This window comes from Pseudomonas fluorescens, assembly GCF_902498065.1.
GTDB lineage: Bacteria > Pseudomonadota > Gammaproteobacteria > Pseudomonadales > Pseudomonadaceae > Aquipseudomonas > Aquipseudomonas fluorescens_BJ.
The window spans coordinates 847,169-1,077,854 of the sequence record NZ_CABVIR010000001.1 but is presented as its reverse complement, the minus strand read 5'-3'; the positions used below and the strand labels follow the sequence as shown (position 1 = coordinate 1,077,854).

The window sequence follows — 230,686 nt, the reverse complement described above, 5'->3', positions numbered from 1 at the left end:
CCACCCACGCCTACGCCAGCCAGCTCGACGGCGAACCCGCCATCGGCATCGCCCCGCTGCTACCCCGAGTGCTGCTGGAGCGCATGCGGTTGCCGTATGAAATCGTCTTCGTCTGAACCAACCCCTCCTGTATGGGCCGGCTTGCCGGCGATGAGACCCTTGAGCCTTGCGCTATTCTTGAGTACACCATCGCCGGCAAGTCGGATCGCCGCACCGTAGCGTCTGTGGATGGCAATGCCGAGGGCACTGTCGCTCAAACTGAACTGCCCGCCCCCACATCAGTCGCATACCTAAGCAAGCCTGATTCAGAGGAGTGAAAGTGACCAGTGATTCCAAGCGCCAGACCGTCGAATCGACGCCATTGAACACGCCGCCGGCGATTCATCGACTCAGAGTGCTGACGGTCAACACCCACAAGGGTTTCACCGCGCTCAACCGGCGCTTCATTCTCCCGGAGCTGCGTGAAGCGGTGCGCAGTACGTCCGCCGACCTGGTGTTCCTGCAGGAAGTCGTCGGCGAACACGAACGTCATTCTTCCCGTCTCAACAACTGGCCGCAGACCTCTCAATACGAGTTCCTGGCCGACAGCATGTGGAGCGATTTCGCCTACGGCCGCAATGCGGTCTACCCCAACGGTCACCACGGCAATGCGCTGCTGTCGAAATACCCGATCCGTGAATACCGCAACCTCGACGTCTCGATCACCGGCCCCGAACGCCGTGGCCTGCTGCATTGCATTCTCGACGTACCCGGACACGCCGAAGTCCACGCGATTTGCGTGCACCTGAGTCTGCTGGAAAGTCATCGCCAGTTGCAGCTCCAGTTACTCTGCCAACTGCTCGAATCACTGCCCGACGATGCACCGGTGATCATCGCCGGCGACTTCAACGACTGGCAGTTGCAAGGCAACGCCGCCCTCGCCCGTCACGACTATCTGCACGAAGCCTTCGAGCGCCACCATGGTCGTCCGGCAAAAACCTACCCTGCACGGTTTCCATTACTGCGCCTGGACCGGATTTATCTGCGCAATGCCAGCAGCCATGAACCGCGGATATTGGGCAGCAGGCCGTGGACGCATCTATCGGATCATTTGCCGTTGGCGGTGGAAGTGCATCTTTGAGGTTTCAGGGTTGATCCGTTGAGCATCATTGATATTGACAGTAATGTTCAACGAGATGTTATCGGCAATCTCGCCGCTCACATCGTTTTTTGGACCGACTGTCGGCTGCTTGAACACTTCTGGGGCAGTGCTTCCACGATGATTTTTCGTACAAACAAGAACTTATATAACCGCGAAAAAACAATCAGTTGCATAGGCTAAATTAGTCATACCGCTTATCGTTCATTTTCTTGACGCAACGCCATCAGTCTTCTTAGCTTCACCTTACTACCCCCGGAAGTAACACCTGAGGCAAACCATCAGACACCCGTGAAAACGGGCGGGTCAAGGCTTGCCCCACGCCATTCGGTCGCCCCTCATTCGGGGTAGGAGAGACGCCAGAGCGAGATACCGCATGCGACAGCAAGGTAGACCTCCATGAAAACTTCATTCACCCAACAAGAGATCAAAGTTACTTTTTGCACTGTCTCGAGTTCGCTCCTGCTGTGCTCATCCATGGAAGTGCAGGCCTCGCCTGCCGAGGAAGAAACAACCCCCTGGTATGACCAGGAGGTCCCGGTGCTTACCTTGCCCGCTCTCGCTACCACCTATCCCGGCCGCTTCAACGCCAATCCTGATTTGCGAAGTTCACGCCTGACCATCGAAGACGCTGCGCCGTCAGCCTGGGATCAGCTTTATGGACAGGCATCGCGTCAGGCACAATCCGATTATCTGTCCCAGGGATTCAGCATTCCTGGCGCCCACGAATTCAAAGGCCCGGCGATCCTCACCCTACAAAGCGGCAGCGGCCATACCCAGCAGGTCGGGCTGATCGGCGGCGTGAGCCAGTTTCAAGGCAACAGCAACGGCCTGCTGACCAATCGCGCCCTTGCCGCCCCCGCCACCGACACCCTCAACCTGCAAGGCCAGAGCCTCGGCGCCTATTGGAGCCTGACCGGCCCACAGGGCTGGCACGTGGATTTGACGGCCAGTGGGGGGCGGGTCAACGGCTTCAGCCGCAATGAACAGGGCGCCCGACAAGCCACCGAAGGCAGCGCGGTCACCTTCTCGGTGGAAGGTGGCTTCCCGATTGGTCTGGGCGACAACTGGGTGGTCGAACCCCAGGCGCAGTTGATCAATCAGCGCATCACCCTTGACACCCCGTCCGCCGGCTCCGGCAATGCATCGTCCAGCGACCTGACGTCCTGGAGCGGCCGGGTCGGTGCGCGGTTGAAAGGTAGCTACGACATCAACGGCCTCGGGGTCGAGCCGTACGTGCGGACCAACTTGTGGCACACGGTGTACACCGGCAATACCGTCACCCTGGATCAAGTCGACAAGATCAGCAGCAGCCGCAACTCATCGACAGTCGAAGTGGGTTTGGGTCTGGTGGCCAGAGTGACTCCCGCCGTGAGTCTGTACGTCAGCGCCGATTACAGCAGCGATGTGGATGAAAATGACTTGAATGGGCTGATTGGCAGCCTTGGCGTGCGGATGCGCTGGTGAGCGTCAACTTTCAAGAAATGCGTTGCCCGGGCTGACGCTATCGCGGGCAAATCGGGTCGCCACACCGCCGCTCCCACAGGTACAGCGTGATCCCTGTGGGAGCGCATGGCAGCGACGCGGTTTCAGATCAACCCTCCGGCCTCAACATCAACACCGCCAACGGTGGCAAATTCAACACCAGTGATAGCGCCTGCCCATGGCTCGCCTCTTCCTCGGTAAACGCCCCGCCGCTATTCCCATAATTCGACCCGGCATACGTCGCCGCGTCGCTGTTGATTACCTCAGTCCAGCGCCCCGCAAACGGCACGCCGATGCGATAGGCCTGGCGCGGCACCGGGGTGAAGTTCGCGACAACCAGCACCGGACGCCCGTCCTTGCTCCAGCGCAGGAACGCATAAACGCTGTTGATGGCGTCATCGCCGATCAGCCACTGGAACCCTTGCGGCGCGTCGTCCTGGTCATGCAGCGCCGGTTCTTCGCGGTACAGCCGATTCAGGTCGCCCACCAACGCCTTCACACCCTGGTGTTCCGAATATTGCAGCAAGTACCAATCCAGCTGCTGATCGTGATTCCACTCGCGCCACTGGCCAAACTCGCAGCCCATGAACAACAGTTTCTTGCCCGGATGCGCCCACATGAAGCTCAGGTAGGCGCGCAGGTTGGCGAATTTCTGCCAGCGGTCGCCGGGCATCTTGTCGATCAGCGAGTGTTTGCCATGGACCACTTCGTCGTGGGAAATCGGCAGGATGAAGCGCTCGGACCAGGCATACACCAGACCGAAACTCAGTTCGTTGTGGTGATGCGCGCGGTACACCGGATCCTGCTGGATGTAATGCAGCGAATCGTGCATCCAGCCCATGTTCCATTTGTAATCGAACCCCAGACCGCCCTGTTGCGTGCTTTGGCTCACGCCCGGCCACGCGGTGGACTCTTCGGCAATCACCAGCGCGCCGGGCGCTTCAAGGTTGACCACATCGTTGAGGTGACGCAGGAAGTCGATCGCTTCAAGGTTTTCCCGGCCGCCGTGACGGTTCGGCACCCATTCACCCGCCTTGCGCGAGTAATCGCGATACAGCATCGACGCCACCGCATCGACGCGCAGGCCATCGACATGGAAATGCTTGAGCCAGTGCAATCCCGACGCCAGCATGTAGCCGTGCACTTCGGTGCGGCCGAGGTTGTAGATCAGCGTGTCCCAATCCTGATGGAAGCCTTCCAGCGGGTTGCCGTACTCGTACAACGCGGTGCCGTCGAATTGCGCCAGACCGTGAGTATCGGTCGGGAAATGCGCCGGGACCCAATCGAGGATGACGCCGATGTCGGCCAGGTGACAGGCGTTGACGAACGCGGCGAAATCATCCGGCGAACCGTAGCGTGCGCTCGGTGCGAATTGCGAAAGCAGTTGATAGCCCCACGAACCGCCGAACGGGTGTTCCATGATCGGCATCAGTTCGATGTGGGTGAAACCCAGCTCTTTCACGTACGGGATCAACCGTTCACCCAGTTCGTGCCAGGTGTACTGGCGCGCGACTTCGCCCAGATCGTCCAGCTCGCACTGCCAGGAACCGGCGTGCAACTCGTAGATCGACAGCGGCGCGCTCGGTTGTGAACGCTCGACGCGTGCCTGCATCCACTCGTGATCCTGCCATTCAATGCTCAATGGAGAGGCGACTTTCGACGCCGTGTCCGGCGGCAACGTGGTGGCCAGCGCCATCGGGTCGGCCTTGAGCGGCAGAATGCCGTGGGTACCGAGGATCTCGTATTTATAAGCCTCGCCTGCCTGCAGGCGCGGGATGAACAGCTCCCAGACGCCGGTCGGGTGACGCAGGCGCATCGGGTGCCGACGGCCGTCCCAGTTATTGAAGTCGCCGACCACCGACACCCGTTTGGCGTTGGGTGCCCACACGGCGAAACGCACGCCGTCGACGCCCTCGACGGTTGTCAGCTGCGCACCGAGGCAACTGCTCAAGTCGCGGTGATTGCCCTCGGCGAACAGGTACAAGTCCATTTCACCCAACAAAGGACCAAAGCTGTAAGGGTCCTCGGAAACCTGTTCGCCGCCTGCCCAACGGGTGCGCAGCACATAGGGCTGCGCGCGCTCGAAATGCCCGACAAACAACCCCGGCGTCTGGGTGGCTTCCAGGCTGCCAAGTTCCTCGCCGGAGTCCTTGGACAGCACCTGCACGCTCAGCGCGTCTGGCAGATAAGCCCGAATAAATTGCCCGCCGGCGCCATCGCCATGGGGGCCGAGGATTGCAAAGGGGTCGTGATGTTCGGCGCGCACCAGGGCGTCGATGTCCCGCGATCTGGGCAGTAACGCCTCTTTAGCGTGACCCTGTTCCTTGTTCGAGAAACTCATGACTACTCTCCACCAAGATCGGAAAAGGGTTTAAGCCCACTCAATAGTCCATATAAACCGTGCAACGGCACAGGCAGCCAAGTGGGCCGATTCTCTGCCTCATAGGCCACCTCATACGCCGCTTTCTCCAGACCGAACAACGCCAGCGCGGCGTCCTCGCCTTCCGGATCTTGCCATGCATGAGCAAGACTAGCTGCCGCCAGCCGATAAGCGTCGACAAATGCCTGTTTCGCCTCATTTAAATAGCGATCCGAGACCCGTAACCGTGCTGCCTGGGCCTCGGCGGTGTTATCGACGTTGTGCACGTTGATCGCCATGGCGGCCGCGTAATCGAACGAGCGCAAGACACCGCTGACGTCCTTGTAAGGACTGTGCTTGCCGCGTCGCTCAGCCAGTGGACGTGCCGGCTCACCTTCAAAGTCGATCAGGTAAGCGTCGCCCTTGATCACCAGCACTTGCCCGAGGTGCAAGTCGCCATGGACACGAATGCGCAAACCACCGATCGCTTTTTTGCCCAGTTCCTGGACGTGGCCGAGGATGGCTTTTCTGTTGTCCAGTAAACGAGTGACCAGGGTTTTGTCCGCCGGGTTCAGTTGGTTTTGATGCTCTTTGAGCAACTTCAGCGCGTGCTCCAGTTGCGCGGCGACATCCTTGGCCGAAGCCAGGGCCTCTTTTTGCGTAGTGACTTGCGGAGCGAAGTCCGGATTGTCCGTCGGCGCTGCCAGTACCTGATGCATTTCCCCCAAGCGCTGACCAAGCATGCCGGCGAAGTCACGCAGTTCGCCGAGGGCGTTGTAGTGCTGTTCCTGCTCCGACATGGCATCGGCGAGTTCATCGCGCAATGCCCGTTCGAGGTTGTTCTGCGTCCACTCCCACGCATCGCCCTGATTGCTCAGATAGCCTTGGGCGATCATCAGCAGGTTGTCTTCGCCCTTGGCATCGCGGCGCACCACCGACCCCAGCAACGGCGAGATATTGGCGAAGCCTGCACCGGTCAGGTACGCACTCATTTCCAGTTCCGGATGCACGCCCGAGGCGACCTTGCGGATCAGCTTGAGCACCAGGCTGCTGCCGATCACCACCGAGCTGTTGGACTGTTCGGCCGACAGGTAACGCACTTCCGATTCAGCCGTCAGGCCCAGTTTGCCCAGCTCGGCAGTCGGCTCGAAACGAATCTCGCCGCCATCGGAAGGCAACACGGTGTTGTCCTGCATGCCTTGCAGGACAGCGCGAATGAAGTGTTCAAGACTGAATGCATCGGTAATCAAACCCACTTGAGGCCCGCGCCGAACCCGAGACAGCGCCAGTTGCTGCGGCAACGCGGGGCCCACCTGATCGTCCGCAATGAAGCCGAACGGCAGCTGATAACGGCTGGTCTGTCCGCCGCTGGTGACTTCGATTTCACTCAACAGCACCGGATGCAGCGCATCACCGAAGCGCACGCCGTAAGCCAGGTTGACCTTGTCGATGGACTTGTCTTTGCCGGCGAACCAGCGGCGGTTTTGCAACCAGTTCGGCAAGATGCCCTGCTCCAGCGTGTCGCGGGACGGCGCTTCAAGCAGTTCCTCCATGCGTTTCTTCAGTACCAGGGTAGTGAAGTCCGGCAGGCTTTGCGCCGGCTCGACATGCCAGCTAGGCATCTGGTTTTCTGCGGCCAGCGCAAACCAATAGAAACCATACGGTGCCAGGGTCAGGAGAAAATTCAGCTGACCAATCGGTGGGAACGCATTACCGCCGAGCATCTCAACCGGCACCATGCCGACGTAGGCCGACAGGTCCAGCTCTGCCGCTTGCGCGCTACGGGACACGTTGGCCACGCACAGGATGATCTCGTTCTTGCCGTCGGCCCCGGTAAATTCACGGGTGTAGGCCAGAATTCGACGATTGCTCGGCGACAGCATTTTCAGCGTGCCACGGCCGAAGGCCTTGGACTGCTTGCGCACCGCGAGCATGCGGCGGGTCCAGTTCAATAACGAATGCGGGTCGCCGGCCTGGGTTTCGACGTTGACCGACAGGTAACCGTATTGCGGGTCCATGATCGGTGGCAACACCAGGCTCGCCGGGTCGGCGCGGGAGAATCCGCCGTTACGGTCGATCGACCACTGCATCGGCGTACGCACGCCGTCGCGGTCGCCGAGGTAGATGTTGTCGCCCATGCCGATTTCATCGCCGTAATACATCGTCGGCGTACCAGGCATCGACAGCAGCAGGCTGTTGAGCAATTCGACGCGACGACGGTCACGCTCCATCAGCGGCGCGAGGCGACGGCGAATCCCCAGGTTGATCCGCGCTCGACGGTCGGCGGCGTAGTAATTCCACAGGTAATCGCGCTCCTTGTCGGTGACCATTTCCAGGGTCAGCTCATCGTGGTTGCGCAGGAAAATCGCCCACTGGCAGTTGGCCGGAATTTCCGGGGTCTGACGCAGAATGTCGGTGATCGGGAAGCGGTCTTCCTGGGCCAGCGCCATGTACATCCGTGGCATCAGCGGGAAGTGAAAGGCCATGTGGCATTCGTCGCCGTTCAGGCCTTTTTTATCGGTGTCACCGAAGTACAGTTGCGTATCTTCCGGCCACTGATTGGCCTCGGCGAGCAGCATGCGATCGGGGTAATTGGCGTCGATTTCGGCCCGAATCTGCTTGAGGACGTCGTGGGTCTCGGGCAGGTTTTCGTTGTTGGTGCCATCGCGTTCGATGAGGTACGGAATCGCATCCAGACGCAAACCGTCGATGCCCATGTCCAGCCAATAGCGCATCACCGACAGCACGGCTTTCATGACTTGCGGGTTATCGAAGTTCAGGTCCGGCTGGTGGGAATAGAAACGGTGCCAGAAGTACTGGCCGGCGACCGGGTCCCAGGTCCAGTTGGACTTTTCAGTGTCAAGAAAGATGATGCGGGTGCCATCGTATTTTTGATCGTCATCGGACCACACGTAAAAGTCCCGCGCCGCCGAACCGGGTTTGGCTTTACGCGCACGCTGGAACCACGCGTGCTGGTCCGAGGTGTGGTTGATGACAAGTTCGGTAATCACCCGCAAGCCGCGTTTGTGCGCTTCAGAGATAAAGCGCCTGGCATCGGCCATGGTCCCGTAATCGGGATGCACGCCGCGATATTCGGCGATGTCGTAACCGTCATCGCGCCGTGGCGACGGATAGAACGGCAACAGCCAGATGGTATTGACGCCGAGGTCGGCAATGTAATCGAGTTTGGCGATAAGGCCAGGAAAGTCGCCGATCCCGTCATTGTTGGAGTCGAAAAAAGACTTAACGTGAACCTGGTAGATCACCGCATCCTTGTACCAGAGCGGGTCCTTGATAAAGGTGGCAGCCTTGGGTTTCTTCGCCATTTGGAACTCCTGTTGAATTCGAAAAATCCGCCGGGCCTAGCCCCTCCCTGTGGGAGCGAGCCTGCTCGCGAAGACGATGTAGCAGGCGACATGGATGTTGGATGTGCTGACCCCTTGGCGAGCAGGCAGCTCCCACAGGTGCCGGGGCTAAGCCGTGATGCGCCAAATCCCGAACGGCTGATGTGCCGGGTCGATCCGCATGAACTGGTACTTGCCGTGCCAGGTCCAGCGATGACCACTCATCAAATCCTCGCCCTGGGTGCTGGCGTCGTCAGGCAAACCCATTTCCCACAGCGGCAATTCGAAATTCGCTTCCTGAACGTTATGCGGATCGAGGCTGACGGCCACCAGAATGAAATTGCTGCCATCCGCGCTGCGTTTGCCGAAATACAGAATGTTGTCATTCCAGGCGTTGTAGACCGTAAGCCCTAAATGCGTGTGCAACGCCGGGTTTTGCCGACGAATACGATTGAGTTGCGCGATTTCGGCGATGATGTTGCCAGGCGCATTGAAGTCTCTTGGACGAATCTCGTACTTCTCGGAATTGAGGTATTCCTCCTTCCCCGGCACGGGTGCGGCTTCACAGAGCTCAAACCCGGAATACATGCCCCACAACCCGGAGCCCATGGTCGCCAACGCTGCGCGGATGAGAAAACCGGCGCGTCCCGACTCATGCAAAAACGCCGGGTTTATGTCGGGGGTGTTGACGAAGAAATTCGGCCGGTAGCATTCGCGCCACGGCGACTCGTTCAACTCGGTGAAGTACGTCGACAGTTCGTACTTGGTGTTGCGCCAGGTGAAGTAGGTGTAGCTCTGCGAGTAACCGACCTTGCCCAGACGCGCCATCATTGCCGGCGTGGTAAAGGCTTCGGCGAGGAAGATCACTTCCGGGTACAGCGCCCGTACATCGGCGATCAGCCATTGCCAGAACGGCAGCGGCTTGGTGTGGGGGTTATCGACGCGAAAGATCTTCACGCCCTCCTCGACCCAGCCGACCACGATGTCGCGCAATTCGACCCAGAGGCTAGGAATCGCGTCAGCGGCATAGAAGTCGACGTTGACGATGTCCTGATACTTCTTCGGCGGGTTCTCGGCGTATTTGATCGTGCCGTCCGGACGCCAGTTGAACCAGCCGGGATGCTGTTTGAGCCACGGATGATCCTGGGAACACTGGATGGCGAAGTCGAGTGCGATTTCCAGGCCATGGTCGGCGGCTGCGGCAACCAGCCGACGAAAGTCTTCGCGGGTGCCCAGTTCCGAGTGGATCGCCTCATGCCCGCCCTCTTCGCTGCCAATGGCATACGGGCTGCCCGGATCGTCAGGGCCGGCGGTGAGGGAGTTGTTCGGGCCTTTGCGGTAGCTGCGTCCGATCGGGTGGATCGGCGGAAAGTACAGCACGTCAAAACCCATGTCCTGAATCATCGGCAGCCGCGAATGCACGTCGTTAAAAGTGCCATGACGGGCCGGATCGTCGGTGATCGAGCGCGGAAACAACTCATACCAACTGGCGAACTGCGCGATCTCACGTTCGACGTCCAGCGGATACTCGGGGCTGAGGCTCAAATAGGCGCGGTGATCGGCCTGAGCCATCAGATCAGCGCTGCGATGGTGCAGAAACAGCGCCACCTGCTCGATTTCGAGCAACCCGGCCAGTTCGTGGTGCAGCGCTGCCAACGCTTCACTCAGTTGACCTTCGGAGCGTTCGGCTGCCTGTTGAACCAGGGTGCGACCTTCCTGCAACTCAAGACTGACGGGCACCCGGGCCGAGTGCTTCTTCTCCAGCTCATAGCAGAAGCTGGCGAACTGATCGATCCAGGCCTCAATGCAGAACACATAACGGCCCTGACGCGCGACGCGGAATTGGCCTTGATACCCGTTATTGCCCAGCTCACCCATGACTTCGCTTTGCCAGGCGTCATCATCGGCAGCACGCCAGCGAACCCGAACGGCCAGTTTGTCGTGCCCGTCGGCGAAGACTTTACTCGTGACCACCACGTCTTGTCCGATCACGGCCTTAACGGCGAATTGCCCGCCATCAAGGGTCGGCATGGTGTTTTCAATGGCGATGCGCGGCAGCAACAAGGCCTGCGACAGCGGCATATGAGGGTTGTAGTTCAGCTCTGTCGGTTTTTCTGCAGTCATCGAGCATCTCTCCTTTACGCCCCATGGACGCTCTTGTACCTGATCGTCGTTCGCGCAAGGCCAGCGGCCCCGGAATGAACTCACTTAGGTTCCGAGCGACAGGCCTCGGTAAAGTTCACGTGGATTTGCCCGGATCTTCGGTGGAATCAATTCCTGTGCGCGGTGGTCAATCCACTTAAGCACGACTTGCGCCATCTGCCACTGGAGGCTTCAACGATGAGTATCCCAATCCCGGCCGAAACGCCTGATCCGAATATCGATAGCCCGACGATTCCACCGACTGAACCTGCGCCGGTGCCCGAGCAGGAACCGCCGGGGACCACCCCGCCACCAAGGGAAGATCCGCCGGAGACGATGCCGCCGGTGATCGTTGTGCCGGAGTGATGATGGCTCTGATGCGCCCTCGCCGCATTGTAGGAGCGAGCTTGCTCGCGAAGATCGTCAACGATAACGCCGCAAGCTTGAACCCCAACGCGAGGTCGGGCGTTTCGCGAGCACGTTCCTACAAGGTTTTTTCCCAGAACGGTGTAGTACCGATCCTGTAGTGACATTTCCCGCTATCGAATGCTTTACGAAATCCCCTTGCATGCTCTTAGATACCCCAGTCCCTTAAGCCAGAGCATCCAGCCATGTCATCAATATTTTTCAGTGTCAGCAGCTTTACAGAAAGCGTGAGCGCACAACGATCTGCGCTCAACCGTGAATCACTGAGCGACGGCTGGCCTGAAAGTGAAACTATTCAACTACGAGCTACTTTATTTCATGATCGATCGCGAGCAACCGGAAAAGGCCGTCAAGAGCTCACTCGCTCACGACATTGACCTGCGTTATCGGAGCTTCGATTTCTCCCAAAACGAGTTAGCAAATGAAAACCATTGGGACGTCCAATCGGCATTGAATATGACCGAACCTGAACCGGCATCTGAACGGGCACCTAATAGTCGCTAAGGTTTATCTTCCGAATCGCTTTTTTCGAGCATCCTCACAATCCTCGGCATCACACTAAAGATCACCAACGCCAGCAACGTACTGAATACCGCCGTCGCCTCACGCCCCAACCCGGCGGAAACACCAATGGCTGCGGTCATCCACAACCCGGCGGCGGTGGTCAGGCCTTTCACGTGGCCCTCATCGCCTTCCTGGTTTTTCAGGATGGTCCCGGCGCCGAGGAAGCCGATCCCGGCGATCACCCCTTGCACCACCCGACTCATCGCATCGGCCTGAGAGCCGGACATCTGCGGCACCAGCACAAACAGCGCGGCCCCCAGCGCCACCAGCATGTGCGTACGCACACCGGCGGCCTTGCCTTTGTGCTCGCGTTCAAAACCGAGAATCCCGCCCAACACGGCGGCTATCAACAGTCTTACCGTGATACGTGTCAATTGCGAGGCGTCGCCGATGTCGGCGAACTCCGCTTGCAGCGTCACCCAAACCTCATGCCACCAGGCGTCCATGGTGCAATCCCTGTAAATGATCGATAGAGGATGGACCGCGCCGACCATTAATCGGTTGCACAGAACGATGGCGGCGGGATGTGCCCTAACAGTTAAGACTCCGCAGAAAAAAGGACCTCTCCATGACTGTGCGCATCGAAAACCAGACTTGCTTCTTTACCACGGAGAACGGCGAAGAAATTCGTCTGTGTCCCGACGTCACCATCGTCACCGACGGCGCCAAAGCCATGTCAGCGGTGGACATCAACGGCCAGCGCATCTACATCACCGAAGCAGAAGCCGATGCATTGACCGTAGCAGGCGCCGTGGACGGTCGCCGGCATTTGAAGGCCACCGACAGTGATTCGGTGATTTGACTGACCCCGATCAACATCGCGCGCGGGCGTCTGATATAGGCGTCTGCGCCCCGTTTTGACGGGTGCATCAACTTGTCGCAGGGTGTGGTTCAACACTCATCTGATCCGCTTTTTATTGCGATACCTGAGTCTGTTATGCAAACAGATCGCCGCTCATAGTGCTCATGCCTGATGGAGGCTGATGAGCGAAAGACCATGAGCGAGAGAATCCCCGTCCGAACCGTAGAACCCGACTCATTTGTAAAAATCGAGCCTTCGCGTCCAAAGATGAAGGCCAAATCCAGCGACAACCTGATCCACACCCGTAGCTTCACCGGCCTGTACCGCACCCTGCGCATGAGCGGTGCGGGTTTTCTGTTTCTGCTGTTTTTCGGCACCGTGTGGTTGAACTGGGGCGGCCGTCAGGCAGTGCTCTGGGACCTTTCTGAAAGCAAATTCCACATCTTCGGTGCGACTTTTTGGCCGCAGGATTTCATCCTGTTGTCGGCGCTGCTGATCATTGCGGCGTTTGGCCTGTTTGCGATCACCGTGTTTGCCGGCCGTGTCTGGTGCGGCTACACCTGCCCGCAGAGCTCCTGGACCTGGATCTTCATGTGGTGCGAGAAGATCACCGAAGGTGAGCGCAACCAGCGGATCAAGCTGCAAGCCGCGCCCTGGGGTCTGAACAAACTGATGCGCCGCGCCGCCAAGCACACATTATGGCTGGCGATCAGCTTGCTGACCGGCCTGACCTTTGTTGGCTACTTCACGCCGATCCGGCCGCTGGCCGAAGAACTGCTGACCTTGCAGATCGGCGGTGTCAGCCTGTTCTGGGTGCTGTTCTTCACCGGTGCGACCTACATCAACGCCGGTTGGCTGCGCGAAGCGGTGTGCATGCACATGTGCCCGTATGCGCGGTTCCAGAGTGTGATGTTCGACAAAGACACCCTGACCATTTCCTACGACGTCGCCCGGGGCGAAAACCGTGGCCCGCGCAAACGTGACGTGAAACCTGCCGACGCCGGCCTCGGCGACTGCATCGATTGCCAACTGTGCGTGCAGGTCTGCCCGACCGGCATCGACATTCGCGATGGCTTGCAGATGGAATGCATCGGGTGCGCCGCCTGTATCGACGCCTGCGATTCGATCATGGACAAAATGGGCTATGCCCGCGGGCTGATCAGCTACACCTCGGAGCACGAGTTGCAGGGTGGCAAGACCCATCTGCTGCGGCCACGGCTGATCGGCTACACCGCGGTGTTGCTGGTGATGATCGGCGCCCTCGCCCTCGCGCTGGTGGAACGGCCGATGGTGTCGCTGGACGTCAGCAAGGACCGTGGCCTGTTCCGCGAGAACAGCCAGGGGCAGATCGAAAACATCTACAGCCTGAAAGTCATCAACAAGACCCAGCAACGTCAAGACTACCGATTGACCCTGGTCGATGGCGACGGCTTCCAGCTGCAAGGCAGGACCGAACTGAGCCTGGCCCCGGGGGAAATTGTCGACGTGCCGGTGTCCGTCGCCATGACCACGGAACGGCCGAGCAGCAGCTCGCAGAGCATCAGCTTCCAGATCGTCGACAGCGATGAGCCTGATGTTTACAGCGTGGCCAAAAGCCGGTTTGTTGCGCCGATGAACCGTTGATCCCTTAGACTGCATCGCCAGCAAGCCGGCTCCTACAGAATTGCGCAGACCTGTAGGGGCCGGTTTGCTGGCGAAGAAGCCCCCCCAATTTCTCTGCATACCGCAACGCCAGGGCACTCGATGAAACGCTACGAAAAATTCGCCGACGACATCGCTGAACTGATCCGCTCCGGCGTCCTCGGCCCTGGCCAGCGCGTGCCGTCGGTGCGCTACGCCAGCCAGACCTACGGCGTCAGCCCGTCCACGGTGTTTCAGGCTTATTACCTTCTGGAGCGCCGCGGCCTGATCCGCGCCCGCCCGCGTTCCGGCTACTTCGTCAACACCCACGCGCCGAGCCCGTTTTCAGAACCGGTGATCAGCAGCCAAGTCAACGAATCCACCGAAGTCGACGTCAGCGAACTGGTGTTCTCGGTCCTCGACTCGATCAAAGACCCCAACACCGTCCCCTTCGGCTCGGCGTTCCCCAGCCCCACCCTGTTTCCCCTGCAACGGCTGTCCCGTTCATTGGCCAGCGCCGCCCGGGACATGGATCCGCGCATGGTCGTCACCGACATGTCGCCGGGCAACCCGCAACTGCGCCGACAAATCGCCCTGCGCTACATGGTCGGCGGCCTGATGCTGCCCATGGAAGAATTGCTGATCACCAACGGCGCCCTCGAAGCGCTGAACCTGTGTCTGCAAGCCGTCACCGAACCCGGCGACCTGGTGGCCATCGAAGCTCCGGCGTTCTATGCCTGCCTGCAAATCCTCGAACGGCTGAAACTCAAAGCCGTGGAAATCCCCGTGCATCCGCGCGACGGCATCGACCTCGGCGTGCTCGCGCAAACCCTGGAACGCTACCCGATCAAGGCCTGCTGGTGCATGACCAGTTTTCAGAACCCCATGGGCGCGACCATGCCCGAGGCAAAGAAACAGGAACTGGTGGAGTTGTTGCGCAGCCATCAGGTGCCACTGATCGAAGATGACGTTTACGCCGAACTGTATTACGGGCAACAGGCGCCGAAACCGGCGAAAGCGTTCGACACCGAGGGGTTGGTGATGCATTGCGGCTCGTTCGCCAAGAGCCTCGCCCCTGGCTATCGCATTGGCTGGGTGGCTGCCGGGCGCTTTGCGCAAAAAATTGAACGGCTGAAACTCATGACCTCGCTGTGCGCCTCGATGCCGGCGCAGGCGGCCATTGCCGATTACCTGCAACATGGCGGCTATGACCGGCATCTGCGCAAACTGCGTTATGCGCTGGAAGAACAGCAGAGTGCGATGCTGGCGGCGATTGCCCGCTATTTCCCGGCGCAGACTCGCGTGAGTCAACCGGCTGGCGGCTATTTCTTGTGGCTGGAATTGCCCGCGCAGATGGATTCGTTGAAGTTGTTTCAGATGGCCTTGGCGCAAGGAATCAGCATCGCGCCGGGGCCGATCTTTTCGCCGGCGCAACGGTTCAGGAATTGTATTCGGCTGAATTATGGCAGCCCTTGGGATGAGGCTTCGGAGAAGGCGATGGAGACGTTGGGACGGATTGTGCGGTCATTCTGAGGGTTTGAGGTTGACTGTTCCGGCCCCATCGCGGGCAAGCCCCCACAGTTGACCGCGTAACCCTGTGGGGGCTTGCCCGCGATGGGGCCCGAGCCGAGACCGCACCTTTCAGAGATTAACGCCCGCCCCCAAGATCGACAAAAGTCCCGGTCGCATACGACGCCTTGTCCGACAACAGCCACACAATCGCTTCCGCCACTTCATCCGGCCGGCCACCGCGCGCCATCGGTATCGCCGATTCCAGTTTGCTGACCCGGTCCGGATCGCCGCTCAGCGCGTGGAAATCGGTGTAGATGTAGCCAGGTCGCACGGCGTTGACGCGGATACCTTCGCCGGCCACTTCCTTGGACAGGCCGATGGTAAAGGTGTCGAGCGCGCCTTTGGAGGCCGCGTAGTCGACGTATTCACTGGGGGCGCCCAAGCGTGAGGCCACCGAGGAGACGTTGACGATGCTGCCACCCTGGCCGCCATGTTTGGGCGACATGCGCAGGATCGCGTGCTTGGCGCAGAGAATCGGCGCCAGGACGTTGGTTTTGAGGATTTTCAGAATGCGAAATTCGGACATTTCGTCGACCCGGGACTTGTGCCCCACAGTGCCGGCGTTGTTGACCAGTGCGGTAACCCGGCCCAGCTCGGTGTCTACCCGGTGAAACAAGGCAATCACTTCGTCTTCGATGCTGACGTCCGCTCGGACCGCGATGGCTTGGGCGCCGAGGGCGCGGACTTGCTCGAGCACCCGGTGCGCGGCTTCTTCATCGGATTGATAGTTGATGCAGATCCGATAGCCCTGTTCGGCGGCCAACAAGGCAGTGGCGGCGCCGATGCCGCGGCTTCCACCAGTGATGACGATGACTTTGTCCATGCGAGCTGTTCCCCATTCAAGCGTAAGCAGTCGGGGGCAAGAATAACCGCCATCGGCGTTTTTTGCATGGGGTGTTGTGATGTCAGCGGGGACGCCACCGCTGGCAAGCCAGCTCCTGCATGGGACTACGCGGACCGATAACGCGATCTTGCTTCAGGCCAGCGCCAGTTCCTCTGCCCGAACTATATCGATCATGAAGCGCTCTGCCGGCAGCGGGTGCCCCAGCAGGTAACCCTGCAACGAATCGCAGCCCAGTTGAGTAAGGAAATCCTGCTGCACGTCGGTTTCCACCCCTTCGGCGACGATCCGCAAACCCAATGCCTGGCCCAGCGCGACGATGGCGGAAACGATGGCGGCGTCGTCGCTGTCCCGTTCCAGGTCGCGGACAAAACCACGGTCGATCTTCAATTCGTTGGCCGGCAAACGCTTGAGGTACATCAAACTCGAATAGCCGGTACCAAAGTCATCGATGGACAGGTCGACGCCCATCTCCGAGAGCTCATTGAGCACCATCATGCTCGCATCGGCGTCACTCATGGCGGTGGTTTCGGTGATTTCCAGGGTCAGGCTGTTGGCGGGCAAACGGTGCGTGGCCAAGGCTTTGGCGACACTCTGAACCAGGCCTGCATGGCAGAACTGCAGGGCCGAAAGGTTTACCGCGATACGCCAGTCGGTGTAGCCGAGCACATACCATTCGCGCATCTGGCGGCAGGCTTCGTTGAGCACCCATTCGCCAATCGGAATGATCAGCCCGGTCTTCTCCGCCAGTTCAATGAACTTGTCCGGCAGCATCATGCCCTGAGTCGGGTGCACCCAGCGCAACAACGCTTCGGCGCCGACCGGCCGGCCATTGCTGGCGTCGAACTTGGGTTGGTAGTAGAGGCTGAATTGTTGCTGATCCACGGCATTACGCAGGTCTTGCAGCAATTGCAGCTGTTTGCGCGCGTTGCTGTTCATCGAGGCGTCGAAGAAGCTGTAGCCGTTTTTACCCACGCCCTTGGCGTGATACATCGCCGCGTCGGCATTCATCAGCAGCTCTTCGGCCGTCTGGCCGTTGCCCGGATAGAGGGCGATGCCGACACTGGCTGAAATCTGCAAATCATGTTCGGCGACGCGGAACGAGCGCGCGATCATTGCGACCTGACGTGCCGCCAGGTTCAAGGCGTCATGTTCATCGCGCAATTGCACCAGCAAGACGAATTCGTCACCGCCGATCCGCGCCAGGGTGTCCTGGCTGCGCAGATCCTCGCGCAAGCGCAAGCCGACTTCTCGTAAGAGCAGGTCACCCATGTGGTGGCCGAAAGCATCATTGACCGGTTTGAAACCGTCCAGATCGATGAACATCAATGCAAAACAACCGCCCTGCTCCTGCACCCTCGATGTGGCCTGGTCGATGCGATCCGCCAGCAACACCCGATTCGGCAGACCGGTCAGGGGGTCGTGCAGCGCCAGTTGGGTGAGTTCGCGATTAGCTTCTGTCAGCGAGCGGGCCAATTCGGCGGTGCGAGCCTCCAGACGTGCATCGAGAATCGAGGTGAGCAAGGCAATGCTCAGCACCGCCATCGTGGTGATCAGCACCAGGCTGTCCAGGCCCTTGCCGTTCAAACCGCTGATCGCCGCGCCACAAAAACTGCCGTCGGGAAAACGCGCAGCGGCCATGGCGGTGTAGTGCATTCCAACAATGGCAATGCCCATGATCACCGCCGCGCCGCCTCGAAGCAGGCTGACATGAGGCGTGTGCCGGCGCAGGCGAAAGGCGATCCATAACGCAGCGCCCGACGCCCCGACGGCGATGAGCAGAGAGGCACTAAACAGTGTCGGGTCGTAATCGATACCCGGCTGCATGCGCATGGCGGCCATGCCGGTGTAGTGCATGGCGCTGATACCAGCGCCCATCGCCAGCGCTCCAAACCCCAGTTGCCAGCCCGGCAGTTGTGGCTGGCTGACCAGCCACAAGGCAAAGCCGCAGGACAGAATCGCGGTCAGCAGCGACAGGGCCGTCAGGGTGATGTCGTAGCCGAGGTCAATAGGCAGTTCAAACGCGAGCATGCCGATGAAATGCATCGACCACACGCCGATGCCCATCGCAAAAGCCCCGCCCACCGTCCACAAATGCACGGCCCGACCTCTGGCGGTAGCAATGCGCCCGGTCATGTCGAGCGCGGTATAGGACGCGAGAATCGCTACACAGAGCGAAATGATAACCAGCGTGGGTGAATAGCTACCGATAAGCATTGGATTTCTCGCGACTACCCCGCCGTACTGCTTCCGTTCTCGGGGGGTAAATCGGGCGATTGTACTGACTGCGCGAAAGAACGCACTGAGAAAATTAGCAAAGGGCCATCAAGCCGATGAAACGCTTGTTTGATTACCCGAAACAGGTCAATTATTGAGCTCGAGCTGGCCATCCCATCCACCGCCCAACGCCGCGATCAATTGAACGCTGGCGATCAGCCGGCTCTGTAACAAGTCCAGCATATTGCGTTCATTGTTCAGCGCCGTGGCCTGCACCACTACCACATCCAGATAGGCAATCAGCCCGGCCTTGTACTGATTCTGGGTCAGGCGCAGGGACTCACGCGCCGCATCCAGTGCCTGTTGACGCACGGCGGATTCGTTTTCCAGGACCTTGAGCTGAACCAGGTAGTTTTCCACTTCACGGAAACCGTCGAGTACGGTCTGGCGGTACTTGGCCACTGTCTCGTCATAGGCCGCTTCGCTGCGGTCGACTTCCGCCGAGCGCTGACCGCCATCGAACAAGGTCATCGCCAGTTGCGGGCCGACCGACCAGAAGCGGTTCGGCACACTGATCCAGTTCGAAGAGGTGCTGCTGCTGTAACCGCCGTTCAAACTCAACGTCAGGTCCGGGTAGTACGCGGCCTTGGCCACGCCGATGTTAGCGTTGGCGGCCATGACCGAGCGCTCGGCCGAGGCGATGTCAGGACGGCGTTCCAATAATTGCGAAGGCAGGTTCAGCGGCACCTCGGGCAACAGCGGGATGTCCGTGGTTTCCGCGAGGTTGAACTCGGCGGGCGGCAGTCCGATCAGTACGGCAATGGCGTTCTCGAACTGCGCGCGCTGCCAGATCAGATCGACCAACTCGGCTTCGGTACTCTTGAGCTGAGTGGTGGCCTGTGCCACCGCGTCCTTGCCGGAAACACCTGCGCGGTACTGGTTTTCGGTCATTTTCAGCGAGCGCTGATAGGCCTCGACTGTCGCTTGCAGCAGGCGCTTTTGCTCATCGATCACGCGCAATTGCAGGTAGTTCTGCACCAGTTCCGACTGCTGGCTCAGGCGCATCGCTGCCAGATCGGCAAAACTCGCCTCGGCGTTGGCCGTGTCGGCCTCAAGGCCTCGGCGCAGTTTGCCCCAGACGTCGGCCTCCCAACTGACACCGGCCTGGGCCGTGTAGGTATTGCGAATGCCGCTGGACGTACTGCTCAGGCTCGAACTGCTGCTGCCAGTGCCCTGGCTCGAGCGGTTTTTGCCGACGGTCAGGTCCACCGTCGGGAAAAACGCGCCGCGGGCACTGCGCACCAGAGCTTGGGCTTGACGGTACTGGGCTTCGGACTGGGCAACGGTCTGGTTGGCGCTGTTGAGTGTGTCGATCAGGCCGTTGAGTTGTTGATCGCCATACAGTTCCCACCAGGCACCGCGGGCCAGGGAATCGCTCGGGTTGGCCTGACGCCAACCGGCCGCTTCCTTGTACTGTACCGGCGCGGCGGCTTGCGGGCGCTGGTAATCCGGGCCGATGGCGCAGGCACTGAGCAGCGCCACGCACAGCGACAGGCTCAACAGACGCGAGCCTCGGGCCGTGATCAGCAGTGCAGACAGGTTGATAAGCGAACGGTCAGTCATAGCGGAGTTTCCAGAGCAGCGTCGGTACGCACCCCACGCCATTTATTGAAACGATGGCGCAGTTTGTCGAGATAGAGGTAAACCACCGGGGTGGTGTAAAGGGTCAGCACCTGACTGAAGATCAGCCCGCCGATGATGGTCAAACCCAGCGGCTGGCGCATTTCCGCACCTTCGGCACGGCCCAGCAGCAGCGGCAACGCGCCGAGGATCGCAGCCAGCGTGGTCATCAGAATCGGGCGCAGACGTTGCAGACAGGCGCTGCGAATCGACTCCAGCGGTTCCAGGCCCTTTTGCCGCTCCAATTGCAGCGCGAGGTCGATCATCAGAATGGCGTTCTTCTTCACCACGCCGATCAGCAAAAACAGCCCGAGCAACGAGATCAGGCTGAATTCTCCGCCCAATGCATAGATCGACAGCAATGCGCCGACCCCGGCCGACGGCAAGGTCGAGAGAATGGTCAGCGGATGGATGTAGCTCTCATACAGCACGCCCAGCACTAGATACACCGCCACCAGCGCACCCAGTATCATCCACGGCTGGCTCTTTTGCGTAGCGGCGAAGGCGTCGGCGGTGCCGGCCATTTTCACGATGACGTCTTCCGGCATGCCGAGCCTGGCAATCGCCCGTTCGATGGCCGCAGTACCCTGCTCCACCGTCACGCCTTCGGCCATGTCGAAGGAAATGCTCTCAGACGCGAACTGTCCTTCGTGGCTGACGCGGTCATCTTCCAGGCTGTTTTCGTAGTGGGCGATGGTCGACAGTGGAATTCTCGCGCCGTCGGCGGTGATGACTTGAACCTGCTTGAGGGTGATCGGGTCCTGGGCGTATTTCGGATTTACCTCCATCACCACCTGATACTGGTTGAGGCTGTCGTAGATCGTCGAAATCTGCCGCTGGCTGTAGGCGTTGTTCAACACGGCGGTGACCATGTCCATGTCGACCCCCAGGCGTTTGGCCTGATCGCGATCGACGATCAAGGTCACTTGTTGCGCGCCACGTCCTTCCCGGGCATCAATCGCGGTCAACTCCGGTAAGGCCTTGAGCGCAGTCACCACTTTCGGGTACCACTGGCGCAACTCGCCAAGGTCGGCGCTTTGCAGGATGTAGGAATACTGCGAGGTGGTCTGTTCACGACCACCGCCAAACTGCAGGTCCTGATCCGCCATCAGCATCAATTGTGCGCCGGCGACTTTGGGCATTTCCTTGCGCAGGCGTTCGATGACTTTTTGCGCGGACACGCCCCGTTCCTTGATCGGCTTCAGACGTACCAGCATGAAGGCGTTGTTGGTGCCGTTGGTGCCGCCGATAAACCCGGCGACGCTTTCCACTGCTTCATCCTTGAGTACCGCGCGGCGGAATGTTTCCATTTTCGGTTGCATGACGCTGAACGACAGACCGTCGTCACCCCGCACGAATCCAATCAATTGGCCGGTGTCCTGTTGGGGCATGAATGTTTTAGGAACAACGACATACAGCGCAATGTTAACGCCAACTGTCACGATCAGGCTGAGCAAGGTCAGGCGACGGTGACGAAGTACCCAGTCGAGGCTGGTGGCGTATTTGTCGACCATCCACTCGTTGGCGCGCTGACTCCATCGCTGCAAACGGTTTTCCTGGCCCGGCGTATGTGGCTTGAGCCAACGGGCGCACAGCATCGGCGTCAGGGTCAGCGAGACGACCAGCGAGACCACGATGGACGCGGCCAGTGTGATGGAAAACTCACGAAACAGGCTTTCGATGATGCCGCCCATGAACAGGATCGAGAGAAACACCGCCACCAGCGAGACGTTCATCGATAGCAGCGTAAAGCCGACTTCCTGGGCCCCGAGGTAAGCGGCCTTCATCGGCGGCACGCCTTCGTCGATGTGCCGGGTGATGTTCTCCAACACCACGATGGCGTCATCCACCACCAGCCCGGTGGCCAGGATCAGCGCCATCAGCGACAGGTTGTTCAGCGAGAACCCATAGAGGTACATCACCGCGAAGGTGCCGACCAGCGACACCGGCACCGCGAGCGTCGGAATCAGCGAGGCGCGGAAGTTACCGAGGAACAGGAACACCACCAGAATCACCAATGCCACGGCGATCAGCAGGGTCATTTCCGCTTCGTGCAGGGTCGCCTTGATCACCGGCGAGCGGTCCATGGCCAGGTTCAGTTTGACGCTGGCCGGCAGCACGGCTTGCAACGCCGGGAGCTGGGCCTTGATTTCGTTGACCGTCTCGATGATGTTGGCGCCCGCCTGACGGTTGATCACCAGCAGCACCGCCGCGTCGTTGTTGAAAAAACCGCTGTTGTAGCGGTCCTCGACGCCATCACTGACCTTGGCCACGTCCTTCAGGCGCAGTGCCGCACCGCCGTTGTAGTGAATGATCAGTGACTCGTAATCCTTGGCCTTTTCCAGTTGATCGTTGGCCTGGACCTGCCACAAGCGCTGGCCGTCTTCGACCGAGCCCTTGGGCCGACGCACGTTGGCGTTAGCGATAGTGTTGCGCACATCATCCAGCGCCACGCCGTACTGGTTGAGCGCTTGCGGTTCGAGTTCGATACGCACCGCCGGCAAGGAGCTGCCACCGATCTGCACTTCACCCACCCCCTGCACCTGAGACAGGCTCTGCGACAGGATCGTCGAGGCCAAATCGTAGAGCTGGCCCTTTTCCAGCACATCCGAGGTCAGCGACAGCACCATGATCGGTGCCTGGGACGGGTTGACCTTCTTGTACGTCGGCATGCTGCGCATCCCGCTTGGCAGCAGGTTGCGCGAGGCGTTGATCGCCGCTTGCACTTCCCGCGCCGCGCCGTTGATGTCGCGATCGAGGTCGAATTGCAGAATCACCCGGGTCGAGCCCTGGCTGGAGCGGCTACTCATGGTGTTGACCCCGGCGATGGCGCCGAAGGAACGTTCGAGCGGCGTGGCCACGGTCGAGGCCATCACCTCCGGGCTCGCACCGGGGAGACTGGCCTGGACCACGATCACCGGGAAGTCCATTTGCGGCAGCGGCGACACCGGCAGCAAACCGAAGCTCACCCCGCCCAGCAGCATGATCGCCAGGCTCAGCAACAGGGTGGCAACCGGGCGCTTGATGAAAGGTCCGGAGAGGTTCATGGCTGCTCGACCACGTCCACGGACTCGGATGTACGGCCCCAGCGTCGACCGAGGCGATCGAAGTACAGGTAAATCACTGGTGTGGTGAACAGCGTCAGCACTTGACTCACCAACAAACCACCGACCATCACCAGACCCAGTGGCTGACGCAATTCAGCGCCGGAACCGGTGGCGAGCATCAATGGCACCGCGCCAAACAACGCCGCCAATGTAGTCATCAAAATCGGCCGGAACCGCAGCAACGCGGCTTGATAAATCGCCGTCTCCGGGTCCATGCCCTGATTGCGTTCGGCGTCGAGGGCGAAGTCGATCATCATGATCGCGTTCTTCTTCACGATACCGATCAGCAGGATGATGCCGATGATCGCGATCATCCCCAGGTCATTGCCACTCAACAGCAGCGCCAGCAAGGCGCCGACCGCCGCCGAGGGCAAGGTCGAGAGAATGGTGATCGGGTGGATGTAGCTCTCGTAGAGCACGCCGAGCACGATGTACATGGTCACCACCGCCGCCAGAATCAGCAGCAAGGTGCTCGACAATGACGCCTGGAACGCTTCGGCCGCACCCTGGAACTGGGTCTGCACGCCAATCGGCATGCCGATGTCCTTTTGCACTTGCTCGATGATGTCCACCGCATGCCCCAACGCCACGCCGGGTGCGAGATTGAAGGACATCATCACCGCCGGGAACTGGCCTATGTGGGTGATCGCCAGTTGCGCCTGACGTTCCTCGATGTGCGCCAGGCTGGACAGGCGCACTTGCCCGCCATCGGTGGTCTTGACGTGAATCTGGTTCAGCGCGTCCGGGCCGATTTTCTCGCCGGATTGCGACTGCAGCACCACGCGGTATTGACTGGCCTGGGTGTAAATGGTCGAAATCTGCCGCTGACCGAAGGCGTCGTACAGCGCATCGGTGATGTTCGACACCGATACGCCGACCCGGGACGCGGCATCGCGGTCGATCACCAGATAGACCTGCAAGCCCTTGTCCTGAAGGTCGCTGGCGACGTCGGTCAACTCCGGCCGCTGGACCAGCGCTTCGACCAGGCGACTGCTCCACAGGCTGAGCAGCTCGGAATCCGGTGAGGACATGCTGAATTGGTACTGCGTGCGGCTGACCCGGTCTTCAATGGTCAAGTCCTGAACCGGCTGCATGAACAGACGGATACCGACCAGTTTGTCCAGTTCCGGTTGCAGGCGCGCAATCACTTCGGTGGCGCTCAAATCGCGGTTGCTGTGGGACTTGAGATTGATCAGCAAACGACCGCTGTTCAACGTCGAGTTATCGCCATCGACGCCAATATAGGAAGACAGACTCTCTACGGCCGGATCCGCCAGAATCACCTTGGCCAGTTGCTGTTGCCGCTCACTCATCGCCGCAAAGGAAATCGACTGCGGGGCCTCGGAAATGCCCTGAATCACCCCGGTGTCCTGTACCGGAAAGAAGCCCTTGGGCACGATCATGTAAAGGAACACAGTCAGCGCCAAAGTGCCGATGGCCACCAGCAACGTCAGCGACTGATGCTTGAGAACCCACTTTAACTTGCGCCCGTAAGCCGCGATCATCCAATCAATTGTGGCGCCACTGGCCCGGTAGAAACGGCCCTGTTCTTCTTCCTTGGGTTCGCGCTTGAGCAGTCGTGCGCACATCATCGGCGTCAGGGTCAACGACACGACCAGCGAAATCAGAATGGCCACCGCCAGGGTGATGGCAAATTCCCGGAACAAGCGCCCCACCACGTCGGCCATGAACAGCAGCGGAATCAGTACCGCGATCAGCGACAGCGTCAGGGAAATCAGGGTGAAGCCGATCTGCTTGGCGCCCTTGAGCGCCGCATTCAATGGGCTGTCACCCTCCTCGATGAACCGGGAAATGTTCTCCAGCATGACGATCGCATCGTCCACCACGAAACCGGTGGCGATGGTCAGGGCCATCAGGGTCAGGTTGTTCACCGAGAAACCGGCGAGGTACATCACGCCGAAGGTGCCGATCAGCGACAGCGGCACGGCCACCGAAGGAATGATCGTGGCGCTGGCCCGGCGCAGGAACAGGAACGTCACCATCACCACCAGCGCAATGGCAATCAGCAGTTCGTGTTGCACATCGGTGACGGACGCGCGGATGGTCTGGGTGCGGTCGGTCAGCACAGTGACTTCGAGACCGGCCGGCAGGTTGTCGGTGATGCTCGGCAGCAAGGCCTTGATCCGGTCGACCACTTCGATGACGTTGGCACCCGGCTGGCGCTGAATATTCAGCAACACCGCCTGGTTTTCATTGGCCCAGGCCGCGAGGCGTTCGTTCTCCGCTCCATCGACGATTTCAGCCACGTCCTTGAGCCGCAACGGCGCTCCGTTGGCATAGGCAAGGATGAGGTTGGCGTAGTCCTTGGGTGAAGTCAGTTGATCGTTTGCATCCAGCATTGAGACCCGGGTCGGGCCGTCGAAGTTACCCTTGGGCTGGTTGACGTTCGACGCACCGATCAGGGTGCGCACGTCCGACAGGTTCAAACCGTTGGCCGCCAGGGCTTCGGGGTTGACCTTGATCCGTACGGCCTGACGTTGACCGCCGGCAATGCTGACCATGCCGACGCCGCTGATCTGGGCGATTTTCTGCGCCATGCGCGTATCGACCAGGTCATTGAGCTTGGGCAACAGCATGGTCTTGGAGGTGATCGCCAGGGTCAGTACCGGGGTGTCCGCCGGGTTGACCTTGTTGTACACCGGTGGCGCCGGCAGGTCCTTGGGCAGCAGATTGGTCGCGGCGTTGATCGCGGCTTGTACCTGCTGCTCGGCCACGTCCATGTTGATGTCGAGGCTGAACCGCAGAGTCAGCACCGAAGCACCTCCAGAACTGGTCGATGCCATCTGGGTGAGGCCGGGCATCTGCCCGAACTGACGTTCGAGCGGCGCGGTGACTGCGCTGGTCATGACGTCCGGGCTGGCGCCGGGATAAAGAGTCATCACGCGAATGGTCGGGTAATCGACCTGCGGCAACGCCGACACCGGCAACAGCCGATAGGCGATCACGCCGGCCAGAATAATGGCCAGCATGCTCAGGGTCGTGGCGACCGGGCGAAGAATGAACAGCCGCGAGATGTTCATGCGCCGCCCTTTTTCGCCTTGTCGGTGATCGCCGGCTCAATCGCGTTGGCCGCCGATTTGCCTTGCAGGTGCCCGGTCGGGGTGGTCGGTACATCCTTGGTGTCGTTGACCACTTCCACTTCGCTACCTTCCTTCAGGCGGTCGGTGCCTTCCAGGACGACACGATCGCCGGCGGCCAGGCCTTCGGTGATCACGGTGTTGTCACCGTCGCTGGCGCCGACTTTCAACTGGCGGATCGTGACTTTCCTGTCGCCATCCATCGCATAGACGAAGGTGCCGTTGGTGCCGAATTGAATCGCTGCCGAAGGTGCGAGTATCACGCCCTTAAGGGTGTCGGCCAGCAGATGGACGTTGACGAACTGATTGGGGAACAGCGCCTGATCACGGTTATCGTAGCGCGCCTTGAACTTCAGGGTGCCGGTGGTGACGTCGATCTGGTTGTCGAGGCTCTGCAATACACCGGTGGCCTGCATTTTGGTGTCGCTACGGTCCCAGGCTTCGGCGGGCAATTTGGCGCCGCTGCGATAGCGGGCCAGCACCACATCAAGACTATTTTCCGGCAAGGTGAAAGCGACGCTGATCGGTTGGGTCTGGGTGATGATCGCCAGCGCCGTGGTGTCGTTGGCAGCAACCAGGTTGCCGACGTCGAGCTGACGCAGGCCCACTCGCCCGGCTATCGGCGCGCGTATCTTGGTGAATTCGAGATTGAGCTTGGCGTCGTTGACCGCTGCCTGATTGGTCTTGACCGTGCCTTGGTACTGGCCGACCAGCGCTTCGGCGGTGTCCAGGGTTTGCTTGGCGATGCTGTCTTCGCGGTACAGGCCGCGATAACGTTCGACATCAACCTGCGCGTTTTTCAGTTGTGCCTGATTTTGCAGGAGGGTGCCTTCGGCTTGCAGCAAGGCATTCTGGTAAGGGCGCGGATCGATTTCCGCCAGTAAGTCACCGGCCTTGACCATCTGCCCTTCTTCGAACGACACCTTGATCAGCTCGCCGCCCACCCGACTGCGCACATTGATGGTGTTCAGCGCCGTCACGGTGCCCAGCGCCTTGTAATACAGCGGGAAATCCCCCTTGACCGCTGGCGCCACACGCACCGGAACCGGCCCGGTCGCCCCGCCGAAACCGGGACGCATCCCCCCTGCCTTGCCGGTGTGCCCGGCCACGGCTTTTTGTCCGGCGCCTTCTTTTGGCACAGCGCTGCCAGGCCAGAATTTCCAGCACAGGCCAGCGATGACCAACAGGACAAGCAGGCCGAACAGCCAGCGACGAGGACTACGGGAAGCGGAGGATTGCATGGAATGATCAACCATTGGGCGCGTGGGCTTCTTCTACGGGAGGCTGAACGATAAGCACTGGCGGGTATTTAGCAAAGCGCCTTTACCGGCAATTTACCTTCGGCTTACGTAACAGGAGATTTTTCTAAGACACTGAAGCACAAATGAAAACGGCCTGGACAGAGGGGGCGTTCTCACTGAATTTCCCCTCCGCGGGGAAATTCAGTGAGAACGCCGCCAGGCCGTTAACAATTGTAATGAACTGCTTATTTCAGAACAGCGAGTGCCGCTTCGTAGTTCGGTTCTTCAGCGATTTCCTTGACCAGCTCGCTGTGCAGTACGTTGTCGTTCTCGTCCAGCACCACGACGGCACGGGCGGTCAGGCCTTTGAGCGGACCATCGGCAATCGCCACGCCGTAGTTCTCGATGAACTCGGCACCGCGCAGGGTCGACAGGTTCTGCACGTTTTCCAGGCCTTCGGCGCCGCAGAAACGGGCTTGCGCGAACGGCAGGTCAGCGGAGATGCACAGCACGACAGTGTTGGCGACGTCATTGGCCTGAGCATTGAACTTGCGCACCGACGTGGCGCAGGTCGGGGTGTCGACACTTGGGAAGATGTTCAGCACTTTGCGCTTGCCGGCGAAGCTCGCCAGGGTCACGTCGGACAGATTGCCGGCAACCAGAGAAAAGGCTGGCGCCTTGGAACCGGCTTGTGGCAGTTGGCCGTTGACTTGAACAGGGTTGCCTTTGAGAGTGACTTGAGCCATGAACGGAGTCCTTCTGAACGTTGATGTGGAGAAATTCGACGAGGCAGAAGTTAACCATGAAATGGTCCGGCGACCTATGGCCTGATACAAATTGTGAAGTGTCGTCGCAGAAACGCAACAGCCCTTGCGGAGAAAAAAAACCTGAGGAGATCCAGCACGTACGGTATTGCACGCACAATCCAGGAATGTGCCGAGTCTGGTCACCTCGCCCCCAATGCCCTCAATTGCGCCGGGTTCGTATTTGGCGAACCATGGGCTTATTCCTGTTATTGATTTTCACATATTAAATTGTTTCTTAACGATCTAAAAAACTGTCAACAATAACAGTTATGCCGGCGGAGTTTATTCCGTCAAATAATGATTCTTCATTATTGACAGAGTTCACCCCATGTCCGTATCGATCTTTTTTTCTGACCCTGCACGTGCAATGGCCCAATGCACTCATTATATGGTTTCACCCGGTAAAACACTTCAAGGAGTGCAGCTTCAGTTACAAGGGCCATCCCATCAAGGTTTCCCCGTCGCGGTGATGCTGCCGCAGGGCTTTCGCCACGAAGACGGCAGCTTTGGACAAAAAGTGTTCGAGACCGATGCGGATGGAAAAATCGATATTACTGGCGTGACCTGTGAGGCAGGAACTCCTACAGGCCAATATTTGCTGATCGCTGAGTGTCAGGATGGTCACGCACTGGCTGAAATCTTCGTTCAAGCTGATATTATCCCCCTGAAAGGACAAGTCTATCAGACAGTTATTGATAGCAAGGGGGTTCTCGCGTATGTCGTTTCTCAAGATGAAGATCGTCGTCACTATGTTGCGGTCATAGAAATAGCCAGCAAATCAGTTATTGCAGAAATCGTAAATCCTGTCCGCAGTCCAGAGGCAATCGCCCTCAGTCCTGACGACAAATACCTCTACGTCTGCGACCGCCTCGCCAGAAAGTTGTTGGTCATAGACACGCAAACCCTCGACACCATTGCCGAAGGCACACTCGATAGAGCTGGCACCCGTATGCAGGTCCATCCAGATGGCAACATTGCCTATATCTCGTCCGCAAACTTTATTATGGTTGTCGATCTCAATACCCTGAACACTATTGAGTATATTTTTCTCGACGGTACAGCCGCCATCATATTCAACCCCAACGGTCGGGCCTATGCGCTCTTTATCACGATTGGAGGAAGCCGTATTGCAGTCATTGACAGCCAGACTCATCAGATTGTCACGAGACTTTCCCTTGGGGGGTATTGCCGTAAAATCAGCATAAGCCCAGACAAACTCAGCCTTTATGCGGCGATCTACACGAAAAGCGAGACGGATATCCGTAGCTGGATTGTTGTTATTGACACCTTGGTGGATGGATTCAAGAACAACATTGAACATGGGCGCGCTACAATTTCCGAGTTAGGAATAAGCTCAGACGGAAAGACACTCTATGCTGCAAACACCTATATTCCTGAAATTTACGCAATTGACATTCAAAGCCAGGCATTGGAAACGATCCCTTTAGGGCACGGAATCCAACCGTATAATATTTCAACAAGCTCCACGCAGATTCTCGGTGGCGATTTAGAACAATCACGGCTGTTTGTTCTTAATATAAAAAGCCGTTCAAAACAGAATTCGGTCACTTAACAACTGCAGCATATTGCGATGCAGAGCCTCGAAGGTCCTTCGCATGCCAGTTTTGACCATCAACCAATCCAACACCACGCCACCAGTCGCTGCCTGCGTCACACGGTCGGTCTACAGCGTACCGCCCGCTCCCGCAGCCACCCGGTGCTCATGACGATGGCGGCTATTAGTCCCTTGAGCATTTCGTCGATGAAATGCCGGTCGCCGTCGTCACGGGACATATTAATAACGAACTGAATGTGAAAAATTGAGCGGCCGAATCCCGTTAAAACGACGTTTTTTTTGAAACGTTGTCGATTTGGCTACTCACCAATCGACCAGACAGTGAGTCATTCAAATCCAGAGGACACACCACCATGCGATTCATGATCATTGTCAAAGCCAGCCCCGACTCCGAGGCCGGTGTCATGCCCAGTGAAGAACTGCTGACCGCGATGGGCAATTACAACGAGGAACTGGTCAAAGCCGGGATCATGCTGGCGGGAGAAGGCCTGCACCCGAGCAGTAAAGGCGCGCGCGTACGCTTTTCGGGTGACAAACGCTCGGTGATCGACGGCCCGTTTATCGAAACCAAGGAATTGATCGCTGGTTACTGGCTGTGGCAAGTGAAGTCAAAAGAAGAAGCCATCGAATGGGTCAAGCGCTGCCCCAACCCGATGCCAGGCACCGAAGCCGAAATCGAAATTCGCCAAGTGTTCGAGGCGGAGGATTTTGGCGCCGAGTTCACGCCAGAACTGCGGGAGCAGGAGGAGCGGCAGCGTGAGCAAATGAACAAGCGCTGAGTGATGCGGCGATTGTTGGTCCGCCACCGCGAGCGGGCTCCCACATTGGATCTGTGTCGATCACAAATCCAATGTGGGAGTAAACGGGTTCCGGACCAAACTGCGACGAAGAGGTCATCAGCCCCGATACATCACTTGGATTTAAGCTTCAGATACGACTGATGCATATCCGAAGCCCAGCCATCGATCACGCCTTTCACGTCATCGGCCTTCATCACCTGCGATTCATTTTCCAACGGTTTACCGGTGCCTTTGCGCACAACCTGGGCCAAAACATTATTGTTGCCGCCATCGAGAAATACCGCCTCCGTAGCCAGGTCTGTTTGCTGATCACGAATCCCGCTGGCGGTACTCACCGCCGCCGCGACCAGCGCAATCGGGATCACTTCATAAGGCTTCAGTCCTTCGGTCTTGCTGCTGACGGCAGTGATCGCCGCGCGCACCACCATCACACCCGGGCCAGGGCCGGAGGCCAGCGGCAGGGATTTGCCGATTTCACGTTTGAGCGCCTGATCGTAGTAACTGGTGATCCCGTTCAGGGTGGCCTGAGGAATTTTTACAGTCGCCTGAGGCTTGGGATACAGCTGCGTCGGTTCGATGTACACGCTTTTGAATTTGTTGATGTCGAGCTTTGGATCGACCCAGCGCATCACCACCGCCCCCGAAGGTGACTGGGCTTCCTTGAGCTGGCTGTAATCCTTGAGAAACCCCGAATACTGGTCCGGCTCGACCTTCTTGCTGGCGCAGCCAACTAAGCCGATCGAGGCAATGCACAGTGTGCTCATCATTAATGCAAACTTCATGCGGTAACTCCTGTAGGGCGGTCGACTACGATTTGGAAACCGGGTTTAACAGGTATAGCCAATGCCGCGCACTTTGTTGTGCAGAATCACAATATTCATCCATCGCTGCCGCCACCCTCCGGCGAAACTGAATCGAACGTGTACGCACGCCTGACGGCAAACGCACCCGGACTTTGGAAGTCGCAATGCCGAATCGTAGATCTCCATCGGACGCGCCTGCTCGCGAAGGCACTTGAAGGCGACGATTCTTTGATCTTCGACATTGTCTAACGGCGCCGAAACAACGGTCGCGGCTCAATCACCGAACGCCCATACAACACGCTCATGCCGACGAGGCCCTTGAGCGCGTCTTCGGCGGACTTGTCTTCGCGCACCGCAAAACTGTCGAATCCGCATTGGCGCATATGGCTGAGTTGATCGCGCAGAACATCACCGATCGCACGTAATTCGCCGGCCCAGCCCAATCGGGTACGCAGCAAATAGGCCTGGCTGTAACCACGACCGTCGCGAAAACTCGGGAAATCCAGTGCAATCAGCGGCAGTTGGTCGAACCACGGCTTGAGGCTTTCCACTTCATCGTCCGGCCCCAGCCACACGCCATGCTGTTTGGGCGCTTGCAGCCAGCAGGCCAGCGGCACAATAACCGGACCTGAGGGCCATCCGGCAGCGAGGTCCCTGACGAGAGTCCACGGATCGGCGCCATCGATCCGCGCCACACCGCCCTCCAGTCGCAGCAGATTGTTCATGCCGACACCTCCAGCAGCTTCGGATAGACCGCCTCCTTGAACGGCTCCAGACCGAGGCGCTGCAGGGTGTCGACGAACAGCTCCTCACTCTCGCGGTAACGCACGAACGTGGCGATGATCTGCTCAATCACGCCGGGCACTTCGGCAGCACTGAAGGATGGGCCAATAACTTTGCCCAGCGCGCTGTGCTTGCCCTGAGCGCCGCCGAGAGTGATCTGGTACCACTCGCTGCCGTTCTTGTCGACGCCCAGAATGCCGATATTGCCGATGTGGTGGTGGCCGCAGGCGTTCATGCAACCGGAAATGTTGAGGCTGATATCGCCCAGATCATGCAGGTAATCCAAGTCGTCAAAGCGTGCCTGAATGCCTTGTGCGATCGGGATCGACTTGGCGTTGGCCAACGCGCAAAAATCGCCACCGGGGCACGCGATGATGTCGGTCAGCAAGCCGACATTGGCACTGCCCAATCCGTGCTCGCAGGCCACACGCCAGAGCGTGAACAGGTCCGACTTCGGCACGTCCGGCAGGACAATGTTCTGTTCATGGGCAATGCGAATCTCGCCGAAACCGAACTGCTCGGACCAGTCGGCCACAGCATCCATTTGCTCGCCGGTGACATCACCCGGCGGCGAAGCACTGCCCGGTTTGGTCGACAGCACCACACTGGCGTAACCCGGCACCTTGTGCGGCTCGACGTTGCGCGACACCCAGCGGGCGAACGCCGGGTTTTCCGCCAGACGTGTGCCAAATTCGAGGTCGGTGCCATGCAGCGAACGGTAATCCGGCGGCACGAAGGCACTGGCAACACGCTCATATTCGTCACCGGTCAATTGCGCCGGCCCGTCCTTGAGGTACTGCCACTCCTCCTCCACTTCCCTGGCAAAGGCTTCGATGCCGAGCGCCTTGACCAGAATTTTGATCCGCGCCTTGTACTTGTTGTCTCGCCGGCCATGGCGGTTGTAGACCCGCAGCACCGCTTCGACATACGACAGCAGATGCTGCCACGGCAAGCCTTCGCGAATCTGCAGACCAAGAATCGGCGTGCGCCCCAAACCACCGCCAACGATGACTCGCAGGAGCATTTGCCCGTCGGCGTCGGGGTAAAGATAGAGGCCGATGTCGTGCATCATGATCGCCGCGCGGTCTTGTACGGCCGAACAGATGGCGATCTTGAACTTGCGCGGCAGAAACAGGAATTCCGGGTTGATCGTCGACCACTGGCGCAGGATTTCCGCCAGCGGTCGCGGGTCGATCAGTTCGTCGGCGGCCACCCCGGCGAAGGCTTCGGTGGTGATGTTGCGCACACAGTTGCCAGAGGTCTGGATGGCGTGCATTTCCACCTCGGCCAGGCGCTCGAGAATCTCCGGCACCTGGGCCAGTTCGATCCAGTTGAACTGCATGTTCTGCCGGGTAGTGAAGTGGCCGTAACCCCGATCGTAATCCCGGGCGATGCTCGCCAGCGTTCGCATCTGTGGCGCGCTCAACGTGCCGTAAGGAATCGCCACGCGCAGCATGTAAGCGTGCTTTTGCATATACAGGCCGTTCTGCAAGCGCAACGGCAGGAATTCTTCTTCGCTCAACTCACCCGCCGTGAAGCGTTCGACCTGATCGCGAAACTGCGCAACGCGCTCGAAGACCAGCGCCCGGTCATAGTCGTCGTACTGATACATGTGGCTACCTCATCAGGATGGGACGGGCTCTGCGGCTCGTTTTCTGGGTGTGACTATGGACCTGCGGCGCAGTACGTTACAGATTCAGCTAAACGGTAAAAAACCGTATCAGAATGCGGGCAAGGACCGCAGGCAAGCGTTGTATCTGATCCGCATAAACTCGGTTTTTCTGAGTCTGTTTTGTTTACGCGCGGGTTTCTACAGTGGGTTGCATGCCAGTCCGGGTGGCCTGGCAAGACTTTGCAACCGTGGAAGCATTGACCATGAGCACAGCAATAATCGGACAGGCCTATAACTACAAGGTCGTCCGCCAATTCGTCGTGGCGACCATTTTCTGGGGCGTCGTGGGGATGGCGATGGGGGTGTGGATCGCCTCGCAACTGGTGTGGCCCGAGATGAACCTCGACCTGCCGTGGACCTCGTTCGGGCGTTTGCGTCCGCTGCACACCAGCCTGGTGATTTTCGGCTTTGCCGGTAGCGCGCAGTTCGCCGCCAGTTATTACGCGGTGCAGCGTACCTGCCAGGTGCGGCTGTACTCGGATACCCTCGCTGCCTTCACTTTCTGGGGGTGGCAGTCGGTGATCGTGGTGATGCTGATCACCCTGCCGCTGGGGTACACCACCACCAAGGAATACGCCGAGATCGAGTTCTCCGGCGCGGTGTGGATGACCGTGGTCTGGGTCGCGTACGCCGTGGTGTTTTTCACCACCGTGGTGCAGCGCAAGACCCAACACATCTACGTCGGCAACTGGTTCTTTGGCGCGTTCATCGTGGTGATCGCCATGTTGCACGTGGTCAATCACCTGTCGATTCCGGTGGACTGGTTCAAATCCTATCCGGTGTATTCCGGCGCCACCGACGCCATGGTGCAGTGGTGGTACGGGCACAACGCGGTGGGGTTTTTCCTGACCACCGGGTTCCTCGGGATGATGTATTACTTCGTGCCGAAACAGGTCGGGCGGCCGGTGTATTCCTATCGCTTGTCCATCGTGCATTTCTGGGCATTGATCACCCTGTACATCTGGGCCGGCCCGCACCATTTGCACTACACCGCGTTGCCGGACTGGGCGCAGTCGCTGGGCATGGCCATGTCGTTGATCCTGTTGGCGCCGAGTTGGGGCGGCATGATCAACGGAATGATGACGCTCTCAGGCGCCTGGCATAAGTTGCGTACCGATCCGATTTTGCGTTTTCTGGTGCTGTCGCTGGCCTTCTACGGCATGTCGACCTTCGAGGGGCCGATGATGGCGATCAAAACCGTGAACGCCCTCTCCCACTACACCGACTGGACCATCGGCCACGTGCACGCCGGCGCACTCGGCTGGGTGGCGATGATCACCTTCGGCGCGGTCTACCACATGATTCCGAAAATCTTCGGCCGCGAGCAGATGTACAGCACGCCGCTGATCAACCTGCATTTCTGGCTGGCAACCATCGGCACCGTGCTGTACATCGCCTCGATGTGGGTCAACGGCATCACCCAGGGCCTGATGTGGCGCGCGATCAACGACGACGGCACGCTGACCTACTCCTTCGTCGAGGCCTTGCAGGCCAGCCATCCGGGGTTTGTGGTGCGATTTGCCGGCGGCGTGTTCTTCCTCAGCGGCATGCTGCTGATGGCGTACAACGCCTGGCGCACCGTGCGGGTTTGCGACGTGGCGATGGCTGAACGTGAAGCGCAGATTGCCTGAGGCGAGGAACTTGAGATGATCGAGATAGTGTTGAATGGCTTGGGCGTGGCGGGGCTTTGGCTGGCGGTCGAGTACTGCCTGAAGCAGCAGACCGAGCAGAGTCTGGAAGAGGCGAGTCTGATCCCGTTTGCCGATGACCCGGAGGTGGCGCGTCGGGTGGAGTTGGCGACGGGGAAAGTGGTGAAAGCGGTGGCGCCGGAAGAGCCGAAACCGGGATGGATAAACCTCGAACTCTGAATCACCGCCCATCACTGTGGGAGCGGGCTTGCCCGCGATAGCGGAATGTCAGTCAACGAGTGTGTTGAATGTGACGCCGTCATCGCGGGCAAGCCCGCTCCCACAGGGTTATGTGTCAGCCTCTGAGAATTCAACCCCGATCGCGGGGGATCAGACTCTGCAACTGCTGCGCCAGAAAATTCGCATCGAAGGCGAAGGTGTCCGGGTCTTTCAAGCCATTGGTCTTGCGCCACTGCCAGTTGTCGGACGGCGGCAGGCACACCAGCGAAATGCTGCCATACCGCGCGGCGGTCAAACCCATCACCGCCAGGGAAATCTGCCCCCCGGCGCCCATCACGTCCGGCACGAACTCCACGGGTTTGCCGGCGATCACGATGCCCAGTTTCTCGGTCTTGAACGTGGAAGTCTCGACTGGAACGCTAGGCCCCGAGGCGACATACGCCTCACGGCTGACTTCCAGCAGGTTTGGCGCCTGGACCGGCTCCAGCCATTGCTGGATCTGATCGAACAGTTCGCCAATGCGCGTCGTCCACACGGCCGATTGCGACTCGAACAGTTGTTTTTTGTGCGCTTCGCTGTCTGCGTAGTGGCGAAGCATCTCGCCCAGTTGCTGTACGTCATCCATTGCGGTGTTCCTTTGGTTGAAGCAGTGCTGCGGACTTTGAGCATGGCAGATGCGCGCCGCGGACGTACGACTAAAAGCGTGAGCGGTATTGACTGGGGGTCATGGCGAGGAATTTGCGGAAGGCGCTGCCCATGTGCGACTGATGCGTGAAACCGGCATCGAGGGCGATGTCGGCCAGGCTCAGCCCGGTGCACTCAATCATCCGCCGTGCCGCCTGAAGTCGTAATTCAACGAGGTAAGCGTGCGGTGTCAGGCCGATGGCGCGAGAAAAGTCGCGGAGAAAGCGCAGCTCGTTCTGGCCGTAGGCTGCCGCCAATTGTTGCAGCGTGAGGGGCTGATGGAATTGTTCGGCGATCAGGTCCAGCACTTTGGCGAGGGCCACGGGTGCCGGCCGATGAACCCTTTCGATCTGCGGTTGCGCCAACCCCACGAATCCCAGGGCACATTGCTCCAGTGCCAGAAAGTCGGGTTGTGGCGCCAGCAACAAACGCCGCACTTCGCGCGCCAGGCTCAGCGCCTGTCGATTGCCGCAAGACTGTACGCGATGGCCAACGTCGGGCAAATGCTCATCGGCGAACGATTCGTCCAGCTGCATCAGCAAATATTCGCCACCGCTGGCCGATTCGGAAAACACTTCGACGCCTACCGGCGTATACGCCAGAACACCGGGCAACGTATCGAAATCCACCCGTCGATCCGAGTCAATCGCGTGCACGCCCTGCTGGCGTTCCAGCGTCACCCCAAGGGTTTGCGACTGCGCCGGATCGCGTGCGCTGTAAGCGGCACGGGGCAGGAGTTGCAGGCTGACTTTAGCGCCCGACAACCGTTGGCTCAGCATGTGAAATTTCCTGATAGAAAGCCGCTAGGCGCCACGGGATACTCCCACTCAAAGGGTTGCCAACAACAGGAGCACGCCATGCGCACCATCGGCCTTATCGGCGGCATGAGCTGGGAGTCCAGCGCTGAGTATTACCGTCTCATCAACCAGCAGGTACGCGACCAACTCGGGCCGTTGCGTTCGGCGAAATTGCTAATGTACAGCGTCGACTTCGGGCCTGTCGAACAGGCGCAGCATGCCGGTCGCTGGGACGATGCGGCGTTGATTCTGGTGGATGCCGCGCGGCGGCTGGAAGCTGGCGGCGCCGATTGCGTAGTGCTGTGCACCAACACCATGCACAAGGTGGCCGGGCAGATTCAGGCGGCGATCAGTATTCCGTTCCTGCACATCGCCGATCCGGCCGGACAGGCGGCGGTCGATGCCGGTGCGCGAAACGTCGGGTTGCTGGGGACAGCGTTCACCATGGAACAGGACTTCCTCAAGGAACGCCTGACATCGATGGGGCTGACCGTGCTGGTGCCGGATGCCGAAGAGCGTCAAGCCGTGCACCGGATCATCTACGACGAGTTGTGCGTCGGGGTGATCAGCGAGGCATCACGCCGGGTTTATCAGCAGGTGATCGAATCCCTGGGTCGGCGTGGCGCCCAGGTCATCATTCTCGGCTGCACCGAAATCGGCCTGCTGATCAAACCCGAGCACAGCGCCCTGCCCCTGCTCGACACCACCGAACTGCATGCGCAGGCGGCGGTGGCGTTCGCCTTGGGCGAGTGAATCAACCGGCCTTGGGCGTGCGCCGCAGACGCGCCATGCTCAAGGTGTCCACCAGCCGCCCGTCACGCACGGCGTAGTCGCGAAACAGGCCTTCGGTTTCAAAACCAAACTTGCGGTACAGACCGATGGCCGCTTCGTTGTCGGCGTACACCGACAGCTCGACCCGTTGCAGATTCATCCAGTTGTCGGCGATGTCCAGCGCGGTGGCCAGCAACTTCGAACCAACGCCCTTGCCCTGCCACGCCGGCAAGACGCCCATACCGAAGCTGCCGGCATGACTGCGACGGATCCGCGAAAACTGCTCCAGGCCAATGCTGCCGATCACCTGGCCCTGATGCAGCGCCACCAGTTTGATTTCGCGTTCGTTGTCCGACGCCAGGCGTTTGCGCCAGAGCTCGATGGACTGAAACGGCATTTGCAGCACTTGCCGGGTAACCGCCGGCTCGTTGTAAAGCGCAGTGATGCCTTCGAGGTGTGATTCGTTAAAGCGTTCGAGGGTAATGACAGCGTCAGTGACCGACATGGGTGATTCATCCTTGATACAGACATGGCCGCTCACTCTACAACGCAATCTTCCAACATGGCGAATACCAAAGGCTCGCTCCCACAGGTTGGGGCAGTGCTCAACCGTCAAACCACTCCCGGCGCTCATTGAAGGTGTTCTGGATCAGCTCGACAATCATCTGCACCTGCGCCTCTTCTTGCGACTGCACATTCACCGCCATCCACACCTGACGCTGCATCGGCTGGCCAAACAAGCCCGGCAGCGCGATGAGACCACGGTCAAAACGGCTCATGTAGCCGGGCAGCAAACCAATGCAGGCGCTGCAACGGATCATCTCCAGCATCAGCTCATAGGCATGCAACTGCACGACCCCGGCCAGGCGCTGCTCCACCAGCGCATTCCACGGCACAAAGCTCTCGACCTGAAGGTGAGGCTGCCATTGCACCAGCAGGAAATCGGCGAGGTCATCGAGGCTGTCCGGGCGCGACGCGGTGCGTGAGTAACGCTTGGCAATGTGCGGCAGGTAGTCGAGCTGCGCCAGGCGTCGAGGCTCGTCGACGGCAAAACTCGGGCCCGGCAGCGGCGAATCGGTGCCGGCCAGCCACACCACGACATCGGCGCTGACGGCGCGCAGGGCCAGCTCGCTGTCGAGGGAAATGATCTCCAGACGCACGCTGGCGTTGCGGCGCAGCAAGGCCACCAGGTCACGACCGAGAATGTCGTGCAAGATGGATTCGGCGACGGCCAGGCGCACCAAGGGTTGTTCGATCACCGGCAAATCACGTTCATGGGCCAAGGCAATCAGCTGCGCCTGAAGCTGCAAGCCTTCACGACTGAGGGCGACGCCATTGTCGCCATGGCTGAACAACGCGCACTGCAGTTGCGCTTCGAGTTGCGCCAACTGCTTGCGCAGCAAAGTCGCCTTGATGTTGAGACTGCGCGAGGCCTGCATGAAACAACCGCAGCGGGCACTGACCGTGAACGCTTGCGCCAGTTGCGGGTCGAGCGCGGCGGCCTGAGCGCGCAAGGAAAATGAAGTGTCTACGGGTGAGCGGTATTCGGCGGGGCTTTGGCGCCCAGTGGTTTCCATGAATGACATCGATGACTCCCTGTCGATCTGTCTATTGGAAACCTCATCCTGCGCAACGTTCATGAACCTGATGTGACAGCGTCATCACACGCTGGGGATTTGACGAAAACTGACCGCCAGGCGATTCCAGCTGTTGATGGTGGTGACGGCGATGGTCAGGTCGACCATTTCGCTCTCACTGAACTGTTCCCGGGCCTGGGTGTAGACGTCGTCCGGTACGTGGCTTTGCGAGAGCAAGGTGACCGCTTCGGCCCAGGCCAGCGCCGCGCGCTCGCGCGGATTGAAGAAGCCGCTGTCACGCCAGACCACAATCGAATACAGACGCCGGTCGGTCTCGCCCAGGCGCCGTGCGTCCACCGAGTGCATGTCGGTGCAGAAGGCGCAGCCATTGAGCTGCGAGGCGCGGATCTTGATCAAGTGCAGCAGCGCCGGCTCGATGCTCAGGTTGCTGGTCAGCGCCTCCATGGCAATCATGGCTTTCATCGCTTTGGGCGACGCGCTGTAGTAATCCAGACGGGAAGTCATGGCGTGCCTCGCGGATCGATAGATGCTTTCACGGTAAGCGCTGATGCGGCGGCGTTACAGATCCAATTGCACGAAATACCGGTGGACCACGCCGAAGCAGGCCAATCCACGGTTTTTCCCCCACGCAACTTCTGCACGGTGGCGCTTGCGGGTAATCTGGCGCGACGCACACGCGCCTCAACCGCCCAGGAGCCCCGTCGGTATGGAACTTCATGTTGTCATCAACGGCCGCAAGGACCTGGCAGGCCAGTTGTACAACCAACTGCGCAGCGCCATCGAATCCGGTCGCCTGGCAGCCGGGACGCAACTGCCGCCCAGCCGCCTGCTGGCCGAACAGCTGGGCATCTCGCGCAAGACCATTTCCGACACCTATGCGCAACTGACGTATGAAAACTTCCTCACCGGGGTGATCGGCAAAGGCACCTACGTCAATGCCCGGGCGGCAAAAGCGTTGCCCAAGCAAAGCCATTCGCAGTTGGCGAGTGCCGAAGTCATCGAGTCATGGCGCAATTTGCCGGTGTTTTTACGTCACCCTACGCTGGAAGGTTCGCTGCGTTATGACTTCATCGGTGGCGCCACCAGCAAGGGGCAGTTCCCCCAGGACGATTGGCGGCGCTGCACCTCTCACGCGCTGCGCCAGATGACCGGCTCCAAAGGCTTCTACAGCTTGCCGGAAGGCCTGCCGGCGCTGCGTAACGCGATCGCCCGGCACATCGCATTTTCCCGTGGGGTGAATTGTCAGGACGAAGACGTAGTGGTGTGTAACGGCGCGCAACAGGCGCTGGACCTGATCTCCCGCGTGATGACCCGCCCCGGCAGCATCGTCGCCATGGAAGACCCTGGCTACCCGCCCGCCCGCCTGCTGTTCGGCAGCCACGGCGCCACGGTGATCGGCGTGCCGGTCGACGCCGAAGGCATTCAGGTCGACCAAATCCCTCTCGGCACGCAGCTGATTTATGTCACGCCATCGCATCAGTTTCCGCTGGGCATGCCGATGAGCCAGGCGCGGCGAGTGGCGTTGCTGGAGCGTGCCTACGAGCTGGGCGCGATCATCATCGAGGACGATTACGACAGCGAATTCCGCTATGAAGGCCGGCCCACCGACTCCCTGCAAAGCATGGATGAGCGCGGGATCGTCGCCTACGTCGGGACCTTTTCGAAAACCTTGCTGCCGGAGTTACGCCTCGGTTACGCGATCTTGCCGCCAGCGATTCTCGAAGCAGTGATCCAGGCCAAGCAACTCACCGACCGGCATACCTCCACCCTGCCCCAATGGGCGCTGGCCAAATTCATTGCCGAAGGCTGCCTGCTCAAGCACATCCGGCGCTGTCATACGATCTACGCCGGGCGGCGCGAACGCATCCTCACGCGCATCGCGGGCGACCTGTCACCCTGGCTCGAAGCGATCCCGAGCACGGCGGGTTTCCATATGGTGCTTATGTGCAAAGTGCCTATCGATATGCCATTGCTGATTGAACTGGCGAAAAAGGTCGAAGTCGGGCTGTATTCCATTGACACCTTTTACTACCAGCGGGCGCCACAGGCCGGGCTTCTCATGGGATTTGGTGCCATCGAAACCCTGGACATCGACACCGCGCTGGACCGCTTGCGGGACATTTTGCAGCAGGTCGCCTGAGCGATTGGTCTGGGTTTTTATCCGGCGATTGGCTATTGGCGGTCCGTAAGTGCAGGCCTATCCTGCATAAGCGTTATCCCTCAATGAGCAGGATTCGTCCGGCCTGATTCAGGAGTGTGAGCAATGTCCAACGAAGTGATCAACACCGTAAAGGTGCAGGCCGCCGCCGGCCGCTCGGATGAGCTGGGTAAGCAACTGCAAAAGATTGTCGAAACCCTGCGCAAACAACCGGGCTGCGATTCCTATATGGTCGACCGCTGCCCCGAGGACAGCAACCGCTGGAACGTCAGCGCCCGCTGGCAGTCGGAAGCGGCCATGCAGATGCATTTCAACTGCCCTGAAGTACAAGGCTTTATCGGTCTGATCGATAACCAACTGGCGAATGCCGTGGACTTCAACAGCTTTCCGATCCGTTAAATCCCCCTGTAGGAGCCGGCTTGCTGGCGATCCATTCACCGTGGTGCAACTGATGCACCGCAGTGATGCGATCGCCGGCAAGCCAGCTCCTGTATGTTTTTATTGCCTAGCGATAATCCTGATTGGTCCCCTGACCTTCTGCTGAATTGGCTGTTTGATTGCGCTCCCCGGCGGATTAACGTTGTTTCTGACAACTAACCACCGCAGGTGATAAATCATGAAAGTTTTGCGTTTACTGGCCGCCCCGCTTGCGGTCCTCGCCCTGAGTGTTTCTGCCTCGGCATTCGCCCACGACCCTTCGGAAAAAGTCACGATTCTGCAAGATGAAGCACTGAAGAACGTCCCGGGCAAAAAAGCGCTGATGATCGAAGTCGATTACAAGCCGGGCCAGTCCTCCATCGCCCATAAGCACGAAGGCACGGCAATGGCTTACGTGATTTCGGGCACGATCATTTCCCAGGTAAAAGGCGGCAAAGCGATCACCTACAAGGCCGGTGAATACTGGTATGAACCCGCCGGTTCGGAACATCTGGTGTCGAAAAATGCCAGTGCGACCCAGCCAGCCAAACTCCTTGTTTTCATGGTGTTGTCCCCCGACGAGAAAGTATTGATCCCCTTGGAAAACTGATGGCTGAACGTACAGCCATAAATAAACAGGCCCGAATCACACGTCCGGGCCTTTTTATTCCCCGGTGCAATTAACCGGCAACTTTTAAACCAAACAATACTATGGGTCACCTGACCAGCGCATGAATTGGCTATTTCATTCAGCCGTCACAGGTTTAGTCTGAAGTCACTGCCGACATCGGCCACTTTAACTTCCCGACTCAAGTTGTTTCACTGGAGAAACACCCATGAAACTTGCACTTGTCAGCACCTTGGCGATCGCCTCTGTTTTAACCGGCTGTTCAATTCCTACTGCGCCGACGGCAGTTTCTTCACTCGACGGTATCTTCAACGCGCCCGTCGGGCGCAGCAGTACCCGCCATGTCGCCAGCGGCGGCCAGGTCTCGCTGGGCATCGTCTACAGCCGTAACACCCAGACCAATCGCGCTTACCTGCAGGACTATCAAGCCAATGCCGGCACCGGTTTCGGCCAGAGCCTGCTGGTGCAGCCGATTCATGATGCCTACGTCGCCACCTCCAAACCCGACCTGGCGGTGGAGTGGATCCAAGCCTCGTTGCAACGTCAGTTCGGCTCGGTCACGGTGTACCCGGACATGCAAAGCCTCAGGGCGGAGAAGCCCGACGTGGTCGCCGTTGTCGACATCCGCAGCCAATTGATCACTTCGCGCAGTTCGGATATCAAGGCCGATGTGAGTGCGGACTTTTATGATGCCAACTTCAATTACATCGGGACTGCGCAAGGGCATGATGCCAAAGCATTGAGCCCGGTGTGGGCGGATTATAAACGCAGCGAAGAGATCGTCGCGGATATTAATGAACAGCAAAACGTGCAAGTTCGGGCATTGCAGAAGTTTGACCAGTCGCTCAGTAATTTATTGACTGGGCCGACAGATAAAGTGTCGATGTTTGATAATAAAACAGGCAGGAAGTTGTATTGAAACCAATGGCCCCATCGCGGGCAAGCCCGGCTCCCACAGGACTTGTGTTGGACACATATCATCACATGACACAAAACCTGTGGGAGCCGGGCTTGCCTGCGATGAGGCCCGACCAGAAACCAAAAACCCAGGCAAAAAAAACCCCGCATATTTCAATGCGGGGCTTTTTCATTCAGCGACTGATCAGGCCGCTGGCTCCAGTTCTGCACTGGCGGTGGTGGCAATAGCAGGCACTACCGCTTGCCCGCTCAATGCCAGATCCAGCAACTCACGGTTGGCCACGGCATACATCGCGTAGTCAGTGCCGCTCGCCGCACGGATTTCCACCAGCATGGCGCGCCAGCGTTCGATCATGCCTACGTGCTCTTCCATCCACAGCGCCAGGCGTGTTTCCACGTCGTGAGAGCCGTCGCCCTGTTGCAGGACCGAGATGGTAATCGCACGTTGCTGCCAGTCGACGTCATCGCGGAACGCTTCACGGGCCAGGGCCTGCCAGTTGTTTTCAACCGGCAGAGCGCTGATCTGTTGCAGGTACCAGGTGATGTCCAGCGCACTGCCCACGGCGAAGTAGGCCTTCGCCACGTCCGCAGGGTTCTGGCCGGTCACGTCGGAGGCCTCGATGATCGGCAGCAGCGTGTACAGGTGCGACGTGCCAGCCACCATGCGTGCGAGCAATTCCGGCACACCAGCTTCGACGTACGCCTCGTAGCGGGCCTGCCAGTTCTCGTGGATCTCGCCGCTCAGCAGTTCGTCGAGCTTGAGACCCAACTCCTTCAGATGCGGACCGAAATGCGCGACGTCACGGGCAGCGTTCTGCTCGTTGCGACGGGCACGCAGGAACCAGCGCGTAGCGCGACGGCCCAAGCGCATCAGTTCGTCCATCAGCTCCAGTTGTACGTCAGCGGAAACCTGGTAATCCAGAGCTTCAATCTGACGGAACCAGTGCGGGAGATGGAAGATGTCACGCACGATCACGTAAGCACCGGCCACGTTCGCCGGGCTCATGCCGGTCGACTCTTTGAGTCGTTGAACGAAGGTGATGCCCATGTGGTTCACCAGATCGTTGGCGATCTGGGTGCTGACGATCTCGCGCTTCAGACGGTGACGGCGCATGGCTTCGGAGAACTTGCTCACCAGGCTCGGCGGGAAAGCGGTTTCCATGTCGCGCGTCAGGTAATCGTCGTCCGGCACACGGGAGTCCAGCAACTGCGCCTTGAGGTCGATTTTGCTGTAGGAGATCAGCACCGACAGCTCGGCACGGGTCAGGCCGTGGCCTTCCGCGAGGCGCTCGTTGATCGCTTCTTCCGACGGCAGGAACTCGATGGCGCGATCCAGCTTGCCGCGGCCTTCCAGATCGTTCATCAGACGTTTGTATTCGGCAATCCGCACGAACGCACGGCGGGCTGCCAGGGACAGGGCCTGAGTCTGTTTGTAGTTGTTGCCCAGCACCAGGTTGCCGACTTCGTCGGTCATGCTCGCCAGCAACTGGTTACGTTGCTTGTCGGTCATATCACCGGCCTGAACCACTTCGTTCAGCAGGATCTTGATGTTCACTTCGTGGTCGGAGCAATCCACGCCACCGGCGTTGTCGATGAAGTCGGTGTTGGAACCGCCGCCATTGAGGCCGAATTCGACACGACCCAGCTGGGTCATACCGAGGTTACCGCCCTCGCCCACGACTTTGCAGCGCAGCTCGTTACCGTTCACGCGCAGCGCATCGTTGGCCTTGTCGCCGACATCGGCGTGGCTTTCGGTGCTGGCCTTGACGTAGGTGCCGATACCGCCGTTCCACAACAGGTCTACCGGCGCCTTGAGCAAGGCATTCAGCAGTTCGGTCGGGGTCAGCTTGTCGGCCTGAATGTCGAAGCGTTCTTTCATCTGCGGAGAAATCGCGATGCTTTTCGCGCTGCGAGAGAAGATCCCGCCGCCTTCGGACATGATGCTGGTGTCGTAATCCGACCATGCCGAACGTGGCAGATCGAACAGGCGCTGACGCTCGGCGAAGCTGTTGGCGGGCGTTGGGTTCGGGTCGATGAAGATGTGCAAGTGGTTGAACGCAGCGACCAGTTGCAGCTTGTCGGACATCAGCAAGCCGTTACCGAATACGTCACCGGCCATGTCGCCGACGCCTACCACGGTGATGCTGTCTTCCTGGACATTGATGCCGCGCTCGCGGAAGTGACGTTGTACGCCAACCCACGCGCCCTTGGCGGTGATGCCCATTTTCTTGTGGTCGTAACCGGCAGAACCGCCGGACGCGAACGCGTCACCCAGCCAGAAACCGTAGTCGATGGCGATGCCGTTGGCGATGTCGGAGAAGGTTGCAGTGCCCTTGTCCGCAGCGACCACCAGGTACGGGTCATCGTCGTCATGGCGCACGACGTTGACCGGCGGCACCAGTGCGCCGTCTTTCAGGTTGTCGGTGATGTCCAACAGGCCCGAAATGAAGATGCGGTAGCAGGCGATGCCCTCGGCTGCGATCTCGTCACGGCTGCCGCCCAGTGGCAGGCGACGCGGCAGGAAGCCGCCCTTCGCGCCGACTGGCACGATGACCGAGTTCTTCACTTGCTGGGCTTTTACCAGGCCCAGGACTTCGGTACGGAAGTCTTCTTCACGGTCAGACCAGCGCAGACCGCCACGAGCGACGTTGCCGAAGCGCAGGTGCACGCCTTCGACGCGAGGCGAGTAAACGAAAATTTCGAACTTCGGAACCGGCTTCGGCAGCTCTGGAATCTGATGCGGGTTGAACTTGAAGCTGAAGTAGGACTTGTTCTGACCGTTGGCATCGGTCTGGTAGAAGTTGGTCCGCAGGGTGGCTTTGATCAGGTCGAGGTAGCGACGCAGGATGCGGTCTTCGTTCAATACCTGGACGTCGTCCAGTGCTGCCAGAATCGCGTGTTCCAGACGTTGCTGCTTGTCTTCCAGATCGTCGCCGGTCAGCTTGCGCGCCAGGTAGAAACGGGTCTTGAACAACCGGGTCAACTCGCGAGCGATGTCGGTGTGGTTGTTCAGGGTGCTGGCGATGTAGCCGAGGTCGAAGCCCAGACGAATCTGCTTCATGTAGCGAGCGTAAGCACGCAGCAGCGCCACATCGCGCCATGGCAGGCCGGCGGTCAGCACCAGACGGTTGAACGCATCGTTCTCGGCATCGCCACGCACGATGTGGACGAAGGCGTCCTGCAAGGTGTCGTTGAGTTGCTGGATGTCGAGCTCCAGGCCTTCGGCGGCAGTGAACGCGAAATCGTGAATCCAGAACTCGCGGCCATTGTTGTGACGCAGGCGATACGGGAATTCACCCAGAACGCGCAGGCCGAGGTTTTCCAGGATCGGCAACACATCGGACAGGGCCAGCGGGGTATCGGCGTGATACAGCTTGCAGTGCAGCTCGCGCTGGCCGGAGACCTGACCCAGTGGCTGATAGAAGCTCATCACCAGAGGATTTTTTTCGTTCAGGTTCAGCAGGTGCTGCATGTCGACCACAGCCGAATGCGCAGCGAAACGCTCGCGGTAACCGGCCGGGAAGCCTTTCGGGAAATCCGCCAGCACGTTGGTGCCGTGTGCTTCACCGAAGCTTTCCACAACCAGGCTGGCGTAGTCGTCCTGCCAGCTGCGGCAGGCTTGTACCACTTCTTTTTCCAGCAGGACCGGGTCGATGTCCAGACGGTTCTTCGGATCGACGCGCAGGATCAATTGCACGCGGGCCAGCACGGACTCGGAGAAGAAAGTCCAGAACTCGCAATCCGAGGCTTTCAGGCGATCCATCAGCACTTGCTGGATCTTCTGGCGCACTTCGGTGGAGTAGATGTCACGCGGCACGTAGGCCAGGCAGTAGCAGAAACGACCGTACGGGTCTTTGCGCAGGAACACGCGGATCTTGTTGCGTTCCTGGATCTGCACGATCGACATCACGGTGCTGAACAGTTCGTCGACCGGGGTCTGGAACAGGTCATCACGGGGCAGCACTTCAACCACCTGCGCCAGTTCCTTGCCCAAGTGAGCCTTGGCCTGGAAGCCGGAACGGCGTTCGATTTCCTCGACCTTGCGACGGATATACGGAATGACCCGTACGCTCTCGCCATACACCGACGAGGTGTACAGGCCCATGAAACGGCATTCCTTGATGACCTTGCCGTCGGCATCGATCTCGCGGATCGACACGTAATCCGGGTAAGCCGGACGGTGTACACGGCTCGGGTGCGCAGCCTTGGCGAACGACAGCAGGGTCGGTTCGCGCAGGTAGTTCACGGCGTAGTCTTCGATGCGCAGGTCATCGTAGGTCAGGCCGGTACGCAGCAGTTTGGTCAGGCCGAGGAAGGAATTCTGGTCGTAGACGATGTGGCCGCCATCGACTTCATCCTGAACCACGAACTCTTCGTAGCCGAGGAAGGTGAAGTGGTTGCCCACCAGCCATTCCAGGAAACTTTTGATTTCGGCTTTTTCTTCGCTGTCGACAGCAAACTTGCTGTTGTCCAGGCCGGTCAGGATTTCCTGGACCTTGGCTTTCATCGGCTCGAAATCGGCGACCGCGACGCGGACTTCACCAAGAACCTGTTCCAGCTCTTTGCTCAGGACATTCAGTTCAGCGGTGTTCGCGCAACGGTCGATTTCCAGGTACATCAGGGATTCTTGCAGGATCCCTTCGCCCTGAGTGCCTTTTGGCAGGATTTCCAGCAACTCGCCTTTGCTGCCGCGACGCACGCTCAGCACAGTGGTTTGCAGGGTATGAATGCTGTAGCCGCGACGGTTCAGCTCGGTACGCACCGAGTCCACCAGAAATGGCAGGTCGTGGTGCAGCACTTCGACCGCGGTGTGGGTCGACTGCCAGCCGTGGCGTTCGTAATCAGGGTTGTAGACGCGAACCTGCGGTTGCGCGTGATCGAAGCGCTCAAGCAGGCGCCACGCAGAAAGGGTGCAGCCGGCGAGGTCGGACAGCCGACGCTGAGTCAGCTCGTCCAGGGAAATGATGCCGAAGAATTGTTCAGCGAACAGCGCCACTTGTGGCAGTGCCTGTTCACTGATGTGCTGCGCCAGTGCCGCTTGCAGTTGGTGCTGGAAGTCGGCTTTGCTGGCTGCGGTGAAGAACGCCATCTGTGGTACTCCGCTTGGGCTTGTTATTGATGGAAGCGTCGCGTGCAAACCCCTTTCGGGGCGATCCGTCACCCGGTTCCTGATTCTCGGGCAGAGGAAACAGGATGACAGGTGGGTGAAGCTGGACGAGACACTCAGGTCACATTCACCTTCCATGAATGGGCATCTGCAAAAACGACTCTGCGATCAATTGCACAATGTCTTTACAGGTATCCATTCGATGCGCAGCTTAACCAGAGCGGCAAGGCCTGTGCTTGCGGTGCTGCGACATATTCGGTCATCGGTACGCAGCTCTGCGGCGGCGCATCGAATAACACTAGCAGCCGTGTAGGAAATTGGGCGTTTCATGCTCGGATTCATGGTACGTACGTGCCAGAAATGACCAGTCATGATGAATCCAGTCACAACAGATAATGGCTTGCATGGCTTTATTGCAAATGGTGTCAGTGAGGGGATCCTAGGTTCGAACGCGACTAACCGGACGCTTAACCTTATCGAACACAACGGGTCGATACTGCACACCATACCGTTTTAGTGAAATGTCTTTCTTTGCGACCCCGAAATAGTATGGTCCCTCATAAACTTCGCCAATTTTCAGATTTTCGAAAACCTTGCCCGTATTGATCGTTTGAATCCTCCCCGAATAAGCCTTAACCGGGCGTTTCGCAAGCCGATTAATACTTTCAGCAAATGAAATATCTTCTATGCCAAATGAATTTCTTTCTATATCTGCCGAGTGACATGCCGCAATTCTTATACTCTCAAATTTTGAGACATCAACCCCGTGGCGCTTAGCAAGCTTAAGCAAATCCAATCCAGTAAAATCGCCCTCCACGCCCCCTGGAAAACCATGGGTATCAAAGGTAAGCCTGGAACCGCCCTTGTAAACATCTTCAAATGTAAAAATACCTTCAGAGAGCCTTGTCACATTCGATACAGGCTTAAGTTTTATCCCAAGTTCATATGAGGCGGCCACTGCGGGAGCTTTCTTCAAAAACTGACTTAATGAAGAAGCAAGATGCCCCGTAGGATCACTTCGATTGATCGGATCCCCCAGACAGTACGCGTAAGTATTTACCCCGCCGGCCCCAAACGGACTCAAATTATCCGGACTGTTGAACCGCATCAGAATCGGGTTAAACGCCCGATACCCATTACCCAACAAATAATGCCCGGTCACGGGATCCGGTAGCTGGCCGTTGAAGCCCAACAAGCTGTTCAACCCGCATCCGCAGGGACGATGACCGTAAGGAGCGTAAGTGGTGGAGCGTGATTTACTCGCGTTGAGGGCTATCAGCACAGAGCGCTGCAGGTCCGTGGCCAATAACGTGTTTTCGAACCCGCCATCCTTTTGCAGCTGTTGCGCTATCAGTTGGTCGCTGTACTGAACGAACGATTGGCGTTCCTCGCCTTGTATCTCGGTAGCCAGGCGATCTTCGCAATAAAAGCGTTGGCGCTCGGGGCGATCCAGCTGCCTGTGGCTAGTGATTCGATCCAGTGCATCGTAGTGATATCGGACGGACAAGGCTTTCTGCTGGCTAATCATCGTTAAGTCCTGCGAGAGAACTGAATTATCGATGGCTATAGCAACCAATAGCCACTAGCAGAACTGATAGGCACTCACCCAACACAATCCAGCAAAAAACCCTCAACACTGGCAAAATCGCCCTTTGCCTGCCAACACCGCGCCCAGCGCCAGGACTGCTCAAATGCAAATGACCACCACCCTCCTGATCGTCAACCCGTGCGACGAGGAAGAAGACAACATGGCCATGCTCGCCTGCCACAGCGATCAAGGTGAAATGTTCCTGATGAGCCGCTACCCGGACGAGGACGAGCTGGAGATTACCCTTGATGGCGAGCCTTCGACGCTGGACGGCGTGAAAGTGACCCTCAGCCCTACCCGTTTGCTGATCGAGATTGCGGCGGCGGATGCGGATGCGTTGAATGGGGATGATTCGCTGGAGATCATTCACAGCACGGATGCGAGTGACTTGGCGGAGGTTGAAGAAACGTTGCAGAACATTCTCAAGGGGACAGGGACTTACATCAGCAAGATTTGATGATGTCTGGGCCGGCCCCTTCGCGGGCAAGCCCGCTCCCACAGGTATCGAGTCAGACACAAGATCTGTGCACACCCTAATTCACTGTGCGGGCTTGCCCGCGAAGGCCCGTTTGATCGACGCATCCGCCTGGCCTGTACAACCTTCAAACACTTTTACCCATCTATTCCCACACTTTGCACAAAATGCCGTTAGTCGCCGCCCCCCGCGATGCTTTAAAGTAACGCCCCCAGCCCTGGCGTTATTCGAACGTCTTCGGTCACCCTTTCCAGGAACAGTCATCGATGGAACATCGTGAAGCGCTGCTCGCGCTGCGAACCTTTCTTTCAACGCAGATTCTCGGCCAGGAAAAACTCATCGAGCGCTTGCTCATCGCCCTGCTTGCCGACGGCCACATGCTGGTCGAGGGCGCTCCCGGCCTGGCCAAGACCAAGGCCATCAAAGAACTCGCCGAAGGCATCGAAGCCCAGTTCCATCGCATCCAGTTCACCCCGGACCTGTTGCCCGCGGACATCACCGGCACGGAAATCTATCGCCCGGAAACCGGCAGCTTCGTGTTCCAGCAAGGCCCGATCTTCCACAACCTGGTGCTGGCGGACGAAATCAACCGCGCTCCGGCCAAGGTGCAATCAGCCCTGCTCGAAGCGATGGCCGAGCGTCAGGTCAGCGTCGGGCGCAGCACTTATGAGCTGTCGCCGCTGTTCCTGGTGATGGCCACGCAAAACCCGATCGAGCAGGAAGGCACCTATCCGCTGCCCGAAGCCCAGCTCGACCGCTTCCTGATGCACGTGAAAATCGGCTTCCCGGACGCCGCCGTCGAACGCCGCATCCTGCAACAGGCCCGTGGCGAAGCCCTGAACGGCGAAACCAAACCGGAGCGCCGGGTCAGCCAGCAGGCAATATTCGCCGCTCGCAAGGAAATCCTCGGTCTGTACATGGCCGACGCGGTGGAGGAATACCTGGTGCAACTGGTCATGGCCACGCGCACGCCGGGCAAATTCGACCCGGAGATGGCCGAGTGGATCGCCTATGGCGCCAGCCCGCGCGGCTCGATTGCCCTCGACCGCTGTGCCCGCGCCCACGCCTGGCTGGCCGGTCGCGACTTCGTCAGCCCGGAAGACATCCAGGCTGTGCTGTTTGACGTGTTGCGCCACCGCATCATCCTGTCCTTTGAAGCCGAAGCCGCTGGCATCGACCAGGACAGGGTGGTCCAGCGTATTCTCGACGTCGTAGCCGTCGCTTGACCCCAATGAACGCCCCCCTGCCGCCCGAGCCGGGCATCCGTGTCAGCCTCGCCGAGCTGATCGAGATGCGCCATCGCGTGCGTGAAGTGCAGCTGTTTTCGACGCCGAGCCAGCGCAGCCCGCTGATCGGCCTGCACCACTCGAAGCTACGTGGCCGTGGCGTGGACTTCGATCAGGTGCGGGTCTATCAGGCCGGCGACGACGTGCGCACCATCGACTGGCGCGTCACCGCTCGCACCCAGGAACCGCACACCAAGCTGTTCCATGAAGAACGCGAGCGGCCGATTTTCATCATGGTCGAGCAGAGTCGCCGGTTATTTTTCGGTTCCGGGCTGATGTTCAAATCGGTGCTCGCTGCGCAAGCGGCGAGCCTGATTGGCTGGGCCGCACTGGGCCATAACGATCGGGTGGGCGGACTGGTGTTCGGCGACAACGAACACTACGAAATCAAGCCACGGCGCAGTAAGCAGAGCCTGTTGCAATTGCTCAACCGGCTTGTGCGCGTCAATCAATCACTGCACACCGAAAGCGAAACGAACCGTGACGCCCTCAACCTGGCCCTGCGTCGCGCCCGGGAAGTGCTGCGTCCCGGCAGCCTGGTCATCGTGATCTGCGACGAACGCGCGCTGACTGAAGGCTCCGAGCAACAACTGAGCCTGTTGTCCCGCCATTGCGACCTGTTGCTGCTGCCGCTGTCCGATCCACTGGACCACGCCCTGCCCGCTGCCGGTTTGCTGCGTTTCGTCGAACGCGGTGCGCAACTGGAACTCGACACGTTGAATTTCGAGCTGCGCCAGACCTACCGCGCCCAGGCCGAAGCACGCATCGCCCATTGGGAATTGCTCGCGCAAAAACTGCGGGTGTTGCTGATGCCCTTGAGCACCCAGAGCGAGATGGTCGAACAACTGCGCGAGTATCTGAACCCACAGAAACCGGGGAAAGGTCGATGAGCAGCCTCGATCAACTGCAACCGCTGATCTCCCCGCCACCGATAGGCTTCTGGCCTCCGGCGCCGGGCTGGTGGCTCTTGCTGTTGTTGCTGCCGCTGATCGGCTTCGGCCTGTGGAAGGCGCGGCGTTTTCTGCCGAACAAGCGCCCCATCGTGCGCGCCGAACAACCGCTGGACCCGGTGCGCCTCGCCGCACTGGCCGAACTGGCGCTGATGCCCAAACCCTACGATGGCGCGCCGGCCGGTGCCTGGCTGCAGCAACTCAACGGTTTGCTCAAGCGCCTGTGCCGCAACCATTACCCCTACAGCCAGAGCCACACCCTCAATGGACGCAAATGGTTGGCGTTTCTCGACAACCGCTGCCCGGCTGCCGGCCTGACGCGCTGGATGGTGCTGGTCGAAGGTGCCTACAAACCCGAATGCAAACTCGACGACAAGGCCATCGCCGGCCTGACGCAAGCCGTCGACACGTGGATTCGCAAACATGTTTGAGTTCGCCTGGCCTTGGATCTTCGCCCTGCTGCCGCTGCCCTGGTTAATGCGCATCGTGCTGCCGGTGGCCGACAGCGGCGAACCGGCGCTCAAAGTCAGTTTCCTCAGCGACCTCGAAGGCCTGGCCCGGCGTCGCGCTCGGGCCAATCTGCCGGCCTGGCGCCAGCAAGCGCCGTTCATGCTGCTGTGGCTGTTTTTGCTGATCGCCGCGGCGCGCCCGCAGTGGCTCGGCGAACCGTTACCGATTGCCGCCAGTGGCCGTGACCTGCTGGTGGCGGTGGACGTTTCCGGCTCCATGGACTTCCCCGACATGCAGTGGCGAGACGATGAAGTCAGCCGCCTGACGCTGGTGCAACATTTGCTCGGTGATTTTCTGGAGAGTCGCGAAGGCGACCGTGTCGGCCTGATCCTCTTCGGCAGCCGGGCGTATCTGCAGGCACCCCTGACGTTTGACCGGCGCACTGTGCGGGTCTGGCTCGACGAAGCGCGCATCGGTATCGCCGGCAAGAACACCGCCATCGGCGACGCTATCGGCCTCGCGATCAAACGCCTGCGCATGCGTCCGGCGCAAAGCCGCGTGCTGATTCTGGTGACGGACGGCGCCAATAACGGCGGCGAAATCGACCCGCTGACGGCAGCGCGGCTGGCGGCCAATGAAGGCGTGAAAATCTACCCGATCGGCATCGGCGCCGATCCCGAGCAAAGCGGCACCGCAGGATTCCTCGGTATCAACCCGAGCCTGGACCTCGACGAACCTGCGCTGAAGGCCATCGCCGCCGCCACGGGAGGTCAGTATTTCCGCGCTCGCGACGGCAAGGAATTGCAAGCGATCAAGGAAACCCTCGACCAATTGGAACCGGTGACTCAACAACCGACCCAGGCCCGCCCGGCGCAGGCGTTGTATCACTGGCCGTTGGCGATGGCGCTGCTGTTGAGCCTGTTGCTGGTGGCTCGCGAACGCTGGCCGGATAACCCGTTGCAGCGTCTGTTTACCAAGGATCTGTTCTTGCAAACGCAACTGCCTGACTGGCGTCAGCGACTCAAGCGCCTGCGCCTGCGGAGGCGCCGATGAGCGCGCTGTGGCCTTATTGGTTCCGCCCTTGGTGGCTGCTGCTGTTGCCACTGCTCGGCTGGTTGCTCTGGCAACTCTGGCATCGACAGAAGCGCGCCGGGCGCTGGCAGATGATTCTGCCGCCGGCCTTTCATTCCGCGTTGCTAAGTGGCGGCAACGGTCGCGACAGCAAGCTGCCGTGGGTCGCCCTCGGTGTGGCGTGGCTGCTGACGATACTGGCGTTGTTGGGGCCGAGCTGGGAGCGCGTCGAGCAACCCAGTCAGAAACCGGCCGACCCGCTGGTGGTGATCCTTGAGCTGACTCCGGAGATGCTCGCCACCGACGTCACGCCAAACCGGCTGGAACAGGCCCGACGCAAGCTGTTTGACTTGCTGCAAAACCGCAGCGACGCCCAGACCGCCATCGTCGTCTACGCCGGCAGCGCACACACGCTGGTGCCACTGTCGGATGACCTGTCTACCAGCGGCAATCTGCTGGAGGCGCTCAAGCCGTCGTTAATGCCCCAGACGGGCCATCGCGCCGATCTCGCGGTGACCAAGGCCCTTGCACTGCTAAATCAGGGCGCGCTGGGTGACGGCCGGATTCTGCTGATCGGTTCATCCCTGACCGAACTCGAGCGCGAAGGCATTCAACAGGCGCTGGATGGCAAGTCGACGCAGCTTTTGATGCTCGGCATCGGCACCGCCGAAGGCGCACCGATCACTCAGGAAGATGGCAGTTTCCTCAAGGATGACCAAGGCGCGATTCTGGTACCGCGCCTGGACGAGCCGAACCTGAAAGCGTTCGTCAACGGCCTCGATGGACGTTATCGCCACGCGCGCCTGGACGATGCCGACCTGCGCGCCCTCGGCCTGCTCGATGGCCCGCGCAACTTGCGCAATGACGGCCAGACCCTGCGCCTCGATACCTGGGCCGATCAGGGGTATTGGCTGTTGTTGCCGCTGTTGCTGCTGGCGGCCTGCGCCGGTCGTCGCGGCTGGCTGTTCTGTCTGCCGCTGCTGTTCCTGTTGCCGCAACCGAGCTACGCCTTCGACTTTGAGGACTTGTGGCTGCGTCCTGACCAGCAAGGCCTGCATCTGTTGAAGAAGAAGCGTCCGGCCGAGGCCGCGAAACATTTCGAGGATCGACAATGGCAAGGCGTGGCGCTCTATGAGGCCGGCGACTACAGTGGCGCCGCCCAGCGGTTCGCCCAAGGCAATGACGCCCACGCCCACTACAATCGTGGCAACGCCCTGGCCAAAGGCGGTGAGTTGGAAGCCGCGCTGGATGCCTACGAACAGGCGCTGGAGCTGCAACCGGATCTGCGCCCGGCGCTGACTAACAAGACCTTGGTAGAAAGCCTGATCAAGCAGAAAAACACACCGGCGCCTGTCGAACCGGACAACACTGAAGGTGACGAGACCGGGACCCCGCAGGAACCACCGCCGGGTGCAGCCGCCCAACCGTCGAACAGTGGCGAACCGGAGTCCGACGCCCAGACGACTCCGCCCGATGCGCAACAATCGGAGACGACACCAGCACGCCCCGGCACCAATGAGGTTCCCGGCAGCGAATTGGGCGACGAACAAAGCACCACCCCGCCGCTGCGCCCGGCCAGCGACGCCATCGATGGCGAGCAGCGCCAAGCGCTGGAGCAATGGCTGCGCAAGATCCCGGATGACCCGGGCGAATTGCTCAGGCGCAAATTCTGGTACGAACAGCAGCAACATCAGGATCAGGAAAAAACTCGATGACCCGCTTCACCGCTTTCATGCTCGCACTGTTGATCTGGACCGTTCAGGCCCAGGCTGCGGAGCTGGTCGCCAGTGTCGACCGCAGTCGCCTGAACTCCGGCGAAACGGTCGAGCTGACCCTGGAATCCAACGATGTCACCCAATTCGGCAAGCCCGACCTGACGGCGCTGGAGCCGCTGTTTGAAGTGCGCGGCACCCGTCAGGTCAACCAGTTGACGACCCTTAACGGCGGCAATGGCGCCACCACCCGCTGGATCATTACCCTGCTGCCTCGGCAGAACGGCAGCGTGGTCATTCCGTCGCTGCAACTGGGCGAAGTACAGAGCCAGCCGATCACCCTGCAAGTGGTCGAGAGCGAAACCCAGGACAGCACGCAAAAACTGGCCCCGGTGTTCATCGACGCCAGCCTCGATCAAAACAGCGTGTACGTGCAGGCCCAGGCGATCCTGACCTTGCGCATCTACCATTCCGTGTCGCTGTACGACGACAGCAGCCTGACGCCGTTGCAGATTCCCGATGCCCGCATCGAGCAGTTGGGTGAGTCGCGCACTTACGAAAAAGACATCAACGGCCTGCGCCACGGCGTGATCGAATTGCGCTACGCGATCTACCCGCAACACAGCGGCCAGGTCAGCATTCCGGCGCAGATTTTCAGCGCCACGCTGGTCGACGCGCAACCGGCCAAGGACGTCGAATCCCAGGTGCCGAAATCCGGCAAACTGATGCGCGTCAGCTCGGTCGAACTGCCGCTGACCGTCAAGCCGAAACCCGCCACTTACCCGGCGGACGTGCCTTGGCTGCCGGCCCGCAACCTGACCCTGAGCGAGAGCTGGAATCCGGAACCGGATCACGCCCAAGTGGGTGATTCGCTGACGCGCAGCCTGTTTTTGAAAGCCGAAGGTTTGGCCAGCTCACAACTGCCGCCGTTGCCGGCCACCGACGTCAACGGCTTGCGACGCTATCCGGATCAGCCGGTGCTGGTCAACCAGAACAGCGAGCGCGGCCTGATTGGCAGTCGCGAGGACCGTGAGGCTCTGGTGCCTGTCCAGCGCGGAAACGTCGAGTTGCCGGCGGTGGATGTGGTCTGGTGGAACACCTTTGAAGATCATCTGGAACACAGCAGCCTGCCAGCGCGGACGCTGCAAGTGGCGAACAATCCGGGATTGATGGTCGATACCCCGGCCGGCGCGCCGCTGGTCATTTCCGCTGCCGACAACGAAGCGCTCTGGTGGTGGAAACTCAGCACCGTAATACTTGCCTGCACCACCCTGCTGGGCTTCGGCCTCTGGTGGCGCGCCCGCTGGCAACCGGCGATCCTGCGCGCAGCCCAGACCGGCCCGAGTCCGCGCACCGTGCTCGACGACCTCAAGCGCGCCTGCCAGGCCAACGACTCCCACGCCACCCGCCAGGCCCTCGACGCCTGGGCCCGACAACAACCGGAAACCCTGGCCGACATGGCGGCGCGATTCGTGCCGTTGTCCGATGCGCTGGATGGTTTGAATGGGGCGCTGTACAGCGAAACCGGCCAGCATTGGCAAGGTGAGGAATTGTGGCGCGCGATCAAGGCGATCCCGATTGCCGAGCGCATTCAAGACCCGGTCGGCGACAGTGGCCTCCCGCCGCTGTATCCGAAGTGACCGCGATCCTGTGAGCCGGCTTGCCGGCGAAACGGTCCTGAATTCCGCGTCGTTCTCAAGGCCGTCATCGCTGGCAAGCCAGCTCCCACAGGTTCGGGGGTTGCCCAGAAAATGGCATGACACAAACCCTGAGCAGGCTTGCCGGCGAAACGATCCTGATTTTCATACTGGCCTCAGATCTGCCCCCGTGGCGAGGGTAGGTGTACTCACCTCTTTACCCGTAAACTCTCTCCCCTTTCGCCGCTGTCAATTTCCTCGCGGCCACTACCTTATTTCCTACGGAGCTCGCCTTGCGTCTGTTTCACACCTCCGACTGGCACCTTGGGCAGAACCTTCACGGCCAGGAACGCGATTTCGAGCACGGCTGTTTCCTCGAATGGCTGCTGCGTCAGCTAAAGATGGACCAGCCCGATGTGCTGTTGATCGCCGGCGATATCTTCGACACGGTCAATCCACCGGTCAAAGCCCAGGAACGCCTCTATGACTTCATCGTCAGCGCCCACGAACAACAGCCGAAGCTGACGATCGTGATGATCGCCGGCAACCACGATTCCGGTTCGCGCATTGAACTGCCCGCACCGCTGATGCGTCGTTTGCGCACGCATGCGCTGGGTCGGGTGCTGTGGCTGGATGACGGGCAACTCGACGCCGAACGTCTGCTGCTGCCGCTGCCGGACGCCAAAGGCAAAACGGTGGCCTGGTGCCTGGCGCTGCCGTTCCTGCGACCGGCCGAAGTGACCGGCGCGCACCTGGGCGACAACTACCTGCGCGGGATCGGCCAGGTTCACGAATGGCTGATCGAAGCCGCCAATGCCAAACGCAAGAAGGGCCAGGCGCTGATTGCCATCAGCCATGCGCACATGGCCGGCGGTTCAGTATCGGAAGATTCCGAGCGCAGTCTGATCATCGGCAACGCCGAAGCGCTGCCCGCCAGCCTGTTCGGCCCGAGCATCAGCTACGTTGCCCTCGGGCATTTGCACAAGCCGCAGAAGGTCAACGGTGAAGAGCGCATTCGCTACAGCGGCTCGCCGATTCCGTTGTCGTTCTCCGAAATCGGTTATCAGCATCAGATTCTCGACATCCAGCTCGACGGCGAAACCCTGGTCAGTGTCGAACCGAAGCTGATTCCCCGCGCCGTCAACCTGCAACGTATCGGCCCGGCGCCTTTGGCCGACATCCTGCTACAACTGGCCGACCTGCCGAATATCGATTTGCTCGCCGACATTCAGCGTCAGCCGTGGCTGGAAGTGCGGGTGCGCCTCGATGAGCCGCAACCCGACTTGCGCCATCAGGTCGAAACCGCCCTGCAAGGCAAAGCTGTGCGCCTGGTGCGGATCGCCGCGGAGTACGCCGGTAACGGCAGCCGTGACGGGCTCGATGACGGTACGCCCCTGGTTGAACTGGACCAGCTCACACCCCAGGAATTGTTCAGCCGCGCGTGGCTGGACAACTACGGCAGCGAGGTCGACGAGCAAACGCTGAAGGACTTTGCCGAGCTGTTGCAAGACGTGCAGATGGAGAGCGAACAACCATGAAAATTCTCGCGATCCGCCTGAAAAACCTCGCTTCCCTTGCCGGGCCGTTTGAAATCGACTTCACCGCCGAACCCTTGGCCAGTGCCGGTTTGTTCGCGATTACCGGGCCGACCGGAGCCGGAAAAAGCACCCTGCTCGATGCCTTGTGCCTGGCACTGTTCGGCGCCGTGCCTCGACTGAGCAACGCTCAAGTGTCGGCCAAAGCGCCGGATGCCGACGGCGAAATCAGCACCGGCGACCCGCGTACGCTGCTGCGTCGCGGCACGGGCGAAGGCTATGCCGAAGTCGATTTCGTCGGCATCGATGGCCGTCGCTATCGCGCGCGCTGGGAGGCCAATCGCGCTCGGGAGAAGGCCGGTGGCAAGCTGCAAGCCAGCCGTCAGAGCTTGCGTGACATCGATCTGGATCAACTGCTGGCCAGTCAGAAAGTCGAGTTCAAGACCCAGCTCGAATCCGTCCTCGGCCTGAACTTCGAGCAGTTCACCCGTGCCGTGTTGCTGGCTCAGAGCGAGTTCAGTGCGTTCCTCAAGGCCAACGACAACGAACGCAGCGAACTGCTCGAAAAACTCACCGACACCGCGCTCTACACGCGTCTGGGCCGTCGCGCCTTCGACAAGACCAAAGAGGCCCGTGAAGCGCACAAGCTGTTGCAGGATGAGGCCACCGGCGTCACGCCGCTGACGCCCGAAGCCCGTACAGAACTGGATCAGCGCTTCAACGAAGCACAGCAGCAACTCAAGACCCAGCAAGCGCAACTCAAGCAGCTTGAACTGCAGAGCCTCTGGCTGAAAGCGCTGCGCCAATTGCAGGACGAACAGCTCAGCGCCACCGAACAACTGACCAGCGCCCGGCAGGATTGGCAAAGTCTGACCGCTGAACGCTTGAAATTGACCCGCCTGGAGCAACTGGCGCCACAACGGCACCAGTTCGCCCGCCAGTCCGAACTGAGCGCCTTGCTCACGCCGCTGGCCGCGCAGATTCAGCAGCACACGCAGCAGCAACAAGCGCTGCACGAACGCCAGACTGCACTCGAACAGAGCCTGAGCACTGCGCAAACTGCGCTGGTCGAGGCCCAACGCCAACACAGCGCAAACGTGCCGCTGCTGCGTCAGGCCTTCGAAGCGCAAAGCACCCTCGCCCGTTTGAACAAGGACGCAGGGCACAGTGCCGAGCTCAAACAGCACGCGGAGCTGGCCTGTACCCAGGGCCAAGGCACGATTCAAAGCTTGCTTGAGCAGCAAAGACAAGTGGCCGAGCGTCTGCTGCGAATTGCCGGGGAACTGGCGCAAAGCGCTCATCTGGCCCCGCTCAGCGATGCCTGGAGCGCCTACCGCGACCGTCTGCAGCAATTGATGTTGATCGGCAATCGCCTGAACAAGGGTGAAGCTGAACTGCAGGCGCTGGAACAGAGCGCCAGCCGTGCTGCCGCGGAACTGGTTGCGCAAAAGCAGCATCTTGAAGTGCTCTACAAAGAGGCCGGTGCCGAGCCTGAAGCGGTCGCTGAACAGATCCAGTTGCTGGGTAATCTGTTGCAAGACAACCGCAAAAACCTGCGCCACTTTGAAGAGCTGACGCGCCTGTGGGCCAGTCAGCAGGAACTGGACCAGCGCATCGCCGAATTGCAGCGACGTCAAACCGCTGCCCAGCAGGAACGCGATCGCCTGACCCAGGACGGGGTAAAAAGCAAAAACGAGCTGACCGTCGCCGAGCAGACCCTGACAGTCACCCGCGAGTTGCTGGAGCGTCAGCGCCTGGCCCGCAGCGCCAGCGTCGAAGAATTGCGCGAGCAGTTGCAGGACGATCAGCCCTGCCCGGTCTGCGGCAGCCCGGACCATCCTTATCATCAACCGGAAGCCTTGCTGCAAAGCCTCGGTCGTCATGATGAAAGCGAGCAGGCCAACGCGCAGAAAGCGGTGGATTCGCTCAAGGAAAAACTCACCGATCTGCGCACCGAAGTCGGTGGCGTGATCGCCCAGCAAAAAGAACTATTGCAACAGCAGGAACACCTCCTCGCTCAACAACAGAGCCTGGCACCGACCCTCGACACGCACCCGTTGTCTGCGCAATTGCAGGCTCAGGACGCCACCCAACGCGATGCCTGGCTGGCCCAGCAAAACAGCCAGCTGCAACAAAGCATCACGCAGGATGAACAGCGGCAAACCGCCCTGCTCACCCTGCAACAGGATGCTTCGCGCCTTCAGCAACAACTGCGCGGCGCCGAAAACGCAAGCCAGCAAGCGACCCAGCAACTGGCTAACCAACAACGCGAACTGAACAGCGATCGCCAGCGTCTGGACGAAGAGTTGGCTGCGTTCAGCGCCCTGCTCCCTGCCTCTACCCTGCAAGCATTGCGCAACGAACCGGCTGCAACCTTCATGCAACTGGACCGGCAGATCGCCGAGCGCCTGCAACAACTCGAGCAGCAACGCGATGAGCTGGATGAACAGCTGCAACGCCAGCAAACGCTGGAGAAAGAACAGGACCGCCAACTGACACGCGTCCAGCAACAAGAGGCCGCCCAGCAGCAATTCGCTGCGCTCGCCGAACAGCAACAGACTTGCCAGCAGCAGTTGGCTCAACTGCTGGGCCAGCACACCAGCGCCGAACAGTGGCAGCAACAACTGGATCAGGCGGTGGAACAGGCGCGCAATGCCGAAACGGCGGCCCACCAGGAACTGCAAACCGTACGTACGCGCCTGGTAGAACTGGCGGCCGAGCTCAAAGCGATGCAGGAACGCCTGATGGCGCTGGAAACAGAAGACCGCGAACTGAGCGCGAAGATTGCCGACTGGCGCGCCTTGCATCCGGAACTGGATGATGGCGGCCTGGAAGACCTGCTGAGCGTCGACGACCAGCAAGTCAGCGCACTGCGCCAACGGTTGCAGCAAAACGAAAAAGCCATCGAGCAGGCTGAGGTGTTGTTGCAGGAGCGAGAGAAACGCCTGGCCAGTCATCTGGCGCAGGACAACGGTAATCTCGATGCCGGGCAACTGGCCACCGCACTGGCCGATCTGCAAAACCAGTTTGCCTCCAGCGAGCACCGTTGCGCCGAGCTGCGCGCCCGGCAGGCCGAGGACCAGCGCCGGCAAAACGCCAATCAGGCCCTGGCCCAACGAATCGCCGACGCTTACAACGAGTACCAGCGCTGGGCGCGTTTGAACGCATTGATCGGTTCAGCCACCGGCGACACCTTCCGCAAGATCGCCCAGGCCTACAACCTCGACCTGCTGGTGCATCACGCCAACGTGCAGTTGCGGCAACTGGTGCGGCGCTATCGTCTGAAGCGTGGCGGCAGCATGCTCGGCTTGCTGGTGATGGATACCGAAATGGGCGATGAACTGCGTTCGGTCCATTCGTTATCCGGTGGCGAGACATTCCTGGTGTCGTTAGCGCTGGCATTGGGCCTGGCATCGATGGCATCGAGTACGCTGAAAATCGAATCGCTGTTCATTGACGAAGGCTTCGGCAGCCTCGATCCGGAATCCCTGCAACTGGCGATGGACGCCCTCGACGGTTTGCAGGCTCAGGGCCGCAAGGTCGCGGTGATTTCCCACGTCCAGGAAATGCACGAACGGATCCCGGTGCAGATTCAGGTCCACCGCCAGGGCAACGGCCTGAGTACCCTGGAGGTGAAATGACCACGCTTTACTCCTTCCGCCGCTGCCCGTACGCCATGCGGGCGCGGATGGCCCTGCGTTACTCGGACGTTGCCGTGAACATCGTCGAGGTCAGCCTGAAGGCCAAGCCTGCCGAAATGCTCGCGCTGTCGAGCAAAGGCACGGTGCCGGTGCTGAGCGTCGACGGCCAGGTGATTGATGAAAGCCTGGCGATCATGCACTGGGCATTGGCACAGAACGATCCGCAGGATTGGCTGCTAAAGGATGATCCTGCGGGGCGGGCGCAGATCGCCGCACTGATCGAAGAGAACGATCAGGTGTTCAAGGTGCATCTGAATCACTACAAGTATGCCGAGCGTTATCCCGAGCAGCCGATGGAATTTTATCGAGCCGAAGGCGAAGTGTTTTTGCGCCAGCTGGAGGGGTTGCTGGAGGGACGCGACTATTTGCTGGCGGACCATCCGAGTCTGGCGGATGTGGCACTGATGCCGTTTATTCGGCAGTTCGCGCATGTGGATCGTGAGTGGTTTGATCAGACGCGCTACGTGCGGTTGCAGGCTTGGTTGAAACGGTTTTTAGAGTCAGACCTGTTCACATCAATCATGAAGAAGTAACCGGCCTCTGTAGGAACCAGCTTGCTGGCTCTTACAGAGTTGGTGGCGTATTAAGGATTCAGGCCAACACTTCGCACATCTGCAGCACCGAGCAATCGACCTGGAACGGACCGAAGAAATCGCCTTGGCGTTTGATGGGTGGATTACCGGCCAGCAAGCCCATGGCCTTCTCGGTTTCGATGCTGCGAGCGAGGTTGTGATTGGCCTCGATCGACCGCGCTACAGAGCCTGCCGAGGCTTGTCCGATGCCCAACAGGGAAGCGCCATTGGTCATGAACGCCAGGAAGGCGATGACCCAGAGTTTGCCCCCTTTCATGCCCCTGCCACTCCCGCCACGTCTGCGTGATCGATCACGGCGTTTTGAGCGCGGTGTTCGAACTGAATGGCGGGATAAGCGACCTGAATCGGCGCGTCGATCTCGTGTTGCGATTGCGCGGTAATGCTGACAACCAACACCAGCGCCACGTAAAGACCGATGGCCAGGTAGGCGCCGTATTTGGCAGAAGTGAGGATTGCGCTGGCCATGGTGTTCTCCGTGGGCATGTTTCAGTGCCCACAGAATCGATCAAAAAAGCCGTGATAACCACTCAGTGTTATCCATAGTCACCATCAGCTTCGTTGATCATTAAGCCAGTCTATTTCAGCCTTCGATAAAACTCATCATGCGCTCTCGAGCAGCGTCAGGCTCGCCTGGAGCGGGCGGTGCGGCGGATAAAATAGGCGTTGAATAGAGGAACAGGAGTACCACGGCCAGACGCATCGCCATGCTGTCGATCCTTTTTATTAGAGAAGGAGTCAATAAATCAGCGTCAAATTTAAACTCATGGCCATGTGATATCAAGAGCGACATTGATAGCAATGTGATGCTGTCGTAAACGCGTTATGCAGGAGCGACATCACTCAGGCTTTTTCAAAGCTTTTCAGCTTGATCCGCGCAAGTGACTTCGCTCCTGCATAAAGGGTGCAGGGCTGGAACTTCAGGCTTGGGTTTTGTGATCCAGGGCCGCGTAGAAGTTGGCGCTCTGTTGCAGGTATTTCTGGGTATAGCTCTGGGTGTGGGATTTTTTGTCGCTGATTTCAACGTTGGCGCTGGCTGGCAGAGCAACGGTGGCAGAGATGGCGGATGCGGCGATAACAGAGAAGAGATTGAAGTTCATTGCGGTATTCCTCGGATTCAGTTGGCTTGCTTGCCCGGTGGGGCCGTGAAGCAAACTTAACCTTCGAGGTTGGCGCCTTGAAATCTTTTGTAGCATTAGCAGATATCAGCGTCATTAATAGAAGGATGCAGGCCCCATCAAACGGGGCCTGCGGCCTATTGACGCAGCAGGAACTTGAGGTCGCTCGGGGCATCCATCGGCAGTTTCTGCACGGTTTTACCCAGCAGACCGCTCTTGGCATCGCGCTCGACGACGACAATCTGGTTGCTCTTCTGATTGGCGATCAGCACGAACCTGCCACTCGGATCGAGGCTGAACTCGCGCGGGTGATCCCCTTCCACCGAACGGCGTTGCAGCTCTTTGAGGTGGCCGTTCGCGGGGTCGATGGCAAACACCAGCAACTGATTGGCGGTGCCACGGTTGCTGACATAGAGAAACTTGCCATCCTTTGATGCGTGCAACGCTGCGGCGGCTTTGTCCGACGTCGGTTGCCCGGCTGCCAGGTCGACCATCTGCGTTTGTTCAAGCTTGCCGTTGCGGTAATCGAACACCGCGACCTGCGCGCTCATTTCCATGGTCAGCCACGCGTGTTTGCCATCGGCGCTGAACAGCAAGTGCCGCGGCCCGCTGCCGGGCGGCAACTGGACCGACGCGGGCGTCGCCGCGGTCAACGGCAAGTTCGGGTTGGCCTTCGGATCGAAGCGATAGACAAAAATCTTGTCCGCGCCCAAATCATTGGAGAACACAAACTTGCCATCCGGCGAGGACACCGTCGAATGCACATGCGCCGACATCTGCCGCTCGGGGTTGACCCGGCTGGACGGATGACTGCTCATTTGCACCACGCTTTTGAGCGTGCCATCGGCGCCCACCGGCAACACCGCCAGCGTGCCGCCCGGGTCTTCAGCCACTGAATAGTTGCTGACGAACAGGTGGCTGGCATCGCCACTGAGGCTCGAATGGGTCGGTTCGTTGCCCAGGCTTTGGACCTGATTGATCAGGCTCAGTGCGTGGGTTTTGGCGTCGATCGAGTAACTGCTGACGCGCCCGACCGGGTCTTTCTGTCCCGGGCCGTTTTCGTTGACCACGAACAGGTGACGCTGATCCTTCGACAGGGTCAGCCAGGACGGGTTTTCGCTGTTGACCACTTGCGACGGTTTGGCGTCGATCAGCCCTGTGCCGCTGTCGAAATTCAGGCGATAAAGGCCTTGGCTTTGCCCTGCGGTGTAGGAGCCCACGAACAATTGATAGTTGTCGGCGCAGGCGGCCTGAACACCCAGTACGCCAATGCTGCCGGCGATCAACAGCGGCCAGAGGTTACGCATCCCCTTGCTCGTCGTCTTCGTCTTCGTTGTCGCCGCTGACGCCGTCGCCAAGGCAGACCAGGCGGTGTTCGCCGCCGTTGTCCCTGATCAGCCAGCTCTGCAAAGTCGGGTCGAAGGTTGCCGCTTGAATCTGCGCGGGGGTGAATTCCCAATGCAGCGCATTTCTACCATCGATGCATTCGATATGCAGATTGTCATCCTCATCGAGGGCGAATTCGAAGGCATGCAACCCGTCGATTTCCACCATTCCGCAGTGTTCGAGGGCGTTGAGCAGGGTGTCGGTTGGGGCAGTCATGGCAGTCAATCTTTGAAGGGGAAAGACGCAATGATAGCTCAATGAGAGAGCGATCCAGTGCCGGTCACAAAATGCGTGTACACCCCTAACAACTGTGGGAGCGAGCCTGCTCGCGATGGCGGTGTACCAGTCAAAGAATTGTCGACTGACACTCCACCATCGCGAGCAGGTTCGCTCCCACAGGGGGCTGCGTTTAGTTTTTAGATTGCGTCGCGCGAAGGTTGTCCATCCACCAACCGCTGAATGCGCAGCGGATTGCCATTCTTCAACGCCTCCGGCAGCAAGTTGTCGGGATAGTTCTGGAAGCACACTGGCCGCAGGAATCGATCAATCGCCAGCGTCCCCACCGACGTGCCACGCGCATCGGACGTGGCCGGGTACGGCCCGCCATGGACCATCGAATCGCAGACTTCCACCCCGGTCGGATAGCCGTTCAGCAGGATCCGCCCGACCTTTTGCTCGAGCAAGGCCGTCAACTCACCGAATTGCTCGAAGTCGGCCGGTTCACCAATGACGGTCGCCGTCAGTTGCCCGTGCAGGCCATTTAAAGCAGCGCTGAGTTGCGCCTGATCCGCCACTTCGACAAACACGGTGGTCGGGCCGAAGACTTCTTCCTGCAGCACGTCATCACCGTCGAGCAACAAACTGACATCGGCCTTGAACAGCTGCGGCTGCGCCTGATGGCCTTGCTGCGGGCTGCCGGCCAGATGCTCGATGCCGGGATGCGCGAGGAGTTTTTGCAGGCCTTGGCCATAACTGCTCAAGGTCCCGGCATTGAGCATCGTTTGCGCGGGCTGATCGTTGATCAACCCCGCCACCTGCTGCACAAACGCACTGAACTGCGCGGAGCGAATGCCGATCACCAGACCGGGGTTGGTGCAGAACTGGCCGCAGCCTTGCACCACTGACGCGGTCAGATCGCGGGCCACGCTTTCAGCGCGAACGGCCAGGGCCTGGGGCAAGACGATCACCGGGTTGATGCTCGACATCTCGGCAAACACCGGGATCGGTTGTGGGCGCGCCGCCGCCATGTCGCACAACGCGCGGCCGCCCTTGAGCGAACCGGTGAAACCGACTGCCTGGATCGCCGGGTGCTTGACCAGCGCTTCGCCGACCCCGCCACCGTAGATCATGTTGAACACACCGGCCGGCATACCGGTTTTTTCTGCGGCGCGGATAATGGCGTCGGCCACGAGCTCGGCCGTGGCCATGTGACCGCTGTGCGCCTTGAATACCACTGGGCATCCGGCAGCCAAGGCTGACGCGGTGTCGCCGCCGGCGGTGGAAAACGCCAACGGGAAGTTACTGGCCCCAAACACGGCGACCGGGCCGAGGCCGATGCGGTACTGGCGCAGGTCGGGACGTGGCAGCGGCTTGCGCTCTGGCAGGGCCTGATCGATCCGTGCACCGTAGAAATCACCGCGCCGCAGCACCTTGGCGAACAAGCGCATCTGGCCGCTGGTGCGACCACGCTCGCCTTGAATACGGGCGGCGGGCAACGCGGTTTCCCGGCAGACCAGGGCGACGAAATCATCGCCCAGCGCATCCAGCTCATCGGCAATCGCATCGAGAAATTGCGCGCGACGCTCGGCACTCAGGCTGCGGTAGGCCGGGTAAGCAGCAGCGGCTGCCTTCGCGGCGGCATCGACTTCTTCCGGCGTGGCCTGGAAGAAATCGTGAGGCAATACTTCGCCGGTGCTGGCATCAACGCTGTTGACGATGATAGTACCGACAGCGCTGCGCTGGCCGCCGATGTAGTTGTGACCGAGTAGCTGGGTCATGGGTTGCTCCTTAAAGAATGCCGATGGTGCCGGGTTCGAAGGCCGCTGCGACCGGCGCGATGCCGTTGATCAACGGCGCACCGAACTCGGCCTGACTGATCTCGAACACGTCACCCGGTTGGGTGCGAATGCCGTCGGCAAAGGACAGGGTCGCGGTGCCAAAGAAATGAATGTGCACGTCGCCCGGACGCAGGAACTGGCTGTATTTGAAATGGTGGTATTCGAGGTTTTCCAGGCTGTGGCACATGTTGGCCTCGCCGCTGAGAAACTCGTTCTGCCACAGCACTTCGCCGTCGCGCAAAATGCGGCTGGTGCCCGCCAGATGTTGAGGCAACTCACCCACCCGAAGTTCCGGCCCATAACTGCAACTGCGCAGTTTGGAGTGCGCCAGATAGAGGTAGTTCTTGCGCTCCATGACGTGATCGGAAAACTCGTTGCCCACCGCATAACCGAGGCGATACGGCTTGCCGTCGTGGCCGATGACGTATAGACCGCTGAGTTCCGGCTCTTCACCCGCATCTTCGGCAAACGGCGGCAGCGGGAACGGTTTACCCGGACGCACGACGATGCTGCCGTCACCCTTATAGAACCATTCCGGTTGCACACCGGCCTGCCCCGCTGCCGGTTTGCCGCCCTCCACGCCCCATTTGAAGATGCGCATCGTGTCCGTCATCGCCGCTTCATCACCGGCCTGCTGATGCATCTTGTCCCGCGCCGAAGCACTGCCCAAATGAGTCAGGCCGGTGCCACTGACGAGCATGTGCGCCGGGTCCGGATGGTCCAGCGGTGGCAGGATGCGCAGCTGGGTCAGCAGCTCTGCATACTCGTGGCTGATGCCCAGGCCCAGGGCATTCACCTGTTGCTCAAGACTGACGCCCGCCTCGATCGCCGCCAACGCAAGATCGCGCACCGTGCGCGCGTCCTGCACTTCGCGTACCAGACTGCCCTCGACCACGCCAACCCGGCGCTCGCCGTTAATCAATTCGAATTGAACCAAACGCATGGATTTTCTCCTGTTTATTGAGAACACCACGGCCCCTGTGGGAGCGGGCTTGCCCGCGATAGCGATCTGTCTGACACATCGTTGGTGCATGTGCCGCCGTCATCGCGGGCAAGCCCGCTCCTACAAGATCTGCGGTGATTACCTTCTTTCCTGTCAGGTGCGGGTCGCGCCACGCGCGCTGGCGGCAAACTGGTCGGCGGGCAACACATGCTTGCGCTCCAGCACGCGGTAGACCACGCCCGTCAAAATCAACCCGAACACCATCACTCCCGAAAGGAAATACAGCCCCGAAGCCAGGTTCCCGGTGTATTCCTTCAGCGCGCCAATCACGAACGGACCGATGTAACCACCCAGGTTGCCCACCGAGTTGATCAGCGCGATCCCCGCCGCAGCACTGGCGCCGGCGAAGAAACGACCCGGTAACGTCCAGAACACCGCGGTGCAGGAAAACAGCGCGAAAGCCACCAGGCACAGCGCCGCCAGTTGCAGCACCGGCACCGTCAGCCAGGCACTGAGAAACAGGCCGATGGCACCCAACACATACAACACCGCCAGATGGCCGTAGCGATCATTCAAACGGTCGGAACTGCGCGGGATGATCAACAGACCGATGATCCCGAAGATGTACGGCACCGACGACACGAAGCCCGTCACCAGGTCAGTGCCACCGAACTGCTTGATCAGCGTCGGCAACCACAGGCCCAGGCCATAAATGCTCAAGGTCACTGGCAGATAAAACAGCGCCAGCAGCAACACGCGTTTGTCCTTGAGCGCATGCAACGGATTGCCGTGACGGGTCTGGCCGTACTCTTCAAGGTCCTTCTTCAACTCGCCGGCCAGCCAGTCTTTGTCGGGCTGATCCATCCATTTCACCTGTTGCGGACCATCCGGCAGCCAACGCAGCACCGGCCAGGTCAGCAGGATCGCCGGGGAACCGATGACGATGAACAGCCACTGCCAGCCGTGCAATCCAAGGATGCCGTCCATGCCGAGCAGGCCGCCGGACACCGGGCCGGTGATCAGCATGGCGATCGGTTGGGACAGGATGAACAGCCCGAGAATCTTGCCGCGATGGCGAACCGGGAACCACTGCGTGATGTAGTACAGAACGCCCGGGAAGAACCCGGCTTCGGCGGCGCCGAGCAGAAAGCGCATCACATAGAAGCTGTGCGGCCCCTGAACGAAGGCCATGCCGATGGTGATGGCGCCCCAGGTGACCATGATCCGCGCAAACCAGCGCCGCGCGCCGAAGCGTTCGAGCATCAGGTTGCTGGGGATTTCCAACAGGAAGTAGCCAATGAAGAACAGCCCGGCACCGAGGCCGTACGCCGCGTCGCCAATACCGATGTCGGCACCCATGTGCAGCTTGGCGAAGCCGACGGCGGAGCGATCCACATAGGCGATCAGGTACAGCAGGATCAGGAAGGGAATCAGTTTCAGCGTGATGCGACGAATAAGCCGCAGTTCCTGGCTCATGAGATCGGTCTCCGATTGTTGTTGTTATAGAACCTCGGGGGACGCCTCTCGCCAAAAAATGCCAGGGCCTTCCCTCCGTTGAATCGGACTATATAGTAATACTATTTGAGCAACAACACTTCCAAACAGGCGAAATTGAGCTTATGCTAACCCTCAGCTCGAACAATATAGTCATACAATAAGAGAATCGATCATGTCTGATAAGAAACCCACCCTGCGCTCCGCCCAATGGTTTGGCACGGCCGACAAGAACGGCTTCATGTACCGCAGCTGGATGAAGAATCAGGGCATCGCCGACCACCAGTTCCACGGCAAACCGATCATCGGCATCTGCAACACCTGGTCGGAACTGACCCCCTGCAACGCGCATTTCCGCCAGATCGCCGACCACGTCAAACGTGGCGTGATCGAGGCTGGCGGTTTCCCGGTGGAATTTCCGGTGTTTTCCAACGGTGAATCGAACCTGCGTCCGACCGCCATGTTCACCCGCAACCTGACGAGCATGGACGTCGAAGAAGCCATTCGCGGTAACCCGATTGACGGCGTGGTGCTGCTGACCGGCTGCGACAAAACCACCCCGGCGCTGTTGATGGGCGCGGCCAGTTGCGATGTGCCGGCCATCGTCGTCACCGGTGGGCCGATGCTCAATGGCAAGCACAAGGGCCAGGACATTGGCTCGGGCACCGTGGTCTGGCAGCTCAGTGAACAAGTGAAAGCGGGCACCATTACCCTCGATGACTTCCTCGCGGCCGAAGGTGGCATGTCCCGCTCCGCCGGCACCTGTAACACCATGGGCACGGCCTCGACCATGGCTTGCATGGCCGAAGCGCTCGGCACTTCCCTGCCCCACAACGCGGCGATTCCAGCGGTCGATGCGCGTCGCTATGTGTTGGCGCACATGTCCGGCATGCGTGCGGTAGAAATGGTTCGCGAAGACTTGAAGCTGTCGAAAATCCTCACTAAAGAGGCCTTCGAAAACGCCATTCGAGTCAACGCGGCCATCGGTGGTTCGACCAATGCCGTGATTCACTTGAAAGCCATCGCTGGCCGCATCGGCGTGGACCTCGAGCTGGACGACTGGACCCGCATCGGTCGCGGCATGCCGACCATCGTCGACCTGCAACCGTCCGGGCGCTTCCTGATGGAAGAGTTCTACTACGCCGGCGGTTTGCCTGCGGTGCTGCGCCGCCTCGGTGAAGCCAATCTGATTCCGCATCCGAACGCCCTCACCGTCAATGGCAAGACGTTGGGCGAGAACACCAAGGACTCGCCGATTTACGGTCAGGACGAAGTGATCCGTACCCTCGACAACCCGATCCGCGCCGACGGTGGTATTTGCGTATTGCGCGGCAACCTGGCGCCACTGGGTGCCGTACTCAAACCGTCCGCCGCCAGCGCAGAACTGATGCAGCATCGCGGACGCGCCGTGGTGTTCGAGAACTTCGACATGTACAAGGCGCGAATCAACGATCCGGAACTGGACGTGGATGCCAACTCGATTCTGGTCATGAAAAACTGTGGGCCGAAGGGTTACCCAGGCATGGCCGAAGTCGGCAACATGGGCTTGCCGGCCAAACTGCTGGCCCAAGGCGTGACGGACATGGTGCGCATTTCCGATGCGCGCATGAGCGGCACCGCGTACGGCACGGTGGTGTTGCATGTGGCACCGGAAGCGGCAGCCGGCGGGCCTTTGGCAGCGGTGAAGGAAGGCGACTGGATCGAACTCGATTGCGCCAACGGGCGCTTGCACCTGGACATTCCGGACGCCGAACTGGCGGCGCGCATGGCCGATCTGCAACCGCCGCAGCAGATGATCCTCGGTGGATACCGCCAGCTGTACATCGACCATGTGCTGCAGGCTGATCAAGGGTGCGACTTTGACTTCCTGGTCGGTTGCCGCGGGGCCGAAGTCCCCCGCCACTCTCACTAACCTCGCAAAACCCTGTGGGAGCGGGCTTGCCCGCGATTGCGGTGGATCAGTCGCCTTCAATGGTGAATGTGATGGACCCATCGCGGGCAAGCCCGCTCCCACATTTTGATCTTCATTGGACGCAGGACCGTGCTTGCTCGGGCGACCGTCCTCGCCGCGCCTGCTATCATGCGCGGCACCTCCATCGCACAGGATCGCGCCGTTCCCCATGGATTACCGCAAACCCTCCGACCGCAAAAGCATGCACTCGCGCATCGTCCAGGAACTGGGCATGCAGATCGTTTCCGGACGCTTCAAACCGGACGACAAGCTGCCCGCAGAAGCCCTGTTGTGCGAGGAATACGCGGTCAGCCGGCCGGTGCTGCGCGAAGCCACGCGTGTATTGGTCGCCAAAGGCCTGGTGTATTCCCGTCCGCGGGTCGGCACGGTGGTCAAGCAGCGCAAGGAATGGCACATGCTCGACCCGGATGTGCTGCACTGGCTGATGCAAAGCAGCCCGCAGAATCAGTTCTTCGATCTGCTGACCAGTGTGCGCAGCATCATCGAACCGGCTGCCGCAGCCCTCGCCGCGCAGTTCGCCACCGACGCGGACATCGCCTCCATCGGTGAAGCCTACCAACGCATGGAAGCCGCGCCGACCCCCGAAGCGCTGTTGCAACCGGACCTGGATTTCCACAGCCGCATCGCCGACGCAACGCACAACGATTTGCTAGCGAACCTGTGCAACATGCTGTCGGTAGCAATTGCCGAAGCGTTGAAGCATTCCAACCAGCGGCCGAACCTGCATGAATTGGCCTTGCCACGGCACAAGGCGATTCTCACGGCGATCGAAAATCGCGATGCGCTGGGTGCACGGCATGCGACGCTGGTGCAGCTGGATGATGCGCGCAGTGCGTTGAATGTGGTGCTGGGCACCGATCCTTCGTAAACCAACGCGATCCCTTGCAGGAGCCGGCCTCTACAAAGGGTTGTGTGAATCTTCAGATGTAAAAAAGCCGCAACCCTGAGGTTGCGGCTTTTTCGTTTCCGGCCTGAAAACCTTCCTTGCCCCATCGAATCGAACAATGTGCGGTAACCCGCTACCGCACATCCCTTTCGATTAGGTTTTACGTTGAGCAACCACTCATGCAAAGGATTGCATCATGCCCACACCTGCATCACCGCCCGCCACCGCGAGCAACACAGACATCATCGCGCGGGCGGTTCACAACCGATTCAACACCCGACCGACATTGCGCTCGCAAACCGCCCGCATGCTCAAGGACGGCATTCTGGAAAAATACCCGCAACTGGCGTTCGACCCTGACCTGACCAAAGTCGCCCAACCGACCCCGGAGGGAGGCTGGCGGCTCACGCCGCTTATCGATTTGGTGCTTGAGTCTCTCGCCAGCGGTACATTCCCGGATTTTAGCGAGCAATTCGGTCGCATCTGCTTTTTGACCAACCGTGCCCCTGCACGACTCGCCGTCAACAGCACCTCATCGCGGCGGCCTGAGCTGCAAGTGATCGCGGATGTCATCCGCGAGTTACCCGACATTCTCTACATCGGCGCTCAGGAATCATTGAAGGACTGCTGGAACGAAAAAGACCAGACCGGCGTCAGCCGCTGGCAATGGCTGGGGGATCTGCTCGCCGGCGTGCTGAAAACGTCCGCGACGCGTCTCGCGGAGACTAATGCGTCCCAGGCCGAGATTCTCCTGGAGTTGGCGCGCCAACCCGACAACCGTGAACGCCTTCAGCGACCCTGGGTCAAAGGTGCTATTGAAGCCTGTACGCTTCAAATCACGCTGAGCAGAGGTGAAGTGACGATCACGCTGCAGACGTCGGATATCCTGGTGATTTACGGTGATACCCATTTGTTGTGCAGCGTGACCGGCGACATCGAGTCGTTCCCGTCCAAGCAAGCCTTCGGTGCTGCATGGAATGCGCGGTTGCAGCAAGACTTCACGGCCGATTCCATCACCTGGAAACGTTTTGCACCGGACGGCAACATTTTTGATACCCAGGCAGCCCTGCTGCTGAACCAGCAACTGCAAGACCTGGAATCGCTGAAACTGCCCGCACGCCAGAGCCTGGCGGAACTTGAAAAACGTTTTGATGCAATCACCGATGTGGCTGCACGGTTTATCGGCAGCGACCACCACCCGATGCACCTTCAATCCCTGCAGGCGTCGATGCCCGAGTGGTTGCAGGGTGCGGGCGGCAGTGATCGCATGGCGTGGCGCAAATACACGTTATCGATGGCCAGCGCCAAACAACAGACACAGGGACGTTCGTTGCGCGACGGCGTCGTTGACCTTCGCACGTTCACCAGAAATGCACTGCATGAGCAAATGCTCAAAGACCAGCCCCTGGCCCCCGGCTACAAGTCCGATGAGCTGGAACTGACCTTTCATGTGCCCGTTGGCGACTTGGGCAGTGGCTACCTCGAACCAGTCCAGATGTCGCTGACCGATCTTGCGATCAAAAATCTCGCCGGCAAACCCAAAGGCCGGATGACCATCCGCCACACCGCAAACCAACTGATTCAAGACTGGACCACCGAGGCTTATTTACTGGAGCTGGTGAATCGAGTCGATGTCGGAAAACATTACCCCGAGTACTTAGAAGCGCAACTGCTTGGCGATAGTCCCGAGGCCAAGGAACGCCAGCGACTGTTCGGTCTTGAACTTAGCGTAGGTATGCCGCTGCGCGCCCTGGAACATTCGATCAAGGGTGAACACGGCTTCACTTTCCCGGGCTATCGATATGTCGATGCATTGTTCCAGCCGTTGGCTGCCGAGCGCGTCGTCGAGGAGCAGTCGATTGTCATCAGGCCTTTGGCATTTCAACGCAAGGCTGGCGCCACCTGTGATGTCGTCAGCAACATGTTCATCATCGAGCCCAAAGACCTGACGGCGGGCGGCCCGCATATTCTTTACCGACCGCTGTACCCGGATCCCCTGCACCAATACCCCAGCCGTCAGGACTTGCTGAGCGCCATTGCGCAAACCGGCCCTTTGCAAACCAGTGTGCTGACCTGGCTGCCGGATCGCGCACGGCCGATCTACGACAACAACGGGTTCACCGAACCCCACATTGTTCACTTTCATGCCGGCGACGAATTCTCACCACCGGATAAGCCGAAACCCGCGATTCTCGCAGGCGACGAAGCGGTCGGTGACTGGCTCACCGCGCTGGAAGAAGGTCGATTGCTGGCCAGTCTGTTCGTCAGCAATGCACGTGCACTGATTGATCTGGCAGACCGGCAATCGGTGTCGAATGCCGAGAGCCGTTGGGCGATCATCCTCGAGGGTGGCTGGCTGGTATTCAACAACGTGATTCTGCCGCTGTTACGCGGCCCCGCCATGGTCGTGGGCTGGATGCAGCAAATCGCCCACAGCCTGATCAACGATCTTCCCGCACTGGACAGTGATGACCCAAAGGCGCGGAACCAGGCATGGGTCGACGTGCTGTTGAACATTGGCCTGGTGGTTCTACATGTGGCCCGAGAGCAAGGTGCCCCGGCACTTTCCGACAGCACGGTGGCGGAAATTCAGGGCCCCCTCGCCTCCCCGCGCCGTCCTTCACAGACATTCTCATGGCCCACCGAACCGACCATCACCGAGGACTCCCCGGGCCTGCCTTCCGAACCGCCGGGCAGTGGCAATACCCTGCTCGACTTCAACCTGTCGAGCGCTCGCGATTCGGCATCGGCCCGGTTGTTCAACACGTTGCGGGAACTCCAGGTGCCATGGCCGACACCTCTGCCAGCGCCCATTACAACCGGCACCTTCAAAGGCTTGTACCGGATTGGCAACACCTGGCACGCCACCGTCGCCGGGCTGCTGTTTCGCGTCAGTATCGTGCCCGGCTTCGGCGAAGTGTATTTGATTCACCCGGAACACCCGGATCATCCCGGCATCAAGCTCAAGACCGATGGCAATGGCCACTGGACCCTGGATCAGGGGTTGAAGCTGCTCGGCGGCGGGCGCAATGCGCGAATCAATGCCCAGCGAGAAATGACGCAACAACGCATCAGCCTGCTGCAACTCAATCGTCAGGAGTTCGTGGATCAACAAACGCGGGTGCAGAAGCGTGTCGACATCGCTGAGAACCTGATGCAGCTGAAAAAAAACGATCCTGCCAGCACCGAGCTCGATCGCGCCACGTATAGGCAACGCTTCGTTGATGAGCTGGACAAACAGACCGAAACCTACGCCACGCTATTGGCCGAGATCAGGGAATTGAGCGAATTGACCAAATCCGATCCCGATCCCCTGCAATTGTGCAACCTGTCAGAAAACCTCATCAACAACGCTCGCAAACGGGTCGTCATCCTTGACTGGGAGCGCGAAGCTATCGATAGCGAATACACGGACTTGAAAGACGGGATCAGGCATCTGCATGAAGCGATAATTCGCGAGGGCGACGTGGTACTGGATCGCTACTTTGAGTTCATGCGCAAAACCGCCGAAATCAACGAAACCATGATCAAGCTTTTTGAACAGGTAGACGGTCGGCTGCTGGAACTCAAGCAGATCCCTCGCCTGGGCATGGAGTACTGGAAGCGACTGACCGGCAACAGGCCCGAGAATGAAATGACGGCACTGCGAATCAAGAGCTATCAATTAAGCGTCTTGCGCCTGCTCAGCCTCAAGGCCCTCGGAAGCAATACCATGGGTGCGCTCGAACGCACCCTCAGCCCCCTGCTGTTGCTGTCTCGGTCCCATGCCGAACTGCAAACGGACCACACCTACATCAATAGCGATCGAATCGCCGTTCTGGATAACCTCGTCGATCAGTACAACAAGGCACAGGATGGTCTGGAAGCGATAGGCATTTTCAGTACCGATGAGCTGCAAGCACACCCTTTCAATCGACTGCGCGAACTCATTGATCAGCTGCGTGTGGATGCCGAGCGACGTCTGGCGCAAGCGCTTCAACTGCAGCCACAACCGGAGGAACCGCCCGCGTCAGCATCCGGCTCCAGGCCGCCGGTGAAACGTCCTGATTCACGGCCCAGCCGCAAGCGGGTTATCAACACCGCCAAGGGCGCGTTTATCGGCGATCTTCGCCAACGAGTGGCCAACCAGGGAGGAGACATTGTCGACATCAACGACCCTTTCGAGGAAAAGCCACTGGCCTCGTTTCATGAACACGAGCCCAACGTCTGGGTAGAAGTTGTCGATGTCAGGCCCGTAACACCCAAGGCTCCACGCCCCTATCAGCAGGTCAAGGGCGATGCTCGCAAAGCCTTGGCCGATACCGATAAACACGTGCAAAAGATCGAGGGTTACGCGCAACGCGCCAGTTCTCCCAAGGAAATCGAAGAGCAACTGCAGCGCGAGGCACAAAAACTGATCGGGTACGCCGATAGCCTGGAACATCACGAAAGCCCGCCGGCCAACCGGGCTCCCGACGTTTCGCTGATCCACGGCCTGCGGGACAAGGCGCGCAACCTTTACACCCAGGCGAGTGACCTTCGTACTCGCATGACCCTCGCCCGGCCGCCCACTAGCGAGGGTGTGGAGTTCCTGCTGCGCAACAATGCGATTTTTGCGCGAATCATCGGCCAGCGGGTTCAGCTCAAAACCGGACGCAAGGATTTCATGCAGGAGTACGTCTTGTTGAATAAAGAAAATCAACCCTGGTGGTACGCACATTTTCACTACGCCAACGCAGAGGACGCCAAGGCTGACTACAGCCAGGCGCATCTGAAAACCAGGGAGCAACGTTTCGAAACCTACGAATCGGCCATGGCCAAGGCAAAAGATCCGAAGCAACAAATCGCCATTCATCATGGAATCATCAGCAAGGAACTGGCCAGCAGCGATTTCTTGCCGCTGCTACCGCGCTGAGCTGTTCAATCGCCCATAAAAAAGCCGCAACCCGTGTTGCGGCTTCTTGTTTTGCTTGAGGTTAGTGAGCAAACAACGAATTGCCCTTCTGTCCTGCCAGTTTCTCCGGCTTGATCAGGAACCGCGCCAGCGCTGGCAGCAGCCACAGCGCGCCGAACATGTTCCAGAGCAGCATGAAGGTCAGCATCAGGCCCATGTCGGCCTGGAACTTGATGGCCGAGAAGATCCAGGTGCACACGCCGATGGCCAGGCACAGACCGGTGAACAATACGGCTTTACCGGTGGACTTCAGCGTTTGGTAGTACGCCTCTTGCAACGGCAGACCGGCACGCAGGAAGCTTTCCAGACGGCTGTAGATGTAAATGCCGTAGTCCACGCCAATCCCCACACCCAATGCCACCACCGGCAAGGTCGCGACTTTCACGCCGATGCCCATGAAGGCCATCAGGGCGTTGCCGAGTACCGAGGTCAGCACCAGTGGCAAAACGATGCACAAGGTCGCCGCCCAGGAGCGGAAGGTGATCATGCACATGGTCGCGACGCAGATATAGACGAGGATCAGGATGGTCAGTTCGGATTCCTTGATCACCTCGTTGGTGGCCGCCTCGATGCCGGCGTTACCGGCGGCGAGGATGAATTCCAGGCCTTCCTTGTTGTTCTCCTTGGCGAAGTCCTGAACGGCATGGACCGCACGATCCAGCGTTGCAGCCTTGTGATCGTTGAGGAACACCAGCACCGGCGCCAGGGAGCAACTGTTGTTGTACAGGCCATCAGCCCGGGCGATGGAGTTGTTCAGCACGTCCGGGTTGCGCGACAGGGTTTCCCATTTCAGGTTGCCCTCGTTCATGCCCTTGATCATCTGCTTGGACACGGTCACCAGCGAGATCGCCGACTGCACGCCCTCGGTGTTCTGCATCTTCCACATCAGCTCGTCGATCGGCGCCATCGCTTCGTAGCGCGAGCAACCTTCGGACTTGGTCTTGACCATCACCACCAACACATCGGAACTGGTGGAGTAGTTGCTGATGATGAAGTTGTTGTCCTTGTTGTAGCGCGAATCCGGACGCAACTCTGGAGCACCCTGGTCGAGGTCGCCGATTTTCAGGTTCTGGCTGTACCAGAGGCCGCCACCGAAGGCCAACAGGGCCAGGACAATCGACACCGGGGCGACTTTCGGGCTGGCGAAGTTCGACAGCAGGCGCCAGAACGGGTGTTCGCGGTGCGCGTCTTTCTTGCTGCGCTCGACAGCGCGCTTGCTGATGCCGGCGTAGGAAATCGCCACCGGCAGCAGGATCAGGTTGGTAAATACAATCACCGCCACGCCAATGGATGCGCCGATGGCCAGCTCTCGAATCACGCCGATGTCGATGATCAGCAGCGTAATGAAGCCCACCGCATCCGCAAGGATCGCGATCATCCCCGGCAGGAACAATTGGCGAAAGGTGCGCCGCGCCGCAGTCAACGCGTTGTCGGCTTCACTGGACTGCAACGCGATGCCGTTGATCTTCTGTACGCCGTGGGAAATACCGATGGCGAAGATCAGGAACGGCACCAGCATCGAGTACGGATCCAGCCCGAAGCCGAAGAAGTGCATCAGGCCGAGCTGCCAGACCACCGCCACCAGCGTCGTGGTCAACACCGCCACGGTGCTGCGCATGCAGTTGGTGAACCAGTACAACAGAATCAGGGTGATGACGAAGGCGACACCGAAGAACATCACCACCATCACCAGACCATCAATCAGATCGCCGACTTTCTTGGCGAAACCGACGATGTGGATCTGCACGTTGGGGTTCTGTTTCTCGAACTTGTCGCGGATCTTTTCTTCCAGCTCGTGGGAGAACTTGCGGTAGTCCAGGGCCAGCAGCTTGCCCTGGTCCTGCGGGTCCGGGTAGGACTCCAGCAGCGGGATATCGACGATGCTCGACTTGAAATCGTTCGCCACCAGACGCCCGACCTGCCCGGACTTGAGCACGTTGTTGCGCAACAAATCGAGACTTTGCTGGGAGCCGTTGTAGCTCTGCGGGATCACTTCACCCCCGGCGAAGCCCTCCTCCGTCACCTCGGTCCAGCGTACGCTCGGACTCCACAGCGACTTGAGACCGGAACGGTCGACGCCGGAGATGTAGAACACTTCGTCGTTGATCTGACGCAGGGTCTCCATGTACTCCTTGGAAAAGATGTCGCCGTCGGTGGCTTCAACCGAAATGCGAACGGTGTTGCCCAGGTTCGCCAGATCGTTACGGTGCTCCATCATCTTTTGAATGAATGGATGCTCGAGCGGGATCATCTTTTCGAAACTGGTGGACGGCCGGATCAGCGTCGCCTGCCAGAACAGGAAAATACTGACCAACAGGCAGATCACAATCACTGCCGGGCGGTTGTTGAAAATCAGGCGCTCCAGAAACGTCGCCTTGTCTTGGTGATGGCTGCTCAAGGATGTCATAGACCCGCCTTCTTATTATTTGCCCGGCTCATTTGGACGACCCGTTTTTTCCATTCTCTGCGCCGGCACCAGTTGGCGAGGTGACGCGAACGCCGCCCTGTCCTGCCAGAATCAGATTGCCGTTGCCTGCCGCGGTGACCGCCGAAACGGAAATGCGATCGGGACGGTTGAACACGCTGAAGGTTTCGCCGTTGTCGTTGCTGCGAATCACCGAGCCGCCGTTGCCGACGATCACGATCGAACCATCGTCAAGCAAGGTGGCGCCAGACAGACCGAACTCCAGCGCACCTCGGGTGGCTTTCAGCTCGACCGGCTCCCAGGTGCTGCCGAAATCGGTGGAGCGAAACAGGTTGCCGCGCAGACCGTAGGCCAGCAGCGTGTTGGCCTCGGCGGTGCCGATCACACCGAACAACGAGCCTTCGTATGGGCCTTCAAGCTTTTCCCAGGTCTGTCCCCAATCAGCGGAGCGGAACATGCTGCCCTGCTCACCGACGATGAACAGCCCGGCATCCTTGACCGCGGCGATGCCGTTGAGGTGGTACTGGTCTTCGTTGTCCAGGCGATCGCTGACGTCTTCCCAGTTCTTGCCGCCGTCGGTGGTGGCCAGCAACGCGCCGTAAGCGCCTACGGCAAAGCCGCTGTTGGCGTCCTGGAACCAGACGTCGAGCAGCGGCGATTCGCGTTTAAGGTCTTCGTATTGCTTGGTCCAGGTGACGCCGCCGTCCTCGCTGGCGAGGATCTGTGCATCATGGCCGACGGCCCAGCCGTGTTGGTCATCGACAAAAAACACCGAGGTCAGCAGTGCACGGGTCGGCACCTTGGCCTGGGTCCAGGTTGCCCCTTGGTCATCGGAATAAAGAATGTGCCCGCGATCGCCGACCGCCACCAGGCGCTTGCCGGCGTGCACGACGTCGAGCATCAGGCTTTTGCTGGCCTTGGCGGATTCAACGGAATAGACAACGTCGGTGGCTGGCGCCGCAGCGGCCAGCGCAGGTGCCGACAACACGGCACAGCCCAACAGCGAGAGCGCTGTAGCCAGCAATGCGAATTTGCGCAGTGCCGGCGGGCGGCAGATACCCACACCCATGACAGGCTCACTCATAGACCTTCCCCCATTATTATTGTTAGGTCGTTCAACCTTTCAGGGCGCCGTTAGGGGTGCTCGCTGGGATTGAGTCATTAGGAGCATAGTCCTGAAACCCGCAATCCAGAGCCCCTTCGGAAGCTGGCTTATCCTATCGGTGTTTGGAAAGGTCTGACAATCGACGCCACGTTATGTTTTGTTAACCTGGGGGGGATGGGGGCAGGCTGAATGGTGGGGTATCAGGTAGGGTGATTGGTCTTGTCGGTTGGTGGTTGGTGTCCATAACCGTTGCTGCGGGGCTGCCTACCGGCCGGCCTGTCGTTTGAAGCGTTCGCGTTCCCCTGTGGGAGCTGGCTTGCCAGCGATGGACGTCCGGACACAGCGTTCATTCAGACCGCACGCGTAATCGTTAACGTCCATCGCTAGCAGGCTAGCTCCCACAGGGGTTTCGGGTACATCCGCGAGAACAGGCCGGCTGTCAGGCCGCCTTCGCGGGCAAGTCGGATCGCCGCACCGCCGCCCCCACAGGAGTCGAGTGAACACCTGCGGGAGCAAACCCAAACTCACGCCAGGCTTTTGCTGACCACTTCAAACACATCGCTGGACAGTTGACCCGAAGCGCGAATCCGCTCCAGCTCGCCTTTCATCAATGCCTGACGGGCGTCGTCATATTTGCGCCAGCGGGTCAGCGGCGCCAGTTGGCGCGAAGCGATCTGCGGGTTGAAGCCGTTCAGTTCGATCACCAGATCCGCGAGGAAGCGATAACCCGACCCATCTGCCGCATGGAAGTTGATCAGGTTCTGCCCGGCAAACGCACCGACCAGCGCCCGCACCTTGTTCGGGTTCTTGATGTTGAACGCAGGATGCTGCATCAACTGACGCACACGCTCCAGCCCACCCGGCAACGTGCTGCCCGCCTGAACACTGAACCACTGGTCCATGACCAGCGGGTTGTCCTTGAAGTGCTCGGCAAAACTCGCCAGCGCCCGCGCTTTGTCTTCTTCGAACGACGAGTTGACCAGCACGGCCAACGCTGTGAGGCGCTCGGTCATGTTGTCGCTGGTCTCGAATTGCTCAAGCGTCGCCGCCAGGACTTCAGGCTTACCGCTCAACATCAGGTAAGACAGCGCAATGTTCTGCAATGCGCGACGGGCAAAGTGCTCGGCCTCGGCCACGTACGGGGTTTGTTTCGACAGATCGCGGTTGGCCTGGTAACGCAGCCACAACGCTTCGAACAAGCCGTCCGCCAATTGCTTGCGGGCAAACTCGCGGGCGATGTGGATGGCATCGACGTCCGCCACTTCGCTGATCTCGGTCAGATACGCTTCACCCGGCAACGACAGCATTTCAGCAACCATCGCCTGATCCAGCGTTTCGTCCGACAGTACAGTGCGCAACGCGGAAACCAGACGCTGATCCAGTACCAGCGTCTCGCCCTTCTGTTGCTGAGCGATCAGTTCCTGCAGCACTTGAACCGACAGTTGCTGACCGGCATCCCAGCGATTGAAGCCGTCGCTGTCGTGCTGCATCAGGAACATGAGTTGATCGCGGTTGTACGGGAAGCTCAGTTTCACCGGCGCCGAGAAACCGCGCAGCAGCGAAGGCAACGGCTGTTCAGCGATGTCGACAAACGTGAAGGTCTGCTCCGCTTCAGTCACCGAAATGACCCGCGAAGTACCCTGAGCGCTGGCTTCACCGGAAAGACGCAACGCAATGGCCGCGCCTTTGGAGTCCAGCAGGCCCAACTCGACAGGAATCACGAACGGCAGTTTTTCAACCTTGTCCGGGGTGGCCGGGCAGCTCTGGCGGAAGGTCAGGCTGTAGGTTTTTGCGGCGGCGTCGTAGGACTCGCTCACTGCCAAGCGCGGCGTGCCCGCCTGGCTGTACCAGCGTTTGAACTGGGTGAGGTCGACACCGTTGGCATCTTCCATGGCCTTGATGAAGTCGTCGCAGGTCACGGCCTGGCCGTCATGGCGGTCGAAGTACAGGTCACTGCCTTTACGGAACCCTTCGGCACCGAGCAAGGTGTGGATCATGCCGACCACTTCCGAGCCCTTTTCGTACACGGTCAGGGTGTAGAAGTTGGAAATCTCGATGAAGCTGTCCGGGCGCACGGCGTGGGCCATGGGACCTGCGTCTTCGGCGAACTGGTGGGTCCGCAGGTAAGCCACGTCCTGAATCCGTTTCACGGTGGCCGAGTTCATGTCGGCGGAGAAACCGGAATCGCGGAACACGGTGAAGCCTTCCTTCAGCGACAACTGGAACCAGTCGCGGCAGGTCACGCGGTTACCCGACCAGTTGTGGAAGTATTCGTGGGCAACGATCGCTTCCACGCGCTGATGCGCGGCGTCGGTCGCGGTTTCGGCGCGGGCCAGCACGGCGCTGGAGTTGAAGATGTTGAGGCCCTTGTTCTCCATGGCGCCCATGTTGAAGTCGTTGACCGCGACAATCATGAAGATGTCCAGGTCGTACTCGCGACCGTAGACCTCTTCGTCCCAGCGCATGGACTTCTTCAGGCTGTTCATGGCGTGCTGGCACTTGTCGATGTTTTCCGGTTCGACATAAATGCGCAGCGCCACGGAGCGCTCGGTCATGGTGGTGAAGGTGTCTTCGACGCACCACAAATCACCGGCCACCAGCGCGAACAGGTAGGCAGGTTTCTTGAACGGATCTTCCCAGGTCGCCCAATGGCGGCCGTCTTCGCCCGGACCACTGGCAATCGGGTTGCCGTTGGACAGCAGCACCGGGTAGCTGTGCTGCTCGGCAACCACCGTTGTGGTGAACGTGCTCATCACGTCCGGACGATCGAGGTAATAGGTGATCTTACGGAAGCCTTCGGCCTCGCACTGGGTACAGAACATCGTGCCGGACTTGTACAGGCCTTCCAGCGCGGTGTTGGTTTCCGGGTGGATCTTGACGCTGGTGTCGACGGTGAACGTGGTGCTGGTCGGCTGCAGGGTCAGGTGATTTTCGGTCAGTTGGTAATCGGCATCGCTCAACTCGCGGTCGGCCAACGTCACCGACAGCAGTTCGAGTTGCTGGCCGTCCAGCACCAGCGGCGGCAGGCCCGGACCACGTTCAGGGTTGCGGCGCATCACCAGTTGCGCATGGACCAGGCTGTGGTCCTCGAACAACTCGAAGGTCAGGTGCGTCTCGTCGATCAGGTACTCAGGCGCCTGATAGTCTTTCAAATAGATCATCTTCGGTTGTTCGGTGCGCATGCTGGAGTCCTTACTGATGCACGGCGAGCTGATAAGCCGTGTATTTACGAATATTGATCACGCCGGTGTCGAAGATCAGGTACTGGCCCTTGATTCCCAGCAGAGTGCCTTCGGCAATCGGGTTCTTGTCCAGGTTGAAGCTGACGATTTTGGCCGGGTACTGCTCGACCGGATAGCGGATTTCGAGCGGTTCCACATCGGCAATAGTCTGGATTGCCTGTAGGCCGAATCGTTCCTGCAAACCCTGCAAACCTTCGGCGCAGCTATCGAACAGCTGATCGCGAACCTCGGCCAGATCCACCGAAACCGCTTCGCCCTTGAGTAAAGCACGCCAGTTGGTCTTGTCCGCCACCTGACTGCGAAACAGGTCTTCGACGAAGCCCGACTGCTGGCGGGTCGAAACACGCATGATCGGCAACGCCTGACGGGCGCCCTGGTCGATCCAGCGGGTCGGCAGCTGAGTCGCGCGGGTAATCCCGACTTTGACCCCGGACGAGTTCGACAGATACACAATGTGATCGGTCATGCAGAACTTCTCGCCCCACTCCGGCTCACGGCAGGTACCCGCGTCGTAGTGGCAACGCTCCGGGCTCATGATGCAGATATCGCACTGCGCCAGTTTGGTCATGCACGGGTAGCAGTAACCCTGGCTGAAGCTGGTTTTGGTCTTGCGCCCGCAATGGGAGCAGTGGATCGCCCCGAGGTACTCAAGACGCACCGTCGTGCCGATCAACGGATTGACCGGTACCTCGACGTCGCCCAGACGAAACGCATACTGCACGTCGGACCCGTCCAGGCGCGCCGACATTTTACTGACTGCACCGCGGCCAATCTCGATCAATGGATGGCATCCGACTTGAACAGGATATTCGGCACTTCAATCGACTTCGAGCTGCATTCCTGCACCCCCATGTAACCGGTGCGCTGGTCTTCGGGCAGGTTCTGGATTTCCCAAGCGATCATCGCTTGCAGCGACAGTTCGCGTTGCTCGGCGGTGAGTTTGCCGCCATCGGACCATTTGCCGATTTCCACCGCCAGTTTCAGGCTCTGGTAGATGTCCGGGGTGATGTTCTTGATCATTTCGTTGAAAGAGGACATTGGGTCTCCGCGCTCTTTGATTCACGTAACTGTTTTAGACGGCCAGTTTACGGCGGTTGTACAAACCACCCAACAAACCGGTGAAGCATCCGATGAGTAACCCGCCGACGTGGGCGGCGTTGGCGATTTCACCGAAGCCGATCATCGAGACCAGCCCGGACAGGCACAGCAGCAGCCACACCAGCATCATCACCAGCACACCGCGCGGCAGGCGATAAGCCCGATTTGGCGACAGCAACTGGAAGATCCAGCAATGCCCGAGCAGGCCGTACAGCACGCCGGACAACCCGCCAAACAAGGTCGGGCCGCTGAAATAAAACTGGGCGTAGTTCGACACCAGGGCGAACAGCAAGGTCAGGCCGATCAGGTTGATTGCGCCCTGACGCGACTCGATGCGTCGGCCCAACTCCCAATACCACATGCCGTTCATCGCCAGGTGCAGGAAACCGAAGTGAATCAGCATCGGCGTCACCAGGCGCCACCACTGCCCCGCCGCCAGGCTGTCGGCCAGTGGCACAAAATGGATGTACTCGCCAACCACCCGAAAATCGAGAAAGGTCAACCAGCGCATGGTGTCGAGGTTTTCGCCCAACAGCGTCACCGCGCCGACGATCAGGCTCAGCAACAGCACCAGCGCCGTCGCTTTGGCGTGGCGCAATTGCTCGACGAAACCGGGACGCTTCGTTGTTTTCGCCACCGGAATATCCAGCTGCTGATCGGGATCACCCGCTGGAAAACGCTCGTACAGCGCACGCACGTCTTCACTGATATTGGCGGGCACCCACAGCACCTGCTCGCCCTGCTCTTCACTGACCCGATGCGGCACCTGCATGCGTTGCAGCAGCTTGACGAACCCGCTCAGGTCCACCGCCAACGGCAGGCGTAAAACGGCCACGGCACTCATCGCAGGGCCTCCGGCCGTTCGACATCGACCCAGACGAACTTGTGCGGATCGAGCCGGGCTTCCTGGTCCAGGCGATAGGCAACCAGCTTGCCGTAAAGCACCGCGCTGTAATCCAGGCAGGCCAGGTTCGGGCGGATCGGCGCCGGTTTGCCGCTGCGCCAGTAGTGGCCGACGAACAGCAAGGGCTCTTCAACACCATAGCGCAGCAAGGTGTTTTTCTCGGTGGACGACAGCGGCGTCCGGGCGACGGGTTCAGGCAAGGCGTCAGGCTGGAACACAATGTCTCCGTAGGTTTGCGGATCGTCTTCCCAGAATTTGGTGCGGAAGAACGAGCGCGTCAGGCCATCGCCGCTGGTCATGGTCAAGCCGTCAGGCAAGCGCATGTCGGTGCCGCGCAACAAGCGATCGAACACGGTGCAGGCAAAACTGCCCGGCACCGCAGAGGCCTGGAGGAAATGTTCATCGACGCAACCGTCGGAAAACAGCGCGCGCAGCGGCTCGATCAGGCCCGAATCCCAACACGCGTGGACCACTCGGAAACGCCCGGCATCCACAAACAGCGGCAATTCGTAGAACCATTGCTGGAAGTCATGCCAGTCGGCGGGATGATCTTCAAATTGGGTCAGGGTTTCACCCAGCAGGCGCGCGTGCCGCGGCGTGTGTTCACGGACGAATTGCTTGCCGCTGCCCGGCGGCGCCGGTGTGCTCCAACCGAGCGCGTTGAATTCATGGTTGCCCATGATGCACAACGCCTGGCCGGCCTCGACCATATCGTGGACGATGTGCAGCGCCTCGCGAATCCGCGGGCCGCGGTCGATGATGTCACCGACGAACACCGCCATACGCGACGAATGCCGCCAGACGCCACCCTGTTTGTGATAGCCGAGCCGGTCGAGCAAGTGCTCAAGGGTCAGAGCGCAACCGTGCACGTCACCGATCAGGTCATAACTTCGCGCGGGATCGAGCATCAGTCGCCTCCACCCCCCAACTTGCTGCCCCAGCCGAGTTTGGTCCGGCAGACTTCGTAGTAGTTGTGGTCCAGCGGATGAATCAGCCGTAGCTTCTGCGCTTTTTTGCTGATAGTGATGGTGTCACCCGGCGCGCAGGTGAAATGGTTCTGCCCGTCACAGGAGACTTGCGGGTAGATCTGCATATCCTTGGACACGACGATTTTCAGCTCACTGTTGCCATCGACCACAATCGGTCTACCTGACAAGGTATGGGGGTACATCGGCACAATCACAATAGCGTCGAGCTTGGGGTGCATGATCGGGCCACCTGCCGACAGCGCATACGCGGTTGAACCGGTCGGCGTGGCGACGATCAGGCCGTCGGCCTTCTGGCTGCAGACGAACTGGCCGTCGATATACAGCTCGAATTCGATCATGCGTGTCGATTTGCCGGGATGCAGCACCACGTCATTCAGCGCATCGCCCTGGCCGATGGCCTCGGCGTGGCGGCGGACTTCGGCTTGCAGCAGGAAGCGGTTTTCCACCAGATAGTGGCCGTCGAGCACTTCGGCGACTTTGACTTCAAGTTCATCAGGGCGAATATCGGTCAGGAAACCGAGGCTGCCACGGTTGATGCCGAGCACCGGAATATTATGTCGGGCCAGTGCGCGCGCGGCGCCGAGCAGGCTGCCGTCACCGCCGACCACAATCACCATGTCGCAGACTTCGCCGAGCATCTTGCGCGACGAGGTTTGCAGGCCATGGCCCGGCAGGACCTCGGCGATGGTGTCTTCAAGGATCACATGCAGGTGACGATCGAGCAGAAACCGTTTCAGTCGGCGGACGGTATCCAGCACCTGCGAACTGCCCAGGCGACCGATGATGCCGATATTACGAAATTGCTCCATGGTGCCCCTACGGTCTGCGACGGCCAAAAGCACGATTATGGGCGAAAGCGCGGGATAGACAAAATCCTTTCAGCCACAAGGGTGTACTCATGTTTAGGGCTATGCTCGCAAGATGATCCTATTTCCCGATTTGCTGCTGTTACCCCACCAGTTGCGCCACCCCGAAGTGCGCGACCTGGCTTGGGTCATCCTCGCGCCACCGATGCTCGAGGCCACGCCGTGGCCGCAACGCCATCCACTGGCCGGCAGTGACTGGGTGCAGGCGCCGGAACGGCTGGAGCTGTGGCTGCGGCAACTGGATCGTGACAGTTATGACCTGCTGCACTGGCTGGCCCAGGCCCGGACCCGGCGCCTGGGTTTGTATTACGAACGGTTGTGGCAATACGCCGTGCGCCATGCACCGGGCATCGACCTGATTGCCGCGAACATGCCCATCCGCCGCGAAGGCCACACGCTGGGCGAACTGGACATGCTGCTGCGCGATCGCGACGGCGTGCATCACCTGGAACTGGCGATCAAGCTTTACCTCGGCCCGCAAGACGGCAATGGGCGTGACACCGCGCAATGGCTGGGGCCGGGCTGCCACGATCGACTGGACCGCAAACTGGCGCATTTGAGTCAGCATCAGTTACCGATTTCCGCCCGGCCGGAGAGCCGTGAAGTGCTGGCGGCGCTGGACATTCAACAGTTCAGTGCGCATTTGTGGCTGGGTGGGTATCTGCTGTATCCGTGGCCGGGGCAGTCCCAACCACCGGACGGCGCACATCCGCAACATTTGCGCGGAAGCTGGCTGCATCAAAAGGACTGGAAGGATTTTGTCGCACAGCGCCCGTCCGGGCGTTGGCAACCCCTGCCCCGCCATGCCTGGCTGGCGCCGGCGCATTATCCGGTGGAGCAGACCTGGAACACGGAACAGCTGGAGGCGTGGCTCGTCGATCTTGAGCCGCTGGCGCCGGCGCAATTGCTGGTGCGGTTGATCGAAAATGCCGATGGGGATTGGGAAGAGGCAGAGCGGTTGTTTCTGGTGGCGGACCTTTGGCCGAATGTGCCGGGCAGTGGTTGAGATTTGTAGCGGCCGTACCGACTCCATCGCGAGCAGGCTCGCTCTCACAGGGCCTTCATCATAAGGATGATCCAGTGTGGGAGCGAGCCTGCTCGCGATGGGGCCAACCCGGTCTAAACGGACAACCGCACAGCCAGCGCCGCCAACGTCACCAACAACACCGGCACCGTCAACACAATCCCGACCTTGAAGTAATACCCCCACCCGATCCGGATATTCTTGCGCTCCAGCACATGTAACCACAGCAACGTCGCCAGACTGCCAATCGGCGTAATCTTCGGCCCCAGGTCGCTGCCGATGACGTTGGCGTAGATCATTGCCTCCTTCACCACCCCGGTCGCCTGGCTGGCATCAATCGACAGCAAACCAATCAACACCGTCGGCAGATTGTTCATCATCGACGACAGCAGCGCCGTCAGCACACCCGTGCCCATGGCCGCGCCCCAGACGCCATAACCGGCGAAACCGTCCAGCCAACCCGCCAGATACCCGGTGAGCCCGGCGTTGCGCAGCCCGTAGACCACCAGATACATGCCCAGCGAGAAAATCACGATCTGCCATGGCGCTTCTTTCAGCACCTTGCGCGTAGAAATCTTGTGGCCTCGGGCAGCAATGGCCAGCAGCAACGCCGCGCACACCGCCGAAATGGCACTGATGGGAATGCCCAGCGGTTCCAGCGCAAAACAGCCAAGCAACAGGATCAGTAACACCGCCCAACCCGCGAAAAAAGTCGCCCTGTCGTGGATGGCGCTGGCCGGATGCGCCAGTTGCTCGGGATCGTAATCCTTGGGAATGTCGCGTCGAAAGAACCACATCAGCACCGCCAGCGTCGCCGCGACGCTGACCAGGTTGACCGGGATCATCACCGCCGCGTAGCGATTGAAACTGATGTGGAAGAAGTCGGCGGAAACGATGTTCACCAGGTTCGACACCACCAGTGGCAAGCTTGCGGTGTCGGCGATGAACCCGGCGCCCATCACGAACGCCAGGGTCGCCGCCGGGGAAAAACGCAACGCCAGCAGCATGGAAATCACAATGGGCGTGAGGATCAGCGCCGCGCCGTCATTGGCAAACAGCGCCGAGACCAGCGCGCCAAGCAGCACCATGTAGGCAAACAGCTTGCGCCCACTGCCCCGCCCCCAACGGGCGACGTGCAGCGCCGCCCAGGCAAAGAACCCCGCCTCGTCCAGCAACAGGCTGATGATGATTAGCGCGACAAAGGTGCCGGTGGCGTTCCAGATGATCTGCCAAACCAGCGGGATATCGCTCAGGTGCACCACCCCGAAAATCAGCGCCAGCACCGCACCGAGTACCGCACTCCAGCCGACGCCCAGGCCTTTGGGTTGCCAGATCACCAAGGTAATGGTCAGCAGGAAAATCAGCGACGCTACAAGCATCCGAAGCAGCCTTCAAAAAGTGGAAAGAAAGATCAGCAGCAGCGAACCGGCCGGTCAGCCATCGCCTGCAAACGTGCAACATCGGCGGCGAGCCATTCAACGTTGGCGGCCAGCGCCCCCTGCAACAGCGTGATGACCCACGGCAATAGTTGCGGATGCAGGCGATAAAACACCCATTGCCCCTGACGACGATCCGCCAGGAGCCCGTTGCTGCGCAATTGCGCCAGATGACGCGAGATCTTCGGTTGGCTGAGGTCCAGCCCGGCAGTCAACTCACACACGCACAACTCGCCTTCGCGGGCAATCAGCATGGCGATACGACTGCGCGTGTCATCGGCCAGGGCCTTGAAAATATCGACGGGACCACGGGAATCGGACATGAGGGGGAACACGCCTCCAGACAAACGAGGCGTGAATATATGGAATTTCGAATATTCAGTAAAGCAAAGACTTGAAACACCTGCCCTGTAGCAGCTGCCGAGCCTGCCGCTACAGGAGGTCGCTGAACTTACAGCCGAATCACATGCCCTTCCACCGGCGCGACCTGTCCATGAAACAGCCGGGAAATGATGTTCTGCGCCGCTTCATAGCCTTCACGCTCAACCACGTGCAGCAACGGATTTTCCACCGCGGTCACGTGCCGATAAAAACGCTGCAAGCCCTCACCTATATGCCGACTGACGCCTTCGGGGCCCCAGTCGGCATTGCGCTTGCGGATCTGGATCGGTGCGAAAAAGAACACCGGCTGCGGCCCCTCGATGGCCGTCAACCGTGCCTCTTCGGTGCTCTGCGCAGACCCGGCGAAACAGCTGTAAACCAACTGCCCGGCAAAATGCTGGTGCACCCGGTCACGTAAATCCAGGTCACCGGAAAAATCCACATAGAGCGTTGGACGGTCATTGGCCAGGCTCGCCAGCTCTGAGTAGGACACCGTTCGCTCATAACACCCGAGCTTCTCGACAAACGCCTTGTTGCCGGCGGATGTCAGCGCCACCCGTTCCAGATCGGGCTGATTGTCCAGACACACCGCCGTGCCATACGCGGTTTTGCTTGAAGCGCTGGAGAACACCAGCCGGGTCGCGCCGAAGAACTGATTGTCCTGAAGGAAGTCCGCCAGCATCGACGAGGTCAGAAACAACGGTTTGAGCAAAATCTGCAGGTTTTCGGTTTCAGGGCTGTAGTACTGATCCCAACTGCAACGGGTGTATTGGTTGTAGGCCGACGTCAGCGCCTGCCGATGTTGCGCAGCATCATAGAAACCACGGTCGGTAACACGCTCCGGACGCATCCAAAGATGGCTGGCAATCGGAAAATAGCCGTAGAAACGCTCTCCTGTGCTTACGCCCTCAACCGTTGAAGCAATCACATCGGCAAAACCCCAGGCCGGTATGTGGCCCCATTCAGCCAGTCCCGTAGGAAAGAACCCCCAGTAATTCATCGAATCACCATACGCAGCGTAGGTAATGTTGTTGGTGGTCAATGCACAGCGGTCGATCTTCAGGATCACCTCCCCACCAGCCGGAATCAGACTACGCGGCTCCCGTTCGATTCGACTCTGGTCGAGGGCGTTTTTGCGGGTGATCAGCCGTGTTACCGTGCTCGGACGTTGCATCTTTCAAACTCCTGCTGCGAGTGAATGGCGGGTAGCACCAGAGTAGTGGCAGCCGATGAAGAGCGGGTTCGGAAACTCAAGGGGCAGCGTCCCCACCCTCAATCCCCGCGCCAAGCCGTTGAAACGGCCGAGTCAGGCTCGGGCGATTTTCACCGTCGAGGCGATTTACGAGGCGTTTGTTCGGATTTGGCTGCGCGACGGCTGGTCGGGGTTGACCACTCGCGAAGTGGCGCTGGAAGCAGGCGTTGCCGTCGGCACGCTGTACGACTATTTCCCGAGCAAGGAAGCTTTGTTGTCGGGGTATATCCGACATTGGCTGGATACCTTGTTACAGCACCTGGATGAACACGTCATTCGAGCGGACGACCTGGCCTGGCCAACCCGAATCAAACGTCTGGTACGCCTGACCTGCGACCCGAGCAATGCCGGGCAGCCACTGTTTAACCATGAAATGCTGGCTTTAGAACACCAGATCGCCGAATCCAAGCATCATCGGCGGGTGTACCAGGAGTTGTCGCAAAAATGGCGCGAGGCCTTTGCAGCCTGTAGCGACTTGCCCACACAACCGTCAGAAACGACCATCGACGCCTGGGTGATCATGGCCTGGGGCGGGCGTCGTTATTGCGTCACCGCACAAGCGGCGGCGGAGCAAACCGCCGCATGGCTGTCGGAAATGGAAATGATGATCTGTAGCCGCTTGCTAACAAAACCGTAGGAGCGAGCGGTATTTGTCAGACCTTCTTGTGCTGCTCGACCCACTTCCCATAAGCATCAATGAATTTCTGCAAGAATGGCCTGACCGACTCCGACAGATTGCCGGCCTCGTCGAACGCCGATCCCGCCCCGCTCAGGTAGGCTTCCGGCTGCTGCATGCACGGCACATCGAGAAACACCATGGACTGGCGCAAATGATGGTTGGCGCCGAACCCGCCGATCGCCCCCGGTGAAACGCTGATCACCGCACCTGGCTTGCCACCCCATGCACTCTTGCCATACGGACGCGAACCGACGTCAATTGCGTTCTTCAACGGTGCAGGGACCGAACGGTTGTACTCGGGGGTGACAAACAGCAACGCGTCGGATGAACTCACTTGTTGCCGGAAAGTGCTGTAGGCTGCCGGCGGTGATTCGCCATCGATGTCTTCGTTGTAGAGCGGCAGGTCGCCAATTTCGACGATGTTGAGTTTGAGATGTGCAGGCGCCAGATCGGTCAGGGCCAACGCCACCTTGCGATTGATCGATTCCTTTCTCAAGCTGCCGACCAGAACGGCGATCGTGTAGACGTTGCTCATGGAAGATTCTCGACTGTCCGATGGAAAGAGCTTGTAGTTATAGATGACGATTCAAGCAGTGGGCGACTGAAAAACGCCGCCACTGACTATTTTTTTCCTGTAGGAAAACTTACCTCGCCCAACCACGGTCTACAGAACCGCAAATTGAGTGATTTATCTCCAGAGGTTCTAAGCAGATGGCAGCAGTACTCGTCGGTCAGTTCCATGCAAGAGACGCGGAAGGCCGTGTCTATTCCGTGCATGAGTTCCAGGAATCCACCCCGTCGGCAGACGGTCTCACCGCTGTCACCACTTACAAGCTGGCCATTGGCGATCGTGTGAAGAAGCTCGATGACAACCAGTTTTTGCTGGTGCAATCGGACGTCACCATCGTGCGCGAACCCGACACCTATGTCGGCAACCTGCCGGAAACCAACGTCGCTTCATAACCTCGCGTTATGAGCAGAAGTCATATGCGCGGACTTGGGTTAGGATTCAGCCACTGACTCCCCCACCTGCTGAACATGGACTTCACGCATGCGTTTACGTCATATCGAAGTGATCCAGGCGCTCTTGCAGACCGGTCACCTGGGCACCGCCGCCGAATGGCTGCAGTTGCCAGTGGCCGAGGTCGAAAGCATTCTGCGCGACGCCGAGAGTCAGTTGGGTTTCATGCTGTTTTCCAGCGTGCGTGGACGCTTGCAGGCCACGCGCGAGGCGCGGGAGCTACAGGTCGAAATCGCCCACGTCTACGATGCGCTTGAGCCGGTCCAGCGACTGGCCAGCAGCCTCAAGCAATATCAGGCCCCACCCCTTCGCATCATTTGCACGCCGCCCCTGGCGCAACAGTTGTTGCCACAGAGCATCGCGGCGTTGCGCCGGCGTCTTCCCGACGTGCCTTGCAGCCTCCTGAGCCAACCCACCCGCGATATCGTCAGAAGCCTGCTGCTGCGCGAAAGCGATCTGGGCCTGAGCCTGCACGATCCCGATCACGCCGATGTTCATTGCCAGGTGATTGCCCAGGGCAAACTCCAGCTGCTGGCACCCCATGGCTGGCTGCAACCGAAGCAGAAGTACATTTCGCTGCAAGACCTGGCGGGGCAGTCGATGGTTGGCCTGGAAGGTCATGATCCGCTGAGCCCGGCGCTCGACAACAAACTGCATGCCCTGCGCCCTGCCCCGGTGATCCACACCCGGGTTCAGACACACCAGATGATGCGCAGCATGGTCGAAGCCGGTGAAGGCCTGGCGATTGTCGACCCGTTCACCGCGCTCGGGGCCAAGTCGGCCGGTCTGGACGCCTGCCCGTTGGCGCCCGCCGTGCCAATCAGCGTCTACGCCCTGACCCTGAAAAACGGCGAGCCGTCACCTGCTGTTCAAGCACTGTTGGACATTGTTACGGAACAAGCCGTGGCGATGTTGGCGAGCTGATCGGGTTTTCCAGCGGATTGTCGAATAATCGATACCAAAACAATGCGATTTCGGCGGTGTTCGGGTCGATGCCGCGATAGCGCAGATGATCCACGCCCCCCATCACATAACCGCAGCGCTCATACAGCCGGCACGCGCCCAGATTGTTGTTCTGGGTTTCGAGCATGATGCCCGGCAGTTTTTTCTTGCGACTCCAGAACTGCGCCACATCCAGCAGCGCCTTGGCCACGCCATGCCGGCGGGCTGGCGCATGCACCGCCAACTCGTCGATATGGGCAAAACCGTTCCAGTTGGTGCTGACCACCAGGTGGCCCACCGGCTCATCATCGAGATAAGCCATGAAAATCGCGCTGTCGGCGGCGTCGCGGAAACTGCTGAATTCCTCGGGATCAATGCCATAGCACTTGCGGTAAGGGGTGATCGGCGTCACCGGCCACTGCTCGACCGGCTTGCCGATGTCGGCTGCGCCATAGGCCGTGACTTCAAAACTGAAATCACTGCCCCAGATGTAAGCCGCAAAGCCGTCGTCAGCAACACGAACAGACAGGCCTGGGTATTTTGGATTCATGACCGGTTGCATACTGGGAAAGGTCCTCACTCCTTGATGCAATCGACGGTGTAATGCCGCCCATTGCCCTCGTCTTCGTGTTGCAAGCCGTGCACATCAGCGACAAACCCCGGAAAACTGCTGTCGAACGTGCGGGCAAACGCCAGGTAATCGATGATTGAGCGGGTCGACTCGGTGAAACGTTCGCCGGGCATGATCAACGGGATCCCCGGTGGGTACGGCACCAGCATCACGGCGGCGATGCGGCCGTCCAGCGCGTCGATCGACACCGCCTCCACCTCGCCCCGCACCAGTTGATCATAGGCGTCGGCCGGCTTCATGGCGATTTCCGGCAGCACGGTGTACATGCGTTTGAGGTGTTTGGCCGTGGCGTTGCTGCGGTAGCAGGCGTGCAGTTGATCGCACAAATCGCGCAACCCCATGCCTTTGTAACGAGCGCCATCCTGTTGCGCCACACAGGGCAGACAGGTCGCGAGACTGACATTGGCGTCGTAGCTGCGCTTGAACTCCAGCAACTCGGTCAGCAACGTGCTCCATTTGCCTTTGGTGATGCCCATGGAGAACAGCACCAGAAACGAATAGAGCCCGGTCTTCTCGACCACCAGCCCGCGTTCCCAGAGGAATTTGCTGACCACCGCCGCCGGAATTCCGCGCTCGCTCAACGCACCGCCGGCGGTGAGCCCCGGCATTACCAGCGTGACTTTGACCGGATCGAGCAGCACGTAGTCATCGGTCACGCCGCCAAAGCCGTGCCAGTCGGCATCGGGCTGCAGCAGCCAGTCTTCGGTGACGACACGCTCGATGCCTTCAACCGACGGCGGCTGCCAGATGGAGAACCACCAGTCATCAGCGGCAATGTGCTGACGCAAATTGGCCAGTGCCCGACGGAAACTCAGGGCCTCGTCGAACATTTCCTGTAACAGCGAGCGACCCGCCGGGCCTTCCATCATCGCCGACGCCACATCCAGAGAGGCGATGATGCTGTACTGCGGCGACGTCGAGATGTGCATCATGAACGCTTCGTTGAAGCGGTCGCGATCCAGTTGCCGGGCGCCGCCATCCTGAACATGAATCATCGAGGCCTGGCTGAACGCTGCCAACAGCTTGTGGGTGGAATGGGTGGTAAACACCAGCGGGCTGTCCACGCTGCGCGAAGTGCCCATGCCGTAACGCCCGGCGAAGAACTCGTGAAACGCCGCGTAGGCATACCAGGCTTCATCGAAATGCAGCACTTCGACGCTGTTGCCCAGGCTTTGCTTGATCAGTTCGGCGTTGTAACACAGGCCGTCATAGGTGGAATTGGTCACCACCGCCAGTTTGACCCTGGGCTCACGGCCCTTGGTCAGCGGGCTGGCATCGATCTTGGCCTGGATCGATTCGCGGCTGAATTCACTCAGCGGAATCGGGCCGATGATCCCCAGTTCGTTGCGCTCCGGACACAGGTACAACGGGATGGCGCCGGTCATGATGATCGAGTGCAGCACCGATTTGTGGCAATTGCGGTCCACCAACACCAGGTCATCGCGGGCGACCATGGAATGCCAGACGATTTTGTTGGCTGTCGACGTGCCATTGATCACGAAAAAGGTGTGATCGGCGCCGAAGTTACGCGCCGCTCGCGCTTCCGCCTCGGCCAGCGGCCCGGTGTGATCGAGCAGCGAACCCAGTTCCGGCACCGACACCGACAAGTCCGAACGCAGGGTGTTTTCCCCGAAAAACTGATGAAACGCTTGCCCCACCGGACTCTTGTGATAGGCCACGCCGCCGCCATGGCCAGGCGTATGCCAGGAATAATTGGAGTCGGCGGTGTGTTGCACCAAAGCCTTGAAGAACGGCGGCAGCAGGCCATCCAGGTATTTACGCGCGGCTCGCGCAACCTGCCGCGCCAGAAACGGCACGGTGTCTTCGAACAGATAAAGAATGCCGCGCAGCTGATTGAGCTCGTCCATCGCATCGGCCGGGGCGTTTTCCAGCGTCACTTGCTCGCCCAGCGCGAAGATCGGCAAGTCCGGCGCGCGAACCCGCGCCAGGCTGATCAGTTCGGCCATGTTCTGCAGCAGATGGGAATTGGCGCTAGGGTCCTCGGCGGCGATCAGCATGCACGAGAGGCCATGATGGGTCGACGCGACCAGCCGCCCCTCGGCGTAATCCACCGCCGAGACAATGCTGAAGCCTTCCTGCTCCAGCTCCCGGGCGATGCCACGCACGCGATCACCGGCGACGGTGTCGGCCTTGATGTCGCGATGGACGATCAGGACCGGGAATTTCAAATCTTTGTACATGGGGCTCAGTGTCCTGAGGCGGCAGACCATGGTCTGCCAATATCCTCAGGGTAGAGGGTTGGAGCGGATGTGGCGAGCGCCGATGCCCCGAAATGGGTCAACCGGCGCACCCTCATGTCGCCATCCACTCAGGCCTGCGCCTCAGCCTCGACGAGTTGTTGCCACAGCGATGGAGCACCCGCGGATTTGGCGATGACTTCCAGACGGGCCACGTGTTGCGCCAAATCATCTTCACTGGCGCGGATGATCCGGGTTGGCTGGCGATCGGCCGGCAAGCGACGGATTTCCGTGGCGGAATTGTCCGCGCCTTCACCGGAACCGTTGCCGTCGGACGCATTACCGGCCAGCGACAGGCTGGTCTGGCCGCCAGTCATGGTCAGGTAAACGTCGGCGAGAATCTCGGAGTCGAGCAAGGCGCCGTGAAGTTCACGGCCGGAGTTGTCGACGCCATAGCGTTTGCACAAGGCGTCGAGGCTGTTGCGCTGCCCCGGGTGACGTTCCCGGGCCATCATCAGGGTGTCGAGGATCGAGCAGTGTTGCGTGATGTCGGCGCGATCGTGCTGACCCATCAGGGCGAATTCGTTGTTGATGAAACCAACGTCGAACGCCGCGTTATGGATGATCAGCTGCGCGCCCTTGATGAATTCGAAAAACTCATCAGCCACTTCATTGAAGCGCGGCTTGCCTACCAGGAATTCGTTGGTGATGCCGTGGACACCAATGGCGCCTTCGTCACTCTCGCGGTCCGGCTGCAGGTAAACGTGAAAATGCCGGCCCGTCAGGCGCCGACCAATCAACTCGACACAACCGATTTCGATAATCCGGTGGCCGTCGGTCACCGGCATGCCGGTGGTTTCGGTATCGAGTACAACGGATCTGGTGGCCATCAGTGCTCAGCTCTCAACGGGTCAACGTACAAAAGCGGCGATGTTAACACGCTCGCCGAGGCTTTCAGATAGACCGTGTCGCCCCAATCGCCGACAAGCCGGCGAAGGGGACGACGCGGTCATTGAGGCGTTTACGCTAGGCCTGCTTGTAACCACGCACTTCATCCACGCCACGGTTGGCCAACTGGTCGGCCCGCTCGTTACCGTGATGCCCGATGTGCCCGCGCACCCACTTCCAGGTGACATTGTGGCGGTTGACCTGCTCGTCCAGCAGCTTCCACAAGTCAGCGTTTTTCACTGGCTCTTTTGCCGCCGTTTTCCAGCCACGCTTCTTCCAGTTGTCCATCCATTCGTTGATGCCTTTCATCACATACTGCGAGTCCGTCACCAGCAGCACGTCGCAGGAACGCTTCAGTTCTTCCAGCCCGCGGATCGCGCCCATCAGTTCCATGCGGTTGTTGGTGGTGTTGGCTTCGCCACCCCAGAGTTCTTTTTCAACGCCCTTGCACACCAGCAGTGCGCCCCAGCCGCCTGGGCCAGGATTGCCCTTGCAGGCGCCGTCGGTGAAGAGTTCTACGCTATCGCTCATGCCAATCTATCCAGAAAATGCGGTGGCCCGCCGATCGTTGATCGACGATGCCCGAGGCCGGGACGCGCCCGGCCGGGAATATAAAAAGTGTTACGGCTCGATGTTGCGGCGGTTGACCTTGGCCATCGGCAATGGAATCAACTTGCCCATAGGCTCGCGACGCTCTTGACGCACCGGTCGCAGGCCAACCACGATCTTGCGTGCGACCAGTAAATAGAAGCCGCCACCCGAGAGTTGCCAGTCACCGGCCTTGCGCTCCCACCCGGCCAAACGGGCTTGCCAGGCGGGGGACGCAAGCGGCGGACGATAGCACCCGAAGCGGCGTTTCTCCAGCGCGAAGCCCAGCAGGTTCAGCCAGTCGGCGACCCGCGAAGGTGAAATGCATCGAGCCTTGCGCAGGGCGTCATGGGCGAATACGTGACGCAAGCCCCAACTGCTCCAGGGGTTGATTCCGACGATCAGCAAATGCCCGCCGGGCCTTACGCTGCTCGCCGCTTCGCGCAGCAAACCATGGGGCGACAGGCAGAAATCCAGACCGTGCTGCAACACCACCACGTCGGCGGCATGTTCGCTCAACGGCCAGGCCTGCTCTTCACAAACAATTTCGACACCCGGCAATGGCGCACCCAGCCGCACATTGCGCTGAACCTGCGGCGCCGACGGCGGTGTCTCGGCCGAAGGACCGTAATGCACCAGATAGCCACCGAAGAAGCGCCCAAGCTCGTCTTCGAGCATGCGCCGTTCTTCGTCCAGCAGAAATTGCCCGATGGGGCCGGACAGCCATTCACGGGCCGCGCTGATCAGGGCCAGCCAGTCAGGATCAGCCTGAGCGAACGCTTTATCAGTCATTGCATTCTCCAACGCGCCAGGAAGTTCTAAGATGCGCCATTGTTTTCCGCTTGGCGAATCCGACGATGATACAGATCAGTGCCCTGCCTGCCTTCTCCGACAACTACATCTGGTTGTTGCAAGACCCTGCCACACGACGCTGTGCGGTGGTCGACCCCGGCGATGCCGCGCCGGTTCAGGCCTGGCTCGCGGCGAATCCGGGTTGGGCACTGAGTGATATTCTGATCACTCACCATCATCACGACCATGTCGGCGGTGTCGAGCAGTTGAAAAAAGCGACGGACGCGAAGGTCTACGGCCCGGCCAGTGAAACCATCCCCGCGCGAGACGTCGCGCTCAAGGACAACGACCGTATCAGCGTGCTCGGCTGCGACTTTGAAGTCATCGAAGTAGCCGGTCACACATTGGGACACATCGCCTTCTATCACCAGGGCCTGCTGTTTTGCGGCGATACCCTGTTCGCCGCCGGTTGCGGGCGGTTGTTCGAAGGCACCCCCGAGCAAATGCACACCTCCCTGACACGCCTCGCGTCGCTTCCCGAAGATACTCAGGTGTATTGCGCGCATGAATACACCCTGAGCAATCTGCGCTTCGCCGCAGCGGTCGAACCCGGTAATCCGCACACGGCCGAACGACTGGCAAAAGTTACCGAACAACGCGCAGCGGGCATCATCACGCTACCTTCATCGATTGCTCTGGAAAAGCTGACAAACCCGTTTTTGCGTACCGGCGAAACATCCGTTAAAGAAAAATTGGACGAACGGAATGGCACCGATAACCGGGCTCCGAGTGCGGTTTTTGCTGCTCTGCGGGCATGGAAAGATACGTTCTGACAGGGCTTGCGGTCGGTGCGAAAAATCTGAATGGTTGACCGCAGGGGGTGCGCTTTCTAGAATCGCCCGACATTTTTGCCCGGAACTTACTTCCAGCCAATGTCGTCATCTATTCGTAAAGCCATCAATTCAGACGCATTGACCCGCTTGGCTCAAGCCATAGCGGTGGCTGTGTCCGCCACTCTGGCGGGCTGTTCCAGCCAGGTGCCGCAGACCGACGCGGCCCACACCCCTAATATCGCCGCTCGAGCCAAACAGAAGCCCATCTGGCTCAGCGAAAAACCGACCCCGCAAATTCCACAGGACGTCTGGGAGCGCATGCGCCAAGGCTTCCAGTTGCAGGAAGGCCTGGGCGTCAACCCGCGCATCGAGCAACAGCGCCTGTGGTTCGCCAGCAATCCATCGTTCCTCGAAAACGCCGGCGAACGCGGCAGTCTCTACATTCACTACATCGTAGAACGCCTTGAAGAACGCAACATGCCGCTGGAGCTGGCGCTGCTGCCAGTGATTGAAAGCGCCTACAACCCGATGGCCTATTCCCGGGCCGACGCGGTTGGCTTGTGGCAATTCATTCCCTCTACCGGACGTTACTTCAACCTGCGCCAGACCCGCTTCTACGATGGCCGACGCGACATCACCGCCTCGACCACCGCCGCAATGGATTACCTGACGCGTCTGCACGACATGTTCAACGGTGACTGGCTACTGGCCCTTGCGGCTTACAACGCGGGTGAAGGCACGGTCAGCCGGGCCATCGAGCGTAACGAAAAGCTTGGCCTGCCCACCGATTACTGGAACCTGCCGCTGCCGTCGGAAACCCAGGCCTATGTGCCGAAGTTGCTGGCCCTGTCGCAAGTGGTCCTCGCGCCAGAAGCCTACGGCGTGAACCTCAATCCGATCGCCAACGAACCGTATTTCCAGGTCGTCGAAATCAACCAGCGCATGGACCTGTCCAAGGTGGCTGCGGTGGCTAACATCGACGAAGACGAACTGTTCCAGCTCAACCCGGCCTTCAAGCAGCGCACCACCACGCTAGACGGCCCTCAGCATTTGCTGGTGCCGACGTCCAAGGCGCAACTGCTGACGGCCAGCCTCTCGACCATGCGTCCCGAAGAGCTGATCAGCAAGAAGCCGCTCAAACCGGTGTTCGAAGGCGCTGACGACACCCAACTCGCCGGCCTCAAACGTGCCTACCGCGTCAAACGTGGCGACAACCTCGGCACCATTGCCAAGGCCAACAAGGTCGACGTGAAAGACCTGCAACGCTGGAACAAGCTGACCGGCAAGGACCTCAAGGTCGGTCAGACGCTGGTGATGCAGGACAAGACCAAGCGCAGCTCCGGGCGCGTCAACACCGTAGTGGCAGCCAACACCAAGACGAAGGCCAAAAAATCGCAGACCCAATACAAGGTCCAGCAAGGTGACTCGCTGTACATCGTGGCCAAGCGTTTCAACGTTGAAATGCAACACCTCAAGCGCTGGAATCCGCGTGTCGGCCAGGCGCTGAAGCCGGGTCAGATGCTGACGGTCGCTTCGCCGCACTAAAAAAAGCCCCTGACTTCAGGGGCTTTTTTTTGTCGAAATACCATAAGCAGGTTCACACAAACCTAGTAGGAGCCAGCCTGCTGGCGATGGGCTCAAGTGCGCCGTGTTCAACCAGATTTCACGCGTTATCGTTAACGACCATCGCCAGCAAGCTGACTCCTACAGGGTTTGTGTGCGACGAGCGATCAAATAGGCTTCCAAGCCTCCACAAGGAATCTGCGCCGGCAATTAAGGGGTCGTTAAATCCCTGTCTTTTTCCTGTCCATACAAGCTGTTACTGTACGGCCCACAAAGCCCAAGCCGCCTGGATCGGATCTCTGACTTGAAGCGTCCCCTCCTCCTTCTCCTGATCAGCCTGGCCTTGAGCTCCTCCGCAAGCGCGACGATCAGCGAAAGCCATGGTTATGCGCAGTTCGGCACGCTCAAGTACCCGGCCAGATTTACCCACTTCGACTGGGTCAACCCGCAAGCGCCCAAGGGCGGTACGTTGCGGGTGATGGCGTTTGGCACCTTCGATACGCTCAATCCCTACACGTTCAAGGGTTCGAGCCCGGTTTCCACCGCGAACTTCCTGCAATACGGCATCAACGAGCTCAACGAACCGCTGATGGTGGGCACCGGCCAGTACGCGCCGTCCGGCGACGAGCCCACGTCCAGTTATGGCTTGATTGCCCAATCGGTGGAATACAGCGAAGACCGCAGTTGGGTGGTGTTCAACCTGCGCCCCGAAGCGCGCTTTCACGATGGCACGCCGATCACCGCGTACGACGTCGCGTTCTCTTACCGATTGCTGCTCAAGGAAGGCCACCCGCAATACCGCACCAATCTTCAGGAAGTGTTGCGGGTCGACGTGCTCAACCCGCAGCGCATCCGTTTCGTCTTCAAGCGCGCTGGCAATCCCTTGCTGATCCTGCGCCTGGGCGAGTTGCCGGTGCTGCCGCAGCATTACTGGAAAGGTCGCGACTTCAAGGCGACCACCTTCGAGCCGCCGCTGGGCAGCGGGCCGTACCGCATCACGGCGGTCACGCCCGGGCGCCAGATTGTGTTTGAACGGGTCAAGGATTATTGGGGCAAGGACCTGCCAGTCAATCGCGGCAAGTACAACGTCGACCGCATGGAAGTCGAGTTCTACCGCGACAGCGACGTCGCGTTCGAAGCCTTCAAGGCCGGCGAGTTCGATATCTACATCGAACACCAGGCGAAAAACTGGGAAAACGGTTACAACTTCCCGGCCATGCGACGGGGCGACGTCATCAAGGCGCAGATCCCGCATCAGATCCCGACCCAGAGCCAGGGCCTGTTCATGAACACCCGGCGACCGGCGTTTTCCGACGCCAGGGTCCGTGAAGCGCTGGGGCTGATGTTCGACTTCGAGTGGACCAATCGCACGCTGTTCAGCGGCGCCTACAAGCGCGCCATGAGTTACTACCCCAACAGCGAGTTCTCGGCCACCGGCCTGCCGGTCGGGCATGAATGGTTGATGCTCAAGCCGTACCGCGAGCAATTGCCCGCCAAGCTGCTCACCGAGCCGTTCAGCCTGCCGCAGACCCAAGGGCGCGGGATTCCGCGGGAAACCATGCGCCAGGCCCTGAGCCTGCTCGCCGAGGCCGGCTGGAAGCTCAACGGTCAGCGGATCGAAAACGCCAAGGGCCAGCCGCTCTCCCTTGAGATCCTGCTGGTCAACCCGAACCTGGAACGCATCCTCCAGCCTTATGTCGAGAACCTCGCCAGCATCGGCATCGACGCCCGACTGCGCACGGTGGATCGCGCCCAATACAAACAGCGCCTCGACCAGTTCGACTTCGACATGATCCTGATGACCCTGAACCAGACCCTCAGCCCCGGTCTGGAACAATGGCAGTATTTCCACTCCAGCCAGGTAGGGGTCAAGGGCAGCAAAAACTACGCGGGCATCGCCAATCCGGTGGTCGACCATTTACTCGAGAAACTGCTCTCCGCACAGACCCGCGATGAACAGGTTGCCGCCGGCAAAGCCCTGGACCGCGTGTTGTTGTGGCAGCACTACATCATTCCCAACTGGTACCTCAATTATCACCGCCTGGCCTACCGCAACCGGTTCGCCTTCGTCACCACGCCGCCCTATACGCTGGGCCTGAGCGCGTGGTGGCTGAAATCTTCGGAGAAAGATCGATGAAACCCCTACGCGCCCTGCTCTTGCAGGCCAGCGGCCTGTTGTTCGCCGGGCTGGCCTGCGCCGCCCCGCAACACGCCCTGACCTTGTACAACGAGCCGCCGAAATACCCGGCCGGCTTCAAGCATTTCGACTATGTAAACCCCGACGCGCCCAAGGGCGGGATCTTCCGTCAGGCTGGTTTCGGTGGCTTCGACAGCCTCAACCCGTTTATCAGTAAAGGTGTGCCGGCCGACGATATCAGCCTCATCTACGACACCCTGGCCAAGCAGGGCCTCGACGAACCGTTCACCGAGTACGGCCTGGTCGCCGGCAAAATCGAGAAAGCCCCGGGCAACGATTGGGTGCGTTTCTACCTGCGCCCCGAAGCGCGCTTCCACGACGGTCATCCGATTCGTGCCGAAGACGTGGTGTTCAGCTTCGAGACCCTGATCAAGGACGGCGCGCCGCTGTATCGCGGTTACTACAGCGACGTCGCCGAAGTGGTCGCCGAAGACCCGCTCACCGTGCTGTTCAAGTTCAAACACACCAATAACCGCGAACTGCCATTGATCCTCGGTCAGTTGCCCGTGCTGCCCAAACACTGGTGGGCGACCCGGGATTTCAACAAGGGCAACCTGGAAATGCCGTTGGGCAGCGGCCCGTACAAGGTCAGCGAGGTGAAGGCCGGGCGCTCGATTCGCTATGAGCGGGTCAAGGATTACTGGGGCAAGGACCTGCCGGCCAACCGCGGCTTCTACAACTTCGACGTTTTGACCACCGATTACTACCGCGACAACACCGTGGCCCTGGAAGCGCTCAAGGCCGGACAGTTCGATTACTGGCTGGAGATGAGCGCGAAAAACTGGGCCAATGCCTACAACATTCCGGCGGTCAGCGAAGGCCGGCTGAACAAGGAACAGATCCCCAACGGTAACCCGACGGGCATGCAGGGTTTTGTCTTCAACCTGCGCCGACCGGTGTTCCAGGACGTGCGGGTGCGCCAGGCGCTGACGTTGCTGCTGGACTTTGAATGGACCAACAAGCAACTGTTCAACGGCGCCTACGTGCGCACCCGAAGTTTTTTTGAGAACTCGGAAATGGCCGCCACCGGTTTGCCAGATGCCGAACAGTTGGCGATCCTCGATCCGTTCCGCGGCAAGATTCCCGAGCAGGTGTTCACCGAGGCCTTCCAGAACCCGGTGACCGATGCCAGCGGCATGATCCGAACGCAGCAGCGCAAGGCCTATCAACTGCTGCAAGAGGCTGGTTGGCGGATCGTCGACGACAAAATGGTCGACGCCACCGGCAAACCGGTGACCATCGAGTTCCTGCTGGCCCAGACCGAGTTCGAACGCGTGTTGCTGCCGTTCAAGCGCAACCTCAGCGACCTCGGAATTGATATGGTGATCCGCCGGGTCGATGTCTCGCAGTACATCAACCGCGTGCGTTCGCGGGACTTCGACATGATCGTCGGCAGCTTCCCGCAATCCAACTCGCCGGGTAACGAACAGCGCGAGTTCTGGATGTCTGCCGCCGCCGACAAGCCCGGCAGCCGCAACTCCATGGGGCTGAAAGACCCGGTGGTGGACCAACTGGTCGAGCAACTGATCAACGCCGATTCGCGCAAAAGCCTGGTGGCCCACGCCCGGGCACTGGACCGCGTGCTGCAATGGGGCTATTACGTGATCCCCAACTGGCACATCAAGACCTGGCGCGTGGCTTACTGGAACCACATCGGTCATCCGAAAATCTCACCCAAGTACGACATCGGCACGGCCACCTGGTGGATCAAGCCCAACGTGACACCGGCGATAGAAGTCGAAACCAAACTGCAAGCCGACCCTGCGGGCACGGAGTAATAGATGCTGGCGTATATTTTTCGGCGACTGCTGCTGATCATCCCGACGCTGCTCGGCATTTTGCTGATCAACTTCGTGATCATCCAGGCCGCCCCCGGCGGGCCGGTGGAGCAGATGATTGCCAAGCTCGAAGGCTTTGAAGGCGCCACCAGCCGCATTGCCGGCGGGGGCGCCGAAGTGTCGGTGGCCGGTTCGGCCTATCGCGGCGCCCAAGGCCTGGACCCCGCGCTGGTGAAAGAAATCGAGCACATGTACGGCTTCGACAAATCGGCGCCGGAACGGTTGTGGATCATGGTCAAGAACTACGCCACCCTGGATTTCGGCGACAGCTTCTTCCGCGACGCCAAGGTCATCGACCTGATCAAGGAAAAGATGCCGGTGTCGATCTCCCTCGGGTTGTGGAGCACGCTGATCATGTACCTGGTGTCGATCCCGCTGGGGATCGCCAAGGCCACGCGGCACGGCAGCCACTTCGACGTCTGGACCAGCTCGGCGATCATCGTCGGCTACGCGATCCCGGCGTTCCTGTTCGCCATTCTGTTGATTGTGGTGTTCGCCGGCGGCAGCTATTTCGACTGGTTCCCGCTACGGGGACTGACCTCGAACAACTTCGATGAACTGAGCATGGGCGGCAAGGTGCTCGATTACTTCTGGCACCTCGCGTTGCCAGTCACCGCTCTGGTGATCGGTAACTTCGCGACCATGACCCTGCTGACCAAAAACAGCTTCCTCGACGAAATCAACAAGCAATACGTGGTGACGGCCAAAGCCAAAGGCCTGACCAATCACCGCGTGCTCTACGGCCACGTGTTTCGTAACGCCATGCTGTTGGTGATTGCCGGTTTCCCGTCGGCGTTCATCGGGATCTTCTTCACCGGTTCGTTGCTGGTCGAGGTGATCTTCTCCCTCGACGGACTGGGGCTGATGAGTTTCGAAGCCGCGATCAACCGCGATTACCCGGTGGTCTTCGGCACGCTGTTCATCTTCACCCTGCTGGGCCTGGTGGTGAAACTGATCGGCGATCTCACCTACACCTTTGTCGATCCGCGCATCGATTTCGAAAGTCGGGAGCATTGAGATGAACCTGTCCCCTCTCAATCGCCGGCGTTTCGAACTGTTCAAGGCCAACAAGCGCGGCTGGTGGTCGCTGTGGCTGTTTCTCGTGTTGTTCGGCCTGAGCCTCGGTGCCGAGCTGATCGCCAACGACAAACCGCTGGTGGTGCATTACGACAACAGCTGGTACTTCCCGGCGCTCAAGCGTTACCCGGAAACCGCGTTCGGTGGCGAGTTCCCGCTGGAAGCCAATTACAAGAGCCCCTACATCCGCGAACTGCTCAAGGCCAAGGACGCCTGGGTGCTGTGGGCGCCGATTCCCTACAGCTACCAAAGCATCAACTACGACCTGAAAGTCCCGGCCCCGGCGCCCCCGTCGGCCGACAACCTGCTGGGCACGGACGATCAGGGCCGCGATGTGTTGGCCCGGGTAATTTATGGGTTCCGGATTTCGGTGCTGTTTGCCCTGACGCTGACCATTCTCAGCTCGATCATTGGTGTGATTGCCGGCGCCTTGCAGGGTTTCTATGGCGGCTGGGTCGATCTGGCCGGGCAGCGTTTCCTGGAGATCTGGTCCGGGTTGCCGGTGCTGTATCTGCTGATCATTCTCGCCAGTTTCGTCCAGCCGAATTTCTGGTGGCTGCTGGGGATCATGCTGCTGTTCTCGTGGATGAGCCTGGTGGACGTGGTGCGCGCCGAGTTCCTGCGCGGGCGCAACCTCGAATACGTACGCGCGGCCCGGGCGCTGGGGATGCAGAATGGCGCGATCATGTTCCGCCACATCCTGCCCAACGCGATGGTTTCGACCATGACCTTTATGCCGTTCATCCTCACCGGCGCCATCGGCACGCTGACCGCCCTCGACTTTCTGGGCTTCGGTTTGCCGCCGGGCGCGCCGTCGCTGGGTGAATTGGTGGCTCAGGGCAAATCCAACCTGCAAGCGCCGTGGCTCGGCATGAGCGCGTTTGCGGTGCTGGCGTTGATGTTGAGTCTGCTGGTGTTCATCGGCGAGTCCGCTCGCGATGCCTTCGACCCGAGGAAGTGAAATGAATCAGGACAATCTGATCGAAGTGCGCGACCTGTCCGTCGAATTCGTCGTCGGTGATCGCTGTCAGCGCGTGGTCGAAGGCGTCAGTTTCGACATCAAGCGCGGCGAAACCCTGGCGCTGGTGGGTGAAAGCGGTTCCGGCAAATCGGTGACCGCGCACTCGATCCTGCGCCTGCTGCCCTACCCGCTCGCCCGACATCCGTCCGGCACCATCGAGTATTCCGGGCAAGACCTGCTGAGCCTTAAAGAGAAAACCATCCGCCATATCCGTGGCAACCGGATCGCCATGATCTTTCAAGAGCCGATGACCTCGCTCAATCCGCTGCACTCGATCGAGAAGCAGATCAACGAAGTCCTGGGCATCCACAAAGGTTTGATCGGCAAAGTCGCGACCAAACGTACGCTGGAACTGCTGGAAATGGTCGGCATTCCGGAGCCCGAAAAGCGCCTGAAAGCCTTGCCCCACGAACTGTCCGGCGGCCAGCGTCAACGGGTGATGATCGCCATGGCCCTGGCCAACGAGCCGGAACTGCTGATCGCTGACGAGCCGACCACCGCGCTGGACGTGACCGTCCAGCTGAAAATCCTCGAATTGCTCAAGGAATTGCAGGCCCGCCTGGGCATGGCGTTGCTACTGATCAGTCACGATTTGAACCTTGTGCGAAGAATTGCGCATCGCGTATGTGTCATGCAGCGCGGTTGCATCGTCGAACAGGCATCGTGCGAAGAGTTGTTCTGCGCGCCGCAGCATCCGTACACTCGGGAACTGCTGGCAGCGGAGCCCAGCGGCAAGCCGGCAACCAATGTAATCGGGCCGCCCTTGCTGCAGGTCGAGGACCTGAAAGTCTGGTTCCCGATCAAGAAAGGCTTGCTGAAAAAGACCGTCGATCACATCAAAGCGGTGGACGGGATCAATTTCAGCCTGCCACAGGGCCAGACCCTGGGGATTGTCGGCGAAAGCGGTTCCGGCAAATCGACGCTCGGTCTGGCGATTTTGCGGCTGATCGGCAGCAAAGGTGCGATCCGTTTTGAAGGCAAGCAGCTAGACTGCCTGACGCAGCAACAGATTCGACCGCTGCGCCGGGAGATGCAGGTGGTGTTCCAGGACCCGTTCGGCAGCCTGAGCCCGCGGATGTGCGTGAGCCAGATCGTCGGCGAAGGCCTGCGGATTCACAAGATGGGCACCGAGGCGGAACAGGAACAAGCGATCATTGCGGCACTCAAGGAGGTAGGTCTGGATCCGGAAACCCGGCACCGCTACCCCCACGAATTTTCCGGCGGGCAGCGGCAGAGAATCGCCATTGCCCGGGCATTAGTGCTAAAACCGGCGCTGATATTGCTGGACGAGCCGACATCGGCCCTCGACCGGACAGTGCAGCGCCAAGTGGTGGAGCTTTTGCGTTCACTGCAAACCAAGTACAACCTGACGTATCTGTTTATCAGCCATGACCTGGCTGTCGTCAAAGCGCTGAGCCACCAGTTGATGGTGGTCAAGCATGGCCAAGTGGTCGAACAGGGAGACGCGCAAAGTATCTTTGCCGCCCCCCAACATCCGTATACACAGCAGTTGCTGGAAGCCGCTTTTCTGGCACCAGCCACTGCGCAATAACCTGAAAGAGAGGAGCAACACATGGGTTTTCTCGCCGGTAAGCGCGTACTGATCGTCGGTGTCGCCAGCAAGCTGTCCATCGCATCCGGCATCGCTGCCGCCATGCATCGCGAGGGCGCTGAGCTTGCCTTCACTTATCAGAACGACAAACTCAAGGGTCGTGTCGAAGAGTTCGCACAAAGCTGGGGTTCCAACCCGGACCTGTGCTTCCCGTGCGACGTGGCCAGCGATGAAGAAATCGCCAAGGTCTTCGTTGAGCTGGGCAAAAAGTGGGATGGCCTGGACTGCATCGTGCACTCCGTCGGCTTCGCCCCGGGCGACCAACTGGACGGCGACTTCACCGAAGCCACCACCCGTGAAGGTTTCCGCATTGCTCACGACATCAGCGCCTACAGCTTCGTGGCCCTGGCCAAGGCTGGCCGCGAAATGATGAAAGGCCGCAATGGCAGCCTGCTGACCCTGTCGTACCTGGGCGCCGAGCGCACCATGCCGAACTACAACGTAATGGGCATGGCCAAGGCTTCGCTGGAAGCTGGCGTCCGTTACCTGGCCGGCTCCCTGGGCCCGGACGGCACCCGCGTCAACTGCGTATCGGCTGGCCCGATCCGCACCCTCGCCGCTTCCGGCATCAAGAACTTCCGCAAGATGCTGGCCGCCAACGAAGCGCAAACCCCGCTGCGTCGCAACGTCACCATCGACGAAGTCGGCAACGCCGGCGCCTTCCTCTGCTCGGACCTGGCGTCCGGTATCAGCGGCGAAATCATGTACGTGGATGGTGGTTTCAACACCACTGCGATGGGTAGTCTGGAAGAGTAATCTTCGGTTCGTCCAATAAAAAACCCGCCTGCACAGGCGGGTTTTTTTGTGCCTGAAATTTCAGAGTTCACCGCAATCCCCTATGTTTAGGTCGATTGGGGCGAGGCAGTTGGCAAACAATCGCTGGATCGGTTGTGTACGCTGGCTGTAGCGCTGCAACAGGACGATCTCGCGGTAGAACGTCAGCTCGCCCAACCGGATGATCCTGACCTTCGCACCATATTCAAGCCATAGCCCCGCCTCGGGAAGCAACGAGATACCCAGCCCGCATTCAACCATTTTCACGATGGCTTCCAGTTCATCCAGCTCCAAAGCCACCTGCACATCAATGTGCTGCTCACGCAGAAAACGCGTGACCAAGCGGCCCCCAAACGAATTGCGGTCATAACGCACGAGCGGGTGTTCTGCCAATAACCGCAACGGATCGTCGCCAGCAAGGTCAATCGGCACGATCAACACGAACGGTTCGCGGCGAATGACCTGCGCCGCCAACTCCTTGGGCAACTCGAACGGCGGTTTGATCAGGATGGCCAGATCAACCTCCCCGGTATCGACTTGGCTCAACAGGTTCAACGACACCCCTGGCACCAGTTTCGGTTCCAGCAACGGCGCTTGCTGGCGCAATCGCAACAACGCCTGGGGCAACAAACCGGTCTGGGCAGTGGCCACCGCGCCAATTCTCAATTCGCCGCGGTACTCGCTGACGTCGTCGCTGACCGACATACGACTGAAGGTTTCCAGCATGTCCCGAGCCATCGGCAAGGCCCGCTGCCCTGCCGCATTGAGAATCGCCTGACGCCCCGTGCGATCGAACAAACGAATGCCCAGCGCCTTTTCCAAATTACGCATCTGCGCGCTGACCGCCGATTGGGTCAGGCCGATGTGCATGCCGGCGGCGGCGAATGTGCCGTAGCGTGTCACAGCGATAAAAGTCTTCAACTCACGCAGCATGACCGGTCTCGATTGATCGAAATAATTTGAGCTCGATGCAAAAACTAACGTCTTTCAATCAAAAATCACAGCGTTAAACTCAGTTCCAACCACCGACCAACTGCGAGGCTCAGCCATGCAACTCTCCCCTTTCCACTTGGCCATTCCCGTGTACGACCTGGCAGCCGCACGCCGTTTTTATGGTGAGGTCTTCGGCCTCGAAGAAGGCCGATCCAGCGACCATTGGGTCGATTTCAATTTTTTCGGCCATCAACTGGTGATTCACCTGGCGCCCAAAAACGCCTCTCAAGAAGCGGCGCACACCAACGCAGTGGACGGGCATGACGTGCCGGTGCCGCATTTTGGCGTAGTGTTGGGGATGGACGAATGGGAAGGTTTGGCTGAACGACTGAAAGCCCGTGACACCCGCTTCGTGATCGAACCCGGCATTCGGTTTCAGGGTTTGGTGGGCGAGCAAGCCACGATGTTTCTGTTCGATCCTTGCGGCAATGCGCTGGAGTTCAAGGCATTCAAGGACATCAGCCAGTTGTTTGCCAAGTGAAGGCATCGGCCTCAGCCAGCAATCCCTCGACCGAACCGTGACGCACAGGGTCATACTCGATCTGGCCAATGCTGAAGCGAATGTCATAACCGCGACGCATCGTGGCATTGCGCTCGTCGAGGATTTCTTCGAGCCGCGACTTGATGGCGCCAATGTCCACAGCGCTTGAACCGGTCAGCAACGCAACAAACTCGTCGTCGCCAAGCCGGCCAACCACATCGTTTTCGCGAAAGGCGATACGCAGTACGTCGGCAAAGGTTTTCAGGGCGTTATCACCCTCGGCGCGGCCATACAAATAGTTGATGTGTTTGAAATTATCGAGATCGAAAAACAGCAGCGTGGCCGGTTTTTCGAGGCGCTGACAGGCGTCCAGCCCCAATTGGGCCAGTGTCATGAAGCCGTGACGGTTGGACAGCAGCGTCAATTCATCCATGCTCGCCATCTGCACGCCAATCACGTCCTGCTCGGCCTTGCGGGCCAGATCGCGCAGTAATTGACGCTCTTGCTGGGGCGACAGCAAAGGGTCTGCATGAACGCCGTGTTTGACCGGTTTGCCTGGGATCAGCATGACTCACTCCATGGGCGGGTATGTTCTTTAGAGTCGTCGATACCCGGTTTGACTCACTGTTAACGGACCGCCGGTCAACTGCCCGCCACCGGGCAAGGCCCTCCCGCCTCGGCCCAGCGCTTGAATTGAGTGACGAAAATGTCGTGCGGCACCGGCACCGGCGCTCGCCCTTCACCCGGATTCCAGCCCCAGAGCACCAGTTTGTCGTCGCTGACATGCTTGATCAGCGCGGCGAAATCCCGGTCGCCGTTGCTGCTGCGATCCTTGATCATCGCGCACAGCTTGTCAGCCGGCAGGCCGATCCAGGCCATTTTGTGCGCCGCTGGCGGCAGGCTCCAGTGCGGCGCACCCGGCGGTGCATGCGGGCCGTAACTGGCCGGCGGATTGCTGTCGGCGTGGCAAGTGGCACACGGCAAACCGGCCGCACCCTTGCCATCCATGCCGCGTACGACGTTCATCGCGTGGGGAATGCCGGCGTCGAACTGCAACGGTGAATCACCGGGAATATGGCAATTCTGGCAACGCGGGCTTTGAAACACCTTCTGTACGGTATCGAAAGCCTTCAAGGCTTCCTTGTCCTCCGCGAACAGGTCTGTGGCGTAGACCGTCAGGCCGACCAGCACCACTGCGCCCAGAATCAGATGTCGTCTCATCTCACACCCCCGACAGTTGCAAGGGCAGTTCGCGCAACCGTTGCCCGGTCAGGGCAAACACTGCGTTGGCCACGGCCGGCGCCGTTGGCGGTACGCCAGCCTCGCCGATGCCGCCGGGCTTGTCGGTACTGGGCACGATATGCACTTCGACCACCGGCATTTCGTTCAGTCGCAGCACCTGATAGTCGTGGTAATTGGACTGCACCACCTGGCCATTTTTGAAGGTCAGTTTGCTGTGCAAGGTAAACCCGAGACCGAAGGTGATGGCCGACTCCATTTGCGCCGCGATGCTCAGCGGGTTGACCGCAATCCCGCAGTCCACCGCGCACACGACCCGGTGCACGCGAATTTTCAGGTTGTCCTGGGACACCTCGGCAACCTGCGCGACGTAGCTGCCGAACGACTCATGCACCGCGACACCCAGCGCATGCCCATCCGGCAATGGCGCTTTCCAATTGGCCTTCTCGACCGCCAGGTTCAGCACACCCAGATGCCGCGCATGGTCCTTGAGCAAGGTGCGTCGGTATTCCACCGGATCCTTGCCCGCCGCCTCTGCCAGCTCGTCGATCAGCGACTCCATCACGAACGCCGTGTGGGTGTGCCCGACCGAACGCAGCCACAACACGGTGATGCCGGTTTTCGGCGAATGCAGTTCCACCTGATGATTGGCCATCCCGGCAAGGTAAGGACTGTCGGCAACACCTTCGACCGACGTTTTGTCGATACCGTCCTTGACCATGGTGGCCGCAAACGCTGTGCCTTCCATGATCGACTGCCCGACCATCACGTGCTGCCATGCCGTCGGCATCCCGCCGGCGTCCAGGCCGATACGCGCCTGGTGCAGGAACGCCGAGCGGTAATAGCCGCCGCGAATGTCGTCCTCACGCGACCAGACCGTTTTCACCGGCTCGCCCGCCGCCTTCGCCACTTCGACGGCCTCGGCGACAAAGTCCGAAGTCGGGTTGGCCCGACGGCCGAAGCCGCCGCCCAGAAACTCGGTATGAATCTCGACTTGCTCGGGTTTGAGCCCGGTGATTTTTCCCGCGATCATCTGATCCAGCGTCTGGAACTGCGTACCGGTCCAGATCTCGCATTTATCCTGAGTGATTTTCACGGTGCAATTGAGCGGTTCCATCGGCGCATGAGCCAGGTATGGCACGCTGTACTCGACGTCAATGGTCTTCGCCGCTTTGCGCAAAGCGCCCTGCGCATCCCCGGCCTTGCTCGCCGAAGTGCCCGGCGTGGCGGCGAGTTTGCGGAAGCTCTCCAGCAGATGTTGAGTGTCGAGCCCGGTGTTCGGCCCCAGATCCCAATCGATCTTGAGTGCATCGCGCCCCAGTTTCGCCGCCCAGTAATGATCGGCAATCACGGCGACGCCCGTCGGCACTTGCACCACTTTGTGCACGCCCGGTATCGCCAGCGCTTCGGCGCCTTCATAGGATTTGACGCTGCCGCCGAACACCGGCGCGCGGGCAACCATCGCGGTCATCAGGCCGTCGAACTGCACGTCGATCCCAAACCTGGCTCGACCGGTGATTTTCTCCGGCGTGTCCAGGCGTTTGGTGGGTTTACCGATGACCTTCCAGTCTTTCGCTTCCTTGAACGTGATCGACGCCGGGTCCGGTGCCGGCAACTTGCCCGCATCATCGGCCAGTTCGCCGTACGTGGCGCGGTTGTCGCCGGCAATCACCACACCCGACTCGGTGCGGATGGCCGAAGGTGCGACATGGAAGCGCTGGGCGGCAGCGTCGATCAACATCAACCGCGCCGCTGCGCCTGCCTGACGGTAGCGATCGAACTCCATCCAGGTCGAGGTCGAACCGCCGGTGATTTGCATCCCGCCAAACCCGGCCAGACCATAGTCGGCGGCCGAGGCCGGGGAATGTTCGACGCGGATTTTCGACCAGTCGGCGTCCAGCTCTTCAGCGATGAGCATGGTCAGACCGGTCCAGATGCCCTGGCCCATTTCAGAATGGCCGAGCAGCACGGTGACGCTGTTGTCGTTACTGATTCTTAAAAACGCGTTCGGTGCGAAGACGTTGCCCTGATTCTCGGCGCCCATCGCAAAACGGTGGGCGCCGGGGATGACAAAGGCGATCACCAGCCCACTGCCCAGCACTGCGCTGCCCTTGAGAAACCCACGGCGTGATAACGGATTGCTGCTGTTCATGGCGTATGCCTCCCATCAACCGATGTCGGCGGCGCGTTTGACCGCGGCACGGATCCTGGGGTAGGTGCCGCAGCGGCAGATGTTGCCGGAGAGCGCCTGGTCGATGTCGCTGTCGGTGGGTTTAGGGATCTTCGCCAGCAGCGCCGCCGCCGACATGATCTGCCCGGACTGACAATAACCGCACTGGACCACATCGAGTTCTGCCCAGGCTTGTTGCACCGGGTGCGAACCGTCGGCAGACAGGCCTTCTATGGTGAGGATTTTTTGCCCATGGGCCACCGCCGTGGCGGGCGTGATGCAGGAGCGCAACGGCGCCCCGTCGACATGCACGGTGCAGGCGCCACACTGGGCCATGCCGCAACCGAATTTGGTGCCGGTCAGGTGCGCGACATCGCGCAGGACCCAGAGCAGCGGCATGTCCGCGGGGACGTCCAGCGCCTGATCCTTGCCATTGATATTGAGGGTCAGCATTGCGAATTCCTCAGGTTCACGGTGACGCCGTTTGTGTCGGTGGGTCGGCGTTATCCTTTCAGCTAAGCGCAAAATGCCGGGCGAGACCGGTTCATCGACCACCGGTCACACACAGACTACCGAGAAACTGTAGGAGCGAGCTTGCTCGCGATGGTCTAAAGGACGCCGCGTTTTTCCAGACAACACGCGTTATCGTTAGCGACCATCGTGAGCAAGCTCGCTCCTGCAGTGGCATCAAGCATTTAGAAGTCGGTTGACACTGACACCTCACGCCACATCTGCAATTCGCTGGCGACAAACGCGTTTTTGCCTTCGATCGCCGCGACGCAGTCACTGCCCAGCGGCAGGCGCAGCGGTGCTTTTTCCGCATCGACCAGGGTGATCATGACCTGGGCCAGTTTGTCCGGATCACCGGGCTGATTCAGGGTCACGGCTTTGGCGATCTTGCGCACTTCACCGGCAGTGCTGTCGTAGTCGGCAATCGACGAAGGCGACTCCACCAGCGAATTGCCTTCAAGGAACTCCGTGCGGAAGTAGCCGGGCTCAACGACGGTGACTTTGATGCCCTGCGGCTCCAATTCGGCATGCAGCGCTTCACTCAAGCCTTCGACGGCGAACTTGGTCGAGCAGTAAACGCCGAAACCCGCCCCCGACCTGTAACCACCCACCGACGACAGGTTGATCACATGCCCGCTGCGAGCGGCGCGCATGTGCGGCAGGACGGCACGCGTGACGTTCAACAAGCCGAAGACATTGGTTTCGTACAGGCGCCGCACTTCATCGGCACTGGCTTCTTCCACCGCGCCCAACAGACCGTAACCGGCGTTGTTGACCAGCACGTCGATGCGTCCGAAGTGCTCGATGGCAGCCTTGGCGACCGCAATGCCCTGTGCTTCGTCGGTGACGTCGAGGGTGACGGCCAGCAAACCGGCTTGATCGCCAAAACGCTGAGTGATGCTGCTGGCATCCCGGGCGGTGGCAACCACGGCGTCACCGTGGGCCAGTGCAGCGGCGGCGATTTTTGCGCCGATACCGCGAGAAGCGCCCGTGATGAGCCAGATACGTTTGAAGGTGTTGGACGTGGTCATGAGCGTATTCCTTGTGTGCAATGGGGGTAGGCACAAGGTACGCAGGATGATTGCCCGTAAAAATGCCCTCGTGTTACAAGCACTATGAAACGCTCTTTCATAATGGCGCCCCGATGAATCACGATCCTTTCGATGGCTTGACCGAGTTTCTGGCGGTGGCCGAGCACAAGAGTTTCACCCTGGCCGCAACACGCTTGGCAGTGACTCCCACCGCTGTCAGCCATGCGATCAAATTACTCGAGCGCCGCACGGGCGTGTTGCTGTTCCAGCGCACCACGCGCCGGGTGGCGTTGACCGAAGCCGGGGCCAGCCTGTTTGCGCGGTTGCGGCCAGCGGCCAGTGAAATCGATGAGGCGCTGAAGGGGCTCAGCGGGTTTCGCGATCAGCCCATGGGCACGCTGCGCCTCACCGCACCGCGGCTGTCCGGCGCCTTGTTGATCGAGCCGCTGATTCCGTTGTTTCGCGAGGCTTATCCGCAAGTCACTCTCGACATTTCCCTCGATGACGCCACGGTGGACCTGATGGCCGGCGGCTTCGATGCCGGGATCCGGCTGGGCGAGTCGATCGAAAAAGACATGATCGCGGTGCGCCTCACGCCCGACCTGCAATGGTCGGTGGTGGGTGCGCCGGAGTACTTCGCCAAGGCCGGCAAACCGGCCAGCCCTGAAGACTTGACCCGTCATCAATGCATCGGCTTTCGTTTCTCGACCTCGGGGAGCGCGCATCGCTGGGAATTTCGCCGCGAGGGGCGCGACTTTACGGTGGGCGTCGCGGGCGGCGTGATCGTCAATGATCGAAGGTTGCTGGTGGCCGCCGCCCGCAGCGGTTCGGGCCTGGCGTATGCCTGTGACCTGGAGATTGCCGACGAGTTGGCGGACGGCCGACTGGAGCGAGTGCTGCAGCCGTTCGTGCCGCTCAGTTCGGCGCTGTACCTGTATTTTCCCAGTCGAACCCAGACTCAACCGAAGCTGCGAGCCTTTATCGATCTGGCAACACGGTGGATCGCCGAACAGGGAGGCCTTAAACCCTCGGTTTGAGCAATACGTCGGTGTAGCGCACCAGGAACAGTCCGAACGCGGCACACCAGAACAGGGCGGACAACGCCAGTGCGCCCCCGGAGAACGGCACCAGAAACACCCGGCACAGGCCGGCGATCAACAGCAGGATAAACCCGACCACAATCGTTTTCGACGGCTGCAACAACCGCCCGGTATGACCGAGGCTGACCCGGGCACTCATCGCCAGGATCAAGCCACCGATCCCGCCGACAGCCAGAGAATGCGTGGCCAGACTTTGTTGCGGCATTGCACCCGCGTGCCATAGCGCCATGGCCAGCGCGGCAATCGCCAGCCACGCATACGCCAGATACAACGACCACAGCAGCGGCACCCGCCAGATCCCCCGGTCATGCCAACGCCACAGGCGCAGCAGGTGCAACCCGCCGAGCAATAAAAACAGGGCCGCGAGCCACCCTCGTGGGATGTCGTTCAAACCACCGGCAAAGGAAACGGCGGCCAGCAAACTGCCCGCCAGCAACACTCTGGTTTGCAGCGGATGCACAGGGCTGGCCGCAGGACGATTCAAACCGCGTTGAATAAAGAACGGAATCACGCGCCCGCCAATCACACTCATCAACGCGCCGATCAACCACACGGCCGCGAGTACACCGCGCCGTTGCAGGCCGACGTCATCGGTCGAAATCCCCCACAGCGTCATGGCCTGAGTCGCGGCCAACAGCGCGACGACCAGCAGAATCGGATAGTTGTCGCGTTTGCCGGCAGCCACAAGGTCCCGACCCAGCACCCATGCCAGCAACGGCAGAAAAGGTAGTTGCAGCGCAATCAACGCAACGCCGGGAATGGGCATCAGCCACGCCAGTCGCGCCAACAGCCATACCAGCAGCAGACCGATCAAAGGCCAACCGTTGAGCCCCGCACGCCCGGTCCAGTTCGGCACCGCCGTGAGCAGGAACCCGGCGATGATCGCCGCTGCGAACCCGAACGGCATCTCATGCCGATGCCAGCTCAGCATGCCGCCGACCGGTTGCGCATCCGGCAAGCGTCCGTACAACCACACGGCCCAGATCGCCACGGCGATGGTTGCAAACCCGGCGCCGGCCAGGAAAAACGGGCGAAAGCCAAGGCTGAACAGCGGTGCGGCAGCGAACTGTCGCATCAGGCCACCGCCCTGACCAGACGACTGCCCAACCGATGCTGGGCCAGCAGGCGCATGACGTAGCCGATCTTGATCAGGGTCGGGCCGATGATGGTCATGGAATGCATCGAGACCAGCACCACGATCGGCAAATGTCCGGCGTAAAGATAAGCGCCGTAGATCCCCGCCAGTAGCAGCGCCAGGCCCGCGCCCAGGACTTTGCTCGACAGCTGCAGGACGTTCTGAGGATTGCTGAAGTAAGCGAACATTTTTCCGTACTCCCGAATCGAACCAGTTGTACGTTAGTTACTTCAGGTTTCGTGCCAGGTTCATCACACCTGTAAATCAGTGGGTTAGAGCGTATGCAGTCAATTTGACCCAAACGAATAATAGTCAATATGACACCTAAAGACGTCATATTGACTGCACGAAAACTCACACCATCTAAAAGCAAACCAATATCATTTGCACACAGCAGAACCTTTTGTTTTAATCGCGACCAATTCTTATTTGCAACCACGGCGCCGGTCGCCCATGGATATCTGTTCACGATGATGGTCGCCGATTCTTCCAGCGTTCAGAACCTCTACGTCACTCATCACCGCTGGCTGCATGAGCTGCTGCGCCGTCGCTTGAGCAATGCGTTCGATGCCGCCGACCTGGCCCATGACACCTTTATCCGCGTGCTCAAGCGCCCCCAGGTGTTCGATTGCGAAAGCCGCGAGCGCTCCTACCTGGCCACCATTGCCCGGGGCTTGTGCATCGATCACTGGCGGCGTCGGCAGCTGGAACAGGCGTGGCTTGAGACGCTAGCTGCACGCCCGCAGGCGGTTCAGCCGTCGCCTGAGCAACGGGCAATCATCGTCGAAACCTTGTACGAAGTGGACGCCATGCTGCTGCGTCTGCCCAAGCGCGTGCGCGATGCCTTCATCCTCGCCCAGCTGCACGGCCTGCCCTACCGCGCCATCGCGGAAGAAATCGGCGTGTGCGAGCGCATGGTGAAAAAGTACCTGGCGCAGGCACTGATGCACTGCGCGATACTTGAGGCCGAACTCGATGGCCTGTTGATCGAGTAACGCCATGCCCTCCCTTTCTTCCAACGCGATCAGCCATGCCAGCCTGGAACAGGCGGCGCAATGGTATGTGCAACTCAACGATCAGCACGTCGGCGAACAGGAACGTCAGCGCTGGCAAGCCTGGCTGGCGCAAAGTGGTGATCATCAGGCGGCCTGGCGCTATGTCGAGCGCGTTGGCCAGCGCTTCACCGCGCTGCAGGCTGATCACCCGCAGGCCGCCGGTCTTGTTCTGCGCAATACCGCGCGCTCGCCGATCAGCCGCCGGCAGACCGTCAAGAGCCTGCTCATCCTCGCGTCGGGCGGGCTACTGGGCTGGAGCGCCTGGCGGGAAACCTCGCTGCCGGACGCTCTGGGCCGATGGACCGCCGATCTTTCTACGGGCACCGGCGAAACCCGGGAAAGCCTCCTCAGCGACGGCAGCCGCCTCTGGCTTAACGCCCTCAGCGCGCTGAATGTGCGTTTCGACACCACGCAGCGCCTGCTGCTATTGAGTGCCGGGGAAGTGTTGATCGATACCGCCAAGGACAGCCGCCGAGCGTTTCTGGTACAGACCACCGAAGGCCGGATGCGCGCGCTCGGCACTCGTTTCAGCGTGCGCCAGGAACAACAGCGGACATTGCTGAACGTCTACGAGGGCGCGGTCGAAGTTCGAACGACGGCAGGCCAGGTGCAGGTGGTCGAGGCCGGACGACAACTGGCGTTCACGCAAAACCACACACCGCCCTCCACCGAAGCAGCGGCGGGCCGCGAAGCCTGGCGCCGCGGTCTGTTACTGGCGGACAACCTGCCACTGGGGCAGTTGATCGAAGAACTGAGCCGCTACCGTACGGGGCATCTGGCGTGCGACCCGGCCATCGCCGGTTTGCCGGTGATGGGCTCGTTTCCGCTCAAGGACACCGATCAAGCCTTGCGCCTGCTGGAAGCGGCGTTACCGATACGCGTCGAAAAAACCATGGACTGGTGGGTCAACGTCGCGCCAAAAGCGTGAACCCAAAACATTTCAACGCCACAGTTCCCTTTTTGGTTTTTCGTTCGGTTAACCCTGTGAAGCCCTTCAATTGCCGATCGATCTGATTCCAGGGAACAGCCTTTTGCGCGACTCCTTCGCTCGCACGCGTTTTGCCTTGCGCCCGTTGGCACTGGTCCTTCCGATCGCGTTGCTGAGTCTTGCCCCGACCTTCGCCCACGCCGAAACCGCCGACGCCAATGAACAGTCAGGCAGCCAGAAGCGCTATTACGTGATCGCTGCCGGCTCGTTGGTCAGTGCACTCAACCGTTTTGCCGAACAGGCGGGGATATTCCTCGCCGGCCGCAACGAACTGGCGAGGGATAAACACAGCCCGGGGCTTGAGGGCGAATTCACCGTGCAACAGGCCTTGCAGCGTTTGCTGCAAGGCAGTGACTTGCAAGCCCAGCCTCAGGGTGACCGCGGCTATGTCCTGCAGGTCGCCCCCACGGCGGATCGGCCGCTGGAACTGGGCACCACCAACGTTTCCGGCCAAGTGCCCGGCGCCATCACCGAAGACAGCCACGCCTACACCCTTGGATCGACGTCTTCAGCGACCGGGCTGTCGCTGTCCTTGCGTGAAACACCGCAATCGGTGTCGATCATCACCCGGCAGCAACTCGACGATCAGGGCTCCACCAGCATCGCCGACGCCCTGCGCCGTGTGCCTGGCGTCAGCGTGCAGAACTACGACAGCGAGCGTTGGGAGTTCTCCAGCCGTGGCTTGCCGATCACCAATTTCCAGTACGACGGCGTCAACACCGACTACGACGGCGTCTACGATTACGGCACCACCAGCACCGACATGGCGACCTTCGATCGCGTCGAAATCATCAAGGGCGCCACCGGTCTGATGACCGGCTCGGGCGACCCATCGGCCACCGTCAACCTGGTCCGCAAGCGCCCGACCAAAACCTTCAAGTCCTCGATCACCGGCGCCGTCGGCTCCTGGGACAACTATCGCAGTACCGGTGATATGGCTGGCCCGCTGACCGAGAGCGGCCACGTGCGCGGGCGTTTCGTCGGTGCGTATCAAGATCGCAGCGCCTACCTGGACAACTACCGCAACACCCGCGACATCGCGTACGGCATCCTCGAGGCCGACCTGACGCCGGGCACCCTCGTGACCTTCGGTATCGACCAGCAAAATACCCGCTCCCGTGGCGCCAGTTGGACCGGTTTCCCGATGTACAACAGCGACGGCTCGCGGACGCACTTTTCCCGTTCGTTCAACCCGGCCACCGACTGGAGCCGGCGCGACTTCACCAACCAGACGATTTTCGCCTCGGTGGAACAGCAACTGGCGAATGACTGGACGTTAAAGGTCAGCTACGACCGCAAGCATCGACAACACGACACCTTCCTCGCCTCGGCCAGCGGCGGCCATCCGGACCCGCTCACCGGCAACGGCATGTTTATGTACATGGGCCGGTTCAAGGGCGATCAGTTGCAGGACAACCTCGACGTCAACTTCACCGGCCCGTTCAGCCTGGCGGGCCGCGAGCATGAGTTGATCGCCGGTTTCGTGACGATGCACACCCGTCAGGACATTCCGGTGCACGGTTCGACTTACCCGCCCTTGGGCGGCAGCATCTTCGACTGGCGCGGCGAGTTCGCGAAGCCGGACATTGCCAGGGTCGGCGACAACGACATCGTCCAGCGTCAGACCGGTGCCTACCTGGCCACCCGACTCAGGCCAACCGACGACCTGGCGGTGATTCTCGGCGCCCGGGTCAGTCAGTTCACCGCCAACGATGAGCTGGACTACATCGACCCGAACACCCGGGATGTGCACGACAGCTACCGCCAGACCGGCGTGGTCACCCCGTATGCCGGGCTGATCTACGACCTCGACGACACCTGGTCGGTGTACACCAGCTACACCAGCATCTATCAGCCGCAGATGAGCAAGGACGCCGAGCGCAAACTGCTCGAACCGGTGCACGGCGACAGCTACGAGGCCGGGCTCAAGGCCGAATTCCTTGACGGGCGCCTGAACGCCAGTTTCGCGGTGTTCCGTATCGAGCAGGACAACGTTGCCGAGTACGTCAGCGGCGTCGATACCGAGTCGGTGTACCGCCCAGTGCAAGGCGCCACGACCAAAGGCTTTGAAGTCGAAGTGGCCGGTGAAGTGATGGAAGGCTGGAATCTGTCGGCCGGCTACAGCTACAGCCACACCCGCGATGCCAAGGGCGATTACGTCTACGGCTCGATCCTGCAAACCACCGCGCCGGAACAGGTAGTTCGGGTGTTCAGCACCTACCGGCTGTCAGGGTCGTTGGAAAAACTCACCGTCGGCGGCGGCGTGAACTGGCAGAGCGAGTTCTTCGGCCATGTGTTCCAGCCCAACCCCAATGACTCGGTCAACTTCGGCCAGTCTTCGAAGATCACCCAGCAAAGCTATGCCCTCGTGGACGTCATGGCGCGTTACCGCTTCAACGATCACCTGAGCACCACGCTGAACGTGAAGAACCTGTTCGACCAGACCTATTACACCGGGCTCGGCAACTTTGGCACCGGGTTCTACGGCGAACCTCGCAACGTGCAACTGACTACCCGCTGGGATTTCTGATCGGCAAGTTGTCGATCTACGGTACTTCCGGACCACTGCGGGCTGACTACGCTGAACGTTCAGCACGAGTGACCCGTGGAGAGGATTACCGCCATGCAACGCATTCAGAAACTCACGCCCTGCCTGTGGTTCGACGATCAGGCGGAGGAAGCCGCGAGGTTTTACTGCTCGGTGTTCGATCATTCAAAAATCACCGCCACGACCTACTATGGCCACGCCGGCTTCGAATTCCATGGCCGCCCCGAAGGCTCGGTCATGACGGTCAGCTTCGAGCTCGACGGCCAAAGCTTCACCGGCCTCAACGGCGGTCCGGTGTTCAAGTTCGGCGAGGCGATCTCGTTCCAGGTCAATTGCCAGACCCAGGAGGAAGTCGATCACTTCTGGGATGCCCTGAGCGCCGGGGGCGTCCCTCAGGCCCAGCAATGCGGCTGGCTCAAGGACAAGTTCGGCCTGTCGTGGCAGATCGTGCCGATCGTCCTGATGGACATGATGAAAGACCCCGACACGGCAAAATCCCAGCGCGCCATGGAGGCGATGCTACAAATGAAAAAACTCGACATTGCTGCACTGCAACGAGCCTTTGACGGAGAGAGCTAATACACTCCGGTGCTGACCTGCCGAGGACACCGACGATGAAGCCCACCGCTGGCAAAGACGCCGACAAGGCCCCACGCTTCTGGCGCGACGACGCCCTGCCCTTCATTGAGGCCCGCTCCATCGCCGACGGGCGCCAGGTCTGTTACACCCGGCATGCCCACGAGCACTTTTCTATCGGCTCGATCACCGCCGGACGCAGCACTTATATCCATGAGCAATCGGAATTTCAGGTCAGCGCCGGCACCGTGGTGCTGATGAACCCTGGCGACGTCCACGCCTGCAATCCGATCGATGACCAGCCCTGGTCGTACCTGATGCTGTACGTCGCGACGCCGTGGCTCACCGACTTGCAGCATCAACTGGGGTTCAGCAGCGACTTGGCGTTCCGGCGGTTTTCCATCACCCATACGTCTGACGCCAGCCTGTTTGTCGGCCTGAAGGCGTTGTACGAAATACTGGTCGACAGCGAGCAGGACGTACTGAGCAAACACAGCGCGGCGGTCGAGTTCTTCACTGAAGTGCAGCAACGACTCAACCCCGGCGATCAACCCCTGCGTGAGCCCAATTTCAAACTGGAGCGCGCCGCTGACTACATCCGCGACAACTGCACGCAACTGCTCAAACTCGAAGACATTTGCGACGCCGCGCAACTGTCACCGTCCTATCTGATCCGCGCCTTTAAACAGCATTACGGCATGACGCCCCACGCGTTCCTGGTCAATCGACGCATCCAGTTTGCTCAGGATCGCCTGCGCAGCGGCAAGCTGATCGCCGACGTGGCGCTGGAAGCAGGGTTTGCCGATCAGGCGCATTTTCAGCGGGCATTCAAACAGCATCTGGCGGCAACACCGGGGCAGTATCGCGGCTGAATGTTCGATCAAGGCAGTAACAGATACATCGCGCTCATCGCCAGCAACAACGCCATGATCCGGTTGAACAAGCGCATCCCCGCCGGGTTGTTCAGATAGCCGCGCAAAAAAGTCCCGGCGTACGCCCAGCAGCCGACGGACAGGTAGCAGATCACCAGATACACCGCGGCAAACTGCCAGACCAGCCGCGCCTCGCCGTCTGCGACGAACGCGCCCATGCCGGCCACACAGGCCAGCCAGGCTTTGGGGTTGAGCCATTGCATGACAGCGCCATACAGCATCGACGGCGCCCGCCCCGACTCCTTCGTGTCGAGCTGCCCGTTGTCCGCTGCCAGTTTCCACGCCATGAACAACAGAAACGCCACGCCGGCCAGTTGCACCACCCGCGTCAGCGCCGGCCATGTCTGCAACACTTCATGCAGCCCCAACCCCATCAATACCAGTAGCAACACAAAGCCCAGCGTTGCGCCGGCCACGTGGCGCTGACTGGCGCGAAAACCGAACTGCGCGCCGGAACTCAGCGCAACAATGTTCACCGGTCCCGGTGTAATCGAGGCCACCAGGGCAAACGCGGCCATAGAAATAATCAGACTCATTGCATACCTTCTTCAATTCAGTTGAACCAGGCCTCAAGGTAAGGCGCGGGCTGGTCCGCGTATTGAAGAAAACTGCCCACCCGTTCTAGGAATAAGCGCCGACCACCCGCTTCACTTTGATCAGCGCTGATCGAAGCGAATCCATGTCCACCGACCCCAGCGCCAACCGGATCGCATGCGGTACATGGACCGAGGTTGCAAAAGGTTCGGCAGTGGAAACCGCGACTTGCTCGTGCATCAGCTCGACCGCGATCTGGTCCGCTCGGGCGTCTTCCGTCAGTGGCAACCACAGAAAGTACGAATTGGGATGAGTCATGCAGCGCAGTCCTTTCAGCAGGTCGGCGGCCATAGCTTGCCGGGCCTGTGCGTCCGCACGCTTTTGCGCTTCCAGTTGGCTCACGGTTCCATCGTCGAGCCATGCGCAGGCAATCGCTGTCATTACGCCGGGGGTGTTCCAGGTGGTGGCCCTGATTGCGCGCTCAAGCGCAGGCACTTTCTCGACCGGCGCAGCGATGAAGCCCACGCGCAGTCCCGTGGCGACATTCTTGGAGAACCCCGACACGTAGACGGTCCGTTCCGGCGCCAATTCGGCCAAGGGTGCCGGGGCGTCTTCGACCAGAAAGGCGTACGCAGCGTCTTCAATGATCAACAGGTCATGCTGACGTGCAATCGACACGAACTGATCTCGCCACTGTGCATCCATGACCCAACCCAGCGGATTATGCAGCGTGGGCATGCTGTAGACGGCCCGCACCGACCGGCGCCGGCAAAGCGCTTCGAACGCCTCAAGGTCAGGCCCGGTCTCCGTGGCGGGAACGGGCACGATTTCCAGGTGCAGCGATTCGGCCAGCACCTTGAAACCGGTGTAGGTCAACGCATCCGCCGCGATGACATCGCCTGGTTTGAGCAACGCCATCATCGTCACCGCCAATCCATGCTGGGCACCGCTGACGATCAATACCTGCTCGGCCTGGACGCTCAACCCGCGTGAGACCAGATGGTTCGCAATCGATGCGCGCTCATGCAGGCGCCCGGCATGGGGCTGATAGCGCAAATGAGCTTCCAGGTCGCCGGACAACGCGAGTTGACGCAAGGCCGTTCGCAACAGATCCGCCTGACCGGGTAATGACGGGTAGTTGAAGTTGAGATCGGCCATACCCACGGCAACCACGTGCTGGCTGACGCCTTGGCCGGGGGGAAGCGATGTCTCTCTGACGAACGTGCCCCGGCCGGTTTCACCACTGACCAGGCCCATCGCCTCAAGCTCTGCATAAACTCGGCTGGCGGTCACGAGCGCCAACCCGTGCTCAGCGGCGAGCTTGCGATGGGTTGGCAAGCGCGTACCGGGCGACAAATGTCCTGAACGGATGTCTGCGGCAAAGGTGTCGACCAGCGACTTGTAGCGCAAGCGAGGCATAGGGCGATGTATCCATGACAATTTTTTGATTGTCTTTATACTCGGCCATACGATGCGCTCAAGGCAACCCGCCAAGAAAACAATCATCGAGTGTGACCTCAATGGAACGCGTATCGAACCTGCACAGCCAGCCCCAGGAAAAGACCACCAACGGGTGGATCAACGGATTGATCGGCGTACTGATCTTCAGCGGCTCGCTACCGGCCACGCGCTTGGCGGTGCTGGAGTTCGACCCGGTTTTCCTGACCGTCGCACGGGCAACCATCGCCGGCATTCTGGCGCTGTGCATGCTGTGGCTGTTCAAGGAAAAGCGTCCTGCAAGGAACCAGCTGTTGCCGTTGTTCATCGTGGCCATGGGCGTGGTAGTCGGCTTCCCTCTGTTGACGGCGCTGGCGCTGCAATACGTGACGTCGGCACACTCCATCGTCTTCGTTGGCCTGCTGCCCCTCGCCACCGCCGTGTTCGGTGTGATCCGTGGTGGTGAGCGGCCGCGACCAGTGTTCTGGTTTTTCTCGGTCCTGGGCAGCCTGCTGGTGGTGGGATTCGCCGCCTCCCAAGGCCTGACCGCCTCACCTGAAGGCGACCTCCTGATGCTGGCGGCGATCCTAGCCTGCGGCCTCGGTTATGCCGAAGGGGCGAAACTGTCCCGGACACTGGGTGGCTGGCAGGTGATTTGCTGGGCATTGGTGCTGTCGCTGCCGGTTATGGCGCTGTTGACGTGGTGGCTCGCACCCGCATCGTTCTCGGGGACCAGCACACCGGCCTGGTTCAGCCTGGGATACGTGTCGCTGTTCAGCATGCTGATCGGTTTTGTTTTCTGGTATCGGGGGCTGGCGCAGGGCGGGATTGCGGCCGTGGGACAGTTGCAGTTGCTGCAGCCGTTTTTTGGCTTGGCGCTGGCGGCGACGTTGCTTCATGAGCAGGTCAGCATTGGCATGCTGGCGGTGACTGTGGCGGTGATCCTGTGTGTTGCCGGAGCAAAAAAATTCGCGAAGTAATGGGGATGAATGGCGGAACCCCACACGACTTTAACGATATGGACGTCACCGACGTGATGCATTTATCAGAACAAAAAAACGTTTTTCTATCGCGACCGCGGTGATGACAAGATACATCATAAAAACTGGTTGGCGAAGTATGAAATGCGCGCCGGAAAATACGATCAATGCGAGGAGTAACATGAGTGAAAACGGATCTTTGGCTTTAATTGCGCCTAAAACCAACCATAATAAAGTCACCGCAAATAAAGCAACCCCGACAACACCTACTTGAGTAAGCATGTCTAACAACAAATTGTGAGCCTCATGCTTTTGGCCGGGCATATCCAGATAGGAAAATGCCCCTGGCCCATGACCAAATATGGGCGACAACTTCCAAACATCCACTGCGTGTATCCACAACATTTTCCGCACGCCTACTTTATTTGGATCGAGCCCTACGCCTAACACGGAATCAGATCGCCCAAAAGCGGGCACTACTGAGTCTATTTGACTTACTTGCTTGCTATCACATTCACAATCAAATTGATCGAGGTGGATTTCCGTTGATATCGCCTGTTCAAACACGCCCGTATTGACGTCCTCAACGCTGACAACCGGATCGGAAGACAGCGATTTCATTTGTGCCTGAACGGCGTCGAAAAATGGCTGCCCCACACCGTCAAAAAAACATTTGAAAAAAACAAATGCAAGCAGGAAAGCTAGGAGCATGGTTGTGAAAAATCTCCAATTAATATTTTTCAACCAGCACCAGACCAACACTGTCAGCAGAGGAATGCCGATGCACCAAGCCAGTAGCAGTGCATCGCTTCTGACACAAAAACCTAAAAAAAATAGAAACCAGAGAAAGACGAACTTCTTTACGATCCGAACCTTTGAACAGTACTGGCCTTGAGAGATTGCCGCCAGCCAGAACGGAATCGGGAGCAGAAACAGTGCAAGCTGGTTAGGGTTCATCGACCAGGCCGCTACTCGTGAGGGATAAAAATCTGTATTAACTCCCAATCTATCTGACAGCCAGATATCCCCTAAAAAAAACAACGACAGTGGGATAAACAGTAGAAAAACAGGAATGGTAATTATTGCCCGAAGGTACCTGTGGAACTCAAATCTTTCCAAATCGGCAGCACAGCCCAATACCACCGCTGTAAAACAGGCCACATAAAAATAAGCAGCGCCCGTGTAGATCCGACCTTCGCCGCGCTCAGAGCCTGTTATATAACCCGCTACAGCAACCACAATAAAAAGAGCCCAAAACAACATCAGCGGATGTTTAAAGTGCGGCAGGAACTTTTTTTTAACAATCAGCACAATCGCCAAAAATAAAACAACAAATTCCGAGGCTCCGACAGGCAGACCGGGAACTCGAAGCATCGTTGAAACCGATAAAAACGCGACCAGCGCCGCAACCACCGGAGCACCCGAAACTAACTTTTTATTAAGCATGGGAGGATAATTCTCATTGACTAACCACAGCAAATTATTCTGCATACAAAAAATGTCATATTTTTATTGCGTTCGAATTAGGTCTAGTCCTAAAGAATGGTGGGATTTTTCTTTAACAGTTGTAGGAGTTTTCTCCGACGAAAACGCAACTGCCCGATATTTGCAGTAAGGCTGCGAGAAGCATTACCGATTGGGAGAGGCTCAGTTCTTTGCACATGCCTCTAGGATGCACGCTGGAAAACCGAACTGAACCGCATCGAAGCGTGATGATGATTGATCGCAATTCTCTGTCGATTTTTCGGTGGAGCCCCCGGCCAACGCGCCTTATGCTCGACCCATGAACCTACAGAACGCTGTACTTCCGCCCCACGCCGAGATGGTTCGCGCCATGCTCGAACGAGACACCACCTACGAGGGGGTGTTTTTTACTGCGGTCAAAACCACCGGCATCTTCTGCCGCCCCAGTTGCACGGCGCGCAAACCGAAACCGGAGAACGTCGAGTTCTTCGCCCATGCCGATGACTGCCTGTCCGCCGGCTACCGCGCCTGCCTGCGTTGCAAACCGCTGGACGCGGCCGCCATCGCGCCGGACTGGGTACAGAAGCTGCTCCAGTCGGTGGACGCCGATTCCGAGCTGCGCTGGACCGATGCCCAGTTACTGGCCGAAGGCATCGAGCCGCTGAAACTGCGACGCTGGTTCAAGCAACATTTTGGCATGACCTTCCATGCCTGGTTGCGCACCCGACGCCTCGGCATGGCGCTGGGCGGGATCAAACAGGGCGATTCCATCGACAGCGCAGCGTTCGATTCCGGTTACGAGTCCCTGAGCGGGTTTCGCGATGCCTTCCAGAAATCCTTTCACATCACCCCCGGTCGTGCGGCCAATAGCGAGCCCTTGCTGTTCACGCGCCTGACCACGCCGTTGGGGCCGATGATCGCCATGGCCGAACGGCGCGGGCTGGTGCTGCTGGAGTTTCTCGACCGGCCGGCGCTGACCCGGGAAGTCGAAGCGTTGCAGAACCGTCATGGCTATGCGGTCGCGCCCGGGCACAACGTTCACTTACAGCAGATCGATACAGAGCTGGCCCTGTATTTCGCCGGCAAGCTGACCGAATTCAAGGTGCCGCTGCACTTGCCCGGCACCGAATTTTCCCGGCAGGTCTGGGCCGAACTGGCGAAAATCCCCTACGGCCAGACCAGCACCTACGGCGCCATCGCCGCACGGTTGGGCAAACCCGGTGCCAGCCGCGCCGTGGGCCTGGCCAACGGGCACAACCGGATTTCGATTGTCTTGCCCTGCCACCGGGTGATCGGTGCGGACGGCTCCTTGACGGGCTATGGTGGAGGACAACCGCGCAAGGCGTTTCTGCTGAGGCTGGAAAACGCTGCGGTGCAGGTCACGCGACAACTCGCGTTCTGACTCATGGCTGTTTTTCATAAGGAAGGAAATTCGATGAACACGCTCGACCAGCAATTCCACAGGCTGCATCAGGACGGTCTGCTGATTCTCACCAACGTCGCCGATGCCGCCGGGGCGCGCATCGTCGAGCAACTGGGCTGCAAAGCCGTGGCCACCAGCAGTGCGGCAGTTGCCTGGTCTCACGGTTACGCGGACGGCAATACCCTGCCCCTCGAACGCCTGGTCTCGACCATCGAATCCATCGCCCGCGTGATTTCCCTGCCGTTGACCGTGGACATCGAGGCCGGCTATTCCGATGACCTGACGCGGGTTGCCGAGGTGATTGATGCGGTGATCGCTGCCGGTGCCGTCGGGATCAATATCGAAGACGGTGCATCCCCGCCCGAGCTGCTGGCCCGCAAGATCGAAATCGCCCGTCAGGTTGCCGAGCGCCGCGAGGTGAAGCTGTTCATCAACGCCCGCACCGATGTGTACCTCAAGAGCCTGGTGCCGGCCGAAGACCGCGTCGCGGAAACGCTCAAACGCGCGGCGCTGTATCTGGCGGCGGGTGCTGACGGGCTGTTCACGGCCGGCGTTTCGGCGGAGTACGAGATCGCTGCGCTGTGCCGTGGTACCCCGCTGCCGCTGAATGTACTGGGGCTGCCGGGGTTGCCGTCACCTGAAGCGTTGAAAGCGCTGGGCGTTCGCCGGTTGAGCGCCGGTTCCGGTATCGCCGAGTTTCTTTACGGTGCGATGGCGGGCCTGGCCAAAAGTTTTCTGGAAACCGGTAAACTCGATAGCAGCCAACTCAAGGCGTTCACCTATGGGGAATTGAACGCACTGCTCAAGCCTGTGGTGAACGCTTGACCGATCCTTACTTGCCAGCGACGGCGTTTCTCGCGTCCATTGACGACGACTGGGCGCGCCACATCGCAGCCATCGGCCCCTGCCTGCACCAGCCGCATGCGGCGCATGATCCGTATGAGTCGCTGGTGCGGGCGATTGCCTATCAGCAACTGCACGCCAAAGCCGGGGATGCGATTATCGGTCGGCTGCTGGCGGTGTTTCCTTCGGCAGCGTTTCCGCGTCCTGAACAGATTCTGGCGACCGGATTTGATCAACTGCGCGGGTGTGGTTTTTCCGCGAGCAAGATTGCGACCATTCAGGGCATCGCTCAGGCGGCGCTGGACGGTGTGGTGCCGGATTATCCGACGGCCCTGGCGATGGACGATGAAGCGTTGATCGAGCGGTTGATCACATTGCGCGGGGTTGGCCGCTGGACGGTTGAGATGCTGCTGATCTACAGCCTGGAGCGGCCGGATATTTTACCGGCCGATGATTTCGGGGTGCGCGAGGGGTATCGGCGGTTGAAGGGGTTGGAAGTGCAACCCACGCGCAAGCAGATGGTGGAGATCGGATTGGGATGGAGCCCTTATCGGACAGTGGCTGCCTGGTATTTATGGCGGGTGCCCAACAAGTAGACCGCGTTATCGTTCATCGCTAGCAGGCTAGCACCCACAGGGGTCTCATGAACGCTGGAGATCCACTGTGGGAGCTAGCCTGCTAGCGATGGCGTCAGCCCATTCATCACACATCCAGAGCCACCGGCACTCGCACCTCAAGTTGTGCCCCCCCCTGCCGACAAGCCATGTAGGAAACTACTGGTACTCAGCATGGAGCAGCTATGACTGTCATCTCTTCAATCTCTTCCTTGCCGCCACTGGCGGTCGTCAGGAGTGCTGCCACCCAGCCCGCCGTTGGCACTACCACCGAATCAACAGCCGCCCTGTCTTCCCCCGCATCGATTGTCACCTTGCATCAAGATAACAACACCATCAATGCGCAGACTTACACCTCTCGGGGTGTCATTGCGGAGCCTGATGCTCCGCTTGCCTGGGAATACACGCAGCCTGACAAAGTGTCGTTTCGCATGGGTGGCAATTTCGGAAACGCTTCAGCCAGCGCCCGGTTCCGGGGACTGGGTGAGACACTGCTTCTGCAGCTGGCGCAATCCAACCAGAACATCTCCCAGTCGGTCATTCGCTCATCGACCGGACGGGAACTTGGACCGGCAGAGTTGGCGGCTGCTCAAGCCAGAATCCACAGTGGCGTTGCAGACAACAGCATCAACCTGACCCTGAAAACAGCTAGCGGAAAAACCGTCGAGATCACCCTGTCCAGTCAGGATAACGCGTTGGCGGTGCAGGCTCAGGTCCAGGGTGGCGACCTCAGTAAAGAAGAACTTGCCGCGCTTGGCGCCATGGCCAAAGGATTTGAATCGGCCATCCAGGGCCTCACCGCCGTTCCACCGCAACTCAAGCTGGATGCGCTGGCCCAGTTCGACACTGGCGTGTTTTCCTCGGTCGACCTGACCACCCGGTTCAAGCTCGACGATGACAGTACGCAGAGCCTTGAGCTGCATGCCGACGCAAGCCAGCGCCAGGTGCGCATGAGCGGTGCGGCAGGCGATTTCGACATGTCCGTGGACCTGAAAAACGCCGCCATCCTCGGCGACAGCAATCAGAAAGCCAAGGCGCTCGCGAGCTACCTGCGTCAAATAGAAGCGGCGCGCGATCGAGGCGACGGCGACCAGAATCTGCTGTCGATGTTCGAGAGTGCATTCAAGACCGTGCACAGCAGCTACCCGGAAAGCCGCGCTGTTACCGGACCTCAGGCGCTAACGGCGATCAAGCTGACGGACACCGACCGTAGCGTTCTCACCGGCCTCGCCGATTTCAGCGCGACGGTCACCGAGAAAACCGTAAACGGCAATCCTGCGCGGCCTGGTGAACTCGACTCGTTCAACTATGGATTATCGCAGTCCACGCAATCCAAAGGTCAGGATCAGTTCAATCGCAAGGTCGCCCAGAATCAGCAATCGCATCTGACAGCCCAATACCATAAGCCACTGCATGCCGGACAAAAGCTGGAACTGACGACTGACCCACAATCCCAGAACTATCAGTATTACCAGATCGACGATCAGGCCAGCAGCACGAGCAGCATCGGCTATGTCAAAGGTAAGTTGGTCGAAGCGTCCGTCAGCCATTCGGCAAGCCAGTCCACGCGCATTTCCAAATATGTAATGGGGCGTCTGGATGAAGATAACGTGACACCTGTCTCGTCTTCGAAGACGCAAAATCTCCTCGGTCTTCTGCAACAGGCACTGCAAGAAGACAAACTGGCGAAACAGGGACTGGGTACGTCAAACACCTTGGCCGCTATCCAGGACAAGGTGATGTTGGTTAGCAGCCCGATGGAGATTAAGGACTGACCCGAAAACCGATGCCGGTTCGGGAATTCGCTGCGTCAGTTTGTCGCAAGTTATGAGTAATCCTTTGAAGCGTATAATCGATGCCCTCCGCTAAACCGGCATGCATCATAGACGCCCTGTCCGAGGATGATTATCCGTTCGGGCTCATCAAAAGGTCTGTAGAACATGAGTGTTTCGTTGACCCGCCGCCAGGTGGTTGCAGGTATCGGCTTGTTCAGCCTTGGCCTCCTCGCTGGCTGTGACAATAGCGTCAGCCTGTCGTACAAGTACGGCAAGGACCTGAGCGACAAGATCCTCGGACGGACATTCAAACTCAAGGACTCTGAAGGCAACCTCACAACGCTCTCGAGCTTTCGTGGTTTGATGCCTATGATTTTCTTCGGCTTCACCCAGTGCCCGGCGGTATGCCCCACTACCCTGGCTCGCGCAGCGCAAATCAAGAAACTGATGGGAAAAGACGGGGATATTCTCCAGGTCGTCTTCATTACGCTGGACCCGGAGCGGGACACGCCGGCGGTGCTGGATGCCTACGTCAAGACGTTTGATCCCTCATTTGTCGCGCTCCATGGAACACTCGAGGAAACGGCGGAAACGGCCAAGGAGTTCGGGGTGTTCTACGAAAAAATCCCGAGCGGCTCGACCTACACGCTCTCCCATACAGCGACTAGCTATGTGTATGACACAAGAGGCAGGTTGCGCGTTGGACTGTCCCAGTCTCTTTCTGCACAAGAGTGTACGGAAGACTTGCTAACCGTTATGGAGGTCTGCTGATGAACTCGAATGCCATTAAAACTGCCATCAATGTGCGCGTTCAAACGGCTGTCCTGGGGCTTTTTCTGCTGGGAACGGCGCTTCAGGTTTCAGCCCAGACTCAAGTGGAAGACGCCTGGGTACGCGCCACCGTTGCCGGGCAACAAGCAACCGGAGCGTTCATGACGGTGACCGCGAGCAGCGACAGCAAACTGCTAAGCGTGCAAACACCGGTAGCTAAAATTGTGCAGATTCACGAATCAACGATGAAAAACGACGTGATGAGCATGCAACCCGTGGACTTCGTCGCTTTGCCCGCAGGGAAAGCGGTCACTCTGGATCCTCATAGCTATCACGTGATGCTGATCGACCTGGTAGGCCAGGTCAAAGAAGGCGACAAAGTGCCGCTGACCTTGACCGTCGAAAACGCCAATGGCGAAAAAGAGTCCATCAAGGTTGAGGCTGAAGCGCGCGCGCTGAATACGTCGGATCACAGCAAAATGCATTGATGGCTGGGAGTCACCCAGACATCGTTGGCGTTCAGTGGGACCGCGTTATCGTTCCTCGCTAGCAGTCTAGGGTCTCATGAACACTGGAGATCCAATGTGGGAGCTAGCCTGCTAGCGATGAGGCCTTAATATTCACCATAAATCCACCCACCCATCACCCTTCTTTATCCACCATGACATCCCCCAGAACCCGGCGCATGTTGATGCCTCAACCGGAGGGATTCGCCATGCTTGATGCACTCAAAAAGATCAATTCAACGTCCGCCTTCAACCGCTGGGCGGGTTTCGACGTCACTCGCGCCACGCCGGGCGAGGTGGAACTGACCATGGCTTTTCGCGAGGCGGACATGGCGCAATACGCAGGTTTCCTGCATGCCGGCCTGATTGGCGCGCTGCTCGATACCGCCTGTGGGTTTGCGGCCGGAACGGTCGCTGGCAATGTCCTGGCATCGCATTTTTCGGTGAATTGCCTTGCACCCGCCGTCGGTGAAGTGTTCATTGCGCGCGGCCAGGTGGTGAAGTCCGGCAAGAAGCAGGTGTTTGCCCGTGCCGAACTGTTCGCACAAACAGGGGATCAGTTGAAGCGGGTGGCAACCGGCGATGCGATCCTGGTGCCGATCCAGCAGTGAACCACCGGTTTTCGGGGCGGTCAGGGAAGTAACAGCCAATCATTTGGAGGTTCTGCCATGCGACTCGAAGGCTCCTGCCACTGCGGCGCCGTGTCATTCAGTCTGACCAGCACCCACCCCTACCCTTACCAACGTTGCTATTGCTCGATCTGCCGCAAGACCCAGGGCGGTGGCGGTTACTCGGTCAACATCGCGGGCGATTCAGCCAGCCTCAAGGTGCGCGGTCGAAAATCCATCGCGATCTATCACGCGCGACTCAAGGACGAAGGCGACAAACGCGCCCACCGCAGCACGGCAGAGCGGCACTTCTGCTCGGAGTGCGGCTCGGGCTTGTGGCTGTTTAGCCCTGAATGGCCGGAACTGATTCACCCGTTTGCCTCAGCCATTGATACGGCGTTGCCGGTACCACCCGAGTACACGCACGTGATGCTCAATTCGAAAGCGCCGTGGGTGGAGGTCCCGGCGCATGCCGGTGATCGGCAGTGCAAGATCTGGCCCGAGGAGTCCATCGCACAGTGGCACGAGCGACTGGGGCTGGCTCGCTAATCAAAACCTCGATTTTTTTGCACACGGCAGTTCCCCTTTGCGTTTTTCGTTCGGTTAACCCTCAGAAGCCTTTCACTTACCGATCGATTCGATACAAAGGGATCTCCATGTCGCACCCACTTGCCGCGCGTTTCCGTTTTGCCCTGTGCCCCTTGGCTCTGGCCCTTCCGGCCGCTCTGCTGAGCCTGGCCTCCACCGCCCATGCCGCCGAAACAGCCACCGGCAAAACGGCAACCAAGGACGATGGCGCGCTGCAACTGGGGGCGACGAACATCGAGGGCGTCGCCTTGGGCGCAACCACCGAGGACACCCATTCCTACACCACCGGTTCAACGTCTTCGGCCACGGGCCTGCCTTTGTCGATCCGCGAAACACCGCAATCGGTCACGGTGATCACCCGTCAGCAGATGGACGATCGCGGTGTGCAAAGCATCAGCGACGCGTTGCGCAATACCCCCGGTGTTTCGACGCAGAAGTACGACAGCGACCGTACCGAGTTTGCCGCCCGCGGCTTTGCCATCACCAACTTCCAGTACGACGGGGTCAACCAGCCTTACGACGGTGTTTATGGGGAAAACCCGAACAACAGCGACGACTCCGCCAGCCTTGACCGCATCGAGGTGATCAAGGGCGCGACCGGCCTGATGACCGGCTCGGGCGACCCGTCCGCCACCGTCAACCTGATCCGCAAGAAGCCGACCAAAGAGTTCAAGGCCTCGATCAGCGGCACTGTCGGTTCGTGGGACAGCTACCGCACCGCCGGCGATGTTTCCGGTTCACTGACTGACTCGGGCAACGTGCGCGGACGCTTTGTCGGCGTGTACCAGGACAAGGATTCCTACATTGACCATTACAGCCAGAAGAAAGACCTGTACTACGGCATCCTCGAAGCCGACCTGACTGACGATACCCTGCTGACGTTCGGCATCGACAAGTCCAGTGCCACCCCTCGCGGCAGCTCCTGGACCGGTAACGCGACGTACTTCGCCGACGGCGGCCGTACCGATTTCTCGCGCAGCTTCAACCCGGCAGCTGACTGGAGCCGTCGCGATTTCGACGAAATCAGCTACTTTGCCTCGCTGGAACAAGCGTTGGCCAACGACTGGAAGTTCAAAGCCAGCCTGAGCGAGAAAACCACCGATCACGACACCCAGCTGGCCTCGGCCGGCTATGGCAATCCGGACCGCGCGACCGGCGAAGCATGTCCTTATTCTGGGGTCGTTTCGAAGGTCATCGCGTGCAGGACACGGCCGACGTAAACGTCTCCGGCCCCTTCACGTTGGGCGGTCGCGAGCATGAACTGGTGGCCGGCGTCATGACGTCCCACTCCCGTCAGACCGGTTCCACCTACGACATCAGCGCCTTCGAAAGTGTCCCGGGGAGCATCTACGACTGGGAAGGTCGTCTGCCGAAACAGGAATTCCCGGTAAACGGCAAATACGAACGCACCCAGAGCCAGAACGGTGTTTACCTCGCCACCCGCCTGCGCCCGACCGATGATCTGTCGGTCATCCTCGGCAGCCGCCTGAGCACCTTCAAGTACAACGAAGACTACCGCTACATCGCGGCCTCACCGCTGGACGACACCCACGCGAGCTACAAGGAACACGGCATCGTCACGCCGTATGCCGGCGTGGTCTACGACCTGAACGATGTGTACTCGGTGTACGCCAGCTACACCTCGATCTATCAGCCTCAGACCTACAAGGATGCCAGTGGCATGACCCTGGCACCGGTTGAAGGCGACAGCTATGAAACCGGGTTGAAAGCCGCTTACTTCGATGGCCGGTTGAATGCCAGCCTGGCGTTGTTCCGCATCGAGCAGGACGGCGTCGCCGAGCAGACCGGCACCAACGCGATCACCAACGAAGGCATCTTCAAAGCCGTCGACGGCACCACCACCAAAGGTGTGGAACTGGAACTGGCCGGCGAACTGGCCGAGGGCTGGAACCTGACGGCCGGTTACACCTACGCACGCACCCGAGACAAAGACGAACAGCGGATCTTCGGCTACCCGCTGTCCACCAGCAAGCCTGAGCACGTGGTACGGACGTTCACTACCTATCGCCTGCCTGGCGCCCTGGACAACGTGACCGTCGGCGGCGGCATCAGCTGGCAGAGCGCCTTCTACGGCAAAATCTACAGCGCTCCCGCGGGCGACTACACCTCAATCAAACAGGGCGGCTACACCCTCGTGGACCTGATGACCCGTTACCAGTACAACGAGCACCTGAGCTTCACCGCCAACGCCAACAACGTCTTCGACAAGAAGTACCTGTCCGGCCTGGGCAACTACGACACCACGTTCTACGGCGAGCCGCGCAACCTGATGCTGACCACCCAGTGGGACTTCTAAGCTGAACCTGTGGCGAGAGGGTTTACGCCTTCGCCACAGGCTGCTCACCGCTCACCAACCCGTTCACAGTCTTTGACAGTTTTGCGACAAAGCTGCCAAAGATTGCCGGGCGGCACCCGCCTAGCATGGGCGCATCCAATCTCCCCCAGGGTGCTCCCATGCTTCGTTCGCTGTATTTGCCTTTGACTTCTTTCTGTCTATTCCTCCCCTGCGCCGCCTTGAATGCCGAAGACTGGCACTACAGCCTGCGCGCCGGTGCTGCCAGTGCGCCGCGTTACAGCGGCAGCGATGAACGCGTGGTGGCGCCGCTGCTGAGTGGCGAAATCGTCAGCCCTTATGGTTTTTTTCTGGACACTGGAAAGGGCTTGGGCTGGGCATTTGACGAGGATGACTTCGGCCTCAGCGTGTACGTCGGCGCCAGTGATGTACGCAAGGATCGCAAGACCGGGTTCAAGGGCTCCGACGAGCTGGACGGCATGGGCTCGATCAAGTCACGACCGGTGCTGGGGCTCGACGGGACGTATCACATGGGGCCGATCATTCTCGGCGCCAGTTATGAACACGCGCTGGAAGAAGACGACGATGAACACGACACCGGCTCAGCCTGGAATCGCTTGAAACTGAGCATCAGCGCGCCGTTTTACGAGGGTGACCATGGCAAGGTCGTGGGCAGCCTCAACAGTCAGTTTGGCGACGGTGATTACATGCGCACCTGGTACGGCGTCAGTACGGGTCAGGCGGCGCGCAGTCAATTCCGAGCGTATGACGCTCATGGCGGGCTGTTGAGTCGCGGGGCGGACTTGACCTGGTCGTTGCCAATCAATGATCAATGGAATGTGTCGACGGTGCTGGCGGTGCAGTATCTGGCCAAAGAGGCGGCGGACAGCCCGATTGTGGAGCGGCGGATGCAGACTTCGCTGGCTGGGCAAGTGGTGTACAGCTTTTGATTTGAGGTGATGCAGATGACGCCATCGCGGGCAAGCCCGCTCCCACATTGGATTTGTGAACGACATAGATCCATTGTGGGAGCGAGCCTGCTCGCGATGGCGTACTCAAGAACGCCACAATTAATCCTGATGCGCCCACGTCATACGAAACGACGCCCCACCCCATGGCGAATCCGCCACGTCCACTTGCCCGCCATGGGACTGGGACACCCGCCTGACCAACGCCAAACCCAGGCCAAACCCACCCGTGCGGCGATCTCGACTGGCGTCCAGGCGAGAGAACGGCTCAAAGATCTTCTCCCGACCGGCCACCGGCACACCCGGCCCATCATCGTTGACCTGCACTTCGTAATGATCACCGGTGCGCACCAGCGACACCTCCACACGCTCATCGGCATAGCGAATGGCATTGCGCAGCAGGTTGATTACCGCGCGCGCCATGAAGCGCGGTTCGATGCGTACCTCATCGACCTGACACTCGACAATCAGCAGCTGTACTCCCGCCGCCTCGGCCTCCAGCGCCACGCTTCCGACCACGCTGTCGAGCCAACTGTTGGCCTGAATATTTTCCCGCGTGATCACCGTGGCGCCGCGCTCGAGGCTGGCGTAAGTCAGCAGCTCCGAGACCATTTCTTCCAGCTCGCCGAGGTCGGCGTACATGTCGGCAATCAGTTCACGGCGCTGGGTCGGATCGGATTGTTGCTTGAGCTGATCAAGCTCGAACGACAACCGTGCAATCGGCGTGCGCAATTCATGGGACACCGCGTTGGTCAGCTCACGTTGATTGGCGATCAGGCCTTCGATGCGCGCCGCCATTAGATTGAAATGTTCAGACAGGTCGCGAATGTTCGAGCGCTTGGACAGCTGGATCCGCGCCGACAGGTTGTTGTCGCCAAAGCGTTCGGCGGCGAGGCGCAGTTTTTCCAGGTCTCGCCAGTGCGGACGCACCCAGAAAAACAACACGAAACCGATCATCACCGCGATCATCAGATAGGCCGTGGCAATGTAGAACGGCATCAGACTCGGCTCGGCCGGCAGCTTGATGCTGAGCAACTGCGAGCCGTCGTCAATGCGCGAGATGAACTGCGTGTACTTGTCACGAAGCACCAGCAGGCCTTGGGCCAACTCGCCTTTCTCCTGATCGGTCAGGGCCAGTTGATCCGTTTCGACCAGGCTCAGGCCCAAGCCATAGTGAGGGCGCACGGCTGCCAGTTGGCGCTCCCGCGCCGAACCGTCCAGGCCACGCAACTGCTCCACCAGCGACCAGGCCTGGCCCCGCACCGCCTCGCGGTTGTAGCTCTGCATCTGACCGTCGAGCAATGCATCGAACGTGCGTTCAACGGTTTGCAGCCCCAGTACCAGGCCAACCGTCATCATCAGAAACAGTCCGAGAAATAACCGCAGCATTTACAGCTCCCACGCGAACGGATTGAACAGGTAGCCCTTGCCCCAGATAGTCTTGATGCACACCGGTTCGCGCGGGTTGTCCTTGAGCTTGCCGCGCAACTTGCTGATATAGACGTCAACGCTGCGGTTGAGACCATCGAAGGCAATGCCGCGCATGCGGTTGAGGATGTCGTCGCGGGACAGGGTCTTGCCCGCCGCGCTGGCCAGCAACCACAGCAGCTCGAATTCCATGGTGGTCAGTTCAATGCCCTCACCCGCCAGGCGCACTTCGCGGCAGCTACGGTCGATGCTCAGGTGGCCGAATTCCAGCGAGCTGCACACACTGCTGTCCGGCGTTTGCCGGCGTTGTAACGCGCGCAGGCGGGCCAGCAATACCGGCGGTTTGATCGGCTTGATCACGTAGTCATCGGCGCCGGATTCCAGGCCAAGGATGTGATCGAGGTCGTCTTCCTTGGCGGTGAGGATGACGATCGGTGTATCGGACACGCTGCGAATTTCACGACACACGTGCAGGCCACTCTGGCCCGGCAGCATCAGGTCGAGTACCACTATTTTCGGCTTGAAGTCGAGGAACGCGGCCAGCGCGAGATCACCGCGGTGCACCTGCAACACCTCAAAGCCGTGTTGGGACAGGAAGTGCGCGATCAGCCCGGCGAGCTTTTCGTCGTCCTCCACCAGCAGTACTTTGCCAAAACCCAGGTTTTCCATAACGAACGCGTGCCAACCCTTGTGAAGTGGGCGGCATTATGGCGCCAATCGCGGTCGGGACGGCTATCGCAGGCAGCAAAAACCGGCCGCTGGGGCCGGTTTTCAGTGATCTTTCATACTCTTAAGAGTTTTTAACAATTCAGGCGCGAAAGATCACACCTGTAGGCGCCCGCTTGCCGGCGATAGCGATCTAAGGGCCACCATCGCCAGCAAGCCGGACGCCTACCGGTTATGCGGCAGCCGGGACGCCACTGTGGAAACGGAATTCCACGTCCGGCGATTCGATCAGCTCCTGTTCGGCCACGCGGACCCGGTCGATCACCTGAGCGATGTCCTTGGCGTCACCGTACTGGTAGGCCAGTTTCAGGTAACCCTGAAAATGCCGGGCCTCGCTTTTCAGCAGGCCGAAGTAGAACTTGCCCAGTTCTTCGTCCAGATGCGGCACCAGGGCCTCGAACCGCTCGCAGCTACGGGCTTCGATGAACGCACCAACGACCAGGGTATCCACCAGTTTGACCGGTTCGTGACTGCGCACCACTTTGCGCAGGCCTGAGGCATAACGCCCGGCCGAGAGCTGACGCAGCCCGATCTTGCGCTTCTTCATCAGGCGCATGACCTGTTCGTGGTGCACCAGCTCTTCCCGGGCCAGCCGCGACATCAGGTTGATCAAATCAGCATGGGAGTGATACTTGGCGATCAGGCTCAATGCCGTGCTGGCCGCCTTGAATTCGCAGTTCTTGTGGTCGATCAGCAAGGTTTCCTGATCGGCCAGCGCGGCCTGGACCCAGCCGTCCGGGGTGCGACAGCCGAGGAACTCGTGAATTTCGGGAAGGATCATGGGGCTCACGGATAAAAGGTTCAAAACGAAGGGCGCCGATTATACCGGCCCGCCGTCAGACCACCAGTCGCGACCGTTGATATGCATCAAGTCCCGAATGCGCAACCAGCAACTATAGTTGTGCAACGCCACGCTTTTTTACCCTCTGGAGATCCCGATCATGCAAGCCATTCGCAGCATTCTGGTGGTCATCGAACCCGAACATTCGGAAAGCCTGGCGCTTAAACGGGCCAAGCTGATTGCCGGCGTGACCCAGGCGCATCTGCATCTGCTGGTGTGCGACCGCAAGCATGACCACAGCGGCATGCTCGGCGTACTCAAGGCTGCGCTGCTTGAAGACGGCTATAGCGTCACCACCGAACAAGCCTGGAACGAAAGCCTGCACGAAACCATCGTCGATGTGCAGCAGGCCGAAGGTTGCGGGCTGGTGATCAAGCAGCATTACCCCGACAGCCCATTGAAAAAGGCCCTGCTGACCCCGGGAGACTGGAAACTGCTGCGCGCTTGCCCGACGCCGGTGCTGCTGGTCAAAACCTCGAAACCCTGGACGGGCGGTGTGATTCTGGCGGCGATCGACGTGGGTAATACCGATAATGAGCACCGCCATCTGCACAACACCATCATCGATTACGGTTATGACATCGCCAGCCTTGCCAAGGCTCATCTGCATGTGGTCAGCGCCCATCCCTCACCGATGCTGTCGGCGGCCGACCCGACGTTACAGCTGAGTGAAACGATCGAGGCGCGCTATCGCGAGCAATGCAAGGCGTTTCAGGCCGAGTTCGACATCGATGATGAGCACCTGCATATCGCGGAAGGTCCGGCGGATGTATTGATTCCGTACATGGTGCACAAACTGGGTGCGGCGGTGACGGTGATTGGCACAGTGGCGCGGTCCGGGTTATCCGGGGCGTTGATCGGGAATACGGCGGAAGTGGTGCTGGATGCAGTGGAGAGTGATGTGCTGGTGTTGAAGCCGCAGGAGATCGAGGATCATCTGGAAGAGATGGTGTCCCACCATTGAGATAGTGGCGCCCATCAGGCCGCCATCGCGGGCAAGCCCGCTCCCACAGTGGATCATGTTGGAACACATTTATGCGTTCACTGCTAATCCCTGTGGGAGCGGGCTTGCCCGCGATGCTTTTCAGCCGCCGAAAGCGTCTTTGAGGAAACCCGGCGCAATGTACCGCTGGTAATGCGCCTCCGAGAGCAAAAAGAACTCCCGATCAATCGCATCGCGCAACTCCGGCAGGTTCCAGTCGCGAAACTCCGGCATCAACACCATCCCGTAGGCCTCCAGATTGTTGATCACCCGCGCGCCTCGGGCGATCAACTGATAGGCCCAGCAATATTCCGACTGATGCGGCACAAAGCGAATCTTGCGCTGCTCCAGTTGCAGACGCAGGCGTTGGGGATCGAAAACCTCCAGCTTGCTGGCCATCACCTGGGACAACAACTGCTCGAGCCGCAGCCATACCGCGCGCTTCTCCTCCTCGTTGTAACCGTTCCAGTTGATCACTTCATGGTGGAAACGCTTGCAGCCACGGCAGACCAGGTCACCGTAAACAGTGGAGCAAAGGCCGACGCAGGGGGTCTTGATGGTCTGATTGGGCATAGGTCAGGAGAACACGGGAAAGCAGAACAGGCCGGCATGTTAGCCCTTTGTCTAACATTGATCACCCCTCAATCTTGAGGGGCTAACTTACCTTTATATTTTTTTTGCCGTAGAATCAGCCAGCCTTTTAAGGCGCCAATGTCCGTTAGAAGCTGTTTTCAAAGCGTCACGAGCACAGTCGTTCCTTCAGAGCGGTGTTGGCGAAGGGTTTTTCCAGCGGGGAAAAGCCCAACGCCAACCCTCATCAGCTCCCCGTTCTGCAGGCGTAAAACTTTGAAAGCAGCTTCTGTAAGGAATTGTCGGTAATTCTGGCTAAGTGGCCCACAACGCCACGCAGCGCATGAGTACGGCAATTTCGGGATGAGCGTCCCGGACACCCATTTGGGACCACTGATGAGGGTAATAACTGTGCTTGAAGCCTACCGCAAACATATCGAAGAGCGCGCAGCACTGGGTATCGTTCCCCAGCCGCTTAACGCCGAACAAACTGCAGGCCTGGTTGAGCTGCTGAAGAATCCCCCGGCTGGCGAAGAAGCTTTCCTCGTTGACCTGATCACCAATCGCATTCCACCTGGCGTGGACGAAGCGGCCTATGTAAAGGCCGGTTTCCTGTCTGCCCTGGCCAAAGGCGAAGCCACTTCCCCTCTGATCGACAAGAAACGCGCTGTAGAACTGCTCGGCACCATGCAGGGCGGCTACAACATCGTGACCCTGGTTGACCTGCTCGACGACGCCACACTGGCCCCTGTCGCTGCCGCTCAGCTCAAGCACACCCTGCTGATGTTCGATGCGTTCCACGACGTCGCGGAAAAAGCCCGCAACGGCAACGAACACGCCAAAGGCGTTATCCAGTCCTGGGCTGACGGCGAGTGGTTCCGCAACCGCCCTGTCCTGGCCGACAAGATCAGCCTGCGCGTGTTCAAGGTCACCGGCGAAACCAACACCGACGACCTGTCCCCTGCTCCGGACGCCTGGTCCCGCCCGGACATCCCGCTGCACGCCCTCGCCATGCTGAAAATGGCCCGCGAAGGCATCGTGCCTGACGTCCAGGGCGTTACTGGCCCGATGAAGCAGATCGAAGAAATGCGCGGTCAAGGCTTCCCTATCGCCTACGTCGGTGACGTGGTCGGTACCGGTTCTTCGCGTAAATCGGCGACCAACTCGGTGCTGTGGTTCTTCGGCGACGACGTTCCTTACGTGCCGAACAAGCGTGCTGGCGGCTTCTGCTTCGGCAGCAAGATCGCTCCGATCTTCTACAACACCATGGAAGATGCTGGCGCACTGCCGATCGAATTCGACGTGACCAACATGAACATGGGCGATGTGATCGACCTGTATCCGCATGCTGGCAAAGTCTGCAAACACGGCACCGACGAAGTCCTGACCACCTTCGAAATGAAGACCCCGGTTCTGTTGGACGAAGTTCGTGCCGGCGGCCGTATTCCGCTGATCATTGGTCGCGGTCTGACCGACAAGGCGCGTGCCGAGCTGGGCCTGGGCCCTACCGATCTGTTCAAACTGCCAGAAGCACCTGTCGACACCGGCAAGGGCTTCACCCTGGCACAGAAAATGGTCGGCAAGGCGTGCGGCCTGCCAGAAGGCAAAGGTGTTCGTCCAGGTACGTACTGCGAACCGAAAATGACCACCGTCGGCTCTCAGGACACCACCGGTCCTATGACCCGTGACGAACTGAAAGACCTGGCGTGCCTGGGCTTCTCGACCGATCTGGTGATGCAGTCCTTCTGCCACACCGCGGCTTACCCCAAGCCGATCGACGTGACCACCCACCACACCCTGCCAGACTTCATCATGACCCGCGGCGGCGTTTCCCTGCGTCCGGGCGACGGCATCATCCACAGCTGGCTGAACCGTATGCTGCTGCCGGACACCGTCGGTACCGGTGGTGACTCGCACACCCGTTTCCCGATGGGCATTTCGTTCCCGGCCGGCTCCGGTCTGGTTGCGTTTGCTGCGGCCACCGGCGTTATGCCGCTGGACATGCCGGAATCGATCCTGGTGCGCTTCAAAGGCAAAATGCAACCGGGCGTCACCCTGCGTGACCTGGTTCATGCCATTCCTTACTTCGCGATTCAGGCCGGCCTGCTGACCGTCGAGAAGAAAGGCAAGAAGAACGCCTTCTCCGGCCGCATCCTGGAAATCGAAGGCCTGGACAACCTGAGCATCGAGCAGGCTTTCGAGCTGTCCGACGCCTCGGCTGAACGTTCGGCTGCCGGTTGCACTATCAAGCTGTCGAAAGAATCGATCACCGAGTACCTGAACTCCAACATCACCCTGCTGCGCTGGATGATCGGCGAAGGCTACGGCGATGCGCGCACCCTGGAACGTCGTGCTCAAGCGATGGAAGCCTGGGTTGCCAACCCTGAGTTGATGGTTGCCGATGCTGACGCCGAATACGCTGAAGTCATCGAAATCGACCTGGCCGACATCAAAGAGCCTGTGCTCTGCGCGCCGAACGATCCGGACGACGCCCGCCTGCTGTCCAGCGTTGCTGGCGAGAAGATCGACGAAGTGTTCATCGGTTCGTGCATGACCAACATCGGTCACTTCCGCGCTGCCGGTAAACTGCTGGATCAGGTCAAAGGTCAGCTGCCAACCCGTCTGTGGCTGTCGCCGCCGACCAAAATGGACGCTCACCAACTGACCGAAGAAGGCTACTACGGCATCTACGGCAAAGCCGGCGCACGCATGGAAATGCCAGGCTGCTCGCTGTGCATGGGTAACCAGGCACGTGTAGAGCCGAACTCCACTGTGGTGTCGACGTCGACTCGTAACTTCCCGAACCGTCTGGGTGACGGCGCGAACGTCTACCTGGCTTCGGCCGAGCTGGCGTCCGTTGCGTCCATCCTGGGTCGCCTGCCGACCGTCGAGGAGTACATGGAATACGCTGGCAAGATCGACAGCATGGCGGCTGATGTTTACCGCTACCTGTCCTTCGACCAGATCGCCGAGTTCCGTGAGGCTGCTGCGAACGCCAATATCCCGGTCGTTCAAGCCTAACGTTACAACGCTGTAAAAAACGCCGCCCATCGTGAGATGAGCGGCGTTTTTTTATGTCCGAAAGGCTCGCTCACACAGGTAATGTGGTTGGCTTGAGGGCTTGTTGAACTGCGCCATCGACACTCAGCCCACTGAGAATCACCTGCTCCAGTTCCTGAATCGGCAACTTCGCCAGCACCCCTTTTGCCTGATGCTTGAGCCGCGCCAGAATCAGCAGTTTGTCCTCGGCGCGCACCTGCATGAAGAACGCCTCCAGTGCTTCGATGCTGGTGCCGTCCAGGTCGGGCGACTCTTCGAGACTCAGAATAACCGTATGCACCGGTGGCTCCGCGTGCCGCGCCAAGCGCAATGCACCGCCGAGAATGCGTTCCACGTTGGCGAAAAACAGCGCCTCGCTGGGCCGCACGATCAGCACACCGGGGATTTCCTTCGCCTCGGGATGTCGATGCAGATCAACAAAATCGTGACCTCCCGCCATTTGCCCCAATACCTGGATATCAGCCGACGACATCTGCTTGAGCATCAGCACCACGCTGATCGCCACCGCCAGCAGTAAACCGTCCAGCACGCCCAGCACCAGCACCGCTGCCACCGCGCAGATCACCAGCAGGCGGTCGCGGCGCCAGATGAAATACCGGCCCAACGGTTGGAGGCTCAAGCCGCGGGCCAAGGCATGAATGACGATGGCGGCCAGCACCGGCTCGGGAGTCAGGGCGATCCACGGCAACACCGTCAGGACAATGAGCAACACCACCCCCGCCGCCACCGCCCCGGCCAGTCGCGAATTGGCGCCCGCCGCTTCATTGGCCGATGTCGCCGAGTAACCGGCGCCTGCGGGCATGCCATGAAACAGCCCCGATAGAAGATTGGCCGCACCGAGGGCCAGCAGATCGCGGTTGGAAGAGACGCGGTCGCCGTGTTTGAGTGCGAACGAACTGATCGAGCCGAAAGACTCTGCATACAGAATCATCACCATGGCGAACGCCAGTTCACCCAGGCGCAACCAGTCGGTGAACGGCAACACCGGGAGCTGCGGTACCTCAAGACTCAAATCGATAACGCCGATCAGTTTGACCCCGTAGGCCGGCAGGTTCAGCCATTGGCCCGCCGCGATGCCGAGCGCCACCACCAGCAAGCCGCCGGGCAAACGCTTGACCCGCGCGCACAGCCACAACAACAGCAATGCCACCGCCGCGACCAATGCCCCGACTTTATTCCACTGCGGCCACTGCTCCAGCAGTTGCGGCAGGAAGCGGATCACGTTGCCGGTGCTCAAGCGAACATCGACGATGCTCGCCACTTGCTTGAGGATGATGGTCACGGCCAGCCCCAATGCAAAGCCGCGCAGCACCGGTTTGGCGATAAATGAAGTGACGCTGCCGAGTTTGAATAACCCGGCCAACAGGAAGTAACCACCGGTCACCAGTACCAGACCGATCGCCAAGGTCATGCGCAAGGCAGAATCGCCATTGGCCAGCGTGGCGGTGGCGGCAGCCAGAACGGCCGCTGACGACGAGGTTGCGGAAACAATGGCAAACCGGCTGGTGCCGAACAGTCCGTAACACAGCAGCCCGGCAAACAAGGCAATCACCCCGGCCTGTGGCGGTAACGAGGCAATGCTTGAATAGGCGACCGCCTCGGGCAGCAACAGACCGGCAATCGACAGGCCGGCCATTATGTCCAGCCAACGGTGGGGTGTATCGGCACGGGGTTGCGCCGATGCGCCAGGGGCACGAGCCATGAAGCGTCTCCAGTGACAGCGCTCTACGCCGCGCCGATGCAGCCGCAGCTTAGCCTTTTATCTCGGGGGACAGCTGTTCTGGATCAGGTCAAATCATCCTCGAACCCGTGTGCCAAACAAAAAAACGGCCAACCCGCAACGCGGATCAGCCGTAATTTCATCAACCAAGCAAACAGCAGAAATCAAGCACTCAGCGAATAAATCAACGCCGAAATAGCCACCAGACCAACCGCCGTCACAAACACATTGGACGCTTGACCACGGAAACGTGCCATCGCCGGCACTTTGCGGATTGCATACATCGGCATCAGGAACAGAATCGCCGCAATGATCGGGCCGCCGAGGGTTTCGATCATTCCCAGAATGCTCGGGTTCAGCGTCGCCACAATCCAGCACACCACCAGCATGAACGCCGCGGTCATACGGTCCAGGGTCTTCGGCGCTGGACGCTTGCCGCTCTTCACGATCAGGCCTTTCAGACCTTCGCTGGCACCGATGTAGTGCCCCAGGAACGACTTGGAAATCGCCACAAAGGCAATCAATGGTGCCGCAAACGCGATGGTCGGGTTGCTGAAGTGGTTGGCCAGGTACGACAGAATCGACAAGTTCTGCGCCTTCGCTTCCGCCAGTTGCGCCGGCGACAAGGTCAGCACGCAGCTGAACACGAAGAACAGCACCATCACCACCATCAATACGTGCGCGCGGGACAGGATCTGCGAGCTGCGCTCTTCGGCGTGCTCGCCGTAGCGCCGCTTCTGGTCCACCGCGAACGCCGAGATGATCGGCGAGTGGTTGAACGAGAACACCATCACCGGAATCGCCAGCCACAAGGTGTGCAGCAGCGCCGACGGCTCAGGCAACGTCGATGCCGTGGTGAGGATGCCGCCGTTCCAGTGTGGAACCAGGAACACCGCCAGAAACAGCAACGCCACGATGAACGGATAGACCATCAGGCTCATCGCCTTGACGATCACCTGCTCGCCGCAACGCACCACCGCCAGCAGGCCGAGGATCAGCACGAACGACAGCACGGCGCGCGGTGGCGGCATGATGTGCAGTTGATGTTCGAGGAAACTGCCCACGGTGTTGGTCAGGGCCACGCTGTAAATCAGCAGGATCGGGAAGATCGCGAAGAAATACAGCAAGGTGATCAGCGCACCGGCCTTGATGCCGAAATGTTCTTCCACCACTTCAGTGATGTCCGCGCCTTCACGACCGGACAACACGAAGCGGGTCAGGCCACGGTGCGCGTAAAACGTCATGGGGAACGCCAGCAGCGCCAGGATCAACAACGGCCAGAAACCGCCCAGACCCGCATTGATCGGCAAAAACAGCGTGCCTGCCCCAATGGCCGTGCCAAACAGGCCGAGCATCCAGGTGGTGTCATGGCGATTCCAGCTTTCAAGGCTGACGGGGTTCGCCGCTACATAGCGTTCGTTGACGCTATTGGCCTGATCATTCATCCGGTGGGATCTCCGCATTCCGGTCAGTTGCTACCCGGTCAGGACGAGTCGGAAAAATCCGACAGGCAGCGCCCTGGCCGAAACAGGGGCGCGATTGTCCGGGATTAATGAGCAGAAGCAAAGACTTAGCTGAGGAATGGTTATGCGGATCAGATCGTTGGGGACGACATAAATCCCTGTAGGAGCGAGCTTGGTCGCGATGGCGGCAGCAGATTCAGCATCACAGTGACCGGTAGCTCGCTCCTGCAGGGATTCGGGCTGTCTTCAGGAGCTGCGTCACGACGTTTCATCGCCACACAAAAAAACTTTCTTGATAAAGGTTATCCGTCATGTATTTTGATCAAACCTGCTTTCCTTCCGGAGACCTCCCATGCCACTGGTTCGCGTCGACATCAAAAAGCATCAGGACCCCACCCACGCCAAACGCATCGGGCAGTTGATCTACGCCGCCATGCACAGCGCCATTGGCGTACCGGAAAACGATAATTTCCAGATCCTCGCCGAACACGACGAGCAACACTTCATCTTTGACCCGCAATACCTGGGGATCAACCGCACCGACAAGCTGGTGGTGATTCAGATCACCCTCAGCGAAGGCCGAACCGTCGACCAGAAGAAACTGCTCTACAAAACCATCGCCGAGAGCCTCAACACTGAACTGGCGGTGCGCCTGGAGGACATTTTCATTAATCTGGTCGAAGTGAAAAAAGAGAACTGGTCGTTCGGCAACGGCATCGCCCAGTACGCCCTCTGATCTCCATCCTTAACTTTGTGAGCCGCCAATGCCCCGTGTTTCCCGCAAGCAAGCCGAACTCAACCGCGAGATTATCGTCGAGGCGGCTACGCGGCTGTTTCGCGAACGGGGCGTGCACGGCATCAGCGTTATCGATGTCATGGCGGCAGCGGGCCTGACCCATGGTGGCTTCTATGGGCATTTCGAGTCCAAGGAAGCCTTGGCTCAGGAGGCCAGTAGCCGCGCGTTCCAGCAATCGGCAGATCGCTGGAAAGACTGGATCGCCGCCAATGAAGACAAGAACACAGCCCGCCAGGCCTTGATCAAATCCTATCTGTCGGCTGCCAGCCGCGACAATCCGGGCGACAGCTGCCCGGTGGCGGCGTTTGCCGGGGACATGTGCCACGAAACCGCCGAAAGCGGCCTGCGCCAAACGTTCATGGAAGGTCTCGACTCCTTGCTCGGCACATTCGCGCCCCTGATGAACACCGGCGATGACGCCCGCGATCATCAGCAAGCGCTGGTGCAGTTCTCGCTGATGGTCGGCGCCCTGACCTTGGCCCGCGCCACTCAAGGCGAGCCGTTATCCGATGAAATCCTTGAAGCAGCAGTGAGCTCTCTGACCCGAGTTTGAATCCGCTCCTCACACCATTAACCTTTTTTAGTACTCCATCAACCCCCTCGCATCAATGGATGTTTATAACCGCCCCCCTTGCAAACTTTGTGATTATTTATTGTCAGCCCCATGCAAACTTCAGGCATGACAAACATAAATACTACATAAGCAATCACTGCATCACCACTCTTCGTCATGTATAAAAATATTTCAGCCAACAGATGAAGCAAATACGAGCAACATCTATCGCCCTGCAATGCCGGCAGGTAGGCAGGCAGGTAGGAAAAATCCGACAGCAAAGTCATAAAAACATATGCGTCAGAATATTACCTGCATTAACAAAATACCCAATTGTTACAAACAACTACCAAACTATTGAACACCTCCCCACTCCAGGCTTATAGTTTTTGCGCTTTTAATCTCGATCATTGATTGATGGCGAGCGACCAATAGACAAGGAGTTATCCGTTTGCAGAAAAAAAATTTACTTCTACATGCCTGCTTCTAACGGCACTGCTTTGCCCCCTCGGTAGCTTTGCGCAGCAAGCTTCGACCATCGACGTTCGAGAACTGGCATCCTCTCCTCGATGGCTGACAACCAAGGTCTATATAGAGGGAGCGCCACAAACGGACGTAAAAGCTAATTATCCTGGCGTGGTGGGAATATCGACGTGGGATCCCGAGCGCAATCGCTATGAGTTTTTTTACACCGATACGGGGGAGTCAAAGTACAACAATGGCGGTGGAGGTTACTTCTTTGTCACCGGCGATTATAAAACCCATATTCTGGTACCCGATATCGGGCCAACCAAAACCGTTGTCAGAAGACTGGAAAAATTAGATCGAAGTGAATTCACTTATTCTCGCGAAGTGCCCCGCGACATGGTCGCCAACAACCCACTTGTGCGCATCTATGTAGTTCATGCCCCGTACACTGGCACAGTGGATACAAAGTCGAGTATGAAGTCCGACCTGAACATCACACGATGAAACCGGCCAACCCGTCGGACATAAACGGACGCCGCCAACCTCGCTTTAATAGCACTATCGTTTAACCAAATTAAATCCCCCGAATGAAAATGCGGAATTTCAACATGCAAAAAACAATTAAAACAGTACTGATATCTACACTGCTGATATCCTCGGCCTTCTGCGGAGTCGCCAGTGCGCAATCCCCAACCGCCCCCCTTGCAAAAACTGCCGTTGCCACCCCAGATAATGCTGTCATGCTCACCGTGTTTTTAAAACATGATCAGTCGAGACCATTGGGTGAACTAAAAGCTCAGCTAACCAAGCAAGGATTTTATAAAACATTTCCACCTGCCGGCGTTGAAGTTGTTAGCTGGAACATAATGATGGGCATCGGGCAAGTCGTCACACTCCGTCTTCCGGCCTCTCGTCTGGCGGAAGTAAACCTTGCACTCGAAAATACAGCGTGGGGAACTTACAGAACCGAGTTTTATCCGACCTACGATTTCAAAGCGATAGCGCTGGCGGAACAAAACAAGGCACAACAAATGCCAACTGCCCAGTGACACTTGCGGCAGCACACTGAATTTACAGTGTGCTGCACAATGACGTGACACGGCCTCCGGCCACCCTGAACCGTGAATTTGCTTCTTCCGGGAAGCAGTCCAGACTAAGCAAGTACCGCTCTGCGATTGACGACCATTGCCAAGCAGCTCGGGGATCAGCACCCTGAAACTATTTTGCGCCCAACGCAACGACGACCACAGGAGCATAGCAATGCCCGCAACCGTTCTGGTACTGGTTGAAACCATCAATGATTACTTGCCGATTCTGGAGCATCAGGGTTTTCACCTGATTCTGGCGCCCACCCCCGCCGAGCGCGCCGAGGCCATTGCCACCCATGGCGGGCGGATCGATGCGGTCCTGACCCGCGGCCCGTTGGGTTTGTACGCTGACGAAATAGCCGCGCTGCCGGCGCTCAAGATCATTTGCGTCATCGGGGCGGGCTACGAAAACATCGACCTGCAAGCCGCCGCCGACCGGGGCCTGACCGTCACCAACGGCGCTGGAGTCAATGCTTCTTCGGTTGCCGACCACGCGATGGCGATGCTGCTTTCGCTGGTGCGCGATATCCCGCGTTGCGACGCCGCCGTCAGACGGGGCGAGTGGCCGAAAATCATGCGCCCTTCCCTCGCCGGCAAACGCCTGGGAATCCTCGGCCTCGGTGCCGTCGGCATGGCCATCGCCAAACGCGCTGCCAACGGCTTCGACATGACGGTCAGCTACCATAACCGCCAGCATCGCAGCGATGTGCCATACAGCTTCTGTTCGACGCCCACCGAACTGGCCCGCGTCTCGGATTTCCTGGTGGTGGCCACACCCGGCGGGCTCGGCACCAGAAACCTGATCAATCGCCCGGTGCTGGACGCTTTGGGTCCCAACGGTTTCCTCATCAACATCGCTCGTGCCAGTGTCGTGGTGACCGCCGATTTGATCAGCGCACTGGAACAGCGACGCATTGCCGGCGCGGCACTGGACGTCTTCGACCACGAACCTCAGGTGCCGGACGCCTTGAAAGCCTTGGGCAACGTTGTTCTCACGCCGCACGTCGCGGGACTGTCTCCGGAAGCGACCCAGGGCACGGTCGAACTGGTCGGGCGCAACCTCATGGCGTTCTTTTCCGGCGAACCGGTGCTCACCCCGGTCACTCTGCCGACCACTGCAAATCAGGCAGCGCTGTGACAACATTCAAACAGGTGTATCAAAAGCAATGATTGGCCGGCAACACGCTCACCTATAAGGGCGGATCGTGGTTGTCGGTGCCGGGTACGCGCATTAGATTAGCCAATAGTCTCAGGCCTCCAGAATAAGCAGAAGGGATAAGCATGGCGCTTACTGACCAGTCCACCCGTATCCGCTCCGGCGAAGAACTCGATGCCAGCCTGATCGATCCGTACCTCAAGGCCCACATTCCAGGCCTCAGTGGCTTGCCGCAAATCAGCCAGTTTGCTGGCGGTGCATCCAACCTCACCTACCTGCTGGAATACCCCGAACAGGAGTTTGTCCTGCGTCGGCCGCCGTTTGGCCACAAGGCCAAGTCTGCCCACGACATGGGGCGCGAATTCCGCATTCTCAATCAATTGCGCGACGGCTTCCCGTATTGCCCCAAAGCCTACGTGCACTGCACCGACGAGTCGGTGATCGGTGCCGAGTTCTACGTGATGGAACGGGTCAACGGAATCATCCTGCGCTCCGAACTGCCGCCGGAACTGGGCCTCGATTCGGCGAAAACCGAAGCCCTGTGCAAGAGCTTCATCGACAAGTTCGTTGAATTGCACCAGGTCGATTACAAGGCCTATGGGCTCAGTGACCTCGGCAAACCTGAAGGTTACGTCGCGCGGCAGATCAAAGGCTGGAGCGATCGCTACGAAAAAGCCCTGACCCCGGACGCGCCGCAGTGGGAAGCGGTAAAAGCCTGGCTCAACGACAAGATGCCGGCCGATCACCCGACCTCGAGCATCGTGCACAACGACTACCGCTTCGATAACGTGATCCTCGCCCCCAACAACCCGATGCAGATCATCGGCGTGCTCGACTGGGAACTCACCACCCTTGGCGATCCGCTGATGGATCTGGGCAACACCCTCGCCTACTGGATCGAAGCCGGCGACCCGGCGCCGGTGCAACTGATGCGGCGCCAGCCGAGCCACGCACCGGGCATGCTGACCCGCCGCGAATTTGTCGATTACTACGCCCAACGCGCCGGCATCCAGATCGACAACTTCGATTTCTACTACACCTACGGCCTATTCCGCCTGGCCGGCATCGTGCAGCAGATCTACTACCGCTTCTTCCATGGTCAGACCCAGGACAAACGCTTCGCACAGTTCATTCACATGAACAAACTGCTGGAGCAGATGAGTTTGCAGGTCATTCAGAAATCCAGCCTCTGATCCAGGCCCTCTAATAAGACTTTTCATAAGGGAATCCCATGTCCAAGACTCAGTTGTTCGACCTCGACGGCAAGATCGCTTTCGTCTCCGGCGCCAGCCGCGGCATCGGTGAAGCCATCGCCAAACTCCTGGCCCAGCAAGGCGCCCACGTCATCGTTTCGAGCCGCAAACTCGACGGCTGCCAACACGTAGCCGACGCCATCATCGCTGCGGGCGGCAAAGCCACCGCCGTCGCGTGCCACATCGGTGAAATGGAACAGATCAGCCAGGTCTTCGCCGGCATCCGCGAACAGTTCGGCCGCCTGGACATCCTGGTCAACAACGCGGCGACCAACCCGCAGTTCTGCAACGTGCTGGACACCGACCTCAGCGCGTTCCAGAAAACTGTCGACGTCAACATCCGCGGCTACTTTTTCATGTCCGTTGAAGCCGGCAAGCTGATGCGTGACAACGGGGGTGGCAGCATCATCAACGTGGCGTCGATCAACGGCATCTCGCCGGGGATTTTCCAGGGCATCTATTCGGTGACCAAGGCTGCGGTGATCAACATGACCAAGGTATTTGCCAAGGAATGCGCGCAGTTCGGGATTCGCTGCAACGCCCTGCTGCCTGGCCTGACCGACACCAAATTTGCCTCGGCGCTGGTGAAGAACGAAGCGATCTTGAACACTGCGCTGCAGCAGATTCCGCTCAAGCGTGTGGCGGATCCAAGCGAAATGGCCGGTGCAGTGCTTTATCTGGCCAGTGATGCATCGAGCTACACCACCGGCGTTTCGCTGAACGTGGATGGCGGCTTCCTGTCCTGATTGGAAATACTCGGCGCTGACGCAGACCTGCAGGTGCCGGATTGCTGGCGACAGGCGACATCAATGTTGACTGATGCGCCGCCACCGCCAGCAAGCCTGCTCCTGCAGGGATCAGACGTTTGGCTCACTGAGTGACGCAGCGGGTCGTGGTAGTCACCCGCGTTACCTCCCCCTCAGCCTTCATGTCACCCATGACATCGGTTTTATCCATGGTCTGACAGGTGCGCACAGGCGGTGGAGGTGGTGCAGCGGGTGGAGGTGGCGGCGGACTGGCACAGCCACCGAGAATGACGACACAGAATGCAAACGGTGTGAAAACGCGTTTCCCAAGACTTTTCATAGGATGACCCGCGGAAAGTGATCGACAAGTTTGTGACAACAAAACCCTGCCAAAAAGTTCACGGGTGGCCATAGAAAAGCTGATTTTGCGGGTGTTCACGTCCGGTCAGCAGTCAAAACCGACACAACTAGCACACGGGATCGGGTCGATGCAGTGTGTTGCATTCCAGTTCGTAGCGCAGTTCCTCAATGAGCGCTGCAACCGCTTCGCTGGTCTTGAGCGTTGTCACGTTTAACCCGCTGACCACCAGATCCACCTGCCCCGACACCGGATGGTAGAGCTTCACCGTCAACGAATGATCACCGGTGATCGTGCACTCACAGGCCAGGGGAGAAAAGCTGCGTTCCAGTTGCAGCCGCAGTTGCGCCAGGTGAATCATTGCGATTGACCCTCGTGGCAAGGTACTGCAAGGGGGATGCACTTGTACGGCATGGCTGATCCTTAGGCGACTTGAAAAGGCGCGTGCGGATATTCCTCGGACCCGCTCGCACACTCTCAGCCTATGCGCCGTCGCCCCCTGTCAAAACATGAATTTGCACCACCTCAATTAGTGCATTTGCACCTTAGCGCTGCCCCCTGTTTCGCGCCGTGCCTGAGAACAATCCACGCTCACGCGCCCAGACGATCGCCTCGCTGCGGCTGTGCACATCGAGCTTGGAATACACCGTTGCTACGTGATTGCGTACCGTGTTCGGCGCGAGTTTCAGGCGCGCAGCGATCTCCTTGTCGGCCAGGCCTGCGCAAATCAGCTCCAGCACATCACGCTCCCGGGCCGTCAGATCGGTAAACGACACACTGGGCAATTTCGGCGAACTGACGCTTTTCACATTGGCGAGTTTTTCAATCAACGTGCGGCTGAACCAGGATGCGTCTTTCATGACTTCCTCGATCGCCGCCAGCAACTCCAGTTCGGTGCGTTTGCGCTCGGTAATGTCCATCAACACCAGAAGGTAACAAGGGTTGTCCTGAATGTTCACCGTGTCGGCAGAAATCGCGCAATCGATCAGGTCAGTGTTTTTTTTACGGATACGCACATCGATGCGATCCAGGCTGCCGGTTTTCTCCAGCACCGCAAACAGCCGTGTACGGGCGCCCGTGTCGTGGATGAAATCGATTTCCGCGAGCGTCTTGCCCAACACTTCTTCGCTGGGGTACGCGAGCGTATCGAGAAAGGCTTCGTTGACGTCGATCACCACCTGATCGTCAGCACCGCACACGAGGGTGGGCACCGGGGTCAGTCGAAAAGCCTTGGCGAAACGTTCCTCGCTTTGGCGCAGGGCCACTTCAGCCTTGTGTCGAGGCTCCATGTCGACGAAAGAAAACAGCATGCAGTCTTCGGCGTTCAGCTCCAGCGGCTGACCCGCAACAATCACCTGCTTGCTGCTACCGTCGGGCAACTTCAGCTCAGCCTGCATTTGCGGGATGGTCGCGTGTTCGCGCAAACGCTCGATCGCCAGGTCTTTCTTCTCGGCGCCTTCAAGGATGTCGAGCTCATAGGTCGAAACGCCGATGACTTGATCGCGGGCATACCCGGTCATTTCCAGAAAACCCGCATTGACCTTGATGTAACGCAAATCGCTGAGGCGGCAGATCACCGCCGGGGCCGGGTTGGCGTTGAAGGTCCTTTCAAAACGCTGCTCGGCACTGGCCCACTCGGTGACATCGTTAATGATCAGCACCAGCGACTCCGGCTCCCCGCTACTGGTCGCCAGCACCATGCTGCGCACATTGTGGACCCAGGTGCGGTCCTCGTCGGCTGTCGACGTTACTTCCACCATTACATCGCTGAAGGTCTCGCCACGAGCAACTCGGTTGATCGGGTAATTGTCGGCCGTTACCGGGTGGTTATTGCGATAGCGCAAAGCGAAAAGCCGGGCATATTCCGTGGCGTTCGCGCCCAACTCGCTGATCCGGCTGACGCCGTGCATGGCTAGGGCGGCGTCATTGGCCCACAGAATGGTCTGGTCGAGTTCCAGCAGAATCACCCCGTCGGACAAACCGGCGATGATCTGTTGCAACTGGCGGCGATTGGTTTCGGTGGTCAGGACGTCCTGGCTCATTGGCTCTCCACTGATGTGTCCGCACCACCTCGTGATGCTGTGTGAAGATGTGGACCGCTGCAGTCTTCGATAGTGCAAAGCACTTGTTCGACCTTGCAATCCTCTCACGTAGCCACAGAAACTACTGTCGAATACTGCCAACTGTCCGGGCGGGAGAAACAGGAGGTTTCGAGAGCATTCTATTTGCTGCCACGGCATCGTCCATTCTCTCTATCGAGCCTAACAATTGGCGCATGGGCAGATTATTAGCATTCCCGAACAGATACTTAAATCTTACTGAAATATTAGTTTGCCCTACGCCATCTGGGGGTGGGACCGACCCAGGCCCATCAGAATCAGACTTCGTAACTAAACTAAAATTCTCTCTTTCCATTTGTGCCGTGTGCCTATCCACTCTCAACTTTACCTTACTAAGCTTTCTATACTGATTCTTATTAAGGTCAACCCTGAACAGCGTATTTTCATCACCAGAAAAACCACCAAGAGTTTTTATGGGCCTACCGTCCAAATACACAACTTCTGCAGCGAGCAATTTCTTAAATACAGAACTCGACGATTGTCGAGACGTGAAAATATTTTTTAAAGGTTTAGTAAAAACAGACCCAAAAGAATGGCCATCAGGATCACTTCGCAGTATTGGCTCCCCCTCACAATAGGCATACGCATTTAACCCACCCTTCCCAAACGGACTCCAACTATCAGGCGTGTTTAACCGCATTAACACCGGATTGAACTGCCGATAGCCATTTCCCAAATGATAATGCCCAGTCACCCGATCCGGACATTCGCCATTGAACCCCAGCAAACCGAGCACGCCATTTACCATTGGACGATAACCGTATGGCGTATAGACGAAGAGGCGAGTCGAAGTCGCGTCGAGTGCGTGTAATACCGAACGCTGAAGATCCGTCGCCAGCAAAGCGATTTCCACCTTGGCCCCCTCATACTTTCGCTCCGCCAACAACCGGTCTTCGCATTGCACGATACTGCGTTGCACCGCATCTTGAACCTCAGTAGCCAGGCGGGCTTTGCAATGGAAACGCTGGATAGCCTCTTGATCGAATGGAGCGCATGTGGTCTGACGATCCAGAGGATCGTACCCGTAGAGGCACAAGGTTTTACCGGTTGACGTAGGCATTGGCAGAGCTCCATGCAAGATCCGACAGCAGGAACCAAAGCTTCGAAGTTTTTGCAGCCTTTGCCTACTATCAGAACTGCTAGTGCATACCCCCTCACTCAACAACGGCATCGGTTGAGGGCGGCATGCGATCTTTTGATTTTCAAGCCGCCAGTTGGCCCCCAGCAATCGCTGCCGAAGCCGCCAGCATCGCGCGCAACAACACCGCACACCCGGCCGCCAGGTCATCCGGCGCGGCGTTTTCGATTTCGTTGTGGCTGATGCCGCCTTCGCATGGCACGAAAATCATCCCGGCGGGGCCGAGTTCAGCGAGAAAGATTGCGTCGTGCCCTGCTCCGCTGACGATGTCCATGTGCGACAAGCCAAGCCCTTGGGCCGCACCGCGTACCGCTTCGACGCACCCCTTGTCGAAGTACAGCGGCGGGAAGTCGGCGGTGGGTGTCAGTTCGAAAGTCAGGCCGTGCTCCTCGCAGGTGGTTTCGATCACTTCACGGACTTCGGCGATCATCGAGTCGAGTCTTGCCGGTTCCAGATGACGGAAATCCAGGGTCATGCGCACTTCGCCGGGGATGACGTTGCGTGAGCCGGGATAGGCTTGCAGGCAGCCGACGGTGCCACACGCGTGAGGCTGGTGGCCAAGGGCGGCACGGTTGACCGCACCGACGATGACGGCAGCGCCGACCAATGCATCCTTGCGCAGGTGCATCGGGGTCGGGCCGGCATGGGCTTCGACGCCGCGCAATTTCAAGTCGAACCATTTCTGCCCGAGGGCGCCCATCACCACGCCGATGGTTTTGTGTTCGTCCTCAAGGATCGGGCCTTGCTCGATGTGGGCTTCAAAATAGGCGCCGACCGCGTGACCGCTGACTTTTCGTGGCCCGGCATAGCCGATGGCGTTCAGTGCTTCACCGACGGTGATGCCTTCGGCGTCGACCTTGGCCAGGGTTTCTTCGAGGGTGAATTTTTCTGCAAACACGCCAGAGCCCATCATGCACGGTGCGAAACGCGAGCCTTCTTCATTGGTCCAGACCACCACTTCCAGTGGCGCTTCAGTTTCCACGCCCAGGTCGTTAAGCGTGCGCAGCACCTCGACCCCGGCGAGTACGCCGAAGCAGCCGTCGAATTTGCCGCCGGTGGGTTGGGTGTCGATGTGGCTGCCGGTCATCACCGGCGGCAGGTTCGGGTTGCGACCAGGGCGACGGGCGAAGATGTTGCCGACGGCGTCGATGCTGACGGTGCAACCGGCCTCCTCGCACCACCCGACGAAAATGTCTCGGGCCTGGCGGTCGAGATCGGTCAGGGCCAGGCGACAGACGCCGCCCTTGACCGTGGCGCCAAGCCTGGCCAAGTCCATGAGCGACTGCCACAAGCGGTCGCGGTTGATGTGCTGATGGGTGGATTGCAGAACGTCTACGGCCGCGTTCATGGTGATCTCCTCAGGCTGTTGTTATAGGTTTTTTCAGGCAATTCTCGGGTGTGTTCGAGGCCGTCATCGCGGGCAAGCCCTCTCCGACAGGGATTGAGGTCGAACACAAATGTTGTGCACTCCCAATCAATTGTGGGAGCGGGCTTGCCCGCGATGAGGCTCGAACTCACACCGCAGATTTCGCAACAGACGGGCTGGGCCGCATCGAGCACAACCCGTAATAAATCAGCCCGCCCAGCGCCGAGCCCGTGAACCAGCCGTAACTGTAAAACCAGCTGAATGCATCGCTGCCCAACGACAACAACGTCAGTACCACCGGCACCCCGAACGCGATGAAACCGAACCAGTTCCACGCCGGATACACGTCATCGCGATACAAACCAGCCAGATCCAGTTGCTGTTTCTTGATCAGGAAATAGTCCACCACCATGATCCCGGCGATCGGCCCGAGCAGGCTCGAATAACCCAGCAGCCAATTTGAATAGACGGTTTCCAGGCTCATGTCCGAGACAATCAGCCCAAGCTTCTTCAGCAATTCATGCCCCATCAGCAACAGCCCCACCAGCCCGGTGAGCAACACCGCTTTGGTGCGGTTGATCACCTTCGGCGCGATGTTCTGGAAGTCGTTGGTCGGGGACACAATGTTGGCCGCGGTGTTGGTGGACAGCGTGGCGATAATGATCAACGCCATGGCCAGCGCGACCCAGACCGGGCTCTGGATATGCCCGATCAAGGTGACTGGATCGGACACGGTCACGCCCACCAGTTTCACCGACGCGGCGGTCATCACCACGCCCAGCGAGGCGAACAGGAACATGGTCAGCGGCAAACCGATAATCTGCCCGACAATCTGATCTTTCTGGCTCTTCGCATAGCGACTGAAGTCGGGAATGTTCAGCGACAACGTCGCCCAGAACCCGACCATCGCGGTCAGCCCGGCAGCGAAATAGCTGACCACGCTGGCACCTTCCGGACGTTTGGCCGGGATCGCCAGCAATTCGCTCATCGACACGTTCGGCATGGCCCATACCAACAAGCCAACACCCACCAGTATCAGCAACGGTGCCGAGAGCGTTTCCAACCATTTGATCGACTCGGCGCCGCGAATCACCACCCACAGGTTGAGCGCCCAGAAGATCATGAAACCGATGACTTCGCCGGTGCCACCGAGGGATTTCCAGCCCTCGAACACCGAGCCCAGAAACAAGTGAATCGCCAGCCCGCCGAACATCGTCTGGATGCCGAACCAGCCACACGCCACCAACGCACGAATCAGGCAAGGAATATTGGAACCAAAGATGCCGAAGGAAGAACGCAGCAACACCGGAAACGGAATGCCGTACTTGGTGCCGGGGAAAGCATTCAGTGTCAGCGGGATCAACACAATGATGTTGGCGAACAGAATCGCCAGCAGCGCTTCACCGACGCTCAGGCCGAAGTAGGCGGTCAGCACCCCGCCGAGGGTGTAGGTCGGCACGCAGATCGCCATACCGACCCACAGCGCGGTGATGTGCCATTTGTTCCAGGATCGTTCGTGCACCTTGGTCGGTGCCATGTCGTGGTTGTATCGGGGACTGTCGAGGACATCGCTGCCGGCTTCTAGCTCGAACAAGCCGTCGCGCTCGGTCACTTGTGATCTGATCTGTTGCATGGCCGCTCCACTGTTCTTTGAATTATTTTTTGCTCATCAGGGGCTGGTGGCATCAATAAACGTGCCGGGCACCCCGATTGCGCATCGGGCAGTTCCATAAAAACTTTGCAACCTACTGATGTTTATCAGTTTTATATCTATCTGCGATGAGTAATCGGTCACTTGTCTGTGCACTGAGGCTAAAGGCCAGGCAAGTTGTCCGAACCGTCAGGACTCAATCTGGTGCGTTGATCTTTTTTTCAAACTTGCGCATCAACCATAGACCATTCTCAAGCGGCTGATTTCACATAAGAAATCTCGTCTATTTTTAGAACCTGTCAAGTGCGTCAAAATGGTGAGAGGTCTCACCATTTTGGTGATTAATCGTTTTAGTTCTTATTTATCAACTACTTAAAACAGATATATGCTTATAAAAAATATTCTTGCTCAATCCTTGAACTCATACTAGCTTCTATTCCTGACAGCACTGACAGGAATACTCCTGTTGGCGCACGCTTCATATAAAACATTTAGAACCGGCACAAGTCGGTCATGCCTGCGAGGAACTCGGAATGTCTCTGTTGATCCGTGGCGCCACCGTTATTACCCATGATGAAAGTTATCGCGCCGACGTCTATTGCGCCGACGGCGTGATCAAAGCCATCGGCGACAATCTTGATGTTCCGGCGGGTGCCGAGGTGCTCGACGGCAGTGGCCAATACCTGATGCCCGGCGGCATCGACCCGCACACCCACATGCAACTGCCCTTCATGGGCACCGTGGCCAGTGAAGACTTTTTCAGTGGCACGGCGGCGGGACTTGCCGGTGGCACCACGTCGATCATCGACTTCGTGATTCCCAATCCGCAGCAATCGCTGATGGAGGCTTTTCATCAGTGGCGCGGATGGGCTGAGAAGTCGGCCTCCGATTACGGTTTCCACGTTGCGATCACCTGGTGGAGCGAGCAGGTCCGCGAAGAGATGGCCGAGCTGGTCAGTCAACACGGGGTCAACAGCTTCAAGCATTTCATGGCCTACAAAAACGCGATCATGGCGGCCGACGACACGCTGGTGGCGAGTTTCGAGCGCTGCCTGGAGCTGGGCGCGGTGCCGACGGTGCATGCAGAAAACGGAGAACTGGTTTATCACCTGCAACGCAAGCTGATGGCGCAGGGCATCACCGGCCCTGAAGCGCATCCGCTGTCGCGTCCGTCGCAGGTCGAAGGTGAAGCGGCGAGCCGGGCCATCCGCATCGCCGAGACCCTGGGCACGCCGCTGTACCTGGTTCACGTGTCGACCAAGGAAGCCCTCGACGAAATCACTTACGCCCGCAGCAAGGGCCAGCAAGTCTACGGTGAAGTATTGGCCGGGCATCTGCTGCTGGACGACAGCGTCTATCAACACCCGGACTGGCAGACCGCCGCCGGTTACGTGATGAGCCCGCCGTTCCGTCCTCGCGGCCATCAGGAAGCGCTTTGGCATGGTCTGCAATCCGGCAACCTGCACACCACCGCCACCGACCACTGCTGTTTCTGCGCCGAGCAAAAAGCCGCGGGGCGTGACGATTTCAGCAAGATCCCGAACGGCACCGCCGGTATCGAAGACCGCATGGCCGTGCTGTGGGATGAAGGGGTGAACACCGGGCGTTTTTCGATGCAGCAATTTGTGGCACTGACCTCCACCAACACCGCAAAGATCTTCAACCTCTACCCGCGCAAGGGTGCGATTCGCGTCGGAGCCGATGCGGACCTGGTGCTGTGGGATCCCGAGGGCACACGGACAATTTCGGCGAAGACCCATCACCAGCAAGTCGACTTCAACATCTTCGAAGGCAAGACCGTGCGCGGCGTGCCGAGCCATACGATCAGCCAGGGTCGGGTGGTCTGGGCCGACGGGGATTTACGCGCCGAGCGGGGTGCCGGGCGGTATGTCGAACGGCCGGCGTACCCGGCGGTGTTTGATTTGCTGAGCAAGCGGGCGGAGTTGAATCAGCCGGTTGCCGTGAAACGCTGAGATCGAGACCTTCGACCTCATCGCCAGCAAGCTGGCACCCACAGGGTAAACGCATTCCAAATGTGGGAGCCAGCCTGCTGGCGATGAGGCCCGTTCAGACACCGTACAAACCAATGCCCACCAGAGGCATCACCTCAATAACCGTGAGGCCAACACCGTGATCAAGACCCTGACCCACCTCCCGCATCCCTATGAGAATGCGGCCGCCCTCGCCGGCCATTTCACCGATCTGGCGCCGCCGCTCAACGACCGCCAGGCGCATCTGGAAGCCTCGCGCTGTCTGTATTGCTACGACGCGCCGTGCGTGAATGCCTGTCCGAGTGAGATCGATATCCCCTCGTTCATCCGCAATATCCATCAGGACAACGTGCAAGGCGCCGCACAGAAAATCCTCTCGGCGAACATCCTCGGCGGCAGTTGCGCCCGGGTCTGTCCGACGGAAATCCTTTGCCAGCAAGCCTGCGTGCGCAACAACGCCCATGAATGCGCGCCGGTACTGATCGGCCTATTGCAACGCTACGCCGTGGACAACGCGCACTTCAGCGAACACCCCTTCCGTCGCGCCGCAGCCACCGGCAAGCGCATCGCCGTGGTCGGTGCCGGCCCGGCCGGTTTGTCCTGCGCTCATCGCAGCGCCATGCACGGGCATGACGTGGTGATTTTCGAAGCCAGGGAAAAGGCTGGCGGCCTCAACGAATACGGGATCGCCAAGTACAAACTGGTGGACGACTACGCACAGAAGGAGCTGGATTTCCTGTTGCAGATCGGCGGTATCGAAATCCGTCACGGGCAAAAACTCGGTGAAAACCTGACCCTCAGCGAACTGCATCAGCAATTCGACGCGGTGTTCCTCGGCCTCGGTCTCAACGCCAGCAAACAGCTTGGGCTGAATCACGAAGAGGCACCCGGCCTGCTCGCCGCCACCGAGTACATCCGCGAATTGCGCCAGGCGGATGACCTGAGCCAATTGCCCCTCGCGGATCATTGCATCGTGCTCGGCGCCGGCAACACCGCCATCGACATGGCCGTGCAAATGGCCCGCCTCGGGGCACATGATGTGAATCTGGTGTACCGCCGTGGCGTCGAGGACATGGGCGCCACTCACCACGAACAGGACATCGCCAAAGCCCATCAGGTGCGTTTGCTGACCTGGGCGCAACCCGAAGAAGTGCTGCTCGACGATCAAGGCCAAGTACGCGGCATGCGTTTCGCTCGCACACACTTGGTGGAAGGTCGCCTGCAAACCACCGGCGAAACCTTCGAACTGGCGGCCGATGCGATTTTCAAAGCCATCGGCCAGGCTTTCGACTCGAGCGCGCTTGGCGATCCGCTGGCTCGCGAACTCAAGCGTTCTGGCGATCGAATTCAAGTCGACGAGCACCTGCGCACCAGCATTCCCGGCGTGTATGCCGGTGGCGACTGCACCAGCCTAGATCAGGACCTCACCGTGCAAGCCGTGCAGCACGGCAAGCTGGCTGCCGAGGCGATCAACGCTCAATTGATGCTCAACGTGGAGGCCGCGTAAATGGCTGATCTTTCGATTGTCTTCGCCGGCATCAAATCCCCCAACCCGTTCTGGCTGGCCTCCGCGCCGCCGACTGACAAAGCCTACAACGTGGTCCGCGCCTTCGAGGCCGGCTGGGGCGGCGTGGTCTGGAAAACCCTGGGTGAAGACCCGGCGGCGGTCAATGTGTCGTCGCGCTACTCGGCGCATTTCGGCGCCAACCGTGAAGTGCTGGGCTTCAACAATATCGAGCTGATCACCGACCGTTCCCTGGAGATCAATCTGCGGGAAATCACCCAGGTGAAAAAGGACTGGCCGGACCGTGCGCTGATCGTGTCGCTGATGGTGCCCTGCGTCGAAGAATCGTGGAAACACATCCTGCCGCTGGTGGAAGCCACCGGCGCCGACGGCATCGAACTGAACTTCGGCTGCCCCCACGGCATGCCGGAACGGGGCATGGGCGCGGCGGTCGGTCAGGTGCCAGAGTATGTCGAACAGGTCACGCGCTGGTGCAAGACGTATTGCTCGCTGCCGGTGATCGTCAAGCTGACGCCGAACATCACCGACATCCGCGTCGCTGCCCGTGCGGCCCATCGCGGCGGCGCCGATGCGGTGTCGCTGATCAACACGATCAACTCGATCACCAGCGTCAACCTGGAACGTATGGTCGCCAACCCCACCGTCGGCAGCCAAAGCACCCATGGCGGTTATTGCGGTTCTGCGGTGAAGCCGATTGCGTTGAACATGGTCGCCGAGATCGCACGCGATCCGCAGACTCAAGGCCTGCCGATATCGGGTATCGGCGGCATCGGCAACTGGCGCGATGCGGCGGAATTCATCGCACTGGGCAGCGGTTCGGTGCAGGTATGCACCGCGGCGATGCTGCATGGCTTTCGGATTGTCGAAGAAATGAAGGACGGCTTGTCACGCTGGATGGACAGTCAGGGTTACGCCAGCGTGTCGGAATTTTCCGGACGGGCGGTGGGCAATACTACGGACTGGAAGTACCTGGACATCAACTATCAGGTGATCGCGAAGATTGACCAGGAAGCGTGTATCGGCTGTGGGCGTTGCCATATCGCTTGCGAAGACACGTCCCATCAGGCGGTGGCCAGTCTCAAGCAGGCAGACGGCACGCATAAATACGAAGTGATCGATGACGAATGTGTGGGCTGCAATTTGTGCCAGATCACCTGCCCGGTGCAGGATTGCATCGAGATGGTGCCGATGGAGAACGGCAAGCCGTTTCTGGACTGGAATCATGATCCGAGGAATCCGTATCACGTTGCGGTCTGAAATCTTCGGCGCCTGAACTGACGCCATCGCGAGCAGGCTCGCTCCCACATTTGAAATGCATTCCAATGTGGGAGCGAGCCTGTTCGCGATGAGGCCGGCAGCACCACTCGAGATTTTAAGGCTCCAGACCGATCCCGCGCAAAATCACACTCGTCACCGTCTGCACCGCCCGCTCAAACTGCATGTCCGACAGCGGCTGGTGATCATTCAGGATATTCACCTGATGATCAAAGTCCGCGTAATGCTGAGTCGACGCCCAGATCATGTACAGCAGGCTGGAAGGCTCCACCGGCAGGATGCGTTTGTCGTCCACCCACTGGCGAATTTTCGCTTCTTTCATCTTGGCCCAGTCGTACAGGCTGACGTCGAGTTTCTCACCCAGCGTCGGCGCGCCGTGGATGATTTCGTTGGCCCAGACTTTCGAGCCGTAAGGCCGGCTGCGTGAATGGTTCATCTTGGCGCGGATGTAGCTGCTGAGCACCACGCGCGGGTCATCGAACATCTCGAAACACAACGCGTCCTGCTTCCAGACCTCCAGCAAATCGAACAACACGGCGCTGTACAACTCGGTCTTGGTGCTGAAGTAGTAATGCAGATTGGAGCGCGGCAGTTGCACTTCGGCGGCAATGTCGGCCATGGCGGTGCCGCCGAAACCTTTTTCGGCGAAGACCTTTTCGGCCCCGAGCAGAATTTTTTCGACGTTACTGCGGCGAATCTCGATCTTGTGATTGCCCATGAGGGCTCCCTGACAACAGCGTTGCTCAAGACTAGCATCCGCTCTACATCGCGGCGACAGCCTAAACCGAAACTTCCTACACCCGCCCGCCGGCGCTCGCAGTTAAACTGCCCGCCTTCTTCGAACCTGCCTCTGAGGTACCCGCGATGCTTTTCAAGAAAACCCTGACCACCGCAGCCCTGCTCGGCTCGCTGCTCGCCGCCTCATCGGTCTTTGCCCACGCCCATCTGAAAGAGCAGGCCCCAGCGGCCGACAGCACCGTCAGCGCGCCCTCGGAGCTGCGCCTGGTGTTTTCCGAAGGCGTCGAAGCGACGTTCAGCAAAGTCACCCTCAGCAAGGATGGCGCCGACGTGCCGGTGAAAAGCCTGGCCACCCAAGGCAGCGATAAAAAGACCTTGATCGTGACCCCGGCCGCGCCATTGGCGGCGGGTGCTTACAAAGTGGAATGGCACGCGGTGTCGGTCGATACCCACAAAAGCGAAGGGGCCTACAGCTTCAAGGTTGGCCAGTAATTCATGACGAGCGCGATGGTGCTGTGCCGCTTCCTGCATTTCACCGTGGTGCTGATGCTGTTCGGGGTCTGGGTATTCAGGCCGCTGCTGTTGGGTCGTGAAGCATTGCTGGACACACCTCTGGCGCGAGTCAGCCGCTGGCTTGCGCTGGTCGCCTTGATCAGCGGCATCGCCTGGCTGCTGCTGATCACCGCCAGCATGGCCGGTGCGTGGGACGCCGCGCTCGATCCATCGACCTTGCGCCTGGTGCTGGGCAATACGTTTTTCGGTCAGGTCTGGCGCTGGCATCTGCTGCTCAATGGTTTGCTGATGGTTGTGCTGCTCACGCCACTTCACTCGAACCCGCCCTTGCGTCTGGCCCTTGGCGGCCTGCTGTTGGCGACATTGGCGCCGGTCGGTCACGGCGCGATGCTCGATGGTCTCAGCGGCCAGTTGCTGATTCTCAATCAAATCATTCACCTGACCTGCGTCGGGGCCTGGCTCGGGGGGTTGTTGTTGCTGGTGATGATCCTGCGGCAACCGGCTGGCCATGCTGTCCGCGAAATACTGCAACGCTTCAGCGGTGTCGGTTATGCGCTGGTGGCGGGATTGGTGATTACCGGGCTGATCAATGTGCGGGTACTGACCGGGCAGTTCTGGCCGACCCCGTTGCTCTCCGGTTTTGCGTTGATTCTGCTGATCAAGGTGGTGCTGGTCATCGCCATGCTGGGTCTCGCGCTGTTCAATCGGCTGCGGATCAAGGATTGCGAAGAACGCCTGGCGACGCTCAAAACCAGCGTGATTCTGGAATGGTTGCTGGGAATCGGCGCGGTGGCGGCGGTTTCACTCCTGGGCACCATGCCCCCGATGATCACGGGGTAAACACCCTCCTTGCCGCCGATGGCATGCCTGAGATCGCCATCGCCGGCAGGCCGGGCTCCTGCAGCGGCAGCGGTGAAATGACCTTTGTCGACAAACCGCATACCTGCGACATGATCAACCCGCTCGTCGAATTGCCTCAGGTCATCGTACAACTTCCGATTGACACAACTCGAAACACTCGCAAATAATCGCCCCCTTGTTGTACGACGACGTATAACAAACATAAAAACAACAAGAAACTTAGGGAACGTCACAGTGAGCAAACTCGCCCGTAACTCCTCCACCAGCACCTCTCGCCCTACCTTCGCACGCCGTCATACCCTGAGCCTCATTGGTTGCAGCAGCCTGGCCGTACTGGCGATGCCTGTGACCAGCCACGCCGAAGGCTTCGTCGATGACGCCAAGGCCACGCTGAACCTGCGTAACGCCTACTTCAACCGCAACTACACCAATCCGACCTACCCCCAGGGCAAGGCTGAAGAGTGGACGCAAAGCTTCATCCTCGACGCCAAGTCCGGGTTCACGCCAGGCCCGGTCGGTTTTGGTGTGGATGTGCTGGGCCTGTACTCGCAGAAGCTCGATGGCGGCAAAGGCACCGGCGGCACGCAACTGCTGCCGATTCACGATGACGGTCGCCCTGCCGACAACTTCGGTCGGATGGGAGTGGCGCTCAAAGGCAAGATCTCGAAAACCGAATTGAAGGTCGGCGAATGGATGCCGGTACTGCCCGTCCTGCGCTCGGATGACGGCCGCTCCCTGCCGCAAACCTTCCGCGGTGGCCAGGTGACCTCTACCGAAATCAGCGGCCTGACGCTCTACGGCGGCCAGTTCCGCCAGAACAGCCCGCGCAACGATGCGAGCATGGAAGACATGTCCATGAACGGCAAAGCCGCGTTCACCTCGGACCGTTTCAACTTCGGCGGTGCTGAATACCAGTTCAACGAGAAACGCACTCAGGTCGGCGTCTGGTACTCGGAACTCAGCGACATTTATCAGCAGCAGTACTTCAACCTCAGCCACAGCCAACCCATCGGCGACTGGACACTTGGCGCCAACCTCGGTTTCTTCAACGGCAAGGAAGATGGCAGTGCCCTGGCGGGCGACCTGGACAACAAAACCACGTTCGCGATGCTGTCCGCCAAATACGGCGGCAACACCTTTTACGTCGGCCTGCAAAAGCTGACCGGTGACAGCGTCTGGATGCGCGTCAACGGCACCAGCGGCGGCACACTGGCCAACGACAGTTACAACTCAAGCTACGACAACGCCAAGGAAAAATCCTGGCAGTTGCGTCACGACTACAACTTCGTCGCCCTCGGCATTCCCGGCCTGACCCTGATGAACCGCTACATCAGCGGTGATAATGTACACACCGGTGCCATCACCGACGGCAAGGAGTGGGGCCGCGAAACGGAGCTGGCTTACACCGTGCAGAGCGGCGCGCTGAAGAACCTCAACGTAAAATGGCGCAACGCGACCATTCGCAAAGACTTCAGCAACAACGAGTTCGATGAAAATCGCATATTCATCAGCTACCCGATTTCGTTGTTGTAAGACGTTTCCCGGCGGGCCCAAAACCTGTAGGAGCCAGAAAGCTGGCGCCTACAGGGATAGCGTTCGTGGCGGTTACCCTCCGTCAATTTCCACAAAAGTCGCGTTGACAAGACCCGGAAACCCTAACGATACTTCGACACGGTCGTACGACAACTTACAACAAACTCAACAACAATAATTTCGCGCCCAGGAATTTCCATGACCAGCACTTCCCAAGTCCCTTTCAATCGCCTGCTGTTGACCGGTGCCGCCGGTGGCCTCGGTAAAGTGCTGCGCGAAAGCCTGCGTCCTTACGCCAAGGTGATTCGCCTGTCGGACATCGCCGACATCGCCCCCGCCATCGATGACCGCGAAGAAGTTGTGACCTGCGACCTCGCGGACAAGCAAGCCGTGCATCATCTGGTCGAAGGCGTGGACGCCATCCTGCACTTTGGCGGCGTCTCGACGGAACATTCGTTTGAAGACATCCTGGGCGCCAACATCTGCGGCGTATTCCACATCTACGAAGCGGCGCGCCGCCATGGCGTGAAGCGGGTGATTTTCGCCAGTTCCAACCATGTCATCGGTTTCTACAAACAGGATGAAGTGATCGACGCCCGCTCCCCTCGCCGCCCGGACAGTTACTACGGTTTGTCCAAGTGCTACGGCGAAGACGTGGCCAGCTTCTATTTCGACCGCTACGGCATCGAGACCGTCAGCATCCGCATCGGCTCCTCGTTCCCGGAACCGCAAAACCGTCGGATGATGAGCACCTGGCTGAGCTTCGGCGACCTGACTCATTTGATCGAATGCGCCCTGTACGCCCCGAACGTCGGCCATACCGTGGTCTACGGCGCTTCCGATAACAAGAACGTCTGGTGGGACAACCGCTACGCCACCGCGCTGGGTTATGCACCAAGGGACACGTCTGAAGTGTTCCGCGAAAAAGTCGAAGCCCAACCGATGCCGGCTGCGGATGATCCGGCCATGGTTTATCAGGGGGGTGCCTTTGTCGCGTCCGGCCCGTTCGGTGACTGAAGCCTCCTGTTTCACTTGATCCCCACAACAAAAAGCCCAGGGAATGAGTTGCCATGCAAGCCGAATTGATTGTCGATGCCCGTAACGGGGTCGGTGAAAGCCCGGTCTGGGTTCCTGAGGAAAACGCCCTGTACTGGGTCGATATTCCCGCCGGGGGCCTGCAACGCTGGAGTGCCGAAACCGGCCATGTCGAGGCCTGGACGGCACCGGAAATGCTCGCCTGCATCGCGCGTCACCGCGATGGCAGCTGGGTCGCTGGGATGGAAAGCGGGTTCTTCCGCCTTCAAACGCACAACGACGGCAGCCTCGACAGCGAACTGCTGGCGCCTGTTGATCATTCCCGAACGGACATGCGCCTCAACGACGGTCGCTGCGACCGTCAAGGACGTTTCTGGGCCGGCAGCATGGTACTGAACATGGGCGCCAATGCGGCCGAGGGCGCGTTGTATCGCTACAGCGCCGGAGAACGCGGGCCGCTCGGTGCGCAACTGGGTGGATTCATCGTGCCCAATGGCCTCGGCTTCAGCCCCGATGGCCGCACGATGTACCTGTCGGACTCGCATCCTTCGGTCCAGCAAATCTGGGCCTTCGATTACGACATCGACAGCGGCACACCGACCAACCGTCGGGTGTTCGTCGACATGAATCACTTCTGCGGTCGCCCCGATGGCGCCGCCGTGGACGCCGAAGGCTGCTATTGGATCTGCGCCAACGACGCCGGGCTGATACACCGTTTCACCCCCGACGGACGCCTGGACCGCTCCCTCACCGTACCGGTAAAAAAACCGACCATGTGCGCTTTCGGCGGCAGTCGGCTGGACACTCTGTTCGTGACCTCGATCCGCCCCGGTGACGACCATGACGAACAGTCACTGGCGGGCGGCGTGTTCGCCCTTGATCCGGGCGTGAAAGGCCTGCCGGAACCTCGCTTCAACCCCTGATTGAAAACGCGTTACCTGTAGGAGCCGCCCGCAGCAAGCCGGCTCCTACACATTATCCCCGTACTCATTCCTATCGCGGGTCAACATGACGCCAACACTGCTCGAACTCGAAGACGAATTCACTCACCTCACCCTCGCCCCCGAACTCGGCGGCAGCATCGTCAACTGGACCGTCAACAGTTCGGGGCAGCCCCTGTTGCGCCGCAGTGATACGCACGCGCTGAACACCGGCCTGCCCGGCAAACTCGGCTGTTTTCCTCTGGTGCCATGGTCCAACCGCATTTCCGACGGTGGTTTCGATCGTCCGCACGGCTGGCTTGCGCTTGAGCCCAACAGCCTCACCGATCCGCTGCCGATTCACGGCAGCGCCTGGCAGCAGCCGTGGCAGTTGGTTTCGCAAACCCGTGATGAAGTGGTGCTGCAACTCGACAGCACCACGCCGTTCGCCTATCGCGCCCGGCAGCGGTTTCATTTGAGCGAGGGCAAACTGAGTATCGAATTGCACGTCACCCATCTGGCCGAGTACGCGGCGTGGCACGGTTTGGGGCTGCACCCGTATCTGCCGCGCACTGCCGACACGCAGTTGCAGGCAAAAGCCGGGAAAGTCTGGTTATGCGACGCTGCCAAACTGCCCACACGACTGAGCTCGTTGCCCGCCGATTGGGACTTCCAGCACCTCAAGGCCCTGCCCGACACGCTGGTCGACAATGGATTCTGCCAATGGGATGGGCATTGCCTGATCCAGCAACCCGACCTCGGTTATGAACTGGAATGCCAGGCCAGCGGCAGCGATTACTACCTGCTCTACTGCCCGGTGGACCTGGCGTTTTTCTGCATCGAACCGGTGAGCCATCCGGTCAATGCGCACCACTTGCCCGGTCGGCCGGGTCTGGTGTTGCTGGAGCAAGGTCAGTCCGCCGAGCTGGGTTTCAGCCTGCAATACCGCGCCTACCCCAATAACTGACTCAACACTGCGCGCAACTTGCCGGGTTTCACCGGTTTGTTCAGCAACGGCGCATCCAGTCGCTGCAAGGAGCGCCGGCACTGGTCGGTGCGGTCCGCGGTGATGATCACCGCCGGAATGGTCTGGCTGAAATGCTCGCGTAAATGCCGCACCACCTCACACCCCACCACCCCGTGATCGAGGTGATAGTCCGCCAGAATCAGTTCCGGCGCCTGGCCCTGCAACGCGGCCAGTGCCGAGGTTTCGTCGGTGGCGACGACCACTTCGCAGCCCCACTGCCCGAGCAATGCGCTCATGCTTTGCAGAATGCTCACTTCATTGTCCAGCACCAGCAAGCGCCGGCCCGGCAACGGATTGCCGGTGCCCGGCTGGGGCGCCGCGAGGCTGATGGGCAACGGAACCTCATGGGAAATCGGCACCTCAATACTGAACATCGAGCCGCGTCCCGGCAGCGAATGCACCTGAATCCGGTAGTCGAGGATCTTGGCGATGCGCTCGACGATCGCCAGCCCCAGCCCCACACCTTTGCGGTCGGCGGCGCGGCCGACGTCCAGTTGATTGAACTCGAGGAAGATCGAGTCGAGGCGATCCGCCGGGATCCCGCGCCCGGTGTCCCAGACTTCCAGACGCAGCCAGTCGCCGCGCCGCCGGGCCCCGAGCAAAATGCTGCCCTGATCGGTGTAGCGACAAGCATTGCTGAGGAAGTTGCGCATGATGCGGGTCATCAGGCGCAGGTCGGTGCGAATGGCGAAATCGCCCATGTGCACGCGCAAACGCAACCCGGCCGCATCGGCCACTGACCGGAACTCGGACACCAGCGGCCCGAGCAATTCATCGAGGCGGTACAACGCGACATCCGGTTTGACCGCGGCCTGATCGAGCCGGGAGATGTCCAGCAAATCGGTGAGCAAATCTTCTGCCCCTTCCAGGGCCTGATGGGTGCGTTCGACCAGCACCTGTTCGACGTCCGGCAGCTTGCGCTCACGCAAGGTCGAAATCAGCAAACGTGCGGCGTTGAGCGGTTGCAGCAGGTCATGACTGGCGGCGGCGAGGTATTTGTCCTTGCTGCGATTGGCGGCCTCGGCGGCGTCCCGGGCATCGCGCAAGTCTTGGGCAATCTGTTTACGCTGGGTGATCTGCTGTTGCAGGTTGCGGTTGGCTTCCAGCAATTCGTCGGTGCGCGCGGCGACCCGCTGTTCCAGTTCGTCATTGAGTTGTTGCAGGCGCTGCTGGGCGAATTTGCGTTCGGTGATGTCGGCGACAAAACCCTCCACCAGCCCTTCCTGGTCGGGTTTGAGCAGCAGGTTCATCAGCACGTCGAGGCTGGTGCCGTCCTTGCGCCGCAACTGGGTTTCATAGCCGTGCAAGCTGCGCTCGCGCTGGAGCATTTCACGGATTTTCTCCAACTCTTGAGCGCCGCCGACAAACAGGTTGCTCGCCAGGTCGGCCAGCGAAAACAGCACCTCTTGCGGGTCCTGATAGCCAAGCATCCGCGCCAGGGCCGGGTTGGCGGCACGCATGCCTTCCATGAGGCTGGCCTGGAAGATCCCGTGGACGGCGTTTTCGAACAGCCATTTGTAGCGATTACGCTCAGCTTCCAACTCGTCCAGCCGTGCGGCGAGTTCCGGGTAATGGCTCTTGCGCGCCGAGTGACTGCCTAATCCGAGTAACCCGGCCAGCGCACGTTGTTGTTCGTCAGAGGGCTTCGCCATAGACGACCTCGACATCACGCTGACTGGATTCGCGCGGGTTGGTCAGGATGCACGGATCGTGCATGGCATGTTGCGACAGGAACGGGATGTCCGCCGTGCTGACGCCGTGCAAACCGAGGGTTTCGTGGAAGCCGATGGCGTGTTTCAGCGCGATCAGATGTTCAACCAGACGCCCGCAGATCTGCCGGTGATTGAGGCCTCGGCAATCGATGCCGAACGTCTCGGCAATCACCTTGAACCGTTCCGGCGCGGAGCTGTAATTGAAGGCCACCACGTGCTCCACCAGCACCGCGTTGCACAGCCCATGGGGCAAGTCGAGGAAGCCGCCCAGGCTGTGGGACATGGCGTGCACCGCGCCGAGGATCGCGTTGGAGAACGCCAGCCCGGCCTGCATGCTGCCGAGCATGATCTTCTCGCGCAGGGCGATGTCGCTCGGGTTGGCGATCATCTGCACCAGGTTGCCGTTGATCAGACGCATGGCTTCCAGCGCGTGGGGGTCGGTCAGGGGTCCGTGGCCGGTAGACACAAAGGCTTCGATGGCATGCACCAACGCGTCGATGCCGGTACAGGCCGACAGGAACGGGTCCATGCTCAGGGTGGTTTCCGGGTCGATGAGCGACACGTCCGGCACCACCGCTTTGCTGACGATGGAGAACTTCATGCGTTCTTGCTGGTTGGAGATGATCACGAATTGCGAGACATCCGCCGAGGTGCCGGCGGTGGTCGGAATCAGGATCAGCGGCGGGCTGGGCACGCGAATGGTGTCCACCCCTTCGAACTCGAGGATGCTGCGGCCGTGAGCGACGACAATGCCGATGCCCTTGCCGCAATCCATCGGGCTGCCGCCACCGACGGCGACGATCACGTCGCAATGGTTTTCCCGGTACAACTCGGCACCGAGCATGACCTCCTCGACGCGCGGGTTGGGTGAAACGTCGCTGTACAGGAAGTAATCGATGCCCTGGGCTTGCAGGCTGGCCTCGACATCGGCGACCCAACCGGCGGCGATCACACCGGGATCGCTGACCACCAGGACCTTACGCGCACCAAAGGTCTTGGCATAGTTGCCGACGTTGTGCCGGCAACCGGCACCAAAGATGATTTCAGGGGAAACGAATTTACGTAGCTGACTGAGACTCTGGCTCATTGGAAAGCCTGTTTTTTATTGTTTTGGAAGGTAAAGCCACACTAACCCATCCGGCTGCGAATGCAATCAGACCTATGGGTACACCGCAGATCCCTGTGGGAGCGAGCCTGCTCGCGATGGGGTCGGCACATTTAACATCTGTATTGCCTGACAAACCGCTATCGCTAGCAGGCTAGCTCCCACAGGGATTTGTGTTGATTGATTCATCCGCGATAGATCAGCCGCGATGCCTTCTCGTTACGCAAGATCAAATGTTCCATCCCCAGCCCCGGCGCATCGGCTTCCTCGCGTGCCTTGAGGATCACACCGTGGTGCGGCGACTTGCTGCACACCGGGTCGGCATTGGCGGCATCGCCGGTCAGCATGAACGCCTGGCAGCGACATCCTCCCAGGTCCTTGTGCTTTTCATCGCAGGAGCGGCACGGTTCCTTCATCCAGTCGTCGCCGCGAAAGCGGTTGAAACCGAAGGAGTCGGTCCAGATGTGCTCGATGCTGTGTTCGCGCACATTCGGGAACGTCACCGGCAACTGCCGGGCGCTGTGACAGGGCAACGCCGTGCCGTCCGGGGTGATGTCGAGAAACAGATTGGCCCAGCCGTTCATGCAGGTCTTGGGGCGTTCTTCGTAGTAATCCGGGGTGACGAAGATCAGTTTGCATGGATGACCCTGCGCCTCAAGCCGTTCACGGTATTCGTTGGTGATGCGCTCGGCGCGCTGCAATTGCTCGCGGGTCGGCAACAGGCCCACGCGGTTGAGCTCGGCCCACCCATAGAACTGACACGTGGCCAGTTCGACGAAATCCGCTTCCAGCTCCAGGCACAAGTCGATGATGCGGTCGATGCGGTCGATGTTGTGCCGATGGGTGACGAAATTCAGCACCATCGGGTAACCCTGGGCTTTGACCGCACGGGCCATGGCGAGCTTCTGTGCGAATGCCTTGCGCGAGCCGGCGAGCATGTTGTTGACCGCTTCGTCGGCGGCCTGAAAGCTGATCTGGATATGGTCGAGCCCGGCGACTTTGAAATCATGGACTTTCTGCTCGGTCAAACCGATGCCCGAGGTGATCAGGTTGGTGTAGTAACCCATGTCCCGTGCGGCTTTGATCAACTCCGCCAAATCCTGGCGCACCAACGGCTCGCCACCGGAAAAGCCCAGTTGCGCAGCGCCCATTTCGCGCGCCTCACGGAACACGCGAATCCACTCTTCGGTACTCAACTCCGCGCCTTGCTGGGCGAAATCCAGTGGATTGGAGCAATACGGGCATTGCAACGGACAACGATAAGTCAGCTCCGCCAACAGCCACAGCGGCGGCCCCGGCGGCAAATCATTCGATCCAGAACTGAGCATGGGCCACCTCCAGAAACGCCAGCACGTCCTCATCGATCCCCGGCACACCGGGGAAACTCGCGGAGAGTAAATCAATGATCGCCGCCACGCTGCGCTGACCGTCCAGCAGATCGAGAATCTGCCCGGCACTGGCGTTGAGTTTAATCATGCCTTCGGGGTACAGCAGCACATGGCAGTCCTGACGCGGCTCCCACTGCAAGCGAAACCCCTGGCGCAAGGTCGGTGACTGCGCACGTTTGATCAGGCTCACAGTGCGATCCCCCGATGCCAGACGCGTTCGGTGGTCACCGTGTGATACGGCGGGCGTTGCAGCTCGTAGGCCATGCTCATGGCGTCGAGCATGCTCCACAGCACGTCGAGTTTGAACTGAAGGATTTCCAGCATCCGCTGCTGCCCTTCGACGGTGACGTAATGCGCCAGGGTGATGCGCAAACCGTGCTCGACATCACGCCGCGCCTGACTCAGGCGCGTGCGGAAATAGTCATAACCAGCGACGTCGATCCACGGGTAATGCGTGGGCCAGGCGTCGAGCCGCGACTGGTGGATCTGCGGTGCGAACAGCTCGGTCAGCGAACTGCTGGCCGCTTCCTGCCAGCAGGCACGACGGGCGAAATTGACGTAGGCGTCCACGGCAAAACGGACGCCGGGCAATACCAGTTCCTGGGACAGGATCTGTTCACGGTCCAGGCCCACCGCTTCACCGAGGCGCAGCCAGGCTTCAATGCCGCCTTCGCTGCCGGGCACACCGTCGTGGTCGAGAATTCGCTGCAGCCATTCGCGGCGCACGTCGCGGTCCGGGCAGTTGGCCAGGATGGCGGCATCCTTGAGCGGAATGTTGATCTGGTAGTAGAAACGGTTGGCGACCCAGCCTTGAATCTGCGCGCGAGTGGCGCGACCGGCGTACATGGCTTGGTGGAACGGGTGATGGATGTGGTAGTACGCGCCTTTGGCGCGCAGGGCGGCTTCGAATTCGCTGGGGGTCATTGGGGTGTCAGTCATTGCGGGGCTCCGGGAAAGCTGCTGTGTCTGGTCTGGCCTCATCGCTGGCAAGCCAGCTCCCACAGGTTTTTGTGTACACCGCAGAACCTTGTGGGAGCTGGCTTGCCAGCGATGGGGCCCGCGGCTACAACTCAATACTCATGCCGTCATAGGCCACTTCGATCCCGCGCCGCTCCAGCAACGCCCGCTCAGCCGAGTCTTCATCGAGGATCGGATTGGTGTTGTTGATGTGGATCAGCACCTTGCGCTGGCGGTTGAAACCCTCCAGCACTTCAAGCATGCCGCCCGGTCCGCTTTGCGGCAGGTGGCCCATTTCACTGCCCAGGCTCTGGCCGACTTCACACACGCGCATTTCGTCATCGCGCCACAACGTACCGTCCAGCAACAAACAATCGGCGCGTTGCATCCAGCTCGACACCTCATCGTCGATCTGACCCAGGCCCGGCGCATAGAACAACGACGCGCCCGTACGCAGGTCTTCGATGAACAGGCCAATGGTGTCGCCCGGTTGCGGATTGCCACGATTGGGCGAATACGGCGGCGCGTTGCTGACCAGTGGAATCGCCCGAAACTGCAAATGCTTGCAGGCCGCGATGCTGAATGGCTCGCGGTCCAGCCCCACGGGTTGCCACTGCAAGCCGCCATTCCAGTGTTTGAGCATGGTGAACAACGGGAAACCGCTGCTCAGGTCTTCATGCACCCGCTCGGTGCACCACACCGAATGCGGGCAGCCTTCGCGCAGGCTCAACAGGCCGGTGCAATGGTCGATCTGGCTGTCCATCAGGACCACGCCGGCAATCGCCGTGTCGCGCAGGCGGCGGGCCGGTTGCAGCGGCGCGAAACCCTCGAGTTGCGCACGGATATCCGGGGAAGCATTGCACAGCACCCAGTCCACACCGTTGTCGCTCAGGGCAATGGAGGACTGCGTGCGACGTTGCGCGCGCAGGCTGCCATTGCGCACGCCGGCGCACTGGCGGCAGTTGCAGTTCCATTGCGGAAAACCACCGCCAGCGGCGGAACCGAGAACGCGGATGTGCATGGGCGATGCTCCAGAAGGCAGGCCCGGCCAACTCAGCGGCTGGCCGGGTGGACGATCAGCGGTTGGCGAAATACATCGTCACTTCGAAGCCAATGCGCAGATCGGTAAACGCGGGTTTAGTCCACATGGGTCAATCCTCTTCTTGTGCCGGACGATTCCGGTAAAGCCATTAATGCACGAGGCGGCAGGCGCCCGAATGCTACTTTCGAAGGAGGTCGTGGGGTGCGTTGGTAGGGGGTGTTTGCGCGGTCTTCAAATACACACAAAACCAATGTGGGAGCGAGCCTGCTCGCGATGAGGCCAGCACATTCAACATGGATGTTGGATGTCAGACCGCTATCGCGGGCAAGCCCGCTCCCACAGGTTTTGGTGGTGTTTTTGCGGGGGTTAGAAGAAGCCCAGCGGATTGATGTCGTAGCTCACCAGCAGGTTTTTGGTCTGCTGGTAGTGGTCGAGCATCATCTTGTGGTTTTCACGGCCGACGCCGGATTTTTTGTAGCCTCCGAACGCAGCGTGCGCCGGGTACAGGTGGTAGCAGTTGGTCCACACGCGACCAGCCTTGATCGCCCGGCCCATGCGGTACGCACGGTTGATGTCGCGGGTCCACAGACCGGCACCGAGGCCGAACTCACTGTCGTTGGCAATCGCCAGGGCTTCGGCTTCGTCCTTGAACGTGGTGATGCCCACCACCGGACCGAAGATTTCTTCCTGGAACACGCGCATCTTGTTGTGGCCCTTGAGCAGGGTCGGCTGGATGTAGTAACCCGTCGACAAGTCGCCCTCAAGACGCTCGGCCGCGCCGCCGGTGAGCAGCTCGGCGCCCTCCTCCTGGGCAATTTTCAGGTACGAGAGGATCTTGTCGTATTGCTGCTCAGACGCCTGGGCGCCGACCATGGTTTCGGTGTCCAGTGGGTCGCCGCGCTTGATCTTGGCGATCTTCTTCATCACCACTTTCATAAAGTCGTCGTAGATCGATTCCTGCACCAGCGCTCGTGATGGGCAGGTGCAGACTTCGCCCTGGTTGAAGAAGGCGAGCACCAGGCCTTCGGCGGCTTTCTCGATGAACTGTGGCTCGGCGTTCATGATGTCTTCGAAGAAGATGTTCGGCGACTTGCCGCCCAGTTCAACGGTGCTTGGAATGATGTTCTCGGCCGCGCATTTCATGATGTGCGCACCAATCGGGGTGGAACCGGTGAAGGCGATCTTGGCGATGCGTTTGCTGGTAGCCAGCGCTTCACCGGCTTCGCGACCGAAACCTTGCACGATGTTCAGCACGCCGGCCGGCAGCAAGTCGGCGATCAGTTCGGCGAAAATCATGATCGACAACGGCGTCTGCTCGGCTGGTTTGAGCACGATGCAGTTACCGGCCGCCAGGGCCGGGGCGAGTTTCCACGCGGCCATCAGCAGCGGGAAGTTCCACGGAATGATTTGCCCGACCACGCCCAATGGCTCGTGGAAATGGTAGGCGGTGGTCAGCTCGTTGATCTCGGCGGCGCCGCCTTCCTGCGCGCGGATGCAGCCGGCGAAGTAACGGAAATGGTCGGCGGCCAGCGGCACGTCGGCGTTCAGGGTTTCGCGCACGGCTTTGCCGTTGTCCCAGGTTTCGGTGACGGCGAGAATTTCGAGGTTCTGTTCGATGCGATCGGCGATTTTCAGCAGCACCAGCGAGCGGTCCTGGGCCGAGGTTTTGCCCCAGGCATCGGCAGCGGCGTGGGCGGCGTCGAGGGCCTTGTCAATGTCGGCGGCGCTGGAGCGCGGGAACTCGGCGATCACTTCACCGTTCACCGGCGAGGTGTTGGTGAAGTACTCGCCATTGACCGGCGCGACGAACTCGCCGCCGATGAAGTTGCCGTAGCGCGCCTTGAACGTCACGACGGCGCCTGGTGTTCCGGGTTGTGCGTAGATCATGGTGAGCCTCTGTCTGGGTCGATGCCTGTCGGGCAAACAGGCGATGAACCGATAGTAGAGAGCCCCGCGTGCCGAACGAATGCGCCGTTGGCAGGGGGGTTCTCGTTATTTGGTAGTAGGTTTGCCGACAAATCCCCCAGTGAGAGCGGGCTTGCCCGCGATAAGGCCAGCACATTCAACATCTTTGTTGACTGATAGTCCGCTATCGCCGGCAAGCCGGTCTCGCTCCCACAGGGTTATGCGGTGGACTTGGGGTTAGTGCTTGGCCACCACGAGGTCTTTTGGCAACTTGAAGGTCCAGAGCATGCCGCCCTGGTTGAAGTCCTTGATGCGCTTGGCCACTTCACCGCCCCACAGCGGAACAGCGCCACCCCAACCGGACAGCACCGAGACGTACTGCTCGCCGTCCATTTCCCAGGTCACGGGTGAACCCAGTACGCCAGAGCCGGTCTGGAATTCCCAGACTTTCTCGCCGGTCTTGGCGTTGAACGCCTGGAGGAAACCTTCCGGCGTGCCGGTGAACACCAGGTTGCCTTTGGTGGTCAGCACCCCGCCCCACAACGGCGCGAAGTTCTTGTGGCGCCAGACTTCCTTGCCGGTTTTCGGGTCGATGGCGCGCAGCACGCCGATGTAGTCTTCGTTCAACGGTTTGATGGTGAAACCGGCACCAAGGAACGCCGCGCCTTTCTTGTAGGCGATGCCTTCGTTCCAGATGTCCATGCCCCACTCGTTGGACGGTACGTAGAACAACCCGGTGTCCTTGTTATAGGCCATCGGCATCCAGTTTTTCGCGCCGAGGAACGCCGGGGCGACGAACACCGAACTGCCCTTGGCTTCGGTGCCCGGTGCGCCCGGACGGCTGGCCTCGTTGTAGATCGGCCGGCCGTCTTTATCCAGCCCGGTGGCCCAGGTGATCTTGTCCACGAACGGGAAGCCACGAATGAATTTGCCGTTGGTGCGGTCCAGCACATAGAAGAAACCGTTACGGTCCGCGGTCGCGGCGGCTTTGATTTCTTTACCGCCTTCGGTGTAGTTGAACGAGACCAACTCGTTCACGCCGTCATAGTCCCAGCCGTCGTGGGGCGTGCTCTGGAAGTGCCATTTGATCGTGCCGTCGTCCGGGTTCAGCGCCAGACGCGAGGATGAATAAAGGTTGTCGCCAGGACGCAGGTGCGAGTTCCACGGCGCCGGGTTGCCGGTGCCGAACAGCAGCAGATTGGTTTCCGGGTCGTAGTAACCGCCGAGCCAAGGTGCCGCGCCGCCGGTTTTCCACAGATCGCCCGGCCAGGTCTTGCCGGCTTCGCCACCGGAAATACCGTTCTCTACCGCTTTCCCGTCCTTGTAGACATAGCCCATGTGGCCTTCGACGGTCGGGCGACTCCACAGCAAGTCGCCGTTTTTCGGGTCATAGGCTTCGATCTTGCCGACCACCCCGAACTCGCCACCGGCCACACCGGTAATCAGCTTGCCGTTGATCACCAACGGCGCTGCGCTGATGGAATAGCCTTCCTTGTGGTCGGCGACTTTCTTGCTCCACACCACTTTGCCGGTGTCTTTGTTCAGGGCCACGAGTTTGGCGTCAAGGGTGCCGAAGAACACGAGGTCGCCGTACAGCGCCACGCCCCGGTTGATCACGTCGCAGCACGGGCGGATGTCATCGGGCAGGCGGGCATCGTATTGCCAGAGCTTCTTGCCGGTGCGCGCGTCCACCGCGAACACCCGCGAGTAAGAACCGGTCATGTACATCACGCCGTCCTTGATCATCGGCTGTGCTTGCTGACCGCGTTGTTTTTCGCCGCCGAAGGAGAAGGCCCAGACCGGCCGCAAGTCCTTCACGTTGTTGACGTTGAGGGTGTCGAGCGGGCTGTAGCGCTGACCCTGGACGCCCAGACCGTTGGTGACGATCTGCTCCGGGTTCTTGGGGTCCTGGAGAATGTCCTGGTCGGTGACGGCGGCCAATGCCGTGCCGGACAACAGCATGGCACTGAGCAACAGGCTCAAGACGAAGGGTTGGCGACGTGCGGGTTGGGTCATGACGGCTGCCTCTGCGGTTTTTGTTATACCCGGGAAATTTTCCCGGTCTGGTGCAGATTCTTGGGCGCGGCCGCCGTTGCAACAATTGCCCGCAGTGCTGAGATTGCTAGTTCCTTAGTAGCGGGTCGGATGAGATGAACACCGGTTTTTGTGATCGACACCAGTCCCCTGTGGGAGCGAGCCTGCTCGCGATGAGGGCCTGACAGTCGATATCTTTATTGACTGCTACACCGCTATCGCAAGCAGGCTCGCTCCCACAGGGTTGCGTGTTGGTCATTTGCTTGCGGCGGAGTCGACTCGGGTCATCTGTTCGCGCTCGTAGCGAGGGTAGAGATGACTGACACTGCGAATCAGCTCATAACGACTCAGGCTGATCCCGGCGAACCGTTCGGGAATCGGGCTGCGGATCATCTCGCCCATGTCGCTACCATTGGCGGCGCCCTCACGCATCAGTTGATCGAGCCAGCCAAGGTAGTCGCGCATTTGCTCGAAGGGTTTTGCGTCCGTGGCTAACGGGCCGTGGCCGGGGACGATGAGCGTCCACGGCAAGCCTTGCAGCGTCGCAATGTCCGCCAGCCACACCGACAATCCCGGACTGTTGGGCGTGGTCAGCGCCCGCTGATAAAACACCAGATCCCCGGCAAACAGCACGCCGGTTTTCTGGTCGAGAATAGCCAGATCAGCGCCCGTGTGCCCACCCAGGCTCAGCAGGCGCAGATCGTGATTCCCAAAAGTTCGCACGCCCGGTGTCAGCGTCTCGGTCGGCAACACCACTTCGGTGCCACGCATCCAGTCGCCCACCAGTCGGTACATGTTCTCGGCCATGGCGTCGCCCTGCTGCTTCAACAGCTCGGCTGTACCGCCCAACGCGCCGATCGGCACGTCGCTGAAGGCCTGATTGCCCAGCACATGATCGGGATGATGATGGGTCAGCAGCACCTGGATCACCGGTTTGTCGGTGGTCGCGGCAATCGCTTTGCGCATCGCTTCGCCGTATCGCCTGGACGGCCCGGTGTCGATCACCACCACACCGCGTTCGGTGACGATGAACGCGGTATTGACGATGTTGCCACCGTTGCCCTTGGCGAAATTGTCGGTGCTGCCCTCCAGCAGCCAAGTGTCTGCGGCGATCTGCCGGGGCGTGAGTGAATAGTCGAGATCGGCCAGCGCAGGAAGGCTCAGGCTCATGAACAACAGCAGCATCCAGCGCATCGCGCGCTCCTTTGAGTCAGGGTATGGCCGCATCGAATTCGTTGCCGCTGTTGTCGCGCAGCAACAAGCGCGTCTGCCCTGCCCCTTCGATGTCGAACGCCAGGCTGGGGTTTTCGCTGACGGCGGGAAACAGTTCGAGGCGGGCCAGCAACTGATCGTTGTGATCGCGCAGCTCGGCATGGTTAATGAAAAATTCCGGGATGCCGCCGACCATGCCGTTGTCCATCGGGTGCGCCACCTGCAAGCGCAAGCGGCTGAATTCACCACGGGGATAACGCCCGCCAAGCACTTCGCCGATATGCTCTTCCCAGCCCGGTTGACTGCGCACCACGCTGGGCGCCGTGCATCCACCGCCCGCCGCATCGATCAGGGTCGAGCCGACATGCCACAGCCCATCGCGGGTCAGCACCGCTGCACGCAACGGCGTGGCTTGTTCGATACGGATGCGGATCGACAGCCACGGCAGCACGCGATCCAGCGGTTGAAAATCAACAATTTTTGGCAACGGATTGAGTTCGGCCCACGCAAGGATTTTCACCACCTCGCCCTTGAACGCCCGGGCGTCGATTTCCAGCGGCACTTGCCGGGCATCTTCGGCGAACGGCGGCGCCAGCAGCTTGACCCGCTCGTCGAACACGAACGGCGCATCGCCGAGCATTTGCTTGTGATAGAAGGCCCACATGACCGACGGTACCGGGTCTTTGCCCGGTTCGATGGCTGCCGCGTGCGCGGCCAAGGGTAGCCAGCAGGCCAACAGGCAACACGCGCTCCAGTTCACTGTTGATACATCTCCGGGACGTCATAGCGCAGGCCGTATCGGGCATAAATGGCTTTGACCGAGCCTTCACGGATCAGGGTTTCCAGGGTTTCTTCCACGGCATAGGCCAATTGACGATTGCTTTCGTGCACCGCCATGCCGATCTCCCAGAGTTGCTTGCCCATGTTCGGATAGGCGTTTTCCGCCAGCGCGAGTTGCGGGTCCGCCGCCTCGTGAACCTGCCAGTCGATCTCGCCGCGCATCGCCATGACCGCGTCGACTTCACCGGCCTTCATGGCCGCGAACGCCTGGGGCACGCCGGGGTAGTGGCGGGTTTTTCCGGCGAGCATGCCGTTGAATACCGAGGTCAGGTAGAACGACGGCACGCTGTCCACTTCGACGCCGATCGGGTGGTGCTCGAACACCGCGACACTGCCTACCGACTCCAGCCGACGGCGGTCATAAGCGACTTGCCATTGTTCGTTCTGGTACGGACCGAACATCACCACATGGCCGTTTTCCAGTTCACCCAGTTCGTTGCGCTTGCGCGCGTAATCCTGGTCGTAGGGCACACGCATCATCAGGTCGGCCAGTTGCAGATCGTGCAACTGACTGGCGCGCCAGATGTAGTCGCGCAGGTCGTCGTCGAGCTTCTCGCCGGCGGGCGCCCAGATCAGTTTCAAGTGCACGCCAAGGGCTTTGGCCAAGGCTTCGGCCAGTTCGACATCGACGCCACGGGGCTGGCCGGCGTCTTCGAAACTGTAGGGGGCGAAGTCTTTGTAGACCGCCACCTTCAGTTCCCCGGCGGCGATCATTTCGTCATAGGTACGGACCTGCGCCTGCACCGCCTGGCAGCACAGCAGCACAGCACTGATCAACAGAGCGAGCAGGCGCATGCATTACTCCTCGACGCGAACGCTGTCCAGGTAAGTGCGCACTGCCCACAGGGCTTCCTGACTCAGGTAATCGGCCATCTTCGGCATGTACACCCGACCGTCCCTTACGGCGCCGTGGCGGACCCGTTCGACGAACCATTCATCACCGGCCTCGCCGACATCGAGCATGCGCAAATCGGGGGCGATGCCGCCTGATTTGGCTTCCAGGCCATGACAGGCCGCGCAGTTCTGGTTGTAGGCCGATGAGCCGATCTCGATGGCTTTATCGTGTTCCGGGGAAGTGCGGTAAGGGTTCACCGCCGCCCACCCATCACCATCGACCTGCACGCCGGCGTCCTTGATCGGGGTCAGTCCCTTGGTTTCGACGGCTTGTGGCACCACGTTGCCGTGGGCCCAGACCGAACCCGCACTGATAAAGCCGGCCAGCAGTCCGGCAACGAGCAAGGCGTTGCGTTTTGTTGTCATTGTTATGCCCTCAGGATTGCACGCAAAACCTCTTGGCAGAGGCTATGGCAACCATCTTAGGAAGCGTTTCGCGCAAGCCCCATGCTGCTTTGGTGGCCGCCGTCTAATCCCTTGGTAGTAGGGCTTGTGGCGCACACCCAAATCAGGTGCCGTCTGGGAAATCTTCCCGGCAACAGCGGGACTTTTTCCGTATTCGCCACCCCGTCGAACGCACCACCCTGTGCAGGCCAAAACCTCCACTGGGAACTGCAACCATGACAATAAGATCGCTACCCGCCCTTTCCCCTTTGACCCTCGCCGTGCAAGCCTTTTTGCTGGTGAGCAGCCTGTCCCTGAGCGCTGCCGGCCAAGCCGCGACCGAACCGGCGAAGCCGACGCACAACGTGAGCTGGGAAGACATTGCCAACGATCACCTGACCACCAAGGACGTTCTGCAATACGGCATGGGCACCAACGCCCAGCGCTGGAGCCCGCTCGCTAAGGTCAACGACAAGAACGTATTCAAACTGACGCCCGCCTGGTCCTATTCGTTTGGCGACGAGAAACAGCGCGGCCAGGAATCCCAGGCCATCGTCAGTGACGGCGTGGTGTACGTCACCGGTTCGTACTCGCGGGTGTTTGCCCTCGACGCCAAGACCGGCAAGCGCCTGTGGACTTACAACCATCGCCTGCCGGACAACATTCGTCCGTGCTGCGATGTGGTCAATCGCGGGGCGGCGATTTATGGCGACAAGATCTACTTCGGTACCCTCGACGCACGCCTGATCGCGCTGGACAAGAACACCGGCAAAGTGGTGTGGAACAAGAAATTCGGCGACCACGCCGCCGGCTACACCATGACCGGCGCGCCAGTGCTGATCAAAGACAAGACCAGCGGCAAGGTGCTGCTGATTCATGGCAGTTCCGGCGATGAGTTCGGCGTGGTCGGGCAACTGTTTGCCCGCGACCCGGACACCGGCGAAGAAGTGTGGATGCGCCCCTTTGTCGAAGGCCACATGGGCCGCTTGAACGGCAAGGACAGCACCCCGACCGGCGACGTCAAGGCGCCGTCCTGGCCGAACGATCCGACCACCGAAACCGGCAAGGTCGAAGCCTGGAGCCACGGCGGAGGCGCCCCTTGGCAAAGCGCCAGTTTCGATCCGGAAACCAACACCATCATCGTCGGCGCCGGCAACCCTGGTCCGTGGAACACCTGGGCGCGCACTTCCAAGGACGGCAACCCGCACGATTACGACAGCCTCTATACCTCGGGCCAGGTCGGCGTCGATCCAAGCACCGGCGAAGTGAAATGGTTCTACCAGCACACGCCGAACGATGCCTGGGATTTCTCCGGCAACAACGAGCTGGTGCTGTTCGACTACAAGGACAAGGACGGTAAAACGGTCAAGGCCACCGGCCACGCGGACCGTAACGGTTTCTTCTACGTGGTCGACCGCAACAACGGCAAATTGCAGAACGCCTTCCCCTTCGTCGACAACATCACCTGGGCCAGCCACATTGACCTGAAGACCGGGCGCCCGGTCGAGAACGAAGGCCAGCGTCCGGCGAAACCGCTGCCGGGCGAAACCAAAGGCAAACCGGTTGAAGTTTCGCCGCCGTTCCTTGGCGGCAAAAACTGGAACCCGATGGCCTACAGCCAGGACACCGGGTTGTTCTACATTCCGGGCAACCAATGGAAAGAGGAATACTGGACCGAAGAGGTCAACTACAAAAAAGGTTCGGCCTATCTGGGCATGGGGTTCCGCATCAAACGCATGTACGACGATCACGTCGGCACCTTGCGTGCGATGAACCCGACTACGGGCAAAGTGGTGTGGGAGCACAAGGAGGCGCTGCCACTGTGGGCCGGCGTGCTGGCGACCAAAGGCAACCTGGTATTCACCGGTACCGGCGACGGTTTCTTCAAGGCCTTCGACGCGAAAACCGGCAAGGAGCTGTGGAAGTTCCAGACCGGCAGCGGCATCGTCTCGCCGCCGGTCACCTGGGAACAGGACGGCGAGCAGTATATCGGCGTGACTGTCGGCTATGGCGGCGCGGTGCCGTTGTGGGGTGGCGACATGGCCGAGCTGACCAAACCGGTGGCTCAGGGCGGGTCGTTCTGGGTGTTCAAGATTCCGAGCTGGGATAACCAGACCGCACAGAAGTAAACCACTACCCCACCCACCGCCAACCTCTGTGGGAGCGAGCGTGCTCGCGATGGACCTGAGACTGCCACGGGGCACCAGACGCCCCGCGTCTTCGTTGACGACCCTCGCGAGCAGGCCCGCTCCCACAAGGGCCCCAGAGACTTCGCCATGAACTGTCTGCCTCTACTGCTTCTATTAAGCGTTGCCACGGCTTACGCCACCGATGACGGCGACGAAGCCCCGTTGATCATCAACGGCTGCACCCTCGCCGAGCACAGCCAATGCCCCGGCGCCAACCTCAAAGGCGCCAACCTGAGCAATCAGGACCTGCGCAACATGAACCTCAGCGGCGCCGACCTGCGCGATGCCGACTTGCGCCACGCCCGCCTCGACCTCGCCAATCTGGAAAAAGCCCAACTGCAAGGCGCCAACTTGACCCGCGCCAGCCTGCAACAGAGCAACCTGCGCCTGGCCGACTTCAGCGGTGCCTCGTTGATGGCGATCCAGGGTTGGGGCCTGTTTGCCCAGGGCGCACAATTTCAGGACGCCAACCTCAGCGGCGCCTACCTGCAATTCGCCCGCCTCTCCGGCGCCAAACTGCACAACGCCAACCTGCGGGCGGCCGATCTGGAAATGACCTGGTTAAGCAAGGCTGATCTCAAAGGCGCGGATCTGCGCGATGCCAATCTGCAGGAAGCCAAGTTTGGCGAAAGCAACCTGGAGCAGGCGAACCTCAATGGTTCGCGCCAGCATTATGCGAATTTTCAGGATGCAAATATGGAGGGTTGCACCGGTTGCCCAACGACATGGAACAAGTAACCCCTCTCCTGTGGGAGCGAGCTTGCTCGCGATGGCGGCCTGTCAGTCGACATCAATTGTGGATGGAAGGCCCTCATTGCGAGCAAGCCCGCTCCCACAGGGTTCTGCGGTGGATAGAGTCACATCGCCTTGCGCACCACCCCCATATCAATCCCCAGATGCACCAGTTCGGCATGGGAGCTGACCTGCAATTTGCTCTTGAGCAACGTCAGGTGATTGGAGACGGTCTTGCTGCTGATGCTTAACTGCTCGGCAATCAACCGGGCCGGAGTGCCTTTGGCAAGCATCACGAAAATTTCCAGCTCACGCTGGGTCATGCTCTGCAAACGCGGATCACTGGCGTCGTCCTGTTGCGGGTGACAGACCAATTGAGTGGCCAGCGGTTGTTCGATATAGGCGTGGCCGGCAAGGATGCGCCGCACGGCCTCGATCAACACATCCGGGGCCGAGCTTTTGGTCAGGTAACCCGAGGCGCCCGCGTCCAGCGCCTGGCGTACCAACGGCAGCTCATCGTGCATGCTGAAAAACAGCACGCGCAATTGCGGCAGACGCTGTCGCAACCGGCGCGTGGTTTCCAGCCCGCTGATTCCCGGCAAACCGAAATCCATGATCACCAGATTCGGCACGGCTTCCTGAACCTTGGTCAGCGCCTCTTCACCCGTTGCGGCTTCACGCACTTCCATCGCCGGCAACAACGCGCGCAACAAACTCGCGTAGCCCTGACGGACCACCGCATGGTCATCCACCAGCAGAATGTTCATGAAGCCTCCAAAGGCATGCTCAAGGCCAGCGCCCAACCGGCGCCGGGGTGGCTGATAATGCGTAGGTCGCCGCCCAGACTGCGGGCGCGCTCGAACATCGAATACAAACCGACTCCCCGTCGCTGCGGCTGGAGTGCGCCGCAACCGTTGTCACGCACCAGCAAGCACAACTGCCCGCCGCGATGGTGCAGACGCACCCGCACTTCGCTGGCACCGGCGTGACGGGCAACGTTGGTCAAGGCTTCCTGCAACAGACGGTAGAGGTGGGTCTTGTCCGGCGCGGACAACGTCGGCAAGTGCGCGCTGACCCGTAACCGGCAATCGATCCCTTGTCGGGCTTGCCATTGTTCCACCAGCAACCCAAGGGCTTCGGCCAGCGGCAGGTGCTGCAACACCACCGGATAGAGGTCGTGCACCAGCGCTCTGAAACCTTGTTGCAGGTGTTCGCAGTTGTGTTCCAGCTCACGCACCGTGCGCTCCACGGTGTCAGGCTGATCAGCGACCAAGCGCAACAGACAGGCCTGAGCCCGAATCCCCGCCAGGTATTGACCGAGATCGTCGTGCAGGGTCTGCGCCAGATGAGTGCGCTCCTGTTCCTGCACCGCCAGTAACGTCTGGGTCAGTTGCGTGTTGTCGGCGCGTGCCTGTTCCAGTGCTTCGGTCATGCGGTTGAAATGCGTCGCCAGTTGCCGCGCTTCCGGCAGCCCCTGCGCACGCAATCGCACCTTGAGCTGGCCGCCGGAGACCTGCCGCAACGCGCGCAGCAACTCGTCGAGCAACCCCATGCCCCGGCGCACGGCCCAGCGGATGGTCAACAGACTCGACAATAACGCCAGGCCACACAGGCTCAGTAATTGTTGGAGGGAATCCCAGACCTCATCGATTTCATCCCGTGGGTCGACCGCGATCTGCACGCGTCGGCCATCCTGCAGATCCAGCACCCGCACGCCGTGCCGTGCCTCGGCAAACAGCAATCGCCCGAGCCAGGCGTCCAGCCCGTCCTGCATCGAAGGGTGTGCCGCCTCGCCCGGTTCGAGCCAGTGCACCCGCACGTGACGCAGACTTTGCGTCAGCCGTGGTTGCAGGCTGACGGGATCACGCTCGGCGGTTTCGCTCAAATATTCGACCACCGCCTCGGCGGATTGCAGCTCACGCTCCACATCCGCCAGCGCCTGATGCACCAGCAAGCCCATGCACGCCAGGGTGACCAGAGTGAAGAATCCGCAGACCCACAGGTTGATCCGCCACAGCGCTGACATGCCTAGCGCCCCGGCGTCGCGGGCAAAACCGGCAGCGACGCGGGGCGCGGGCCGTGGAGTTTGTCGATGCCGATCAGGCTCAGGATCAGCAGCAACGGCAGGAGCAGCGCTTTGAGAATACGCATGATCGATCTTCTCCAGAATGATGGCCGTTGTTGTCCATGCTAAAACCGCGCCGCCCACGGCGAGTTACTACCTTGGTACTGCCTCACTGGTACTTTCTGCATATTTCATCCTGTCCTCAGGCTTCCTATGCTGGCGCTAACCGTCGTGGAGTGCCTTATGCGCCAGCTTGCCCCTTACGCCCTGATCTACCTGCTGGCGATTGCCTGCGCTGCGGGGCTGGCGACCCAGAGTCAGGCGGCCGACGCGCCCTTGCAGGTGCAGATCGGCTACCTGGGTTATCGCCCTGATCCGGGGCCGCTACTGTCCAACGTGATTCCCGAGCCGATCGATGCCGGAGGGCGTGGCGCCGAACTGGCGATCACAGACAGCAACAGCACCGGGCGTTTTCTCAATCACAGTTACAGCCTGGCCAGCGTCAACGCCGACAGCCCGGAGGCCTTGCTTGAAGCGGCCAAGGCTCAACACGCGCAAGGTCTGCGCCTGTTTGTGGTGAACGCGCCAGTGGCCAGCCTGCGCCAACTCAGCGCGGCTCTGCCTGACAGTTTGCTGTTCAACGCCGGTAGCCCGGATGACAGCTTGCGCACCACCGACTGCTTGCCAAACGTGCTGCACACGCTGCCAAGCCGGGCGATGCTGGCCGATGCGCTGGCGCAGTTTCTGGTGGTGCGCAAATGGCAGCGGGCGCTGCTGATCGTCGGCCCGACCGCCGACGATCAAGCCTATGCCGCCGCCCTGCGTCGCGCGGCGAAGCGCTTCGGCGTGCAACTGGTCGCGGAAAAAGCCTGGAGTTTCGATAACGACCAGCGCCGCAGCGCCCAGGCCGACATGCCCCTGTTCACCCAGACCGCGGAGTACGACGTGGTGCTGGTGGCCGATGAGCGCGGTGACTTCGGCGAATACGTGCCCTACCAGACCTGGTATCCGCGCCCGGTGGCCGGCACTCAAGGCCTGACCCCGGTGGGTTGGCACAAGACCGTGGAAACCTACGGCGCCGCCCAATTGCAAAAGCGCTTCGAAGCCATGGCCGGGCGCTGGATGAACGACCGCGATTTTGCCGCGTGGATGGCCGTGCGCAGTATCGCCAGCGCCGTGAGCAAACTGCGTCAGACCGATCCGATGGCGATCCGCAACCTGGAAATCAGCGATCAATTGCCGCTGGATGGTTTCAAGGGTCGCAAGCTCAGTTATCGCCCGTGGAACGGCCAGTTGCGCCAGCCGATCCCCATCGTCCAGCCACGGGCGCTGGTCAGCACCTCGCCGCAGGACGGCTTTCTGCACCCTTTCAATGAAATGGACAGCCTCGGTTACGACAAGCCCGAAGTCAGCTGCCGCTTTCCCTGATCGTCCACAACAACGACAACAATAAGGAATCTGCCATGCGCCGCACCCTGCTTTCATGTGCCCTGCTGCTCGCTGCCGGGCACGCCGCGGCCAGCACCGCCTGGGTCTCGAACGAGAAAGACAACACCCTGAGCCTGATCGACATGCAGACCCTGCAAGTCACCGACACCCTGCCCGTCGGCCAGCGCCCGCGCGGCCTGTTGTTGTCCCACGACAACAAGCTGCTGTACATCTGCGCCAGCGATTCGGACCGGGTGCAGGTCATGGACGTGGCCACGCGCAAAATCATCAAAGAACTGCCCTCGGGCAAGGACCCCGAGCAATTCGCCCTGCACCCGAACAATCGCTGGCTCTACGTTTCCAACGAGGACGATGCGTTGGTGACCGTGATCGACACCGAAACCTCCAAGGTGCTGGGCCAGATCAACGTCGGCGTCGAACCCGAAGGCATGGCGGTCAGCCCCGATGGCAAATGGGCGGTGAACACCAGCGAAACCACTAACATGCTGCACTGGATCGACACCAGCACCCAGACCCTGGCCGACAGCACGCTGGTGGATCAGCGCCCGCGTTTCGTCGAGTTCACACCCGATGGCAAACAACTGTGGGCCTCGGCGGAAATCGGCGGCACGGTGACGGTCCTCGACGTCGCAACCCGGCAGGTGCTCAAGACCCTGACCTTCCAGATCAAAGGCGTGCACCCGGACAAGGTGCAACCGGTGGGCATCAAGCTCAGCGCCGACGGCAAGTATGGTTTCGTCGCGCTCGGTCCGGCCAATCATGTGGCGGTGATCGATGCCAAGACCTTGGAAATCCTTGATTACCTGCTGGTCGGCCGCCGCGTCTGGCAGATGGCGTTTACCCCGGATCAGAAGCAATTGTTGGCAACCAATGGGGTCAGCGGCGATGTGTCGGTGATCGATGTCGACAGCCTCAAAGTGAGCAAATCGGTGAAGGTCGGGCGTTATCCGTGGGGCGTGGTGGTCACGCCATGAACGCACTGGAAGTCAGCGACGTGAGCTTTGCCTATGGCGCGCGGGAGGCGTTGCGCCAGGTGAGTTTCAGCCTGGCGCCCGGTCGTTTTGCAGCGCTGCTGGGGCCCAACGGTGCAGGAAAATCGACGCTGATCGCCCTGCTGACGCGGTTGTATGACTTGCAGCGTGGCGACATTGTTGTCGGCGGCTGTTCGCTGCGTAATGCGCCGCGCCCGGCGCTGAGGCAACTGGGTGTGGTGTTTCAGCAAAGCACCCTGGACCTGGACCTCAGCGTCGAGCAAAACCTGCGTTATCACGCCGCGCTGCATGGAATGTCACGCCGCCAGACCAGCCTGCGGGTCGACGCCGAACTGGCCCGGCAAACGCTGACCGAACGCCGTCGCGAACGGGTTCGCGAACTGAACGGTGGCCATCGTCGCCGGGTGGAAATCGCCCGTGCGCTGCTGCATGAGCCACGCCTGTTACTGCTCGATGAGGCCAGCGTCGGCCTCGATCCGGCCAGTCGATTAGCGCTCAATCAACACATCCGCAGCTTGTGTCGCGAGCAACACCTCAGTGTGCTCTGGACCACCCATTTGCTGGACGAGGTGCAACCGAGCGATGACTTGCTGATTCTCCATCAAGGACGCTTGGTCGCCAGTGGACAAGCCGATGCCCTGAGCCTGGAACACGGCGGCGACCTCGGTTCGGCTTTCGCGCGTTTGACCACCTCGGGAGCCGTGCGATGAATGCTTACTGGCAATGCTTCAGCGGCATCGTGCTGCGTGAATGGCTGCGTTTTGTGTTGCAGCGCACGCGGTTTCTCAGCGCGCTTGTCCGGCCGTTGCTGTGGCTACTGGTGTTCGCCGCCGGTTTTCGCGCAGCACTCGGGATCGCGATCATTGAGCCCTACGACACCTACATTCCCTACGAGGTCTACATCATTCCAGGTTTGGCCTGCATGATTCTGCTGTTCAACGGCATGCAAGGTTCGCTGTCGATGGTCTACGACCGGGAGATGGGCAGCATGCGCGTGCTGCTCACCAGTCCCTTGCCCCGCACGTTTCTGCTGTGCAGCAAATTGTTGGCCACGTCGCTGATTTCGCTGTTGCAGGTGTACGCCTTTCTGGCGATTGCCTGGGTGTACGGCGTGCAACCGCCGGCCATGGGGCTGTTGATCGCCTTGCCGGCGCTGTTGCTGGTGGCGTTGATGCTCAGCGCGCTGGGCCTGTTGCTGTCGAACGCCATCCGTCAGTTGGAAAACTTCGCCGGGGTGATGAATTTCGTGATCTTCCCGCTGTTTTTCCTGTCGTCGGCCCTGTATCCGCTGTGGAAGATGCGCGAGTCGAGCGAGTGGTTGTATTGGCTGTGCGCCGTGAACCCGTTTACCCATGCGGTGGAGCTGGTGAGGTTTGCACTGTATGAACGCTTCAATCCGTTGGCGCTGGCGGTGTGTGTGGGGCTGACATTGTTGTTTGCCCTGCTCGCCGTGCTCACCTTCAACCCGCAACACGCTGCCTTACGCAAAGGCAACTGACCAGCCAAATCCCCCTGTGGGAGCGAGCCTGCTCGCGATGGCGGAGTGTCAGCCGACATCAATGCCGGATGTGAGGGCCTCATCGCGAGCAGGCTCGCTCCTACAATTGGATCTCCATCAAACATGGCAAAATTACTACTTTAGTACTGGTTTTCCTGTCTATCGTCGCATTCCCAATGCACCGAGACTGGCATGTAATGGGCTCATAACTATAAGGACTGAACCAATGCCGCGTGCCCGACGTGTTCTGCTGCGCCCTTCCCTCGCCGTGTTATCGCTGAGCCTGTTGCTGGGTGTCGCACACGCTGACACACCGCTGTTCTCCGCCGAAGGCTATCGCATCGGCCTTTATCGCAGTCCGACCCCGAATCAACTGCAAGGCGCGTCCATTATCGATACGCCAGCCCTGCAAACCCTGCTCTCCCAGACACCACGCCCGATCTTGATCGACGTCTATCGCCGTCAATGGCTGCAAGGTCGCTTCATCGAAGACCAGCCCCATGAGAACCTGCCCGGCAGTCATTGGCTGGCCAATACCGGCGATGGCGACCTGACGCCCGACTGGCAGGGCTATTTTGCGCGTAACCTGAACACATTGACCGCGGGCGATCTTGCGCAACCGCTGGTCTTCTACTGCCGCTCCGATTGCTGGCTGAGCTGGAACGCGGTCAAACGCGCCGCCGCCATGGGCTATAAGACTCTGTATTGGTATCGCGACGGCCTGGATGCCTGGCAAGCGGCGAACCTGCCGGTGACGCCCGCCCGGCCCGAGCCTTTTCCCTGACCTTTACGCGTGGGTGTTGTTGCCACACCATAATCAAAATAATGAGGTGAAAGGCTATGTACAAAATTCTGATTGCCGACGATCACCCGCTGTTTCGCGAAGCCATTCATAACGTCATCAGCGACGGTTTTCCGGGCAGCGAAGTCATGGAAACCGCCGACCTCGACAGCGCCCTGGCGCTGACTCAGGACCACGACGACCTGGACCTGATCCTGCTCGACCTGAACATGCCCGGCATGCACGGCCTGAACGGCCTGATCAACCTGCGCAACGAAGCACCGACCATTCCGGTGGTGATCGTCTCGGCTGAACAGGACAAGCAGATCGTGCTGCAAGCCATCACCTATGGCGCGGTGGGTTTCATCACCAAGTCCTCGCCACGGGTGCAAATGACCGAGGCGATCCAGCAGATTCTCAACGGCAACGTCTACCTGCCGCCGGACATCATCCGCACGCAAAAAAGCGGCACCCACCGCCGGATGAACGACAATCCGAGTTTCCCGCCGGAACTGCTCCAGGCCCTGACCCGCAAGCAATTGCTGGTGTTGGAGCGCATGACCAAAGGCGAGTCGAACAAACAGATCGCCTACACCCTGGAAATCGCCGAAACCACGGTCAAGGCCCACGTCTCGGCGATCCTGCGCAAACTCAATGTGCACAACCGGGTGCAGGCGATCCTGAGTGCCGGGGATATTGATTTCGGGTCTTATCTGCGGCGTTGATTCTGGTACACCGAGTCGCTCCCCATCGCGGGCAAGCCCGCTCCCACAGGATTTGTGTTGGAACACTGCAGAACCTGTGGGAGCGGCGGTGCGACGATTCGACTTGCCCAACACATCGCGAGCCTCAAGGCCGGCCGAGCAAATGACTCATCGCCGTCTTCAGCTTCATCGGCCGCACCGGTTTGTGCATCAAGGTGTGCCCCAACTCACGAATCTGCAATTTGAGTTCATTGCTGTAATTGGCCGTGATCATCATCGCTGGAATGGCTGAGCCGCGTCGGGCGTTGATCCGCGCCACCGCATCCACACCGTTCTGCTCGTCATCCAGGTGATAATCGGCAATCAGCAAATCCGCCTCGGCGTGATAGTTGTCCACTTGCCGCGCCAGGTCCTGCTCCGACAACGCCGTCACCACCAGACAACCCCACCCTTCAAGCAAGGTACGCATGCCGGCACAAATCGCCGCGTCGTTGTCCAGTACCCACACCCGCGCGCCGCGCAGACGCTCGAGCATCGGCTCACTCATCAGCAGGTTCGGCAGTGCCTTGGGTGCCGTAGCGCTCAGCGGTACTTCGACGGAAAACATCGAACCCTTGCCCGGCCACGAACGCACGTGAATACGGTGCCCGAGAATCCCGGCAATTTTCTCGACAATCGCCAGCCCCAGACCCAACCCGCGATCCTGATCCGGACGTTGCACATCACCGCGTTTGAACTCCTGGAAAATCTCTTCCAGGCGGTTGTCCGCAATGCCCATGCCGCTGTCCCAGACCTCGATCGACAGGCGCTGATGATGCCGCCGACAACCGAGCACCACACGGCCACTGTAGGTGTAGCGAATCGCGTTGCTCAACAGGTTGCGCAGGATCCGTGCGAGCAATTGAATGTCACTGCGCACCAGCGCCGAACAGGGGATGAAATGCAGCTCCAGCCCTTCACTGCGGGCCACCTGGGTGTACTCGGCAGCGAGATTTTCCAGCAATTCGCTCAAGGCGAACGGCGCAATGTCGGCCTTGATCACCCCGGCATCGAGCTTCGAAATGTCCACCAGCGTGCCGAGCAGATTCTCCACGTCTTCCAGGGAATTGCTGACATTGCGCACCAGAATCTCGTTGGCCACCGGCTCCCGCCGTTCGAGCAAGGCGCTGGTAAACAATCGCGCGGCATTCAGTGGCTGCAACAAGTCATGGCTGACAGCGGCGAGAAACTTGGTCTTCGACAGGTTGGCCTGCTCGGCTTCGAGCTTGGCTTCACGCAGACGTGATTCAACCCGACGACGTTCGTCGATCTCGCGCAGCAGCTGATCATTGAGGTTCGTCAGCTCCGCCGTACGCTCACGCACCCGCAGTTCAAGGTTCTGATAGGCCTGGTGCAACGCCTCGGCGGTGCGGCGGCGCTCGGTGATGTCGCGGATCAACACGAAAATCCCCACCACCTCCCCGGTAGCCAGCCGATTGGGCACATAGGAGCGCAGCATGTAGCGCTCCTGGTTGTTGATGTTGGTTTCGGCGAACTCGAACGTCACGCTTTCACCGGCCAACGCCCGCGCCACGTAGGCCTCCAGGCGCTGGTAATGCTGTTCGCTGTGCACTTCGCGCAGGCTCTGCCCGAGCATCACGCCGCGAGGCCAGCAGTACCATTCTTCGTAGACCTTGTTGGTGAACTCGTAGACCAGATCGGCATTGAGGTAGGCGATCAGCGCCGGTACGTGGTCGGTGATCAGGCGAATCCAGCGCTCGCTTTCGCTCAGCGCTTCGGCGTGCTGATAGCGTTCGGTGATGTCGGTGAAGGTGTTGACGAAGCCGCCGGTGGGCAGCGGATGCGTGCGGATTTCCAGGACCCGGCCATCGTAGAGGCGCTGCTCGCATTCCTGCACCGGGCGCCCGTTGCCGTCGCGGCTGGCCGGGGTCAGCAGGTTCAACTCGCTGTCGGCGATCACTTCGGCGAACGGCCGATGCGCCGCCACCGGCGCAAGGCCGCTGAGCTCGAGAAAGCGCCGGTTCCACAATTCCAGAATGCCGTCGGCGTTGACCATCGCCACGCCTTGGGACAGGTTGTCGACCGCCCGTTGCAGCAAATGGGATTTCTGCGCCACCGCCTGCTCGCGGCGCATGGTTTCGCTGAGTTTGACGTCGGTGATGTCGGTGAAGAGGATCACCCTCCCGCCTTCCTGGGTCGGCCGTTCGCTGACTTGCAGCCAGCGACCGTCCTGCAAACGGAACAGCAGATTTTCGTCGGCCTGCCCGCGCGGTTCTTCGGTAAACAGGCCGGTGGACAGCATCAGCCGCTTGACCTCGGCCAGGCGCATGCCGGCGTTGATCCGCACCCGACTGTTGCCCCAGAACGCCTTGAAGCGGCTGTTGAACAACACAATCCGCTGCTCTGCGTCGAACAGCACAAAGGCGTCGGAGATGCTTTCGATGGCGTCAATCAAGTGTTGATGCGCAGTTTCCGCACGCAGGCGCGCTTCGCTGAGCAAATGGTTGCCTGACTTCAGTTCGGCCATGGCCTGGTTCAAGGCGTCGGTCCGCTCGCGCACCTGTTCGGCCAGCACTACCGAATGCTGGAAAGCCGCGTACGGGTCGTTGCCGCGAGTGATACCGGATTCGATCCGTTCGATCAGCGCGCCATTGATGCGCTGCAGTTTCTGGTTTTCGTGCCGCAGGCTGGCGATCTCTGCCTGAAGCTCAGCGATGTCCAGGGGACCGGCCTCGGGCAATGGCAACCCCGGTGAAGGTCTGGTTGATGTGCATGCCATTGAACTGTTCTCCGTAGGTGTTGAAACCCATCACCCGCTGGTCTCGCAAAAACGTGCCGATCTGCTCCAGGCTGCCGCCGTCTTCCAGTTCCATGCGCCTGAGAAAGCAGTCGCAGCCGATGGTCAGCAACAGGTCGCCGAGGCGGTCCTGCAAACCCTCGAACAGATTTTGCAGGTTCGGCAGCATCGGGCCGGGCGTCATGACCGTGAGGACGATGCCGTTTTCCACCGCACAGTAGAAACTCAGGCTCAGGTCCGGATGCACCTGCTGGATCGCCCGCACGTAATACTGATCGTTGATCCGCACCGCCAGCGGGTGTGCGGCGAAGACCCGGTGATCGAGCTCGGCCACGGGCACGCCGATGTGCCGGGCGTACTCCTCGGCGGCGGGTTCGGCATTCAGTTCGAAAACCCGGCGCGAAGCGCTGTCGGCTCCGGTGACGACCAGTTTTTCCGCCCGCGGCAGGATGTGGTGGGTGGTGAAGACTTCGAAATCCAGCCAGGTGTTGACCAGCACCACCACCGCCGCGCCACTGTGGAACTCGCCATTGAAATAGACGTGGGTATGGGTCAGGTAATTGTCGTCGCCGGCCGAACCGCCGAAATGCGGAATGTCGCCCAACGCCGCACTCAGCGCCGCGAGGACCATTTCTTCACGACTGGACAAACCATCAAGCAGGGTCAGGGCAAAGCTGTTGCCCTTGATAGGCGCCAGGGTGTTGCTGCGACAGCCACTGACCAGACGTTCGACCATTTGCTGGGCGTCGATCAGGCTGAATCGCTCCATCTCGGAGATCAGTTCGGCGTCGATGGAAAAATGCCGATGGTCGAAACCCACGGCCGTCACGCAGTTGCGACCGTAGCCCAACGGAGTGATTTCACCGGCGCTGGTGCAGCCGACCAGGCGAATACCGCCGAAGCTCTGTTGCAAGGCCTGACCCAGCGCCTGCAAGTCGTACTCGGCGGAACAGAAAAACAACACGAACCCCAAATGCGGATGCAACAGCTGCCGCGCCAGTTCCTGAGCCACCTGTTCGGCATCGGTCGACTGGGACATTGCACTGACGACACCTTCGCTCTGAACCTGCTGCATCGTCGCCTCCCGCAGGTGCGCATGTATGAGGTTGGAGTGTACGAAGGCTACGGGCTGCCACGTATGCTACTTGGGTAGCGGTCAGGCGGTTCGATGGGATGATATCTGTCCGGGTGTTCGATTTTTGTGGCGAGCGAGATTGCGCCCGCCGGGTCGCGAAACAGCCCCCAAAAACCAGCCGATGCGCGACCAGAATCGGGGGCCGCTTCGCGACCCGGCTGGAGCAAGCTCCCTCGCCACAGATGATCTAAATGTCAGCGGTTACCAGGTCAGCACCGCCCCCACTGCAAAGGTGTCGGTGTCTTCATTCTGCGCGCTGGTGTCGTGGCCATTGATTTCGAACTGGTTGTACTCGGCCACCAGCTTCAGGTTGTCGTTGACGTCATGAAACAGCGCAATGCCGCGAGTCTCGTAGTCCGCACCGCTGCCGACCACACCATTGCCGTCGTCCTTGGTCTTGCCGTAGGACAAGGCCAGGCGGTTTTTCCCCAGTTTGTACGAGCCCTGCAACAGGTAACCGTCACTGTCGACGTTGCGCAACGTCGGTTCGCCGGCGTTGTTGGTGAAGAACGGGTTGATGCCCTTGGCCTGGAAGCCGGAACCGGTCAGCGATAAACCGCCCATTTTCGCTTGAACGCCGTAACCGACACCTTTGGAGGTCACGGATTGCACCGTGGAATCGGTGTTTTCCGACGTCTGATAGCTGCCGTTGACCCAGCTGTAAATCTTCGCCCCGGCGAGGTCGAACTGATAGGTGACCTCGCTCTCGGTGCGCGGGTTTTCCTGATAGGCCTTGCCGGTCGGGCTGCTGTCGTTGGTGTCCACCGGGTCCATGATCCCCACCGCCACTCGCAAGCCGTCCATCACCGGGGTGCGGTAGGTGATCTGCGAGGTCGGGAACGGGTACGGATAACCGCTGCCGATGTTGCCGAACGACACTCCGCCACCGTCCACCAACCCCAGGGTATCGCTAACCTGACCGTAACCGGCGAGCAATTCATCGAGCAGGATGTTGGAACGGGCAAACAGGCCGAAGTCCTTGCCGATCAGCACCTCGCCCCATTCCGGGTTGGCTACCGTGCCGTAGAACTGCCGCACATCGATGGCTGTGTCGGTGCCGTTGGTTTCGCTGTCATTGATCGTCACCCAGAACGACGCCCGGGCGCCGAGCTTGAGATCATCGACCTGCTTGCCCATGTTGAAGCCCAGGTAGTTGGGCAGAAAGCCCATTTTGACCCGCGCCTGTCGACGATCGTATTGATCACCGGCGCGGTCCACATCACTGTTCACGTAAAACGCATTGATGTAGCCGTCGGTGGAAAATGTGGTCTGGTCCTTGTCGTACAGCATGATCTCGGCTTCGGCTATCGAGCTCAAACCGAGGGTCGACAGGCCGGCGATCAAGGCTGGCAAGTAACGATGCTTGAAATTCTTATTGTTGTGCATGACGCGCTCCGAGCGGGGGGACTGGATGTCGGAGGCGATTATCGAAAGCTGACCGGCGGCGTCATACGCTGCCTTGGAGGGGGTATTGAAGTGCTTTGGCGTGGCGGGTGGCGTGCAGCAATTTCGACGTAAGACCGGACCGCGACGAGGGCCCGGAACTTTGGGTGTAAGACGGCTAGAGTCCGGCTCTGAGCAGCATGTAGGCAGCGACCACGACGCAGACGCTGGCGAAGCCGATTTGCAGGGCCCTGGCCGGAAATCGGGCGCCAAGCTGCCGGCCAATGATCATGCCGACGATGCTCGCGACGATGAACGCTACGCCCAGACGGTCGATCCGCACCCCGGCCTGAAACGCACCGATCACGCCGATGGCGGAAATCAAGCTGATCACCATCAGGGACGTCGCCACAATCCCGCGCATCTGCACATCGGTCAGTTGCTTGAACGCCGGGACAATCAGAAAACCGCCGCCGACCCCGAGCAGCCCGGAGACCACACCGGTCACCGCGCCCAATGCCGCGAGAGTCGCAGTGCACTTGGCCGTCCAGGAAAAGCGCCCGGTCTGTTGATCGAGCATGCAGTTTTTCTGGCCCCAATTGGCGTGGCCGTGGTCGCTCGGGCCTTCGTCCTGGCGCTCGCGGCGCAGCATCCGCCAGGCCACCATGACCATCAGCAGGCTGAACAGAATCATCAGGATCCTTTCCGGTAACTGGTGGGCGAAGTAGATGCCGACCGGTGAAAAAATCGCCCCCAGCAATGCAATCAACAGTGCCGCACGGTAACGCACCAGGCCATGGCGCAACCCGTCAATCGCCCCGACCGCCGCCGCGCTTCCCACCGCAAACAAGGCGACGGGGGCCGCCTGAGTCATGGTAAAACCCAGCCCCAGCACCAGTGCCGGAACCGCAAGAATGCCGCCACCGGCACCGGTCAATCCGAGGACCAGGCCCATGACCACACCAAAAAAGCTTGCCAGCAACATAAAACGCTCGTGGTCCGTGAAAAGGGCCGGGAACGCCCGGTATCGATGACTGACAGGATAGAGCCCGCGCAGGTTTTTTCCTGCATTGAATTGATCGGGGCTGGTCAGCGCAGGGAAAATGAAACTACCCTGAACACCCGTCCCAAAAGAAACGGTCGCCATGCCCGCCTTGATTGAAGCCTTCCTCGACCCCGCCTCGTCGACCTACAGTTACGTGATCTACGAAGCTGATGGCGGCCAGTGTGCGATCGTCGACCCGGTGCTCGACTACGACCCGGCTGCCGGGCGCACCGCCACCACTCAGGCCGATAAAATCATCGCGTTCGTGGGTGAACATCAGCTGCAGGTGCAATGGCTGCTGGAAACCCACGCCCACGCCGATCACCTGTCCGCCGCGCCGTACCTGCGTCGGGAGCTGGGCGGTAGAATTGCGATTGGTCAGTCGATCAGCAAGGTTCAGGGGGTATTCAAGAACCTGTTCAACCTTGAGCCGGAATTTGCCGTGGACGGTTCGCAGTTCGATCATCTATTCGCCCCGGACGAATCGTTCATGATCGGTAACCTCAAGGCCACGGCGCTGCATGTACCCGGTCATACCCCGGCGGACATGGCCTATTTGATCGACAGCAGCGTCATTCTGGTGGGCGATACGTTGTTCATGCCGGATGTCGGCACTGCGCGCTGCGACTTCCCCGGCGGCAATGCCAGCCAGTTGTTTGCCTCGATCCAGAAGTTGCTGGCGTTTCCGGCCAGCGTGCGGCTTTACGTTTGTCACGACTATCCGCCTGAAGCGCGAGAGCCCCAATGCCAGACCACGGTCGGCGAGCAGCGCAAGCGCAACATTCACGTTCACGACGGCATCGACGAAGCCGCGTTTGTCGCCATGCGCACCCAGCGCGATGCGGGGTTGGGCATGCCGACGCTGCTGTTGCCAGCGATTCAGGTAAACGTACGCGCCGGGAATTTTCCGCCGCCCGAGGATAACGGCATCACTTACCTGAAAATCCCCCTGAACAAACTCTGACCCTTGTAGGCGCCGGCTTGCTGGCGATGGCAATCCCGAAGCCGCCATCGCCAGCAAGCCAGGCTCCTGCAGGTGTGTGGTGTTGAGTGAATCGGTGACAGGTCAATTGGCCAGGGTCAACCCGTTCGCCGGCAACGGCAGCGCAGTTTTATAGCGCACTTGCTTGAGCGCAAAACTCGAACGGATGTTGGCCACGCCGGGAACCTTGGTGAGGAAATCCATCATGAAGCGCTCCAGCGACTGAATGGTCGGCACCAGCACCCGGATCAGATAATCCGGATCACCCGCCATCAAATAGCACTCCATCACTTCCGGGCGATCCGAGATCGCCTCCTCGAAATGCTGCAACGCCTCCTCCACCTGTTTTTCCAGGCTGACGTGAATGAACACGTTCACGTGCAGCCCCAGCAGATCGGCATCCAGCAGCGTCACTTGCTCGCGGATCAGCCCCAATTCTTCCATCGCCTTGACCCGGTTGAAGCACGGCGTCGGCGACAGGTTCACCGAGCGAGCAAGGTCAGCGTTGGTGATGCGGGCGTTCTCCTGAAGGCTGTTCAAAATGCCGATGTCGGTACGGTCCAGTTTGCGCATGAGACAAAACCACCTGTTTTTTGTGTTTATGCAGATTTTTTATCCTCAAATGATCTCAAGCGCAACGAAACAGAGAGAAATATTCTTCTTGGCCGGGCCTATGATTGTTGTAGGACAAGATTTCCTCCACAGCGGAATGACGGTCAGCTCACTACAAGAAATTCACAAGATCGAGCGTAGAAGCCATGAACCAAGCGTACGAACCGCTGCGCCTGCACGTTCCCGAACCTTCGGGCCGCCCAGGCTGCAAAACCGACTTCTCCTACCTGCGTCTGACTGACGCCGGCACGGTGCGCAAACCCGCCATTGACGTAGAACCCGCCGACACGGCCGACTTGGCCAAAGGCCTGATTCGCGTGCTCGACGATGAGGGCAATGCCCTCGGTCCGTGGGCCGAAGGCGTCCCGGTCGAGATCCTGCGTAAAGGCATGCGTGCCATGCTCAAGACGCGGATCTATGACAACCGCATGGTCGTCGCCCAGCGCCAGAAGAAAATGTCGTTCTACATGCAGAGCCTTGGCGAAGAAGCCATCGGCAGCGGCCAGGCCCTGGCCTTGAACGTCGATGACATGTGCTTCCCGACCTACCGTCAGCAAAGCATCCTGATGGCACGCGAAGTGCCGCTGGTCGATCTGATCTGCCAACTGTTGTCCAACGAGCGCGATCCGCTCAAAGGCCGTCAGTTGCCGATCATGTATTCGGTCAAGGATTTCGGCTTCTTCACCATTTCCGGCAACCTTGCCACCCAATTCGTACAAGCCGTGGGCTGGGGCATGGCCTCGGCGATCAAGGGCGACACCAAAATCGCCTCGGCCTGGATCGGCGACGGTGCCACAGCTGAATCCGACTTCCACACCGCCCTCACCTTCGCCCACGTTTACCGTGCGCCCGTGATCCTCAACGTGGTCAACAACCAGTGGGCAATCTCGACGTTCCAGGCGATTGCCGGTGGTGAAGCCACCACGTTTGCCGGTCGTGGCGTCGGTTGCGGCATTGCCTCCCTGCGGGTCGATGGCAACGATTTTGTCGCGGTCTACGCCGCCTCTGCCTGGGCCGCCGAACGCGCTCGCCGCAACCTCGGCCCGACCATGATCGAATGGGTCACCTACCGTGCCGGCCCACACTCGACGTCCGATGATCCATCCAAATATCGCCCCGCCGACGACTGGAGCTGCTTCCCGTTGGGCGACCCGATTGCGCGCCTCAAGCAACATCTGGTGAAAATCGGTCACTGGTCGGAGGAAGAACACATCGCTGTCAGCGCTGAACTGGAAGCCGAAGTCATCGCCGCACAGAAAGAAGCCGAGCAGTACGGCACCCTCGCCGGCGGCCAGATTCCAAGCGCCGCGACCATGTTCGAAGACGTCTACAAAGAGATGCCGGAGCACTTGAAGCGCCAGCGTCAAGAGTTGGGGATCTGACATGAACGATCACAACAATAAAATCGAGTTGGAAACCGCCATGACCACGACCACCATGACCATGATCCAGGCCCTGCGCTCGGCCATGGATGTGATGCTTGAGCGTGACGACAACGTCGTGGTGTTCGGCCAGGACGTTGGCTATTTCGGTGGCGTGTTCCGCTGCACCGAAGGCCTGCAGAACAAATACGGTACCTCTCGCGTATTCGACGCGCCGATCTCCGAAAGCGGCATCGTCGGCGTTGCCGTGGGCATGGGCGCTTACGGTTTGCGTCCGGTAGCCGAAATCCAGTTCGCCGATTACGTATACCCGGCGTCGGACCAGATCATTTCCGAAGCTGCCCGCCTGCGTTATCGCTCGGCCGGCGAGTTCACCGCACCGATGACCCTGCGCATGCCTTGCGGCGGCGGCATCTACGGTGGCCAGACCCACAGCCAGAGTATCGAGGCGATGTTCACTCAGGTCTGCGGCTTGCGCACGGTGATGCCGTCCAACCCGTACGACGCCAAAGGCTTGCTGATCGCCTCCATCGAAAACGATGACCCGGTGATCTTCCTTGAGCCAAAACGTCTGTACAACGGCCCGTTCGATGGCCACCACGACCGCCCGGTAACACCGTGGTCGAAACACCCGGCCGCCCAGGTCCCGGACGGTTATTACACCGTGCCGCTGGACGTCGCCGCCATCACCCGTCCGGGCAAGGACGTGACGATCCTGACCTACGGCACCACCGTTTATGTGTCGCAAGTCGCCGCTGAAGAAACCGGGATCGACGCTGAAGTCATCGACCTGCGCAGCCTGTGGCCGCTGGACCTGGAAACCATCGTCAAGTCGGTGAAGAAAACCGGCCGCTGCGTGATCGTTCACGAAGCGACCCGTACTTGCGGCTTCGGCGCCGAACTGGTCGCCCTGGTGCAAGAGCATTGCTTCCACCACCTGGAAGCGCCAATCGAACGCGTCACCGGTTGGGACACGCCCTACCCGCACGCGCAAGAGTGGGCGTATTTCCCTGGTCCGTCCCGTGTGGGCGCGGCGTTGAAACGGGTCATGGAGGTCTGAATGGGCACGCACGTTATTAAAATGCCGGACATTGGTGAAGGCATTGCAGAAGTTGAATTGTCGGTGTGGCACGTCAAGGTCGGCGACATGGTCGTCGAAGATCAGGTGCTGGCCGATGTGATGACGGACAAGGCGATGGTCGACATCCCTTCGCCGGTGCACGGCAAGGTGATTGCGCTGGGCGGCGTGCCCGGCGAAGTCATGGCGGTGGGCAGCGTCCTGATCAGCATTGAAGTCGAAGGCGCGGGCAACGTTAAAGAGTCGGCTCAGCCTGTGGTTGCCGCCGCGAAAGAAGCACCGGCGCCGAAAGCCGAAGCCGTTGTAGAAAGCAAACCAGTTCCTGCTGCAGCGCCGCGAGCAGCCGTCTGCCAGGGCCCAATGGTGGCTCGCGAGGCCAACGAGCGTCCGCTGGCCTCCCCGGCTGTGCGCAAACATGCGTTGGACCTCGGCATTCAATTGCGTCTGGTACGTGGCACCGGCCCTGCCGGTCGCGTGCTGCACGAAGACCTCGACGCCTATCTGGTGCAAGGTCAGTCGAATGCATCGACCGCCACCACTGCGTATGCACAGCGTAACGACGAAGAACAAATCCCGGTGATCGGCATGCGCCGCAAGATTGCCCAGCGCATGCAGGACGCCACTCAGCGCGCTGCCCACTTCAGTTATGTCGAGGAAATCGATGTCACGGCCGTGGAAGAATTACGTGCCCACCTGAACGAAAAACACGGCGCGACCCGCGGCAAGCTGACCTTGCTGCCATTTTTGGTCCGCGCTTTGGTCGTCGCCCTGCGCGACTTCCCGCAGATCAACGCCCGTTACGACGACGAAGCCCAGGTCATCACCCGCCTCGGCGCGGTGCATGTCGGCATCGCCACTCAAGCCGACATCGGCTTGATGGTGCCGGTGGTGCGTCACGCCGAAGCCCGCAGCCTGTGGGACAACGCCGCAGAAATCTCCCGTTTGGCCAGCGCCGCGCGTAACGGCAAGGCCAGCCGCGATGAGTTGTCCGGCTCAAGCATCACCCTGACCAGTCTCGGCGCGTTGGGCGGGATCGTCAGTACGCCAGTGCTGAACTTGCCGGAAGTGGCGATCGTCGGCGTCAACAAAATCGTCGAACGCCCGATGGTGGTCAAAGGCCAGATCGTGATTCGCAAAATGATGAACCTCTCCAGTTCCTTCGATCATCGCGTGGTCGATGGCATGGACGCGGCGCAATTCATCCAGGCCGTGCGTGGCCTGCTCGAACAACCCGCCACCCTGTTCGTGGACTAATTATTAATGGAGCAGGCATGCAATCTCTGAACACTACACTATTGATCATCGGCGGCGGCCCTGGCGGTTATGTAACGGCGATTCGTGCCGGTCAGTTGGGCATTTCGACCATTCTGGTGGAAGGCGAATCGCTGGGCGGGACGTGCCTGAACATCGGCTGCATTCCGTCGAAGGCGCTGATCCACGTTGCCGAACAATTCCATCAGACTCAGCACCACAGCAAAAACTCGGCATTGGGTATCAGCGTTTCCGCGCCGACCCTCGACATCAGCAAAAGCGTCGAGTGGAAGGATGGCATCGTTGATCGCCTGACCACCGGCGTCTCGGCGCTGCTGAAGAAAAACAAGGTTCAGGTCATTCAGGGCTGGGCGAAAGTGATCGACGGCAAGACTGTTGAAGTCGGCGACACGCGGATTCAGTGCGAACACCTGGTGCTGGCCACCGGATCGAAAAGCGTGAATCTGCCGATGCTGCCGATTGGCGGACCGATCATTTCCTCCACCGAAGCCCTGGCGCCGACTGCTGTACCGAAACGCCTGGTCGTGGTCGGTGGCGGTTACATCGGTCTGGAACTGGGGATTGCCTATCGCAAGCTCGGTGCCGACGTCAGCGTAGTCGAGGCGCAAGATCGCATCCTGCCAGCCTACGACGCCGAACTGACCCAACCTGTTCACGATGAACTGAAAAAACTTGGCGTGAAGCTTTACTTGAAGCACAGCGTCCAAGACTTTGATTCTTCGAGCAATATGCTCCAGGTTCTGGAGCCGAGCGGCGACACCCTGAACCTGGAAACCGATCAGGTGCTGGTAGCCGTCGGTCGTAAACCGAACACCCAGGGCTGGAACCTCGAAGCGCTGAATCTGGACATGAATGGCTCGGCGATCAAGATCGACAACCGCTGCCAGACCAGCATGCGCAACGTCTACGCCATCGGCGACCTGAGCGGCGAGCCGATGCTTGCACACCGGGCCATGGCTCAGGGCGAGATGGTGGCCGAGTTGATCAGCGGCAAAACCCGCGAATTCAACCCGACCGCTATCGCCGCCGCGTGCTTCACCGACCCGGAACTGGTGGTGGTCGGCAAGACCCCGGACGACGTCAAGGCGGCGGGCCTGGACTGCATCGTTTCGAGCTTCCCGTTCGCGGCCAATGGCCGGGCAATGACGCTGGAATCGAAAAGCGGCTTTGTGCGAGTCGTCGCTCGTCGGGACAATCATCTGATTGTCGGTTGGCAGGCGGTCGGTGTGGGTGTTTCGGAATTGTCGACCGCGTTTGGCCAGAGCCTGGAAATGGGCGCCCGGCTGGAAGACATCGCGGGCACGATTCACGCGCATCCAACCTTGGGTGAAGCGGTGCAGGAAGCCGCGTTGCGTGCTTTGGGGCATGCGCTGCACCTGTGATTCAGAGAAAAGGATGGCGGCAGAGATGGCCCCATCGCTAGCAGGCTAGCTCCCACATTTGGAATGCGTTCTTCTGTGGGAGCTGGCCTGCTAGCGATTTCTTTCGGCCAACTTGATTTATCTGCCCGTCATCCGATAGTCCGGGCTGCGAAATGGGCCCGGAATGAAGTATTGTTGTCCCCATCCAAAAAACGTCAGAAGCCTTGAACCGTTTCGGCGGTTGTTAAGTGATAGAGGGTGTCATGGGTAACGAAAGCATCAATTGGGACAAGCTGGGTTTTGATTACATCAAGACAGACAAGCGCTATCTGTCGCACTGGCGTAATGGCGAGTGGGACAAAGGCACCCTGACCGAAGACAATGTGCTGCACATCAGCGAAGGCTCCACTGCCCTTCACTATGGCCAGCAGTGCTTCGAAGGCCTGAAGGCCTATCGTTGCAAGGACGGCTCGATCAACCTGTTCCGCCCGGACCAGAACGCCGCACGCATGCAACGCAGCTGCGCCCGCCTGCTGATGCCACAGGTGTCCACCGAGCAGTTCATCGAAGCCTGCAAGGACGTGGTCCGTGCCAACGAGCGTTTCATCCCGCCTTACGGCACTGGCGGCGCGCTGTACCTGCGTCCGTTCGTGATCGGCGTGGGTGACAACATCGGCGTGCGTACCGCACCGGAATTCATCTTCTCGATCTTCTGCATCCCGGTCGGCGCTTACTTCAAGGGTGGCCTGACCCCGCACAACTTCCTGATCTCCAGCTACGACCGTGCAGCTCCACAAGGCACCGGCGCGGCCAAGGTCGGTGGCAACTACGCCGCCAGCCTGATGCCAGGTTCCCAGGCCAAGAAGGCGCATTTCGCCGACTGCATCTACCTGGACCCGATGACCCACACCAAGATCGAGGAAGTCGGTTCGGCCAACTTCTTCGGGATCACCCACGACAACAAGTTCGTGACCCCGAACTCGCCGTCGGTCCTGCCGGGTATCACCCGCCTGTCGTTGATCGAGCTGGCCAAGACGCGTCTGGGCCTGGAAGTGGTTGAAGGCGACGTGTTCATCGATAAGCTGTCCGACTTCAAGGAGGCCGGCGCTTGCGGCACAGCTGCCGTGATCACCCCGATCGGCGGCATCAGCTACAACGACCATCTGCATGTGTTCCACAGCGAAACCGAAGTCGGCCCGGTCACCCAGAAGCTCTACAAAGAGCTGACGGGCGTACAGACTGGCGACGTCGAGGCGCCTGCAGGCTGGATCGTCAAGGTTTGACCCAGCGTTTCAAGCACTAAAAAAAAGCCCACCCCTCGCGAATGCGTCGGGTGGTTTTTTTGTTGGCCGGCCGTTTTTCAGCGCGGGTCACTTGCAGGCCAATCACCTTGTGATCCGCCCCCCACCCGACCGGTATCCTTTTCGATCCGGGTAAACAACCACTCAACAAACACCCGTGTCTGCGCCGTCACATCCGGCGCAACACCGTAGTAATAACGCGGCAACGGCATCCGTAACTCGGGCAACGGGCAAATCAGGCGACCGCTCGAAAGGTGGGTGCCCAGCAAGGAGGTCGGGCACAAGGCAATGCCCTGTCCATCCACGGCGGCCTCAAGCACCAGGTGCATGTGATCAAACTGCCGAGTGACCTGAGTGGCTGACTGGGTTTGACCAAAGTGCAGGGCCCAATTGTGCCAATCTTCGCGGCGCGCCTTGGCGGTCAGTAACGTGTGCCGGCCCAGGGACGCGAGGTCTTCAAGGGCCAGGCGCTGGATGAGCGTGGGGGCCGCGACCAGCAACAGCTCGTCTTCGAAGAGGGCTCGCGCCTCAATCGCCGGCGCCCAATCGTCACGACCACGGCGTATGACGAGGTCAAACCCGTCGCGCGCATGATCCGGTGCCTGGGTCTGGGTAATCACCTGCGGCTTGATGTCAGGGTGCTGCGCAATGAAATCCTCCAGCCTGGGCATCAGCCACAGCATGGCAAAAGAGGGACGGACATTGATCTTCACGGTCGGCAGCGAGGCATGTTGCTTGAGTGCAGCGGCGGCGTTGGCGATCTGCGCCAGTCCGGCACTGACTTGCTCATAAAAGCGCTGACCGGCCGGCGTCAGCACCGATTGACGGACACGCCGCTCGAACAGCAGCACCCCCAAGTGCTCCTCAAGCAATTTGATATGCCGGCTGACGGCACTGTGACTGACATGTAGCTCCTCGGCCGCCAGGCTGAAACTCTGATGGCGAGCAGCAACGGAGAAGGCGCGAACAGCATTAAGAGGGGGTAGTTGATTAGTCATGCGTCTAATTTAGTCACACATGCGCTGCATTAAAAGTGTTTGTCACGTCCACGCCGTCACGCCAATCTGCCAACACGCAGCCAGCACCACCTGACGGAGCAAGACATGAACAGCTACGGACTCTTTCTACTGTTTGCCACCCTGACCATTTTGAGCCCAGGGCCTGGCGTGGTGCTGACCCTTTCCAACGCGGTGCGCCACGGATGGACGGGGGCAGTGCCGGGCATTCTGGGGATCGCGTCGGGGGCGTTTGTCGTCGCCACCATCAGCGCCACCAGTGTCGGCCTGATCCTCAGCACCTCCGCCAACGCCTTTACCGCATTGAAATACGCAGGGGCCGTCTATTTGTTGTACCTGGGTTACAAAAGCTGGCGCTCGGATCGTTTCAGTACGCGGCTTGAAACGCGCCCCTCAAGTCCGGGCTATCGCTTTCTTGAAGCGGCTTCCATCCAGTTCTTGAACCCCAAAGCGGTGTTTTTCTTTCTGGCGGTGTTCCCGCAATTCATCGACACCTCGGCGCACTTCTCCACCCAGTTTTTCAAGCTCGTCGCCTCCTACGCCGTACTGGTTGTCCTGGTGCATGGCAGCTATGCCTTGCTCGCCAATGCAGCCAAAGGCTGGTTATCGAGCCCGAAAGGTTCCTGGCTGGCGGCGAAAGTCTCGGGCGTGACCTTCGCCGGTTTCGGCGTGCTGATGGCCTCGGCCAGTCGTTAAGGCGCAGAACTGATGATCGCGCGGCGCTTGGTCTCGGTGGACGCGAGTTGTGCTGTCGTTACCTGAACCGGCAGTTCAACGGCAAACCGGCTGCTGAATTCCTTTCGCCCCGTTGCCGTCAACGTCAGCGCCCGACTGTCCAGATCCTGAGTCACCCATTTGCGCTGGATCGCCGTCTGCAGCAACGCCGCCCCCAGTGAACCGCCCAGATGCGGCCGGCGCATGCTCCAGTCCAGGCAGGGACAGGCGAACCGCCGGCGCAGGGTGTTCAGGTCCTTGACCTCAATGCCCAATCCTTCAAACAACACTTCGCCGCTGTCGCTCAGCCGATAAGCCTGCTCATCGGTTTCCAGCAACCAGCCTTTTTCCAGCAGCCGGTCATGCAGCAACACCGCCAGCGTGCCAGCCATGTGGTCGTAGCAGGTGCGGGCAAATTGCAGGCGGTCCGGGGTGCGCGGGCTGAAGGTCGGCGCGCTGTTCTGGCCGATCACCATCAATGCTTCCAGTGCCTGGGCCACGCGTTTGTCCGCGAGGCTGTAATAGCGATGGCGCCCCTGAACGTGCAGACGCAGCAGTGCCAGTTCCCTGAGTTTCGCCAGGTGCGCGCTGGCGGTGGAAGCGCTGACCTCGGCAATCGCCGCCAGCTCGGTGCTGGTGCGGGCGTGTCCGTCCATCAACGAACACAACATTCTGGTCCGGGCCGGTTCGGCAATGGCCGCCGCTACGTGTGAGACACCGAGGTCGTGTTGTTCTGCGTTCATATTTCGCTCCCGGACGAATCAAGCCCCTTTCGGACTGGAGATAGTAGCAACACTTTCCCCACCACGAACAAGGACGCGCCCCATGGACCCGATCATCGCTGCGACTCACGCCGATCCTTATCCTTATTACGCGCAGCTGCGCGCTCAGGGCGGACTGATGTTTCACCAGGGACTGAAACTGTGGGTCGTCAGCAGCGCCAAGGCTGTGGCGGCGGTGCTGGCGCATCCTGACTGTCACGTTCGGCCGACGCATGAGCCGGTGCCCAAGGCCATTGCCAGCGGCATGGCCGGCAAGGTTTTCAGTCAGTTGATGCGGATGAACGAGGGCGAACGCCAGCGTTGCCCGCGATCAGCGATACAACCGGCGCTGGCGCTGATTGACGTGGAGGAAGTCAACGCACTGGTCGGCGCGCGCTTGCTCAGTCCGGACGCCGAAGGGCTGCACAAGGCAATGTTCCTTGGTCCGGTGTGCGTAGTGGCAGCGTTGCTGGGATTTTCGCCCGCACAGGCTCGGGTAATCAGCGAGCTGACCGGGGATTTCGTCGCGTGCCTGTCGCCCCTCAGCGATCAGGCGCAACTGGACGCTGCCCATGCGGCGGCGGAACAGCTGAGCGGCTACTTCATTGAGTTGCTGGATGATCCGGACAACCAAAGCGCCTTGCTCGCCGGTATTCGCCAGCGGTTTGCGGCTTCCTCCGACACCGATGCAATGATCGCCAATCTCGTCGGCCTGCTTTCCCAGACCTATGAAGCCACCGCAGGGCTGATCGGCAACGCGTTGTTGGCGCTGATTCGAAACCCACAGTGGTTGAACGATTCGATCAACATTGACGACCTGGTGGCCGAAGCCCAGCGCTTCGATCCTTCGGTGCAGAACACCCGTCGGTTCGTCGCCGCCCCCTGTGAAATCGAAGGCGTAGCGCTGAATACCGGAGACGTGATCCTGGTGCTACTGGCCTCAGCCAATCGTGACCCGCAACTCAATGAGCAGCCTGACACGTTCATGTTCGAACGTCCGCAGCGGCGCAGTTTCACCTTCGGTTCAGGGCGGCATCATTGTCCGGGGCAGGTGCTGGCACTGAGTATCGCCAGCGCCACGTTGACGCAGGCTCTGGCGTCGAAACCCGCACTGGACCGATTGACCTGGCACTACCGCCCTTCCCTCAACGGCCGGATCCCACTGTTCTCGTAAAGTGCACGCTATTAGTTACATGGCGTCAAAGGTGTAATGACTGGCAATGCGTTTATCGCGAGTGACTTTCTCCATAGAGTCACTCTGATAAACGTCAGCGAGGCGCCATCGATGCAAACCCAACTGGACAAGTCCCTCAATGCTTTTGCGCGAGCAGACCTCCTGCAAGGTCCAACACCCATTCAGCGCGCCGAACGTATCGAGCAGCTATTGGGCCTGGAGACCCGGGGAACCCGCCTGTTTCTCAAGCGCGACGATCACATGTTGCTGGGCGGTGGCGGCAACAAGCTGCGCAAACTCGAATTCCACATTGGTGCTGCGCAGCAGGCCGGCATCGATACGGTCATTACCGTGGGCGGCGTTCAGTCCAACCATGCGCGACTGACCGCGGCGGTCTGTGCGCGTTTGGGCATTGACTGTGAATTGATCCTCACCCGCTCCGTCCCCAAATCCGAGGTGGATTACGAACTTAACGGCAACGTTCTGCTCGACCAATTGTTTGGCGCACAGCTACAAGTGCTTGCCGCAGGCACCGACTCACTCGCCCGGGCCGAGACTCGGGCGGCGCAACTTCGGGAATCAGGGCGCAAGGTGTTGGTGATTTCCATGGGTGGCTCAACCCCGCTGGGCAGTCTCGGCTATGCGCGTTGCGCGGCGGAAATCGCGGAGCAGGAGACGGCGCTCGGCCTCACCTTCAACCAAGTCGTGGTGCCCAACGGCAGCGCCGGCACCCACGCCGGGCTCGCGAGCGGTTTCCAGTTGCTGGGCCGAGGCACAGCGGTCGTCAAGTCTTACTCGGTGTTATCGGATCGAGACTCGTCAGCGACCCGAACCCTGAAACTGACCCAGGACACCTTGGCGTTACTGGGCAGCGACGCCATCGTACGGCCCGAGGACATCGTGATTGACGGCAGTCAGTTGGGCGAGGGTTACGGTCTGCCGACCCAGGCCATGCAAGACGCCGTACGCCTGATGGCTCGCGCCGAAGGTTTGCTGATAGATCCGGTGTACTCCGGCAAGGCGTTTGCCGGGTTGGTGGCGGATTTCAAGCAGGAACGTTTTCGCGACGGGGACAACGTGCTGTTTGTAATGACGGGCGGGACACCGGGGTTGTATGCGTATCGCGAGACGTTTCAGGGTTAGCGACGCCAGATTGAGCGCGTTATCGTTCATCGCCAGGCCGGCTCCTACAGGTACTGCGCTGCCCCTGAAGGAGCCGGCTTGCTGCGGGCGGCGTTCCGACGATGGGGAATGACTAGTGACACATCGTTTTCGCGCGTACATCTACGGGAAAACGCCCTCCACCATTGCCAACAACTACGTCCGCTCAGGAAAGATCAATCGAGTCGAACTTGTAACAGCAGGCATGTTTTCAGATCCGTCCTACAGCCAGGAATAGCCTTAACGAGATAGCGTCCGCATCGTTCTCAACGGATGAAACAAGGACGCTCATGTCTCGCAAAATAGACATCCCACGGGTTCAAAACCCACCATCAGGTGATGGGCATCACATCACCACCCGATACATGACCGCCACTGAACTGGCGGAGCGGGATGCCAGACAAAAATCCTATGACGACATGATGGCCCGGCAGCAGGCCTACGAAGATCGTCATATCAGGCAGCCTCTGCGGGAAAATCGGACCAAGGGTTGTGTGTTCACCAAAAGTTGCAACCTCCCGGACGGAGTAATCAACCACGACAACCCAGCGGGATTTGTTCCTGTCGAGAAACTGACTGACTACGGAAACTTCTCTCTTCTGGGTGGTCGCGAAAGGGACGCAGCGGGAAACATTCCTCTCAAAAAAATCAGCGGTGGTGCGTTACCCGGTTCACTTGGAACGCTTTTCTTGGGCGGGGTTGGAACGACTGGTTTCGGGACCACTGTTGCCGTGGGTCCAGGAATAATGACTGCTGGTCTTGCTGCCGGCGCTTTGGCGGGTGTCGTTGCGCTGCTCTGGCCGTCCAGTCTCGGGGACAGTTCCCTATATTCAGAAGAACAGCTCAAGTCACTCAAGGAAGGTCGTTCACGTATCCGCCTGTATGTAGAACAACTGGCCGATGGCACTTTAAAGGGCTATGGGTACAACACCCAGACGCGCAGAGATTGGGAAATGATTCCGGTCGTGCAGTTCATAACTCAAGACTCTCAACAGGTGGCTGACTTTGGTAACGGGATAAAACTGATATGGACACCCGCCGCAGACCCGTCCGGCAATTCGGGAATCCCAGCGCTTGAAGGCGCTCCACAAGCCCCGCACATCTGGATTTATCCGCCTACACCGGCTGCAGACAGCATCATCGTCAATCCGATCTACCCGCCGGAATACAAGGATTTCATTCTTGTATTCCCGGCTGACTCTGGTGTGCAGTCGCTGTATATCGTGATTTCAAGACCTGCCCTTGGCGGTGATATAAAGTACCACCGGCCCCCGCTGTCATTACCTGCATTCCCAGATGCCCTCCCTGTTAAATCGAAAAGCAGTGTTCAGGGCGGTGGAGGCAAACGAAGTCGGTGGAAGGACCGAAAGGGGCGAATATATGAATGGGACAGCAAGACAGGTGCCATAGAGATTTATGACAAGCAAGGTAAGCATATTGGAGAGTTCAACCACGAAACAGGGGAGCAGATAGATCCCGCAACTCCCGGTAGATTCACCGCGAAATGAATAAGGAAAATAGCTATGTTTTTATGGATTAGTGGATTTTTAAAAGGTGACGTTGAGGATGACTCATTAAAATACCAACTTACCGTTCGGCCAGAGTTTGAAGCCTTGGTAATGGAGGTGCTTGGATGGAAAAGTCTTGATGAGTGCGCGGATGGAGAATGGTTGCTAACTAGCGAGCAGGTCCAGCGACTCGTTCTAGCTCTCAATGAGCAGTTGCCGACAGAACTGGATCTATTCATAGGGGTAAGAAGTTAGAGAGGTGAGTCTTCTCTATCAAGATCCATCAATAAGCCACGACGAAACGGTCAGTCTTCTTGATAGCGGCTTAGAAGCGGATGTTGTCTCCGCATTGATTTCCATTGGCTTGAATGAGCAGGACAGAATCTGGGCTCAGACCATTTGCTTGAATTACCTCGACAGCAGCAGCGAACGGGTCGTGGCATCGGCTATCACATCGCTCGGTCATATAGCCCGCAGACACGGAACATTGGATATGAACACGGTGCTTCCCGCCCTCGATACTGCGAAAACAAAATTCCCGACGCTTGAAGCGACGGTTGCTGACACGCTAGATGATATTGAGACTTTCATCTGACTCGCTAAATCAAAATCGGAAATTCTCCTCTTCCAGAACATAGAACCTGCCATCACCTCTAAGCTAGATGACAGGTTTGTGTTTTCAGGCCACAACCAACAAATCAATCATCCCGCGTCAGCACTTCCAGCAATTCAATCTCGAAAATCAGGTTCGAATTCGGCGTGATCTTGCCCATGGTTCGCTCGCCATAGGCAAGGTGCGCTGGCACCCGCAACTTGCGCTTGCCGCCGACCTGCATGCCCATGATGCCCTGGTCCCAACCCTTGATAACCCTACCCGTGCCAATCACACACTGGAAAGGCTTGCCTCGGCTGTAGGAAGAATCGAATTCGGTACCGTCTTCCAGCCAGCCACGATACTGGGTGGTGATCAGTGCACCTTTGACGGCGGCTTTGCCGTTGCCCGGCTCGATATCGATGATTTGCAGTTCGTCGTTCATGCTTCTACTCGTTTACGGTCGCCCGGTCCGGGGCGCGGACGGAGGTTTTCGCAGAATTCGGCGCCGAAGGCAATCCATGGAACTGAACCCTCTGCACCCACTCACATGAGTATCGACTTCGTGCTCAGGAAAGGATGCTCTGATGACCGACCCAGGATCACTGCGCAGTTTCATTCCGCCCTACATTCTCAATCGAATCATCGCCCACGGGTCCGAGCATCAACGCTCCAGCGCGATGCTCACGCTGACACACGTGCGCACACTTCGGCACACGCCGGGCTCACCGGTGCCTTCTGCTGCGGCGGCGATCCTGCCCCCCTCGGTTCAACCCGGCCAGCTCCAGCGCAGCATTCATGATGCGCAAGGCAAAATGCTGCTGCCGGGAATGCCTGCACGCCTTGAGGGCCAGCCAGCGACGGGCGATCCTGCGGTGGATGAGGCTTACGATGCAATGGGCGCCAGTCATGATTTTTTCTGGAAAGTGCTGGGCCGCGACTCCATCGACAATCAGGGTTTTGCGCTGATCGGCAGCGTGCATTACGGCCAGGATTACGAAAATGCCTTTTGGAATGGCGCGCAAATGGTCTTCGGGGACGGCGACGGCGAGATCTTCGAGCGCTTCACCCGCTCGCTGGATGTCATCGGGCACGAGTTGACACACGGCGTGATCGAAAGCGAAGCCGGCCTGGTCTACGCCAACCAGTCGGGGGCATTGAATGAATCGATTTCGGACGTTTTCGGCGTGCTGATCAAGCAACATGTGCTCGGCCAGACGGCCGCAGAGGCGGACTGGTTGATTGGTGCTGACTTGCTGACGCCTCGCATCAAGGGCATCGGCTTGCGGTCGATGGCTCATCCGGGCACGGCTTACGACGACCCGCTGCTGGGCAAGGACCCACAACCGGAGCACATGCGCAAATTCGTCATCACCCGGGAAGACAATGGCGGCGTGCACATCAATTCCGGCATCCCCAATCGAGCGTTTTATCTGGTGGCCGAAACCTTGGGCGGGTTTGCGTGGGAGAAGGCCGGGCGCATCTGGTACGACACGCTGTGCGACAAACGATTGGGCGGCGAAGCGTCGTTCGAGCAGTTCGCGCAACTGACCCTCGCCCACGCCCGCCACCGCTTCGGTGCCGATGAGGCGCGGGCGGTAGCACACGGGTGGGCCGAGGTGGGGGTCAAACTGACGCAGGAGGGTTCATGAAAACGCTGCCGACACTGGGCGATGATACCGTGGTGCGACTCTCTCGCCAGGGCGGTTTCGCGGCTGTTCACGCCCTCACCCGTCCTCGCGAAATCGAATTCGCGCAATGTGATATCGATCAGCGCGCGCGTATCGGCACGTTGCTGGAGGGTTGCCTGCCACTGGCCCGGGAGTCTTGCGGTCAGGGTGATCAACGCTTCTATCAAATCGAAGTGCGCTTGCGCCTCAATGATCAGGACGGTGGATGGGTGCTGAATGTCCCCGAGGATCAGGCCCCGGGGGAACTGGTGCAGTTGTGGGACAAAGGTGTACTTCTTTAGGGGGACCGTGCAATTGAGCAAGCGTGTGAACTAACATAAGCACACCTTTTCTTGATGATGGCACGCCATGATGGCAAACCCTGAATGAATGTTGTCTGGACCAGCGCAGCCCTCGGCTCATTGGTAGTTGCCCTGATCATCCTGCTGATCTGCCGCGAACGCTCGCACCGAAAGCAGTTGGCCGAGTATCGTGCGCTGATTACCAACCTGTCCGAACGGCAAACCATCCACCAGGATGGCGACGCCGAACGCTTCAAACGCAGCCAGTATTTCGCCAGGATCGGCACCTGGGACTGGGATGTCGACACCGATCGCCTCTACTGGTCCGAGGCGATTTACGGCATGTTCGGCTTCAAGATCGGCGAAGTGACGCCCTCCTACGCCTTGTTTTGCGCCTGCGTGCACCCCGACGACCGGGTCAGGGTGCGGGCCGGTGAGCTGCGTTGCCTGGAAACCGGCGAGAATCATGACGAGGAATACCGGGTGATCTGGCCCGACGGCACCATTCGCTGGCTACGCGAGACCGGCAACGTGGTGAAGAACGATCACGATGAAACGATCAAAATGATGGGCGTGGTCCGTGACATCACCGAGGAAAAAGCGTCCGCCAGTTACTTGCAGCACCTGGCCCACTTCGACCCGTTGACCGGCCTGCCCAATCGATTGGTGCTCGAAGAACGCCTGTCCCAAGCACTTGAGCAGGCGCGAATCACTGCCACGCGAGTAGCCCTGGTGTTCGTCGACCTCAATGGTTTCAAGGCCATCAACGACCATTACGGCCATGCCGCCGGTGACCGCGTCCTCGTCACCACCGCCACGCGCCTGAAGAAGATCCTGCGCGCAACCGATACCGTCGCCCGCATCGGCGGCGACGAATTCGTGGTCATCCTCCAGGGCCTGCCTCAAGGTGGCAGCCTGCAAGACGAAGCCCGGCGTATCTGCCAGAAAATTTTCGTCGAACTCTCGCCGCCGGTGACCATCGGCAACGACCAGCGCCACATCGGCACCAGCCTGGGCGTCGCGGTGTTCCCGGACCATGCGCCGAGCATGGACCGATTGATTCATATTGCCGACCTGGCGATGTATGCGGCTAAACGCAGCGGGAACAATCAGTACCGGTTGGGTGAGCAAGGGTTGAGCCATAGTCGGGTTGAATGAAACAGTTCAGTCTTTACGTTGGCCATAGGCAACGCCGTTGAAACTGTGGGTGCAGCATCGGCAAAACGTCGGCATGTTCTCGGCGGTCAACTCAGGTGCTACTGACGCAAGCAAACCCTGATCATCAACGAACAAACCACTGAAGTAGCTGGCTTCATCTGTCCTCACGAATTCCTTCTGCTCACTTTCGCGCAAAGCAACCATCCAGAAAATCGGCTCTGGTCGATCAAGTCGAGCAACCGCTTCGCTGAAAACGTCATCCCAACGTTCACCCACTCTGGACAGCAGAAACCTGAACAGCGGCGTGTAATCGCGGCCGTGCTGACGGGTTCCATGCATTGAACTTCGTAACGCATCGCTAGTGATTTCGGCTTTTGTATGCCGCTGGTGACGATACTCGCCTGAGTAGTCGTTGCTCCGCACACCCCATGTACGGGTATTGACCTTGCGATAAAGGGGTTTCTTTACCAACGAGTCGCTCCTGACGTCCAGTCAACAAAATCGCCGTGGAGCTTTACCGCAAGCCAGGACAATTTCAATCAACCGTCCATGGCCAATTGTTGCTGGCGGCCTAACGCTCCACCGGCGTGATATCCATGATCGTCCCGTTGGTGATCATCACCATCATGTACTTGCCATTGATCTGCACCCACTGCGCCTGTTCTTTCGGGGCTTTCAGGCCCTTCGCCTTCCAGTTGCCGATGGCCTTCTCGCTGCGCTGGTAAACATCCGGGGCGCGGTCGCCGACCACCAGTTCGCGGGTGTTGTTGACGCCGGGCTGCACGGTTTTTTGCGGTTCATCGGCTTGAATGATCGGGCTGATACCGGCGAGGCCTGCGACGAGGGCAAGGCTGGCGATAAGGGTCTTGCTGTTCATGGGTGAACCTCCAGTGATGTCGTGGTACCTGAACTCCGACTGCGACGGTACGGAAACATTCCTTATGATTGCGCGTGGCATACGCAACGACGCGCCCTTCATACAATCATTGCAGGTCAGGCTGACGCCTGCCGTCACAGCCTTTATCCTTGTGCCCCCCGCCGTACCGAGTTCAGGAGTTTCGCCATGCCCCATGAAGGCAACCTGTTGCAAGCCGCTGTCGTGTTTCTGTTCGCGGCGGTGCTCACCGTTCCTCTGGCCAAGCGCCTGCAACTGGGGGCGGTGCTGGGCTATCTGTTTGCCGGCGTGATTATCGGGCCGTCGGTACTGGGCCTGATCGGTAACCCACAAAGCGTCAGTCATATTTCCGAACTTGGCGTGGTGTTGCTGCTCTTCATCATCGGCCTTGAACTGTCACCACGACGCTTGTGGGTGATGCGCAAAGCGGTGTTCGGTGTCGGTCTGGCGCAGGTGCTGCTGACCGGATCGGTGATTGGCGTGGTGGCGCTGTCCGTGTTTGGCCAGCCGCTGAACAGCGCGATTGTGCTGGGGCTCGGCCTGGCGCTGTCCTCCACGGCTTTCGGCCTGCAAAGCCTGGCCGAGCGCAAGGAGCTGACCAGTCCTCATGGACGGCTCGCGTTCGCGATTCTGCTGTTCCAGGACATCGCGGCGATCCCGCTGATCGCCATGGTGCCGCTGCTGGCGGGCGGCGATCACACCAGCAGTGCTGCCGAGGACGTGAACCACGGTTTGCGGGTGTTGGGCAGCATCGCCGTGGTGGTGATCGGCGGACGTTATCTGCTGCGCCCGGTGTTCCGCGTGGTAGCCCGGACCGGTCTGCCGGAGGTTTCCACCGCCACCGCGTTGCTGGTTGTGATCGGCACCGCGTGGTTGATGGATCTGGTCGGCGTGTCCATGGCGCTTGGCGCGTTCCTCGCCGGTTTGCTGCTGGCGGATTCCGAGTATCGCCACGAACTGGAAGCGCAGATCGAACCGTTCAAGGGCTTGCTGCTCGGGTTGTTTTTTATCAGCGTCGGCATGGGCGCGAATCTCAGTCTGCTGCTCAGCGCACCGATCACGGTACTGGGCCTGACGCTGCTGCTGATCGCCATCAAGTTGCCGCTGCTGTTTGTCGTGGGGCGACTGGCCGGTGGCTTGGGCAAAGTCAGTGCGATTCGCCTCGGCATCGTACTGGCGGCGGGCGGTGAGTTTGCGTTTGTGGTGTTCAAGATTGGCCGCGATCAGGGTTTGTTCGAGCCGCGCCTGTACGATTTGCTGGTGCTGACGATCACCCTATCCATGGCGGTGACGCCGCTGTTGTTGCTGATCTGCGCACGATTGGTCAGCCCGAAGGTGCAGCCGGTGGTGGTGCCGGAGAAATTCCGCGAGATCGACACCGACGAACCCCGCGTAGTGATCGCCGGCATGGGCCGGATGGGGCAGATCGTCGCCCGTATTCTGCGTGCGCAGAACATCAAGTTCGTCGCCCTCGACACCTCGGTGGAAACCATCGAGCTGTCTCGCAGCTTTGGCGGCGTACCGGTGTTCTACGGCGACCCGATGCGCCCGGAAATCCTCAGCGCAGCCAAGGTCGAGCAGGCGGAATACTTCATCATCGCCACCGATGACCCGGACACCAACATCAAAACCGCCGAGGTGGTGCACAGGCTGTACCCGCACATCAAGATCATCGCCCGCGCCCGAAACCGTCAGCATGTGCACCGGTTGGTGGACCTGGGGGCCGAGGCGATTCGGGAAACCTATTATTCGAGCCTGGAAATGAGCCGGCGCACGCTGGTCGGGCTGGGGCTGACCCAGGCGCAGGCCGATGCGCGGATCAAGCGTTTCAAGCATCACGACGAACAAGTGCTGGAAGCGCAGCATGCGGTGTATGACGATGCGGCGAAGGTGTTGCAGACCGCGCAGGAAGCCAGGACGGAACTGGCGAAGCTGTTCGAGTCGGATCAGCTGGAAGAAGAATCCAGTAAGCGTTGAGGTGAATTTGAGGGCCTCATCGTCGTAACGCCGCCCGGACCAAGCCTGCTCCCATAGGGTTCGTGGGTATACGCAAAATCGGAGTTACCCCGAATCATTGTGGGAGCGGGCCTGCCCGCGATGAACGATGACGAGGTGTATCTGGATAAATAACGATTTCAAAGGAATCCACAATGGCTACCGATCAACCTTCTCCCGCCCTCAAGGAAATCTTCAACGCCGAGCGCCTCAAGCACATCGCCACGGAGATGACCGCGGTCTACCCCGACTTCAACGCCAGGGCGTTCTTGAAACGGGCCAACGACGGTCTGGCCGAGTTGTCGATCATGCAGCGCATGGCCCGGGTCAGCGAATCCCTGCACGCGGTGCTGCCGTTGAGTTTTGAAGAGTCGCTGGAGGTACTGCGCGCCCTCGCCCCGCGCCTGAACAGCGGTTTCGTCAGCATCTCGCTGCCTCATTACGTCGCGACCTATGGCGCCCATGCTTTCGAGCCGTCCATGGCGGCGCTCAAATACTTCACCACCTTCGGTTCCGCTGAATTCGCGATCCGCTATTTCCTGCGCACTGACCTCAAACGCACGCTGGCCGTGATGCACGATTGGTCGCTGGATAAAAATGAACATGTCCGGCGCCTTGCCAGCGAAGGCTGTCGCCCGCGCCTGCCGTGGTCATTTCGCCTGGAGCAGATCCAGGCTGACCCGAGCCTCGCCGCCACGATCCTCGACAATCTCAAGGCGGACGACAGTCTTTACGTGCGCAAGTCGGTGGCCAACCACCTCAACGACATCACCAAGGACCACCCCGAGTGGGTACTGGACCTGATCGAAAGCTGGTCGCTGGAGAACAGGCATACCGCGTGGATCGCCCGACATGCACTGCGCAGCCTGATCAAACAGGGCAACCAGCGGGCGCTGGCGATCATCGGCGCGGGCGGCAAGCCTGAGGTCGAGATCATTGAGGTGAAGGTCGAACCGGCGGTGATTGCCCTTGGGGAGAAAATCACCTTGTCCTTCAGTGTTAAATCCACGGTCGAGGACAGTCAGCGACTGGTGATCGACTACGCCATCGATTACGTCAAGGCCAACGGCAGCACGTCGGCGAAAGTATTCAAACTTAAGGCGCTGACGTTGCCCGGCAAGGCCTGCGAGCGCATCGCCCGTGGTCAGCACATCAAGGCGCTCACCACCCGCAAGCACTACGCAGGCACGCATGCAGTGCACGTGCTGGTGAACGGTGAACGCCTGGCCAGCACCGCCTTCGAGATTACCGCTGACGCTGATTGAGCCCATTGCCGGTCCTGCCGGGCAGCATGCGTGTCAGGGTGTTGTCGCGGACCCAGTAGTGATGGAACAACCCCGCCGCCGCGTGCAACCCGATCAGCCAGTAGCCGCTGCTGCCGAGCAGCTCGTGCCAGTACTTGAATTGCTTGGCCAGGTCCGGATCGACCGCTACCAGTGACGGCAGGTAGAAGCCGAACCAGGGCATCGGCTTGCCGCCTGCCGACAGCATCAACCACGCCAGGAGCGGCGTGGCGATCATCAGCCCATACAACGCCAGGTGCATCAGGTGCGACAGGCCGGTCTGCCAATGGGGCAGCGCCGGGCTAATCGGCGGTCGCGGCGTCAAACGCCCGAGCAACCGCAGCCACACCAACACAAATATGCTCAGGCCGAACACGCCGTGCAGGCCGAGAAACAATCCCTTCAGTTCGTGGCCCTTGGGCAACAAACCTTTGATTTCGATGCAGGCATACACGCCTACAAACAGCGCCAGCATCAGCCAGTGCAAGATGATCGAGAGTTGTCCATAGCGCGGGGCGGTTGAATCGCGGGTCATAAAGGGCCTCATGAAGTCGTAACCGGCTGCCGACTCATTCGCGCAGCCCGGATCCGGTGCGTGACCGAACCGACGGGCGCCACCTTGCCCGCCCAGTCTTAAGACAATCTGAAGACAGCCCGAGCAAACTTTTCGCCACCTTCAGACTTCGTTAAGAAATGCCTCCGATACTTCTCCCACATTCACTCCGGGAGGCATCTCCTAATGCCTGATTACGACTGGAACATCCCTCTGCCCCTGCACTTCGGCCACGCGGAAACACCGCAGTTCAGTCTGGCCCGAGCCTTGCCGGACGAGCCTCAGCGTCCAGTCTTCGAAGCTTTTATCCAGCAACGTTTCCGCAAGGCACACGGCGCCGACATCCGTCACTTCATGCCGGAACTGTTCGGCATGCACAACGCCGCCGGTGAACTTTGTGCGGTGGCCGGCGTACGCCTGGCCAGCGCCGAACCATTGTTTCTGGAGCGCTATCTGGACGAACCGATTGACCCGCTCATCAGCGCCGCGGCCGACCAACCGGTAGACCGTGCGAGCATCATCGAGGTGGGCAACCTGGCGGCCAGCGACACCGGCAGTGCGCGCCTGAGCATCATCGCCATCACCTATCTGCTGGCCATGGGCGGCCTGGAATGGGTGGCGTTCACCGGCAATATCGGCTTGGTGAACAGCTTCCATCGCCTCGGCTTGAAACCCGTCACCCTCTGTGCAGCCGACCCCGCGCGGCTGGGCGATGACCGTCATAGCTGGGGCAGTTACTACGAGAGCAAGCCGTGGGTACACGTCGGCAACATCCGCGCCGGTTTCATCCACTTGCGCAATGCCGGCCTGTTCAATCGCCTGGGGTTGCCGTCGTCCCTCGAGGAGTCCAGTCATGTCGCCTGAACGGGTACGTTTCAAACAGACTCTGCGTAGCCATGCCGAACGCAAGCCCAATGCCCTCGCCGTGTGGGGTGATCAGTTGAAGC

General features: G+C 59.8%; 200 protein-coding genes and 2 pseudogenes (2 of these 202 cut by a window edge). 104 read left to right on the top strand and 98 right to left on the bottom strand.

Translation table 11 applies throughout. The features are described from left to right. The 3 genes from F8N43_RS05295 to F8N43_RS05280 all read left to right on the top strand — a co-directional run. A protein-coding gene (locus tag F8N43_RS05295) for a PIG-L deacetylase family protein (protein ID WP_150633661.1) crosses the window boundary here: on the top strand, positions 1–116 show its 3' end. It extends 643 nt beyond the left edge of the window; 116 of the gene's 759 nt are visible here — the last part of the coding sequence; its start codon lies beyond the left edge, outside the window; the stop codon is at positions 114–116. A 203-nt stretch (positions 117–319) separates the two neighbouring features. After that, the gene (locus tag F8N43_RS05285) at positions 320–1,120 is read left to right on the top strand and encodes an endonuclease/exonuclease/phosphatase family protein (RefSeq protein WP_150633659.1); all 801 of its coding nucleotides are present in this window, start codon (positions 320–322) and stop codon (positions 1,118–1,120) included. Positions 1,121–1,537: 417 nt separating this feature from the next. After that, positions 1,538–2,605 carry an autotransporter outer membrane beta-barrel domain-containing protein gene (locus F8N43_RS05280; protein WP_150653329.1) on the top strand — a complete coding sequence of 356 codons (1,068 nt, stop codon included), beginning with the start codon at positions 1,538–1,540 and terminating at the stop codon, positions 2,603–2,605. A 127-nt stretch (positions 2,606–2,732) separates the two neighbouring features. Here the strand turns inward: F8N43_RS05280 and glgB are convergent, their stop codons facing one another. From glgB to F8N43_RS05260, 3 genes are all read right to left on the bottom strand, one after another. Then, complete coding sequence (glgB, locus tag F8N43_RS05275; RefSeq protein ID WP_150653328.1) at positions 2,733–4,964, bottom strand: 1,4-alpha-glucan branching protein GlgB; 2,232 nt, start codon at positions 4,962–4,964, stop codon at positions 2,733–2,735. A 2-nt stretch (positions 4,965–4,966) separates the two neighbouring features. Beyond that, entirely contained in the window at positions 4,967–8,308 is a 3,342-nt protein-coding gene (gene treS, locus F8N43_RS05270; RefSeq protein WP_150653327.1) for a maltose alpha-D-glucosyltransferase, read from the bottom strand. A 147-nt stretch (positions 8,309–8,455) separates the two neighbouring features. After that, positions 8,456–10,450, bottom strand: coding sequence for an alpha-1,4-glucan--maltose-1-phosphate maltosyltransferase (locus F8N43_RS05260; protein ID WP_150639161.1), 1,995 nt, complete (start codon positions 10,448–10,450; stop codon positions 8,456–8,458). A gap of 216 nt (positions 10,451–10,666) precedes the next feature. On the opposite strand from F8N43_RS05260, the gene F8N43_RS29310 reads away from it, so the two are divergent. Then, the gene (locus F8N43_RS29310) at positions 10,667–10,834 is read left to right on the top strand and encodes a hypothetical protein (protein ID WP_167362929.1); all 168 of its coding nucleotides are present in this window, start codon (positions 10,667–10,669) and stop codon (positions 10,832–10,834) included. 560 nt (positions 10,835–11,394) lie between these two features. Here the strand turns inward: F8N43_RS29310 and F8N43_RS05255 are convergent. Beyond that, positions 11,395–11,904, bottom strand: a complete 510-nt coding sequence (locus tag F8N43_RS05255) for an MgtC/SapB family protein (protein ID WP_150633654.1) — start codon at positions 11,902–11,904, stop codon at positions 11,395–11,397. 122 nt (positions 11,905–12,026) lie between these two features. Here F8N43_RS05255 and F8N43_RS05250 point away from each other — a divergent pair, with 122 nt between their 5' ends. From F8N43_RS05250 to mapR, 3 genes are all read left to right on the top strand, one after another. After that, entirely contained in the window at positions 12,027–12,260 is a 234-nt protein-coding gene (locus F8N43_RS05250; RefSeq protein WP_150633653.1) for a DUF3203 family protein, read from the top strand. Between the two features lie 195 nt (positions 12,261–12,455). Further along, positions 12,456–13,883: a cytochrome c oxidase accessory protein CcoG gene (ccoG, locus tag F8N43_RS05245; RefSeq protein WP_150633652.1), complete on the top strand. Its 1,428-nt coding sequence runs from the start codon at positions 12,456–12,458 to the stop codon at positions 13,881–13,883. Positions 13,884–14,003: 120 nt separating this feature from the next. Then, positions 14,004–15,413, top strand: a complete 1,410-nt coding sequence (gene mapR, locus F8N43_RS05240; protein ID WP_150653325.1) for a GntR family transcriptional regulator MpaR — start codon at positions 14,004–14,006, stop codon at positions 15,411–15,413. Positions 15,414–15,528: 115 nt separating this feature from the next. Here mapR and F8N43_RS05235 read toward each other — a convergent pair whose 3' ends face one another. From F8N43_RS05235 to tpx, 7 genes are all read right to left on the bottom strand, one after another. Beyond that, positions 15,529–16,275 carry an SDR family oxidoreductase gene (locus F8N43_RS05235; RefSeq protein WP_150633650.1) on the bottom strand — a complete coding sequence of 249 codons (747 nt, stop codon included), beginning with the start codon at positions 16,273–16,275 and terminating at the stop codon, positions 15,529–15,531. A 153-nt stretch (positions 16,276–16,428) separates the two neighbouring features. Further along, the gene (locus F8N43_RS05230) at positions 16,429–18,510 is read right to left on the bottom strand and encodes a putative bifunctional diguanylate cyclase/phosphodiesterase (protein ID WP_150653324.1); all 2,082 of its coding nucleotides are present in this window, start codon (positions 18,508–18,510) and stop codon (positions 16,429–16,431) included. Positions 18,511–18,657: 147 nt separating this feature from the next. After that, positions 18,658–20,133 (bottom strand): efflux transporter outer membrane subunit, encoded by a 1,476-nt coding sequence (locus F8N43_RS05225; RefSeq protein ID WP_150639165.1) that lies wholly within the window; start codon positions 20,131–20,133, stop codon positions 18,658–18,660. After that, positions 20,130–23,237 (bottom strand): efflux RND transporter permease subunit, encoded by a 3,108-nt coding sequence (locus F8N43_RS05220; protein WP_150633647.1) that lies wholly within the window; start codon positions 23,235–23,237, stop codon positions 20,130–20,132. Before F8N43_RS05220 ends, F8N43_RS05225 begins: the two co-directional genes overlap by 4 nt. Continuing rightward, positions 23,234–26,338, bottom strand: a complete 3,105-nt coding sequence (locus tag F8N43_RS05215; protein ID WP_150653323.1) for an MdtB/MuxB family multidrug efflux RND transporter permease subunit — start codon at positions 26,336–26,338, stop codon at positions 23,234–23,236. Before F8N43_RS05215 ends, F8N43_RS05220 begins: the two co-directional genes overlap by 4 nt. Next, the gene (locus F8N43_RS05210; protein ID WP_150633645.1) at positions 26,335–27,651 is read right to left on the bottom strand and encodes an MdtA/MuxA family multidrug efflux RND transporter periplasmic adaptor subunit; all 1,317 of its coding nucleotides are present in this window, start codon (positions 27,649–27,651) and stop codon (positions 26,335–26,337) included. Before F8N43_RS05210 ends, F8N43_RS05215 begins: the two co-directional genes overlap by 4 nt. 230 nt (positions 27,652–27,881) lie before the next feature. Beyond that, positions 27,882–28,382: a thiol peroxidase gene (gene tpx, locus F8N43_RS05205; RefSeq protein WP_008030203.1), complete on the bottom strand. Its 501-nt coding sequence runs from the start codon at positions 28,380–28,382 to the stop codon at positions 27,882–27,884. Positions 28,383–28,770: 388 nt separating this feature from the next. On the opposite strand from tpx, the gene F8N43_RS05200 reads away from it, so the two are divergent. Then, positions 28,771–30,015: a YncE family protein gene (locus F8N43_RS05200; RefSeq protein WP_150653322.1), complete on the top strand. Its 1,245-nt coding sequence runs from the start codon at positions 28,771–28,773 to the stop codon at positions 30,013–30,015. Here the strand turns inward: F8N43_RS05200 and F8N43_RS29455 are convergent. Continuing rightward, a pseudogene (locus tag F8N43_RS29455) lies at positions 29,992–30,230 on the bottom strand (polyketide cyclase); the annotation flags it as partial. The gene F8N43_RS05200 and the pseudogene F8N43_RS29455 overlap by 24 nt on opposite strands. A 141-nt stretch (positions 30,231–30,371) precedes the next feature. On the opposite strand from F8N43_RS29455, the gene F8N43_RS05190 reads away from it, so the two are divergent. Next, complete coding sequence (locus F8N43_RS05190; protein WP_150633644.1) at positions 30,372–30,797, top strand: YciI family protein; 426 nt, start codon at positions 30,372–30,374, stop codon at positions 30,795–30,797. 131 nt (positions 30,798–30,928) lie between these two features. Here the strand turns inward: F8N43_RS05190 and F8N43_RS05185 are convergent, their stop codons facing one another. The 3 genes from F8N43_RS05185 to F8N43_RS05175 form a co-directional block, all read right to left on the bottom strand. After that, positions 30,929–31,600: a DUF3313 domain-containing protein gene (locus F8N43_RS05185; RefSeq protein ID WP_150633643.1), complete on the bottom strand. Its 672-nt coding sequence runs from the start codon at positions 31,598–31,600 to the stop codon at positions 30,929–30,931. 266 nt (positions 31,601–31,866) lie between these two features. Next, a complete protein-coding gene (locus tag F8N43_RS05180; RefSeq protein ID WP_150639168.1) occupies positions 31,867–32,346 on the bottom strand; it encodes a DUF934 domain-containing protein in 480 nt (159 codons plus the stop codon). Continuing rightward, complete coding sequence (locus F8N43_RS05175; RefSeq protein ID WP_150633641.1) at positions 32,343–34,016, bottom strand: nitrite/sulfite reductase; 1,674 nt, start codon at positions 34,014–34,016, stop codon at positions 32,343–32,345. Before F8N43_RS05175 ends, F8N43_RS05180 begins: the two co-directional genes overlap by 4 nt. Positions 34,017–34,279: 263 nt before the next feature. On the opposite strand from F8N43_RS05175, the gene ccoN reads away from it, so the two are divergent. Together ccoN and F8N43_RS05160 are read left to right on the top strand one after the other, a co-directional pair. Then, positions 34,280–35,707, top strand: coding sequence for a cytochrome-c oxidase, cbb3-type subunit I (gene ccoN, locus F8N43_RS05165; RefSeq protein WP_150633639.1), 1,428 nt, complete (start codon positions 34,280–34,282; stop codon positions 35,705–35,707). 15 nt (positions 35,708–35,722) lie between these two features. Then, the gene (locus F8N43_RS05160) at positions 35,723–35,944 is read left to right on the top strand and encodes a cbb3-type cytochrome c oxidase subunit 3 (protein ID WP_150633638.1); all 222 of its coding nucleotides are present in this window, start codon (positions 35,723–35,725) and stop codon (positions 35,942–35,944) included. Positions 35,945–36,074: 130 nt separating this feature from the next. Here the strand turns inward: F8N43_RS05160 and F8N43_RS05150 are convergent, their stop codons facing one another. Next, positions 36,075–36,569 carry a hypothetical protein gene (locus F8N43_RS05150; protein WP_150633637.1) on the bottom strand — a complete coding sequence of 165 codons (495 nt, stop codon included), beginning with the start codon at positions 36,567–36,569 and terminating at the stop codon, positions 36,075–36,077. Between the two features lie 70 nt (positions 36,570–36,639). Further along, positions 36,640–37,407 carry a helix-turn-helix domain-containing protein gene (locus F8N43_RS05145; RefSeq protein WP_150653321.1) on the bottom strand — a complete coding sequence of 256 codons (768 nt, stop codon included), beginning with the start codon at positions 37,405–37,407 and terminating at the stop codon, positions 36,640–36,642. Between the two features lie 78 nt (positions 37,408–37,485). On the opposite strand from F8N43_RS05145, the gene F8N43_RS05140 reads away from it, so the two are divergent. Next, positions 37,486–38,178, top strand: a complete 693-nt coding sequence (locus F8N43_RS05140) for an aspartate/glutamate racemase family protein (protein ID WP_150633635.1) — start codon at positions 37,486–37,488, stop codon at positions 38,176–38,178. Position 38,179: 1 nt separating this feature from the next. Here F8N43_RS05140 and F8N43_RS05135 read toward each other — a convergent pair whose 3' ends face one another. From F8N43_RS05135 to F8N43_RS05125, 3 genes are all read right to left on the bottom strand, one after another. Then, positions 38,180–38,701, bottom strand: a complete 522-nt coding sequence (locus tag F8N43_RS05135) for a GNAT family N-acetyltransferase (RefSeq protein ID WP_150653320.1) — start codon at positions 38,699–38,701, stop codon at positions 38,180–38,182. 100 nt (positions 38,702–38,801) lie between these two features. Further along, positions 38,802–39,782, bottom strand: coding sequence for a LysR family transcriptional regulator (locus F8N43_RS05130; protein WP_150653319.1), 981 nt, complete (start codon positions 39,780–39,782; stop codon positions 38,802–38,804). Positions 39,783–39,857: 75 nt separating this feature from the next. Then, on the bottom strand, positions 39,858–40,298 hold the full coding sequence (locus tag F8N43_RS05125; protein WP_150653318.1) for a carboxymuconolactone decarboxylase family protein: 441 nt from the start codon (positions 40,296–40,298) through the stop codon (positions 39,858–39,860). A gap of 202 nt (positions 40,299–40,500) precedes the next feature. On the opposite strand from F8N43_RS05125, the gene F8N43_RS05120 reads away from it, so the two are divergent. From F8N43_RS05120 to F8N43_RS05105, 4 genes are all read left to right on the top strand, one after another. Continuing rightward, a complete protein-coding gene (locus F8N43_RS05120) occupies positions 40,501–41,934 on the top strand; it encodes a PLP-dependent aminotransferase family protein (RefSeq protein WP_150653317.1) in 1,434 nt (477 codons plus the stop codon). A gap of 123 nt (positions 41,935–42,057) precedes the next feature. Beyond that, on the top strand, positions 42,058–42,351 hold the full coding sequence (locus F8N43_RS05115; RefSeq protein WP_150633630.1) for a putative quinol monooxygenase: 294 nt from the start codon (positions 42,058–42,060) through the stop codon (positions 42,349–42,351). A gap of 217 nt (positions 42,352–42,568) precedes the next feature. Next, positions 42,569–42,979, top strand: coding sequence for a cupin domain-containing protein (locus F8N43_RS05110; RefSeq protein WP_150633629.1), 411 nt, complete (start codon positions 42,569–42,571; stop codon positions 42,977–42,979). A gap of 226 nt (positions 42,980–43,205) precedes the next feature. Then, positions 43,206–43,916 (top strand): ATPase, encoded by a 711-nt coding sequence (locus tag F8N43_RS05105; protein WP_150653316.1) that lies wholly within the window; start codon positions 43,206–43,208, stop codon positions 43,914–43,916. Between the two features lie 183 nt (positions 43,917–44,099). On the opposite strand, the gene F8N43_RS05100 is transcribed toward F8N43_RS05105, so the two are convergent. Further along, positions 44,100–49,004: an NAD-glutamate dehydrogenase gene (locus tag F8N43_RS05100; protein ID WP_150633627.1), complete on the bottom strand. Its 4,905-nt coding sequence runs from the start codon at positions 49,002–49,004 to the stop codon at positions 44,100–44,102. 457 nt (positions 49,005–49,461) lie between these two features. Next, positions 49,462–50,550 carry an RHS repeat-associated core domain-containing protein gene (locus tag F8N43_RS05095; protein WP_150653315.1) on the bottom strand — a complete coding sequence of 363 codons (1,089 nt, stop codon included), beginning with the start codon at positions 50,548–50,550 and terminating at the stop codon, positions 49,462–49,464. 163 nt (positions 50,551–50,713) lie between these two features. Between F8N43_RS05095 and F8N43_RS05090 the strand changes: the two genes are divergently transcribed. The 10 genes from F8N43_RS05090 (at position 50,714) to F8N43_RS05045 (ending at position 63,960) form a co-directional block, all read left to right on the top strand. Then, positions 50,714–51,067 (top strand): hypothetical protein, encoded by a 354-nt coding sequence (locus tag F8N43_RS05090; protein WP_150634740.1) that lies wholly within the window; start codon positions 50,714–50,716, stop codon positions 51,065–51,067. 284 nt (positions 51,068–51,351) lie between these two features. Further along, positions 51,352–52,311 carry an AAA family ATPase gene (locus F8N43_RS05085; protein WP_020800601.1) on the top strand — a complete coding sequence of 320 codons (960 nt, stop codon included), beginning with the start codon at positions 51,352–51,354 and terminating at the stop codon, positions 52,309–52,311. Positions 52,312–52,316: 5 nt separating this feature from the next. Next, positions 52,317–53,261, top strand: a complete 945-nt coding sequence (locus F8N43_RS05080; protein WP_150634739.1) for a DUF58 domain-containing protein — start codon at positions 52,317–52,319, stop codon at positions 53,259–53,261. Beyond that, positions 53,258–53,752 carry a DUF4381 domain-containing protein gene (locus tag F8N43_RS05075; protein WP_150653314.1) on the top strand — a complete coding sequence of 165 codons (495 nt, stop codon included), beginning with the start codon at positions 53,258–53,260 and terminating at the stop codon, positions 53,750–53,752. The genes F8N43_RS05080 and F8N43_RS05075 overlap by 4 nt, the downstream gene beginning before the upstream one ends. Further along, on the top strand, positions 53,745–54,824 hold the full coding sequence (locus tag F8N43_RS05070) for a vWA domain-containing protein (RefSeq protein WP_150653313.1): 1,080 nt from the start codon (positions 53,745–53,747) through the stop codon (positions 54,822–54,824). Before F8N43_RS05075 ends, F8N43_RS05070 begins: the two co-directional genes overlap by 8 nt. Next, the gene (locus F8N43_RS05065; RefSeq protein WP_150639179.1) at positions 54,821–56,557 is read left to right on the top strand and encodes a tetratricopeptide repeat protein; all 1,737 of its coding nucleotides are present in this window, start codon (positions 54,821–54,823) and stop codon (positions 56,555–56,557) included. Before F8N43_RS05070 ends, F8N43_RS05065 begins: the two co-directional genes overlap by 4 nt. Further along, a complete protein-coding gene (locus F8N43_RS05060) occupies positions 56,554–58,194 on the top strand; it encodes a BatD family protein (RefSeq protein ID WP_150634735.1) in 1,641 nt (546 codons plus the stop codon). The genes F8N43_RS05065 and F8N43_RS05060 overlap by 4 nt, the downstream gene beginning before the upstream one ends. A gap of 290 nt (positions 58,195–58,484) precedes the next feature. Next, on the top strand, positions 58,485–59,729 hold the full coding sequence (locus F8N43_RS05055; protein ID WP_150653312.1) for an exonuclease SbcCD subunit D C-terminal domain-containing protein: 1,245 nt from the start codon (positions 58,485–58,487) through the stop codon (positions 59,727–59,729). After that, positions 59,726–63,367, top strand: coding sequence for an AAA family ATPase (locus F8N43_RS05050; RefSeq protein WP_150653311.1), 3,642 nt, complete (start codon positions 59,726–59,728; stop codon positions 63,365–63,367). The genes F8N43_RS05055 and F8N43_RS05050 overlap by 4 nt, the downstream gene beginning before the upstream one ends. Further along, positions 63,364–63,960: a glutathione S-transferase gene (locus F8N43_RS05045; RefSeq protein WP_150653310.1), complete on the top strand. Its 597-nt coding sequence runs from the start codon at positions 63,364–63,366 to the stop codon at positions 63,958–63,960. The genes F8N43_RS05050 and F8N43_RS05045 overlap by 4 nt, the downstream gene beginning before the upstream one ends. A 58-nt stretch (positions 63,961–64,018) precedes the next feature. Here the strand turns inward: F8N43_RS05045 and F8N43_RS05040 are convergent, their stop codons facing one another. From F8N43_RS05040 to F8N43_RS05005, 9 genes are all read right to left on the bottom strand, one after another. After that, positions 64,019–64,276 carry a hypothetical protein gene (locus F8N43_RS05040; RefSeq protein ID WP_150653309.1) on the bottom strand — a complete coding sequence of 86 codons (258 nt, stop codon included), beginning with the start codon at positions 64,274–64,276 and terminating at the stop codon, positions 64,019–64,021. Beyond that, the gene (locus tag F8N43_RS05035; protein ID WP_150630591.1) at positions 64,273–64,485 is read right to left on the bottom strand and encodes a hypothetical protein; all 213 of its coding nucleotides are present in this window, start codon (positions 64,483–64,485) and stop codon (positions 64,273–64,275) included. The genes F8N43_RS05040 and F8N43_RS05035 overlap by 4 nt, the downstream gene beginning before the upstream one ends. Positions 64,486–64,600: 115 nt before the next feature. Then, complete coding sequence (locus F8N43_RS29690) at positions 64,601–64,726, bottom strand: hypothetical protein (protein WP_263596734.1); 126 nt, start codon at positions 64,724–64,726, stop codon at positions 64,601–64,603. Between the two features lie 211 nt (positions 64,727–64,937). Then, the gene (locus F8N43_RS05030; protein WP_031318838.1) at positions 64,938–65,117 is read right to left on the bottom strand and encodes a hypothetical protein; all 180 of its coding nucleotides are present in this window, start codon (positions 65,115–65,117) and stop codon (positions 64,938–64,940) included. 155 nt (positions 65,118–65,272) lie between these two features. Next, complete coding sequence (locus F8N43_RS05025; RefSeq protein WP_150653308.1) at positions 65,273–66,442, bottom strand: lactonase family protein; 1,170 nt, start codon at positions 66,440–66,442, stop codon at positions 65,273–65,275. Continuing rightward, a complete protein-coding gene (locus F8N43_RS05020) occupies positions 66,435–66,737 on the bottom strand; it encodes a DUF5629 family protein (protein ID WP_150653307.1) in 303 nt (100 codons plus the stop codon). Before F8N43_RS05020 ends, F8N43_RS05025 begins: the two co-directional genes overlap by 8 nt. Positions 66,738–66,937: 200 nt before the next feature. Beyond that, positions 66,938–68,518, bottom strand: a complete 1,581-nt coding sequence (locus tag F8N43_RS05015; protein ID WP_150639184.1) for an aldehyde dehydrogenase (NADP(+)) — start codon at positions 68,516–68,518, stop codon at positions 66,938–66,940. Between the two features lie 10 nt (positions 68,519–68,528). Continuing rightward, complete coding sequence (araD1, locus tag F8N43_RS05010) at positions 68,529–69,521, bottom strand: AraD1 family protein (RefSeq protein ID WP_150630587.1); 993 nt, start codon at positions 69,519–69,521, stop codon at positions 68,529–68,531. Between the two features lie 153 nt (positions 69,522–69,674). Next, positions 69,675–70,997 (bottom strand): MFS transporter, encoded by a 1,323-nt coding sequence (locus tag F8N43_RS05005; RefSeq protein ID WP_150653306.1) that lies wholly within the window; start codon positions 70,995–70,997, stop codon positions 69,675–69,677. A gap of 193 nt (positions 70,998–71,190) precedes the next feature. Here F8N43_RS05005 and F8N43_RS05000 point away from each other — a divergent pair, with 193 nt between their 5' ends. The 3 genes from F8N43_RS05000 (at position 71,191) to F8N43_RS04985 (ending at position 78,767) form a co-directional block, all read left to right on the top strand. Beyond that, on the top strand, positions 71,191–72,927 hold the full coding sequence (locus F8N43_RS05000) for an IlvD/Edd family dehydratase (RefSeq protein WP_150630585.1): 1,737 nt from the start codon (positions 71,191–71,193) through the stop codon (positions 72,925–72,927). A 208-nt stretch (positions 72,928–73,135) separates the two neighbouring features. Continuing rightward, positions 73,136–73,855 carry a FadR/GntR family transcriptional regulator gene (locus F8N43_RS04990; protein WP_084320617.1) on the top strand — a complete coding sequence of 240 codons (720 nt, stop codon included), beginning with the start codon at positions 73,136–73,138 and terminating at the stop codon, positions 73,853–73,855. 214 nt (positions 73,856–74,069) lie between these two features. Continuing rightward, a complete protein-coding gene (locus tag F8N43_RS04985; RefSeq protein ID WP_150653305.1) occupies positions 74,070–78,767 on the top strand; it encodes a dermonecrotic toxin domain-containing protein in 4,698 nt (1,565 codons plus the stop codon). Between the two features lie 61 nt (positions 78,768–78,828). On the opposite strand, the gene F8N43_RS04980 is transcribed toward F8N43_RS04985, so the two are convergent. From F8N43_RS04980 to F8N43_RS04945, 8 genes are all read right to left on the bottom strand, one after another. After that, entirely contained in the window at positions 78,829–81,213 is a 2,385-nt protein-coding gene (locus tag F8N43_RS04980) for an efflux RND transporter permease subunit (protein ID WP_150630583.1), read from the bottom strand. 28 nt (positions 81,214–81,241) lie between these two features. Beyond that, complete coding sequence (locus tag F8N43_RS04975) at positions 81,242–82,315, bottom strand: WD40/YVTN/BNR-like repeat-containing protein (protein ID WP_150630582.1); 1,074 nt, start codon at positions 82,313–82,315, stop codon at positions 81,242–81,244. A gap of 545 nt (positions 82,316–82,860) precedes the next feature. Then, entirely contained in the window at positions 82,861–85,518 is a 2,658-nt protein-coding gene (pepN, locus tag F8N43_RS04970) for an aminopeptidase N (protein WP_150653304.1), read from the bottom strand. Positions 85,519–85,528: 10 nt separating this feature from the next. Continuing rightward, positions 85,529–86,359, bottom strand: a complete 831-nt coding sequence (locus F8N43_RS04965) for a DUF2797 domain-containing protein (RefSeq protein WP_150630580.1) — start codon at positions 86,357–86,359, stop codon at positions 85,529–85,531. Beyond that, complete coding sequence (locus F8N43_RS04960) at positions 86,356–86,616, bottom strand: YeaC family protein (RefSeq protein WP_150630579.1); 261 nt, start codon at positions 86,614–86,616, stop codon at positions 86,356–86,358. The genes F8N43_RS04965 and F8N43_RS04960 overlap by 4 nt, the downstream gene beginning before the upstream one ends. A gap of 34 nt (positions 86,617–86,650) precedes the next feature. Further along, entirely contained in the window at positions 86,651–87,520 is an 870-nt protein-coding gene (locus F8N43_RS04955; RefSeq protein WP_150630578.1) for a rhomboid family intramembrane serine protease, read from the bottom strand. Beyond that, complete coding sequence (locus F8N43_RS04950) at positions 87,517–88,491, bottom strand: metallophosphoesterase (RefSeq protein ID WP_412070970.1); 975 nt, start codon at positions 88,489–88,491, stop codon at positions 87,517–87,519. Before F8N43_RS04950 ends, F8N43_RS04955 begins: the two co-directional genes overlap by 4 nt. Beyond that, complete coding sequence (locus F8N43_RS04945; protein WP_007906781.1) at positions 88,488–89,378, bottom strand: NAD(+) kinase; 891 nt, start codon at positions 89,376–89,378, stop codon at positions 88,488–88,490. Before F8N43_RS04945 ends, F8N43_RS04950 begins: the two co-directional genes overlap by 4 nt. Positions 89,379–89,490: 112 nt before the next feature. Between F8N43_RS04945 and F8N43_RS04940 the strand changes: the two genes are divergently transcribed. Beyond that, positions 89,491–90,441, top strand: coding sequence for a DUF1853 family protein (locus F8N43_RS04940; protein WP_150653303.1), 951 nt, complete (start codon positions 89,491–89,493; stop codon positions 90,439–90,441). A 113-nt stretch (positions 90,442–90,554) separates the two neighbouring features. Here the strand turns inward: F8N43_RS04940 and F8N43_RS04935 are convergent, their stop codons facing one another. The 3 genes from F8N43_RS04935 to F8N43_RS04925 form a co-directional block, all read right to left on the bottom strand. After that, on the bottom strand, positions 90,555–91,838 hold the full coding sequence (locus F8N43_RS04935) for an arsenic transporter (protein ID WP_150630575.1): 1,284 nt from the start codon (positions 91,836–91,838) through the stop codon (positions 90,555–90,557). Positions 91,839–91,870: 32 nt separating this feature from the next. Next, entirely contained in the window at positions 91,871–92,218 is a 348-nt protein-coding gene (locus tag F8N43_RS04930) for a metalloregulator ArsR/SmtB family transcription factor (protein WP_150630574.1), read from the bottom strand. A gap of 128 nt (positions 92,219–92,346) precedes the next feature. Further along, positions 92,347–93,450: a DUF2855 family protein gene (locus F8N43_RS04925; RefSeq protein WP_150653302.1), complete on the bottom strand. Its 1,104-nt coding sequence runs from the start codon at positions 93,448–93,450 to the stop codon at positions 92,347–92,349. A gap of 55 nt (positions 93,451–93,505) precedes the next feature. Between F8N43_RS04925 and F8N43_RS04920 the strand changes: the two genes are divergently transcribed. Continuing rightward, on the top strand, positions 93,506–94,165 hold the full coding sequence (locus F8N43_RS04920; RefSeq protein ID WP_150653301.1) for a TetR/AcrR family transcriptional regulator: 660 nt from the start codon (positions 93,506–93,508) through the stop codon (positions 94,163–94,165). 16 nt (positions 94,166–94,181) lie between these two features. On the opposite strand, the gene F8N43_RS04915 is transcribed toward F8N43_RS04920, so the two are convergent. Next, positions 94,182–94,742 (bottom strand): NADPH-dependent FMN reductase, encoded by a 561-nt coding sequence (locus F8N43_RS04915; RefSeq protein ID WP_150653300.1) that lies wholly within the window; start codon positions 94,740–94,742, stop codon positions 94,182–94,184. 176 nt (positions 94,743–94,918) lie between these two features. Between F8N43_RS04915 and F8N43_RS04910 the strand changes: the two genes are divergently transcribed. Both F8N43_RS04910 and F8N43_RS04905 read left to right on the top strand, forming a co-directional pair. After that, positions 94,919–95,170 (top strand): hypothetical protein, encoded by a 252-nt coding sequence (locus tag F8N43_RS04910; RefSeq protein WP_150630570.1) that lies wholly within the window; start codon positions 94,919–94,921, stop codon positions 95,168–95,170. 88 nt (positions 95,171–95,258) lie between these two features. Continuing rightward, a complete protein-coding gene (locus tag F8N43_RS04905; protein WP_150630569.1) occupies positions 95,259–96,152 on the top strand; it encodes a LysR family transcriptional regulator in 894 nt (297 codons plus the stop codon). Here the strand turns inward: F8N43_RS04905 and F8N43_RS04900 are convergent. The 5 genes from F8N43_RS04900 to F8N43_RS04880 all read right to left on the bottom strand — a co-directional run bounded on the left by F8N43_RS04900 (position 96,118) and on the right by F8N43_RS04880 (position 101,327). Further along, positions 96,118–96,732, bottom strand: a complete 615-nt coding sequence (locus F8N43_RS04900; protein WP_150630568.1) for a GNAT family N-acetyltransferase — start codon at positions 96,730–96,732, stop codon at positions 96,118–96,120. The two genes, F8N43_RS04905 and F8N43_RS04900, sit on opposite strands and share 35 nt — an antisense overlap. Positions 96,733–96,746: 14 nt before the next feature. Next, complete coding sequence (locus tag F8N43_RS04895) at positions 96,747–99,002, bottom strand: Orn/Lys/Arg decarboxylase N-terminal domain-containing protein (RefSeq protein ID WP_150639191.1); 2,256 nt, start codon at positions 99,000–99,002, stop codon at positions 96,747–96,749. 128 nt (positions 99,003–99,130) lie between these two features. Beyond that, complete coding sequence (gene dnaQ, locus F8N43_RS04890) at positions 99,131–99,889, bottom strand: DNA polymerase III subunit epsilon (protein WP_150630566.1); 759 nt, start codon at positions 99,887–99,889, stop codon at positions 99,131–99,133. 136 nt (positions 99,890–100,025) lie between these two features. Further along, positions 100,026–100,478, bottom strand: coding sequence for a ribonuclease HI (rnhA, locus tag F8N43_RS04885; RefSeq protein WP_008028618.1), 453 nt, complete (start codon positions 100,476–100,478; stop codon positions 100,026–100,028). 90 nt (positions 100,479–100,568) lie between these two features. Beyond that, a complete protein-coding gene (locus F8N43_RS04880) occupies positions 100,569–101,327 on the bottom strand; it encodes a methyltransferase domain-containing protein (protein ID WP_150639192.1) in 759 nt (252 codons plus the stop codon). Positions 101,328–101,392: 65 nt separating this feature from the next. On the opposite strand from F8N43_RS04880, the gene gloB reads away from it, so the two are divergent. The 8 genes from gloB (at position 101,393) to fabI (ending at position 112,224) form a co-directional block, all read left to right on the top strand. Further along, complete coding sequence (gene gloB, locus F8N43_RS04875; RefSeq protein ID WP_150630564.1) at positions 101,393–102,160, top strand: hydroxyacylglutathione hydrolase; 768 nt, start codon at positions 101,393–101,395, stop codon at positions 102,158–102,160. Positions 102,161–102,259: 99 nt separating this feature from the next. Then, on the top strand, positions 102,260–103,705 hold the full coding sequence (locus F8N43_RS04870) for a transglycosylase SLT domain-containing protein (protein ID WP_150639193.1): 1,446 nt from the start codon (positions 102,260–102,262) through the stop codon (positions 103,703–103,705). A gap of 346 nt (positions 103,706–104,051) precedes the next feature. Further along, positions 104,052–105,860, top strand: a complete 1,809-nt coding sequence (locus tag F8N43_RS04865; RefSeq protein WP_412072590.1) for an extracellular solute-binding protein — start codon at positions 104,052–104,054, stop codon at positions 105,858–105,860. Beyond that, positions 105,857–107,698 carry an extracellular solute-binding protein gene (locus tag F8N43_RS04860; RefSeq protein WP_150653298.1) on the top strand — a complete coding sequence of 614 codons (1,842 nt, stop codon included), beginning with the start codon at positions 105,857–105,859 and terminating at the stop codon, positions 107,696–107,698. Before F8N43_RS04865 ends, F8N43_RS04860 begins: the two co-directional genes overlap by 4 nt. A gap of 3 nt (positions 107,699–107,701) precedes the next feature. After that, positions 107,702–108,775 carry a microcin C ABC transporter permease YejB gene (locus F8N43_RS04855; protein WP_150630560.1) on the top strand — a complete coding sequence of 358 codons (1,074 nt, stop codon included), beginning with the start codon at positions 107,702–107,704 and terminating at the stop codon, positions 108,773–108,775. A 1-nt stretch (position 108,776) separates the two neighbouring features. Further along, positions 108,777–109,796 (top strand): ABC transporter permease, encoded by a 1,020-nt coding sequence (locus tag F8N43_RS04850; RefSeq protein WP_150653297.1) that lies wholly within the window; start codon positions 108,777–108,779, stop codon positions 109,794–109,796. Position 109,797: 1 nt separating this feature from the next. After that, on the top strand, positions 109,798–111,408 hold the full coding sequence (locus tag F8N43_RS04845; protein ID WP_150653296.1) for an ABC transporter ATP-binding protein: 1,611 nt from the start codon (positions 109,798–109,800) through the stop codon (positions 111,406–111,408). Between the two features lie 21 nt (positions 111,409–111,429). Beyond that, complete coding sequence (fabI, locus tag F8N43_RS04840) at positions 111,430–112,224, top strand: enoyl-ACP reductase FabI (protein ID WP_008152082.1); 795 nt, start codon at positions 111,430–111,432, stop codon at positions 112,222–112,224. A gap of 60 nt (positions 112,225–112,284) precedes the next feature. On the opposite strand, the gene F8N43_RS04835 is transcribed toward fabI, so the two are convergent. Next, on the bottom strand, positions 112,285–113,175 hold the full coding sequence (locus F8N43_RS04835) for a LysR family transcriptional regulator (protein ID WP_150630557.1): 891 nt from the start codon (positions 113,173–113,175) through the stop codon (positions 112,285–112,287). A gap of 115 nt (positions 113,176–113,290) precedes the next feature. Between F8N43_RS04835 and F8N43_RS04830 the strand changes: the two genes are divergently transcribed. Continuing rightward, entirely contained in the window at positions 113,291–113,716 is a 426-nt protein-coding gene (locus F8N43_RS04830) for a VOC family protein (protein ID WP_150653295.1), read from the top strand. Here the strand turns inward: F8N43_RS04830 and F8N43_RS04825 are convergent. From F8N43_RS04825 to F8N43_RS04805, 5 genes are all read right to left on the bottom strand, one after another. Further along, entirely contained in the window at positions 113,694–114,284 is a 591-nt protein-coding gene (locus tag F8N43_RS04825; protein ID WP_150630555.1) for a GGDEF domain-containing protein, read from the bottom strand. The genes F8N43_RS04830 and F8N43_RS04825 overlap by 23 nt on opposite strands. Before the next feature lie 74 nt (positions 114,285–114,358). Continuing rightward, the gene (locus tag F8N43_RS04820; protein WP_150630554.1) at positions 114,359–114,937 is read right to left on the bottom strand and encodes a hypothetical protein; all 579 of its coding nucleotides are present in this window, start codon (positions 114,935–114,937) and stop codon (positions 114,359–114,361) included. A gap of 1 nt (position 114,938) precedes the next feature. Then, positions 114,939–117,107, bottom strand: a complete 2,169-nt coding sequence (locus F8N43_RS04815) for a xanthine dehydrogenase family protein molybdopterin-binding subunit (protein WP_150653294.1) — start codon at positions 117,105–117,107, stop codon at positions 114,939–114,941. Between the two features lie 15 nt (positions 117,108–117,122). Then, positions 117,123–117,578, bottom strand: a complete 456-nt coding sequence (locus F8N43_RS04810; RefSeq protein WP_045061614.1) for a (2Fe-2S)-binding protein — start codon at positions 117,576–117,578, stop codon at positions 117,123–117,125. 242 nt (positions 117,579–117,820) lie between these two features. Then, the gene (locus F8N43_RS04805; protein ID WP_150653293.1) at positions 117,821–118,666 is read right to left on the bottom strand and encodes an oxidoreductase; all 846 of its coding nucleotides are present in this window, start codon (positions 118,664–118,666) and stop codon (positions 117,821–117,823) included. Positions 118,667–118,779: 113 nt separating this feature from the next. Here F8N43_RS04805 and F8N43_RS04800 point away from each other — a divergent pair, with 113 nt between their 5' ends. After that, the gene (locus F8N43_RS04800) at positions 118,780–119,703 is read left to right on the top strand and encodes a LysR family transcriptional regulator (protein ID WP_150653292.1); all 924 of its coding nucleotides are present in this window, start codon (positions 118,780–118,782) and stop codon (positions 119,701–119,703) included. Here the strand turns inward: F8N43_RS04800 and F8N43_RS04795 are convergent. Both F8N43_RS04795 and F8N43_RS04790 read right to left on the bottom strand, forming a co-directional pair. Next, positions 119,687–120,841, bottom strand: a complete 1,155-nt coding sequence (locus tag F8N43_RS04795; RefSeq protein WP_150653291.1) for an NnrS family protein — start codon at positions 120,839–120,841, stop codon at positions 119,687–119,689. The genes F8N43_RS04800 and F8N43_RS04795 overlap by 17 nt on opposite strands. Beyond that, positions 120,841–121,089 (bottom strand): transmembrane sensor/regulator PpyR, encoded by a 249-nt coding sequence (locus tag F8N43_RS04790; RefSeq protein WP_150639198.1) that lies wholly within the window; start codon positions 121,087–121,089, stop codon positions 120,841–120,843. The genes F8N43_RS04795 and F8N43_RS04790 overlap by 1 nt, the downstream gene beginning before the upstream one ends. Positions 121,090–121,371: 282 nt before the next feature. On the opposite strand from F8N43_RS04790, the gene F8N43_RS04785 reads away from it, so the two are divergent. The 5 genes from F8N43_RS04785 to F8N43_RS04765 all read left to right on the top strand — a co-directional run bounded on the left by F8N43_RS04785 (position 121,372) and on the right by F8N43_RS04765 (position 126,940). Further along, positions 121,372–121,896: a sigma-70 family RNA polymerase sigma factor gene (locus F8N43_RS04785; RefSeq protein WP_150630548.1), complete on the top strand. Its 525-nt coding sequence runs from the start codon at positions 121,372–121,374 to the stop codon at positions 121,894–121,896. Positions 121,897–121,900: 4 nt separating this feature from the next. After that, positions 121,901–122,884: a FecR domain-containing protein gene (locus tag F8N43_RS04780; protein ID WP_150653290.1), complete on the top strand. Its 984-nt coding sequence runs from the start codon at positions 121,901–121,903 to the stop codon at positions 122,882–122,884. 103 nt (positions 122,885–122,987) lie between these two features. Continuing rightward, on the top strand, positions 122,988–125,474 hold the full coding sequence (locus F8N43_RS04775) for a TonB-dependent siderophore receptor (protein ID WP_150653289.1): 2,487 nt from the start codon (positions 122,988–122,990) through the stop codon (positions 125,472–125,474). 93 nt (positions 125,475–125,567) lie between these two features. Then, entirely contained in the window at positions 125,568–126,071 is a 504-nt protein-coding gene (locus F8N43_RS04770) for a VOC family protein (RefSeq protein WP_150653288.1), read from the top strand. Between the two features lie 35 nt (positions 126,072–126,106). Next, positions 126,107–126,940, top strand: coding sequence for an AraC family transcriptional regulator (locus F8N43_RS04765; protein WP_150639201.1), 834 nt, complete (start codon positions 126,107–126,109; stop codon positions 126,938–126,940). 8 nt (positions 126,941–126,948) lie between these two features. Here the strand turns inward: F8N43_RS04765 and F8N43_RS04760 are convergent, their stop codons facing one another. Further along, positions 126,949–127,536: a LysE family translocator gene (locus tag F8N43_RS04760; RefSeq protein WP_150653287.1), complete on the bottom strand. Its 588-nt coding sequence runs from the start codon at positions 127,534–127,536 to the stop codon at positions 126,949–126,951. A gap of 85 nt (positions 127,537–127,621) precedes the next feature. Continuing rightward, positions 127,622–128,953 (bottom strand): PLP-dependent aminotransferase family protein, encoded by a 1,332-nt coding sequence (locus tag F8N43_RS04755; protein ID WP_150639203.1) that lies wholly within the window; start codon positions 128,951–128,953, stop codon positions 127,622–127,624. A gap of 101 nt (positions 128,954–129,054) precedes the next feature. Here F8N43_RS04755 and F8N43_RS04750 point away from each other — a divergent pair, with 101 nt between their 5' ends. Further along, entirely contained in the window at positions 129,055–129,951 is an 897-nt protein-coding gene (locus F8N43_RS04750; RefSeq protein WP_150653286.1) for a DMT family transporter, read from the top strand. Positions 129,952–129,996: 45 nt separating this feature from the next. On the opposite strand, the gene F8N43_RS04745 is transcribed toward F8N43_RS04750, so the two are convergent. Further along, entirely contained in the window at positions 129,997–131,397 is a 1,401-nt protein-coding gene (locus tag F8N43_RS04745; RefSeq protein ID WP_191630104.1) for an O-antigen ligase family protein, read from the bottom strand. Between the two features lie 337 nt (positions 131,398–131,734). On the opposite strand from F8N43_RS04745, the gene F8N43_RS04740 reads away from it, so the two are divergent. The 10 genes and pseudogenes from F8N43_RS04740 to F8N43_RS04695 all read left to right on the top strand — a co-directional run bounded on the left by F8N43_RS04740 (position 131,735) and on the right by F8N43_RS04695 (position 141,807). Next, positions 131,735–132,817, top strand: coding sequence for a bifunctional transcriptional activator/DNA repair enzyme AdaA (locus F8N43_RS04740; RefSeq protein ID WP_150653284.1), 1,083 nt, complete (start codon positions 131,735–131,737; stop codon positions 132,815–132,817). 33 nt (positions 132,818–132,850) lie between these two features. Further along, positions 132,851–133,663, top strand: a complete 813-nt coding sequence (locus tag F8N43_RS04735) for an isocitrate lyase/PEP mutase family protein (protein ID WP_150653283.1) — start codon at positions 132,851–132,853, stop codon at positions 133,661–133,663. Then, positions 133,660–134,277, top strand: a complete 618-nt coding sequence (locus tag F8N43_RS04730) for a DNA-3-methyladenine glycosylase family protein (RefSeq protein ID WP_150639207.1) — start codon at positions 133,660–133,662, stop codon at positions 134,275–134,277. The genes F8N43_RS04735 and F8N43_RS04730 overlap by 4 nt, the downstream gene beginning before the upstream one ends. Before the next feature lie 203 nt (positions 134,278–134,480). Further along, the gene (locus F8N43_RS04725) at positions 134,481–136,070 is read left to right on the top strand and encodes a lactate dehydrogenase (RefSeq protein WP_150653282.1); all 1,590 of its coding nucleotides are present in this window, start codon (positions 134,481–134,483) and stop codon (positions 136,068–136,070) included. Positions 136,071–136,235: 165 nt separating this feature from the next. Further along, positions 136,236–136,841: an SCO family protein gene (locus F8N43_RS04720; protein WP_150630535.1), complete on the top strand. Its 606-nt coding sequence runs from the start codon at positions 136,236–136,238 to the stop codon at positions 136,839–136,841. Beyond that, positions 136,841–137,329: a copper chaperone PCu(A)C gene (locus tag F8N43_RS04715; protein ID WP_150639209.1), complete on the top strand. Its 489-nt coding sequence runs from the start codon at positions 136,841–136,843 to the stop codon at positions 137,327–137,329. Before F8N43_RS04720 ends, F8N43_RS04715 begins: the two co-directional genes overlap by 1 nt. 227 nt (positions 137,330–137,556) lie before the next feature. Continuing rightward, positions 137,557–137,958, top strand: a complete 402-nt coding sequence (locus F8N43_RS04710) for a PaaI family thioesterase (protein WP_150639210.1) — start codon at positions 137,557–137,559, stop codon at positions 137,956–137,958. Between the two features lie 57 nt (positions 137,959–138,015). Next, complete coding sequence (locus tag F8N43_RS04705) at positions 138,016–138,504, top strand: GFA family protein (protein ID WP_150653281.1); 489 nt, start codon at positions 138,016–138,018, stop codon at positions 138,502–138,504. Between the two features lie 107 nt (positions 138,505–138,611). After that, a pseudogene (locus F8N43_RS04700) lies at positions 138,612–140,860 on the top strand (TonB-dependent siderophore receptor). Between the two features lie 158 nt (positions 140,861–141,018). Beyond that, positions 141,019–141,807: a MipA/OmpV family protein gene (locus tag F8N43_RS04695; protein ID WP_150653280.1), complete on the top strand. Its 789-nt coding sequence runs from the start codon at positions 141,019–141,021 to the stop codon at positions 141,805–141,807. Positions 141,808–141,927: 120 nt separating this feature from the next. On the opposite strand, the gene F8N43_RS04690 is transcribed toward F8N43_RS04695, so the two are convergent. The 3 genes from F8N43_RS04690 to F8N43_RS04680 form a co-directional block, all read right to left on the bottom strand. Next, positions 141,928–143,214, bottom strand: a complete 1,287-nt coding sequence (locus F8N43_RS04690) for an ATP-binding protein (RefSeq protein WP_150630529.1) — start codon at positions 143,212–143,214, stop codon at positions 141,928–141,930. Beyond that, positions 143,215–143,922, bottom strand: a complete 708-nt coding sequence (locus tag F8N43_RS04685; RefSeq protein WP_150639214.1) for a winged helix-turn-helix domain-containing protein — start codon at positions 143,920–143,922, stop codon at positions 143,215–143,217. 229 nt (positions 143,923–144,151) lie between these two features. Then, positions 144,152–144,760 (bottom strand): tRNA-(ms[2]io[6]A)-hydroxylase, encoded by a 609-nt coding sequence (locus tag F8N43_RS04680; protein ID WP_150653279.1) that lies wholly within the window; start codon positions 144,758–144,760, stop codon positions 144,152–144,154. Between the two features lie 160 nt (positions 144,761–144,920). Here F8N43_RS04680 and F8N43_RS04675 point away from each other — a divergent pair, with 160 nt between their 5' ends. Continuing rightward, positions 144,921–145,784 carry a universal stress protein gene (locus F8N43_RS04675; RefSeq protein ID WP_150630526.1) on the top strand — a complete coding sequence of 288 codons (864 nt, stop codon included), beginning with the start codon at positions 144,921–144,923 and terminating at the stop codon, positions 145,782–145,784. A 120-nt stretch (positions 145,785–145,904) separates the two neighbouring features. Here the strand turns inward: F8N43_RS04675 and F8N43_RS04670 are convergent, their stop codons facing one another. After that, positions 145,905–146,375, bottom strand: coding sequence for a DUF1289 domain-containing protein (locus tag F8N43_RS04670; RefSeq protein WP_008028699.1), 471 nt, complete (start codon positions 146,373–146,375; stop codon positions 145,905–145,907). A 408-nt stretch (positions 146,376–146,783) separates the two neighbouring features. On the opposite strand from F8N43_RS04670, the gene acnB reads away from it, so the two are divergent. Further along, positions 146,784–149,393, top strand: coding sequence for a bifunctional aconitate hydratase 2/2-methylisocitrate dehydratase (gene acnB / locus F8N43_RS04665; RefSeq protein WP_150639225.1), 2,610 nt, complete (start codon positions 146,784–146,786; stop codon positions 149,391–149,393). Between the two features lie 70 nt (positions 149,394–149,463). Here acnB and F8N43_RS04660 read toward each other — a convergent pair whose 3' ends face one another. Both F8N43_RS04660 and F8N43_RS04655 read right to left on the bottom strand, forming a co-directional pair. Further along, positions 149,464–151,134 carry a SulP family inorganic anion transporter gene (locus F8N43_RS04660; protein ID WP_150639215.1) on the bottom strand — a complete coding sequence of 557 codons (1,671 nt, stop codon included), beginning with the start codon at positions 151,132–151,134 and terminating at the stop codon, positions 149,464–149,466. A gap of 182 nt (positions 151,135–151,316) precedes the next feature. Next, entirely contained in the window at positions 151,317–152,597 is a 1,281-nt protein-coding gene (locus F8N43_RS04655; RefSeq protein WP_150653278.1) for a serine/threonine transporter, read from the bottom strand. Positions 152,598–152,967: 370 nt separating this feature from the next. Here F8N43_RS04655 and F8N43_RS04650 point away from each other — a divergent pair, with 370 nt between their 5' ends. From F8N43_RS04650 to F8N43_RS04620, 7 genes are all read left to right on the top strand, one after another. Next, positions 152,968–153,351, top strand: a complete 384-nt coding sequence (locus F8N43_RS04650) for a tautomerase family protein (RefSeq protein ID WP_150639216.1) — start codon at positions 152,968–152,970, stop codon at positions 153,349–153,351. 28 nt (positions 153,352–153,379) lie between these two features. Then, on the top strand, positions 153,380–153,964 hold the full coding sequence (locus F8N43_RS04645) for a TetR/AcrR family transcriptional regulator (RefSeq protein WP_150630522.1): 585 nt from the start codon (positions 153,380–153,382) through the stop codon (positions 153,962–153,964). A gap of 480 nt (positions 153,965–154,444) precedes the next feature. After that, positions 154,445–154,936 (top strand): DUF4822 domain-containing protein, encoded by a 492-nt coding sequence (locus F8N43_RS04640; RefSeq protein ID WP_150630597.1) that lies wholly within the window; start codon positions 154,445–154,447, stop codon positions 154,934–154,936. Between the two features lie 104 nt (positions 154,937–155,040). Continuing rightward, positions 155,041–155,481, top strand: a complete 441-nt coding sequence (locus F8N43_RS04635; protein ID WP_150653277.1) for a hypothetical protein — start codon at positions 155,041–155,043, stop codon at positions 155,479–155,481. 211 nt (positions 155,482–155,692) lie between these two features. Continuing rightward, complete coding sequence (locus F8N43_RS04630; RefSeq protein ID WP_150639218.1) at positions 155,693–156,658, top strand: 2-hydroxyacid dehydrogenase; 966 nt, start codon at positions 155,693–155,695, stop codon at positions 156,656–156,658. A gap of 143 nt (positions 156,659–156,801) precedes the next feature. Beyond that, entirely contained in the window at positions 156,802–157,869 is a 1,068-nt protein-coding gene (locus tag F8N43_RS04625; RefSeq protein ID WP_150653276.1) for a phosphotransferase family protein, read from the top strand. Between the two features lie 38 nt (positions 157,870–157,907). Then, positions 157,908–158,675 (top strand): SDR family oxidoreductase, encoded by a 768-nt coding sequence (locus F8N43_RS04620; RefSeq protein ID WP_150630518.1) that lies wholly within the window; start codon positions 157,908–157,910, stop codon positions 158,673–158,675. Positions 158,676–159,142: 467 nt separating this feature from the next. Here F8N43_RS04620 and F8N43_RS04615 read toward each other — a convergent pair whose 3' ends face one another. The 5 genes from F8N43_RS04615 to F8N43_RS04595 all read right to left on the bottom strand — a co-directional run bounded on the left by F8N43_RS04615 (position 159,143) and on the right by F8N43_RS04595 (position 165,290). Then, entirely contained in the window at positions 159,143–159,394 is a 252-nt protein-coding gene (locus F8N43_RS04615) for a DUF1652 domain-containing protein (protein WP_150639220.1), read from the bottom strand. Positions 159,395–159,578: 184 nt separating this feature from the next. Continuing rightward, a complete protein-coding gene (locus F8N43_RS04610; protein WP_150653275.1) occupies positions 159,579–161,075 on the bottom strand; it encodes a helix-turn-helix transcriptional regulator in 1,497 nt (498 codons plus the stop codon). Positions 161,076–161,196: 121 nt separating this feature from the next. Then, positions 161,197–162,213, bottom strand: coding sequence for an RHS repeat-associated core domain-containing protein (locus tag F8N43_RS04605; RefSeq protein WP_150653274.1), 1,017 nt, complete (start codon positions 162,211–162,213; stop codon positions 161,197–161,199). A gap of 142 nt (positions 162,214–162,355) precedes the next feature. Continuing rightward, on the bottom strand, positions 162,356–163,639 hold the full coding sequence (locus F8N43_RS04600) for a Zn-dependent hydrolase (protein WP_150630514.1): 1,284 nt from the start codon (positions 163,637–163,639) through the stop codon (positions 162,356–162,358). Positions 163,640–163,805: 166 nt separating this feature from the next. Beyond that, entirely contained in the window at positions 163,806–165,290 is a 1,485-nt protein-coding gene (locus F8N43_RS04595; protein WP_150653273.1) for an NCS1 family nucleobase:cation symporter-1, read from the bottom strand. Between the two features lie 551 nt (positions 165,291–165,841). On the opposite strand from F8N43_RS04595, the gene hydA reads away from it, so the two are divergent. The 3 genes from hydA (at position 165,842) to preA (ending at position 170,081) form a co-directional block, all read left to right on the top strand. Further along, positions 165,842–167,281, top strand: a complete 1,440-nt coding sequence (hydA, locus tag F8N43_RS04590) for a dihydropyrimidinase (protein ID WP_150630512.1) — start codon at positions 165,842–165,844, stop codon at positions 167,279–167,281. Between the two features lie 157 nt (positions 167,282–167,438). Beyond that, entirely contained in the window at positions 167,439–168,806 is a 1,368-nt protein-coding gene (locus F8N43_RS04585) for an NAD(P)-dependent oxidoreductase (RefSeq protein ID WP_150653272.1), read from the top strand. Next, positions 168,807–170,081, top strand: a complete 1,275-nt coding sequence (preA, locus tag F8N43_RS04580; RefSeq protein WP_150640002.1) for an NAD-dependent dihydropyrimidine dehydrogenase subunit PreA — start codon at positions 168,807–168,809, stop codon at positions 170,079–170,081. A gap of 115 nt (positions 170,082–170,196) precedes the next feature. Here the strand turns inward: preA and F8N43_RS04575 are convergent, their stop codons facing one another. Beyond that, positions 170,197–170,817: a TetR/AcrR family transcriptional regulator gene (locus tag F8N43_RS04575; RefSeq protein ID WP_017339437.1), complete on the bottom strand. Its 621-nt coding sequence runs from the start codon at positions 170,815–170,817 to the stop codon at positions 170,197–170,199. A 146-nt stretch (positions 170,818–170,963) separates the two neighbouring features. Between F8N43_RS04575 and copC the strand changes: the two genes are divergently transcribed. The 6 genes from copC to F8N43_RS04545 all read left to right on the top strand — a co-directional run bounded on the left by copC (position 170,964) and on the right by F8N43_RS04545 (position 176,666). Further along, entirely contained in the window at positions 170,964–171,329 is a 366-nt protein-coding gene (copC, locus tag F8N43_RS04570) for a copper homeostasis periplasmic binding protein CopC (RefSeq protein ID WP_150640001.1), read from the top strand. A gap of 3 nt (positions 171,330–171,332) precedes the next feature. After that, on the top strand, positions 171,333–172,190 hold the full coding sequence (gene copD, locus F8N43_RS04565) for a copper homeostasis membrane protein CopD (RefSeq protein WP_150653271.1): 858 nt from the start codon (positions 171,333–171,335) through the stop codon (positions 172,188–172,190). A gap of 255 nt (positions 172,191–172,445) precedes the next feature. Beyond that, positions 172,446–173,744 (top strand): OprD family porin, encoded by a 1,299-nt coding sequence (locus F8N43_RS04560; protein ID WP_150639999.1) that lies wholly within the window; start codon positions 172,446–172,448, stop codon positions 173,742–173,744. Between the two features lie 198 nt (positions 173,745–173,942). Then, complete coding sequence (locus F8N43_RS04555) at positions 173,943–174,761, top strand: NAD-dependent epimerase/dehydratase family protein (protein WP_412071787.1); 819 nt, start codon at positions 173,943–173,945, stop codon at positions 174,759–174,761. A 53-nt stretch (positions 174,762–174,814) separates the two neighbouring features. Further along, positions 174,815–175,702 (top strand): SMP-30/gluconolactonase/LRE family protein, encoded by an 888-nt coding sequence (locus F8N43_RS04550; protein WP_150653270.1) that lies wholly within the window; start codon positions 174,815–174,817, stop codon positions 175,700–175,702. An 85-nt stretch (positions 175,703–175,787) separates the two neighbouring features. Then, complete coding sequence (locus tag F8N43_RS04545) at positions 175,788–176,666, top strand: aldose 1-epimerase (RefSeq protein WP_150630504.1); 879 nt, start codon at positions 175,788–175,790, stop codon at positions 176,664–176,666. On the opposite strand, the gene F8N43_RS04540 is transcribed toward F8N43_RS04545, so the two are convergent. From F8N43_RS04540 to pedF, 13 genes are all read right to left on the bottom strand, one after another. Then, positions 176,651–178,378, bottom strand: coding sequence for a NahK/ErcS family hybrid sensor histidine kinase/response regulator (locus F8N43_RS04540; protein WP_150639995.1), 1,728 nt, complete (start codon positions 178,376–178,378; stop codon positions 176,651–176,653). The genes F8N43_RS04545 and F8N43_RS04540 overlap by 16 nt on opposite strands. Next, positions 178,362–179,525, bottom strand: a complete 1,164-nt coding sequence (ercA, locus tag F8N43_RS04535) for an alcohol dehydrogenase-like regulatory protein ErcA (RefSeq protein ID WP_150630502.1) — start codon at positions 179,523–179,525, stop codon at positions 178,362–178,364. The genes F8N43_RS04540 and ercA overlap by 17 nt, the downstream gene beginning before the upstream one ends. A gap of 203 nt (positions 179,526–179,728) precedes the next feature. After that, positions 179,729–180,871, bottom strand: coding sequence for a pyrroloquinoline quinone biosynthesis protein PqqE (gene pqqE, locus F8N43_RS04530; RefSeq protein ID WP_150653269.1), 1,143 nt, complete (start codon positions 180,869–180,871; stop codon positions 179,729–179,731). Further along, complete coding sequence (gene pqqD, locus F8N43_RS04525; RefSeq protein ID WP_150630500.1) at positions 180,849–181,121, bottom strand: pyrroloquinoline quinone biosynthesis peptide chaperone PqqD; 273 nt, start codon at positions 181,119–181,121, stop codon at positions 180,849–180,851. The genes pqqE and pqqD overlap by 23 nt, the downstream gene beginning before the upstream one ends. After that, positions 181,118–181,870 (bottom strand): pyrroloquinoline-quinone synthase PqqC, encoded by a 753-nt coding sequence (pqqC, locus tag F8N43_RS04520; protein WP_150630499.1) that lies wholly within the window; start codon positions 181,868–181,870, stop codon positions 181,118–181,120. The genes pqqD and pqqC overlap by 4 nt, the downstream gene beginning before the upstream one ends. A 124-nt stretch (positions 181,871–181,994) precedes the next feature. Further along, positions 181,995–182,909: a pyrroloquinoline quinone biosynthesis protein PqqB gene (gene pqqB / locus F8N43_RS04515; protein WP_150639993.1), complete on the bottom strand. Its 915-nt coding sequence runs from the start codon at positions 182,907–182,909 to the stop codon at positions 181,995–181,997. 55 nt (positions 182,910–182,964) lie between these two features. After that, complete coding sequence (gene pqqA, locus F8N43_RS04510; RefSeq protein WP_003253598.1) at positions 182,965–183,036, bottom strand: pyrroloquinoline quinone precursor peptide PqqA; 72 nt, start codon at positions 183,034–183,036, stop codon at positions 182,965–182,967. A 260-nt stretch (positions 183,037–183,296) separates the two neighbouring features. Beyond that, positions 183,297–184,817: an aldehyde dehydrogenase family protein gene (locus F8N43_RS04500; protein ID WP_150630497.1), complete on the bottom strand. Its 1,521-nt coding sequence runs from the start codon at positions 184,815–184,817 to the stop codon at positions 183,297–183,299. A 255-nt stretch (positions 184,818–185,072) separates the two neighbouring features. After that, complete coding sequence (locus tag F8N43_RS04495; RefSeq protein ID WP_150630496.1) at positions 185,073–186,851, bottom strand: PQQ-dependent methanol/ethanol family dehydrogenase; 1,779 nt, start codon at positions 186,849–186,851, stop codon at positions 185,073–185,075. A 273-nt stretch (positions 186,852–187,124) separates the two neighbouring features. Beyond that, positions 187,125–188,063 carry a quinoprotein relay system zinc metallohydrolase 1 gene (locus F8N43_RS04490; protein WP_150653268.1) on the bottom strand — a complete coding sequence of 313 codons (939 nt, stop codon included), beginning with the start codon at positions 188,061–188,063 and terminating at the stop codon, positions 187,125–187,127. A gap of 16 nt (positions 188,064–188,079) precedes the next feature. Next, positions 188,080–188,841 (bottom strand): quinoprotein dehydrogenase-associated SoxYZ-like carrier, encoded by a 762-nt coding sequence (locus tag F8N43_RS04485; RefSeq protein WP_150630494.1) that lies wholly within the window; start codon positions 188,839–188,841, stop codon positions 188,080–188,082. Beyond that, positions 188,838–189,716 carry a substrate-binding periplasmic protein gene (locus tag F8N43_RS04480; RefSeq protein WP_150639991.1) on the bottom strand — a complete coding sequence of 293 codons (879 nt, stop codon included), beginning with the start codon at positions 189,714–189,716 and terminating at the stop codon, positions 188,838–188,840. The genes F8N43_RS04485 and F8N43_RS04480 overlap by 4 nt, the downstream gene beginning before the upstream one ends. Positions 189,717–189,719: 3 nt before the next feature. Next, the gene (gene pedF / locus F8N43_RS04475; RefSeq protein ID WP_150639990.1) at positions 189,720–190,181 is read right to left on the bottom strand and encodes a cytochrome c-550 PedF; all 462 of its coding nucleotides are present in this window, start codon (positions 190,179–190,181) and stop codon (positions 189,720–189,722) included. Positions 190,182–190,435: 254 nt separating this feature from the next. Here pedF and exaA point away from each other — a divergent pair, with 254 nt between their 5' ends. Both exaA and F8N43_RS04465 read left to right on the top strand, forming a co-directional pair. Then, a complete protein-coding gene (exaA, locus tag F8N43_RS04470) occupies positions 190,436–192,328 on the top strand; it encodes a quinoprotein ethanol dehydrogenase (RefSeq protein ID WP_150630491.1) in 1,893 nt (630 codons plus the stop codon). 147 nt (positions 192,329–192,475) lie between these two features. Continuing rightward, positions 192,476–193,126: a pentapeptide repeat-containing protein gene (locus tag F8N43_RS04465; RefSeq protein ID WP_150630490.1), complete on the top strand. Its 651-nt coding sequence runs from the start codon at positions 192,476–192,478 to the stop codon at positions 193,124–193,126. A 119-nt stretch (positions 193,127–193,245) separates the two neighbouring features. On the opposite strand, the gene F8N43_RS04455 is transcribed toward F8N43_RS04465, so the two are convergent. The 3 genes from F8N43_RS04455 to F8N43_RS29685 are packed head-to-tail and all read right to left on the bottom strand — an operon-like array spanning position 193,246 to position 195,271. Beyond that, a complete protein-coding gene (locus tag F8N43_RS04455; protein ID WP_150630488.1) occupies positions 193,246–193,887 on the bottom strand; it encodes a response regulator transcription factor in 642 nt (213 codons plus the stop codon). Next, positions 193,884–195,146: a histidine kinase gene (locus tag F8N43_RS04450; protein WP_150653267.1), complete on the bottom strand. Its 1,263-nt coding sequence runs from the start codon at positions 195,144–195,146 to the stop codon at positions 193,884–193,886. The genes F8N43_RS04455 and F8N43_RS04450 overlap by 4 nt, the downstream gene beginning before the upstream one ends. Before the next feature lie 2 nt (positions 195,147–195,148). Beyond that, the gene (locus F8N43_RS29685; RefSeq protein WP_263596733.1) at positions 195,149–195,271 is read right to left on the bottom strand and encodes a hypothetical protein; all 123 of its coding nucleotides are present in this window, start codon (positions 195,269–195,271) and stop codon (positions 195,149–195,151) included. Between the two features lie 157 nt (positions 195,272–195,428). Here F8N43_RS29685 and F8N43_RS04445 point away from each other — a divergent pair, with 157 nt between their 5' ends. The 6 genes from F8N43_RS04445 to F8N43_RS04420 all read left to right on the top strand — a co-directional run bounded on the left by F8N43_RS04445 (position 195,429) and on the right by F8N43_RS04420 (position 200,630). Continuing rightward, positions 195,429–196,613: an ABC transporter substrate-binding protein gene (locus tag F8N43_RS04445; RefSeq protein WP_150630486.1), complete on the top strand. Its 1,185-nt coding sequence runs from the start codon at positions 195,429–195,431 to the stop codon at positions 196,611–196,613. Positions 196,614–196,648: 35 nt separating this feature from the next. Next, a complete protein-coding gene (locus tag F8N43_RS04440; RefSeq protein WP_150639988.1) occupies positions 196,649–197,608 on the top strand; it encodes a YVTN family beta-propeller repeat protein in 960 nt (319 codons plus the stop codon). Next, on the top strand, positions 197,605–198,336 hold the full coding sequence (locus tag F8N43_RS04435; protein WP_150630484.1) for an ABC transporter ATP-binding protein: 732 nt from the start codon (positions 197,605–197,607) through the stop codon (positions 198,334–198,336). Before F8N43_RS04440 ends, F8N43_RS04435 begins: the two co-directional genes overlap by 4 nt. Then, positions 198,333–199,124: an ABC transporter permease gene (locus tag F8N43_RS04430; RefSeq protein ID WP_150630483.1), complete on the top strand. Its 792-nt coding sequence runs from the start codon at positions 198,333–198,335 to the stop codon at positions 199,122–199,124. The genes F8N43_RS04435 and F8N43_RS04430 overlap by 4 nt, the downstream gene beginning before the upstream one ends. A 226-nt stretch (positions 199,125–199,350) precedes the next feature. Further along, positions 199,351–199,908, top strand: a complete 558-nt coding sequence (locus tag F8N43_RS04425; protein ID WP_150630482.1) for a PQQ-dependent catabolism-associated CXXCW motif protein — start codon at positions 199,351–199,353, stop codon at positions 199,906–199,908. Between the two features lie 56 nt (positions 199,909–199,964). Continuing rightward, positions 199,965–200,630 carry a response regulator transcription factor gene (locus F8N43_RS04420; protein WP_150630481.1) on the top strand — a complete coding sequence of 222 codons (666 nt, stop codon included), beginning with the start codon at positions 199,965–199,967 and terminating at the stop codon, positions 200,628–200,630. Positions 200,631–200,754: 124 nt separating this feature from the next. On the opposite strand, the gene nahK is transcribed toward F8N43_RS04420, so the two are convergent. The 4 genes from nahK to F8N43_RS04400 all read right to left on the bottom strand — a co-directional run bounded on the left by nahK (position 200,755) and on the right by F8N43_RS04400 (position 206,909). Next, positions 200,755–203,388, bottom strand: coding sequence for a hybrid sensor histidine kinase/response regulator NahK/ErcS' (gene nahK / locus F8N43_RS04415; protein ID WP_412070965.1), 2,634 nt, complete (start codon positions 203,386–203,388; stop codon positions 200,755–200,757). Further along, the gene (gene nosP, locus F8N43_RS04410; protein ID WP_150630480.1) at positions 203,318–204,481 is read right to left on the bottom strand and encodes a nitric oxide-sensing protein NosP; all 1,164 of its coding nucleotides are present in this window, start codon (positions 204,479–204,481) and stop codon (positions 203,318–203,320) included. Before nosP ends, nahK begins: the two co-directional genes overlap by 71 nt. 261 nt (positions 204,482–204,742) lie before the next feature. Beyond that, positions 204,743–205,927 carry a porin gene (locus F8N43_RS04405; RefSeq protein ID WP_150630479.1) on the bottom strand — a complete coding sequence of 395 codons (1,185 nt, stop codon included), beginning with the start codon at positions 205,925–205,927 and terminating at the stop codon, positions 204,743–204,745. A 175-nt stretch (positions 205,928–206,102) separates the two neighbouring features. Then, a complete protein-coding gene (locus F8N43_RS04400) occupies positions 206,103–206,909 on the bottom strand; it encodes a sulfite exporter TauE/SafE family protein (protein ID WP_150630478.1) in 807 nt (268 codons plus the stop codon). A 160-nt stretch (positions 206,910–207,069) separates the two neighbouring features. Between F8N43_RS04400 and F8N43_RS04395 the strand changes: the two genes are divergently transcribed. Beyond that, the gene (locus F8N43_RS04395) at positions 207,070–207,933 is read left to right on the top strand and encodes an MBL fold metallo-hydrolase (RefSeq protein ID WP_150630477.1); all 864 of its coding nucleotides are present in this window, start codon (positions 207,070–207,072) and stop codon (positions 207,931–207,933) included. 102 nt (positions 207,934–208,035) lie between these two features. Here the strand turns inward: F8N43_RS04395 and bkdR are convergent, their stop codons facing one another. Beyond that, positions 208,036–208,524 (bottom strand): Bkd operon transcriptional regulator BkdR, encoded by a 489-nt coding sequence (gene bkdR, locus F8N43_RS04390; protein ID WP_017339472.1) that lies wholly within the window; start codon positions 208,522–208,524, stop codon positions 208,036–208,038. 185 nt (positions 208,525–208,709) lie between these two features. Between bkdR and F8N43_RS04385 the strand changes: the two genes are divergently transcribed. The 5 genes from F8N43_RS04385 (at position 208,710) to F8N43_RS04365 (ending at position 214,939) form a co-directional block, all read left to right on the top strand. Continuing rightward, entirely contained in the window at positions 208,710–209,945 is a 1,236-nt protein-coding gene (locus F8N43_RS04385; RefSeq protein ID WP_150630476.1) for a 3-methyl-2-oxobutanoate dehydrogenase (2-methylpropanoyl-transferring) subunit alpha, read from the top strand. 1 nt (position 209,946) lies between these two features. Further along, the gene (locus tag F8N43_RS04380) at positions 209,947–211,005 is read left to right on the top strand and encodes an alpha-ketoacid dehydrogenase subunit beta (RefSeq protein ID WP_150630475.1); all 1,059 of its coding nucleotides are present in this window, start codon (positions 209,947–209,949) and stop codon (positions 211,003–211,005) included. After that, positions 211,006–212,277: a dihydrolipoamide acetyltransferase family protein gene (locus F8N43_RS04375; RefSeq protein WP_150639985.1), complete on the top strand. Its 1,272-nt coding sequence runs from the start codon at positions 211,006–211,008 to the stop codon at positions 212,275–212,277. It abuts the gene before it with no gap. A gap of 17 nt (positions 212,278–212,294) precedes the next feature. Further along, entirely contained in the window at positions 212,295–213,677 is a 1,383-nt protein-coding gene (gene lpdA, locus F8N43_RS04370; RefSeq protein WP_150653266.1) for a dihydrolipoyl dehydrogenase, read from the top strand. Between the two features lie 242 nt (positions 213,678–213,919). After that, complete coding sequence (locus F8N43_RS04365) at positions 213,920–214,939, top strand: branched-chain amino acid aminotransferase (RefSeq protein ID WP_150630472.1); 1,020 nt, start codon at positions 213,920–213,922, stop codon at positions 214,937–214,939. 77 nt (positions 214,940–215,016) lie between these two features. On the opposite strand, the gene F8N43_RS04360 is transcribed toward F8N43_RS04365, so the two are convergent. Continuing rightward, positions 215,017–215,955 (bottom strand): LysR substrate-binding domain-containing protein, encoded by a 939-nt coding sequence (locus tag F8N43_RS04360; RefSeq protein WP_150653265.1) that lies wholly within the window; start codon positions 215,953–215,955, stop codon positions 215,017–215,019. A gap of 105 nt (positions 215,956–216,060) precedes the next feature. On the opposite strand from F8N43_RS04360, the gene F8N43_RS04355 reads away from it, so the two are divergent. Continuing rightward, entirely contained in the window at positions 216,061–216,669 is a 609-nt protein-coding gene (locus F8N43_RS04355; RefSeq protein ID WP_150630470.1) for a LysE family translocator, read from the top strand. On the opposite strand, the gene F8N43_RS04350 is transcribed toward F8N43_RS04355, so the two are convergent. After that, on the bottom strand, positions 216,666–217,430 hold the full coding sequence (locus F8N43_RS04350) for an ArsR/SmtB family transcription factor (RefSeq protein WP_150653264.1): 765 nt from the start codon (positions 217,428–217,430) through the stop codon (positions 216,666–216,668). The genes F8N43_RS04355 and F8N43_RS04350 overlap by 4 nt on opposite strands. Before the next feature lie 82 nt (positions 217,431–217,512). On the opposite strand from F8N43_RS04350, the gene F8N43_RS04345 reads away from it, so the two are divergent. The 5 genes from F8N43_RS04345 (at position 217,513) to F8N43_RS04325 (ending at position 221,886) form a co-directional block, all read left to right on the top strand. Continuing rightward, complete coding sequence (locus F8N43_RS04345) at positions 217,513–218,622, top strand: cytochrome P450 (RefSeq protein WP_150630468.1); 1,110 nt, start codon at positions 217,513–217,515, stop codon at positions 218,620–218,622. Between the two features lie 111 nt (positions 218,623–218,733). Next, on the top strand, positions 218,734–219,765 hold the full coding sequence (locus F8N43_RS04340) for a D-cysteine desulfhydrase family protein (protein ID WP_150653263.1): 1,032 nt from the start codon (positions 218,734–218,736) through the stop codon (positions 219,763–219,765). A gap of 308 nt (positions 219,766–220,073) precedes the next feature. After that, positions 220,074–221,291 carry a colicin E3/pyocin S6 family cytotoxin gene (locus F8N43_RS04335; protein WP_150653262.1) on the top strand — a complete coding sequence of 406 codons (1,218 nt, stop codon included), beginning with the start codon at positions 220,074–220,076 and terminating at the stop codon, positions 221,289–221,291. A gap of 15 nt (positions 221,292–221,306) precedes the next feature. Continuing rightward, a complete protein-coding gene (locus F8N43_RS04330) occupies positions 221,307–221,546 on the top strand; it encodes a pyocin S6 family toxin immunity protein (RefSeq protein WP_150653261.1) in 240 nt (79 codons plus the stop codon). A gap of 4 nt (positions 221,547–221,550) precedes the next feature. Next, a complete protein-coding gene (locus tag F8N43_RS04325; protein ID WP_150636248.1) occupies positions 221,551–221,886 on the top strand; it encodes a hypothetical protein in 336 nt (111 codons plus the stop codon). 103 nt (positions 221,887–221,989) lie between these two features. Here the strand turns inward: F8N43_RS04325 and F8N43_RS04320 are convergent, their stop codons facing one another. After that, complete coding sequence (locus tag F8N43_RS04320; RefSeq protein WP_150636246.1) at positions 221,990–222,328, bottom strand: FKBP-type peptidyl-prolyl cis-trans isomerase; 339 nt, start codon at positions 222,326–222,328, stop codon at positions 221,990–221,992. A gap of 142 nt (positions 222,329–222,470) precedes the next feature. Between F8N43_RS04320 and F8N43_RS04315 the strand changes: the two genes are divergently transcribed. The 3 genes from F8N43_RS04315 to F8N43_RS04305 all read left to right on the top strand — a co-directional run bounded on the left by F8N43_RS04315 (position 222,471) and on the right by F8N43_RS04305 (position 225,013). After that, positions 222,471–223,535, top strand: coding sequence for a M4 family metallopeptidase (locus tag F8N43_RS04315; protein WP_150636244.1), 1,065 nt, complete (start codon positions 222,471–222,473; stop codon positions 223,533–223,535). Further along, positions 223,532–223,855, top strand: coding sequence for a protealysin inhibitor emfourin (locus F8N43_RS04310; protein ID WP_150636242.1), 324 nt, complete (start codon positions 223,532–223,534; stop codon positions 223,853–223,855). Before F8N43_RS04315 ends, F8N43_RS04310 begins: the two co-directional genes overlap by 4 nt. A gap of 84 nt (positions 223,856–223,939) precedes the next feature. Next, positions 223,940–225,013, top strand: a complete 1,074-nt coding sequence (locus tag F8N43_RS04305; protein ID WP_150630463.1) for a sensor domain-containing diguanylate cyclase — start codon at positions 223,940–223,942, stop codon at positions 225,011–225,013. A 6-nt stretch (positions 225,014–225,019) separates the two neighbouring features. On the opposite strand, the gene F8N43_RS04300 is transcribed toward F8N43_RS04305, so the two are convergent. Together F8N43_RS04300 and F8N43_RS04295 are read right to left on the bottom strand one after the other, a co-directional pair. After that, positions 225,020–225,484, bottom strand: coding sequence for a hypothetical protein (locus F8N43_RS04300; RefSeq protein ID WP_150653260.1), 465 nt, complete (start codon positions 225,482–225,484; stop codon positions 225,020–225,022). 100 nt (positions 225,485–225,584) lie between these two features. Further along, the gene (locus tag F8N43_RS04295) at positions 225,585–225,890 is read right to left on the bottom strand and encodes an RcnB family protein (RefSeq protein ID WP_150653259.1); all 306 of its coding nucleotides are present in this window, start codon (positions 225,888–225,890) and stop codon (positions 225,585–225,587) included. Positions 225,891–226,076: 186 nt separating this feature from the next. Between F8N43_RS04295 and F8N43_RS04290 the strand changes: the two genes are divergently transcribed. Together F8N43_RS04290 and F8N43_RS04285 are read left to right on the top strand one after the other, a co-directional pair. Continuing rightward, positions 226,077–227,885: a monovalent cation:proton antiporter-2 (CPA2) family protein gene (locus tag F8N43_RS04290; RefSeq protein ID WP_150636240.1), complete on the top strand. Its 1,809-nt coding sequence runs from the start codon at positions 226,077–226,079 to the stop codon at positions 227,883–227,885. A gap of 173 nt (positions 227,886–228,058) precedes the next feature. Beyond that, entirely contained in the window at positions 228,059–229,168 is a 1,110-nt protein-coding gene (locus F8N43_RS04285; protein WP_150653258.1) for a DNA alkylation repair protein, read from the top strand. Here the strand turns inward: F8N43_RS04285 and F8N43_RS04280 are convergent. Then, positions 229,149–229,721 carry a cytochrome b gene (locus F8N43_RS04280; RefSeq protein WP_150636237.1) on the bottom strand — a complete coding sequence of 191 codons (573 nt, stop codon included), beginning with the start codon at positions 229,719–229,721 and terminating at the stop codon, positions 229,149–229,151. The two genes, F8N43_RS04285 and F8N43_RS04280, sit on opposite strands and share 20 nt — an antisense overlap. A gap of 204 nt (positions 229,722–229,925) precedes the next feature. Between F8N43_RS04280 and F8N43_RS04275 the strand changes: the two genes are divergently transcribed. Together F8N43_RS04275 and F8N43_RS04270 are read left to right on the top strand one after the other, a co-directional pair. Beyond that, the gene (locus F8N43_RS04275; RefSeq protein ID WP_150630457.1) at positions 229,926–230,603 is read left to right on the top strand and encodes a thermostable hemolysin; all 678 of its coding nucleotides are present in this window, start codon (positions 229,926–229,928) and stop codon (positions 230,601–230,603) included. Continuing rightward, a protein-coding gene (locus tag F8N43_RS04270; protein WP_150653257.1) for an AMP-binding protein crosses the window boundary here: on the top strand, positions 230,593–230,686 show its 5' portion. It continues 1,388 nt past the right edge of the window; the window shows 94 of its 1,482 coding nt (coding positions 1–94); the start codon lies at positions 230,593–230,595; its stop codon lies beyond the right edge, outside the window. Before F8N43_RS04275 ends, F8N43_RS04270 begins: the two co-directional genes overlap by 11 nt.

What these genes read in the sequence shown, in the direction of transcription:
- F8N43_RS04835 (WP_150630557.1), bottom strand. Translation starts at nt 113,175, where the DNA reads ATGCTGCGTGAGTTGAAGACTTTTATCGCTGTGACACGCTACGGCACA.
- F8N43_RS05060 (WP_150634735.1), top strand. Translation starts at nt 56,554, where the DNA reads ATGACCCGCTTCACCGCTTTCATGCTCGCACTGTTGATCTGGACCGTT.
- F8N43_RS04815 (WP_150653294.1), bottom strand. Translation starts at nt 117,107, where the DNA reads ATGAACAGCAGCAATCCGTTATCACGCCGTGGGTTTCTCAAGGGCAGC.
- F8N43_RS05050 (WP_150653311.1), top strand. Translation starts at nt 59,726, where the DNA reads ATGAAAATTCTCGCGATCCGCCTGAAAAACCTCGCTTCCCTTGCCGGG.
- F8N43_RS05025 (WP_150653308.1), bottom strand. Translation starts at nt 66,442, where the DNA reads ATGCGTAACCTCTGGCCGCTGTTGATCGCCGGCAGCATTGGCGTACTG.
- araD1 (WP_150630587.1), bottom strand. Translation starts at nt 69,521, where the DNA reads ATGCGTTTGGTTCAATTCGAATTGATTAACGGCGAGCGCCGGGTTGGC.
- F8N43_RS04405 (WP_150630479.1), bottom strand. Translation starts at nt 205,927, where the DNA reads ATGCACAACAATAAGAATTTCAAGCATCGTTACTTGCCAGCCTTGATC.
- F8N43_RS04715 (WP_150639209.1), top strand. Translation starts at nt 136,841, where the DNA reads ATGAACTCGAATGCCATTAAAACTGCCATCAATGTGCGCGTTCAAACG.
- F8N43_RS04545 (WP_150630504.1), top strand. Translation starts at nt 175,788, where the DNA reads ATGACGCCAACACTGCTCGAACTCGAAGACGAATTCACTCACCTCACC.
- F8N43_RS04850 (WP_150653297.1), top strand. Translation starts at nt 108,777, where the DNA reads ATGAACCTGTCCCCTCTCAATCGCCGGCGTTTCGAACTGTTCAAGGCC.
- F8N43_RS04880 (WP_150639192.1), bottom strand. Translation starts at nt 101,327, where the DNA reads ATGACTGATAAAGCGTTCGCTCAGGCTGATCCTGACTGGCTGGCCCTG.
- F8N43_RS04425 (WP_150630482.1), top strand. Translation starts at nt 199,351, where the DNA reads ATGCCGCGTGCCCGACGTGTTCTGCTGCGCCCTTCCCTCGCCGTGTTA.
- pqqE (WP_150653269.1), bottom strand. Translation starts at nt 180,871, where the DNA reads ATGCTCAGTTCTGGATCGAATGATTTGCCGCCGGGGCCGCCGCTGTGG.
- F8N43_RS04735 (WP_150653283.1), top strand. Translation starts at nt 132,851, where the DNA reads ATGAACACGCTCGACCAGCAATTCCACAGGCTGCATCAGGACGGTCTG.
- F8N43_RS04350 (WP_150653264.1), bottom strand. Translation starts at nt 217,430, where the DNA reads ATGAACGCAGAACAACACGACCTCGGTGTCTCACACGTAGCGGCGGCC.
- F8N43_RS04780 (WP_150653290.1), top strand. Translation starts at nt 121,901, where the DNA reads ATGCCCTCCCTTTCTTCCAACGCGATCAGCCATGCCAGCCTGGAACAG.
- F8N43_RS04540 (WP_150639995.1), bottom strand. Translation starts at nt 178,378, where the DNA reads ATGGCGAAGCCCTCTGACGAACAACAACGTGCGCTGGCCGGGTTACTC.
- F8N43_RS05100 (WP_150633627.1), bottom strand. Translation starts at nt 49,004, where the DNA reads ATGGCGTTCTTCACCGCAGCCAGCAAAGCCGACTTCCAGCACCAACTG.
- F8N43_RS05090 (WP_150634740.1), top strand. Translation starts at nt 50,714, where the DNA reads ATGCAAATGACCACCACCCTCCTGATCGTCAACCCGTGCGACGAGGAA.
- F8N43_RS04705 (WP_150653281.1), top strand. Translation starts at nt 138,016, where the DNA reads ATGCGACTCGAAGGCTCCTGCCACTGCGGCGCCGTGTCATTCAGTCTG.
- F8N43_RS04905 (WP_150630569.1), top strand. Translation starts at nt 95,259, where the DNA reads ATGCGTTTACGTCATATCGAAGTGATCCAGGCGCTCTTGCAGACCGGT.
- F8N43_RS04440 (WP_150639988.1), top strand. Translation starts at nt 196,649, where the DNA reads ATGCGCCGCACCCTGCTTTCATGTGCCCTGCTGCTCGCTGCCGGGCAC.
- F8N43_RS05260 (WP_150639161.1), bottom strand. Translation starts at nt 10,450, where the DNA reads ATGACTGCAGAAAAACCGACAGAGCTGAACTACAACCCTCATATGCCG.
- F8N43_RS05030 (WP_031318838.1), bottom strand. Translation starts at nt 65,117, where the DNA reads ATGAACTTCAATCTCTTCTCTGTTATCGCCGCATCCGCCATCTCTGCC.
- F8N43_RS04375 (WP_150639985.1), top strand. Translation starts at nt 211,006, where the DNA reads ATGGGCACGCACGTTATTAAAATGCCGGACATTGGTGAAGGCATTGCA.
- F8N43_RS05070 (WP_150653313.1), top strand. Translation starts at nt 53,745, where the DNA reads ATGTTTGAGTTCGCCTGGCCTTGGATCTTCGCCCTGCTGCCGCTGCCC.
- F8N43_RS04625 (WP_150653276.1), top strand. Translation starts at nt 156,802, where the DNA reads ATGGCGCTTACTGACCAGTCCACCCGTATCCGCTCCGGCGAAGAACTC.
- F8N43_RS04435 (WP_150630484.1), top strand. Translation starts at nt 197,605, where the DNA reads ATGAACGCACTGGAAGTCAGCGACGTGAGCTTTGCCTATGGCGCGCGG.
- F8N43_RS05015 (WP_150639184.1), bottom strand. Translation starts at nt 68,518, where the DNA reads ATGACCCAGCTACTCGGTCACAACTACATCGGCGGCCAGCGCAGCGCT.
- F8N43_RS05190 (WP_150633644.1), top strand. Translation starts at nt 30,372, where the DNA reads ATGCGATTCATGATCATTGTCAAAGCCAGCCCCGACTCCGAGGCCGGT.
- F8N43_RS04805 (WP_150653293.1), bottom strand. Translation starts at nt 118,666, where the DNA reads ATGACCACGTCCAACACCTTCAAACGTATCTGGCTCATCACGGGCGCT.
- F8N43_RS04910 (WP_150630570.1), top strand. Translation starts at nt 94,919, where the DNA reads ATGGCAGCAGTACTCGTCGGTCAGTTCCATGCAAGAGACGCGGAAGGC.
- F8N43_RS05075 (WP_150653314.1), top strand. Translation starts at nt 53,258, where the DNA reads ATGAGCAGCCTCGATCAACTGCAACCGCTGATCTCCCCGCCACCGATA.
- F8N43_RS04315 (WP_150636244.1), top strand. Translation starts at nt 222,471, where the DNA reads ATGACCGACCCAGGATCACTGCGCAGTTTCATTCCGCCCTACATTCTC.
- F8N43_RS04355 (WP_150630470.1), top strand. Translation starts at nt 216,061, where the DNA reads ATGAACAGCTACGGACTCTTTCTACTGTTTGCCACCCTGACCATTTTG.
- F8N43_RS04450 (WP_150653267.1), bottom strand. Translation starts at nt 195,146, where the DNA reads ATGTCAGCGCTGTGGCGGATCAACCTGTGGGTCTGCGGATTCTTCACT.
- F8N43_RS29685 (WP_263596733.1), bottom strand. Translation starts at nt 195,271, where the DNA reads ATGCGTATTCTCAAAGCGCTGCTCCTGCCGTTGCTGCTGATCCTGAGC.
- F8N43_RS04745 (WP_191630104.1), bottom strand. Translation starts at nt 131,397, where the DNA reads ATGCTTAATAAAAAGTTAGTTTCGGGTGCTCCGGTGGTTGCGGCGCTG.
- F8N43_RS04385 (WP_150630476.1), top strand. Translation starts at nt 208,710, where the DNA reads ATGAACCAAGCGTACGAACCGCTGCGCCTGCACGTTCCCGAACCTTCG.
- F8N43_RS04500 (WP_150630497.1), bottom strand. Translation starts at nt 184,817, where the DNA reads ATGATCTACGCACAACCCGGAACACCAGGCGCCGTCGTGACGTTCAAG.
- nosP (WP_150630480.1), bottom strand. Translation starts at nt 204,481, where the DNA reads ATGCAGCAGGTTCAGAGCGAAGGTGTCGTCAGTGCAATGTCCCAGTCG.
- F8N43_RS04320 (WP_150636246.1), bottom strand. Translation starts at nt 222,328, where the DNA reads ATGAACGACGAACTGCAAATCATCGATATCGAGCCGGGCAACGGCAAA.
- F8N43_RS04360 (WP_150653265.1), bottom strand. Translation starts at nt 215,955, where the DNA reads ATGACTAATCAACTACCCCCTCTTAATGCTGTTCGCGCCTTCTCCGTT.
- fabI (WP_008152082.1), top strand. Translation starts at nt 111,430, where the DNA reads ATGGGTTTTCTCGCCGGTAAGCGCGTACTGATCGTCGGTGTCGCCAGC.
- pqqB (WP_150639993.1), bottom strand. Translation starts at nt 182,909, where the DNA reads ATGCACATCCGCGTTCTCGGTTCCGCCGCTGGCGGTGGTTTTCCGCAA.
- tpx (WP_008030203.1), bottom strand. Translation starts at nt 28,382, where the DNA reads ATGGCTCAAGTCACTCTCAAAGGCAACCCTGTTCAAGTCAACGGCCAA.
- F8N43_RS05085 (WP_020800601.1), top strand. Translation starts at nt 51,352, where the DNA reads ATGGAACATCGTGAAGCGCTGCTCGCGCTGCGAACCTTTCTTTCAACG.
- F8N43_RS04575 (WP_017339437.1), bottom strand. Translation starts at nt 170,817, where the DNA reads ATGGGCAATCACAAGATCGAGATTCGCCGCAGTAACGTCGAAAAAATT.
- F8N43_RS04955 (WP_150630578.1), bottom strand. Translation starts at nt 87,520, where the DNA reads ATGAGTGCCGTGGCCGTTTTACGCCTGCCGTTGGCGGTGGACCTGAGC.
- F8N43_RS04550 (WP_150653270.1), top strand. Translation starts at nt 174,815, where the DNA reads ATGCAAGCCGAATTGATTGTCGATGCCCGTAACGGGGTCGGTGAAAGC.
- F8N43_RS05135 (WP_150653320.1), bottom strand. Translation starts at nt 38,701, where the DNA reads ATGTCGGTCACTGACGCTGTCATTACCCTCGAACGCTTTAACGAATCA.
- F8N43_RS04985 (WP_150653305.1), top strand. Translation starts at nt 74,070, where the DNA reads ATGCCCACACCTGCATCACCGCCCGCCACCGCGAGCAACACAGACATC.
- F8N43_RS04695 (WP_150653280.1), top strand. Translation starts at nt 141,019, where the DNA reads ATGCTTCGTTCGCTGTATTTGCCTTTGACTTCTTTCTGTCTATTCCTC.
- F8N43_RS04635 (WP_150653277.1), top strand. Translation starts at nt 155,041, where the DNA reads ATGCAAAAAACAATTAAAACAGTACTGATATCTACACTGCTGATATCC.
- F8N43_RS04920 (WP_150653301.1), top strand. Translation starts at nt 93,506, where the DNA reads ATGAAGAGCGGGTTCGGAAACTCAAGGGGCAGCGTCCCCACCCTCAAT.
- F8N43_RS04755 (WP_150639203.1), bottom strand. Translation starts at nt 128,953, where the DNA reads ATGCCTCGCTTGCGCTACAAGTCGCTGGTCGACACCTTTGCCGCAGAC.
- F8N43_RS05105 (WP_150653316.1), top strand. Translation starts at nt 43,206, where the DNA reads ATGAAACTTGCACTTGTCAGCACCTTGGCGATCGCCTCTGTTTTAACC.
- ccoN (WP_150633639.1), top strand. Translation starts at nt 34,280, where the DNA reads ATGAGCACAGCAATAATCGGACAGGCCTATAACTACAAGGTCGTCCGC.
- gloB (WP_150630564.1), top strand. Translation starts at nt 101,393, where the DNA reads ATGATACAGATCAGTGCCCTGCCTGCCTTCTCCGACAACTACATCTGG.
- ccoG (WP_150633652.1), top strand. Translation starts at nt 12,456, where the DNA reads ATGAGCGAGAGAATCCCCGTCCGAACCGTAGAACCCGACTCATTTGTA.
- F8N43_RS04430 (WP_150630483.1), top strand. Translation starts at nt 198,333, where the DNA reads ATGAATGCTTACTGGCAATGCTTCAGCGGCATCGTGCTGCGTGAATGG.
- F8N43_RS04340 (WP_150653263.1), top strand. Translation starts at nt 218,734, where the DNA reads ATGCAAACCCAACTGGACAAGTCCCTCAATGCTTTTGCGCGAGCAGAC.
- F8N43_RS04945 (WP_007906781.1), bottom strand. Translation starts at nt 89,378, where the DNA reads ATGGAGCAATTTCGTAATATCGGCATCATCGGTCGCCTGGGCAGTTCG.
- F8N43_RS04620 (WP_150630518.1), top strand. Translation starts at nt 157,908, where the DNA reads ATGTCCAAGACTCAGTTGTTCGACCTCGACGGCAAGATCGCTTTCGTC.
- F8N43_RS04310 (WP_150636242.1), top strand. Translation starts at nt 223,532, where the DNA reads ATGAAAACGCTGCCGACACTGGGCGATGATACCGTGGTGCGACTCTCT.
- F8N43_RS05145 (WP_150653321.1), bottom strand. Translation starts at nt 37,407, where the DNA reads ATGCTGAGCCAACGGTTGTCGGGCGCTAAAGTCAGCCTGCAACTCCTG.
- F8N43_RS05005 (WP_150653306.1), bottom strand. Translation starts at nt 70,997, where the DNA reads ATGAGCCAGGAACTGCGGCTTATTCGTCGCATCACGCTGAAACTGATT.
- F8N43_RS05210 (WP_150633645.1), bottom strand. Translation starts at nt 27,651, where the DNA reads ATGGTTGATCATTCCATGCAATCCTCCGCTTCCCGTAGTCCTCGTCGC.
- F8N43_RS04465 (WP_150630490.1), top strand. Translation starts at nt 192,476, where the DNA reads ATGAACTGTCTGCCTCTACTGCTTCTATTAAGCGTTGCCACGGCTTAC.
- F8N43_RS04810 (WP_045061614.1), bottom strand. Translation starts at nt 117,578, where the DNA reads ATGCTGACCCTCAATATCAATGGCAAGGATCAGGCGCTGGACGTCCCC.
- F8N43_RS04275 (WP_150630457.1), top strand. Translation starts at nt 229,926, where the DNA reads ATGCCTGATTACGACTGGAACATCCCTCTGCCCCTGCACTTCGGCCAC.
- F8N43_RS04395 (WP_150630477.1), top strand. Translation starts at nt 207,070, where the DNA reads ATGCCCGCCTTGATTGAAGCCTTCCTCGACCCCGCCTCGTCGACCTAC.
- F8N43_RS05175 (WP_150633641.1), bottom strand. Translation starts at nt 34,016, where the DNA reads ATGTATCAGTACGACGACTATGACCGGGCGCTGGTCTTCGAGCGCGTT.
- F8N43_RS05125 (WP_150653318.1), bottom strand. Translation starts at nt 40,298, where the DNA reads ATGACTTCCCGTCTGGATTACTACAGCGCGTCGCCCAAAGCGATGAAA.
- F8N43_RS05215 (WP_150653323.1), bottom strand. Translation starts at nt 26,338, where the DNA reads ATGAACATCTCGCGGCTGTTCATTCTTCGCCCGGTCGCCACGACCCTG.
- exaA (WP_150630491.1), top strand. Translation starts at nt 190,436, where the DNA reads ATGACAATAAGATCGCTACCCGCCCTTTCCCCTTTGACCCTCGCCGTG.
- F8N43_RS04660 (WP_150639215.1), bottom strand. Translation starts at nt 151,134, where the DNA reads ATGGCTCGTGCCCCTGGCGCATCGGCGCAACCCCGTGCCGATACACCC.
- F8N43_RS05185 (WP_150633643.1), bottom strand. Translation starts at nt 31,600, where the DNA reads ATGAAGTTTGCATTAATGATGAGCACACTGTGCATTGCCTCGATCGGC.
- F8N43_RS04330 (WP_150653261.1), top strand. Translation starts at nt 221,307, where the DNA reads ATGTTTTTATGGATTAGTGGATTTTTAAAAGGTGACGTTGAGGATGAC.
- F8N43_RS04335 (WP_150653262.1), top strand. Translation starts at nt 220,074, where the DNA reads ATGTCTCGCAAAATAGACATCCCACGGGTTCAAAACCCACCATCAGGT.
- ercA (WP_150630502.1), bottom strand. Translation starts at nt 179,525, where the DNA reads ATGAGCCAGAGTCTCAGTCAGCTACGTAAATTCGTTTCCCCTGAAATC.
- F8N43_RS04935 (WP_150630575.1), bottom strand. Translation starts at nt 91,838, where the DNA reads ATGCTTGTAGCGTCGCTGATTTTCCTGCTGACCATTACCTTGGTGATC.
- F8N43_RS04690 (WP_150630529.1), bottom strand. Translation starts at nt 143,214, where the DNA reads ATGCTGCGGTTATTTCTCGGACTGTTTCTGATGATGACGGTTGGCCTG.
- F8N43_RS04915 (WP_150653300.1), bottom strand. Translation starts at nt 94,742, where the DNA reads ATGAGCAACGTCTACACGATCGCCGTTCTGGTCGGCAGCTTGAGAAAG.
- bkdR (WP_017339472.1), bottom strand. Translation starts at nt 208,524, where the DNA reads ATGCGCAAACTGGACCGTACCGACATCGGCATTTTGAACAGCCTTCAG.
- F8N43_RS04825 (WP_150630555.1), bottom strand. Translation starts at nt 114,284, where the DNA reads ATGCTGATCCCAGGCAAACCGGTCAAACACGGCGTTCATGCAGACCCT.
- F8N43_RS04760 (WP_150653287.1), bottom strand. Translation starts at nt 127,536, where the DNA reads ATGAGTCTGATTATTTCTATGGCCGCGTTTGCCCTGGTGGCCTCGATT.
- F8N43_RS05255 (WP_150633654.1), bottom strand. Translation starts at nt 11,904, where the DNA reads ATGGACGCCTGGTGGCATGAGGTTTGGGTGACGCTGCAAGCGGAGTTC.
- F8N43_RS05220 (WP_150633647.1), bottom strand. Translation starts at nt 23,237, where the DNA reads ATGAACCTCTCCGGACCTTTCATCAAGCGCCCGGTTGCCACCCTGTTG.
- F8N43_RS04480 (WP_150639991.1), bottom strand. Translation starts at nt 189,716, where the DNA reads ATGCGCCTGCTCGCTCTGTTGATCAGTGCTGTGCTGCTGTGCTGCCAG.
- F8N43_RS04785 (WP_150630548.1), top strand. Translation starts at nt 121,372, where the DNA reads ATGATGGTCGCCGATTCTTCCAGCGTTCAGAACCTCTACGTCACTCAT.
- F8N43_RS05080 (WP_150634739.1), top strand. Translation starts at nt 52,317, where the DNA reads ATGAACGCCCCCCTGCCGCCCGAGCCGGGCATCCGTGTCAGCCTCGCC.
- F8N43_RS04685 (WP_150639214.1), bottom strand. Translation starts at nt 143,922, where the DNA reads ATGGAAAACCTGGGTTTTGGCAAAGTACTGCTGGTGGAGGACGACGAA.
- F8N43_RS04305 (WP_150630463.1), top strand. Translation starts at nt 223,940, where the DNA reads ATGAATGTTGTCTGGACCAGCGCAGCCCTCGGCTCATTGGTAGTTGCC.
- mapR (WP_150653325.1), top strand. Translation starts at nt 14,004, where the DNA reads ATGAAACGCTACGAAAAATTCGCCGACGACATCGCTGAACTGATCCGC.
- F8N43_RS04870 (WP_150639193.1), top strand. Translation starts at nt 102,260, where the DNA reads ATGTCGTCATCTATTCGTAAAGCCATCAATTCAGACGCATTGACCCGC.
- F8N43_RS04495 (WP_150630496.1), bottom strand. Translation starts at nt 186,851, where the DNA reads ATGACCCAACCCGCACGTCGCCAACCCTTCGTCTTGAGCCTGTTGCTC.
- pqqC (WP_150630499.1), bottom strand. Translation starts at nt 181,870, where the DNA reads ATGACTGACACCCCAATGACCCCCAGCGAATTCGAAGCCGCCCTGCGC.
- F8N43_RS04750 (WP_150653286.1), top strand. Translation starts at nt 129,055, where the DNA reads ATGGAACGCGTATCGAACCTGCACAGCCAGCCCCAGGAAAAGACCACC.
- F8N43_RS05160 (WP_150633638.1), top strand. Translation starts at nt 35,723, where the DNA reads ATGATCGAGATAGTGTTGAATGGCTTGGGCGTGGCGGGGCTTTGGCTG.
- dnaQ (WP_150630566.1), bottom strand. Translation starts at nt 99,889, where the DNA reads ATGGCCACCAGATCCGTTGTACTCGATACCGAAACCACCGGCATGCCG.
- F8N43_RS04765 (WP_150639201.1), top strand. Translation starts at nt 126,107, where the DNA reads ATGAAGCCCACCGCTGGCAAAGACGCCGACAAGGCCCCACGCTTCTGG.
- F8N43_RS04710 (WP_150639210.1), top strand. Translation starts at nt 137,557, where the DNA reads ATGCTTGATGCACTCAAAAAGATCAATTCAACGTCCGCCTTCAACCGC.
- F8N43_RS04670 (WP_008028699.1), bottom strand. Translation starts at nt 146,375, where the DNA reads ATGCCCAATCAGACCATCAAGACCCCCTGCGTCGGCCTTTGCTCCACT.
- F8N43_RS05045 (WP_150653310.1), top strand. Translation starts at nt 63,364, where the DNA reads ATGACCACGCTTTACTCCTTCCGCCGCTGCCCGTACGCCATGCGGGCG.
- F8N43_RS04680 (WP_150653279.1), bottom strand. Translation starts at nt 144,760, where the DNA reads ATGATCCTTCCCGAAATTCACGAGTTCCTCGGCTGTCGCACCCCGGAC.
- F8N43_RS04860 (WP_150653298.1), top strand. Translation starts at nt 105,857, where the DNA reads ATGAAACCCCTACGCGCCCTGCTCTTGCAGGCCAGCGGCCTGTTGTTC.
- F8N43_RS04975 (WP_150630582.1), bottom strand. Translation starts at nt 82,315, where the DNA reads ATGAGTGAGCCTGTCATGGGTGTGGGTATCTGCCGCCCGCCGGCACTG.
- F8N43_RS05000 (WP_150630585.1), top strand. Translation starts at nt 71,191, where the DNA reads ATGTCTGATAAGAAACCCACCCTGCGCTCCGCCCAATGGTTTGGCACG.
- F8N43_RS05120 (WP_150653317.1), top strand. Translation starts at nt 40,501, where the DNA reads ATGGAACTTCATGTTGTCATCAACGGCCGCAAGGACCTGGCAGGCCAG.
- F8N43_RS05035 (WP_150630591.1), bottom strand. Translation starts at nt 64,485, where the DNA reads ATGGCCAGCGCAATCCTCACTTCTGCCAAATACGGCGCCTACCTGGCC.
- F8N43_RS04285 (WP_150653258.1), top strand. Translation starts at nt 228,059, where the DNA reads ATGGCTACCGATCAACCTTCTCCCGCCCTCAAGGAAATCTTCAACGCC.
- glgB (WP_150653328.1), bottom strand. Translation starts at nt 4,964, where the DNA reads ATGAGTTTCTCGAACAAGGAACAGGGTCACGCTAAAGAGGCGTTACTG.
- F8N43_RS04295 (WP_150653259.1), bottom strand. Translation starts at nt 225,890, where the DNA reads ATGAACAGCAAGACCCTTATCGCCAGCCTTGCCCTCGTCGCAGGCCTC.
- pedF (WP_150639990.1), bottom strand. Translation starts at nt 190,181, where the DNA reads ATGACAACAAAACGCAACGCCTTGCTCGTTGCCGGACTGCTGGCCGGC.
- F8N43_RS04960 (WP_150630579.1), bottom strand. Translation starts at nt 86,616, where the DNA reads ATGTCCTCTTTCAACGAAATGATCAAGAACATCACCCCGGACATCTAC.
- lpdA (WP_150653266.1), top strand. Translation starts at nt 212,295, where the DNA reads ATGCAATCTCTGAACACTACACTATTGATCATCGGCGGCGGCCCTGGC.
- F8N43_RS04740 (WP_150653284.1), top strand. Translation starts at nt 131,735, where the DNA reads ATGAACCTACAGAACGCTGTACTTCCGCCCCACGCCGAGATGGTTCGC.
- F8N43_RS04280 (WP_150636237.1), bottom strand. Translation starts at nt 229,721, where the DNA reads ATGACCCGCGATTCAACCGCCCCGCGCTATGGACAACTCTCGATCATC.
- preA (WP_150640002.1), top strand. Translation starts at nt 168,807, where the DNA reads ATGGCTGATCTTTCGATTGTCTTCGCCGGCATCAAATCCCCCAACCCG.
- F8N43_RS04615 (WP_150639220.1), bottom strand. Translation starts at nt 159,394, where the DNA reads ATGATTCACCTGGCGCAACTGCGGCTGCAACTGGAACGCAGCTTTTCT.
- F8N43_RS04855 (WP_150630560.1), top strand. Translation starts at nt 107,702, where the DNA reads ATGCTGGCGTATATTTTTCGGCGACTGCTGCTGATCATCCCGACGCTG.
- F8N43_RS05235 (WP_150633650.1), bottom strand. Translation starts at nt 16,275, where the DNA reads ATGGACAAAGTCATCGTCATCACTGGTGGAAGCCGCGGCATCGGCGCC.
- F8N43_RS04820 (WP_150630554.1), bottom strand. Translation starts at nt 114,937, where the DNA reads ATGAGACGACATCTGATTCTGGGCGCAGTGGTGCTGGTCGGCCTGACG.
- F8N43_RS04605 (WP_150653274.1), bottom strand. Translation starts at nt 162,213, where the DNA reads ATGCCTACGTCAACCGGTAAAACCTTGTGCCTCTACGGGTACGATCCT.
- copC (WP_150640001.1), top strand. Translation starts at nt 170,964, where the DNA reads ATGCTTTTCAAGAAAACCCTGACCACCGCAGCCCTGCTCGGCTCGCTG.
- F8N43_RS04290 (WP_150636240.1), top strand. Translation starts at nt 226,077, where the DNA reads ATGCCCCATGAAGGCAACCTGTTGCAAGCCGCTGTCGTGTTTCTGTTC.
- F8N43_RS04925 (WP_150653302.1), bottom strand. Translation starts at nt 93,450, where the DNA reads ATGCAACGTCCGAGCACGGTAACACGGCTGATCACCCGCAAAAACGCC.
- copD (WP_150653271.1), top strand. Translation starts at nt 171,333, where the DNA reads ATGACGAGCGCGATGGTGCTGTGCCGCTTCCTGCATTTCACCGTGGTG.
- F8N43_RS04345 (WP_150630468.1), top strand. Translation starts at nt 217,513, where the DNA reads ATGGACCCGATCATCGCTGCGACTCACGCCGATCCTTATCCTTATTAC.
- rnhA (WP_008028618.1), bottom strand. Translation starts at nt 100,478, where the DNA reads ATGAGCGATAGCGTAGAACTCTTCACCGACGGCGCCTGCAAGGGCAAT.
- F8N43_RS04610 (WP_150653275.1), bottom strand. Translation starts at nt 161,075, where the DNA reads ATGAGCCAGGACGTCCTGACCACCGAAACCAATCGCCGCCAGTTGCAA.
- F8N43_RS04720 (WP_150630535.1), top strand. Translation starts at nt 136,236, where the DNA reads ATGAGTGTTTCGTTGACCCGCCGCCAGGTGGTTGCAGGTATCGGCTTG.
- F8N43_RS05140 (WP_150633635.1), top strand. Translation starts at nt 37,486, where the DNA reads ATGCGCACCATCGGCCTTATCGGCGGCATGAGCTGGGAGTCCAGCGCT.
- F8N43_RS04900 (WP_150630568.1), bottom strand. Translation starts at nt 96,732, where the DNA reads ATGCAACCGGTCATGAATCCAAAATACCCAGGCCTGTCTGTTCGTGTT.
- F8N43_RS04445 (WP_150630486.1), top strand. Translation starts at nt 195,429, where the DNA reads ATGCGCCAGCTTGCCCCTTACGCCCTGATCTACCTGCTGGCGATTGCC.
- F8N43_RS04675 (WP_150630526.1), top strand. Translation starts at nt 144,921, where the DNA reads ATGCAAGCCATTCGCAGCATTCTGGTGGTCATCGAACCCGAACATTCG.
- F8N43_RS04555 (WP_412071787.1), top strand. Translation starts at nt 173,943, where the DNA reads ATGACCAGCACTTCCCAAGTCCCTTTCAATCGCCTGCTGTTGACCGGT.
- F8N43_RS04655 (WP_150653278.1), bottom strand. Translation starts at nt 152,597, where the DNA reads ATGAATGATCAGGCCAATAGCGTCAACGAACGCTATGTAGCGGCGAAC.
- F8N43_RS05040 (WP_150653309.1), bottom strand. Translation starts at nt 64,276, where the DNA reads ATGAAAGGGGGCAAACTCTGGGTCATCGCCTTCCTGGCGTTCATGACC.
- F8N43_RS04380 (WP_150630475.1), top strand. Translation starts at nt 209,947, where the DNA reads ATGAACGATCACAACAATAAAATCGAGTTGGAAACCGCCATGACCACG.
- F8N43_RS05180 (WP_150639168.1), bottom strand. Translation starts at nt 32,346, where the DNA reads ATGAACAATCTGCTGCGACTGGAGGGCGGTGTGGCGCGGATCGATGGC.
- F8N43_RS05130 (WP_150653319.1), bottom strand. Translation starts at nt 39,782, where the DNA reads ATGTCATTCATGGAAACCACTGGGCGCCAAAGCCCCGCCGAATACCGC.
- F8N43_RS04490 (WP_150653268.1), bottom strand. Translation starts at nt 188,063, where the DNA reads ATGCGCTGGATGCTGCTGTTGTTCATGAGCCTGAGCCTTCCTGCGCTG.
- F8N43_RS04990 (WP_084320617.1), top strand. Translation starts at nt 73,136, where the DNA reads ATGGATTACCGCAAACCCTCCGACCGCAAAAGCATGCACTCGCGCATC.
- F8N43_RS05115 (WP_150633630.1), top strand. Translation starts at nt 42,058, where the DNA reads ATGTCCAACGAAGTGATCAACACCGTAAAGGTGCAGGCCGCCGCCGGC.
- F8N43_RS04365 (WP_150630472.1), top strand. Translation starts at nt 213,920, where the DNA reads ATGGGTAACGAAAGCATCAATTGGGACAAGCTGGGTTTTGATTACATC.
- F8N43_RS05065 (WP_150639179.1), top strand. Translation starts at nt 54,821, where the DNA reads ATGAGCGCGCTGTGGCCTTATTGGTTCCGCCCTTGGTGGCTGCTGCTG.
- F8N43_RS05200 (WP_150653322.1), top strand. Translation starts at nt 28,771, where the DNA reads ATGTCCGTATCGATCTTTTTTTCTGACCCTGCACGTGCAATGGCCCAA.
- F8N43_RS04420 (WP_150630481.1), top strand. Translation starts at nt 199,965, where the DNA reads ATGTACAAAATTCTGATTGCCGACGATCACCCGCTGTTTCGCGAAGCC.
- F8N43_RS05230 (WP_150653324.1), bottom strand. Translation starts at nt 18,510, where the DNA reads ATGCTTATCGGTAGCTATTCACCCACGCTGGTTATCATTTCGCTCTGT.
- treS (WP_150653327.1), bottom strand. Translation starts at nt 8,308, where the DNA reads ATGGCGAAGAAACCCAAGGCTGCCACCTTTATCAAGGACCCGCTCTGG.
- F8N43_RS04830 (WP_150653295.1), top strand. Translation starts at nt 113,291, where the DNA reads ATGCAACTCTCCCCTTTCCACTTGGCCATTCCCGTGTACGACCTGGCA.
- F8N43_RS05280 (WP_150653329.1), top strand. Translation starts at nt 1,538, where the DNA reads ATGAAAACTTCATTCACCCAACAAGAGATCAAAGTTACTTTTTGCACT.
- F8N43_RS04800 (WP_150653292.1), top strand. Translation starts at nt 118,780, where the DNA reads ATGAATCACGATCCTTTCGATGGCTTGACCGAGTTTCTGGCGGTGGCC.
- F8N43_RS05095 (WP_150653315.1), bottom strand. Translation starts at nt 50,550, where the DNA reads ATGATTAGCCAGCAGAAAGCCTTGTCCGTCCGATATCACTACGATGCA.
- F8N43_RS04795 (WP_150653291.1), bottom strand. Translation starts at nt 120,841, where the DNA reads ATGCGACAGTTCGCTGCCGCACCGCTGTTCAGCCTTGGCTTTCGCCCG.
- nahK (WP_412070965.1), bottom strand. Translation starts at nt 203,388, where the DNA reads ATGGCATGCACATCAACCAGACCTTCACCGGGGTTGCCATTGCCCGAG.
- F8N43_RS04650 (WP_150639216.1), top strand. Translation starts at nt 152,968, where the DNA reads ATGCCACTGGTTCGCGTCGACATCAAAAAGCATCAGGACCCCACCCAC.
- F8N43_RS04400 (WP_150630478.1), bottom strand. Translation starts at nt 206,909, where the DNA reads ATGTTGCTGGCAAGCTTTTTTGGTGTGGTCATGGGCCTGGTCCTCGGA.
- F8N43_RS29310 (WP_167362929.1), top strand. Translation starts at nt 10,667, where the DNA reads ATGAGTATCCCAATCCCGGCCGAAACGCCTGATCCGAATATCGATAGC.
- F8N43_RS04940 (WP_150653303.1), top strand. Translation starts at nt 89,491, where the DNA reads ATGATCCTATTTCCCGATTTGCTGCTGTTACCCCACCAGTTGCGCCAC.
- hydA (WP_150630512.1), top strand. Translation starts at nt 165,842, where the DNA reads ATGTCTCTGTTGATCCGTGGCGCCACCGTTATTACCCATGATGAAAGT.
- F8N43_RS04980 (WP_150630583.1), bottom strand. Translation starts at nt 81,213, where the DNA reads ATGACATCCTTGAGCAGCCATCACCAAGACAAGGCGACGTTTCTGGAG.
- F8N43_RS04630 (WP_150639218.1), top strand. Translation starts at nt 155,693, where the DNA reads ATGCCCGCAACCGTTCTGGTACTGGTTGAAACCATCAATGATTACTTG.
- F8N43_RS04725 (WP_150653282.1), top strand. Translation starts at nt 134,481, where the DNA reads ATGACTGTCATCTCTTCAATCTCTTCCTTGCCGCCACTGGCGGTCGTC.
- pepN (WP_150653304.1), bottom strand. Translation starts at nt 85,518, where the DNA reads ATGCGCACCGAACAACCGAAGATGATCTATTTGAAAGACTATCAGGCG.
- F8N43_RS05110 (WP_150633629.1), top strand. Translation starts at nt 42,569, where the DNA reads ATGAAAGTTTTGCGTTTACTGGCCGCCCCGCTTGCGGTCCTCGCCCTG.
- F8N43_RS04790 (WP_150639198.1), bottom strand. Translation starts at nt 121,089, where the DNA reads ATGTTCGCTTACTTCAGCAATCCTCAGAACGTCCTGCAGCTGTCGAGC.
- F8N43_RS05020 (WP_150653307.1), bottom strand. Translation starts at nt 66,737, where the DNA reads ATGACTGCCCCAACCGACACCCTGCTCAACGCCCTCGAACACTGCGGA.
- F8N43_RS05250 (WP_150633653.1), top strand. Translation starts at nt 12,027, where the DNA reads ATGACTGTGCGCATCGAAAACCAGACTTGCTTCTTTACCACGGAGAAC.
- F8N43_RS04930 (WP_150630574.1), bottom strand. Translation starts at nt 92,218, where the DNA reads ATGTCCGATTCCCGTGGTCCCGTCGATATTTTCAAGGCCCTGGCCGAT.
- F8N43_RS04845 (WP_150653296.1), top strand. Translation starts at nt 109,798, where the DNA reads ATGAATCAGGACAATCTGATCGAAGTGCGCGACCTGTCCGTCGAATTC.
- F8N43_RS05150 (WP_150633637.1), bottom strand. Translation starts at nt 36,569, where the DNA reads ATGGATGACGTACAGCAACTGGGCGAGATGCTTCGCCACTACGCAGAC.
- F8N43_RS04895 (WP_150639191.1), bottom strand. Translation starts at nt 99,002, where the DNA reads ATGTACAAAGATTTGAAATTCCCGGTCCTGATCGTCCATCGCGACATC.
- F8N43_RS04595 (WP_150653273.1), bottom strand. Translation starts at nt 165,290, where the DNA reads ATGCAACAGATCAGATCACAAGTGACCGAGCGCGACGGCTTGTTCGAG.
- F8N43_RS04455 (WP_150630488.1), bottom strand. Translation starts at nt 193,887, where the DNA reads ATGAACATTCTGCTGGTGGATGACCATGCGGTGGTCCGTCAGGGCTAC.
- F8N43_RS05225 (WP_150639165.1), bottom strand. Translation starts at nt 20,133, where the DNA reads ATGACTGACCGTTCGCTTATCAACCTGTCTGCACTGCTGATCACGGCC.
- F8N43_RS04645 (WP_150630522.1), top strand. Translation starts at nt 153,380, where the DNA reads ATGCCCCGTGTTTCCCGCAAGCAAGCCGAACTCAACCGCGAGATTATC.
- F8N43_RS29690 (WP_263596734.1), bottom strand. Translation starts at nt 64,726, where the DNA reads ATGGCGATGCGTCTGGCCGTGGTACTCCTGTTCCTCTATTCAACGCCT.
- F8N43_RS04770 (WP_150653288.1), top strand. Translation starts at nt 125,568, where the DNA reads ATGCAACGCATTCAGAAACTCACGCCCTGCCTGTGGTTCGACGATCAG.
- F8N43_RS04600 (WP_150630514.1), bottom strand. Translation starts at nt 163,639, where the DNA reads ATGAACGCGGCCGTAGACGTTCTGCAATCCACCCATCAGCACATCAAC.